This window comes from Pantoea sp. USHLN298 (genome assembly GCF_037149395.1).
Classification (GTDB): domain Bacteria; phylum Pseudomonadota; class Gammaproteobacteria; order Enterobacterales; family Enterobacteriaceae; genus Pantoea; species Pantoea astica.
Window position 1 is genome coordinate 173015 of sequence record NZ_JBBCRO010000003.1, and the last position, 230686, is coordinate 403700.

The following is a 230686-nucleotide window of genomic DNA, read 5'->3' on the forward strand; positions in this document are numbered from 1 at the left end:
GGCCATTCCATCGATGAAGTGATGGACGACTACGCGAAGCATAAAGAGCTGGGATTCAAGGCGATCCGTGCCCAGTGCGGCGTACCGGGGATGAAAACCACCTACGGCATGGCGAAAGGTAAAGGGCTGGCCTATGAACCCGCCACCAAAGGTAACTGGCCGGAAGAGCAGTTCTGGTCAACCGAGAAATACCTCGATTTCACACCAAAACTGTTCGCGGCGATCCGTGACAAATTTGGCTTTGATGAGCATCTGCTGCATGACATGCACCACCGTCTGACGCCGATTGAAGCGGCGCGTTTCGGTAAGAGCGTGGAAGATTACCGCCTGTTCTGGATGGAAGATCCGACGCCAGCCGAGAATCAGGAATGTTTCCGCCTGATCCGTCAGCACACCGTGACGCCAATTGCGGTAGGAGAAGTGTTCAACAGCATCTGGGATTGTAAGCAGCTGATTGAAGAGCAGCTGATTGACTATATCCGCACCACCATTACCCATGCGGGCGGAATTACCGGGATGCGCCGCATTGCGGATTTCGCCTCACTCTATCAGGTACGCACCGGCTCACACGGTCCGTCCGATCTCTCGCCAATCTGCATGGCAGCCGCGCTGCACTTTGATCTCTGGGTGCCTAACTTCGGCGTGCAGGAGTATATGGGCTTCTCTGAACAGATGATGGAGCTGTTCGAGGCTAACTGGACCTTTGACCAGGGCTATATGCATCCTGGCGACAAACCGGGTCTGGGCATTGAATTTAACGAGAAGCTGGCCGCGAAATATCCCTACGAACCCGCCTATCTGCCGGTCGCCCGTCTCGAAGACGGCACGCTGTGGAACTGGTAAGGAGCGCCCGATGAAAAGTGTGGTAATTGAACAACCAGGCGAGCTGGTGCTGGCTGAACGTCCGCTGCCGCAACCGGCGGCCGGTGAAGTCCGGGTGAAAGTGGCCTATGCCAGCATCTGCGGCTCTGACGTCCATATCTGGCACGGCCACAACCCGTTCGCCAGATATCCGCGGGTGATTGGTCATGAATTTTTTGGCGTGATCGATGCGGTCGGCGACGGCGTCGATGCGGCCCGGCTGGGTGAACGCGTGGCGGTCGATCCGGTGGTCAGCTGTGGTCACTGCTATCCCTGTTCGGTAGGTCGCCCCAACGTCTGTACTTCACTGCAGGTGATTGGCGTCCATCGCGACGGCGGCTTCAGTGACTATGCGCTGGCCCCCGCCAGCAATGCCTTCTGCCTGCCGGACAGCATCCCCGATCGGCTGGCGAGTCTGGTCGAGCCGTTTACCATCGCCGCTAACATTACTGCGTTTTTGCAGCCGCAACCGCAGGATGTGGCGCTGATTTACGGTGCCGGTCCGATGGGCTTAACCGCGATTCAGGTGCTGAAAGGCGTTTACAACGTCAAAGAGGTAATGGTGGTGGATCGCCTGCCGGAACGGCTGGCACTGGCAGAGCAGAACGGGGCCGATCGGCTGTTTAACAACAGCGAGGTTCCGCTGGCGGCGCAGCTGGAAGGCGTTCAGCCGACGCTGATTATCGACGCGGCCTGCCATCCCACCATTCTGGCCGAAGCGGCTGCCCTCGCCTCTCCGGCGGCGCGTATCGGTCTGCTGGGCTTTTCCGGCGAACCCTGCAGCATTACGCAGCAAAGTCTCACCAGCAAAGAGCTGTCGCTGTTTACCTCACGGCTTAACAGCAACCGCTTCCCGCAGGTGATTGAATGGATGGAAAAAGGGTTAATCCAGCCAGAGAAGCTGGTCACGCACTATTTCCCACTTCAGGAGATTGAACGCGCCATGACGCTGTTCGAGAAAGATCCGCGCACCTGCTGCAAAGTGATCCTGCAAATGGGTTAATGCCCACTGAACACCAGGTGTCCTCAGCCGGTGCGTACCCGCCGGCATGATTATAAAGAGAAAACAGATCACGGAGTTTGTATGTTCAAGAATCTGCGCTGGACCCTCGTTTTACTGCTGTTCCTGGTTTACATGATCAATTACCTCGATCGTGTTGCCCTGTCGCTGACCGTGCCGCTGGTGGAAAAAGATCTGGCGATCAATGCTGAGCAGTTCGGCATGATCTTCGGCAGCTTCTTCTTCGGTTACGCGCTGTTTAACTTCGTCGGTGGCCTCGCCACTGACCGGTTTGGCCCGAAAATTGTGCTGGCGGTCGCGGTAGGCGCCTGGTCGATCTTCTGCGGCATGACCGCGCTGGCGACCGGTTTCTGGTCGCTGCTGATCCTGCGCGTGCTGTTCGGTATGGCTGAAGGACCTATCTGTGCCTCGGCCAACAAAGCGATCAACGGCTGGTTTCCCAAAAAACAGGCCGCCACCGCGATGGGATTACTCAGCGCCGGTTCGCCGCTGGGTGGCGCGGTAGCCGGTCCGATTATCGGTTATCTGGCGCTGGCTTATGGCTGGCGTCCGGCATTCATTATCGTCTGCTGCATCGGTCTGGTATGGATGACCTTCTGGCTGTTCTTCGCTGCGGACAACCCGGCAAAAAGCAAACGCGTGAGTGAAGAGGAGCGCCTGTTAATTGAACGTCTGAAAGCGGCGAACCCCAATGATGAGGCCGATCTGTCAGAAACCGCTCATCCGTTTGGCTACTACCTGCGTCAGCCGATCATCCTGGTGACCGCGTTTGCCTTCTTCTGCTACAACTACATTCTGTTCTTCTTCCTGAGCTGGTTTCCGGCTTATCTGGTGCAGGCGCACGGCCTGGATATCAAGTCGATGAGCATCACCACCATGATCCCGTGGATTGTCGGTTTCGTCGGCCTGGCGCTGGGCGGCTGGATCTCCGATAAAATCTTTAACATTACCGGCAAACTGTTGTTGTCCCGTAAAATTGTGCTGGTGGTCTCACTGCTGGCGGCGGCAATTTGTGTGGCGCTGGCAGGTACGATAAAAGATGTGGTTCCCGCGGTGATGATGATGTCGGTGTCGATCTTCTTCCTCTACATTACCGGCGCAATCTACTGGGCGATTATTCAGGATGTGGTGCACAAGAGCCGGGTCGGCAGCATCAGCGGCTTTATCCATCTGGTCGGCAGCCTGTCCGGTATCATCGGCCCGATTGTCACCGGCTTTATTGTCCAGCATACCGGTAAATTCGACAGCGCCTTTGTGCTGGCTGGCTGTGTCGCCGCGCTGGGTGCTTTCCTGGTGTTGTTTGTGATTCGCAGCCCGAAAACGCAGGATAAACCGGTTTCGGTATAACCTTCATCACGCGACATGATCACTGATTTCGGGGCGCCTCGCGCCCCGTTTGCCATAAGGACGGACTATGTTACAGATTGATCGCCTGCCCGCTGAGATCCAGCGCCCTGCCTACGACCGTAGCCAGCTTAAAACCCGGATGGTGCACATCGGCTTTGGTGCCTTTCACCGTGCCCATCAGGCGCTGTGCAGCGATAAGCTGGCCGCCGAACACGGCAGCGACTGGGGTTACTGCGAAGTTAACCTTAACAGCGGCGAACTGATTCAGGCGCTGCGCAAACAGCAACTGCTCTATACCCTGACCGAAATGGCGGATGATTCGCTGCAGACCCGGGTCATCGGCGTGATCACGGCGGCACTGCATGGCAAAGGCGACGGCATCGATGCGGTAATCGACGCGCTGTGTCAGCCCGATGTGGCGATTGTCTCGATGACCGTGACGGAGAAAGGCTATTGCCACCAGCCGGCCAGCGGCAATCTCAATCCGGATCATCCCGACATCGTCCATGATCTGCAAAACCCGCAGTCGCCATGTTCGTTGCCGGGTCTGATTCTGGCCGCGATTGCCCGCCGTCGCGAGCTGGGTCTGCCACCTTTCAGCGTGATGTCGTGCGACAACATGCCGGAGAATGGCCATGTGACCCGCAACGTGATTGTGCAGCTGGCACAACGGCAGGATAAGGCGCTGGCTGATTATATCCAGCAGCAGATCACCTTTCCGTCAACCATGGTTGACCGTATCGTGCCGGCGATGACCGATGCTGCCTTTGATGCGCTGGCCGAACGGCTCGGCTCCCGTGATCCGGTGGCGGTGGAAGCGGAACCCTTCTTTCAGTGGGTGATCGAAGATAACTTTGTCAGCGGTCGCCCGGCGTGGGAAAAAGCGGGTGCCGAACTGGTCTCCGACGTGCTGCCGTATGAAGAGATGAAACTGCGGATGCTGAATGGCAGCCACTCTTTCCTCGCCTATCTGGGTTACCTTGCCGGTTATCAGCACATCAGTGACTGCATGGCGGACCCGCACTTCCGTGCCGCAGCCCGTTCACTGATGGTCGATGAGCAGGCACCGACCCTGCGCACCCAGGGCGTGGACCTTGAAGCCTATGCTGATTCGCTGATTGCCCGCTATGAAAACCGCGCCATCAAACATCGCACATACCAAATCGCCACTGACGGATCGCAAAAATTACCGCAGCGTCTGCTGGACAGTCTGCGCTGGCATCTGCGTAACAACAGCCGCTGCGAACTGCTGCTGCTGGGCGTGGCAGCCTGGATGCGCTATGTCGGGGCCATTGACGAGCAGGGCCAGCCGATTGAAATTCGCGATCCGCTGAAAGCCACGCTGGCAGAGACGGTCGCCAGCAGCGAAGAAGGCGCGCCGCGTGTGCGTGCGCTATTGGGTCTGCGCGAAATATTTGGCGACGATCTGGCTCAAAACGCCGATCTGGTTGCCCGACTGACCGCCTATTATCAGCAGCTGACGACTCAGGGCGCGCGGGCGACGGTACAACAGTGCATGAGCCAGGCATAACCGCCTGGTGACAAAGCACTGGCGCAGACGCAGCGTGCTGATTAGACTGACTCTTTCCCATCGGGCTGGCATCAGCCAGCCGTAATATGGATATTGCTGCATGTCGATCGCTTATACCATTACCACCAGCGAACCGGTGAATCAGCAGATTTACCGGTTTCTGCGCAAAGATATCGTGACCTGTGCGATTCAGCCTGGTTCGCTGCTGTCGGAAAAAGAGGTCTCTGCGCGTTTTAACGTCTCTCGCCAGCCGGTGCGGGAAGCGTTCATCAAACTGGCCGAGGCCGGGCTGGTACAGGTATTGCCGCAGCGCGGCACCTTTGTGCGTAAAATCTCTGCCAAACGGGTGGCGGATGGTCGCTTTATCCGTGAAGCGGTGGAAGTGTCGGTGGTGCGTCGTGCCGCGCTGGAGATTGGCGAACCGGCGCTGATGGTGCTGGCGCACAACCTGCAACTGCAACGTATGGCCGCTGAGCGGCATGACAGCCAGGCGTTTCTCAGCCTGGATGATGAGTTTCACCGGCTGATTGCCGAAAGTATTGATTGTAAGCTGGCGTGGGAAACGGTCGAGAACATCAAAGCGGCGATGGACCGGGTGCGTTTTCTGACGCTGAGTGAAGTTTCCCCGCCGGAAAGCCTGATTGAGCAGCATGAGGAGATTTTCGCGGCGTTAAAACAGCACGACCCTGACGCTGCCGAAGCGGCGATGCGCCGCCATCTGCAGGAGATGATCTTCTCGATTACCCCTATAGCCGAGCGCAACAGCGCATGGTTTGAAGCCCCCTGATACCGCTGCGTCGCCCTGTTCAGGGACGACGCAACGCTGTTACCACCATTGATGAAAGTGGTGTACCGGCCCAATCCCCTGCCCGACCTCCAGTGAATCTGCCTGCAACAGCGCCTGCTGCAACCAGGCTTTGGCCTCAGCCACCGTATCTGCCCAGTTCGCATAGCGGGGACGCAATGCCGCCAGCGCTGCTGACAGCGTACAACCGGTGCCGTGGGTATGCCGGGTATTGACGCGCGGCGTGCTGAACCGCAGCTGATCCGAAGGCGTCAGCAGCCAGTCCGGACTGTCGTCAGCCGTAAGATGTCCGCCTTTCATCAATACCGCCTGACATCCCGCTGCCAGTAACGCCTCGCCCTGCGTCCGCATCTGCGCTTCATTCTGCGCTACGGCACATCCCAGCAACGCCGCCGCCTCCGGCAGATTCGGCGTGATCAGCGACACCTGAGGCAGTAACAGTTCGCGCACGCTGGCAATTGCATCCGGCGAGAGCAGCGCATCGCCGCTTTTCGCCACCATCACCGTATCCAGTACCACAAAGGGAATTTCAGCGCGCTTCAGCCGTGCCGCGACCCGTTCTACTATCGCGGTTTCCGATAACATGCCGATTTTCGCGCTGTCGATACGCACATCATCCAGCACTGAATCGAGCTGAGCGGCGACAAAGTCAGGATCGATGCGGTAGACCGACTGGACGCCTCGGGTATTCTGCGCCACCAGCGCGGTGATCACGCTGGTGCCGTACGCGCCCAGCGCCGAAAAGGTTTTCAGATCGGCCTGAATCCCCGCTCCGCCGCTGGGATCGGTACCGGCGATAGTCAGGGCATTAATGCGCTTCATGGTTCACCTCCAGCGTCCAGAGCGCATCAAGAAACGCCGTGGCAAAACTGCCGGGACCGGTCGAGCCTGCCGCTGCCTGCTCACCGGCGCGTGCCATCACCTGACAGGCCGTCGCCACGTTGAGCAGCCGGTCACCGGTCAGACTGCTAAAGGCAGCCACCACCGCCGACAACGCGCAGCCGGTGCCGACCACCCGCGTCATCAGCGGGCTGCCGCCGTGAATGGCAAAAGTCCGCAGACCGTCGGTAGCGTAGTCCACTTCGCCGGTCACGATCACCAGCGTCTGATAGTCACGGGCCAGTTGCCGGGCCGCCTCCAGCGCCACATCCGCCTGATGCAGGCTGTCTACTCCGCGTCCGCCGCTGGCCTGCTGCGCCAGCGCCAGAATCTCTGAGGCATTGCCCCGGATCACCGCCGGTTGCTCGGTCAGCAGCTGCTGACAGAAAGTCGTGCGCAGCGTCAGTGCTCCAACGGCCACCGGGTCCAGCGTCCAGGGCGTGCCGGCCTGACGGGCAGCCGTGATCGCCGCCTGCATCGCCTGCTGGCGCTCAGCGGTCAGCGTCCCGACATTAATTAACAAGGCATCGGCAAACCCGCTGAACTGCGCGGCCTCCTCTGCATCAATCACCATCGCTGGCGAAGCGTTGAGCGCCAGCAGCACATTGGCGGTAAAGTTTTGAACCACGTCATTGGTCATGCAGTGCACCAGCGGTGACTGGCGACGGAAGCGGTGCAGAATGGGCGCGAATTGCGCAGCAGAAAGGTGTTGAGATTGATGATTCATCATAGCTCCCAACCGGCGAACAAGAAGGCGAATGCGGTCAGGCATCAGACTTCCCTACGCTGGCATTATCCAGTTCAGGTTCAACGGGTATTTCTCAGCCTTCACGTGGAAGGGCACCCCGAGTCATGTTACAGCCTGCAGCATAAGGAGCCGCCGCAGCGAAAGCAAGACACCCCGCGCGATCAATCCTCGCGCCGGTAACTCTTCGTAGGATCCCGATCAATTCCTGTGACGGCAAAAACAGGCTTAATGCTGCGGGCTATAAATACACCTTTTTTTAGGTAGGTAATATTAGCGCCCTGCGGGGATGTTATTTCCATTGATAAGCTGCATCACGCCATAAGAATTAGCCTGAGCACAGCATCGCAAAAAAAACACCTACTTTCAGTGAGTTGAGCGACTGTTGAAGCGGAAATTCATACTATTCAGGATGTATGATGCGATTATCATCGTTTATTCTTCACCGCCATTGATGGCAGGAAATTAATATCGAACGTAACGGTGCCACTGCGCCAAACGGCAGAGACTATATTCCACTTATATTTCCGTCCGCTGTTCGGGCTGCGGCGAAATGATTCATCGTGTCTATTATCGCGATATCAGCGATCGGCAGCCGCGCCGCGGGCTGAGGTGAAATCACACTGTCAGGCTTTAATTCAATTAGTCGCCACTAAGCATTTCTCTGCCAGGTGTGGCTATAAAACCCGTTATCTTTGCTCACGCGCAGACAATCATCCTTTAGCCAGGCAAAGAGCCTGGACCACCCATTGATGCGGGAATTTATGGTGATTGACGATTCTCTGTGACAAGCGTACTACCGCCTGAACTATTGATTCTTGTGCCGTTAGTGTAAATCGGGCGGCTTGTGACAGGAACATTGCCTTTAAGCCTGTCAAATCGGTTTAGAAACAGACGGAGAGCGCCTTTGAGCAGGACTTATAATTTATATATTGCGTCGGCTTACTGCCTGTTAACACCGCTCTCAGATAAAAACGCTTCGGGCATTCTCCGTCTTTCTACTCGTCACGAAATGTCAGATTATTTCATTTTCTTTCCCATCACATATGTATGCGCAACGATGCGATCATCACCCAGCATCTCCATACCAAACAGAATTTCGTCGATATTTTTCGCCTGCTTGTTACGCTCAGACAGAATCGGACCGGCCAGAGGGTCGAGCACCACAAAATCGGCTTCTTTGCCAGGCGTCAGACTGCCTATTTTATCCTGGAGGGACAGCACCGTAGCACCGCCAAGCGTAGCCAGATAGAGATTTTCCCTCGGCGTGAGAGAGTGCACTTCTTCTGGCTTATCAGTAAACGCTTTCCGCATTTGTGTGACTTTATAAGCCTCATCCATTGTCTGAATAACAGATAAACTGGTACCGGCACCTACGTCCGTCCCGAGGCCCACAGGAATATGATATTCTCTTGATTTATCCAGGTTAAAGAGCCCGCTGCCCAAAAAAAGATTTGAAGTAGGACAAAAAGCAATATTAGCGTTCTTCTCTGACAGCACCCTGAAGTCATCATCGTTGAGATGGATCGAGTGGGCAAAAATCGATTTTTTGGTTACCAGCCCATGTTTATCATAAACATCCAGGTAGCTGCGACTTTGCGGGAATAGCTGTTTTACCCATTCGACTTCCTGGTTGTTTTCAGCTAAATGGGTATGCAGATAAACATCGGGATATTCTTTAAGCAATCTTCCTGCGACTGCCAACTCCTGATCCGTTGATGTCGGCGCAAAGCGAGGTGTGACCGCATAATCCAGCCGTCCTTTGTGCTGCCATTTCTCAATCAGCAATTTGCTCTCTTCATAGGCTGACTGCGGCGTATCCAGCAATTCTGCAGGTGCGTTTCGATCCATCAATACCTTGCCGCTAATCATGCGCATATTGCGTTTTAACGCCTGCTCAAAAAAAGCATCGACTGATACCGGTGAACTGGTCGCAAATACCAGCGCAGTGGTCGTCCCGTTGTTGATCAACTGGTCAAGAAATTCTGCTGCTTCCTGTGAAGCATAGTGATGGTTTTTATATTTTATCTCTGTTGGAAAAGTATAAGTATTAAGCCAGCCAATCAGCTGTTCACCATATTCACTGATCATCGTGATCTGAGGATAATGAACGTGAGTATCGACAAATCCAGCAGTAATAATTTTGCCGCTGTAATCGACGGTATTATCAACAGGCTGATCTTTCAACGATATATAGTCACCTGATTTAACAACGCGTCCGTCTTTTACAATAAGATAGCCATCCTTAATATAAACCGTGGCCTCTGAGTCATTGGCGGGATCCCCTTTAAAATAAAGGATATCACCTCGATACCCAACGGTATCAGCCGCCGAACAAAATGAAAACAGACATAATAAAGCAACAAACTTAGGTTTCATTGACCACTCCGTTAAGAAATTATCTTTATATTCATCAACTTCAAATCAGGAGCAACAGGATAGGAAAATCGTAAGTGACGCCAGATACGAAAGATGCGGTTGAATTACGGGGCCGGGTTAAGCAAAACATACGACCTGAACGCCCCACCCTTTTTATATCGCTCTGATAAATCAAATAAAAATCTCAACACACCTAAAAAGTGACAAATAATTAAACGGTTTTATTACACTAACCTTAATTGTTTTTAATTTTTATCTTCCCATTTTGGAACATATATAGAGCTTTACATTAAAGCGCACTCCACTATTGATGGGTTAACTGACTTGCCATTCTGCCAGGGGTGGCAGCGCTCTTCACCCTTTCCCGAAGAGCAGAAAATTTAAGCGGACAAAGCGGTTATTGATCGCGACTATTCTATTGCAAGCATCACTGCCCGCCTTGATATCAGCAACGCAGTCTCTATACCTGGTTATAAAAGCACGGCACTGACGATACAGCCATTACAATGCAGCGCAGTCTGCGATCCAGCGTCTTCAAAACAGGCGTTGGCGGGGTTCAGGCAATCAGATGCCACCGGCATAATATGAGAACCAATTTTTTCAATGGATTGAAAGTGTCTGGGTTAACCCTGACGATTCAGCCTTCACCAGCAAGGGCACCCGAGTCACGTTACAGCCTGCAACATAAGGAGCCGTCGCAGCGAAAACCAGTCACCCCTGCGCGATCAATCCTCGCGCCGGTAACACTTCGTATGATCCCGATCAATTCCTGTGACGGCAAAAACAGGCTTAATGCTGCGGGCTATAAATATACCTCTTTTGAGGTAGGTAATATTAGCGCCCTGCGGGGATGTTATTTCCATTGATAAGCTGCATCACGCCATAATAATTAGCCTGCGCACAGCATCGCAAAAAAAACACTTATTTTCATGGAGTTGAACGACTCCGGAAGCGGAACTTCATACTATTCAGGATGTATGATGCGATTGTCAGCGCTTATTCCTCACCGCCATCGATGGCAGGACATTAATATCGAACGTCATGGTGCCACTGCGCCAAATGGCAGACACTATCTTTCCACTTATATTTCCGCCCGCTGTTCGGGCTGCGGCGAAATGATTCATCGTGTCTATTATCGCGATATCAGCGATCGGCAGGCGCGCCGCTGGCTGGGCTAAAAAGCAGACAGATTGAGATTTATCGCCACGGCAGGTTACCTGTTGGTTAACAATTTGTTAGGCTGATAATTATTAGCTGCCTGAAATGAACCGCCGTATGCCTCTTCTGCTCAATAGCCTCAGTCATCAAATTTATCTGTCTGCACCGCTGTTTATCCTGATCCTGCTCGGTTACGGACTGACCCGGCTGGGTAAATGGCCCGCCAGCATCAGCGAAGGGATGAACCGCTTCGTGTTCAACGTCGCGCTGCCCTGCATGCTGTTTGGCGTGATGAGCCATTTCTACCAGAGTCCGCCGGTTGACGCGCGGCTGCTGCTGGCCTTCTTTGGCAGTTGCCTGCTGGTATTTATTATCGGCCGGATCGTGGCGAAACGACTGTTTAAGCTGGATGGCGTGGCAGGCTCGGTTTTCGCGCTGGGCGGCATCTTTTCGAATAACGTGATGCTGGGCATTCCGGTGGCTACCGTGCTGCTGGGGCCGGCTTCCCTGCCCTCAGTGGCGCTGGTGCTGGTATTTAACAGCCTGATCCTCTGGACGCTGCTGACGGTATCGGTGGAATGGGCGAAACAGGGCAGCTTTTCAATGCAGGGGCTGGGACGCACGGCGATCGGCGTGCTGAAAAATCCGCTGATTATCGGCATTCTCAGCGGCACCGCCTGGAGTTTTCTGCAGCGCCCGTTGCCGCTGCTGGCCGCTGAGCCGCTACGAATGCTGGGATCGATCGCTGCGCCGCTGTCACTGGTCACGCTGGGCATGAGTCTGGCCCATTACCGGGTGCGTGAAGGCCTGAAAGAGAGCTATACCCTCTGCCTGCTCAAGCTGGTGCTGCAACCGATGACGGTATGGGCGATCGCCTGGCTGACCGGCCTGCCGCCGCTGGAGAGTAAAGTAGTGGTGCTGTTGGGATCGATGGCGGTCGGGGTGAATGTCTACCTGATGTCACAGAAATTCAACGTGATAACCGGCCCGGCTGCCGCCAGCATGTTGTTTTCAACCCTGTTTGCTGCGGTGACAACGCCGTTGTGGATGATGCTGATGACGCTGGCGGGATACTAAAAAAAAGCCCCTCAACATCTGTCGAGGGGCTGTTGCGTGGCTATCGCAAAACTTATTCAGCCACTTTGGTGCGAATCAGGTAATCAAAGGCGCTCAGCGAGGCTTTTGCACCTTCGCCGCTGGCGATAATGATCTGTTTGTACGGCACCGTGGTGCAGTCACCGGCCGCGAAAACGCCTTTCAGGCTGGTTTCGCACTTGGCATCAATGATGATTTCACCCATTTTATTGCGCTCAACGGCGCCTTCCAGCCACGGGGTGTTAGGCAGCAGACCGATCTGCACGAAAATACCGGACAGCGGCAGTTCGTGAGTGGTCTGGCTGGTACGGTCGATATACTGCAGACCGGTCACCTTGCTACCGTCGCCTTTCACTTCGGTAGTCTGGGCATTCAGGATCACATCAACGTTTTTCAGGCTGCGCAGTTTATCCTGCAACACCTTGTCAGCACGCATCTCACCGGCAAATTCCAACAGCGTGACATGTTCAACGATGCCAGCCAGGTCAATCGCCGCTTCAACGCCGGAGTTACCGCCGCCGATCACTGCGGTACGCTTGCCTTTAAACAGCGGGCCGTCACAGTGCGGACAGTAGGTAACGCCTTTGGTGCGATACTCTTCTTCGCCTGGCACACCCATGTTACGCCAGCGTGCGCCGGTCGCCAGGATGATGCTGCGTGATTTCAGTACCGCGCCGGAGGCGGTTTCAACCGCGTGCAGGCCGCCCGCAGCCGCTGCCGGAATCAGTTTGATGGCGCTCTGGCTCTCAATCACATCGACATTGTAATCATCGACGTGTGCGCGCAGTGAACCGGCCAGTTTGGCCCCTTCGGTTTTCGGCACAGAAATGTAGTTTTCGATATCCACAGTGTCCAGCACCTGGCCGCCGAAACGTTCGCCCATCAGACCGGTACGAATGCCTTTACGGGCAGAATAGATTGCTGCTGCTGCGCCCGCCGGGCCGCTACCGATGATCAGAACGTCATAGGCGTCACGCTTGTTCAGCTCTTCAGCGGCACGTTTGTCGGCGTTGGTGTCCACTTTACTGACGATTTCTGCCAGGCTCATGCGGCCCTGACCAAACTCTTTACCGTTAAGGTAAACCGCCGGCACCCCCATCACGTTGCGTTCCTGAATTTCATTCTGGAACAGGCCACCGTCAATCGCAGTGTGGCTGATGCGTGGGTTCAGCACCGCCATCAGGTTCAGCGCCTGTACCACATCAGGGCAGTTGTGGCATGAGAGCGAATAATAGGTTTCGAAATGGAAATCGCCATCCAGCGCGGCAACCTGATCCAGCAGGCTCTGCGCTTCTTTCGATGGATGCCCACCGGTCTGCAACAGCGCCAGCACCAGTGAGGTAAATTCGTGACCCAGTGGCGAACCGGCAAAACGCGGGCCGTTGTTCGAACCTGGGTTAGTGATTAAAAACGACGGTTTACGGACCTGACGATCGTTCTCTTCGCGGAAGCTGACCTTATCAGACAAGCCTGCGATGTCGACCAACAGCTCACGGATCTCGGTTGATTTGGCACCCTCATCCAGAGTGGCAATCAACTCAACAGGTTTGGTTAATTTCTCAAGGTAAGCCTTGAGCTGAGTTTTCAAATTTGTGTCGAGCATAGTGATATCCTGGTCAAAAAATCGGGTGCCGTGGCACCCGATGAGAGAAAGATCGAAAGGCCGAAGCGGGATTAGATTTTGCCAACCAGGTCCAGAGATGGAGCCAGTGTTGCATCACCTTCTTTCCATTTCGCCGGGCACACTTCGCCTGGGTGAGAGGCGACGTACTGTGCCGCTTTCACTTTACGCAGCAGGTCAGAGGCGTCACGGCCAATGCCTTCCGCAGTGATTTCGATCGCCTGGATGATACCTTCCGGGTCAACGATGAAGGTACCACGGTCAGCCAGGCCTTCTGCTTCGCGCATGATTTCGAAGTTACGGGTCAGCGCGCCAGTCGGGTCGCCGATCATCGCGTACTGAATCTTCGCAATGGTGTCTGAAGAACCGTGCCAGGCTTTGTGGGTAAAGTGGGTGTCGGTTGAAACGGAGTAGATATCTACGCCCAGTTTCTGGAACTCTTCGTAATGATCGGCTACGTCACCCAGTTCGGTCGGGCAAACGAAGGTAAAGTCAGCCGGGTAGAAGAAGAACACACTCCATTTACCTTCAACGTCTTTCTCGGTTACGTCGATGAACTCGCCGTTTTTGAATGCTGCGTTTTTAAACGGCTTGATTTTGGTATTGATAATAGACATCTGATGGCCTCCGTTGAATTATGTGATGTACGTTACAGAATTTCCGGGCCAACATCTAATATGCAGTCGTTATCAATCAAATAAACGAAAGCTATCAAACGCGGAAAGCGTGATGCTCTCTGGCCCGCGAGGCAGTGTACAGCGAATGGCGCGACAATTAACCCGCTTTATCTTTTCCAAATCTTTTCCGCCAATCGCTGCTAGCTTTGTAAGACCGGAGATAAAGGGAGCTGACTTGTGGAGATTCGTCCGTTTACTGAAGCCGATCGACCTTTTTTGCGTACGCTGTTTCTGGCATCGCGTCGGCATAACTGGCACTGGCTGGATGGCAGCGACTGGCAGCTGGAAGACTTTGATAGCGTGATCCTCGGTGAAACCGTACTGGTGGCCGAGAGCGACGGTCAGCGGGTCGGCTTTGCCGGCCTGCTGGAGAATGACAATTTCCTGCATAGCCTCTATGTCGCGCCTGACTGGCAGGGCCGCGGTGCCGGCAGCGCGTTGCTGGAAGCGGTTCAGGCGCGCTTCACCTCGACCGGCGCGCTGAAGTGTCTGTCGATGAATAAAGCAGCGCAGGCGTTTTACCTGAAACATGGCTGGAAAATGATTTCACAGGGCGAAGGGGAACAGGGAGGCTATGTGCTGATGCACTACCCGCTGGCGTCTGAATACACCAGCGGGTCGGGCCGGGCTTAGAGCGCGCGGAACGCGATATCGCCAGGGATCACCTCGCCCTGCCAGTAAAGCTGGGCGGCGACCCGTCCGGCAAGCTGGCGGTAGAGCGCGGTAAATTCACTCTCCGGCCGGCGAATCACCGTCGGCTGGCCTTCATCCAGATCTTCTCGCAGGTTAATGTGCAGCGGCAACTGGGCCAGTAGCTGAGTCTGGTAATCAGCCACCAGTTTTTGTGCCCCACCGGTACCGAAGATCGGTTCGTGGAAGCCGCACTGGCTGCAGATGTGCAGGCTCATGTTCTCTACCACGCCCAGCACCGGCACGCTGACTTTCTCAAACATCACGATGCCTTTGCGGGCGTCGATCAGCGCGATGTCCTGCGGCGTGGTGACCACCAGCGCGCCGGTGACCGGGACATTCTGCGCCAGCGTCAGCTGGATATCGCCGGTCCCGGGCGGCATATCCAGCACCAGATAATCGAGCTCCGGCCACAGGGTTTCGTTGAGCAGCTGCATCAGCGCTTTGCTGGCCATCGGGCCGCGCCACACCATCGCGTTATCGTCCGTTACCAGATAGCCGATTGAGTTAGTGGCCAGCCCGTGCGCCATAATCGGTGCCATATGGGTCCCATCGGGCGAGGTGGGCCGCTCGTGTTCGGTGCCGAGCATATTCGGCACCGACGGACCATAAATATCGGCGTCGAGGATGCCGACGCGCGCGCCTTCAGCGGCCAGCGCCAGCGCCATATTGACAGCGGTGCTGGATTTGCCCACGCCGCCTTTGCCGGAGCTGACGGCAATAATATTTTTCACGCCGTTAACGCCCGGCTGATTTTTCACCCGCTTCAGGGTGGCGATATCGTGGCTTAAACGCCAGTCAATGGCGCGCGTGCCGGTCAGGCGCAGCAGCTCCGCGCTGGTTTCAGCTTTCAGTTCTTCAAAGGCGCTGGCCCAGGCAAACGGCATAATCAGTTCGATATGCAGTTTGCCGTCGAGCTGCGCCACATGATGTAACGCTTTCAGCGCGGTGAGATTCTGTTGAAGCGTCGGATGCTCAAAGCCTCTCAGCACGCCAACCACGATGGCGCGCAGGGCTTCAGGCGTATGCGGTTCCCGGGATTGTACTGTCATCCCCCACTCCTTTTTTCTGCTGTTCTTACGCTGTGCTTCAGCGATGTATTGTCAATGATATCAGATGGCCAGGGTTTCGCGGCGACTGGCGGTGGCGAATCCCTTGTGTTTACGCCAGCGGAGCCTTCGGTTACCATCTAAGCCCGTTTTTTCAATCAACAGAAAGCTACGCAAACTATGACTCAAGTCGCTAAAAAAATTCTGGTAACCTGCGCGCTGCCTTACGCGAACGGATCAATCCATCTCGGCCACATGCTCGAGCATATTCAGGCAGACATTTGGGTGCGTTACCAGCGAATGCGTGGCAATCAGGTTTACTTCATCTGCGCCGATGACGCGCACGGCACGCCGATCATGCTGAAAGCGCAGCAGCTTGGCATCGCGCCGGAGCAGATGATTGCTGAAATGAAACAGGAGCACGAGGCGGATTTTGCCGGTTTCAACGTCAGCTATGACAACTATCACTCAACGCACGGTGACGAGAACCGCCAGCTCTCGGCGCTGATTTACGGCCGCCTGAAAGAGAACGGTTTCATTAAGAACCGCACCATTTCTCAGCTCTACGATCCGGAAAAAGGGATGTTCCTGCCGGACCGTTTTGTTAAAGGCACCTGCCCGAAATGTAAATCTGCCGATCAGTATGGTGATAACTGTGAAGTCTGCGGTGCAACCTACAGCCCGACCGAACTGATTGATCCGAAGTCAGTGGTCTCCGGTGCGACGCCGGTGCTGCGCGACTCTGAACACTTCTTCTTTGATCTGCCATCGTTCAGCGCCATGCTGCAGGCCTGGACCCGTTCCGGTGCATTACAGGATCAGGTCGCCAATAAGATGCAGGAGTGGTTCGAATCGGGTCTGCAACAGTGGGATATTTCGCGTGATGCGCCCTATTTCGGTTTCGAGATCCCGGATGCGCCAGGCAAATATTTCTACGTCTGGCTGGATGCGCCAATCGGCTACATGGGCTCGTTTAAGAACCTGTGTGACAAGCGTGGCGACATCGACTTTGATGAGTTCTGGCGTAAAGACTCCACCACCGAGCTCTATCACTTTATCGGCAAAGATATCGTCTACTTCCACAGCCTGTTCTGGCCGGCAATGCTGGAAGGCAGCGACTTCCGCAAGCCGAATAACCTGTTTGTGCACGGTTATGTGACAGTGAACGGGGCCAAGATGTCGAAATCGCGCGGCACCTTTATTAAAGCCAGCACCTGGCTGCAGCATCTGGATGCCGACAGCCTGCGTTACTACTACGCAGCCAAGCTCTCGTCCCGCATCGACGACATCGACCTGAATCTGGAAGATTTCGTTCAGCGCGTGAATGCTGACATCGTGAATAAAGTGGTTAACCTGGCCTCACGTAACGCTGGCTTCATTACCAAACGCTTTGACGGCAAGCTGGCGGCTGAACTGGCCGATCCGGCGCTCTATCAGACCTTTGTGGATGCGTCAGAGAAGATTGGCGAAGCCTGGGCGAGCCGCGAGTACAGCCGCGCCATCCGTGAAATCATGGCGCTGGCCGATCTGGCAAACCGCTACGTGGATGAGCAGGCACCGTGGGTGGTGGCGAAGCAGGAAGGCCGTGACGCCGATCTGCAGGCGATCTGCTCGATGGGGATTAACCTGTTCCGCGTGCTGATGACCTGGCTGAAGCCGGTGCTGCCGTCGCTGAGTGCGCGGGCAGAAGGCTTCCTTAACTGCGAACTGAGCTGGGATGCGATCCCGCAGCCGCTGCTGGATCACCAGGTTGCGCCGTTTAAAGCGCTCTACAGCCGCATTGAAATGGCGAAGGTTGAGGGGCTGATTGAGGCGTCGAAAGAAGATGCCGCCGCGGCCAGCGCGCCGGCAGTCAGCGGTCCGCTGGCGGATGCGCCAGTAGGTGACACCATCACCATCGACGATTTTGCCAAAGTCGATATGCGGGTGGCGCTGATTGAGCAGGCCGAGCTGGTTGAGGGCTCGGACAAGCTGCTGCGTCTGCAGCTCGACCTGGGTGGCGAGAAGCGTCAGATCTTCTCTGGCATCCGCGCGGCCTATCCCGATCCGTCGGTGCTGGTCGGCAAGATGACCATCATCGTGGCTAACCTGGCTCCGCGTAAAATGCGCTTTGGCATCTCCGAAGGGATGGTGCTGTCAGCCGGTCCTGGCGGTAAAGATCTGTTTGTGCTGTCGGTAGACAGCGGTGCGGTACCGGGTATGCCGGTTAAGTAACCGCCCGCCATGATCTTTCCTTACTGCTGGCAACAGCAGTAGGGGAAGATCGTTTCTTCCCCCTCTTTTTCCTCACTCCTCATTCCTCTTCTGTGTGGGTTTATCTTCTGCTCTGCACCACTGATCGTCTGCCTGGTGCCTGTTATGTGATCGCTAGCACGCTAAGCGGTTAATGCGTATGATGAAGCTCAGTGAAAACAGGAGCCTGTCATGCTCACCGTGCTGTCTGTCTGCGGGCGCTACCTACGTGCCTTTATTATCATTTATCTCTGCTTATACAGTGGCAACGGCATTGCCTCGCTGCTGCCCATCACCATTCCTGGCAGTATTCTTGGAATGCTGATCCTGTTCGCCCTGCTGGCATCTCAAATCCTGCCGGTCAGCTGGGTAAAACCGGGCTGTCATCTGATCATTCGTTACATGGCGCTGCTGTTTGTGCCGATCAGCGTCGGCGTGATGAGCCACACCGATATTCTCAGCGCCCAGTTTGGTCCGATCGTCATCTCCTGCATCGTCAGTACCTTTGTGGTGCTGGCTGTGGTCGGCGTAAGCGCTCACCAGCTCCATAGCCGCCGCCCGGTGAGGGAGTCAGAGGATGAGTGATATCTGGTGGTCGCTGCCGCTGACGCTGGCGGCTTTCTTTCTGGCGCGCAAGCTGGCGCTAACCCTGAAAATCTCGCTGCTCAATCCGCTGCTGGTGGCGATGGCGATTATCATCCCGATCCTGCTGCTGTTGCAGCTGCCCTACTCGCGCTATTTTGCCGGCAGTCAGATTCTCAATCAGCTGCTGCAACCGGCGGTGGTGGCGCTGGCGCTGCCGCTGTATGAGCAGATGCATCAGATTCGCGCCCGCTGGAAGTCGATCATTGGCGTCTGTTTTATCGGCAGCCTGACGGCGATGGTGTCGGGCACCGCCATCGCCTTGTGGCTGGGTGCTACGCCGGAAATTGCCGCCACGATCATTCCCAAGTCGGTGACCACGCCGATTGCGATGGCGGTGGCCGGTTCGCTGCACGGCATTCCGGCGATCAGCGCGATCTGCGTGCTGATCGCCGGCGTGCTGGGCGCGGTATTCGGTCATATGCTGCTGAATCTGCTTGGCGTCAAATCTAAAGCGGCGCGCGGCCTGGCGATCGGCAACGCTTCTCATGCCCTTGGCACCGCCCGCGCCGCAGAACTCGATTATCAGGAAGGGGCATTCAGCTCACTGGCGCTGGTGATCTGCGGCATTATCACCTCACTGCTAGCCCCGATTATTTTTCCGGTTCTGCTGCACTGGTTTGGCTAAAACTTTGCGAGAGATCTCGCAAAGTTGAAACATGCAACACAGGTTGCATTGTCAGAGCGATGTGGATCACATATAAACCGATGACTGGCATATCGCCCTGCTGAATTTAATGAGGCTCTCATGCATTCACGTTTCCTCTCCGCCTTCGAGGCGTTGCCGTCAACTCTGCAAACGGCGCTGGCTCCGCTGCTGGACGCGCCTGACTTTCAGGCCGTGCTGAGCGCCGACCAGGTCGCGTCGCTGCAGCAACAGACTCAGATGGACGCCGATGCGCTGGCGCTGGCGCTGCTGCCACTGGCAGCGGCCTGTGCCGTAGCGACGGTGTCACACTTTAACGTTGGTGCTATCGCCCGTGGCGTCAGCGGTACCTGGTACTTCGGTGCCAACATGGAGTTTACCGGCACGCCGCTGCAACAGACGGTACACGCTGAGCAGAGTGCCATCACCCACGCCTGGCTGCGCGGTGAACGCCGGCTGGAGACCATCACGGTCAACTACACGCCGTGCGGCCACTGCCGTCAGTTTATGAATGAACTCAACAGCGGCACAGAGATTCGTATTTCGCTGCCGCAGCGCGCCATCAGCACCCTGGCGGATTACCTGCCTGATGCCTTTGGCCCGCGCGACCTCGACATCACCACGCTGCTGATGGACGCGGTCGATCACGGCTATCGTGCTGACGGCGATCCGCTGGTACAGGCTGCCGTTGCGGCGGCCAATGCCAGTCACGCGCCCTACAGCCAGTCACACAGCGGCGTGGCGCTGGAAACCGAATCCGGCACCATTGTGACCGGTCGCTATGCTGAGAACGCGGCGTTTAACCCCAGCTTTCCGCCGTTACAGGCCGCGCTGGTGCTGCTGAATATGCAGGGTGGACACAGCAGCCAGATAAAAAGAGCGGTGCTGGCAGAAGTCGAAAATGCCACGCTGAGCCAGTTTGCCGCCACGCAGGCCACATTACAGACCTTTGGTTGCAGTGAGCTGCTGGCTGTCAGATTGCACAAAGCATAACCGGCTGTCAGAAAGGCCACAGTTTTGTGACCTTTTATGAACAAATGCTGTACTTCTGTGGGAAATTTCATAGGATCTGGCGCCAGAATTCACGTCATGACAAATTACTCTGAATAATTCGGGTTGCAGGATAGCAGCAGGTACGTGAATGATTCGCAGCGGAAACTCGGCCGCTGCACTGCTCCTGCAGCCTGAGCTATAACGGGTAAGTAAACTGGCGCTACCTTTCCGGCGTGACGCCAGACAACACTGCAACCGGAGCATCACTGCATGGAACTCGACTACGAAAGTAAACGTCCGCTCTACATCCCTTACGCTGGCCCGATTTTGCTGGAATTTCCCCTGCTCAACAAAGGCAGTGCCTTTAGCATCGAAGAACGCAACGAATTTAATCTCAATGGCCTGCTGCCGGAAGCGGTAGAGTCAATTGAAGAGCAGGCGCAGCGTGCCTGGCGTCAGTTCCAGGATTTCAAAAACAATAACGATAAGCACGTCTATCTGCGTAACATCCAGGACACCAACGAAACGCTGTTCTATCGCCTGCTGGATAACCATCTCGAAGAGATGATGCCGATTATCTATACCCCTACCGTCGGCGCTGCCTGTGAACACTTCTCTGAAATTTATCGCCGCGCACGCGGGGTCTTCATCTCTTACCCGAACCGCGACCGTATCGAAGATATGCTGCAGAACGCCACTAAACAGAACGTGAAAGTGATTGTGGTTACTGACGGTGAGCGCATTCTGGGTCTGGGTGACCAGGGCATCGGCGGTATGGGCATCCCGATCGGTAAACTGTCGCTTTACACCGCCTGTGGCGGTATCAGCCCGGCCTATACCCTGCCGGTGGTGCTGGATGTCGGTACCAATAACCAGCAGTTGCTGAACGATCCGCTCTACATGGGCTGGCGTCACCCGCGTATTACCGGCGAAGAGTACGATGCTTTCGTTAACGAATTTATTCAGGCGGTAAAACGCCGCTGGCCGAAAGTGCTGTTGCAGTTCGAAGATTTCGCCCAGAAGAACGCCATGCCGTTACTTAACCGCTATCGTGATGAAGTCTGCTGCTTTAACGACGACATTCAGGGCACCGCCGCGGTCACCGTCGGGACACTGATCGCCGCCAGCCGCGCCGCCGGTAGCCGCCTGTGCGAACAGAAAGTGGTGTTCCTGGGCGCCGGTTCTGCCGGTTGTGGCATCGCGGAACAGATTATTGCGCAGATGAAATCGGAAGGTCTGAGCGATGAAGAAGCGCGCAGCCGGGTCATGATGGTGGATCGCTTTGGTCTGCTGACCGACAAGCTGCCTAACCTGCTCGATTTCCAGAGCAAGCTGGTGCAGAAAAGTGAAAACATTCAGCACTGGGATGTCACCAGCGACGCGATTTCGCTGCTCGACGTGGTGCGTAACGCCCGGCCGGATATTCTGATTGGGGTATCGGGTCAGCCAGGGCTGTTCACCGAAGAGATCATCCGCGAGATGCACAAGCACTGCAAACGCCCGATCGTCATGCCGCTCTCTAACCCGACCTCACGCGTTGAAGCGACGCCAGCCGACATCATCGCCTGGACCGACGGCGCGGCACTGGTCGCCACCGGCAGCCCGTTCTCGCCGGTCAGCTGGAACGGAAAAATCTACCCGATTGCCCAGTGCAACAACTCCTATATCTTCCCCGGTATTGGTCTGGGCGTTATCGCCTCAGGTGCCAGTCGCGTGACGGATACCATGCTGATGACTGCCAGCCGTGCCCTGGCTGACTGCTCCCCGCTGGTTAACGATGGCGAAGGTCCGGTTCTGCCTGAAATCAAAGATATCCAGGGCGTGTCGAAAATCATCGCTATGGAAGTCGGTAAAGCGGCACAGCTGGCAGGTGTGGCTGTCGTCACCTCTGAAGATGTGCTGTCGCAGGCAATTGCCAACAACTTCTGGCTGCCGCAATACCGTCATTATCGTCGTACCTCGATCTAATCGTGCGCTGCCGGACCCATTCTGGTCCGGCAATGCTCAAAAAGAGACCAGCCAACCGGCACTAACTTGCTTCGCTGCGGCGGCTCAAGTAGCCTTGTGCCATCTCACCATTCTGATATCGAGTCTCCAGGCGCATGCTGAAACGCGTTTTCATTGGACTGCTTTTCATCATCCTGCTGATGGTGGCGACGGCGCTTGGCCTTGATCGCTGGATCAGCTGGAAAACTGCGCCCTTTATCTACGAGAATGTCGCCTCTTTGCCACATCGTCAGGTCGGTGTGGTACTGGGTACGGCTAAATATTATCGCACCGGCGTCATCAATCAGTATTACCTCTATCGTATGCAGGGCGCGCTGAATGCCTACAACAGCGGCAAAGTAAACTACCTGCTGCTGAGCGGTGATAATGCGCTGCAAAGCTATAACGAGCCGATGACGATGCGCCGCGATCTCATCAAAGCCGGTGTCGATCCGGCGGATATCGTGCTGGACTATGCCGGTTTCCGTACCCTGGATTCGATTGTCCGCACCCGTAAAGTATTCGATACCAACGACTTCATTATCATCACTCAACGCTTCCACTGTGAACGTGCGCTGTTTATCGCGCTGCAGCTTGGCATTCAGGCGCAGTGTTATGCCGTGCCCTCGCCGAAAAACATGCTGAGCGTGCGTTTCCGTGAGGTCGGTGCGCGATTGGGTGCGCTGGCTGACCTGTTCCTGCTGAAGCGGGAGCCCCGCTTCCTCGGGCCGCTGGTGCCCATTCCGGCGGTGCGCGAGGTCCCCGAAGATGCGCAAAGTTACCCGGCGGTAACGCCGGAACAGTTGCTGGAACTGGAACAGAAGCTGCGTAAATAGCTCACGCACAGCGGCTTCTTTATGCTGCGCTGACTGTGACGCCCATGCTGTGGTCTGATAGTACGTGCAGGGCTCCGGGAGCCTGCCCTTGCGCAAAGACGCAAATCCGCCTTCTGTGGCGGGCTCAGCATGGGCGATGCCGCAGCTTATCCCTGAGATGCGCCCGTAGCCGGGCCAACGTTTGCGTTGTTAAAAACGCTCCCGGCTTTTTTGTCCCTGGCCCGCGATGCTTTGCTACCGGCATATGACCCTTCGCTTTAACTTTTGTCGCCGTCTAAAAGTGAAGACCAGTCTGCTGTGATATTTAAGCTCACACCTCTCATGCTATTACAGCGAATTCAGCACGACTCCCCCTTAGGGTCTCTACAGATTGCTGAGAAGTTGGAGCAGGGTGAATCTGATAAGCAATGACTAAGCTCAACGCGCAGGGAACACGGTCAGAAGAGGAAAGCGTCCCGCGCCAGGGATGGCGCGGGCCGAGCATGTCATGGATGACGGCTTTTGCGACTTTCCGATCTGACCGTGTTCCCTTCGCATACTCCGTCTCACAGCAACGACACCAGCACTCTTCCCTATAAAAAGCGTTCTGCGGAGAAATGACACGGGCCGGGCGTGTCATGGACTGGCCTTAGCGTTTTTCCAGTCTGGCAGTGTTCCCTAACCAGCCCTAATCTCACAGCAACAACGCCAGCACTTTTCCCATAAAAAAAGCGACCCGAAGGTCGCTCTGCTTTTCTGACGTCATCGCCAGCGCATTATTTTTTGCGCGAGTATTTCAGCGAATCCAGCGCCACGGCGAAAATGATGATGCCGCCTTTGATAATGTACTGCCAGTAAGGGTTAACACCGATATAGGTCAGGCCGTAGTTGATAACGGTGAAGATCAGTACACCGGTCACCACGCCCGCCACGCTACCGACACCGCCGGCGAAGGAGACGCCGCCGACCACACAGGCCGCAATCGCATCCAGCTCATACATAAAGCCGAGGTTGTTGGTTGCCGAGCCGATACGGCCCGCTTCCAGCATCCCGCCGAAGGCGTAGAACACACCGGACAGCGCATAGATCATGATCAGGTTCAGGTTGACGTTAACGCCTGAGACTTTCGCCGCTTCCGGGTTACCACCGATAGCAAAAATGTTTTTACCGAAGCGGGTTTTGTTCCACAGCACCCAGACAAACACAATCGCAATCACCGCGTAGAAGGTAATGAACGAGAGCTTGAAATCACCAAAGCGTAAGAAGCCCTGGGTAAATTTCGAGAACCCAGCATCAAAACCGGCAATCGGTGACGCACCGACAAAATCGTAATAGAGCGAGTTAATGCCATAAACGATGATCATGGTGCCGAGCGTGGTAATAAACGGGGTGACCTTGAGGTAGGCAATGATCACACCGTTGACCAGACCAATCACGCCGCCAATGATGCAGACGGTCAGGATTACCAGCGGAATCGGCACGGTATCCAGCGACGGGAACACCTTGTTAGCGTTGTCCATCGCCTGCAACAAGGTTGCTGCGACGACCGCAGCCAGACCGACCTGACGACCCGCGGAAAGGTCAGTACCCTGGGTAACGATCAGCCCCGCCACACCCAGTGCAATAATAATGCGCACCGAAGATTGGGTCAGAATGTTACTCAGGTTCATTAAACTTAAAAATGTCGGGTCCTGGAAAATAATAATAGCCAGCAGTACCAGCAGCACGACATAAATGCCGCCCTCTTTTAACCAGGTTAGCGCATTCTTTTTTGTAGTCGCTTTCATGTTAACAGCCCTTGCTTCATTAAAGGTGTAATGACGCTAAACGCAATATTTCGTTCTGCGTGGTGGTTTTGGTATCAACAATGCCTGCTACCAGACCATTACTCATCACCAGAATACGGTCGGTAATGCCTAACAGCTCTGGCATTTCGGAAGAGATAATAATGATGCCCTTTTCTCTTTTCGCCAGCTCAGCAATCAGCTGGTAAATTTCGAATTTTGCCCCGACATCAATACCGCGCGTCGGTTCATCAAGCATCAGGATTTCAGGCTGGGTCAATAACCAGCGACCAATAATGACTTTTTGCTGGTTACCACCCGAAAGCGAACCAATCTGCGTATGGTGACCTGGCGTTTTCACCCGCATTGAATCGATCACCCATTGGGTATCACTCTTCATGCGTTTATTATCCAGCAGCCCCATACTGTTTTTATATTTTTTAATATTGGAAATAAGCGAGTTAAAACCAATATCCAGAAAAGCATAGATCCCGGTCGAACGTCGTTCTTCCGTTACCAGCGCGAAACCGTGGTTAATAGCTTCGTTGGCGCTGTGATTATTAATCGTTTTACCGTGCAGTTTAATGGTGCCGCCCGATTTTTCGCGAATGCCAAACAGCGTTTCGACGATATCGGTACGTTTAGCGCCCACCAGTCCGGCAATGCCGAGAATCTCCCCTTTACGCAGATCAAACGAGATGTCGCGAATCGATGGCTGACGCAATGACGTCAGGTTACGCACCTCAAGAATGGTTTCACCCGGCACGTTGGTCCGGTCCGGAAAGCGCTGGTTCAGTGAACGGCCAACCATCATTGAGATGATCTTATCCATGTCCAGCCCGTCAAGCGGCTGGGTGGTGATCCACTGTCCATCACGCAGAATGGTGATTTCATCACACAGCTGGAAAATTTCTTCCATCTTGTGCGAAATATAAACAATGCCGCAGCCGCGATCTTTCAGCTTACGAATAATGGTGAACAGATGATTGACCTCTTTCTCGGTTAACGAGGAGGTGGGCTCATCCATAATCACAATTTTCGCGTCATAAGAGAACGCTTTGGCAATTTCAATCATCTGCATTTGCGACACGGAAAGATGCGCTACTTTGTCGCGTGGATCGATATCAATATCCAGCTCGTCAAAGATCGCCTTGGTGTCGTTATACATTTTGTCCTGATCGACAAAGAAGCCTTTACGGGGATAACGCCCCAGCCACATGTTGTCCATCACGGTACGCTGTAATACCAGGTTTAATTCCTGATGCACCATCGACACGCCATTTTCCAGCGCCTCTTTGGAGCTCTTATAATCGATCTCTTTACCCTGAAACAAAATGCTACCGGTATCTTTCTTATAAATACCAAACAGGCATTTTAATAAGGTAGATTTTCCGGCGCCGTTCTCGCCCATTAATGCATGAACAGAGTGAGGCCGCACTTTTAAATTGACATTATCTAATGCTTTAACGCCGGGAAATGATTTACTGACATCGGTCATTTCCAGCAGATATTCTCGCTGCGCGGTCGTATTATCACTGGCCATAATTTACCTGGCTAAAAAACGGTGGTGACATAAAAAAGGCGCGACAGCGGTCGCGCCCGCAATCGATCTTATTTCACGAACTGTGACAGATTTTCTTTATCAACCGGAACGTAAGGAACGCGGACGATCTTATCAACCATCTTGAAGTTAGTTCCGTCGGTGGCGGTTTTGCCATTTGCCAGGTTGTTGGCAATATCCAGCGTCGCTTTCGCCTGGTTTTCCGCATCGTTCAGCACGGTACCGGCCAGCGCGCCCGATTTCACCAGCGCCAGTGCTTCTGGCAGTGCATCGACGCCGAACACCGGAATCGAGGTCATGTTGTGCGCTTTCAGCGCTTCAACCGCACCCATCGCCATGGCATCGTTGTTAGCGATAACGACTTCGATTTTTTTGGCGTTCGGGCCTGACAGCCAGGCATCCATCTTGTCTTTCGCCTGAGCGGTGTCCCACATCGCCGTATCCATCGCTAGCTGCTGGGTTTTCAGGCCATCTTTGTTCAGGGTATCGATCACATATTTGGTACGTGCTTCAGCATCAGGATGACCTGGCTCGCCTTTCAGCAGCACGAACTGAATCTGACCATCTTTGTTCAGATCCCATGCTGGGGTCGCTTTCCAGTGCTTCTCAATCAGCTGGCCCTGGATGATGCCGGACTCTTTAGAGTCGGTACCGACATAATAGGCTTTGTCATAACCGGCCAGCACTTTGGCATTAGGTTCTTTGTTGAAGAACACCACCGGCACTTCATTCGCGCGCGCTTTATCGACCACTACCGCGGCAGCCGCCGGGTCAACCAGGTTAATCGCCAGCGCTTTCACGCCTTTCGCCATCAGCACGTCGATCTGATCGTTCTGTTTAGACTGGTCGTTCTGCGAGTCATTCATCAGCAGCTGAACGCCACCGATGGTTTTCGCTTCTTTCTCGATGTCTTTGCGCACCATCGACATGAAGTTGTCATCATATTTGTAAATGGTCACGCCGATACGGGTGTCAGCTGCGTGAGCGGTTGCACCAAACATCATGCTGGCAACCAGTGCTGTGAGCGTGAAAACCTTCTTATTCATGGTATCTCCGGTTTTTTATGCAGGGTCTTTTTAGCTCTGCCGCGCCACAGAGGCGGGAGAACAATCGGTAAAACTGATCGGCGATGCGGAGTAGACACAACGTTACGCTAAGCCGCTGGACCGCCGTCCAAAATCTGACTTCCCTGTACGCAAACGCTTCCGTGAATATGAATATGTTGTGAACCATTTCATCCAGTGACTGAAGCGGTGCCTGATGCGGTTACGCGGGCGTTACATAATGTTTCAGTCCGGTGAGACGCTGCCATCATAGTGAGGGCAATGTTAATTAACTGTGAATGTAATCACAGATTGAAAACGGTTACATGGCTGAATCGCTTGAATTAGTGACGGACTCCACATTTTGCCGCTGCGCCACCGAATGACGGCGTACCAGCGTCGGCATAAAGATGTGAGTTGCGGTGTCATCCAGCAGCCCTGCCGCGCCCTGTAACGCCAGCTCTGTGGCCAGTTTAGCCATAGAAACAATGGGATATCGTACGGTTGTCAGTTGCGGATCGGTGTAACGCGAAATCGGGATGTCATCAAAGCCAATGACAGAAAAATGCTGTGGTACCTGAATACCGTTGTCTTTTAATGCCGTGAGCGCGCCCGCTGCCATGCCGTCGTTATAGGCAAACACCGCACTCAGATTGAGGTTGCGCCCCAGCAGTTCCACCATTGCCGCTTCCCCGCCCTGCATATCGGGCTCAGCGCTGGCGATCCAGCTCTCCTGCGGCCGGATGCCCTGCTCCGCCATCGCCTGCAGCCAGCCTTCGCGGCGCTGGGCGACATCCTCAATCGGATGACTGGAACAGAGGTAGCCAATGCGGCTATGCCCTTGTTGTAACAGCGTTCGTGACGCCATCAGCGCGCCGGTGACGTTATCCAGGCTGACGCTGCGGTGCTCAAAACCGGGCACGATGCGGTTAATCACCACCATGCCGGGTACATGTTGCATAAATTCAGCCAGCTCCTGGTCTGAAAGCGTTTTCGCATGGACCACCAGCGCACTGCAGCGTTGCCGAATCAGCACCTCAATCGCGTGGCGCTCTTTCTCTTCCTGATGCCAGGAGTTGCTGATTAATACATGCTTGTGTACGCGCTGTGCCACGGTATCGACCGCTTTGACCAGTGCGCCAAAGAAGGGATCGGAAACATCCATCACCACCACGCCGATGGTGTCGCTGACCTGAGTAGCCAGCGCCTGCGCGTTGGCGTTAGGGCGATATCCCAGCGCGTCAACCGCCTGTAACACGGCGTCACGGGTATCAGACGTGACAGCGCTACTATTGTTGAGTACGCGCGAGACGGTCGCTACCGACACGCCAGCCTGACGGGCAACATCACGAATCGTTATCATGCAGCAGTTCCACAGAGGAAGAATAAGGCATCACGCCGGGTTGAACACCGGCGCTATTTTGTCAGGGGCGGGAGGCAGGCAGCGTGAATTGCGTCACATCAATGAAAACGGTTACATACAATTCTGCAACCTTTGTGATGGCGGTCATTATCTGGCGTTGTCAGTGACGGCAGGTTTACCGGCGGCCAGCAGCGTCAGACGCCGCCATAGCCACTCCAGCGGCCCCTGCGCAAAGTAATGTAACCAGATGAGTGAAAACAGAAGATTGATCAGCCACACCGCGGGCACCATCATCACCAGTTGCAGACGGGTGAAATGCATGAACAGTCCGAAACGATAGAACAGCGTGGTGCAGATCAGGGTTTGCAGCAGGTAATTGGTTAGCGCCATCCGGCCAACGCACTGAATCGCATAGCTAATACGCCAGCGGCTAATTCGTGACCAGTAGCCGAGGCAGAGTGCAGCATAGCCGAGGCTGATCAGCGGACTCGCTAAATCACGCGGGGTTTGCAGATAAAAGCCGGTCCAGCGAAATTCCCAATGTAACAGCCACTGCGCTGCCACGCCGGCCACCGCAATCGACAGCCCCATCGTCAGCAGCAGCGCAGCCGCCTGACGATAATGCTGTGGTGAAAATTCGCCGGTCAGCCAGCCACTGCGCAGCAGCGCCCCGCCAATCATCATCAGGCCCGCCAGCTGCCAGCCATACTGTGCCGCCAGCGCCATTAAACCCGAGGCGAGGTGATCGAGCCGGTTTTGCACCGCATCCCAGCCGCCGGTCAGTTTCCAGTATTGCTCATATTGCAGATCGGCCGCGCCCGGCAGCCATGAACGGGTCGCCTGATGGTCGGAAATCGACCCGAATACCAGCAATACGCCACAGCCCAGCAGATAGAGCAGAATGCCGGTGTTCATCAGGCTGCGGGTCGAGGGAACATCGCGCAAAACCCGCCATATCACCAGACCGATAATGCCGTAATCCAGCAGAATATCGCCTTCCCACAGAAACACGCCGTGCAGAAAACCGAATAAGACCAGCAGCGTCAGGCGAGCGGTCAGCCAGCGGCTGCCGCGCGGCAGCTGCATTTGCAGACCCGCGCCAAACAGCAGCGCAAACAGGGTGAGGAACTTGAGCTGAGCCAGTGCGTCAGAGACCGCCCATGTCCAGGCGTCAGAGAGCGTGACGCTGCCCTGCCAGGCAGGATTGAGATAGGCGGCGGACGGCAGTCCGAAGCCGACAATATTAAGCAGCAGGATGCCGAGAATGGCACATCCACGTATGAAATCCAGCGCGTGATAGCGTTGCATGCGGCACCCTGCATTGACGACGCGGGCGCCAGAGTGCGCCCGCCGTTGACTCAACTATGGCGTACCGCGCGCAGAAATTCCTGGCGGGTGTTCTGACTGGACTTAAAAAGTCCGCCGAGTGAGGTGGTGGTTGTAGCGCTGGTGGCATCTTTCACGCCACGCGCTTTCACACAGTAGTGCACCGCATCAATCGACACCGCGACATTGTTGGTACCCAGCAGCGTTTGCAGCGCCACCAGTACCTGCTGCGTCAGGCGCTCCTGCACCTGCGGGCGCTGCGCGAAGAACTGCACGATGCGGTTAATCTTCGACAGACCAATCACCGTATCTTTCGGGATATAGGCGACGGTCGCTTTGCCATCGATAATCACAAAGTGGTGTTCACAGGTGCTGGTCAGGGTGATATCACGCACGGTGACCATCTCATCAACCTTCATTTTGTTCTCAATGACGGTGATTTTAGGGAAGTTGGCGTAGTCGAGACCGGAGAACACCTCATCAACATACATTTTGGCAATGCGGTGCGGGGTTTCAATCAGGCTGTCATCTTCCAGATCGAGATTCAGCAGCTGCATAATTTCGGTCATATGGCCTGCAATCAGGCTCTTACGCGTTTCGTCATCGAGATCGCGCGTCGGTGCACGTAACGGCGTTTCCAGGCCACGCGCTAACAGCGCTTCATGAACCAGGGCAGCTTCCTGACTTAAGGTGCTCATCGTACTCTTCTCCGGCTGGTGTTGCGCCCGCCGGTGAATGCCTGCGGGCCCTGTTACTGAGCGCGTATTGTGAAACTTTCTTTGCGGGGAATCCAGCAATCAATCAGATTGGTGATCAACGCGGGTCAGGCAGCGCGTCGCCAGACCAGCAGACCCGCCCATACCAGACTCGCGCCCGCCACCCACAACGCCGGTTCCAGCCGGTGCAGCAGCGCGGTTGACAGAAACGACAGCAGCGGGCCAATCAGTTGCCCGACCGCATAACCGGTGGTGAGTAATCCGGCCATGTAGCGCAGATGCTGCGGTGCCAGTTCACGCGCATAGAGCAGGGACAGCTGCACCACGCTGAGGAAGCCGCCACCCACCAGCAGCGCCCCAATCAGCAAGCCGCTGAAGCCCGGCAACAGCGCTGCCGCCAGCACGCCCAGCGCCTGCGCCCACAGCACCAGCGCCAGCCGGGCATGGCTGCTGCCCCAGCGCCGGGTCATAATGCCGATCACAATGCCGACCATCGCCGCCCCGCCAAAGATTGGCCAGACGAACTGCGCGAACGCCCCGTCAGGAAAGCGTGCCGCCGCCATCTGCGACAAAAAAGTGGCAGGCAAAATGTAACCAAAGCCCGCCAGGCTGTAGCTCAGTACCAGCCGCTTCAGATCGCGGTTCAGCACCAGCGGTTCAGGTGCCTGATCCGGACGATGCAGTTCGCCCCAACGCGGCAGGTTACGGCTAATCAGCGCAATCAGCAGCAGCGCCAGCGCGCCGTAAGCGGCCCATGCCAGCGATGCAGATACCTGAAAGCTGTGCAGCACGACCGCCAGCAGACCGCTGACAAAGATACCGCAGCCCGGACCGGCAAACACCGCCGCCGATAACCCTGCCCTGCCATGCCGATGCAGCTGTTCATTGCTCCACGCGGCCACCAGCACCATCGCCCAGCCACTGGCCCAGCCAATCAGGAAACGAATCGCCCCGTGCAGCCAGGGACCGCTAACGCAGGCCGAAAGCAGCGTCAGGATCACCGCGCCCCAGACACCAGCCAGCAACCGCAGCTCTACCCGACGGTGCGCGCGCATCGCATCAAAAGAGCCACACAGATAACCGAGATAGTTTAATGCCGCCACCAGGCTGGCACTGGTCAGCGTCAGCTGGTGCTCCTGAATCATCAGCGGTACCTGCGGCGTAAAGGCAAAGCGCCCAATCCCCATTGCCACAAATAAGGTTAAAAATGCGCTAAGCGCGACGCGTACCGCCATGGCTGAACTCCTGTTGTGCTGGTTTGGTGCTGACCTGAGATCTTTTCCGACTTGCTTACAGCATGCAGGATGTTTAAACTCACGGAAAGTGAATAATATTAACCAAGTTGTTTACGGGAAGAGAAGATATGGATTTAGTTCAGCTACGTATGTTCTGTTCCGTCGCCGAAAGCGGTTCGCTGGCGCGCGCGGCAGAACAGCTGCATCGCGTGCCCTCTAATCTGACCACACGGCTGCGCCAGCTGGAAGAAGAGTTAGGCGTTGATCTGTTTATTCGTGAGAAGCAGCGCATTCGCCTGTCGCCAATGGGCCATAATTTCCTGAATTATGCGCAGCGTATCCTGGCGCTGAGCGAAGAAGCGATGAGCATGACCCGCACCGGCGAACCGGCCGGTAATTTTGCCTTAGGATCGATGGAGAGTACCGCGGCGACCCGACTGCCTGGCCTGCTGGCCGCCTATCACCAGCGTTTTCCCAAAGTGGCGCTGTCGCTGATCACCGGCACCTCGGGCGAAATCATCGATCGGGTGCGTGAAGGCACCTTAGCCGCCGCGCTGGTCGATGGCCCGGTTTCTCATGACGATCTCAACGGCTGTATCGCCTTTCGCGAGGAGATGGTGCTGATCACCGGGCTGGATCACGCGCCGATCAGCAGCGCGCGTGACGTCCAGGGGGATACGCTGTTTGCCTTTCGCAATAGCTGCTCCTACCGGGTGAAGCTGGAAAGCTGGTATCGCGACAGCCAGACCGCGCCTGACAACGTGATGGAGATTCAGTCCTATCACGCCATGCTGGCCTGTGTGGCAGGCGGCGCGGGCGTGGCGATGATCCCGGCCTCGGTGCTGAAGCAGATGGCCGATCGTTCACGGGTTCAGGCGCACAGCCTGCCGCCAGGCTATCGTGATACGGCCACCTGGCTGATGTGGCGACGCGATGCGTTTACCCCGAATGTCGAAGCGCTGAAGTACCTGATTATCGAACAATTTGACGATCGCCCGCTCAACGATGAGCTGATCCACCCATTACAGACGGCGGAATAAGCGTTCCGCGCTATGTTTAAGAGCCTGGCGGGCCAGGCGTAATTGTTGCAGGCAGTCTGAACGCGGACAGCGCGGAACAACCAGGCGTACACGGAGTACGTGAGGATTGTGAGCACTGCCCAGGTTCAGACTGGCAAATAAAATAGCCTGGCGGGCCAGGCGTAATTGTTGCAGGCAGTCTGAACGCGGACAGCGCGGAACAACCGGAGCGTACACGGAGTACGTGAGGATTGTGAGCACTGCCCAGGTTGAGACTGGCAAATAAAATAGCCTGGCGGGCCAGGCTCTGAATCATCACGACCAACCAGACGCCACTGCGCGTCACAATCTGACTGGAAGAGGGATTGCATGAATATGATCAAAACCCGTGCCGCTGTTGCCTGGGCTGCTGGCGAACCGCTGAAAATTGAAGAAGTCGATTTAATGCCGCCGCAGAAAGGTGAAGTGCTGGTTCGCATCGTGGCGACCGGCGTTTGCCATACCGATGCCTATACCCTGTCCGGCACCGATCCTGAGGGCGTTTTCCCGGCGATCCTCGGCCATGAAGGCGGTGGCATCGTTGAAGCGGTCGGCGAAGGCGTCACCAGCGTCGAAGTCGGCGACCATGTGATTCCGCTCTACACCCCGGAGTGTGGTCAATGTAAATATTGCCTGTCCGGCAAAACCAACCTCTGCCAGGCGATTCGTACCACCCAGGGCAAAGGCCTGATGCCAGACGGTACCACCCGTTTCTTCAAAGACGGTAAGCCGATTTTCCACTATATGGGCACCTCGACCTTCTCTGAATATACGGTTATCCCGGAGATCTCGCTGGCGAAAATCAGCAAAGAAGCCCCGCTGGAAGAAGTCTGCCTGCTGGGCTGCGGCGTCACCACCGGCATGGGCGCGGTGATGAACACCGCCAAAGTGAAGGAAGGCGACACCGTGGCGATCTTCGGTCTCGGCGGTATTGGTTTGTCCGCGGTGATCGGTGCCAAAATGGCGAAAGCCGGTCGCATCATCGCCATCGACATCAACACCAGTAAGTTCGATCTGGCACGTAAACTGGGTGCCACCGACCTGATTAACCCGAAAGATTACGATAAGCCGATTCAGGAAGTGATCGTTGAACTGACCGATGGCGGCGTCGATTACTCCTTTGAATGTATCGGTAACGTCAACGTGATGCGCTCGGCGCTGGAGTGTTGCCATAAGGGTTGGGGCGAGTCAGTGATTATCGGCGTAGCCGGTGCGGGCGAAGAGATCTCAACCCGTCCTTTCCAGCTGGTAACCGGTCGCGTCTGGCGCGGTTCGGCATTTGGCGGCGTGAAAGGCCGTTCCCAGCTGCCAGGCATCGTGCAGGATTATCTCGACGGCAAGTTTGCGCTGAATGATTTCATCACCCACACCATGCCGCTGGAAGAGATTAATGACGCCTTTGATTTGATGCACGAAGGGAAATCGATCCGCTCGGTGGTGCATTTTAACAAGTAATCAGGAGGCGTTATGGCATCCACTCTGGAGCTTCTGGAAGAACATCGCATTTTCGGCGGCTGGCAACAGCGCTGGCGTCATCAGTCGGCGGTGCTGAACTGCCCGATGACCTTCAGCATCTATCTGCCGACTCCGCACGATGATGCGCCGCCGCCGGTGGTCTGGTTTCTGGCCGGCCTGACCTGCAATGATGAAAACTTCACCACCAAAGCCGGGGCGCAGCGCGTCGCGGCGGAGCTGGGTCTGGTGCTGATCATGCCGGATACCAGCCCGCGTGGTGAAGAGGTGGCGAATGATGAGGGTTACGATCTCGGCCAGGGCGCCGGTTTCTACCTCAATGCCACGCAGCAGCCGTGGGCCCGCCATTTCCGCATGTTCGATTATCTGAGCAGTGAGCTGCCAGCGCTGATTGCGGATAACTTCAAGGTCAGCGAACGTCAGTCGATCATGGGGCATTCAATGGGTGGACATGGCGCGCTGATGCTGGCGCTGCGTCTGGGCGGTCGCTTTGCCTCAGCCTCGGCGTTTGCGCCGATTGTGAATCCGATGGATGTGCCGTGGGGACAGAAAGCGTTTCAGGCCTATCTGGGCGATGATCGCGCAGCCTGGCGTGACTATGATAGCTGTCAGCTGATGACGCAGGTTTCACACCGCCTGCCGATGCTGATCGATCAGGGCGATAGCGATCAGTTCTTAGCCGATCAGCTACAGCCGGAGCGGTTAGAGTCGGTAACCCGTGAGACGGGCTTCCCGCTGACCCTGCGTATTCAGCCGGGTTACGATCACAGCTACTTCTTCATCGCCAGTTTTGTTGAGGATCATCTGCGCTTCCACGCGCAGCATCTGCTGGCGCGTTAAGCCTCACCTCATCGTCTCCTGCCGGAGGCGATGAGGTATTTCTCTTCTTCGCGGTTAACCGCCCTGCTTCAGCATTACACCAGTGCGTCGTGTACCAGCCCGTCGATCATCACCTGCGGCATACCGCGGCTACAGTGCTCAATCCGGCCTTCCACGCCATACACCTGTGCCAGCGTGGCGGGCGTGATGACCCGATCCGGCTGACCTTCAGCGACCAGACTGCCCTGCTTCAGCATTAACGCATGCTGAGCGTGACGCAGCGCGATATTGATGTCATGCACCACCACCACCGTCACCATGTTGCGCTGAGCCGTTTCACGTCGCACCAGATCCATCACGTGAAACTGATAATTCAGGTCGAGCGCGCTGAGCGGTTCATCCAGCAGCAGCAGCGCCGGACGACGAATCAGTGACTGCGCCAGCCCGACCAGCTGCTTCTGCCCACCCGACAGCTGATCGAGATAGCGCATCGCCAGATGAGCAATGCCCAGCTGTTCCAGCAGGTGCATCACTTCCGCCTGGCTGTTAGCGCTGTGCAGGCCACCGGAGGCGCGCTGCGCCACGATAATCGACTCCAGCACGTGCAGATGCACGCCGGCCGGCAATGACTGAGGCAGATAAACCACATGCTTTGCCCGCTGTGCAAACGGCTGGGTCATCAGGTTTTCGCCATTGAGCCACAGTTCGCCACGGCCTTTATTCAGCCCGGCCAGTGCCCGCAGCAGCGTTGACTTGCCACAGCCGTTTGGCCCAAGCAGCACGGTGATTTCTCCGCGCGGTAGCGGCGCAACATTGAGGTTTTCAATCACCTTGTGCTTTGGATAACCGGCACTGAACCCGCGTAACGTCAGACCCTGTTGCATCAGACTGTCCCCCGATGACGCAAAATAATGCTCAGGAAGAACGGCACGCCAATCAGCGAGGTGACAATACCGACCGGAATGATCACGCCCGGGATCAGGTTCTTCGAGGCGACGGACGCCAGCGACAGCACCAGCGCCCCGACCAGCGCGCTGGCTGGCAGATAAAAGCGATGATCCTCACCGAACATCATGCGGGCGATGTGCGGTGCCACCAAGCCAATAAAGCCGATTGGGCCGACAAAGGCCACCGCCAGCGCAGAGAGAATACTGATGCGCAGCAACGTCGCCAGACGCAGACGGCGCACATCGATGCCAAAGCTCACCGCGCGGTCTTCGCCCAGGCGCAGCGCCGTCAGCTTCCAGCTGCTCAGCAGTGAAAACGGCAGCAGAATGGCCAGCGCCACGGTCAGTACGCCCAGTTTCTCCCACGAGGCGCGCGCCAGGCTGCCCATGGTCCAGAACACCAGTCCCTGCAACGTATCTTCGCTGGCGATAAACTGCATCATCGAGACCAGCGCATTGAAGGTGAACACCAGCGCGATGCCGAACAGCACCACGCCTGCCGACGAAACCTGAGTCCAGCGGGTCACTGCATCCAGCATCAGGGCAGCAAACAGCGCAAACACGAAGGCATTCGCAGAGATCAGCCACTGATCGGGGACGCCGGGAATGCCGATGCCGAGAATGATCGCCAGCGCTGCCCCAAACGCCGCCGCAGACGAGACGCCAAGGGTAAACGGACTGGCGAGCGGGTTATTCAGGATGGTCTGCATCTCTGCGCCCGCCAGCCCCAGCGACAGCCCGACCACAATCGCCATCAGCGCATAGGGCAGACGAATGTCCCAGACAATAACGCGAGTACCGGCATCGACGCTCTCCGGGCTAAGCAGCGTGTTCCACAGCGTTTGCAGTGAGAGACCGGCCGGGCCCAGGGTGAAGTCGAGGATCAGCGAGGCGAGTATCGCCAGCAGCAGTATGCCAATCCAGAACAGGCGGCGGCGCAGCACCTGATGGTAGTTTTGCATGGTGTGCTGAAGCGTCTCATCCCCCGCCAGCAGCGAAGTTTCGGTAGTCATGTTTTAACCCTGTGTGGCTATGCCGTCAGAAAACGCAGCCACAATAGTGCAGGTGATAATAATTATCAATTCGTGAGCATAAACGAGAAGGGAAAAAACAGTAAAAAACGGTGTGACAGGTGGGAGACTGGCTCAGGGAGCATACGCCTTTCGCAAAGCATCGCGCCGCCCAGATAAAAACGCTTTGCGTTTTTTGAACAACGCAATTTGAACAACGCAATTTGAACAACGCAAAGCGTTGGCCCGGCTAAGACGCGCTTCAGGGATGAGGTGCATAATCGCCCGCGCTGAACCTTGCCTTAGAGAGCGTATTTGCGCAGGACGTAGCGCGCTAAGCCAGCGCCTTAGGCACGCCTCAAAGCGCGCTGTCAGGCACCGGACTCAATAGCATTAGCGCCCTGAGCCCGTGCCATCCGCTAAGTTAATCTTTGTGAACCGGAAATTCCATTTCGCTGTACTTCACAAAGCGACTGCCGCGCGTCAGCTTGTAGCCAAACCAGATAATCAGGAACAGCGGAATACCGATGTAGGTCGCCGCCACGCCGTACCAGTCGATGCGGTCATTGAGGAACGCCTGGTAGTTCTGACCGAGGGTGATAATCAGGCAGAGCACAAAGGCGAAGATTGGGCCCAGCGGGAAGAATCCGGAACGGTACGGCAGCGCATTCAGATCGTGTCCCTGCGCCACATAGCCGCGACGGAAACGGTAGTGGCTGATGGCGATACCCAGCCAGGCGATAAAGCCGGTCATACCCGAGGTGTTGAGCAGCCAGAGGTACACTTCCTGGTTGCCAAATTTCGAGGTCAGGAAGCAGAGCCCTGCCACCACGGTGGTGGCCCACAGCGCATTGCGCGGCACGCCGCCTTTAGACAGCCGGGCAAAAATGCGCGGCGCTTTGCCTTCGCTGGCCAGGTTGTAGAGCATACGGGTTGAGGCGTACATGCCAGAGTTACCGGCTGACAGCACCGCCGTCAGGATCACCGCATTCATCACCGCCGCCGCCGACAGCAGCCCGGCATTGCGGAACACCAGAGTGAACGGGCTGACGCTGATATCGTTGATATCATTGTGCAGCAGCTGCGGATCGGTATACGGCAGGATCAGGCTGATAATCAGGATGGCGAACACGTAGAACAGCAGGATACGCCAGAAAATCTGCCGCACCGCGCGCGGAATGTTTTTGGCCGGATCTTCAGATTCGCCCGCCGCGATACCGATCAGTTCGGTGCCCTGGAAGGAGAATCCGACAATCATCGCCACGCCAATCATCGCTGCAAAACCGCCGGCAAACGGTGCGTCACCCACCTGCCAGTTCTGCCAGCCTGCATGCTCCGCGCCGCGCATGATGCCGGTAATCATCAGCACACCCACCACGATAAAGATAACCACGGTCGCTACTTTAATCAGCGAGAACCAGTATTCTGCCTCGCCAAAGCCCTTCACCGAGATGTAGTTCATCAGGAACATCAGGCAGAGGAACAGCGCACTCCAGATCCAGCCAGGGGTATCGGGGAACCAGTAGTTCATCACCAGCTGCGAGGCCACCAGGTCAACCGCGATGGTCACCGCCCAGTTGTACCAGTAGTTCCAGCCGAGCGCGAAACCAAAGCCCTCTTCGACATATTTCGCGCCATAGGTGGAAAAGGAGCCCGATACCGGCATGAAGGCCGCCAGCTCACCGAGGCTGGTCATCAGGAAATAGACCATCAGCCCGATCAGGATATAGGAGAGCAGCGCGCCGCCAGGCCCCGCCTGGGCAATGGTCGCCCCGGAGGCGACAAACAGGCCGGTACCAATAGAACCGCCAATGGCGATCATCGTCAGATGACGTGCTTTTAACGCACGTCGTAACGCAGGTTGTTGTGTTGTATTTGAGTCATTATGCATGTGTAAACGCTACGCTGGGTAAAAATGAGGCGCGATTGTAGCAGCTAAGCCTGCGCTGTATAGCGAATGCCGCGCTGTTATAAGTTACGTTCATGATCGCGGCCGGATTATTAGTAATCACTCGCGACAATAGGATAAAAAACGGGTCAGTGCCTTCGAGATGTGCTTTTGTCGGTGATGAATGCGATAGAGCGTACGGGTCAGACGCGGCAGCGGCAGCGTCAGTTCAACCAGCGTACCGGCCTCCAGCAGATCGCTAATCACCCGACGTGACAGACAGCTGATGCCCATGCCGTGGCGCACCGCATGTTTGATCGCCTCGGAATTGCCCAGCTCCATACCCAGCTGAAAAGTCGGCAGATGCGACAGCAGCAGATAATCGACGATTTCACGGGTGCCGGAGCCGCGTTCACGCAGGATCCACGGCGCAGCGGCCAGCGTCTCCAGCGTCACCGGCTGTTGCAGGATCGCCGCATCCGGGGCGGCAAACACCACCAGCTCATCCTCCAGCCAGGGTTCGCTGACCAGTTCGGTCATGTGGCAGGGTCCTTCAATCAGGCCAACGTCAACGCGGAAATCGGACACCGCCGTGATCACATCCTGACTGTTGCCGACGCTCAGCTCCAGCGGCAGGCCGGGAAAATCACGCCGGTAAGCCGCCATCATGCCCGGCAGCAGATAGTTGCCGATGGTGCTGCTGGCAAAAATGCGAATCGCCCCGTTGTCCTCTTTAAACAGTTGCTCAATTTCGCTGGCCTGTTCCAGCAGGCCAACCGCACGCGGATAGAGCAGTCGCCCATGCTCATTCAGCACCAGCCGCTTACCGACCCGATCAAACAGCTGTACGCCGAGCTGGTTTTCCAGATCGGCCAGCGCCGCGCTGACGGCCGACTGTGACAATGCCAGCAGCTGTGACGCCTGAGTGGTTGAACCACTTTTCAGCACTTCCGTGAATACTTCTATCTGCCGCAGCGTAATGTGCATCGGCGCTCCTTAAATCACTTATTGCCTGATGAGATAGATCACCACCGCCAGCCAGATCAACGCGATCAGCACCAGCCAGCCGGCGATTTTTTTGCCGCGCGCACGCTGGGACTGCGCCCTTTCGCTGCTGCTGATACGCACCTCGCGTGGCAGCAGACGCAGCAGTATCATTGCGCCAGAGGGAATGATCACCGCATCATCCAGCAGACCCACAAACGGGATCACATCCGGAATGATATCGATCGGGCTGATGCCATAAGCGACCAGCCCCATCATCGCCAGCTTATTCCACCACGGGGTGCGCGGATCGCGAAAGGCAAACCACAGCACCACGATGTCCCTTTTGATCAGCCTCGCCCACCGGCGCAGACGCGAAAATAGCATAATAGCCGCCTTATCGATTATTCTGGTTAATTATAAATATATTATCAATTTCACTTTTAAGCCAGCCAGCGCCATGATCGGGTCTCAATCAGAAGGAGGAATCGACATGGCAGATCTGAGCATTCACAAAACGCACCCTCAGCTTCAGCTCTGGCTCCCTGGTTTGCTGCTGACCGCGCTGATTGCCGCTGCCGCCAGCTGGCTGGCCGGGCAACCGGCGATCGCCTCCTGGGGGCTGGGATCGCTGACGCTGGCGATTGTGCTGGGCATTATTATCGGCAACAGCATCTATACGCCGCTTTCCCCATACTGCGATGCCGGCGTGGCGCTGGCGAAACAGAAGCTGCTGCGGCTGGGGGTGATTCTGTTCGGCTTCCGCATCACGCTGCAGCAGATCGCTGACGTCGGCCTCAGCGGTATCCTGATTGATGCACTCACCCTGAGCAGCACCTTCTTTATTACCTGTCTGCTGGGGATACGCCTGCTGAAGCTGGATCGCGATACCGTCTGGCTGATTGGTGCCGGTAGCAGTATCTGTGGTGCGGCGGCGGTGCTGGCGACCGAACCGGTGGTTAAAGCGGCAGCGTCAAAAGTCGCAGTCGCTATCGCCACAGTGGTGCTGTTTGGTACCCTGGCCATTTTTATCTATCCGCTGCTGTGGCCACTGGCGCATACGCTCTTCCCTGCCCTTGATCAGGCGCAGTTTGGCGTGTTTACCGGCTCAACCATTCATGAAGTGGCGCAGGTAGTGGCTGCCGGACACAGCATCGGGCCGGATGCCGAGAACAGCGCAGTGATTGCCAAAATGCTGCGGGTGATGATGCTGGCGCCGTTCCTGCTTTGCCTCAGTGCGGTGCTGCGCCGCCAGACGCCACGCGCACAGGCTTCGGGTCCGGTGACCTTTCCGTGGTTTGCGCTGCTGTTTATTGCGGTTGCGCTGTTTAACTCGCTGCACCTGTTACCGGCTGAAGTTGTCGCAATACTGAATCAGCTGGCCGGATTACTGCTGGCGATGGCGATGGCAGCGCTGGGATTAACCACCCGTTTCAGTGCATTACGTGAAGCGGGCGTGAAACCGCTGCTGCTGGGTGCGCTGGTGTTTATCTGGCTGATCGTCGGTGGCGGCGCCATCAATCTGCTGGTGCAACATTTCATGGGCTAACCGCATCAGGTATCATGCCGTCTCTTCAGTGCATAGCCCCTTCAGGAGAACGGCATGAAATATATCGGCGCACACGTCAGTGCGGCAGGTGGTGTGGATCAGGCAGTGATACGCGCCCATGAGATCGACGCCACCGCCTTCGCCTTGTTTACCAAAAATCAACGGCAGTGGAAAGCCGCCCCGCTTTCCACTGAGGTGATTGATGCCTTTCGCGCCGCCTGCGAGAAATATCACTTCAGTTCGCAGCAAATCCTGCCGCACGACAGCTTCCTGATTAACCTTGGTCATCCGGTGGCTGAGGCGCTGGAAAAATCCCGCGCTGCCTTTATTGATGAACTGCAGCGTGCCGATCAGCTTGGCCTGACGCTGCTGAACTTCCATCCGGGCAGCCACCTGCATCAGATTGACGAGCAGGCCTGCCTGAAGCGCATCGCCGAATCGATCAACATCGCCCTCGACCAGAGCCGTAACGTCACAGCCGTGATTGAAAACACCGCCGGTCAGGGCAGCAATCTGGGTTTCCGTTTTGAGCATCTGGCGGAAATTATTGACCAGGTTGAGGATAAGACACGCGTCGGGGTCTGCCTGGATACCTGCCACGCTTTTGCCGGTGGCTACGATCTGCGTACCGAAGCGGACTGTGTCGCCACCTTCGCTGAGTTTGAGCGCATCGTTGGCTTTAAGTATCTGCGCGGGATGCATCTCAACGATGCAAAAAGCACCTTCGGCAGCCGCGTTGACCGTCATCACAGCCTGGGTGAAGGCAATATCGGTAAAACCGTGTTCAGCTGGATGATGAAGGATGCGCGTTTTGACGGGATTCCGTTAATCCTTGAAACCATCAACCCGGATATCTGGAAAGATGAGATTGCCTGGCTGAAGTCCGAACAGCAGGGATAAAACAGGGAGCCAGTTGGCTTAATGCCGATCAGTTAAGGGATCGGTGATAACGCAGTCTGGTGCCGGGCAGGGGCTGGCGGTCCTCGCGCCGCTGCGCGGTTCCTTCACGTCATTCCTCTGCCTGACGGACCGCCGGGGATGGCACATCCTGTGCCGCCCCGCCTTTCGCCCGCGTCCTGCGGGCTCTCCTGGCTAATGTTCAGCGCTGCGGATTGCCTGCCCCTGCCCGACCCCAGCCTGCTCTGAAACTTCAGTGCATGTTGTTAGAAAGGGCGCTCAGGCCAGCATCCGGGCCAACGCCTGGCGTTTTATCCCGGCGGCGCAATGCTTTACTCCAGGCGTATTCACCCATCGCTTTAACCTTATTCACCGTCTGAAAAAGCAAACAGGGAGCCATCTGGCTCCCTGTTTTTTTACTTCAGCAGATTATGCCCCTGAGCAAATCAGGCTTTTGCCAGCTGCTCTTCCGGACGTTTCAGCACCGCATAGCTCAGGCCAGCAATCGCCGTGCCGACCACAATCGCTACCAGATAGCCGACCACCGGGGTGATCGCGCCTGGGATCAGCAGCACAAACAGCCCACCGTGTGGTGCCATCAGTTTGGCACCCACCGCCATCGAGATGGCACCGGTGGTCGCGCCGCCGACGATGCAGCAAGGCAGAACACGCATCGGGTCACGGGCCGCGAACGGAATCGCACCTTCAGAGATAAAGCAGAGACCCAGTACCAGCGCCGCTTTGCCCCCTTCCTGCTGACCTTTATTGAATTTACGACGGGCAACCAGCGTCGCCAGGCCCATCGCCAGCGGTGGCACCATACCGGCCGCCATGATCGCCGCCATCGGGGCATACGTCTGAGAACTCAGCAGACCGACACCAAAAGCGTAAGCCACTTTATTGACCGGACCGCCCATATCGGTACACATCATGCCGCCCAGAATCGCGCCCAGTAGCACCGCGTTGGCAGTACCCATGTTCGCCAGCCAGTGCGTCAGACCGTTCATGATACCGGCAACCGGTTTACCAACCACATAAATCATCAGCAGGCCGGTAATCAGGCTGGCAAACAGCGGAATAATCAGTATCGGCTTCAGCGCTTCCATACTCTGTGGCAGTTTCACTTTGCCGCTGATCAGCTTCGCTGCGTAACCGGCGATGAAACCGGCGATGATCCCGCCGAGGAAGCCTGCGTTGATGCTGGTGGCGATCATCCCGCCAATCAGGCCTGGGGTCAGACCCGGACGGTCAGCAATGGAGAAGGCGATAAAGCCTGCCAGTACCGGCACCATCAGTGCGAAGGCGCTGCCGCCACCGATCTGCATTAACGCGGCAGCCAGCGTGCCCTGCTCTTTAAAAGCGGTGATACCAAAGGCAAAGGAGAGCGCGATACTCAGACCGCCCGCTACCACCATCGGCAGCATGTAAGAAACGCCGGTCAGCAGGTGACGATAGGCGCCTGCCCCCTCTTTCTTCTCGTTCTGGTTGTCGCTGCTCTGCGCGCCAGTGGCTTTGTACGGCCTCGCCTCGGCTACCGCTTTATCCAGCTCCTGCGCGGTTTTCTTCAGCGCCAGGCCAGTTGAAGTGCGGTACATCGGCTTACCGGCAAATTTCGCCAGATCGACTTCGATATCAGCCGCCACGATCACCAGATCGGCCGCCGCCACTTCTTCCGGCGTAATGGCATTACCAGCACCAACTGAGCCGCGGGTTTCTACTTTGACCCACCAGCCGCGACGGGTCGCTTCAGCCTGAATCGCCTCTGCGGCCATAAAGGTGTGGGCTACGCCGGTTGGGCAGGCAGTGATCGCAACCACGCGTTTCTGCGCACCGGCCTGGGCCGCCGCAGGCGCACCTGCTGGCGCGGCAACGGCTGCCGCAGCCTGCCAGGGTTTCGCTTCGGCTCTGGCGCGAGTGAGGAAGGTTTCTGGCTCGCGGATCGCCAGCTGAACATCACCCTGCCACAGCGGTTTACCGTTCAGTGCCGCGTCGTCCGGCACGTTTTTGCCCAGCACGATGACCTGTTCGGCCTCGGCAGGATTATCAGTCAGCGTCAGGCCCGCAGCGGTCAGACGTTGTTGCGCCATGTAAGCGGAAGCCAGTCCCAATGAAGGATCTTTTATCAGCAGCGTTTTCATTATCGCTCTCCTGCTGTCAGTTAACGGGTTGTAAGTCGACGCGCGCCATCATTGCGGCCAACTGGGTACGATCGGAAACGCCAACGTTGCTCTGGCTGACGGCCATCGCCGCCACTGCCGTTGCAAGACGCAGCGTGTGTTCACTGGATTCACGCATTAACAGCCCGTAAATCAGGCCGCCCACCATTGAATCGCCCGCGCCGACGGTGCTGACGACTTCGCACACCGGTGGTTTAGCAATCCATTCGCCTGAGGCGTTAACCCACAGCGCGCCTTCTGCGCCCAGCGAGATCACCACATGGGCGATGCCCTGCTCGCGCAGCTCATGGGCAGCACCAATCACATCCTGCAGGTCCGGCAGTTTACGACCGGCCCAGATTTCCAGCTCACGGCGGTTAGGTTTAACCAGCCACGGCGCGGCTTTCAGCCCGGCGACCAGCGCATCACGGCTGCTGTCGAAGATAATGCACGGGCAATGAGTGCGCAGCTCGGTCATCCAGCGGGTAAAGGCGTCAGGATCGACCCCTTCCGGCAGGCTGCCGCTGACGCAGACCATATCGAACTGGCCCAGCCAGGTCAGAGAGTCGCTGGTAAAGCGGTCCCAGTCCTGTCCGGTGACCTGAAATCCGGAGAAGTTCAGATCGGTGACATCGCCAGTCTGCTCAGTCAGTTTGACGTTAATACGGGTGCGGCCTGGCACGACCTGAAAACGGTTAGCAATGCCCAGTTCGCTGAACAGCTGCTGAAAGCCATCCTGATTCTCTTTCCCCAGGAAACCGCCTACGGTGACGTCGATGCCGAGATCTTTCAGCACCTTGGCAACGTTGATGCCTTTACCTGCCGCGTGCAGTCCGGTGGTTTTTACCAGGTTAACTTCGCCACGTTCAATTTCAGGGGTATAGCCCACCAGATCATAGGCCGGGTTCAGCGTGATGGTTGCGACGCGTCTGCTCATGCTGCCCCCTCGCCCAGTCCGCTGGTGATCGCTTCTTCAATCGCGTTCAGCGCCTGTTGAGCGTCTTCGCCGCTGGCGGTAAAGCGCAGGCGATGGCCTTTCTTCACGCCGAGCGCGACCACTTTCATCAGGCTGCGGCCGTTGGCGGGTTTGCCACTGCCGTCGAGATTGGTAACGGTAATGTCGCTGTTGAACTGCTTGATGACGCTGACCAGCGCAGTACCCGGACGGGCATGTAAACCGTGCTCGTTGCGGATAGTAAATTCTGCCGTCAGGACCTCAGCCTGCTCGTCCACTTCACTGGTGAGCAGCGCATAGACACCGGCGGCATCGGCTTTCAGCAAACGGTCCGCTTTGCCCTGCTGTAACAGCGCGCTGAGGTAACCCAGCACTTCCAGCGGACGTTCATCCACCGCCGCCACGCTGATTAACAGCGCCGCAGATTCGCCCTGATGCTCAAACGGATGGGCGGCACGGCTGACGGCGACGCCGCTGCGCAGGTTGCCGAGGCTGCTGTCGCTCAGCCAGATCCCCTGACCGAGACTCAGCGGCGGGTTGGAAACCACATCGGCGACGTAGCTGGCATCGACCACGCCAGCCGACTGCAGCCGACCGGCATTCATCGCCTGTAAGGTGATCAGATCGCTGGCGGCGACGTTCAGGGTAATTAATGAGGTGTCGAAGCTAAATTCGGCGGCTTGTTTTTCGCCCATCAGCAACGCACGCAGATCTTCAGCAGAGGCGGTTTTCAGCTGTTCAGCGATGCTGTCATCGCTCAGAACATGGGTCAGCTGACGCAGCAGCGCCAGATGCTCATCCGATTTGGCGGCAATGCCAATAGCCACATAGGCGGTCTGATCGTCGCCCCAGCTGATGCCCTGCGGAAACTGGAACACCTGGACGCCGGTTTTCAGCACCAGATCGCGGGTATCGGTGGTGCCGTGCGGAATCGCGATGCCGTTGCCCAGAAAGGTTGAGGTTTGCTGCTCACGCGCCAGCATACCGTTGACGTAGCCCTCCGTCACATTACCGGCAGCGGTCAACGCTGCTGCAACCTGACGAATGGCCTCTTCTTTATTCTGGGCGCTGGCTCCGGTATGGATGGCCTGCAATTCGAGCTGGAACATAATTCTCCTCGCTTGCTGAGATTGAATCGTTTCAGCCAGTGGGGAAATTATTACGCCATCCTGCTGAAAACAGGTGGCGTGGTCACCGCTGAAACGTTTCAAGGATTGTGGTACAGCACCTGGCAGCAGGCAAGAAAATGCGCAAACGGCGTAGCAGATTTTTGATGTTACGCACATTTCATCGACGTTTTAAGATTTTGCTCTCTGCCCGCTGACGCGGTTGCTGTAAGCCTGGCATAAACTCAGCCAAAGGTTCAGCAACGTCAGCGGATCAGGGCGCGGTGTCCGCTTCCAGCTGCAACAGATAGATCATCGCCTGCTGACGTGAATCGCCACACATGCTGTGCGCTGGCTGCAGGCCGGCACACACCGCGGGACGTAATTCAGATCCAAACAGCTTGCAGCGCAAAGCCTCATCAAGCTGCACGCAGGGGGTGTTAGCGGGTTTGCCGTTGGGCATGCCGGGGATCGGTGAAGAGATGGAGGGCGCCGTACAACAGGCACCGCAGTGGCTACGGCATTGCATACTGTGCTCCGGCAGAGAAAGTCGCGGCGACAATAGCAGTCTGACGGCGTAATTGCCACGTCTGCCGCTGCCCCAGGTAAAATTTCACCGTCGCCATATTGCCAGTTTTCACCGGCGCGAGTAACGTGGCGCGCAATTCACTCTCAGAGATAGCGAGAACAGCAATGCCAAAAGCGAATGAGATCAAAAAAGGAATGGCCGTTACCCATAACGGAAAACTGCTGCTGGTTAAAGATATTGATGTCCAGAGCCCAAGCGCGCGTGGCGCAGCCACCCTGTATAAGATGCGTTTCACCGATGTACGCACCGGAATGAAAGTAGAAGAACGCTTTAAAGGCGACGAAATTATTGATGCGATTTCGCTCAGCCGCCGCAGCGTCACCTTCTCTTATATAGACGGTGATGAGTACGTCTTTATGGACGACGAAGATTACACTCCCTATAACTTCAAAAAAGAGCAGATCGAAGAAGAGCTGCTGTTTATTCCTGAAGGCGGGATTCCGGGCATTCAGGTGCTGACGATGGAAGGCCAGGTGCTGGCGCTGGAACTGCCGCAAACCGTGGACATGGAAATTGTCGATACGTCGCCCGGCATTAAAGGCGCCTCGGCCAGTGCCCGCACTAAACCGGCTGGCATGAGCACCGGGCTGGTGGTTCAGGTACCGGAATACCTCAGCAACGGCGACCGCATCCGCATTCATATTGCCGAACGCCGTTATATGGGCCGCGCCGACTGATCGCACAGCCTGAACGTTGCCGGGTTGCCGATTGTTATATTATAACACTTTAACCCGGCTATACTGACAGGAGGCGGACCGATGACACGGGTCAATCTGATCACCGGATTTTTAGGCAGTGGCAAAACCACGCTGTTATGTCATCTGCTGGCGGCAAAGCCTGCCAATGAACAATGGGCGGTGCTGGTCAATGAATTTGGTGAGATTGGTGTCGATGGCGCGCTGCTGGCGAACCGCGGCGCAACGTTAAAAGAGATCCCCGGCGGCTGCATGTGCTGCGTCAACGGCCTGCCGATGCAGGTCGGGCTCAATATGCTGCTGAAAAATAAACCGGACCGGCTGCTGATCGAGCCGACCGGTTTAGGCCATCCGCGTCAGTTACTGCAGATGCTGAGTTCCCCAACCTACCATTCCTGGCTGCAACTTAACGCCACTCTCACCCTGCTGGATGCCCGCCAGCTGGCCGATCCGCGCGTGGTCGCCAATGAAAATTTCCGCGATCAGCTGGCCGCAGCAGATGTGATCATCGGTAACAAGCAGGATCGCTGGCAGCCGGAGGATTATCAGCGCTTAGCCCGCTGGCAACAGGATGCGCAGGATCAGCGGCTCTTTATTGCCACCGAATTTGGTCAGATTCCGCTGGCGCTGCTGGATACGCCGCGCGGCAAGCCACGCGAGCTGCCGGTACCGCAGCATCATCATCCGGTGGCTGCCGCGGTCAGCGGCGTCGCGGCACTGCGGCTGGAAGGTCAGGCACGCTGGCGTCGGGCGCTGAATCAGGGGCAGGACTATAGCGCCTGTGGCTGGCTGTTTGACCCTGAGACGCGGTTTGATCGGGCGGCGCTGCTGGAATGGGTCCGGCTGGCCCCAGGCGATCGGATAAAAGGCGTCATGCGTGTTGAAGAGGGATCGCTGAATATTAATCGTCAGGGCGCGGATCTGCAGCTTGAAACGCGATCGCTGCCACCCGCCGACAGCCGTATTGAGATTATTCATTCGCAGCAGGCTGACTGGAATAGACTACAATCGGCGTTGTTGAAGTGCCGTTTACGCTGACAAGGGTATCGTCGGCGGTTATTTTTTTAAATATGAGTTTAACTATGCGCGTAACTCGCCTTATAACCATCCTGCTGCTGAACGCATTAGGTGTGGTGCTATTCCTGTCATGGTATCTGCCACCTGAACATGGTTTCTGGTATGGCGTCGATAAATCCATTTTCTTTGGCTTTAATAGCCAGATGATTATCCATTCCGGCTTTGCGCTGCTGGTGGCGATCACTAACTATCGTGGCTTTGATGCGGTCTCGCTGCTGGCGATGGGCATGCTTTATCTGTCGATCTGGCGAGGAGAAACCCCGCAGGCACGGCGACGGATGCTGGCTATCGGCATTACCATGCTGCTCACCGCGGTGGTGCTCAACCAGCTGGGCCATCTGCTGCCGGTGAAGCATTCCAGCCCGACGCTGTTCTTCGAAAACGTCCATCGGGTCAGTGAACTGACCGGTATTCCGGCCAAAGATGCCTCGAAAGACAGTTTCCCTGGCGACCACGGCATGATGCTGATGATCTTCGCCTGCTTTATCTGGCGTTATTTTGGTTTCGGTCGTTTTTTAATTGCGGCGGCGATTGTGGTTATTTTTTCACTGCCACGGGTGATGGCGGGCGCGCACTGGTTCACCGATATCGCTGTCGGTTCCCTTTCAGTGGTATTAGTGGGATTAAGCTGGTGGTTATTAACTCCGGCCAGCGATCTGCTGGTTAATTGGTTTTATCGCAAATTGCCGGGTAAATATAAGCCCCTGGCCTGAATGATAAGCGCGGGTGCAATAATGGCCTTATTCTTAGCCGCCCGCGCTTATAAAAAAACCCGATGCACTATTAGCAGGCTAATCAAATCCATTAAAAGAAAAGGTTATGACCGGCTTCATCGCTCAAATAACCCTCACGTTCGCTTGTCCATAAAGAAAATTCTCAATTAGCAGGCTATAGGCCGAATTAGCGCCATTTTGGTCCCCTGCTCTCACCATCATTTGACCACAATTGTTGCTAAATTAGTCAGTGTGTTAAGGTTTGATTTCACATCAGAAAAACCTATAAGAATTTGATTGAAAGCACTCGCCACGGCGTCTGGAATCAGTTAACCTCAGTCGCTGTGGGGTAACAGCATCAGAGAATTCGATTTTTTTTACAGTAAAAATGTGTCCATTAACACATTTTAGTAATTAAGGAATTGTCTTAGTCTGTTTCGCTTATTAATCTCCCTGTTTTGTCATCTGGCTGGCGACAATCTTGTCGTAAGGACATCGAAGGAAAACCCGAATAATGGTCAAGTCTCAACCAATACTGAGATATATCTGGCGAATCGTGCCTGCAGTGGCACTGGCAACTCTCCTCTCAGCTTGTAGCAGTACCCATAACGGTCAAAACGCGAATAACGAGAATCATGAAGTTAACAACCACAATGGTTTTTTACTTCAGGCGTCTCAGGATGAGTTTGAAGAAATGGTGCGTAACGTCGACGTTAAGTCGCGCATCATGGATCAATACGCTGTCTGGAAAGGCGTGCGCTATCGTCTGGGTGGCGATACCAAACGCGGTATCGATTGTTCCGCCTTTGTACAACGCACCTTCCGCGATCAATTTGGCTTAGAACTGCCGCGCTCTACCTCAGAGCAGCAGGGCACCGGTAAAGAGATTTCGCGCACTAAACTGCGTCCTGGCGATCTGGTGCTGTTCCGTGCCGGTTCTACTGGCCGTCATGTTGGCATCTATCTCGGTAATGATAACTTCGTTCATGCTTCCACCAGCAGTGGTGTGATGATTTCAAATCTGAACGATGATTACTGGAAAAAGCGTTATCGTGAAGGGCGACGCGTACTAAGTCGTAACCCGACCTGATTACCGCCTTTGATCTCCTTCTCAGCCAGAGAATATGAAACGCTGCTAACGCAGCGTTTTTTTTCGTCTGTTGCCTTTACCCGCCTGAGACTGATGGCATGAAAACCATTGTCTTTCAAAAGAATATCGAGACATTCCCCGTCCTCTCGTTATATTCTCAGGCGCTTATACCGAAGCAGTCGTGCGCAATAACATAATAATAATTTTATCAGAGGAAGCACCTCATGCCACTGTCGGGGGCGCTGATGCGCCATGCAACCTATCCTCGTCGAATCGCATGGAGCAGCGCGATGATCGGCTGCCTGTTCTTTTTATTATTTACCGCACTGTCGCTTAACCATCTCTGGCACAAGCGCGAGCAGCAACATCAGCAGTTATTAGAAAACAGCCGAACAGCACTGCAGCAAACGCTCTCCTCACTGATTAACAACACACTCAGTCCCCTGCTTCCCTTTACCCAGGCTACCTGCCAGACCATCAATCGCGAACTGACCTCACGCGCCGCCTTTGCCGGTAATCTGCGCGCAATTCTGCTGGTGAATGACGGTAACGCCTTTTGCTCATCGGCCACCGGCAGCTTTAACCTGCCGCTCAACGTCATATCACCAGGGAGTGATACAACGCGCGATATTGATCTGCAGCTGATGGGCGGAACCCCGCTGCAACCCGATAAACCGGCGCTGGCATTGTGGATCAGGAACCCTGGCAGCGCGCAGTCTGGCGTCTTTGCCACTCTCAATATTACCCTTGCGCCCTATCAGCTGTTGCCGTCATGGCGGCCAGAGATCTCTGGCATGGCGCTGGTGGCGCAGCGCAGCGCGTTAACCAGCTGGCAGTCAGGCGTGATCGACAACACTCTGCTGCCCCCGCCGCTGTTGCAACAGTCACTGCCGGGTTACCCGCTGCAATTTGTGTTATATGGCACCACGCTGGCGCTCAGCGATTATCAAAATATTCTGCTAAGCAGCCTGCTGCTCTCTGTGCTGGTCACTGGCGGCTGCTGGCTGCTGCTGTCGGTCTGTCAGCGGCCAGGAAAAGATCTGATTCAGGGCATGAAGCGCGGCGAGTTTCATATTGAATATCAGCCGCTGGTCACCTCTCACGACGGTCAGCCCTACGGTATGGAAGCGCTACTACGCTGGACGCATCCTGTTGAGGGACCGATCCCGCCGGATGTGTTTATCGGTTACGCCGAAGCGCAGAACCTGATTATTCCGCTGACCCGGCACCTGTTTCAGCTGGTCGCCCGCGATGCCCAACTGCTTTGCCATACCATTCCCCGTCATGCCAGCCTCAGTCTGAATATCTCGCCGCTGCACCTGGCCGATAGCGGTTTCCGCCAGGATGTGCTGCGCTGGCTCGACACCATGCCCGCCGCGCACTTTAACTACGTATTTGAAATCACTGAACGAGCCATGGTGCGCGATGAAAATGTCGGCGAACTGTTTGAGTGGCTGCATCAGCAAAAGATCAATATTGCGATTGATGACTTCGGCACCGGACACAGCGCGCTGATCTATCTGGAAAAATATGCCTTCGATTACCTGAAAATCGATCGCGGTTTCGTTCAGAGCATCGGCACCGATACCCTGACCTCGCCGGTGCTGGATACGGTGTTGCAGCTGGCGAAAAAGCTCAATCTGAAAAGCGTGGCGGAAGGCGTCGAGACCGGTGAACAGGCCGCCTGGCTGATCAATCGCGGTGTTACCCATCTTCAGGGTTACATTTTTAGTCGACCGCTGCGGCCTGAAACGCTGATAGACTATTTCCAGCGTCATAATGCCTGAATCGGAAAATCACAGGAGAGCGTAACCGTGGTGCTGCTTCGTGCTGGATTATTATTGCTGTGTGGTCTGCTCAGCAGCCCGTTGCTGGCTGCCAGCATCAAAGAAAGTTTCGCCTTCACGCAGGCCGGCGAAGCGAAATACCCGCCCGACTTCAGCCATTATGACTACGCCGATCCCAATGCTCCTAAAGGTGGCAGCATCACCATGGCGGTGGTGGGGACCTACGACAACTTCAACCGCTACGCCTCGCGCGGCAATCCCGGCATCAATACGGAAACCCTGTATGACGGGCTTTATACCGGTTCGGATGATGAACCCGGCAGCTATTACCCGCTGATCGCCCTGTCCGCCCGCTACGCCAGTGACTTTACGTGGATTGAGATCCGCCTGAATCCCCGTGCCCGCTTTCAGGATGGCACGCCCATCACCGCCGGGGATGTGGCATTTTCCTTTACCAAATTTATGACCGAAGGGGTGCCGCAGTTTCGCGTCGCCTATCGCGGCGTGACCGTTAAGGCGCTGGATCGGCTGACGGTGCGGATTGATGCGCAGCAGCCGGACAAAGACCGGATGCTGGGCTTACTGACGCTGCCGGTGCTGGCGGAAAAATTCTGGCACGATAAAAAGTTCAACGAACCCCTGAGTTCACCGCCGCTGTCGAGCGGTCCTTATCGCATCACCAAATGGAAGCTGGGCCAGTTTATTGAATACAGCCGGGTAAAAGATTACTGGGCCGCCGATCTGCCGGTTAACCGCGGGCGTTTTAATTTCGACCGCATCCGCTACGACTACTATCTGGATGACAATGTGGCGTTTGAAGCCTTCAAAGCGGGCGCATTCGATTTGCGGGAAGAGACCTCGGCCAAAAAATGGGCCACGCAATATCGCGGCCGCCATTTTGACGATCACAGTATCGTGAAAGAGACGTTGCCAAACGAAGCCGCCATTGATACCCGCTGGCTGGCGTTTAACAATGAAAAACCGCTGTTCCACGACCGTCGGGTCCGGCAGGCGCTGACGCTGGCGTTTGATTTCGAGTGGATGAACAAAGCCCTGTTCTATGGCGCTTATCAGCGTGCCAGCAGCTATTTCCAGAATACCGACTTTGCGGCCAGTGGCCTGCCCGACGCGCAGCAGCAGGCGTTGCTGGCCCCGTGGCGCGCGCACTTGCCGCCTGAACTCTTCACTCAGCCTTACCATCCGCCCGTTACCGACGGCAGCGGCTACGATCGCGCCAGTCTGTTACGGGCATTTGCCTTGCTGAAACAGGCGGGCTGGCAGATTAACGATCGCCGGCTGGTGAATGCGAAAACCGGTCAGCCGTTTAAGGTTGAACTGCTGTTGCGCAGCGGGACCAATACCGAATGGGCACTGCCGTTGCAGCACAATCTGTCGCGACTCGGCATCACTCTCAACCTGCGTCAGGTTGACAGTTCACAGTATCTGCGGCGGTTACGCGAAGGCGACTACGAGATGATCGCCACCGTTTATGGCGCGATGCCGATCCCCTCCTCCAGCCTGCAGGTTTACTGGCAGTCAGATTACATCGCCTCGTCGTGGAATACTGCGCGGGTTAAAGATCCGCTGGTCGATCACTTCGTGAAACAGATTGTGGCGCATCACGGCGATCTTCCGGCGATTCGGCCGCTGGCACAGGTGCTGGATCGTATTCTGTTGTGGAATGCCTATATGATCCCGATGTGGTACAACGCAGAGCAACGGCTGGCGTACTGGGATAAATTTTCCCATCCGGCCAGCAAACCGGCTTACAGCCTCGGGCTGGAAAACTGGTGGTATGACGTGAACAAAGCTGCCCGGCTGCCGGCCAGCAAACGCTAAGGAGTGGAACGTTGGCAACTTACTTTCTGCGCAGGCTGTTGCTGATTATTCCCACGCTGTGGGCGATCATCACCCTTAACTTTTTTATTGTGCAGATTGCGCCAGGCGGTCCGGTGGATCAGGCGCTGGCCAATATTCAGTTTGGTCAGACTACAGGGCTGGCGAGCGGCGGTGCCGACAGCGCGGCGTCCCGCGCCAGCCTGAATGCACTGAATCCCGCTGATAACCAGTATCGCGGCGCGCGCGGTCTGGACCCGGAGGTGATTGCCGAGATTAAGCAGCGCTACGGCTTTGATAAGCCGATCTGGCAGCGCTATGGCGAGATGTTGGGGAACTATGCCCGTTTTGACTTCGGCGACAGCCTGTTTCGCAGCGCCTCGGTGCTTCAGCTGGTTAAAGAGAGTTTGCCGGTCTCGATCAGCCTCGGCCTGTGGAGCACGCTGATTATCTATCTGGTGTCGATTCCACTGGGCATTCGCAAGGCGGTGCGCAATGGCAGCGCCTTTGATATCTGGAGCAGCACCTTCATCATTATTGGCTACTCCATTCCGGCTTTTCTGTTTGGCATCATGCTGATCGTGCTGTTTGCCGGCGGCAGCTATCTCGACTGGTTTCCACTGCGCGGTCTCACCTCACCGCAGCATGACAGCCTGCCCTGGTACGGCCAGGTACTCGATTACTTCTGGCACATCGCGCTGCCGGTACTGGCCACGGTGATTGGCGGCTTTGCCACTCTGACCATGCTGACGAAGAATGCCTTTCTGGATGAGATCCGTAAACTCTACGTGGTCACCGCCCGCGCCAAAGGCGTGCCGGAGCGCCGCATTCTCTACCATCATGTGTTTCGCAATGCGATGCTGCTGGTAATCGCCAGCTTCCCCGCCACCTTTATCAGCATGTTCTTCACCAGTTCGGTACTGATTGAGGTGATATTTTCACTTAACGGACTGGGATTGCTGGGCTACGATGCCACGCTGCAACGCGACTATCCGGTGATGTTCGGTACGCTCTATATTTTTACCCTGATCGGCCTGCTGATGAATATTCTCAGTGACTTAACTTATACGCTGGTCGATCCCCGCATTGATTTCGAGGGCCGCTGATGCGCTTGTCTCCCCTGAATCAGCAGCGCTGGCAGCGCTTTCGTCATAACCGACGCGGCTACTGGTCGCTGTGGATTTTCCTGGTGATTTTCCTGCTGTCGCTGGGCGCCGAACTGATCGCCAATGACAAGCCGCTGCTGGTGCATTACCAGCAGCGCTGGTATTTCCCGTTGCTGGTGGATTACAGCGAGACCGATTATGGCGGGGTGCTGCCAACCACCGCCGACTATCAGGACCCCTGGCTGCGGCAGCGCATCGATCAGCAGGGCTGGGCGATTTGGGCACCGATCCGCTTCAGCGACAGCACCATCAATTTTGCTACGCAGGTGCCCTTCCCTTCACCGCCGTCGGCGCAGAACTGGCTCGGCACCGACGCGACCGGCGGTGACGTAATGGCTCGCCTGCTGTACGGCACGCGCATTTCACTGCTGTTTGGCCTGCTGCTGACGCTGTTTTCCAGCGTGATCGGCATGGTGGTCGGCGCGGTACAGGGCTATTTCGGCGGCAGAGTGGATCTGATCGGACAACGACTGATTGAAGTCTGGTCCGGTATGCCCTCGCTGTTTCTGCTGATTTTGCTCTCCAGCGTGATTCAGCCCGGTTTCTGGTGGCTGCTGCTGGTCACGGTAACCTTTGGCTGGATGAGCCTGGTCAGCGTGGTACGGGCCGAGTTTCTGCGCACCCGAAACTTCGACTACATTCGCGCGGCCCAGGCGCTGGGGGTCAGTGACAGCCGGATTATGCTGCGCCACATGCTGCCAAATGCGATGGTGGCTACCCTGACTTTCCTGCCGTTTATCCTGTGTGGATCGATTACCACGCTGACCTCGCTCGATTTCCTCGGATTCGGTTTGCCGCTGGGTTCGCCGTCGCTGGGAGAGCTGCTGCTGCAGGGTAAAAATAATCTGCAGGCGCCCTGGCTGGGCCTGGCGGGCTTTTTCTCACTGGCGATCCTGCTGTCGCTACTGATTTTTATCGGCGAAGCGGTACGTGACGCCTTCGATCCGGGTAAAGGAGTCTGAATGGCTGCGCCACTGCTTGCTATCAACCATCTTTCTGTCGCCTTTCGTCAGGGCGAGCAGCTGCATCAGGTGGTTGATGAGGTTTCACTACGCGTCGAAGCCGGCGAAACCCTGGCGCTGGTCGGCGAGTCCGGTTCCGGCAAAAGCGTGACTGCCCTGTCGGTGATGCGGCTGCTGCATCCCTCGACGGTGGCGTATCCGGGCGGTGAGATTCTGTTTAACGGTGAGGATCTGTTGCGTGCCAGCGAGCAGCGGCTGCGCGGCATTCGCGGCGACCAGATCGCGATGATCTTTCAGGAGCCGATGGTGTCGCTGAATCCGTTGCATAACGTGGAGAAGCAGCTGTATGAAGTGCTGTCGCTGCATCGCGGATTACGACCTGCGGCGGCGCGCGGTGAAATTCTTGGCGTGCTGGAGCGGGTCGGGATTCGCCAGCCGGCCAGCCGGCTAAACGATTTCCCGCATCAGCTTTCCGGTGGTGAACGACAGCGGGTGATGATCGCCATGGCGTTGCTCACCCGGCCTGCATTACTGATTGCTGATGAACCGACCACCGCGCTGGATGTGACGGTACAGGCACAGATTCTGCGGCTGCTGCGCGAGCTGCAACGTGAATTTAATATGGGGATGCTGTTTATCACCCATAACCTGAATATTGTGCGTCAGCTGGCCGATACCGTCAGCGTGATGCGTCAGGGAAAGGTGGTTGAGCAGAATCGCTGTCAGACGCTGCTGAGCCAGCCGCAACATCCTTATACTCAGCAACTGCTGGCGGCCGAGCCGGAAGGGAAACCGCTGCCGCTGCCCGCCGACGCGCCGGAAATTCTGCGGGTCGATCAACTTCAGGTCAGCTTCCCGCTGCGCCGCGGTCTGTTCCGCCGCCGGGTGGGCGAAAAACGGGCGCTTTCAGCACTGAGTTTTACGCTGCGGCGCGGCGAAAGCCTCGGGCTGGTAGGCGAATCCGGCTCAGGAAAAAGCACTACCGGGCTGGCGCTGCTGCGGCTGATTGAGGCCGGTGGCGAGGTCTGGTTCGACGGCCAGCCGCTGCATCAGCTGTCTCGGCGGCAACTGCTGCCACTGCGCCAGCGGATTCAGGTGGTGTTTCAGGACCCGAACTCTTCGCTTAATCCGCGCATGACGGTTCAACAGATTATTGCCGAAGGGCTGGCGGTGCATCAGCCTGAGCTCAGCGCCCAACAGCAGGAACAGCGGGTTAAGGCCGTGATGGCAGAGGTCGGGCTGGAGGCTGAAAGCCGCCATCGCTATCCGGCTGAATTTTCCGGCGGTCAGCGGCAACGTATCGCGATTGCGCGTGCGCTGATCCTCGAACCGGAGATGCTGGTGCTGGATGAACCCACCTCGTCACTGGATCGCACGGTACAAAAACAGATTCTGACGCTGTTACGCCGGTTGCAGCAGCAGCGCCAGCTGAGCTATCTGTTTATCAGTCACGATCTTGAGGTGGTGCGCGCGCTGTGCCATCAGCTTATTGTGCTGCGTCAGGGAGAGGTGGTGGAACAGGGGGAATGTGAGACGCTGTTTGCGTCGCCGGCTGCGGAATATACGCGCGAGCTGCTGCGCTCAGCGCAACTCAACCCGCGATAAAGGTTTCGGCAATCGCCACGCCCTGATTTTTCAGGCAGCAGTTAGTCGCGCTCTCGTCGCTGCGCTGGATAAACAGACAGGGCTGCCCTTCACATTCGGCCACTTTACAATCGACCTGAATGTCAGCCAGCACCTCTTTGAGCTGCTGCAGGATCTCCCACGCCGGAATACCGTCATGGCTGATCAGACGCAGCGCGATAAAATCCTGATCGTCCAGCGTGCCGTCATCTGCTTCGATGGCACTATGATGATCGCTGGCCCAGCGAAAACGCTGTGGCAAGCGATGCACAATCGAAAGTTGCAGCATAGTTATCAATGTCCCCAAGAGAAATTTACTTCGCCATCCACGCCAGTGACGCCTGACCCGATGCCGGGTACCGTCAGAAACGGGACGTCAAGGCCCGCCTTCTCAATTCACACCAAAGCGGATCGCTGAATTTATTTTTTTGCGAGTGGTATCGCAGTTCAGGCTATATGTACCGCGTTCGGCAGCACTTAACAATCATTTTAGACGCAATATGGTTACTTTATTAGCTAAATATTTTCACATTATAGAAACAAAGTGACGTAACCGATCGGACCGCCCGGCGTAACCGTAGCGGCCTGATCGACTAAGCCCGCTTAACGCGAGGCGGATCGAGGACGGGAAGCGTAGAAAAAAAGCAGCAGAGAGAGCGTCGCGCACAATGCGATGGTGCCGACCATCGGCCAGGCGCTGTTAAAGCTGACCAGCGACAGCAGTGCGCCCACCAGCGCGCCGACGCCAAAGCGCAGCGTGCCGGCCAGCGAAGAGGCGGTGCCCGCCATATGCGGAAATTCGTCGAGGATCACCGCCATTGCATTCGATGAGACCATCGACACGCAGCCAATGAACATCGCCACGCCCATCACCAGCGGCAGAAAACCGAGATCGAGCGCACTGACGATCAGCAGCCAGATTCCCATACAGAACTGAATTAACAGTCCCAGCCGGAACATCGCCACCGGACCAAACCGGCGCACCGCGCGGCTGTTAATCAGGGTTAAGATGAACAGGAACACCACGTTAAGGCCAAAGTAATAGCCAAAATTTTGCGGTGAGACGTGGTTCAGTTCAATGTAGACAAAGGGGCCGGCGTTGAGAAAGGTAAACAGCCCGGCAAACGAGAAGCCGCTCGACAGCATGTAGCTGAACGCGCGCTTGTGCCGGAACAGAATGACAAAATTACCCAGCGTGGTACGCAGATGAAAACGCTGTCGCTGCTCGGGCTTCAGGGTTTCACGAATCTGCGTGGTCACCAGCACGGTGGTGACCACCGCGGCAGCCGAGAGCGCCCAGAAGATGGCGTGCCAGTTCCAGATCAGCAGCAGCCAGCCGCCGATGATCGGTGCCAGCAGCGGCGCAATGGTGGTGATCAGCATCACGAAGGACATCATGCGCGAGAAGTCCTCTTTCGAGTAACTGTCGCGCATCAGGGCATTGATCACCACGCTGGCGGCGGCGGCAGATAAACCATGCAGAAAACGCATGGCGATCAGCTGATCGATACTCTGCGACAGCGCACAGGCCGCCGCGGCGACGGCGAAAATCAGGGTACCCAGCGCAATCACCGGCTTACGGCCATAGCTGTCGGCCAGCGGTCCGTAAATCAGCTGACCAATGGCAAAACCAAGGATATAAAGATTGAGCGTCATCTGCACGCTACCGGCAGAGACGCCAAATTCACGGGCAATTTGCGGCATTGCCGGCAGATACATGTCAATCGACAGCGGCATCAGCATCGCTAACAGACCGAGGATGACCACCAACCCTATCGGCGAATTCTTTTCCTTGCGCACAGCCTCTCCTGCCCTTGCTGGTTAAAACCGATCGGCCGCTGCGCCTTGCAGCCGGCCTGCACTGTTATTTCGCCTGCAGCTCTTTCGGCACGCCGATGCTGGCGATCTCTTCGGCGGTTAATGGCCGGTATTCACCCGGTTCCAGATCCGCATCCAGCGAAATGTCCCCGATACGCTCGCGATGCAGACCCACCACCCGATTTCCTACCGCAGCAAACATCCGTTTCACCTGGTGATAACGCCCTTCGCTCAGGGTCAGCAGCACTTCCGTCGGCGTAATCACCTCCAGCTGCGCCGGTTTGGTCAGGCTTTTTTCGTTGTGCAGCTGCACACCGGCAGTAAACTGCGCGGCGGTGTCGTCGCTGACCGGTGACTCCAGCATCACCCGATAGGTTTTCTCGCAGTGATGGCGCGGCGAGGTAATACGGTGTGACCACTGACCATCATCCGTCAGCAGCACCAGCCCGGTGGTATCAATGTCGAGACGACCGGCGGCGTGCAGTTTGAATGCCATCGGCTCTTCGATAAAATAGATGATGGTCGGATGATCGGGATCGTCGGTTGAGCAGACGTAACCCTGCGGCTTGTTCAGCATAAAGTAGCGTGGTCCGGTCTGCATTTGCAGCACGTTGCCGTCATATTCGACTTCGTGGTCGGGCAGCAGTTTGAAGGCGGTGTCGCGCACCACTTCACCGTTTACGGTGACACGCTGGCCGCGGATCTCGCGATGGGCGATGGCACGGCTGATTTCCAGTTGCTGAGAGATGAATTTGTCGAGTCGCATGAATTCGTTTTGCCTGTTACTGCGGAGGGAACCTGAAACGGCCTGGTTAACCGTTGAAAATGTGCGGGAAGTATAACGTGATCCGCGCCCGCCTGACAGCGCGTTTACCGCGCTTTCGTGGCATAATTATCCCCAGTTTGTCAAAAGTGATAGCCATGTCTTTTACCTTACGCCCCTATCAACAGGACGCGGTCAATGCCACCGTTGCGCATTTCCGTCGTCATCATCATCCTGCGGTTATTGTGCTGCCGACCGGTGCCGGGAAAAGCCTGGTGATCGCCGAGCTGGCCCGGCTGGCGCGCGGCCGGGTGCTGGTGCTGGCGCACGTCAAAGAGCTGGTGGCGCAGAACCACAGCAAATATCAGGCCTACGGGCTGGAAGCGGATATCTTTGCCGCCGGCCTGCAGCGCAAAGAGAGTCAGCGCAAAGTGGTGTTTGGCAGCGTGCAGTCGGTGGCGCGCAACCTGGACCAGTTCGACAGCGCTTTTTCTCTGGTGATTGTCGATGAGTGCCACCGTATCGGCGATGACAAAGAGAGCCAGTATCAGCAGATTTTCAATCATCTGCGACAACATAACCCGCAGCTGCGGCTGCTCGGCCTGACCGCCACCCCGTTCCGTCTCGGTAAAGGCTGGATTTACCAGTTTCACTACCACGGTATGGTGCGCGGCGATGAAAAAGCGCTGTTCCGTGACTGTATCTATGAACTGCCGCTGCGCTACATGATTAAACATCAGTTTCTGGTGCCGCCGGAGCGGCTCGATATGCCGGTGGTGCAGTATGACTTCAGTCGCCTGACCGCCCAGGCCAACGGCTTATTCAGCGAAGCCGATCTTAACCGCGAACTGAAACAACAGCAGCGCGTGACGCCGCATATCATTCGTCAGATTGTTGAGTTCGCCGAAGATCGGCTGGGCGTGATGATTTTTGCCTCTACGGTCGAGCACGCGCGTGAAATTCTGCAACTGCTGCCCGCTAACAGCGCCCTGGTGTCGGCAGAGACGCCGGCCAAAGAGCGCGATGCGCTGATTGTGGCGTTTAAGGCGCAACAGCTGAAGTTCCTGGTTAACGTGGCGGTACTGACCACCGGTTTTGATGCGCCGCACGTTGATCTGATCGCCATTCTGCGCCCGACGGAATCGGTCAGCCTCTATCAGCAGATTGTCGGCCGCGGCCTGCGGCTGTCGCCGGGCAAAACAGACTGTCTGATCCTGGATTACGCCGGCAACCCGCACGACCTGTTTACGCCGGAAGTGGGCGCGCCCAAAGGTGCCAGTGATAATCAGCCGGTGCAGGTGTTTTGTCCCGCCTGCGGTTTCGCCAATACCTTCTGGGGCAAAGCCACCGCCGATGGCATGGTGATTGAGCATTTTGGCCGTCGCTGCCAGGGCGTACTGGAAGATGACGACGGTGAGCGCGAGCAGTGCGACTTCCGCTTCCGCTTCAAGAGCTGCCCCGACTGCGGCGCAGAAAATGATATTGCCGCCCGGCGCTGTCACCAGTGCGATAAAATTCTGGTCGATCCCGACGACATGCTGAAGGCCGCGCTGAAATTAAAAGATGCGCTGGTGCTGCGCTGCGGCGGTATGACGCTGGAACAGGGGCGCGATGCCAAAGGTGAATGGCTGAAAGCCACCTACTTCGATGAGGAAGGCACCAGCGTCAGTGAACGTTTTCGCCTGCAGACCCCAGCCCAGCGTAAGGCATTTGAACAACTGTTTATGCGTCCGCATCAGCGCGCGCCTGGCGTGCCGCTGGGCTGGCAGACCGCCGCTGATGTGCTGGCGCTGCAGCCGCTGCTGCGTCATCCCGACTTTGTGGTCGCGCGGGCCAAAGGCCAGTTCTGGCAGATCCGCGAAAAGATGTTTGATTATCAGGGCCGCTTCCGTCGCGCCAACGAGCTGCGTTAAGTACGGTGCCGGCGGGTATATCGTTTGCTACCACCAGGCATAACGGCTATACTGCCGCCCGCTTTTGCATGTGCATTAGCGGTATTGAATAACCTGCCTGTTACTGGGTCGCCTGTAGCAGGAATTAAATAAAGAGAGATATTGATGCTCACTATCAATGCAGTAGAACGTAAAGAGCAGGGTAAGGGTGCGAGCCGCCGCCTGCGTACAGCAAACCGTTTCCCGGCCATCATCTACGGTGGTTCTGAAGCGGCTGTTGCCATCGACCTGGATCACGACTCCGTAATGAACCTGCAAGCTAAGCCAGGTTTCTACGACGAAGTGCTGACCCTGTCTGTTGACGGTAAAGAAACCAAAGTGAAAGTTCAGGCTGTTCAGCGTCACCCGTTCAAGCCAAAACTGTTTCACATCGACTTCGTTCGCGCTTAATCGCCGGATAAGTTGAACGTAGAAGGGCCGGTTGCGAAACCGGCCCTTTTATTTTGCCGCCAGATACGGTTAAAGCCGGGCTCAGCCCTGATGCTTGTCAGTTAAAGTTACATTTGCAAAGGCTGTCACGGTCAAACGTGGCAGCTTTTTTTTGGGCGAGTGTGCAGGAGTGCGGGCCTGAGCACCTCTGCTGCTGCCGGGCCGTCCTCGCGCCGCTGCGCGGTACCTTCGGCTTTGACGTCGTGCCGACGAACCGTTCGGGGATCGGCCTTCCCTGGCCGGCCCCGAACTCTCCACGCTTCCCGGCGTGACGTTCTGGCCCAACGTCACGCCTCAGCGCTGCGGATAGCCCTTTCAGCAGCAGAGGCGCTCAGGCCTCTACCATCGTGCCCTTTTTAACAGCACGCACTGAAGCTTCAGAGCAGGCTGGGGCCGATCAGGGGCAGGCAATCCGCAGCGCTGAACGGAATGAGTCTGCCAGGAGAACCCGCAGGACGCGGGCGAAAGGCGGGGCGGCACAGGATGTGCCATCCCCGGCGGTCCGTCAGGCAGACGAATGAAGTGAAGGTACCGCGCAGCGGCGCGAGGACCGCCATCCCCTGAGCGGCACCAGACTGCGTTATCACCTGTCGCTTAACTAACGAGTATTAAGGCTCAGCCCGGCTTTTTTATTTGCTGCTGGTCCGGCGCTGCAGCTGATCGCGCAGGTTCGGCGGCGTCCCTTTGATGGTCAGGGTATCGGTAGCCGGGTCCCAGAAAATGCGCTCGCCGAGCAACATCGCATCAAAGTTCAGCGTCAGTCCCCCGCCGCTGCCGGCAAATTTGGTTAACTGTCGCAGGGTGCTGCGGTCGGCCGGGAAGCTCTCTTCCAGTTCATAGCCCTGTTCCTGGGTAAACGCCTGAAAGGTTTTTTCGCCCAGCGGCGGCAATTCACCCGACAGCTCTTCCAGCGCGATCTCCTCGCCCGCCTGCAGCTGCTCGTTGCAGTAGCTGTAGACCTGCTGACGGTAGTTCTGACGCTCCTGCTTATCGAGATTTGACTCGCTGCAGTAATCATCCACCGCCTGCAACAGACCGCGGTTCTGCGCTTTGGTGTCTAATCCCACTTCCGCACCGAGGAAATCCATAAAGAAGTCAGCCACTTTACGTCCGACGCGGCCGCGCAGGAAAGTCAGGTAACGGGTCGATTCCGGATTAGTTTCCCATTCGGTCAGGTCGATACGCGCCACAATGTCGGCATGATTAATGTCGAGATAGTGGGTACTGCTGATGTCCATCTGCTCATTGACGCGCATGCTCGACTGGCTGTTAAGCACCGCAATCAGCAGATACTCCACGGCCAGGTAGCGATAGTGAACAAACAGCACCACGCCGCCTTCGGCAAACGGATATTTTGCCAGCTCATCGCGCAGGCGACCGGTGGCCGCGCGGCTAAAAGCGAGAAAATCATCGTTGCCCTGGCGACAATTACGCAGCGCCTCCGCCAGTTCACTCTCAGGATTGAACAGGCCATAGGCTTTGCTCTTCGCGCTGTAAACCCGGTGCAGCTCCTCCACCATGGCGTTAACCGTGTTAGTGGCTGGTAACAGCGAATCACGTAGCACCAGTTCAAGCTGGTTTTCATCGCGTTTAATTAACTGATGCAGGGCAATCTGGTCGATATCCAGACTCATGGTAGACTCTCCTTTTAGCACAGGCGCGTATTCAAACACCGCCGGCATCGGCTTTCAACTCCATGCGTAAAGCGAACAGTGCGCTTTCGATAAAATTGCGGAAAAAAGGTCGCTGTTCCGGTAATATATCGCCTTTTGAAATGAGCTTAGATAACGATATGCCACAATCTTCCCGTTACAGTGACGAACGCGTGGAACAACTCCTCGCGGAAATGGCCCAAATCCTGCAAAAGGACAAGGCGCCGACCGATCTCTCCCTGATGGTACTGGGAAATATGGTGACCAACTTAATTAACAGCGATGTCGCCCCTGCGCAACGTCGTTCACTGGCACGATCTTTCGCTGATGCCCTGCAGGCGTCGGTACGTGACGATAACGCCCATTAATTTGCTGATTTGATCTCATAATATGGTAACCAACCGGCAGCGCTACCGCGAAAAAGTCTCCCAGATGATCAGTTGGGGTCACTGGTTTGCTCTGTTTAACATCCTTTTCGCGCTGATTTTAGGCAGTCGCTACCTGTTGGTTGCTGACTGGCCTTCTTCGCTGGCGGGGCGTGTCTACGCCTATAGCAGCTGGGTAGGTCACTTCAGTTTTATCGTCTTTGCCGCCTATCTGCTGATTATCTTCCCGCTGACCTTTGTGGTGATGTCGCAACGGCTGTTGCGGGTGATCTCGGCGGTGGTCGCCACCGCGGGCCTGACGCTGATCATGGTCGACAGCGCGGTGTTCAGCCGCTTCCACCTGCACCTGAACCCGGTGGTGTGGGAGTTGGTGATCAACCCCGATCAGAGTGAGATGGCGCGTGACTGGCAGCTGATGTTTATCAGCGTCCCGCTGATTTTCCTGGTACAGATGCTGTTTGCGACCTGGAGCTGGCAGAAGCTGCGCAGCCTTAATCGTCGTTCATTTGGTAAACCGGTCGCGGCACTGTTTATCAGCGCCTTCTTTGCCAGCCATCTGATGTATATCTGGGCCGATGCCAACTTCTATCGCCCGATCACCATGCAGCGCGCCAACCTGCCGCTCTCCTATCCGATGACTGCCCGGCGCTTTCTGGAACGTCACGGCTTGCTGGATGCGCAGGAATATCAGCGTCGTCTGGTGCAACAAGGCGATCCGGAAGCGTTATCGGTTGAGTATCCGCTGAGTGAGATTACCTTCCGTGACGCCGGTACCCGCAATAACCTGCTGGTACTGACCGTGGATGGTCTGAATAACGCCACGCTGGCGAAAGCGCTGCCTCAGCTGAATCAGTTTGCCAGTGAAAACGTGCGCTTTACCCAGCACTACAGCGCCGGCGATACGCCGGAGAAAGGGCTGTTTGGCCTGTTTTACGGCATCTCGTCCAGCTACATGAACGGGATACTGGCGTCACGTACGCCGTCCGCGCTGCTCGGCGCGCTCAGCACCCAGGGCTATCAGTTTGGCCTGTTCTCGTCGGAAGGATTTAATCCGCCGCTTTATCGCCAGGCGCTGCTGACCGATTACTCGCTGCCCGCCAGCACCAGTCAGCCTAACGCCAGTACCGTTACGCAGTGGCAGAACTGGCTGGACAAACAGAACGGTGCCAGCAATCCGTGGTTCTCATGGGTGGCGCTGAATGGCCCGACCGTCACCGGCGACAACGCCAAAGCGCGCCAGCGCAGCTATCTGCGTCAGGCACCGTCGGTCGATGAACAGATTCACGCGGTGCTGACTACTCTGCAGGCACGCGATCTGCTGAAAAATACCGTGGTGGTGATTACTGCCCAGCGCGGACTGGCACTGAACGGTGATCCTGATAGCGCCGGTAACCGTGAAACCCTGCAGGTGCCGCTGGTGATTCACTGGCCGGATACCCCAGCGCAAACCGTTGATCGTCTTTCCGATCATCAGGATGTGATGGCGACGCTGATGCAACGTCTGCTGCATGTACGCACCAATCCGGTTAACTACTCACAGGGTGAAGATCTGTTTGCCGCGCGCCGTCGCCACGACTGGGTTGCCAGCAGTGAAGAGAACAAGCTGGTGATTACCACGCCACAGGTGACGCTGGTGTTGAACAATAACGGCAGCTATCGCGCCTATGATGCGCAGGGCAAGGCGTTAAAAGATCATAAACCGGAGCTGGCGTTGCTGTTACAGGTGCTGACGGAAGAGAAACGATTTATCGCTAACTGATTAATAATGAGGCAAATAGTCGGCTGGTGTCTTGCATTCATGGCGGGAACCAGTAGACTAATCCTCCAGTGTTCGGCACGTAGCGCAGCCTGGTAGCGCACGGTCATGGGGTGTCCGGGGTCGGAGGTTCAAATCCTCTCGTGCCGACCAAATTCCCTGAAGAAGCAGCCCAAAAGGCTGCTTTTTTTCGTTTCTCAATGCGAATATGCGGTCTTTATCTTTCCGCTGAGATCAGCGCACTGATCTTCAGCTCCAGGCTTTATCCGCGTCCCCTTCCCGCTTTACACCGCATCATCACACGCAACGCTGATTATCCTGATGCTGTGGTTGAAAACAGGCATAGCCTCATTTTTGTCATCAAACGGTCACTTTGCTCGCACTCTGCCTATTCCGATCTATACTGAAGATCGTGTGGGTAACGATAGGAGAGTTCATGACAGCAATCGAAAAAGACGATCCAACCGAAGCACCAGAGTCCGGCGATAAGCAACAAACACCGCCAGACAAGAAGTAACCCACTAAGGCCGCGCCAGACGCGGCCTTTTCTATGGCTGCGCTTTCAGAAAACTTCGCCGTGTCAGCTAACATCTGTCATGCATTCAGCCGGTTACAGGTTGCATCGAAATCCAGTCTGCCTCACAAAATAAGCACAACGCGACGCCAATTCATCAAACTGAAACAAAAATGTCACAGAAATTGCCTACTCTGAACTCCCCTGAAATTGACGGATAATTTTTATGGCGATCAAAGCGAAAAGCCTGAAGGATGCAGAAGCGTTATTGCATTCAGGCATTAGCAAAGTGGAACTGGCGTATGACATTGGCAGCGACGACTTCTTTCGTCTGGCGAGCCACTGGTGCGACCGTGGCGCTCGCATCAGCAAAGGTCACCACCATTTTGTCGTTTCACTGAAAAGTTTTGCTATCCCGCCGAACGATTGATCGCTGCGGACGGCTTGCCCCACCCTTCCCGGCCTGATTTAATGCCTTTTTGGCTTCAGTCAGGCACCGCATGCGCTATCCCGACGTTCCGCTGCCGCCTCCCGCAGGCGGCTTTATCCTTTCTCAACATCTGAGCGACAGCGATCCCTGGCTGGCGGTGAGCCGCTTCAACCCGCAACATTACCGTGATGCACTCGCCACCGCATGGGGCATACCGCTGCCCGACCGACTGACACAGGCGGTGAACACGCGGCGGGCCGAATATCTCGCCAGCCGGCAACTGGCTCGCACAGTAATGGCCCGACTGGGCATTGATGACTTCATTCTGACGAATGCGCCCGACCGCTCGCCTTGCTGGCCCGACGACGTGCAGGCTTCGCTGTCGCACAGCGCCGGTGTGGTGGCGCTGGCAGTGACCCGTCAGCCCGGCTGCTGTATCGGCGTGGATGTTGAGCAGCTGATGTCAGAGGCGACGGCCAATGAAACCGCCGAACTGCTGATGACGTCCCACGAGCAGCAACGGCTGCGCGCACTGCCCATCGGTTTTAATGCGGCGGCTACCCTGCTGTTTTCGCTGAAAGAGTCACTTTATAAAGCGCTGTGGCCACAGCTGCATCAGCCAATGGATTTTCAGCAGGCAGTGCTGGAAACAGTTGATCTCAGCCGTCAGTGCGCGACGTTGCGGCTCACCGATCACTTCAGCGATCGCTTTACCCAGGGCACAACCTTGCAGGCAGAATTTTTATGGCGGGAGGATAGCGTGATAACCCTGCTGACACATCAGGGATAAAAAAACCGGCTAAGCAAAACGGCTTAGCCGGGGTAAACACATGACGACAGAAGAAGTTCCAGGATGGCAGAGAGCAGGCTCTCTGCTGATTTTCAGGATAACCCGTTAGCCGCAGAGGCAGCCAATATGCCTTTTTGCTAAGCTTTGCCAGCCTGCATCAAAGCCCGGTATCGGTGCGTTGTACCGAGTCCAGCGTCGCCTGTTCGCGCTCACTGCCGGTCAGTTCAGTCAGCTGCCCTTCCCGCATCTCCAGCAACCGATCGGCGTGGATAAAGTAGTGATCATCATGGCTGATAGCGAACACCGTTTTGCCAGCCGCCTGCAGCCAGGGCAGCAGTTCACGATAGAAGATACGGCGAAAATGCGGGTCCTGATCTGCCGCCCATTCATCCAGCAGCAGCACATCCCGCTCTTCGGCTACCGCCAGCAGCAGCGCCAGCCGTTTGCTCTGCCCTTTAGAGAGCTGCAGATTCAGCACCTTATTGCCCTCAATCTTCAGCTTGTCCTGCATTTTAAGCCGCTCCAGCCACTGCTGCACCAGCGCCGGATTCGCCGGTATTCCTTCATGACCAATCAGCCGATCAAACAGATGCACATCGGTGAAGACGGCGGAGAAGTGCTGACGCCAGCGATCCAGCCCGTCCGCGTCTATCGGCTGGCCATCCAGCAGCAGCGTGCCAGACTGAGGCTGATAAAGACCGGTCAGCAGCATCGCCAGCGTCGATTTACCGCTGCCGTTGCCGCCAATCAGAAACAGCAGTTCACCGCGGTGCAGCGTCAGGTTAATCGGGCCAACCTTAAAGCCGTTTTCACCGTAATGAAAACAGACATCGCGCAGTTCCAGCGTCTGCCAGCTTGCTTTTGACGGTGAGGCATGGAAATCAGGCTGATAAGGCGCAAGATCAAAGGCATTGAGTTTGCGGAATGCGACCTGCGCACTGAGCAGGGTCGGCAGCGCGCCCACGGCCGACAGCAGCGGCGTGCGAAGAAACAGCAGCGTCAGAGAAAAGGTCGCCGCCACCGCGGTATTGGCCCAGCCCAGGCTGTTGGCCATAAAAAAGACCATGCCGATCGCGCCCAGCGTCATAATGTTGGACCAGTTCACGGCGCTGAGATGATAGGTATCGGCACGCACAATATGATGTCGCCAGGCGGTGGCATCTTCCTGATAGACCGTTTCATAGATCTGACGGGCGCGCTCGCGGTTGAGCTGCAACTCTTTACGCCCATCAATCACCGTCTGGTAGTCACGGTAGAGATGATCTTCAATTTCACGCAGCTTCGCCATGTGCTGATAGACGCGGGAAACCAGCAGCCAGCCACCGATCAGCGTGACGGCCAGCCAGCCGCTGGTCACCAGCAGCATTTTGGGTGACAGCCAGGCCAGATAAAACGCCGAGCCGAGCGTAATGATAATGCCCTGGATCAGCTCCGGCAGACGCACAAAGGCCAGGGTAATGGCACGCACGTCGCTGGTCAGTCCCGCCAGCAGCTGCGCGCTGCCGAGCTGCTCGATGCGCTCCACCCGGGTATCCAGAATACGTTTGATAAATTCACCGCGCATCCGCCAGACAAACTGATGGCCGAGCATGGTCAGCGCCAGCTGGGAAGCCAGCGTCACCGCCATCAGCACCACCAGCTGTAGCAGGAATTGCGGCAGAACCGCATAGGAGCTATTGATCGCAACGATCATTTCGCGGTTGATAAAGGCAATCATGCCAATACCCAACACCGCGCTCAGCAGCGTCAGCGCAATAACCCCGATAAAAGGCCAGCGAAACTGGCGAAAAACAACGCTTAACAACGTCATGCAGGCAATCCAGCAGTCGAAAAACAGCCTGCAGTGTAATGTGATGCAAAATGATAGCAATAGTTATTCGCAACGCTTCGCGGGTCGCGCAGCGGATTAAAAGGCGCGGCGGAACGTCAGGTTATAACGCCAGGCACCGACCAGCGGATGCACGCCTGGCTTGAGCGGCAGGATGCCATGATAACGCAGGCGTGACGGCCCACCCCACACCACGATGTCGCCATGTTCCAGCAGCACCCGTTGCGTGCTGTCGCCGCGTTCAAAACCGCCAAACTGAAACACCGCCGGTAATCCCAGCGAGACCGAAACGATCGGCTGACGCAGATCTTTCTCATCTTTATCCTGATGCAGAGTCAGCTTCGCGCCCGGTTCATAACGATTGAGCAGGCAGGCGTCGGGATGAAAGTCGGGAAACCCTGCTTCACGCGCCGCCGCCTGCGCCAGGTTGCGAAACAGTGGCGGCATCGCCGGCCATTTTTGCCCGTTGAGGTTATCCTGCTGCTGATACTGATATCCGCGCGAATCAACCGACCAGCCAAAATCGCCGCAGTTGGTCATCGCCACCGACATACGATGGCCGCCCGGCGTGATGCGGTGGGCAAACGGGTTCTGGTCGGCAATGGCCAGAATCTGCTGATAGAGTGCTTCTGCCTCATCGCGCGCGCGGCGGCGCAGGATCACCGCGCCGTCAGCCAGCGGTTCCTGCCAGGGTTGCTCTTCGCTAAACAGATCTAACATCAGGGTGCTCCTGTCGACTCAGGTTTACTCAAAAAGGCGGCAAACTGCGGTGACATCCAGCTCACGAAACTCTCGCCTTCTTTACTGATCAGATAGACCGCGAGATGCTGCTGGATCGCCAGCGCTTTGGCTTTTTCACTGCCAAGCACCATCAGGCCGGTATCCCAGCCGTCAGCCTCCAGCGCAGTGGTGGCAATCACCGTGGCCGACACCAGTTTATGCTCAATCGGCCGGCCGGTAACGGGATCGATGACGTGAGAAACGCGTTTGCCGTCCAGTTCATAATAGTTGCGATAGCTGCCAGAGGTACTGATACCGTGTCCCTGCAGATCGACTCGCGCCTGTACCGCATTCTCGCGGTCGGTCGGCTTCTGAATGGCTACCCGCCACGGCTGATGTTGCGCGTTCAGCCCACGGCTCAGTACCGCGCCACCCACCGAAACCAGGTAGTTGTTGATCCCCAGCTGCTCCATCAGGCGAGCCAGATGATCGGTGGCAAAGCCCTCGCCCACCGTTGAAAGGTCAACATACAGGCCCGGCAGATCTTTCTGCAGCCACTGGCCGCCTGCGCCCTGAATGACCCGCAGATGCTGCAGGCCGGTCTGCGCTTTAGCCGCGGCAATTTGCGTCTCATCCGGGATATGGACCGGCTGCTTTGTCGGGCCGAAGCCCCACAGATTGACCAGCGGTCCGACGGTGATATCCATCGCGCCCCCGGTTTTAGCGCCAATGCGTAAGGAAAGCGTGACGATATCCGCCATGTTCTCGCTGACCGGCTGCGGCGTCAGCGCGCGGCTCTGATTGAACCGTGACAGCGCAGAATCGGGTTTCCAGGTGGAAAGTTCAGCGTCATCGCTGTCCAGCTGCTGCTGAATCCGTTGCTGCAACTCCGCTTTGCGCTCGCTGGCGACGTCCGCCAGGCTGACGCGCCATACCGTCCCCATGGTTTTGCCTTCCAGCACCATTGCAGAAGGTGTCGCTGGCTTATCACAGCCCGCTAACAACAGGATGGCAAAAGGTAAAGACAGCAGATTAATCTGATATCGCATCACTCCTCACTTGTAAAAATTTATCTATTCCTGCTACAAAGCATAAATCGCTGGTAAAGAGGTTAAAATAAGGTTGAATACTTTACCCAATGGCGACAGTATCAGTCAGTCATCTACTATGCATCCGCCCGTAACCGGGCGATTTACGTTTAACGGTTAGGTTTAATGAAAGGAGTAGCAGATGATCTATGTGATTCTTGCCATCGCCCTGGGTCTGTTCATCTTCAGCAGCTACAAAGTCTGGCATCAGCGCCGTCATCGTCACATGACGCTGTCGCGGTCGCGCCATTAATCAGCAGCGTTGCACCTTAACGGGGCATTGGCCGCCTTAATCTGCGCGGCAAGTTTACCAGAATGCGCGGCAGGCCCGTGGCTATCAGAGCGGTAAAGCTGGCATGAATTCTGCACTGTTGAATCAGTGTTTATCTCTGAGAGGTGCAGAATGAAAAGGTCACAAAACCTGCAGGCAGCCTGGCATCAGTGGCTGAGCTTTTCAGCCTTTACGCTGGGGGGCGTCGCGTTTGAAGGGGCCCGATTTGGCGTGGTGGTTACACCGGTCGCGACCGTTGCAAAAGCGAAAACGTGGCGAGCAGCAGAAGAGATAAAAGAAAAGGATTGATAACGCAGATGCGCAGCCGTGGCTGCGCATCTGTACAAATCAGAACTGGTAAACCAGACCCAGCGCCACCACGTCGTCGGTGTTGATACCGGCCGCGTCGGTGAACTGGTTGTCATCCAGCAGGTTGATTTGGTAATCCACATAGGTGGACATGTTTTTGTTGAAGTAGTAGGTCGCACCTACATCAATGTATTTCTTCAGGTTCTGTTTGCCCCAGTTCTGCACGTCGGTGCCGCGTGAGGTAACATACGCCAGCGATGGACGCAGACCGAAGTCAAACTGATACTGCGCCACCAGTTCCCAGTTTTCCGCTTTATCAGCGTAACCAAACACTGGGGAATCACTGCTGCCGAAGCGGGTTGCGTTATACGACTTGGTGTACATCGCTGCCAGGTAAACGTTGTTGGCATCATATTTCAGACCGCCGGTGTAGGCTTCAGCTTTGTCGCCACGGCCCAGGATACCCGCCTGGTTGCCGTTCTGATCGTTGGTACGGTCAGACTGGAATGCCGACGCACCAATACCAAAACCAGAACCGAGATCGTAAGTGGTGCTCAGGCCCCAGCCGTCACCGTTCTGACCCAGCACATCGCGACCGTTCGGTGATTCATCACCATTGCCGTTTTTGCCCTGATACTGCACCGCAAAGTTCCAGCCATCGACCAGGCCAAAGAAGTTGCTGTTGCGGTAGGTTGCCATACCGTTGCCGCGCTGGAACATAAAGTTGTCCGCGCCATAGGTATCACCACCGAACTCCGGCAGAACGTCGGTCCATGCGCCGATGTCGTAAGCAACGCCGTAGTTACGACCGTAGTCGAACGAGCCTGCATCACCAAATTTCACACCGGCAAAACCGACGCGCGTATAGCTGTTTTCGGTACCCTGCGACTCTGCATTGTTCAGCGCCGCCTGATACTCCCACTGGCCGTAACCGGTCAGCTGGTCGCTGATTTCGGTTTCGCCTTTAAAACCAAAGCGGACGTAGGACTGATCGCCATCAGAACTATCATTATCGGAGAAGTAGTGCAGGCCATCGACTTTACCGAACAGGTCTAATTTGTTGCCGTCTTTGTTGTAGATTTCAGCTGCGTTTGCCGATCCTGCTGCGACCAGCAACGCAGGGACCAACAGGGAGAGAACGCGACGTTTCATTTTATTACCCTCTGTAATGTGCCTTTATTATTTGCCACTGCTAACTGAATGATTAAAAATTCAGCCGGCAGGCCATTGTTGTTTTATATCGGGCAATAATCCATCACGAAAATGCTACTAAATTTCCAAAAGTGTTTCAGAGTACGAAACAGTTATTTCATAATGTAAGATTTGGGGAACTAATAACCAGCACGTATCGATAAAAAATATGGCACAAAAAGCCAATCTGATTTTGCTACCTTTGTTATCAACGCGTTACATCGGATTACTCTGAAGCACTGAATGATAAAACTTATGCGTCATCAGGTAATACAATAGATCCCGCTATCATCATTTATTTCATTATTACCTTCATTCACCCCGAATGAGATGTTTACCCTATATTTCCCGCCGGACATGTTTGTCCGGCATTTTTTTGCCTGCCATCCGCCGCTACCACTATTTCTGCGTAAACTTGATTTGCCCGGCTGAATTAACATTGTTATTAAGCCGCACAGAAAGTTAATTTCCCCCTTATTTGCCGCTTGCCTGACAATAACTCCGCCCACTTAATTTATCACGGTAATTAAGCAGGCTGAGATAATATCTGGATCGCGGTATTATCGCTCTCTCAGCGATTCTTTAACTTTATTCAGCGGCTTAAGCAGATAATCCATCACCGATTTCTGGCCAGTTTTAATTTCTACATTGGCGACCATACCCGGCACAATCGGGAATTTGCGCCCGGCGCGGTTGGTCAGCTCCGCCTTTTGGGTGCGAACGTAGACGCGATAGTAGTATTGATCGCGCTTAACCTCATCCTGCAGCGTATCCGGCGAGACAATTTCCACCTCGCCTGGCAGATCGCCATAGATAGAGGAGTCGTAGGCGGTGATCTTCACGATTGCCGCCAGGCCAGGCCGGATATAGGCGATATCACGGGGATTGATGCGGGTTTCAATCAGCAACTGATCTTCCAGCGGCACAATCTCCATCAGCTTGCCGCCCGGCTCCAGTACGCCACCGACCGTGGTCACCTGAATATCTTTAACGATGCCGCGCACCGGCGAATAGAGCGTGGCGCGCGTCAGTTGGTCCTCTTTACCCGCCGCGACCTGTAGCTGCGCATCCAGTTCAGCATTGTTTTTAACCTGCTCTTCGTGGGCGCGTACCAGATAGTCATTGCGCGCCTCATCGATTTTGCCGCGCAGATCGCTGACCTGACGCCGCAGGCGGATCACCTCGACCTGGCCGGCCGCGCCTTTAGCCACCAGCGGCTCGGTCAGACGCAGTTCATCCTGCACCAGTTTGAGCGACTGCTGCAGGTTGCTGATGGTTTCCGTCAGATTGCGCCGCCGGGATTCATACAGCTGCCTTTCCCGCAGCACCAGCTGCGGCTCTTTCAGCGTTTCGGCGCTGAATTTCAGCGGCGTACCGGAGAGCTCCGCTTCCAGCCGTTCTGACGAGGCACGCAGCGTACGTACTTTAGCCTGGGCTTCACCGAAATTTGACTGGAAGCGCGTCGGGTCGAGCGTCGCCAGAATCTGCCCTTTCTCGACGATATCGCCCTCATGCACGTTGAGCTGTTTGACGATGCCGCCGTCCAGGCTGTCAATCACCTGCGCCCGGCTGGACGGCGTCACTTTGCCGGTGCCGACGGTCACTTCATCCAGAATGGCGAAGTGCGCCCAGATAAGAAAAATGGCCAGCGCCGCGGTACAGAGCCAGATAATGGCGGACGTGCGGCGTTCATGGCGCGCCAGATCTTTATCAATCATCACCAGACTCATGCGGCATCTCCTTTATTCGGGCCCGGCGCCGGCTGGGCGGCGGTTGAGGTGGCGCGGCGCAGGATCTCGTCACGCGGCCCATCGGCCACTATCCGGCCGTTATCCATTACCACAATGCGATCGACCATCTTCAGCAGCGCCGGACGATGGGTGACCAGAATCAGCGTGCGGCCGCTGATCCAGCCCTGTAGCTGACGTATAACATGCTCCTCTAACTGCTCATCCATCGCGGCCGTCGGCTCATCCAGCAGCACCACCTGCGGCTGGCGCAGGATCATCCGGCTCAGCATCACCATCTGACGCTGTCCACCCGACAGGCCGCGACCCCCTTCATTAATAATGCGATCCAGACTGGCCGCATCCTGCTGCACCAGCGACAGCGCGCCGCTGATGCGCAGCGCCTGCAGCATCTCCTGTTCGCTGGCGTGCGGATTTCCCAGCATCAGGTTTTGCCGCAGCGTGCCAAAGAACAGCCGCGAATCGTGGGATAGCCAGCCGAGCTGGCGACGCAGATCGATTGGATCGATGCGTTCAATATCGACGCCATCGACAATCACCTTGCCCTGGGTCGCCAGCGCCTGACCGGCGAGAATTTTTAGCAGGGTGGATTTGCCGGCACCCACTTTGCCGAGAATGGCGATCTTCTCGCCCGGTTTGATCTGCATTTGCTGAACGTTGAGGACGTTCTTTTCATTCTCTTCGTCGTAGCTGTAGTGCACGTTACGCAGATCGTACTGGCCGGTAAGCGTCGGACAGTGGGCCAGCGTGGCGGCTTCCGGCTGATCGAGCGGTTTCTTCAGCAGCTCATCCAGCCCTTTCATCGCCATTTTGGCGTGCTGCCAGCGGGAAAAGACCATGGTGAGCTGCATCAGCGGCGCGATGGTACGTGAGGAGAGCAGGCTACAGGCGACCAGGGTACCGGTGGTGATTTGCGAATCGAGTATCAGGTAGACCCCAAACACCAGCATCCCGGCGTAGGTGAGCTGCTGCACCGTCGAGGCCCAGCCGGTCAGCCGCGCGCCCCATAAGCGTTGCTGGTTACTGATTGCAGCGCTGACTTCGTGCGTCTGTTCCCACTGGCGCTGAAAATAGGGTTCCGCCTGCAGCGCTTTAATATCTTCTATGCCTTCAATGGTTTCCACCAGCACCGCATTACGCAGCGCCCCTTCCCGCAGCCCCTCTTTCGCCAGCCGCGCCATCGGGATCTGCACCAGCATGCCAGGAATAACGATCAGCGGAATCGCTGCCAGCGGGATCAGCACCAGCCAGCCACCGATAAATGACATGATGAACAGGAACAGGATAACAAACGGCAGATCGGCGGCGGCCCCTACCGTGGTCGAAGTCAGCAGTTCACGCACCTGATCGATTTCGCGCAGTTGCGATATAAATGAGCCGGTCGATTTTGGCCGCGCTTCATTACGGATGCTCATCGCCCGGGCAAACAGCATGGCGGAGACTTTCAGGTCGATGCGTTTACCCATTAAGTCAGAGACCTGCGTTCGCATCAGGCGGATCAGATACTCAATCGCCGCCGCAATCAGTACCCCGACAAACAGCACCCAGAGCGTCGCCTGCGACTGCGCCGGGATCACCCGATCGTAGACCTGCATCGAGAACAGGATCCCGGCCAGCGCCAGCACGTTGCTGATCACCGACGCCAGTGAGATCTCGGTAATGCGTCGCCCCATACCGCGAAAATTCTTCCAGAACCAGTGCGGCTCATAGGGCTGAACAAACTCATCGATGCGCGCATCGCGACCGCGCGCCGCCACGCCGATTACCCCGACATCGCCCTGGCTGCGGGTCAGCAGTTCGGACAGCGCCCCTTCACGCACCACGTCCCCGCCTTCACTCAGCCAGTAGCGCGCGCTGCCGTCGGGATCGATGCCTTCCAGCACCGCCACGCTGCTGTTTTCCAGCACCAGCACCACCGGGGTGATCTCCTGACGCCAGCGCAGCTTGTTTTGCGGCACCATGGTCAGATGCAGCCCGAGCAGTCCGGAGAGACGTTCAAGCTGCTGCGCCACCGGCAGATGTTCAAACCAGCGCATCTGCTGGCGTAGGGTTTTGCCGTCGGCAGGCTTACCGAAGCGTGCCGCCACGCGCAGCATGGCGGCAATCCAGTTTTCGGTATTCAGATTTTGTGCATTCATCGTTAATGCCTTTTAATACGCAAGCTCGCTATTGCAGCGAAGGAAGGAGATCGCCGCTGCTGCGCTGACGATCGATACCCAGGATATCCAGCAGATTGTCGACCGCCGCGGCGTAGCGCACGGTGGCATCCCAGCCATCGTAAAGCGCGGTGATGCGCGAACTGTCCGCCTGAAACACATCCTGTTCCACGCTCAGCAGATCGTTCAGGCTGCGCTTACTGAGCCGATACTCATCGGCGTAGACGTTTCGGGTATGGTCGGCGCTGGCCAGCTGTACTTCACCGGCCGCCTGGCGCTGCTGCGCACCAATCATGTCGGCATAGGCGGTAGAAGCATTCTGATTGATGGTCAGTTTGGCCTGCTGCACTGCCGCCTGCGCCGCTTCACGATCGCCTTCAGCGGATTGCGTTCTGGCATTCACTATCCCGCCCTGATAGAGCGGCGCTTCAACCTGAAGCTGGACTTCATCATCCCAGTAGGACTGGCGATCGTTTTCATAACGGGTCCGGCCCGCCTGAACTTTGATGGTCGGCCAGTGGCCAGACTGCGCCTGACGCACCCGCTCGCGGGCTGCTTCCTGTTTCGCCTGGGCGCTGCGCACCGCTGCGCTGTTGGCGTAGGCAATTTTATCGAGGGTAATCTGCTGGTTCAGCAGCGCCTGCGGCAACTCCGGCAGCGCAGCCGGTACCACGCCGGTCAGCACCGTCAGCTGCGCTTTGGCCGAACGCAGCTGCGCCCGATACTGTTCCAGCGTGGCATGCATGGCGGCGATGCGGGTCTCCGCCTGTAACACGTCCGATTGTGAGTTGAGGCCGGCATCGGCGCGCAGTCGGGCGATATCCCGTACCCGCTCCAGAGAGGCGATATTGGTATGGGCCGTCTCCGCCAGCGCCTGGTAACGTTTAACTTCCAGATAGGCCTGTAACGTATCTTCCGCCACGGTGGTCATGGAGTCGAACAGGCCAAAGAGATAGGCATCGGACAAGGCGTGCTGTTCATCGATGGCTCCGCCGGTGCGGCCAAAATCGTACAGCAACTGACTGAGCATAATGCCGCCGGACCCATTGTTATTCAGGCTGCCGGCGGAGTCGGTCTGATGAGATCGGCCTGCCGCACCCTGCAAAGAGATCTGCGGATACCAGGCACTTTTAGCGGCGTCGAGATCGCCTTCACCGACGTGGATTTGAGCGGCCGCTTCCGAGATTTTCGGGTTGCGGGCGAAAGCGCGGAGGATGGCGTCACGCAGCGTTAAGGTGGCTATCTGTTCTTCGCTGGGGGCGGCTCGCCAGTTAAATTCAGCTTTGGGCAAGGGTGCGGCAATGGCCGCGGGCAACACTACGCCATTCAGGGCGCATAACAAAAAGGTCAATCGCGCTTTGTTCATTATGTTTACCAACAGGGGTTCTTATCATCATGGTGTTTTCCCGGTGAACAAAGAGTGCAAAACGGTGCGCCGTCACGGGCTCTCGCCTCATTGAACTGCGTCATTTAATTTATGGATCGTAAGCCAGACGCTAAACGACCTTTAACATTATTAGATCATAACCCTGGCTTCTTCCTGCTAAATATCGATGAAATAATTAATTATTTTGTCAATAGCGTAAAATTTAAGCAGCAGAGATTCACCCGCCAATCCAGACGGGCTTAACTAACCCGTCCGGAAGGCAGTACCTGAACTAATGTGTTGTGGGTCAGACCAGCGGATGCGCGGCAGCGTGTTGCCACAGATGATCGGCAAGCGTGTAAGGTGATTCGGCGACCAGATTGCTGTCGTGGGCCGCAGCGGCAGGAGACGACGCGGCGGCCGTCAGGGTTTCCGCCTCACCGTTCGGGCTGAGCCTCTCCAGCAGCTGATCTACCGCCAGTGCATTGAGCGTCGCGGCGGTGTCACTATGTGATGCCACCGTTACCGTCTGGCTGGCGCTGGCCAGATTACCGGCGCTGTCTTTGGCGCTCACCGTCATCTGATATTCACCATCATCCAGCGGGGCCAGTTGCCCGGCCAGAATGGTCAGCGCCCAGCCCCCATCGGCTTTCACACTGGCACTGTAGTGCTGATCGCCGAGGCTTAACTGCACCAGGCTGCCCGGTTCCAGATGAGTCGAGCTGCCCTGGATCAGATGCCAGTTATTGACATCGGCGGCGTCGATCCGGTTATCGTCGAACGGGGTCTCCAGCGTCAGGGTCGGGCGTTGATGGATTGCCACGGTAAACAGCTCACTGTAGGTCTGGCTGTCGCTGTTGCCATAGTCATCCCAGCGATTAAAGGTGGCGGATACCGGGCCATCCGGTAACGCCTGCAGATCGCTGGTGCTCAGGGTGACCATGCCTTTGCTGTCCGGCTGATAGGTTTTGCCATTGAGTACCATTTCATTGGCCCCTTCGACATACAGACTGAGATCGTGCTGCGCCTCCTGAGCGTTGAGGATCATATCGCCACCAATATTCATCTCGATATAGATCGGAATAAAACCGGTTTTGATATTCAGCTCATGGCTGGCATCGGTGTAGTTGTTGGCACCGTCAATCGACCAGGCGCGGATCTCGCCAACGTTAATAAAGGCGTGGACATCCGCCGCCGGTATCACCACCTGCCAGTGTCCCTCCTCGCTAACCGTGGCGGCGTAATCTTTCTCATTGGCACCGGTAATCACCAGCCGCTGGCCCGGCATCACGGTCGAGAGCGTGCCGCTCAGCAGCAGATCCTGCTGGGTTTCCGCCAGATTGATCACGTCGTCGGCCGTCACCTTGTCGAAGCTAATCTGCGGCAGGCTGCTCAGATGGGTAATCAGGGTGAGCTGATGCGTTTCGGTGGCGCTATTGCCATTAGGGTCCTTCGCGCTGACCTGCAAACTGTAGACCCCATCCTGCAAGGCTTTCAGATCGCTTTCATTGAAGTTGCCGGTCCATTTGCCTTCACTGTCGACAAGGGCGGTGGTGGTGAGGCTGCCCAGGGTCAGCGTGACCCGTCCGCCCGCCGCCAGATGCGTGCCGCTGCCGCTGATCTCCACGCCATAGACGCTCTCCTCAATGTTGACCGCATCATCTTTACTGATGGTGTCGACCGTCAGGGTCGGCTTAATGCTGCGATCGGCATAGAGACCGAAATCGACCGTGGTATCGGTGCTGTTCCCGGCTTTATCGGTGATGGTCAGCGTCAGGGTGTGATTACCGTCCGGTAGGCCTTTCAAAACCTCGGCGGGCATCGAGGCGTTCCAGTAGCCCCATTGATTGACGGTGCTGTGCCAGCTCTGATCGTTAAAAGTCAGGGTGACGGTTGAGCCCGCTTCTCCCACCGCCTGGCCGCGCAGATGAACCGGGTTCCGGGCTTCCCAGTTAGCGATCACGCCATCTGCAGCGATCGGTTCATAGGGCCGCAGCGCAGCGGGTGGCTGGGTATCCGCGGCGGTGCTGACCGCCAGCGCAGAGAGATTGATCGGTGAGCTTAGCGCCGTCTCCGCTGACGTGCCGGCAACAGCCAGCGAAAGAGGGTCACTGGCGGTCGGGGCGACATCGGGCGTGGCGGGCACGGCAAATTCACTTACCGCGGTCTGAAAAATGGATTCGAGCCGGACGGCACGAAGCGTATCACGTTGTGACATAGGTAACCTCAATTCAGAACAGGAACGCAGGCGAAAACCATCAGATAAACTGATCTTTCTGGTTGACGCAGTTATGTCGGGCGAGCGCAGGCCGCCCGTTTCCGCTGGCCGGAATCGGTTACCCGCAGGTAACAAGGATTAATGAATAGGCTGCTAAAAAAGCAGCGAAAGAAATTATGACGTCAGATTCAGTGCAACCGGCGGCGTGGCGCCGTTTTCTGCCCCTACCCTAATCTTTCATATTAATAATGAATAGTGGCGAAAATCTGGAAAATGAAATTATCACGGGGGGTAAATAAAAAAAATCAGCGGGTGCTCACACACCCGCTGATTTCATCAGCATTGCTGACCTTTTAGCGGAGCTAGACGATATGCACTTGCAGGTTATGCTGCACCAGCACGTCGCCGAGGGTGTTATCGCTGGTCAGCGCCGAGTTGTGGTAAACCTCAAAGGTTTGCCCCTCAACCGTGCGCTCACCGGTCACGGCCCAGACGCCGCCGTTACTGTTCGCCAGCGTCACCTGGCTGCCATCGGCTCCCTTGATCATCAAATCATCACTCTGTTTATCGGTAATGCTGAGTGCCTCATTGAGATCGAGTTTCACCGCGTTAGTGCCGGTTTTCCCCAGGTCAAGCACTTCAATGTGCTCCACTTTCAGGCCGAGCGTGGTGAGATCCAGGTTCAGATGCTCGCCGTTCAGCACCAGCGTATCGGTGCCAGCGCCACCATCAATGTGAGTAAAGTTGAGGTCACTGACCGTCACGGTATCGGCCCCGCTGCTGCCGGTCACTGACGCGCCCTCCAGCGTGCTGCCATCGGCCAGGGTGATTACCACGCCACCAATGGTGTAGCTGGCCTCCTCTGTCGGCGCGGCGGCGACGACGGCGGTCTCCGTAGCGTTGGCGCTGTCACTGCTGCTGACCGGCGTGACGATATCCGCCTCCGTGGTCAGTGTGGACACCACGGCAGCGTGAGGGGAACTCTCCTCACTGCTGCTGGCGTGCTGCGTTTCTCCACTGACACTGGCTACCGTGGCACTGTCATCGGCCACCGAGAACAGCGCCACCGACTCGCTGGCGGCAGTGGTAATCGGCAACAATGACCCTAACAGCAGGGTATTGGTGGTCGAATAGCTGTTGCCTGCCACGTCAGTGATGGTGACTTTCGCCAGCGTACCCAGCGACAGCAGCAGCCCGCCAACCGACAACAATGATGGCGCGAAGTTAGCCGAGTAACGTCCCAGCGCATCGGTCGTGGTATTAATCGTCGGTCCGTTGCCGCCGTTGCTGAGCAACAGCGTGACGCTGACTTTCGACCCCTGCGCCGCGTTCAGCGATCCGCCCTGTACCGTCAGTCCGGTCAGTAACGAGGTCACGACACTGAGTACCGGATCGGCTCCCACCAGCGGCGTATTGTGCGACAGCGCGGTGAAGCTGCTGTTGCTGGTGACGGTGTTGCCGCCAATGTCGGCGACCGTGACGGTGAGTGGATGACTGCCGTCCGGGATAGCTTTCAGCGTCGCTGACGGCACGCTGATACTCCATGCCCCGTTGGCACCAATGGTGGTGGTGAGGACATTACCCGCCACGTTCACCGTCACCGTGCCGCCGACGGCATTGGTGCTGGTGCCACTGATGGTTTTCGGCGCATCGGCTTCCGCGATATTCAGATAACCATCGCCGCCAAAGTAGCTGCTCAGGCTGACCGTTGGCGTGGTGTGGCTGACCACACCCAGCGAGGCCGAACCGCTGCCGCTAAGGCCCGCGCCGTTGGTGACGCTGGCGGTGACGGTCTGAAGGCCATCGCTAATGGCAGCGAGATTTGCTGCCGGGACAGAGAGGCTCCAGTTGCCGTTGCTGCTCACCGTGGTGCTGTAAGTCTGGCCGCCCAGCACCACGCGCACCACCGATCCTTCCGCATTGGTGGCGCTGCCGCTGATGGTTTGCGCGGTTTTCACATCGATGGCGCTCAGTGCATTGTCACCAAACAGGGAGGTGATGGCGACGGTAGGCGCGGTATGCGCAATCACGCTCAGCGCCCCGCTGCTGTTCACCACATTGCCATAGATATCGGTACCGCTGACGGTGACGGTTTTGCTGCCGTCGGTGATAGCAGCCAGATCGGCTTTCGGCACGCTGATACTCCAGCTACCGCCGCTCACCACTTTGGTGGTATAGGTCAGACCGTTCAGCGTGGCGCTGACGGTTGATCCGGCCGACAGGCTGGAGCTGCCGCTGATGGTCTGGTTCGAGACCAGATCCGCTGCGCTCAGTACGCCGTCACCGAACACCGTATTCACCGACAGCGTCGGCTGAATCAATCCCAGCGATACGCCAGCGCTGCTGCTGCTGGTGTTGCCTACCGGATCGGTGACCGAGGCGCTCACCGTAAAGTTGCCGCTCAGCAGCGTAGAGAGCACCGCTGGCGTCACCGTGGTCGAGAAGCTGCCGTCGGCGTTCACCAGCGCGGTGGCGGTGGTGTTGCCAATCGCCAGCCGGACGCTGCTGCCTGCCGCCACACCCGATACGGTGCCGCTGATGGTCTGGGTCACCAGCGACTCCGCCAGGTTCAGCACCCCATCCCCAAACAGCGGATTGAGCGTTACCTTAGGCAGGTTATGAATGCCCACCAGCGCGCCCGCGGTGGCAGTGCTGGTGTTGCCCGCGCTGTCCGTCACGCTGACCCCGACGGTGAGATTGCCATCGGCAATGCCCTGCAACAGGGCTGGCGTCAGCGAAACGTTGAAGTTGCCATTCGCATCGGTGACGGTCACGAACTGCTGCGATCCCACAGAGACCACGACACGCGATCCCGCTTCCGCCCCGCCAACCGCACCGCCGATCACCTGCGTCACCAGCGCATCCGCTACGTTGAGCAGACCGTCACCAAACAGCGGATTAACGGTGATGGTGGGCAGCAGAGTATCGACCCGGATACCGGCACTGGTGCTGGCGGTATTGCCCGCCGCATCGGTGACCGAAGCGCCGACCGTCAGGTTACCCTGCGCCAGCGTGCCTAAAATATCCGGCGTCACCGTGGCGCTGAAGGCGCCGCCAGCGCCCACGGTGGCAGTGAGCTGACTGTTGCCGACAGTCAGCGTCACCACCGATCCCTGCGCAACATTGTTCACCACTCCACTGATCACCTGGCCGGTGGCAATATCTGCCAGGTTCAGCACGCCATCACCAAACAGCGAGGTCAGGCTGATGGATGGCGTCTGGGTAAAGATGCCGATAGATACGCTGTTGGAAGCCACGTTACCCGCCGGATCGGTGACGCTGACGCCCAGTGTCAGGTTGCCATTCAGCAGTGAACTGAGATCGCTGCCCGGCAGGTTAACGCTCCAGTTACCGCCCGCCTGCACCGTGGTGGTGTAGCTGCGGCTGCCGAAGGTGACGGTGACCTGCGAACCGACGGCGGCATTTTCAATCACACCACCGATCAGCTGACCGGCACCAGCTTCAACGATGTTGAGCAGGTTATCGCCGCCAAACAGGCCGGCAAGGTCGCCGACCACCGGCACGGCATCGACAATCGCCGTGACGGTTTCCGGTACGGTACGGACGTTCCCGGCGGCATCGGTCAGCGTGATGTTCAGCGCCAGCTCGCCGTCGCTCAGCAGCCCCAGTACGGAAGGCGGTACTACAATCGCCCACTTGCCATCCTGACCCACTGCGGCTGACAGCGTCGTTCCGCCCAGTACAACCGAGACCGTCGCGCCGACTCCCGCCGAGGTCGCGACCCCGGTAATGGTCTGCGCCACCGTGGTATCAATGGCGCTCAGCGTTCCATCGCCAAATACCGAGTCGACCACCAGCGTCAGCAAACTGTTGACTACTTTATTCACCGTCAGGGTAGCATCGGTCTGGTTACCGCTGACGTCATTGACTCGCACGCCAAACACCAGCGCGCCATCATTCAGGCTCGACAACACCTGCGGATCGACATTAAGGGTCCAGAAGCCATCGGCGCCCACCACCGCCGTGGCAATTGGCGCGCCGTCACCCAGGTAGAGGCCAATGGTCTGGCCTTCTGCGCCCTGCGCGCTACCGGTCAGCACCTGATTAACCACCAGATCTGCGGCATTGATCAGGTTATCGCCGAGGAAGGCATCAATCAGGATCAGCGGTGCCGTGGTGTCAACCGTTACCGTCTCACTGACGGTGGTGACGTTACCGGCGGCATCCGCCAGCTGGGCGGTAATCGGGGTGGATGCGCCATCCGGCAGGGCCTGCATATCGCTGGCCGGTACCGTGGTGGACCAGTTGCCATTGCTCTGCACAATCGCGTTATAGGTTTTGTTATTAAAGGTGACCACCACCGTCCGCCCGACTTCAGCGGTATCGGCGGTGCCGCTGATCACCTGACTGGTAGCACTTTCAGCGGCATTGATCCGGTTGTCGCCGGTAAAGTCGTTAAGCGTCAGCGTTGGCGGCGTCAGATCGATCTGTACGCTGCCCTGGGTCGTCACCGGCGTCGTGCCGTCGGTGGCATTGACGATAATGGTTGCGCTACCGCCCGTGCCAAACGCCGTGACCGGCAAGGCGACGGTCGCCCAGCTGCCATCACCATTCAGGGTGGTGCCATAAGTTTCGCCATTGATCACCACCGAGACCACGCCGCCCGCGCCCAGGTTAGCCGAGGTGCCGCTGATCACCACCCCGCCCGCCTGGTCAGCGGTACTGATAATGTTATCGCCAGAGATCGTTCCCAGCGCCACCAGCGGTCCTGCCGGTGGTGTGAGATCAACCGCGAAGGTCACATTCTGACTGATGCTGTTGCCCGCCAGATCGCTGACGCTGACTGCCAGCGTGGTGGTCGGCTGCGTGAAGGAGGCCATCTGTTCCGGCGTCAGAGTCAGGCTCCAGTTGCCGTTTGCCCCGACCACCGCCGTACCGAGTGTGGTGGCACCCAGCGCGACGCTGAGCACGCTGCCCGGTTCAGCCCCGTTCGCGACACCACTCAGCAGTTGCGGCTGGATGCTCTCGCTATAGTTGAGGATGTCATTGCCGGCAAAGGCACCCACAGTCAGCGTCGGTGGCGTAGTATCGATCACCAGCGAACTGTTGATGCTGCTGCTGTTACCGGCTGCATCGGTTGCCGTCACGGTGACCGGATAGCTGCCATCGGTTAACAGCAACAGCTGTGCACTCTCCAGCGGCAGCGTCCAGCCGCCATCGGCGGTCACCACGGCGGAGTATACGTTGTTGCCGATTGTCACCTGCACGCTCTGGTTCTCACCCGCCTCACCGGTGGTGCCGGTCAACGTCACGCCACTGGCGACATCGGCGGCGTTAATGCTGCTCTCCGGCACCAGCGTCGGCAGCGGTGCCGTGAGATCGGCGCTGAACGGCAGCTCTGCCGTACCGGTGTTGCCCGCCGCATCGACCACGCTGACCGTCAGGGTATGCGCACCGTCGCTCAGTGAGTTCAGGGCGTTGCCCGGAATAGTGACCGCCCAGTTTCCCGCACCGTCTACCGTTCCGGTGTAGCGTGCCCCATTGAGATCGACCGTGATGCTCACCGCCTGATTATCCCCGACGCTGCCGGTGGTGCCGGTCAGCGTTATGCCTGCCGCCGCTTCACTGATGTTCAGCACGCTATCCGTACCCAGTGCGCCGTCGTTAAAGGTCGGTGCAGGCACCGTGACCTCGGTCACCACGTTCAGCGCCGTGCTGTCGGTGTTACCGGCAATGTCGCTGGCGGTGACCGTAATGGTGTGGCTGCCGCTGGTGAAGGTCGCTAACTGCGCTGGCGTCAGCGTCAGCGACCAGCTGCCATCGGTCTGTACCGTCGCCACCAGCGGCTGATCGCCATTAAAACCGGCGATCACTACGTTCACCGTCTGCCCGGCACCGGTGATGCCGGTTGTTCCGCTCAGCAACTGCTCGCTGCCAGCTTCAGCCGCACTAAGCGCACCGTCGCCAAACGGCAGATTAAGGGTAACGTCAGGCAGCGTGTTAACCGCCACCAGCACATTACCGCCGGTGCTGGCGCTGTTACCGTTGACATCGGTGACCGTTACGGTGACTGGCCAGTTACCGTCCGGCAGCGACTGCAACAGGGCCGGTGGCAGATCCAGCGTCCAGCGGCCGTTATCTGCATCAAGGACGGCGGAATAGACCGTACCATTGACCGTGACCGCCACGGAGGCCGGATTGGTGATGTTGAGCGCGCCGGTCAGCGTTCCACCGGCAGCCGCTTCGTCCGCATTGATACGGCCATCCGTAAACGGCGTATCCAGCGTTGGCGCGGCAATCGGCGTAATCGCCGAGACAAAAGACTTCGTCGCGTCAATGCTGTTACCCGCGCGGTCAGTGGTGGTCACGGTAAGGGTGTGCTGCCCGTCGCCAAGAATCGCGATGTACTCTGGCGTCAGACTGGCGGTCCAGTTGCCGTTCTCATCAACCGTCACCGATAACGGAATCCTGTCATCACCGACCGTGACGCTGACCGTCTGGCCGTCGCCCACTGCGGTCGTGCCGGTAATCAGCTGAACCGTTGCGGCTTCACTGCTGTTGATCACGTTATCGCCGAACAGCGTGGTGGCAAACGTCGGCGCCACTGGCGGCGTCAGCAGAATTTCGACGCCTGCCGTCGCCTGCGCCGGGTTACCGGCCGCATCGCTGGTGGAGACCACAACCTGAGTCTGGCCGTCTGGTAAGGCGGTCAGCGCACCCGCCTCCAGGTTCAGCGTCCAGTTGCCGCTGGCATCGACGGTGGTGGTAAAGGACTGAGTGCCGATGGTAATCGTCACCTGACTATCCGCCGGCACGCTGGTGCTGTTACCGGTGAGCGTTAGCGCACCGGCGGCATCATCGGCGCTGACCAGACCATCACCGAAAGGCGTGTTCAGGGTGATGGTCGGCAGCGTATTGAATGCCACATTCAGTGATGTGGTGGTGTCGATGGTGGTGTTACCGGCAGCATCCGTGACCGAGACGCTGATTGGATTAGGGCCGTCAGTGAGCTGCTGTAAATCCCCGGCCGGCACCGTGATTGTCCAGACGCCGTCGCCGTTTGCGGTAGCGGTATAGGTCACGTTGTTCAGCGTTACGGCCACCGGCAGGCCGATATCGGTGTTGCCGGTAATGGTCAGATCCTGCAGAGACTCGACCTGATTGAGGCTATCACCGGCGCTGACCAGGATGTCAGTCAGAATCGGCTGCGTGGTATCCAGGCTGATCTGCTGGGTTGCGCTGGCCGGATTGCCCGCCACGTCACTGGCTGTCACCGTCACGGTCTGACTGCTGCCCGAGGCCAGGTTATCGAAGGCGGTCGAAGGAATGTTGACTGTCCAGTTGCCATTCGCATCAAGCGTGGTGGTGTAATCGACCTGATTGAAGGTCACCGTGACCAGCGTGCCGCTGACCAGTTGGGTGCTGGTGCCGCTGACCGCCACCTCGCCCGCAGCTTCGTTGGCGTTGATCACATCATCACCCGCGACCACATTGACGCTGAGCGTCGGCTGGGCCTGATCGCTGGCGACCACCACCAGATTACTGCTGCTGCTGGCAGGGTTACCGGCAACATCAGCAGAAACCACCACCAGTAGCTGCTCACCATCCGGCAGATTCCCCACATCCGCCGCCGGAACGGTCACCGTCCAGCCGCCACCGGCGACGACCGTACCGCTGTAGTCGGTGTTGTTCAGCGTAACCGTGACCACCTGACCTTCAGCCAGATTGGTGCTGGTACCACTGATAATGAGATCGTTTGCCGCTTCCGCCTGATTGAGGTAATTATCGACGCTGATTGGCCCGATAGTCAGGGTTGGCAGCGTTGCACCGTCGGCATCACGGGTCAGCGTCTGGCTGGTGCTGATCGAATTGCCTGCCGCATCGGTAAGCGATACCCCAACCAGATAGCTGCCATCCGTCAGCCCCTGCAGCACGCTGGCTGGCAGTGTCAGCTGCCAGCTGCCGTCTGACAGCACCTGCGTCTGATAATCCACATCCTGGAAACTGACGGTGACAACCTGACCCGCATCGGCCACAGAGGCGGTGCCGCTAATCGCAACATCCTGCAGCACCTCCAGCGAGTTAATGATGTTGTCGCCGCCGATGGCGTTAACGCTCAGCGCCGGTAGCGTGAAATCCACCGTGACGCTGCTGGTCAGCGAGCCGCTGTTACCGGCCGCATCGCTGACGTTCACCACCAGCGTGGCGATACCTTCGCTCAGCCCCTGCAACTCTGCCGCTGTCAGCGTCACCGTCCAGTTGCCCTGCGCATCGACCGTGGCGGGATAATCGGTGTCGCCCAGCGTGACAATCACCGTCTGACCTTCGCCGATCAAACCGGTGGTGCCACTGAGGGTCTGGCTGGAGTCAGCCTCGTTGCGGCTCAGATAGCCATCACCAAACGGTGTTTCAATGCTGACCGACAGCGAACCGGTTGCCACATTGATCTCGCGCGTTTCGGTTACCGGGTTGCCCGCCGCATCACTGACAGTGGCAGTGAGAATATAAAGGCCGGCCGGAATCCCTGCCAGCGCGCCAGTCGGTAGCGTCAGGCTCCAGTCGCCATTTGCCGTTACCGTGGTGGTCCAGATCTGATTATTGAGCGTCAGGGTGACCAGCTGGCCTTCGCCGGCATCACTGCTGCCGCTCAGGATAACCGGTGCGTTGCTTTCGGCGATATTGACGATGTCATCATCCGCCACCGCATTCAGAATTAAGGCTGGTGGCGTCAGATCCACCCGCACAGTGCCGTCGGTGGAGGCGGTATTGCCTGCCGCATCACGTACCGTCACGCTGTAGCTGATATTCTCTTCCGGCAGATCGGCCAGCGCGGCGGCGGGTACCGAAATTGACCAGTTGCCGTTGCTGTCAGCGGTGGCGGTATAGGTGCTGCCATTCAGCACCAGGCTGACGGTCTGGCCGTCACCGGTCGCCCCGGTGGTGCCGTTCAGGGTCTGAGCGAGGGTGATGTCGCTGCTGTTGAGCGTGCCATCGCCAAACGCGCTGGTGATCGTCGGATCGGGCAGACTGGTCGCCAGTACGGTGAGCGTCGAGCTGCTGCTGAGCGTCGCGCCACCGCTGTCGGTCGCGGTGACCGTCAGGGTGTATGCGCCATCCGCCAGACCGGCCAGCGCATTGGCCGGTACGATCAGGCTCCAGTTGCCGTTCGCCGAGACCTGCGCGGTGTAGCTGACATCGTTAAGCAATAGCGTGATCGTGCCATTCAACGGCACATTGACCGAGGTGCCGGTCACGATCAGCGACTCACCCAGCTCCTGGGCATTCAGATAGTTATCATCACTCAGCGCATTAATCGCGAGGCCGGAAGCGTTGCTGTTGACGTCGAAAGTCAGCGTATTGCTGGCGGTGTTACCCGCCACGTCGCTGACTGCCACCGTGAGGCTGGCGCTACCGTCAGCCAGCGCACTCAGTGCACCGGCTGGCACGGTCAGGCTCCAGGCACCACTCGCCTGCACCGCCGCGCTGTAGACGTTGTCGTCAAGGGTGACGGTGACCAGTTGCTCCGGTTCAACATTGGTGGTGGTACCCGACAGGCGTTGATCGGTCTGCCGCTCCGCGCCATCTACCACATTATTGCCGGCAAACGCATCCAGCGTCAGGGTTGGCAGGCTGGCCGGTTCGACTTTCAGCGCCAGACTGGTGCTGGTTGTGGTGCTGTTGCCTGCCGCATCGCTGGCGGTCACGGTCAGCGGATAGCTGCCGTTGACCAGGCCGCTGTAAATGGTGGCGGGCAGCGCCAGCGTCCAGTTGCCATCGGCGTTCGCCGTGGTGCTGAGGCTGATGCCGTTAAAGCTGGCGACAATCAGGGCGTTAGCTTCACTGCTGCCGCTCAGTGCCAGCGGCTGCTGGCTCTCTGCGGCATTGATGATGCCGTCCGACGGCGTATTCAGGCTGAGCGACGGTGGCAGCGTATCAACCACCACGCTACCCACTGCCTGACTGCTGTTGCCGGCCACATCGCTGACCACAACGGTGTAGGCGGTTTCACCCTGTGGCAGAGCTGACAGCGCTGCAGAAGGGATAGTGACCTGCCAGTTACCGGCCTCATCGACCGACCCGCTGTAGCTGACGTCACCCAGCGTCACGCTGACCGTCTGGCCGTCGCCGCTGACGCCGGTGTTGCCGGTGATGATGCCGCTGGTCGTCGCTTCCGCACCGTTGAGAATATTGTCACCAAAGGCGTCGCCTGCGGTGGCGACGGGCAGTGTGGTGGCGATGACGGTAATGACCGAGCCGGTGGTCGCCAGCGGCGTACCACCAGCATCGGTCACGGTGGTGGTGACGGTCAGCGGACCGTCCGGTGCCGTGGTAAAGGTGCCTGCCGGTAAGGTCAGGCTCCAGCTTCCGTCTGCCGCCACGGTGGTGGTGACGGTGGTGCCATTTGCTGTTACCCCGACGATGCTGCCTTGCGGCAGACCGCTGGTGCTACCGCTTACCGCCACATCGCCAGTCAGTTCACTGGCGTTGAGGTAGTTATCGCCGCTGATCGGTGCCAGAGCGACAGAGGGCTGGGTGGTATCGACGCTGAAGTTAAGCGGGCTGCTGGCGGTATTACCCACCGCATTGATCACGCTGACGGTCAGGGTCTGACTGCCTTCGCTCAGACCGGCCAGCGCACCGGCCGGCAGCACAATGCTCCAGCTGCCGCTGGCGTCCACTACACCACGGTAGTCGGTGCCATTGAGGGAGACGCTAACCTGCTGTCCTGCTTCCACGTTGGTGGAAGTGCCGCGCAGGGTCAGCGGTTGCAGCTGTTCGGCAGCGCTCACCACGCCATCACCGGCAAAGGTGTCACTGTCAATGGTCAGCGTCGGCTGGAGTTCCGGCGCATTCACCACGTTCAGATCGATGACCTGGCTGGTCTGGTTGCCATTGGCGTCGGTTGCGGTGACGGTGAGTACATTACTGCCCGACGGTAGCGCGGCCAGATCGTCAGGGGAAATCTGTAACGTCCACTCGCCATTGACGCCAACGGTGGTGCTGTAGACCGTATCGTTCAGTCCGACCGTAATCTGATCGCCATTCTGACCGGTGCCGCTGATCACCAGTGGCTGCGTCAGATCACCAACGCTCAGGGCGTTATCGCCGCTGACCGGCTCGACGCTCAGCGGCGGCGCGGCAGTCGCCACGCTCAGGGTCGTGCTCTGGCTGCTGCTGTTGCCTGCGGCGTCACTGACGGTGACCACCACCGGATAGCTGCTGCCGTTATTCAGACCCGCCAGTGCGGCTGGCGGCAGGGCCAGCGACCAGTTACCGTCGATATTGACTGTGCCGGTATACGTGACGCCGTTCAGCGTCAGGCTGACCCGATCACCTTCACTGCCGGTTCCGCTAAAGCTGAAGCCGGCCGCCTGTTCCGCGCCGTTGAGCACGCCGTCACCCGCTGGCGGATTAAGGCTGAAATCCGGTGCGGTTGTATCAACGGTCACCGGCAGGACGCTGCTGTTGCTGTTACCACCGACGCTGGTGACCGTGACGTTAAGGTCGTAGCGGCCATCGTTCAGCGCCTGCAAATCGGCGCGTGGCACGGTGACCGTCCAGCGTCCGTCGTCAGCGACAATCGCCTGATAGGGAACATCATTCAGCGCCAGGCTGACACTGCTGCCGGGCGCAACGATGCCGCTGATCGTCAGATCGGCGTCAGCCTCCGCGCCATTAATGATGCCATCACTGGCAATCGGGTTGACCACCAGCGTCGGAGTGCCGGTATCGACCGTCAGCGGCACCGTGGTGCTGGTGCTGTTGCCAGCCAGATCGACGGTAGTAACGGTGATCGGATTACTGCCCTGGGCAAGATTTTGCAGGGTCGATGGCGGCAGGATCAGGCTCCAGTCACCATTCGCTGCTACCGTTGCCGGATAGGTATTGCCGCCGACGCTAACGTTAACCGCCTGGCCTGGCGTCGTGGTCCCGGTCAGCGTCTGTGTTGTGCTGGCTTCAGCACTGTTAAGCACGCTGTCGGTAAACGGCGTATCGATTGCCGGAGCAGCCAGCGGCGTGGTCGCCACCAGCAGCGTCTGGCTGCTGGTGACCTCACCTGACGTCACGGTCACCGTGGTGCTGCCTTGCGGCAGGTTAGCCAGATCCCCCGCCGGGACGGTGACCGTCCAGGCGCCCGTTTCATCGGTGGTGGCGCTGTAGACGGTGCCGCCCGCCACCAGCGTCACGCTGACCACGCTGCCGACAGGCAGGTTGCTGGAGCTGCCGCTGACCGTCAGATCGCTCAGCGCTTCAATCGCGTTAAGTGCATTATCTTCACTCACTGGCGCAATCGACAACAGCGGCGCGTCAGTGGTAATAACGGTGAACTGCCCTTGGGCAGGCTGCGCCGGGTTACCGGCAATGTCCGAAATTGCCACCGTAAAGGTTTTTTCACCGGCCGCGCCCAGCGATCCCGCCGGCAGCGAGACGCTCCAGTCGCCATTTGCCAGTACTTCGCCATCATAAGACTGACCGTTGAGGGTCAGCAGCACCGGCGTACCGGCCGGAACGCCGGTCACGCTGCCGGTGACCAGAATGTCACTGAGCTGTTCCGCGCTATCGACCTGGTTGTCAGCGGTGACCGGATTGATGGTCAGCGCTGGCTGCGTTGACGCCAGCACGGTAACGTCAGACAGTACGCTGCTGCTGTTGCCGTACGCATCCGTAAGGGTCACGTTAACCGGATAGATAGCGTCAGCCAGCTGGCCGATTACCGCCGCCGGCACCGTGACGCTCCAGTTGCCGCTGGTATCGACCGTCGTGGTGTAGACCGCGCCGTTAAAGTCGACCGATACCGTATCGCCAGCACTGCCGCCACGTCCGTCGAGGGTCAGATCCTGGCTGTGCTCAGCAATATTGATATAACCATCGCTGCCGGGTGTGGAGAGATCCAGCAGCGGTGGCGTGGTGGCGAAGGTCACTGCATCCGCCGTCTGGCTGACGTTGCCATCGCTGTCGGTGGCGACTACCGTAACCGTCTGCGCACCATCCGGCACCTGCGCCAGATCGGCAGCCGGAATGTTAACGCTCCAGTTGCCATCCTGGGTGACTACCGCGCTGTAAGTCTGTCCGTTAAGGGAGACGAGAATCTGATCGCCCTGATCGCCGGTACCGCTGACGATCAGCGGCTGCTGCGCATCGGCAATGTTGATCACACCATCATCCGTCAGATCGTTCAGGGTCAATGCGGGCAGCGCGGTCGCGACCCGCAGATCAGTAGATTGCTCGCTGCTGTTACCGGCGGCATCGGTGACGGTAACCGTTACCGGATAGGTCTGATTAGTGAGCGCAGCGAGATCGGAAACCGGCACCGAAGCGGACCAGTTACCATTCTCCTCCACCGTGGCGGTGTAGGTTTTTTCGTTCAGCAGCACCGAGACGGTATCACCTGCCGTGCCGGTACCGCCAATCAGCAACGGTTGTGTCAGGTCACCGTTGCTGAGCACGCCGTCACCACCCGGGACTGCGACCGTTGCGACCGGCAACTGGGTACTGACCGCCAGCGGCTGGGTCTGGGTGATGCTGTTGCCGCTGGCATCGGTCAGGGTGACGCCTAAGGTGTAACTGCTGCCATCCGCCAGCGCCTGCAGCGCGCCGGACGGTACGGTGACGGTCCAGTTGCCAGCATCATCCACCGTGGCGCTGTAACTCTGGTTATTCAGCACCACCGACACCACTTCGCCCGGCGCAGCGCCGGTGCCGCTGACCGGCAGCCCGGCCGCGACTTCGCTGCTGTTGAGAATGCCGTCACCGCCAGCCACCGCCGCCACAATCAGATTTGGCAACAGCGTATCAACGCTGAAATTCAGGGTCTCCTCAACGCGGTTACCCGCCTCATCGATAACGGCGATGTTCAGGCTGTTGGCGCCCTGCGGCAGCAAAGCGAGATCGCTGGCCGGCAGTGCCAGGCTCCAGCTGCCGTCGGCGTTCACCGTGGCGCTGTAGGTTTTGCCATTGAGTTCCAGCTCGACCTGCTGACCCGCTACCGCTTTGCCGGTCGTGCCGCCGATCAGCTGATCGCTGCTGGCCTCGGCGCGGTTGAGAATGCCATCACTGAGCGCGCTGGTGTTCAGGTTGATTTGTGGCTGGTTACTCACCACCACGTTAAGCGGTGCTGAATCGGTCAGCAGCGTGTTAGTCGCATCAAAGGCGGTCACCGACACCGACTGGACCCCATCGGCGATACCGGCCAGAGCGCTGGCCGGGACGGTGACGCTCCAGAATCCGTTGCTGGTGACCACGCCGCTGTAGGTGCTGCCGTTAAAGGCGACCAGCACGGCCTGCCCGGCGGCGACGCCAACGGCTGAACCGGAGATCAGCAGATCGCTGCCGATCTCCTGCTGGTTGAGGAAGCCATCGCCGCTTAACGGCTCGCTGATGGTCAGTACGCCCGGCTCGCCCGCGGCTGGCGCGATGTTGATCTCACGGCTGTCACTGGCGGCGATGCCTGCCGCGCTGCTGACGCTCACCGCAAGCGTGGTGGTACCTGCCGCCAGTGCGCTTAGCGCCGCAGACGGAATCTGAGTGCTCCAGCGACCATCCGCGCCAACCTGCGCACTGTAACTGTCGCCTGCCAGCGTGATGGTGACGGTTTGCCCCGCTTCGACGTTAAGGGTGGTGCCGGAGAGCGTCTGATCGACAGCTTTCTCGCCGTTGTCCAGCAGATCGTCACCGGCAAAGGGATCGATCGTAATCGCTGGTGCGCCAGGCTCGGGTGAGGCTTCGACCACGATGCCGCGGCTTTCGCTGGCCCCGACGCCCGCCAGGTTATTCACGGTAGCGCTTACGGTGGCGCTGCCGGCAGCCAGTGCAGCCAGCGCGCTGGCCGGAATGGTCAGACTCCAGCTGCCGTCCGCCGCTACCGTGGCGCTGAAACTCTGATCGCCGAACGAGACCGTTACCGTCTGCCCTGCCTCGACGTTGGTGCTGCTGCCGCTCACTATCTGATCGGTCGCTTTCTCGTCATTATTCAGCACATCATCAACCGCAAACGGATCGATGGTCAGCGTGGGAACGTCAGGCGCGGTCGGCGAGGCTTCGACGGTGATCGGCAGGCTTTCGCTCACGGCGGTGCCTGCCGCGTTGCTGACCGTGACGATCAGCGTCGTGGACCCCGTAGCCAGTGCGCCAAGCGCATCGGCCGGAATGCTGATATTCCAGCTACCGTCGCCGCTGACGGTGCCACTGTATGACTGGCCGCCCAGCGTCACGGTCACAATCTGGCCCGCTTCGACATTGGTGGTGGTGCCGGAAACCGCCTGAGCGTCCAGCTTCTCGTCGTTGCTCAACAGGTTATCGTCAGTAAACGCATTCAGCGTCAGGGTCGGCGTGCCGGGTGCCGTCACCGGTGGCTCAACCACAATGTCACGCGTTTCGCTTACCGTCGTACCAGCCAGATCGCTAACCGACACGCTCAGCGTGACGCTGCCTGCGGCTAAAGCCGCCAGCGTCGGGGCCGGAATGGTGACGCTCCAGCTGCCGTCTGCGGCCACCGTGGTGTTGAAGGTGGCACCGCCCAGCGTCACCGTGACTGGCTGACCGGCTTCAATATTGGTGGTGGTGCCGCTTAGCAGCTGAGCGCCGGTTTTCTCGCTGTTGCTGAGAATATCATCACCGGCAAACTGATTGAGGGTAACGGTCGGCTCGCCCGGCAGGGTGAGCGGTGCCGCGACGCCGATCGGCAGATTGTCGCTGATCGTGGTGCCGGCAGCATTGCTGACCGACACCGTGATAGTGGTATCGCCCGCCGCCAGCGCGGCCAGCGCCGTGGAAGGCACCGTCAGGCTCCAGCCGCCATCGGCATCGACGCTGGCGCTGTAAACCTGGCCGCCGAGAGTCACGTTAACCAGCTGACCGGCTTCAATATTGGTGGTGGTGCCGCTCAGGATCTGATCAACGCTTTTTTCATCGTTGCTGAGCAGGTTATCACCGGCGAAATCGTTAATCGTCAGGGTCGGGATGGCTGGCCCGGTGCCTGACGCTTCCACCGCGATATCACGCGTTTCACTGACGCTGGTGCCGGCGGTATTACTCACCGTCACGCTGATGGCATTCGAACCGGCGGGTAAATTGCCCAGCGCCGCTGCCGGAATCGTCACCTGCCAGTTGCCGGTATTATCGACGATACCGAGGTAGTTCTGTCCGCCCAGTGTCACGGTGACCTGCGCGCCCGCTTCAATATTGGTGGTGGTGCCGCTTAGCGTCTGGGCCGTGCCCTTTTCATCGTTGCTAAGGATGTCATCGCCGGCAAACTGACCAATCGCCACGGTGGGTTCGCCTGTCGGGGTGACCGCCGCTTCAACGGTAATGGGCAGCGCGGTAGTGGCGGTGCTACCGGCCGCATTGCTCACCGACACCGTGATAGTAGTATCGCCCGCCGCCAGCGCCGTCAGTGCCGCGGCAGGCACGGTAAGGCTCCAGTTGCCATCCGCGCCGACGCTGGTGCTGTAAGTCTGACCGCCCAGCGTCACTGTAACGATCTGACCGGCCTCAATATTGCTGGTACTGCCGCTCAGCGTCTGGTCGCTGGTTTTTTCGATATTGCTTAACTGGTTATCGCCGGCGAAATCTGCCAGCGTCACGCTGGGCACGCCCGGCGTAACCGGGGTTTCAACGCTGATGTCACGGTTTTCGCTGGCTTCGACGCCGGCCAGGCTGGTGACGACAACCGAAATAGCCAGCGTCCCTGACGCCAGCGCATTCAGCGCCGCTGCCGGTAGCGCCACGCTCCAGCTACCATCTGCACCCACGGCGGCGGTGTAGGTCTGATCGCCAAGGGTGATGGTTACGATCTGTCCCGCTTCAACGTTGCCGGTGCTGCCGCTCAGCGTCTGATCGCTGTTTTTTTCGTCATTGCTGAGGATATCGTCGCCCGCAAACGGATTGATGGCGATAACCGGAACGCCAGGCTGAGTAACTGGCGCGTCAACGCCGATCGCCAGACTGCCCGTTACGGCGGTGCCTGCCGCATTCGCCACATTGACCGTGATGGTGGTGCTGCCCGCCGCCAGCGCGACCAGCGCATCTGCCGGAACGGTAATCTGCCAGCGACCGTCGGCAGCTACGCTGCCGCTGTAGCTCTGGCCGCCCAGCGTGACGGTAACCACCTGACCCGCTTCAATATTAGTGGTGGTCCCGCTCAGGATTTGATCGACTGTTTTCTCTGCGTTGCTGAGGACGTTATCACCGGCAAACGGATTGATCTCCACACCTGGCGCACCGGGCTCGGTAATCGGTGCCTGGACCTGAATCGGACGGCTTTCGCTGGCCTCGGCGCCCGCCTGGTTGCTGACGGTGGCGGTAATCGTCTGGGTGCCCTGCGCCAGCGCGCTAAGGGCTGCAGGAGAGAGGCTGACGCTCCAGCTGCCATCTGCGCCAACCGTGGCGTTAAAACTCTGGCTGCCCAGCGTGATAGTAACGAGCTGGCCAGCCTGCACATTGCTGGTGCTGCCGCTCAGCGTCTGGTCGGTGGCTTTTTCGCTGCCGCTCAGAATGTCGTCACCGGCAAACGGATTGATAGTCAGAACAGGTGCATTGGGGGTGCTGTCGGCCTGCTGAACGGTGATCCCCAGAGTAGCGGAAGCGCTGGCCCCGGCGGCGTTACTGACGCTGACGGAAATGGTGGTCGCGCCCGCCGCCAGCGCGGCCAGTGCCGCGGCTGGAATAGTGACGCTCCAGCTGCCATCAGCGCCGACGCTGGTGTTATAGGTCTGACCGCCAAGCGTGATGCTGACCGGCTGACCCGCTTCGACGTTGCTGGTGCTGCCTGACAGCGTTTGCGCGCTGGTTTTTTCGCTGTTATCCAGCAGGTTATCGCTGGCAAACGGATTAAGAGTCATGGCTGGAGTGGCAGGCGTACCGGGATCGGTTTCCGGCGCGGCAACGTTTATCGGCAACGTACCGCTGGCGCTGGTGCCCGCCGCATTGGTTACGCTGACGGAAATGGTAGTAGTACCGGCGGCTAGCGCGGCCAGCGCACTGGCCGGAATAGAGACGCTCCAGCTGCCATCCGCAGCGACGCTGGCATTGTAGGTCTGCCCGCCGAGGCTGATGGTCACAATCTGACCCGCTTCAACGTTGCTGGTGCTGCCGCTCAGCAACTGATCGGTCGATTTTTCCGCATTATCCAGCAGGTCGTCGCCGGCAAAGGTATTCAGCGTAATGGCGGGCGCACCGGGCGTTCCCGGATCGACGGGCGTGCCAGGATCGGTGCCATTGTTGTTATCGCCACCGCCACCACCACCGCCGCCACCGCCGCCGGCACCGATGGCGAGGCCCGCTAAGCCCAGCACGCCGAGACCGCCAGCGGTGATCACACCCATTGATGAGTTGGTATTGTCGGCCAGCAACAGCGGTTCCACGCTGTCGAGCGATTCATAGGTCGGCGTCACTGAGGTTGAAGCCAGGTCCGCACCTTCTGCGGTCTGCGGGAACAGCGCATGCTCCGGCGGGTTAACGCCATCATCAAAAACCAGTTCGCTGTGTTCGCCCTCGGCGTCATCTAAGAAAAATTTCTGGTAGCGCACCGTGCTGCCGTCGCGCATATGCAGAACCAGATCGTCGCCCTGGCGTTCGTACTGGGTCACCATTGCACGCGTGCCGCTAATGCGGACCACGCTGGGTTCGGCGAGGTTAATAGTTTGTGATGAACCACCGGTTATCTGCGAGATGAGCGTGCCGTTTTCGCGCGAAATGATATCGACCCGGCCTTGCGTGAGTTCTGCCATGTGTAACCTCTACTTCACCAGATTAGCTAATATACTGAATCTAAAAACATAAAATATTTTTATGCTTGTAGTATCCACACATTCTTTCGCCTTCTGTCAGACAGAAAGCGTCTTAGCCCGGTGTATGTAAAGGCAGTCAAGCCAGATGTTGCCGCGCATCGGGATGAAACTGATACATGGCGATATTTTTATTGGATTATTTGATCATCGTTATACGCAAAACGCAGCGGTCTCGTCTGCTTAATCTTTAAAGTAACTGAGGCATAAATCAATTTCAATGTGTAGATTTCGTTATGTTTTAACATTCATTTCATAAGTAATACTTGAAATAAGGCATTCAGAAAATTTGCTTCATCGTTGTTTTACATGTCAATTTGTTGCAGGAAGTTTCCAAAAAGGATGCGGAAAGGTTAAAAATCAACCTTTGCCAGCGCTTTAGAGCAGCCGAAAAGAATTTCTCAATTAAGCGATTCAGCCAACAATTATCGCTGGCCCTGAAGGCGCGTTTTTAGGTCAACTGGTTGAAAAACAGCGATCAAATTTGGCTTAAGTCACATTCTGCGTTGCGAACTTAGCCAGGAAAGTTCTGGAAAAAATCCGCGTCAGGCTAAAAGTCGGTAAACTCGCGGTTTTGTTACGCATCTGCTGCATCCACTCCACTGATAATAATTGGTGCGGCGGATGCCGGTTTTCATGGCCGCGATGCTACACTTTTTCGCTTTGCCACTGACGAATCTGAGCTATGACTGCACTGGACGCTGCACCGCAAAACAAACATCAGAGCCGCCTGAACTGGGGCACGCGCACCATCTTTTTGATCAATGGCTTAGGCATGTCGGCCTGGGCACCGCTGGTGCCGTTTGCCCGCGATCGTCTGCAGCTCAGCGGCGCATCACTGGGCGCGCTGCTGCTCTGTCTGGGCCTGGGTTCGCTGGCCGCGATGCCGGTAACCGGCACACTGGTGGCGCGGTTTGGCTGTCGTCGGGTGATGGCCCTTTCAGCATTGCTGGTACTGGCGATGATGCCGCTGCTGGCCACGGCGGATTCCCATCTGGTGATGGCTGCAGCGTTGACCTTTTTTGGTGCCGGTCTGGGGATGCTGGATGTGGCGATGAATTACCAGGCGGTACAGGTCGAGAAAGCCGCAGGCAAACCGATGATGTCTGGCTTCCACGGTTTCTTCAGCCTCGGCGGCATTCTGGGTGCCGGTGCCGTCAGCCTGCTGTTGAGCCTGAGCTTCACCCCGCTGACCGCCATTCTGGTGATCATGGCCGTGATGCTGCTGCTGTTAGTGTGGCGCCTGCCCGGCTTGCTGAATGAGCGCTTACACCAGCCCGATCAACCCTGGCTGGTGATCCCCCGTGGCTGGGTCGCCTTTCTCGGCCTGCTCTGCTTTATCCTGTTTCTGGCAGAGGGCGCGGTTCTGGACTGGGGCGCGCTGCTGCTGTTGCAGAATCCGGCCATGTCGCCGACTTATGCCGGTCTGGGCTACGCGCTGTTTTCGCTGGCAATGACGCTGGGCCGCTTCAGCGGCGATAAGGTGATTCACCGTTTTGGCCGTTATCCGGTGATGCTGACCGGCGCGCTGACGGCTGCTGCCGGCATGAGCCTGGCCGTCTGGCTGCCGTGGCCGGAAGTGGCCCTGCTGGCTTTTCTGCTGGTCGGGTTCGGTTTGTCGAACACCGTGCCGATGTTATTCAATGCCGCCGGGAATCAACGGGATATGCCGGCGAACCTGGCGATTTCTGCCATGACAACGCTGGGATATGCGGGTATTCTCTCAGGTCCGGCTTTAATCGGATTCATTTCACAATGGATCAGCCTCAGCGGCGCGTTTTTATTGATTGCGCTATTGCTGTTAGCTGTGGCCGCCAGTGCGCGAAAAGTTGCGCGATAATTCAGGTATCAGACACGCTATGTTGCCTTACAAGTTTCCCCTGACATCCGGCAATGTCACCCGCTTCTTTGTCGTTTTTAATCTGGTGCTGCTGCTGGCGCTGGGCTTTATGGTGCATAACTCGGTCAACGCCTGGCTGACCAGCAAACGTTACGCCATGACCGATCTGGCGCGCGACGTACAAAAACGCATCGATGCCTACCGTTTTGCCACCTGGCAGATTTATGAAAACCTCTCTACCAGCGCAGCGGGCGCCGCGCCCAGCGCCAATCTGCAGGAGACGCGGCTGCGTCCTGACGTCTATTATCTGGAAAAAACCCGACGCAAAACCGAAGCGTTGATTTTTGGTTCGCATGACAGCAGCACGCTCGACATGACCATGCGGATGTCCAATTATCTCGACACGCTATGGGGCGCGGAAAATCCGACCTGGTCGATGTACTTTCTCAACGGTCAGGATAACAGCCTGATTATGATCTCTACCCTGCCGCTGAAAGATATGGCAACCCGCTACAAAGAGAGCGCCATCAGCTCGATGGTGGATGGCCGCCGTGCGGAAATGTTGCAGCAGGCCAATGCGCTGGATGAGCGCGAAAGTTTCTCGGCGCTGCGTCATCTCGCCTTTCAGAACGATCACTACTTTACCCTGCGCACCACCTTTAACCAGCCAGGCCATCTGGCAACCGTGGTGGCCTTTGATCTGCCGGTCAACGATCTGATCCCGCAAAACATGCCGCTGGAGAACTTCCAGCTGCGCCAGGACACGACGTTGCCTGCTGCCACTGCCAGCGATCAGCAGGAGTCAGAAAATACCCATATTTCGCTGGTGAATCCCAATGTCGAAATTGCCGCCACGCTGCCGAGTACCTCGCTGCAGCTGGTCTATCGGGTGCCGATTAGCCGGCTGATTATTGATACGCTGCATAATCTGCTGTGGCCACTGTTGATCAATCTGCTGCTGTTCCTGCTGTCACTGGGTGGCATGGTGCTGTTGCGCCAGCAGTCACTGCGGCCCAGTGAGAACCAGAGCGCGGAACTGGACTCGCTGCGGGTATTAAATGAAGAGATTGTTGCCAGCCTGCCGGTCGGCCTGCTGGTGTATGACTTCGCCAGTAACCGCACTCTGCTAAGTAATAAGATCGCGGAACATCTTCTGCCACATCTTAATCTGCAGAAGATCATTAATATGTCCGACCAGCATCAGGGCGTGCTGCAGGCCACCATCAATAATGAAGTGTATGAGATTCGTCACGCCCGCAGCGTGCTGTCGCCTCATACTCAGCTGTTTATGATGCGCGACCAGGATCGTGAGCTGCTGGTGAATAAGAAGCTGCAAAAGGCGCAGCAGGTACTGGATCGTAACCATCAGATGCGACAGCAGCTGCTGCATAACCTCGGTCATGCCCTGAATCAGCCGCTGGAAAAAATTGTCTCGCAGCTGGTCCAGCTGAGTCAGCGTGACAGCGATGAAACCGTGCTGGACGTGCTGGATGAGAGTCAGGGTCTGGCGCGCCTGGTCGACGATATCGTGCTGCTTAACCGGCTGGAGGCGCACGACTGGTCACCGGACGCGACGGTATTCAGTCTGCAGGAGCTGCTGGATGAAATCGCGCTGGAAAGCCTGCCGCTGATGCGGCGTAAAGGGCTGGCGCTGGTGGTGAACAATCATCTGCCGAATGATGAAATGCGCTTTGGCGATCGCCGGGCGCTGCGTAAGGTTCTGATCACTCTGATGCACTACTCGCTGACTACCACGCGCTGGGGCAAAATCACGCTGGAAGTCAAAGCAGCGGATAAACAGGCCGACCGCTTGATGATTGAGCTGGTCGATACCGGTGCCGGCCTGACGGTGGATGAGCTGGCGAATGTCGACTTCCCGTTCCTTGGCGATACCCGCCAGGATCGTTATGGTCAGGCGTCAGGTATGGCCTTCTTCCTGTGCAAACAGCTGTGCAAGCAGATGGGCGGCAGTCTGGATATCGTGGCGAAAGCCGATATCGGCACCCGCTACAACATGCAGCTGCCGCTGGTGCTGGAACAGAAAACCGAAGAGGAAGAGGAAAAAATTCTCGATGGCGTCACCGCGCTGGTGGAGATTGCCGTGGAAGACGTACACAAGATCGTCTGCCGCCATCTGGAAAACTGGGGTGCGCGTTGTCTGACGCCAGACGAGCGTATTTCCGGGCAGGATCATGATGTGTTGATCACCGATGATCCGACCAAACTGAGCGGCTGGTCACTGCTGCTGGCCGGTGATGAACCCGGTCATCATGCGCTGAATGACCAGCAGTATCGGGTTAATTTCAATCTCAGTAATGCGCTGCTCGATGCATTGCTGGCGCTGATTGAGAAGCAACTGTCACACGATGTGATGGAAGATGATGCTGAAGAAGAAGCGGCCACGCCATTGATGAGCGGCGGCTATTTCCAGCTGTTTACGGAGACAGTACCGGTTGATGTAAAGAGACTGTATACTGAGTCGGCGGAAAAGGACTACGCCTCGCTTGCTCAGACAGCGCATCGCCTCAAGGGCGTGTTTGCCATGCTCAATCTGACTCCCGGCAAACAGCTTTGTGAAGAGTTAGAACACCACATTAAAGCGTGTGACGATTCAAACATTAAAAATACCACCAGTGATATTGACGCTTACGTCAATCAACTGCTGCAGCAAGGTAACCAATAAGATGAATAACTTAAACGTAATTATTGCCGATGACCATCCGATTGTTCTTTTCGGTATCCGAAAGTCTCTGGAACAAATTGAATGGGTTAACGTTGTAGGTGAGTTCGAAGACTCAACAGCACTGATCAACAATCTCTCTAAGCTCGATGCCAACGTCCTGATCACCGACCTCTCTATGCCGGGTGAAAAGTATGGCGATGGCATCACGCTGATTAAATATATTAAACGTCACTATCCGGATCTGTCGATTATCGTTCTGACCATGAACAATAACCCGGCGATTCTGAGCTCCGTGCTGGATCTCGATATTGAAGGGATCGTTCTGAAGCAAGGCGCACCAACCGATCTGCCAAAAGCTCTGGCTGCACTGCAGAAAGGCAAAAAGTATACGCCGGAAAGCGTGGCAAAACTGCTGGAGAAGATCAGCGCTGGCGGTTACGGCGACAAACGCCTGTCACCAAAAGAGAGCGAAGTGCTGCGTCTGTTCGCTGAAGGTTTCCTGGTGACCGAAATTGCCAAGAAACTGAACCGCAGTATTAAGACCATCAGTAGCCAGAAGAAATCAGCCATGATGAAACTGGGCGTGGATAACGATATCGCGCTGCTGAACTACCTGTCGTCTGTCAGCCAGACTCAGGTCGAAAAAGACTAGTATCACGAGGCGGTGCCACCGGCACCGCCTTTACTCCTGCCCTATCCTGCCCTATCCTGCCCGCGTTTTACGTACCCGCTCTGCATAGATCGCCAGCGTTACCTTCAGCACGTCTAAGGTCACCGGTTTCGACAGACAGTTATCCATTCCCGCATCCATACAACGCTGCTTCTCTTCAGCCAGCGCGTTGGCCGTTACGCCCACCACCGGGAACAGATGTCCCAGCTGACGGAGCCGCTGCGTCAGGCGATAGCCATCCATATTCGGCATGTTAACGTCGGTCAGCACAATATCGATCTCATTGCGGCTCAGCACGTTGAGCGCGTCGACCCCATCCTGCGCGGTTTTGACCTGGTAACCCAGGGTGCCGAGCTGTTCAGAGAGCAGCATACGGTTGATCGGATGATCGTCAACGATCAGCACCATAATGTCGTCGTTATGCACTTTTTGCTCTACCGGCCCGGCCAGCAACAGCGCATCCGCTGCGTCGCTGTCCAGCACGATGCGATAGATACGCGCCAGCAGCGTCGGCACTTCATGCAGCGTGGCGGTAGAGTGAATCCAGCGTCCCGGATGAGGTTCACGCGGCATATCCACATGCGACCCGTCAAAAGTAACCAGCGCCCGCAGCGGCAGATCGATTTCCAGTTCGTAATCGGTCATCACCACATCGTCCGGGCCGGGCTTGCCGTTGTACTCAGCAACCTGAATGCCCTGCTGCCGCAACTGCCGCGCAATAAATTCCGCCAGGTATTCGTTGCACATCGCCAGCCAGATTTTTTTGTCCTGCATCTCTTCCAGCCGCGGTAGCGCAGGCGGTTGGCCTTTATAAATCGGAATGCGTACGATGAACTGACTGCCCATGCCCGGCTCTGAGTCGACCTCAATATCGCCATCCATCATGTTGATCAGTTTTTCACAAATCGCCAGCCCCAGTCCGGTACCCTGGAAATTACGCTGCACGCCATTACCCACCTGGAAGAAAGGATCAAACAGCCGCGGCAGCTCTTTGGCCGGAATGCCAACCCCGGTATCGCGCACGCGGAACGCCAGATAGCCCTCGGCCACATACGCATGCAGGATGATACAGCCGGTGTGGGTAAACTTAATCGCGTTATTCAACAGGTTTGAGATCACCTGTTGCAGACGCAGCGGATCGCCATCCAGCACCTGCGGGACGTCATGCTCTATGAAGCAGTAGAGCGTCAGCCGTTTTTTCACCACCAGCGACAGGTAGTTACCCACGATATGGGTAACGATTTCACGCGGCGCAAACGGACGCGGCTCAATCTTCAGCTGTTCCGACTCAATTTTAGAGAAGTCGAGAATGTCGCTGATGATTTTCAGCAACAGGCTGGACGAGTTATTCATTGCGGTGACCAGCGAATCAATGCCGCTCGGCAGCTGCTTGGTCTGCAACAGATCGAGGTTACCGATGATGCCGTAAAGCGGCGTGCGCAGTTCGTGACTGACGGTGGCGAGGAACATCGATTTCGACTGACTGGCCTGTTCCGCCGCGTGCGCCATCTCCTGCAGCGACTGCTCCATCCGGACACGCGCCGAGACATCCACCAGCACGCAAATCGCTACGTTTTCATTGCGATAGCGCGAGTGAACAAAGCTGATTTGCAGGTTGGTGTTACTGCCGGTCAGCACATCAACAAAGTTCACCTGCTGGCCGCCAATGATTTCGTTCAGCCGCTGGCGATCTTCCTGGGTCAGCAGCGTCAGATAGTTATGCGCCAGCTCATTACTCAGAATGTTGGTGCCGTCGCTGGTGCGTAAGATACAGATACCCACCGGCGCGGAGGCGACAATTTTACGGTTAAACTGCTCGTGCTCCTCCAGCCGGTGCGCATTCTCTTCGGCGGGCAGGAACATCCGGCGCTCAAACAGCCAGGCCAGGGTAAACAGCATGATCGCGCTGAAAATATTGAGCAGCAGTGCATTGATCATCATCAGCTTCAGCTGATCGACCATCACATGAGTCGGGATTGACCACACCACGTTAAGATCGGACGGCGGCAGCGGTTTCTTCAGTACCAGCTGGCGATAACCGTTGAGGTAGCCAAACCAGGTTTTATCGTCGGGCAGATCGTCCAGCGAGAAGCCAAGACCGCCACGGCGCGAATTGAGTAACGGACGATAATTTTCATCGGTTACCGAGGCGATAACCGGCAGGCTGCCCGGCTGAATAAATTCGTCCAGCCGGATATTCTGCTCGACGCCGAGCAGCGCCTGCAGTTTATTGGCGACATAGACCGGCACCACCATATAGAAGGTACCGACACCCGGCTGAGCAGTGCTGTTAATCCAGTACATCGGATTGCGGCGCTCTTCTTCATTGCTGTTGCGGTAGCGCAACACGTTCTCACGCAGCGATTTCAGGCTACGCTCGCGATCGGCGTTGCTGCTGCCGATGGTAAAGTCAGCCAGACACTGATTTTCGCCACCAATGAAAAATACCCGATTCAGCTCATACGACGAGGCAAAGTTACTTTTCCAGTAATTGATGTAGTAGCTAAGGGAATCCAGCGAGTTGCGCCAGGTGTTGCTCATTGAGGTACAGTCGCCATCGGAAAACAGCGGTGTAAACTGCGGCTGAGCCGCTTTGCCTGGCATCATGCCGGTCAGCACATCCAGCCCGCTGCTGGCGTTGGTTAAGCGGTTCTCGGTAATATATTTCAGCTCACGCATCATGTCGGCTGAATGCCGGACATACCACTGAATAGAGCCGTAATTACTGGCGAACTCCTGACGAACCTGCGTCTCTTTTTCATGCAACACGCTGATGATATAGAAGGCGGTCAGTACGGCGCCCAGCGTCCAGATTAGCAGCGCCAGCGCGCGAAAAAGATAGCGCGAGATGCGAAGCGTGGTGCGGAAAGAGACAGGATATTTCAAGTGGAACTCGCAGTTGGCAAGGTTAGTCGCATCATCGATTTTTAATGCCCATACACTAGCTTTAACGGGAAAAAAAAGCCAGTCGGTAGCGGGTTTAGCGCCAGGATTGGGAATCTTTTAGGATAGCGAAAGCGGTATCTTTACCCCAGCATCAGGTGGCCGTATCTGCCCATTCAACCCAAGACACGCTCATAACAATAAAAAGCAACGCCGCTGACTGAACCAGAAAGACCCGCACCCAGTTCACCGCTTCACCGCTTCACCGCTTCACTCCACCACCACCCATAACCCGCAGCTACCAGCGCACAGCCACCAGCGCACCCCAGCCAGACCAGAAAGACCCGCTCTGCCCGAAGAGCAAAGCGTCCGCGCCAGGGATGGCGCGGTCGATCCGCAGGGAAGCGGGAATCCTTTGCGATCGGGCAGTGCGGGCCTTTCGGCCGCACTGAGCTCACCGCAGCGCCACTTCACCCCTCCACCACCCATAACCCGCAGCTACCAGCGCACAACCGCCAGCGCACCCCAGCCAGACCAGAAAAGCCCGCTCTGCCCGAAGAGCAAAGCGTCCGCGCCAGGGATGGCGCGGCCGATCCGCAGGGAAGCGGGAATCCTTTGCGATCGGGCAGTGCGGGCCTTTCGGCCGCACCCAGCTCACCGCAGCGCCCTTAACCGCTTCACTCCACCAACCACACCTCACTCACCGCAGCGCCACCTCAATGCTCCGCCATCAGCGCCAAAAAAAACGGCAGGCCGGGTTTCCCCTGACCTGCCGTTTCGGCAACGAATCTCAGCTTACGTCAGACAAATTACTCTTCGTCTTCAGCCGCGTCATCTTCGTCTTCTGCATCCGCTTCCGGTGCAATCTCTTCATCGTCGAGCTCCGCTTCCGGCGCGATATCATCCTCGCCTTCCGCCACGCTACCGTCGATTGAATCCAGCTCTTCTTCTTCAACCGGTTCGGCAACGCGTTGCAGACCGACTACGTTCTCATCTTCTGCCGTACGAATCAGAATCACACCCTGGGTATTACGACCCACGATGCTGACTTCAGACACGCGAGTACGCACCAGCGTACCGGCATCGGTGATCATCATGATCTGATCGCCATCGACTACCTGAACCGCTCCAATCACCGGACCGTTACGATCGGTCACTTTGATCGAGATAACACCCTGCGTCGCACGCGACTTGGTCGGGTATTCGCTGTTGGCGGTACGTTTACCGTAGCCATTCTGCGTCACGGTCAGGATTGCACCCTCTTCACGCGGCACAATCAACGACACCACGCGATCGCCTTCGGCCAGCTTGATGCCGCGCACACCGGATGCGGTACGGCCCATCGCACGGACCGCGGTTTCCGCGAAACGCACCACTTTACCGGCTGCGGAGAACAGCATCGCTTCATCATTACCGTTGGTCAGCGCCACGCCGATCAGCTCATCGTCGTCACGCAGATTCACGGCAATAATGCCGGCGCTGCGCGGACGGCTGAACTCTTTCAGCGCGGTCTTCTTCACGGTACCGAGCGCGGTCGCCATGAAGATGTTAAAGCCTTCGGTGTACTCGCGTACCGGCAGAATCGCAGTAATACGCTCGTTGGCTTCCAGCGGCAGCAGGTTAACGATCGGACGTCCACGCGCACCACGGCTCGCTTCTGGCAGCTGATAAACCTTCATCCAGTAGAGACGGCCACGGCTTGAGAAGCAAAGGATAGTGTCATGGGTATTGGCAACCAGCAGGCGATCAATGAAGTCCTCTTCTTTGATACGCGCGGCCGATTTACCTTTACCACCACGACGCTGCGCTTCGTAATCGGTCAGAGGCTGATACTTCACATAGCCCTGATGCGACAGCGTCACGACCACATCTTCCTGATTGATCAGGTCTTCGATATTGATGTCAGCGGTATTGGCGGTGATCTCAGTACGACGCTCATCGCCAAACTGATCGCGCATCAGCTCAAGCTCTTCGCGAATCACTTCCATCAGACGCTCGGCGCTGGACAGGATATGCAGCAGCTCAGCGATCTGATCCAGCAGCGCTTTATACTCATCCAGCAGTTTTTCATGCTCAAGGCCGGTCAGTTTCTGCAGACGCAGATCCAGAATCGCCTGGGCTTGCTGCTCGGTCAGATAATACTGACCGTCACGGATACCGAACTGCGCATCCAGCCACTCCGGACGCGCGGCGTCATCACCGGCACGTTCCAGCATCGCGGAAACGTTGCCGAGATCCCACGCCTGCGCAATCAGACCGGCTTTGGCTTCCGCCGGGCTTGGCGCACGACGAATCAGCTCAATGATCGGATCGATGTTGGCCAGCGCAATCGCCAGACCTTCAAGGATATGCGCACGGTCACGGGCTTTACGCAGTTCAAAGATGGTACGACGCGTCACCACTTCACGACGATGGCGGACAAAGGCTTCCAGAATCTCCTTCAGCGCCATAATCTTAGGCTGGCCCTGATGCAGCGCCACCATGTTGATGCCGAACGAGGTCTGCAGCTGAGTCAGTGAATAGAGATTATTCAGCACCACTTCGCCGACCGCATCACGCTTGATCTCAATCACGATGCGCATACCGTCTTTATCAGACTCGTCACGCAGTGCGCTGATGCCTTCGACGCGCTTCTCTTTCACCAGCTCGGCAATTTTCTCAATCAGACGCGCCTTGTTAACCTGGTAAGGCAGCTCATGAATGATGATGGTCTCACGGCCGGTTTTGGCGTCCGCTTCCACTTCGCCACGCGCACGGATATAAATTTTGCCGCGCCCGGTACGGTAGGCTTCTTCAATGCCACGACGACCATTGATGATGGCAGCGGTCGGGAAATCGGGTCCCGGAATGTGCTCCATCAGCCCTTCAATGCTGATGTTCTCATCTTCAATGTAGGCCAGGCAGCCGTTGATCACTTCGCGCAGGTTATGCGGCGGAATATTGGTTGCCATCCCCACGGCGATACCGGAGGAACCATTGACCAGCAGGTTTGGAATTTTGGTCGGCAGAACTTCAGGGATCTGCTCAGTGCCGTCGTAGTTAGGGACAAAATCGACGGTCTCTTTTTCCAGGTCAGCTAACAGATCGTGGGCGATTCTGGACATGCGGACTTCGGTATAACGCATCGCCGCGGCGGAGTCGCCGTCGATGGAGCCGAAGTTGCCTTGACCGTCCACCAGCATGTAACGCAGGGAGAAAGGCTGGGCCATACGTACAATGGTGTCGTAAACGGCGGAATCACCATGCGGGTGATATTTACCGATAACGTCACCGACGACGCGGGCAGATTTTTTATAGGGTTTGTTCCAGTCGTTACCCAGTTCGCTCATCGCAAAGAGTACGCGACGATGCACCGGCTTCAGGCCGTCACGCACATCGGGTAAAGCTCGGCCAACGATGACCGACATGGCGTAATCGAGGTAAGAATTCTTTAACTCTTCTTCGATATTGACCGGTGTAATTTCTCTCGCAAGGTCGCTCATGGAGCCGCTATCCCTCTACTTAATCCCGGATTTTAAAGGTGCGAAAGTATATCACACTGCAATGCTCTGGTGAACGTTAACCACCGATTTCAGCCGCTTTTCCTTGCGCCTGAAAGGTGTGCCATAACCGGTTAAGCGTTTATACTGATGGCACATTTTGTCAGGAGTTACGATTCAATGAATGCACAACCGCAGAATCATCAGCAGAACGTCGATGCGCAGGAAATTGCCAAATTTGAGGCCGTTGCCTCGCGCTGGTGGGATCTGGAGGGTGAATTTAAACCGTTGCACCGGATCAACCCGCTGCGACTGGGCTATATCGCGCAGCACAGCAACGGTCTGTTTGGTAAAACCGTGCTCGACGTCGGCTGTGGCGGCGGCATCTTAGCGGAAAGCATGGCGCGTGAAGGCGCTATCGTCACCGGACTGGATATGGGCGCTGAACCGCTGGCCGTGGCGCGCCTGCATGCTCAGGAGAGCGGCGTAACGCTCGACTATGTCCAGCAGACGGTGGAAGCGCACGCGGAGCAGCACGCCGGAAAATATGATGTGGTGACCTGCATGGAGATGCTGGAGCACGTGCCCGATCCCCGCTCGGTGGTTCACGCCTGCGCGCAGCTGGTCAAGCCCGGCGGCGAAGTCTTCTTCTCTACGCTGAACCGCAACCCGAAAGCCTGGCTGCTGGCGGTGTTTGGCGCCGAATATGTGCTGCGTATGGTGCCGCGCGGCACGCACGACGTGAAGAAATTCATCCGTCCTTCCGAACTGCTGGGCTGGGTTGATGAAACCGCGCTGCGTGAACGCCACATCATCGGCCTGCACTACAATCCCGTCACCAACCGCTTTAAGCTGGCACCGGGTACCGACGTCAACTATATGGTGCATACCCACCGCGCGGTCTGAGTCACGCGGCTCGCCGGTTAGCGCGGGCCTCACCGCAGGATTAAGCGTCAGCAGGTTCTATCCGCTGACGCCTTCACCCTCTTCTGCCCTCCTTTATTACCCGTGTTACCCGTTCATCGGCAGCCTGGCGGCTATCCGATAGCGGGTTGCTCCACCGTCGGCGAGCATTCTGTTATCGGCCAACGGGTTAGGCTGAACCGCGACGAGCTGACCTCTCTGCTCGTTCCATGTTCGCCCGCCAGCAGAACCACGGGTAGCGGGTTTTGGCGATTTTTCACCCTTTCTCAGGCCTGGCACAGCGGATTGAATAAGAAATACGCGCCCGATCAAATTAAGAAAAAAAAGTGGGATCTGGTTGACATGATGGCGGGCCTTATAAGACGCGGGCTAAGAAATTTCGCAGAAATTACAACCCCTCCAGACATCATTTTTTCCTCTTGTTAAGCGGCAGTAAAATACTAAAATATGCCCCCATATAGTTATGTCTTTAGCCCAAACCCCCTAGATGTTGTGTTTATCCACATATTATTCACAATGAATATGCTGTGTATAAACCGGGATTTCTTTTAATTTTTGGATACTCACGCAAAGGTAAAAACGCGACATGAACCAAAGTCTGCTCGTTACTAAACGCGATGGCCGCCAGGAGCGCATTGATCTCGACAAAATTCACCGTGTACTGGACTGGGCAGCCGAAGGGCTGAACAACGTCTCAGTATCGCAGGTGGAGCTGCGCTCCCACATTCAGTTCTATGATGGCATCAGAACGTCTGACATTCATGAGACCATCATCAAGGCCGCAGCAGACCTCATCTCTCGCGATGCCCCGGATTATCAGTACCTCGCCGCACGCCTGGCGATCTTCCATCTGCGCAAAAAAGCGTATGGCCAGTTTGAGCCGCCGAAGCTGTATGACCAGGTCGTTAAAATGGTCGGCATGGGCAAATATGACCGTCACCTGCTGGAAGATTACAGCGAAGAAGAGTTTGCCCGGATGGACGAGTTCCTCGACCACTGGCGTGACATGAACTTCTCCTACGCCGCCGTGAAGCAGCTGGAAGGGAAATATCTGGTGCAGAACCGCGTCTCGGGCGAAATCTACGAGAGCGCGCAGTTCCTCTATATCCTGGTCGCGGCCTGCCTGTTCTCGGGCTATCCGCGCGAAACGCGTATGGATTACATCAAGCGCTTCTACGATGCGATCTCGACCTTCAAAATCTCACTGCCGACGCCGATCATGTCCGGCGTGCGCACGCCAACGCGTCAGTTCAGCTCCTGCGTACTGATTGAGTGCGGCGACAGCCTGGACTCGATCAACGCCACCTCCAGCGCGATTGTGAAATATGTCTCTCAGCGCGCCGGTATCGGCATCAACGCCGGTCGTATCCGTGCGCTGGGCAGCCCGATCCGCGGCGGTGAAGCGTTCCATACCGGCTGTATCCCGTTCTATAAGCACTTCCAGACGGCGGTGAAGTCCTGTTCTCAGGGCGGCGTACGCGGCGGCGCAGCCACGCTGTTCTACCCGATGTGGCATCTGGAAATCGAAAGCCTGCTGGTGCTGAAAAACAACCGTGGCGTAGAAGGCAACCGCGTGCGTCACATGGACTACGGCGTACAGCTCAACAAGCTGATGTATCAGCGCCTGCTGAAAGGGGAAGATATCACCCTGTTCAGCCCGTCTGATGTGCCGGGCCTGTATGATGCGTTCTTCGCCGATCAGGATGAGTTTGAGCGTCTCTACACTAAATATGAGCACGACCAGAGCATCCGTAAGCAGCGGGTGAAAGCGGTCGACCTGTTCTCACTGATGATGCAGGAACGTGCCTCTACCGGCCGTATCTACATTCAGAACGTCGATCACTGCAACACCCACAGCCCGTTTGACGCCAGCATCGCGCCGGTTCGCCAGTCTAACCTCTGCCTTGAGATCGCGCTGCCGACCAAGCCACTGGAAGATGTGAACGACGAAAATGGTGAGATCGCCCTGTGTACGCTGTCAGCATTCAACCTGGGCGCGATTGAAAGCCTGGACGATCTGGAAGAGCTGGCGACCCTGGCGGTACGTGCGCTTGATGCGCTGCTCGATTATCAGGACTACCCGATCCCGGCGGCCAAACGTGGCGCGATGGGTCGTCGTACCCTGGGTATCGGCGTGATCAACTACGCTTACTACCTGGCGAAACACGGTGTGCGCTACTCCGATGGCAGCGCAAATGGCCTGACGCACAAAACCTTTGAAGCGATTCAGTATTACCTGCTGAAAGCCTCAAACGAGCTGGCGAAAGAGCAAGGTGCCTGCCCGTGGTTCAATGAAACCACCTATGCGCAGGGCATTCTGCCGATCGACACTTACAAGAAAGATCTCGACACCATCAGCAACGAGCCGCTGCATCTGGACTGGGAAAGCCTGCGTGAAGAGATTAAAACGCACGGCCTGCGCAACTCAACGCTCTCTGCGCTGATGCCGTCTGAAACTTCGTCGCAGATCTCCAATGCCACTAACGGCATTGAACCACCACGCGGCCACATCAGCATCAAAGCCTCGAAAGATGGCATTCTGCGTCAGGTGGTGCCGGAGTATGAGCGCCTGAAAGATCAGTACGAACTGCTGTGGGAAATGCCGAACAACGACGGCTACCTGCAACTGGTGGGTCTGATGCAGAAATTTATCGACCAGGCGATTTCGTCGAACACCAACTACGATCCGTCGCGCTTCGCCAATGGCAAAGTGCCGATGAAGCAGCTGCTGAAAGATCTGCTGACGGCCTACAAGTTTGGCGTGAAAACGCTCTACTACCAGAACACCCGTGACGGTGCGGAAGATGCACAGGATGACCTGGCCCCTTCTATCCAGGATGATGGCTGCGAAAGCGGCGCATGTAAGATCTAACGGGCGGGCGGGAGAATCTCCCGCCCCACTCCTTTCACGGGGCGGCTTCGCTTCGTCTACTTTTGGACATTTTTTATGGCTTACTCCACTTTCTCACAGAACAAAAATGACCAGCTGAAAGAACCGATGTTTTTCGGTCAGTCGGTAAACGTGGCGCGCTTCGACCAGCAGAAATATGACATCTTTGAAAAGCTGATCGAAAAGCAGCTCTCCTTCTTCTGGCGTCCGGAAGAAGTCGATGTCTCACGCGATCGCATCGATTATCAGGCGCTACCGGAGCATGAAAAACACATCTTCATCAGCAACCTGAAGTATCAGACCCTGCTGGACTCGATTCAGGGTCGTAGCCCGAACGTGGCGCTGCTGCCGCTGATCTCTATTCCGGAGCTGGAAACCTGGATCGAAACCTGGGCGTTCTCTGAGACCATCCACTCGCGCTCTTATACCCACATCATCCGCAACATCGTGAACGATCCGGCGGTGGTGTTTGACGATATCGTCACCAATGAGCAGATTCTGGCCCGTGCTCAGGATATCTCCCGCTATTACGACGATCTGATTGAGATGACCAACTACTGGCATCTGCTGGGCGAAGGCACCCATCAGGTCAACGGCAAATCGGTGACTGTCAGCCTGCGCGCCCTGAAGAAGCAGCTCTATATCTGCCTGATGAGCGTCAATGCGCTGGAAGCGATCCGCTTCTACGTCAGCTTCGCCTGTTCATTCGCGTTCGCCGAGCGTGAGCTGATGGAAGGCAACGCCAAAATCATCAAGCTGATCGCCCGCGATGAAGCGCTGCACCTGACCGGCACCCAGCACATGCTGAACCTGCTGCGTAGCGGTGAAGACGATCCGGAGATGAAAGAGATTGCGGCGGAGTGCCGTGAAGAGTGCTTCGAGCTGTTTAAGAAGGCGGCGCTGCAGGAGAAAGAGTGGGCGGAATATCTGTTCAGCGGCGGTTCGATGATCGGCCTGAACAAAGATATTCTCTGCCAGTACATTGAGTACATCACCAATATCCGTATGCAGGCGGTTGGCCTGGATTTGCCGTTCCAGACCCGCTCTAACCCGATTCCGTGGATCAACTCCTGGCTGGTTTCTGACAACGTCCAGGTTGCGCCACAGGAAGTGGAAGTAAGCTCCTATCTGGTGGGTCAGATCGATTCTGAAGTGGGCGCTAACGACTTCGACGATTTCCAGCTGTAATCATGAGCCGCGACGTTGTGATTCTGCGCAGTTCCGGCACCCGGCTGGAATGCACAGACGAACATACCAATCTGCTGACGCTGCTGGAAGCCAATAATCTCTGCGTGGAGTTCCAGTGCCGCGAAGGCTACTGCGGCTCCTGCCGGATGCGGCTGCTGAAAGGCGAAGTGCATTACCCACAGCGGCCGCTGGCCTTTGTGCAGCAGGATGAGATCCTGCCCTGCTGCTGCAAAGCCAAAGGCGAGATCGAAATCGAGCTATAAACACAACGGGCGCATCAAGCGCCCGTTTTGCTGTTCCACCTTTACTCTCTGACCGTCTCAAGCACCTCGATCCAGCCGTGACCGGTACTGACTTCGCTGCCGTGAAGCCAGCGGCGCAACATATTCATCGCCATCATCGCCACCACCTTCTGCCGCGTCTCCAGGTTATAGCGACCGGTGCTGAACTTCACGCGCTGGCCCCAGCTGCCTGCGGGCGTGTGCAGCGCTACCGCAATCTCCTCCTGCTGCAAACTGCCGACCGAGAGTGCCAGTGCTGCCTGCTGCTGCGTCGCCAGTTCACGGGTGCGCGCCACCTGTTGCGTCAGCGTCTCCTGCTGCGGCGGAAATATGTGCGCACCACTCAACGGCACATCCGCTGCGGCCAGCTGCCAGTTCAGCAAGCCAGCGGTATAGTGCTCACTCACCGTCAGCCGGTAATCCCGCTGCTGTAACTCACGCGCCAGCAGCGCCGGCAGCCCCTCCGTGCCCTCAAAGATCGTGCATTCTGCCAGTTGCAGCCGCACCTGCTGCCATACCTGTTCCATCGCCACGCGCTGGCTGGCCGGGCCGGTCAGTTTGATCTCAATGACCGGCATCGAAGAGCGGTAACCCATGACCACCCCTTCCGGTAACGCCAGCGGCTCAAGCTCTGCGGCCAGATCGCTTTCGCCACGACCAAAGGTGGTCAGACGCAGACAGATCGGCGGCTCAGGCGGGGAAAACTTCGCTTTCAGACGCGGAATAATCTGCTGCTCGACCATCACTTTAAATTCAGACGGCACGCCGGGAGTAAAGAACATCCAGCAGCGATTCAACTGCAGAGCAAAGCCGCAGGCGGTGCCGACCGGATTATCAATCAGTTCAGCATTTGCCGGGATCTCCGCCTGTTTCCGGTTGCTGGCCGCCATCACCCGTCCGCGGCTGGCAAACCAGGCTTCCATCTGTTCCAGCCAGTCCGTTTGCAGCTCCAGCTCCACACCGCAGGCCTGCGCGGCGGCCAGCGCGCTGAGATCGTCGCTGGTGGGTCCCAGCCCACCATTGACGATCAGCACATCCGCCTCATGACTGCGCGCCTGAAGCGTGCTCACCAGTGACTCAAGGGCATCGCCCACCGTGGTGCGGCTGGTCATCGGTAAACCCTGCTGGAATAAAATATCGGCCAGCCAGGCCGCATTGGTATCGACGATTTGGCCATGCAGCACCTCATCCCCGGTTGAAAGCATCTCGACTCTGATCACGTTGGTTCTCCTTATGCCGGTCGCTTTACTGTAGGAAGTCCGCGGATGAAACACAATCAGCATCGATCACCGAGGACCGCAGGCGGAACTGAACGGAAGGAGTCTGGCTGAGGATGTGACTGCGGAAAAGTCGCGCCCCGGCGGCCCGACGGGGTTTACACTGATGCCGGCATTCAGCGCGGCGCGGCAAAAAAAAGCAACAAAAACGGCGGGGAACGCCCGCCGTTTTTATCATCACACTGCTGTTACGGTGTCGTCTGAAAGATTAGCGACGCGCCAGCAGCAGGCCGAGCACCAGACCGGCAGTGGCACCGATACCGATTCCCTGCCACGGTTTTTCATGCACGTAGTCATCCGCACGGTAGGCCGCTTGTTTGGCGCGATAGTAGTAGCTATCAGACGCCTGGCTAACGCGGGATTTCACATCGTGCAGTGCCTGTTCCGCTTTAGTTTTAAGCTCGATATATTTTTGATCGGCTGGATCGCCTGAAGACTTCAGCACTTCTTCCAGCGTTTCAGTCAGCAGCGTAATATCGTCATCCAGATTGGTTTCGAATTGATCAGTCTGATTTACCATCATTTCCTCCGTGTGAATTGCAAAGCAGTCTCTTAACTATAGCTACAATCTGGCGCTCTGCCGTTTTACCGCCCCAGGAATCACCTGATATTTCATTTGCTAACGCCAGACAAACTGCCGGGATATCCGCTACGCTTTCGCAAAGAAGTGTAAGACGCAGGGGTAAACGCCGAATTTCGCTTCGCTTCTTTGATTAATCTGATAAATTTTCTTCGGAGTGAATTTTACCGTAACCGGACTGTCGTATCCTCCTGTTGCCTGTGATTATCGGGCCATGAAAGTGCATCCCGCACGACAGTCACGACAAACTCGAACAGCTAAGGAATGATCTCTGGCATGAATCGAAGAATGTTTATGAAAGCGTCAATGGCCTTCTCCGCCGTCAGCGGCATGACCGGCCTGTCAACGCTGTTTGCGCAATCCGCCTGGGCAGAAGATGGCATTGCTGACGGAACCGCAGTACGCTTCGATTTCGACGTATTGAAGAAGAATGCAGCCGCGCTGGCGAAACAACCCTGGAGTGGCGCGCCCGGCGCGCTGCCGCAGACGCTGGCCACGCTAACGCCGCAGGCCTACAACGAAATTCAGTATGACGCCAGCCATTCACTGTGGAACAACATTCCCGACCGTGAACTTGACGTCCAGTTCTTCCACGTCGGCATGGGCTTCAAACGGCGTATCCGCATGTTCTCGGTTGACGGTGAAAGCCGCCAGGCGCGCGAAATCCACTTCCGTCCTGAGCTGTTCAACTACAACAATGCGCACGTCGATACGCAACAGCTGGAAGGCAAAACCGATCTCGGCTTCGCTGGTTTCCGGGCATTTAAAAAGCCGGAACTGGCCCGCCGTGACATCGTCTCCTTCCTCGGTGCCAGTTACTTCCGTGCCGTGGATGAGACTTTCCAGTACGGTTTATCGGCGCGTGGCGTGGCCGTTAACACCTTCAGTAACGGTCAGGAAGAGTTCCCGGACTTCACCGCCTTCTGGTTTGAAACGCCGAAAGCGGAAGACACCACCTTCACCTGTTACGCCTTACTGGATGGTGCCAGCCTGACCGGCGCTTACAAGTTCATCATCCACTGCGAAGAGAAACGCGTGGTGATGGAAGTGGAAAACCACCTGTTTGCCCGTAAAGAGATCCGCCAGATCGGCATCTCGCCGATGACCAGTATGTTCAGCTGCGGCACCAATGAACGCCGCATGTGCAACACCTACCATCCACAGATTCATGACTCCGATCGGCTGGCGATGTGGACCGGGAAAGGCGAATGGATTGCCCGTCCGCTCAACAACCCGCAGCGTCTGCAGTTCAATGCTTATGAAGATGAGAACCCGCGCGGTTTTGGTCTGTTGCAGCTTAATCACGACTTCAAAGATTATCAGGATGTGATTGGCTGGTATGACAAACGTCCGAGCCTGTGGGTGGAACCGGTGGGGAAATGGGGTAAAGGCGCGATCAACCTGATGGAGATCCCGACCACCGGTGAGACGCTGGATAATATCGTCTGCTTCTGGCAGCCGGCGGAACCGGTAAAAGCGGGCAGCGAACTGAACTTCTCCTATAAGCTCTACTGGAGTGGTCTGCCGCCGGTGCGCAGCGGACTGGCGCGCGTTGATGCCACCCGTACCGGTATTGGCGGCTTCCCGGAAGGCTGGGCACCGGGCGAGCACTTCCCGGAAACCTGGTGTCGCCGCTTCGCCATCGACTTTATTGGCGGCGATCTGCAGGCCGCCGCGCCAAAAGGGATTGAACCGGTGATTACCGTTTCATCCGGCAGCGTGAAGCAGGTGGAGATCCTCTACGTTGAACCGCTCAAGGGCTACCGTATTCTGTTTGACTGGTATCCGAACAGCGATTCCACCCAGCCGGTGGATATGCGTCTGTTCCTGCGCAGCAAGGAAGAGACACTGAGTGAAACCTGGCTTTATCAGTACTTCCCGCCTGCACCGGACCAGCGCAAATACGTTGATGACCGGCAGATGACGGTGGGCTAAGTCCGTAAGGCGAGGCACTGGCCTCGCCTTTTTCTATCCTGCCGTGGCGGCCTTCTGCATATCAATATGCGGAATGCCATCTTCGAGATAAGTCTCACCGATCGGCTCAAAACCGTGCTGCCCATAGAACGCTTGCAGATGCGCCTGCGCAGAGAGAAACAGATCCCGTTGCGGCCAGTGCTGCTGACAGCTCGCCAGCGCCTCGGTCATCAGGCGGTTGCCCAGACGGGCGCCGCGCACGCTATCAGACACAATCACCCGACCAATCTTTACCGGGCTGGCCGCATCGGCCGGGGCCAGCAGCCGCGCGTACGCCACCAGCTGATTGTTGTGCATCCCGAGCAGATGACGGTTGTCGCCCTGCAAATCCAGCCCATCCACATCCAGATAGGCGCACTGCTGTTCCACCACAAACACCGCACAACGCAGTGCCAGCAGCGCATAGAGCTCGGTGGTGGTCAGGTCACGATGATGTTTATCCCGCCAGGTTATGTCCATAGTCTCTCCTTATCAGTTTGCTCACTTTAGCGGATTGGCCTGTGGCGAAACAGATTATCGCCGCGCGGCAGGCAAATTAGAGGCAAAAAAAATCAGGCCCGCAGGCCTGATTGTTCGGTAAGGGTCGAAGTTACATCAGCGGCTGGGCCATCTGCACCAGCGTAATCAGCGGCTGCGGGTAAACCCCTAACAGCAGCACCAGAATCGCTGAAATCAGCACCACCACACCACCCGCGGTGAAGGCCCAGTTAGCTGGCGTATCGCGGGTATGCAGTTCCGGCGGGCTAAGGTAGAGGCTCACCGTGACGCGCAGATAGTAGTAAAGACCAATCGCACTGCCCGCCACCACGGCACCGGTCAGCCACCACAGGTGCGCACTGACGCCCGAGGCGATAACGTAGAATTTACCGATAAAGCCGAGCGTCATCGGGATACCGGCCAGTGACAGCATCATCACCGTCATTACCGCTGACAGGATCGGACGATGCCAGAACAGACCGCGATAGGAGTAGAGCGAGTCAGCATCCGGGCCACGATACGGGCTGGACATCAGACTCACCACGCCAAACGCGCCGAGGCTGCTGAACAGGTAACCGGCCAGATAAACCCCGGCTGTTTCCAGCGACAGCTGATGATCTTTCACCGCAATCAGCGCCACCAGCAGATAACCGAGGTGAGCGATTGAAGAGTAACCCAGCAGACGCTTGATGTTGCTCTGAGAGATCGCCATCAGGTTACCGAACAGGATCGAGACGAAGGCGATCACGCCCAGCACGGTCCGCACTGCTTCACTGTCGGTCACCGGTGCATACATGAACAGACGCATGATGACGCCGAAAATCGCAATCTTGCTGGCGGTTGCCAGGAAGGTAGAAACCGGCGCAGGCGCACCCTGATAAACATCTGGCGTCCAGAGATGGAACGGCACCAGCGACAGTTTAAAGCCAAGGCCGATGATCATCATACCCAGGCCCACCAGCAGCAGCGGCTCCTGAATCATGCTGTCGGTCAGGCTCTTGCCGAGCGTCACAAAGCTGAGGTTACCGGAGTCAGCGTAAATCAGCGCAATACCAAACAGCAGGAACGACGAAGCCGCCGCCGACAGAATGGTGTACTTCAGTGCCGCTTCCAGTGAGCGTTTCTGCCGGAAGGCGTAGCCGATCAGGCCAAACAGCGGCAGTGACAGCAGCTCAATACCGATGAACAGCGCCGCCAGATGGTTAGCGCTGGCGAGCACGATGCCACCGAGCGCCGCAATCAGCACCAGCAGATAGAACTCATCTTTGTTGTCGGGGAAATCCGTCAGCCAGGGATAAGCAAAGGTACAGGTTGCCAGACTCGCCAGTAAAACCAGCGCGGTATAAAAGATGGAATAGCCATCAACCCGCAGCAGCGGCGTGACATCCATCGCCCCGACCTGGCCAACAAAGTAGAGTGACAGCAGTGCCAGGTTCAGGCCCACCACCGTTAGCGTGGCGTTAACGAAGTGGTTGCGTCGCCAGGCAATGGACAGCATCACAACCACCACCGTCAATCCGACGATTAACAGCGGCAGCAACGCGATCAATTGTTGAGGAGTTATTGTCATGGCGAATTACGGCCTTGTAGTTGAAATTGAAGCGGTAAACCACTGCTGAATATTGCTCATGGCAGCGTGCGAAGTATCCAGAATCGGCTGTGGATAGACACCCAGCAGCACCAGCAGCACTACCAGTACCCCGATAGTCAGAAACTCACGCGGCGACATGCCCGGCAGCGGATCTTTCGATTTCGCTTCGCCGTAGTAAGCGCGCTGCATCATCACCAGCGAGTAGACCGAGGCGAACACCAGACCAAAGGTGGCGATGACGATAATCACTGGCACCACCTGGAAGCTGCCGGTCAGAATCATAAATTCGCCGACGAAGTTACCGGTGCCCGGCATCCCGAGGTTAGCCACAGCAAAGAACAGCGACAGGCCAGGAATCCACTTAATCCGCGACCATAAGCCGCCCATCTGACGCATATCACGGGTATGCAGACGCTCATAGAGCTGACCACACAGGATGAAGAGTGCCGCGGCTGACAGGCCGTGCGCAATCATCTGTATCACCGCACCCTGGAACGCCAGCTGGCTGCCGGTGTAGATCGCAATCAGCACAAAGCCCATGTGCGAGATTGAGGTGTAAGCGATCAGGCGTTTGATATCGGTCTGCGAGAACGCCATCCAGGCACCGTAGAAAATACCGATGATGCCTAACCACATGGCAATCGGCGCGAACTCGGCGGAGGCGTTCGGGAACAGCGGCAGGCTGAAGCGCAATAAACCGTAAGCCGCAGTCTTGAGCAGAATACCGGCCAGATCCACCGAACCTGCGGTGGGTGCCTGGCTGTGCGCATCTGGCAACCAGCCGTGCAGCGGTACCACCGGCATTTTTACCGCGAAAGCGATAAAGAAGCCCAGCATCAGCAGATACTCGACACCGCTCGACATCGGCGTTTTCAGCAGCTGTTCGTAGTTAAAGGTCCAGACGCCGGTGGCGTTGTAGTGGACGAAAACCAGTCCCAGAATCGCAATCAGCATCACCAGACCTGACGCCTGGGTATAGATGAAAAATTTGGTGGCGGCAGTAATACGGGTTTTACCGTCAGAGGCTTTATGACCCCAGAGCGCGATGAGGAAGTACATCGGCACCAGCATCATTTCCCAGAAGAAGAAGAACAGGAACATGTCGATGGCAAGGAACACCCCGATCACGCCACCCAGAATCCACATCAGATTCAGGTGGAAAAAGCCCTGATACTTTGAAATCTCATTCCAGGAGCAGAGCACCGCCATCAGGCCGAGCAGGCCGGTCAGCACCACCATCAGCAGCGACAGACCATCGATAGCGACATGGAAACTGATGCCGAAGCGTGGAATCCAGGGTACGGAGAAACTTGACTGCCACTGCGGAATGCCCGCTGCCTGCGTCAGTGAATAGCCTCCCTGCAACCAGAGTTGCAGCGAAAGCGCCAACGTCAGCCCCATGGTGATCAGTGCGATCCAGCGTGGCACCTTCGCGCCAAGGCGCTCGGTCAGCCAGCAAATCAGACCACCGACGAAGGGTATGATAATTAGCCAAGGTAATAACACGGCACACTTCCCTTTTCTTTGTCTTAGTTCGGGCTATCTTACTTGCCATTTTGGCTCCCGGCAGTGCTCGCAATCCTCACATACTTCAGTATGCTCCGGTTGCTGTGCGCTGGCGGTAACCAAACTGGCCGCGACGATAACGCCCTTGCTCAGGACAATTTTTGACATTCTCAATGGGCAGATTAGCTAACCTGCCCCGCTCATCAATCTTTAAATCACCAGCATCAGGGCCAGCACGACCACGGCACCGACACTCATTGACGCGACATACCAGCGCAGATACCCGTTTTCACTCACCACCAGACCTTTATTGGCGATACGTGAGAACAGCGCAGGCAGGTTCATCAGGGCATTCAGCGGATCGCGTTTTAACAGCCAAGCAATACCGAGGTAAGGTTTGACGAACACTTTGTCGTAGAGCCAGTCGAAGCCCCAGGCAGCGAACCACCAGGTAGTGAAGAAACGACCTGGTGCACTGTTAGCGATCTTCGTTACCAGCTCACGTTTGCCCAGCCACAGCGCGGCAGCAATCAGAATGCCGACGATAGCGACCACGCCAGAGGTGATTTCCAGTCCTACTTTACCGGCTTCACCAAACTCATTGGCTGGCAGCACGCCAGCCAGTGGCGGCGTAATCAGTGCGCCGATGAAGGTGGAGAGCAGCAGCAGGACAATCAGTGGCAGATGATGGGTAATGCCTTTACCGGCATGTGCGTGAATTTTCTCTTCGCCGTGGAACACGATGAAGATCATGCGGAAGGTGTAGATTGAGGTCAGGAAAGCGCCCACCAGACCGGCAACCATCAGGTTGATGTGACCGTTGGCCAGTGCGCCAAACAGGATCTCATCTTTACTGTAGAAGCCAGCGGTAATCAGCGGCAGAGCCGCCAGTGCCGCGCCGCCCACCAGGAAGCAGGTGTAAACCAGCGGAATGCTCTTACGCAGGCCGCCCATCTTAAAGATGTTTTGCTCATGGTGGCAGGCCAGAATCACTGAACCGGAAGAGAGGAACAGTAACGCTTTAAAGAAGGCGTGCGTCATCAGGTGGAAAATCGCCGCATCCCACGCCTGGACACCCAGCGCCAGGAACATGTAGCCAATCTGGCTCATGGTGGAGTAAGCGAGTACACGTTTGATATCGGTTTGCACCAGCGCGGCAAAGCCAGCCAGCACTAGGGTAATTGCCCCGATAATTCCGACCAGATGCAGCACTTCCGGCGTCAGCAGGAACAGGCCATGACTACGGGCAATCAGATAGACACCGGCGGTCACCATGGTCGCGGCGTGGATCAGTGCCGAAACCGGTGTCGGACCGGCCATCGCATCGGCCAGCCAGGTCTGCAACGGCAGCTGTGCCGATTTACCGACCGCGCCACCCAGCAGCATCAGCGTTGCCCACTGCAGCATGTGGTTGTCTGCGGCAAAGTGCGCCGGTGCCAGTTCCATCATCTCGCGGAAGTTCAGCGTGCCCAGCTCGTTGTAGAGAATGAACAGCGCGAATGCCAGAAACACATCGCCGACACGGGTGATGATGAAGGCTTTCATCGCCGCTTTGCCGTTATCCGGATTGCTGTAGTAGAAGCCGATCAGCAGGTAAGAGCAGAGCCCTACCCCTTCCCAGCCGAGATACATCAGCATCAGGTTATCGGCCAGCACCAGAACCACCATGCTGGCGATAAACAGGTTGGTGTAGGCGAAGAAACGCGAGTAACCCTCTTCACCGCGCATGTACCAGGAGGCGAACATGTGGATAAAGAAACCGACACCGGTGACCACAGACAGCATGGTCAGTGACAGACCATCCAGGGTCAGGTTCACCTTCATGTCAAAGTTGCCGACATGCATCCAGGTCCAGAGCGCCTGCGTATAAGCCTGCTGACCGTTGGCAAAGAAGTCGACGCCGACCATCACCGTGGTCAGCGCTGCCAGTCCTACCGATCCCATACCAATTGCGGCCGACAGGTTCTCTGACCAGCGACCACGGGAAAACGCTAACAGCAGGAAGCCGATTAGCGGAAACAGTACTGTTAAATAGAGAAGATTCATCCGCGCATCTCGCTCACAGTGTCAATGTTCAGCGTCTGACGACGACGATAGAGCTGGAGCAGCAGCGCCAGGCCAATACTGGCTTCGGCTGCGGCCAGGCTGATCGCCAGGATATACATTACCTGTCCATCGGCCTGACCCCAGTAACTCCCGGCCACCACCAGCGCTAACGCGGCGGCGTTGATCATGATCTCAAGGCCGATCAGCATAAACAGCAGGTTACGGCGGATCACCAGCGAAGTCAGTCCGAGGACGAACAGCACGGCAGCAAGTATCAATCCATGTTGTAACGGGATCATGCATTCTCCTTTTTCGCTTGCGCGGCGTCAGAAACGCGGTTGCTGAGCACTTCACCCTGCCGATCTTCACGACCGACGTGAAACGCCACCACCAGACCCGCCAGCAGCAGCATGGAAGCCAGTTCCACCGCCAGCACGTAAGGACCAAACAGGCTGATGCCGACCGCTTTGGCGTCGATAATGGTGCCGTCAATGCCCTGATCGTTGGCAGTCAGGATGGCGTAAACCATCACCACCAGCAGCAGCAGCGACACCAGGCCAGGCCCAATCCACAGCGACGGACTCAGCCACTCGCGTTCCTGCTTCTCTGTCTGTTTGCCCAGGTTCAGCATCATCACCACGAAGACGAACAGCACCATAATCGCACCGGCATAGACGATGATCTCCAGCGCGCCGGCAAAATAGGCGCCCATCGAGAAAAAGACGCCGGCAATCGACAGCAGCGAAATGATCAGGTACAGCAACGCATGTACCGGATTAGTGTGGGTAATGACGCGCAGCGTCGTCAGCACCGCCACCAGCCCGCAAAGATAAAACGCAAATTCCATGCCTTGCTCCTTAAGGTAATAAGCCTTTGACGTCGATAGGCTTAGCTTCGTTTTCCGCTTCGCCCTTATCTTTACCGTCAATCGCCATACCCGCCATGCGGTAGAAGTTGTATTCCGGATATTTACCCGGACCCGAGATCAGCAGATCGTCCTTCTCATACACCAGATCCTGACGCTTGAACTCACCCAGTTCGAAATCGGGCGTCAGCTGAATCGCCGTGGTCGGACAGGCTTCCTCACACATGCCGCAGAAGATGCAGCGTGAGAAGTTGATGCGGAAGAACTCCGGGTACCAGCGACCATCTTTGGTTTCTGCTTTCTGCAACGAAATACAGCCGACCGGACAGGCCACGGCGCACAGGTTACAGGCTACGCAACGCTCTTCGCCATCCGGATCGCGGGTTAACACGATGCGGCCACGATAGCGTGGTGGCAGATAAACCGGCTCTTCCGGGTACATCTGCGTTTCACGTTTGGCGAAGGCGTGCAGGCCAATCAGCCAGATACTGCGCACTGTCGTGCCGAAGCCAACGACAATATCTTTTAAAGTCATTTGTTAACCCCTTACTGCGCTGTGTAGAGAATCACTGCGGCGGTCGCCAGCAGGTTCAACAGCGTCAACGGCAGACACACTTTCCAGCCGAACGACAGCACCTGGTCATAGCGTGGACGCGGAAGCGCAGCACGAATCAGGATGAACATCATCATAAAGAACGCCGTTTTCAGGGCGAACCAGATGAACGGCGGCAGGAATGGGCCATGCCAGCCACCAAAGAACAGCGTCACGATCAGCGCTGATACGGTGGTAATCGCCACGTACTCGCCGACAAAGAACAGGCCGAATTTCATACCGGCATATTCAATGTGGTAACCATCAGCCAGTTCCTGCTCCGCTTCCGGCTGGTCAAACGGGTGACGGTGACACACCGCTACGCCCGCAATACAGAAGGTAATGAAGCCGAAGAACTGCGGAATGATGTTCCACAAATGGGTCTGGCTGTTGACGATATCGTTCATGTTGAACGAGCCCGCCTGCGCCACCACGCCCATCAGCGACAGTCCGAGAAACACTTCGTAGCTCAGCGTTTGCGCCGAAGCACGCATCGCACCCAGCAGTGAGTATTTGTTGTTACTCGACCAGCCGGCGAACAGCACGGCGTAGACCGCCAGGCCTGCCATCATCAGGAAGAACAGCAGACCGATGTTCAGGTCCGTGACCATCCAGGTTGGCGATACCGGCACAATGGCAAACGCCAGCAGCAACGAGACGAAGGCGATAACCGGTGCCAGGGTGAAAATAAAGCGGTCGGTAAACGGCGGGACCCAGTCCTCTTTAAAGAACATTTTGATCATATCCGCTACCAGCTGCAGCGAGCCGCCCCAGCCTACCCGGTTCGGTCCGTAACGGTTCTGGAACAGGCCGAGCAGACGACGCTCGGCAAAGCTCATGAACGCGCCACAGGCCACGACCACCAGCAGAATGACGATGGCTTTACCGATGGCCAGCAGAATGTCGATAACATCCGGTGTTAACCAGCTCATTGCGCCGCCTCCTGCAGTTTGTCGATTTTACCGTTCGCCAGGAACGGCGGTACGCCCGGCATACCCAGCGGCAGACCAATCTGTCCCGCCTGCAGCGAGGCAGAGAAACGGACCGGCAGACGCACGGTTTCACCGGCACAGGTGAACTCCACGGCAGCACCATTATTGACGCCCAGTTTCGCCGCATCATCCGGGTTAATCACCAGCATTGGCTGCGCCATACGCTGCTGGAACACCGGTGAACGCTGTGACATCTCTTCACTACCAAACAGCTGGTAGTACGGAGCCACGCGCCATTGCGCTTCACTGACGAATGCCGCAGGGACGTTGCTGAACCAGGGTAGCTGCGCTGCGCTGGCTTCAAACAGGCGGACGCCTGGATCGCCATTACGCAGTTTGCCGCCCACTTCGACCTGGAATTTGTTCCACGCCTGCGGTGAGTTCCAGCCCGGAGCCCAGGCAAACGGAATCTGCGAGCGCGGTGCGCCTGGCTGGTTGTTCCCTTCCATTGAGAAGGCGAACATGGTGTCCTGATCCTGCGGCTGACGCGGTTCGTGCACGCTGATATTGGCGCGCGCGGCGGTACGGCCACTGGAACGGTGCGGTGAACGCGACAGTTTCTGTCCGCGAATACGGAAGCTGGCATCCGGTGCGGCATCTTTAATGCCGGCCAGTTGTGGCAGATGACTCACCACGGCATCGATCACATGATCCAGCTGCGTCCAGTCAACGTGACGGCTTTCCAGCGTGCTGTGCAGCGAATGCAACCAGCGCCAGCTTTCCAGCATCACAATGCTGTTGTCGTAGTAAGAGGGATCGTAAACCTGGAAGAAACGCTGTGCGCGGCCTTCATGGTTAATCGAGGTGCCGTCGCTTTCGGCGAAGCTGGCGGTCGATAACACCAGACCGGCTTTTTCCAGCGTAGCGGTACGCTGATGATCCACCACAATCACGTTGGTGGTCTGTGCCAGTGCCGCATCCACCAGCGCTTTCGGTGCGTGACGATAGAGATCGTTTTCCAGCACCACCAGCGCATCGGCTTCACCGTTACTCAGCTGCTCCAGCGCGCTTTCCAGCGGATTGCCACCCATCAGGCCCAGACCCACGCTGTTAGCGTGTCCTGCCAGCAGGGTAATCCCGACATCGGCACCGCGCGCTTTCAGAGCTTTCGCCACGTTGGCTGCCGCTTCGATCATCGCGCTGCTGCCGGAGTGGGTCCCGGAGATGATTAACGGTTTTTTCGCACCGGCCAGTGCCTGCACGATGACATCCATCTTGCCGTTCAGCTTGCTGTCGAAATCGGTCACTGCCGGAGCCGTTTCATCCAGCGCATTGGCGATGGCGAAACCGAGGCGCGCCTGATCTTCAACCGGGGCGCGATAGCTCCATGCCGCGATATCATCCAGACGGGTTTCATCGACGTTGGTAATAAACAGGGGATGTTTAGCGTTCTGACCGATGTTCAGGATCGCAGCAATCTGCCAGTCTGCCACTTTCTGGGCCGCCGCCATGTCGCGCGCTTTGCCTTTAACCGCCTGACGCACAGACAGCGCCACGCGTGCGCCAACCTGGGTCAGATCTTCACCCAGCACCAGCACCGCATCGTAACTTTCGATTTCGCGCAGCGATGGCGTGTAGATCCCGCCTTCACGCAGCACTTTAAGCATCAGTTCCAGCCGGGCCTGTTCGCCAGCCGGCATACCGGTAGAGAAGTTTTCTGCGCCCACCAGTTCACGCAGCGCGAAGTTACTTTCAATGCTGGCGCGCGGTGAGCCGATACCGATCACTTTTTTCGCCTGACGCAGCAGATCCGCGCCGGCATTAACCGCCTGTTCTGCGTTAAGCGTCACCCAGTCATTGCCGCGCAGCAGCATCGGCTGACGCGGACGATCTTTGCGGTTGACGTAGCCGTAACCAAAACGGCCACGGTCACAGAGGAAATAGTGGTTTACCGTGCCGTTATAGCGGTTCTCAATACGGCGCAGTTCACCGTAGCGTTCACCCGGGCTGGTGTTACAGCCGACGCTGCACTGCTGGCAGATGCTCGGCGCAAACTGCATATCCCATTTACGGTTATAGCGTTCGGAGTGGGTTTTATCGGTGAAGACGCCGGTCGGGCAGATCTCAACCAGGTTGCCGGAAAATTCGCTCTCCAGCGTGCCATCTTCCGGACGACCGAAATAGACGTTGTCGTGCGCACCGTAGACACCCAGATCTTTGCCGTCGGCATAATCTTTGTAGTAACGCACGCAGCGATAACAGGCGATACAGCGGTTCATCTCATGCGAAATGAACGGGCCGAGATCCTGATTGCGGTGGGTACGCTTGGTGAAGCGATAACGGCGGAAGCTGTGGCCGGTCATCACTGTCATATCCTGCAGGTGACAGTTACCGCCCTCTTCACACACCGGGCAGTCGTGCGGGTGGTTGGTCATCAGCCATTCCACCACGCTTTCGCGGAACTCTTTCGCTTCGCCATCATCGATGGAGATAAATGTGCCGTCAGAAGCCGGCGTCATGCAGGACATGACAAGACGGCCGCGGGTATCTTCGGCATTCTGGAATTGCTTTACCGCGCACTGGCGGCAGGCCCCAACGCTTCCCAGCGCCGGATGCCAGCAAAAATAAGGAATATCAAGGCCCAGAGAGAGACACGCCTGTAGCAGGTTGTCCGCTCCGTTCACATCATACTCTTTACCGTCTACATGGATTGTAGCCATAGTGACATGCTTCCGTAAGGCTCGTCAGAAACGAGCGTTAATCATATTCTTGCCCCGACATACAGCCGATTGTCGGGGCGGCGGCACCAGGCCTGATTCCGTGTGCTGCGGTGAATTACCAGCGCGCTTTCAGCAGGTTTGGCTGAATCCCGCCAATCGCGCGGGTATTACCGAACACCTGCGGCGCAATGCCAGCTTCAAACTCTTCACGGAAATACTTAATGGCACTCTGCAACGGCTCGACCGCACCCGGCGCATGTGCGCAGAAGGTTTTACCCGGACCAAGCTGACGGCAGAGTTGCAGTAAGGTTTCGATGTCGCCTGGCTGACCCTGTTTCTGCTCCAGCGCACGCAGAATTTTTACGCTCCACGGCAGACCGTCACGGCATGGCGTACACCAGCCGCACGATTCGCGGGCGAAGAACTCTTCCAGGTTACGCACCAGCGAAACCATATTGATTTCGTGATCGACCGCCATCGCCAGCGCGGTGCCCAGACGGCTGCCCGCTTTACCAATGCTGGCAAATTCCATCGGCAGATCCAGGTGCTCATCGGTCAGGAAGTCGGTCCCTGCTCCGCCAGGCTGCCAGGCCTTGAAGCGCAGTCCGTCACGCATCCCGCCAGCATAATCTTCGAGGATTTCACGGGCGGTAATGCCGAACGGCAGTTCCCAGACGCCAGGATTTTTCACCCGACCGGAGAAGCCCATCATCTTGGTACCGGCGTCGTCGCTTTTCGAGATGCCTTTGTACCAGTCGACGCCGTTAGCCAGAATCGCCGGCACGTTTGACAGCGTTTCCACGTTGTTAACGCAGGTCGGTTTACCCCATGCACCCGCGCTCGCCGGGAACGGCGGTTTGGAGCGCGGGTTAGCACGACGGCCTTCCAGCGAGTTAATCAGCGCCGTCTCTTCGCCGCAGATATAGCGGCCCGCGCCGGTGTGAACAATCAGTTCGAAGTCAAAACCGGTGCCGAGAATATTTTTACCGAGGTAGCCCGCTTCGGTGGCTTCAGCAATCGCCCGGCGCAGATGCACCGCGGCTTCAATGTATTCGCCGCGCAGGAAGATGTAGCCACGGTAAGCCTTCAGCGCAAAGGCGCTGATCAGCATCCCTTCCACCAGCTGGTGCGGCATCTGCTCCATCAGCAGGCGGTCTTTGTAGGTGCCCGGCTCCATTTCATCGGCGTTACACAGCAGGTAACGGATGTTCATCGACTCATCTTTCGGCATCAGGCTCCACTTCAGGCCGGTGGAGAAGCCCGCACCGCCGCGCCCTTTCAGGCCAGAGTCTTTCACCGCCGCCACGATTTCGTCAGGCGACATGCTGTTCAGCGCTTTTTCAGCACCGGCATAGCCGTTTTTACTGCGATATTCATCAATCCACACCGGCTGCTTGTCGTCGCGCATCCGCCAGGTGAGTGGATGGGTTTCAGCAGTACGAATGATAGTTTTCAATGTCATTGATACTGCTCCAGCAAAGTGGCGATGCCTTCTGGCGTCAGATGCACGTGGGTATCTTCATCCACCATCATCGTTGGCCCTTTATCGCAGTTGCCCAGACAGCAGGTTGGCAGCAGCGTGAAGCGTCCGTCTGCCGTGGTCTGGCCCGGTTTGATATTCAGATTCTGTTCCAGCGCCGCCTGAATGCCCTGATAACCGGTGATGTGACAGACGACGCTGTCGCAATAGCGGATCACATGACGGCCGACCGGCTGACGGAAGATCTGGCTATAAAATGTCGCTACACCTTCAACGTCACTGGCCGGAATGCCCAGCACCTCAGCGATAGCGTGAATCGCGCCATCCGGCACCCAGCCGCGCGCTTTCTGCACGATCTTCAGCGCTTCGATTGAAGCGGCACGCGCATCTTCGTAGTGGTGTTTTTCGTGCTCAATGGCGTGATGTTCTTCCGCGCTCAGCACGAAGACCTCGTTGGGGTCGATCGTTTTAATGGCAATGTGTTGATCGTGCATAATTAGCGGTCCACGTCTGACATAACAAAATCGATACTACCGAGGTATACGATCAGGTCGGATACCAGGCTGCCACGGATCACAGAAGGAATCTGCTGCAGATGCGGGAAGCTGGGCGTACGCACGCGGGTGCGGTAGCTCATGGTGCTGCCGTCGCTGGTCAGGTAGTAACTGTTGATCCCTTTCGTCGCTTCGATCATCTGGAAGGATTCGTTAGCCGGCATAACCGGACCCCACGAAACTTGCAGGAAGTGGGTGATCAGCGTTTCAATGTGCTGCAACGTACGCTCTTTCGGCGGCGGTGTGGTCAGCGGATGATCGGCTTTGAACGGGCCCTCTGGCATGTTGTTGAGACACTGCTCCAGGATACGCAGTGACTGCCACATCTCTTCCATCTTCAGCTGAACGCGGCTGTACGCATCACTGATGCCTGAACCGGTCGGGATCTCGAAGTCGAAGTTTTCGTAGCCGGAGTACGGACGCCATTTGCGCACATCAAAGTCGAGGCCGGTGGCGCGCAGGCCCGCACCGGTGGTGCCCCACGCCAGCGCTTCTTCCATGTTATACGCGGCAACGCCTTTGGAACGACCGACCAGCACGCTGTTGCGCAGTGCGGCTTTGTCATACTCCTTCAGGCGCTTCGGCATCCAGTCAAGGAAGTCACGCAGCAGACGTTCCCAGCCTTTCGGCAGGTCGTGCGCCACGCCGCCAATGCGGAACCAGGCCGGGTGCATACGGAAGCCGGTGATGGCTTCCACCACGTCATAAATTTTCTGGCGATCGGTAAAGGCAAAGAACACCGGCGTCATGGCGCCGACGTCCTGAATAAAGGTCGAAATGTAGAGCAGATGGCTATTGATGCGGAACAGTTCTGACAGCATCACGCGGATCACATTGACGCGATCCGGCACCACGATACCGGCCAGTTTCTCCACCGCCAGCACGTAAGGCATCTCATTCACGCAACCGCCGAGATACTCGACGCGGTCGGTGTAAGGAATGTAGCTGTGCCACGACTGACGTTCACCCATCTTTTCGGCACCGCGATGGTGATAACCGATGTCAGGCACGCAGTCGACGATCTCTTCGCCATCCAGCTGCAGAATGATGCGGAAAGCCCCGTGCGCTGACGGGTGGTTAGGACCGAGGTTGAGGAACATGAAGTCCTCATTGGCGGTGCTGCGCTTCATACCCCAGTCTTCGGGCTTGAAGGTCAGCGCTTCCATCTCCAGATCTTCTTTCTGTTTAGTCAGCGTAAACGGATCAAATTCGGTGGCGCGCGCCGGGTAATCCTTGCGCAGCGGGTGACCTTCCCAGGTCGGCGGCATCATGATGCGGGTCAGGTGCGGGTGACCATCGAAGGTCACACCAAACATCTCCCAGGTTTCACGCTCATACCAGTTGGCATTCGGGAAAAGGCGGGTGATGGTCGGCAGGTGCATATCATTTTCAGATAACGCCACCTTGAGCATGATGTCGCGATTGCGTTCAATCGACAGCAGATGATAAAAAACGGAAAAATCCGCGGCAGGCAAGCCGGCGCGGTGGGTGCGTAAACGCTCATCCATGCCATGCAGGTCATACAGCATGACGTAAGGTTTAGGTAATTTACGCAGGAACTCGGTGACTTCCAGTAGCTGTTCACGCTTTACCCAGACTACCGGAATCCCGGTGCGGGTCGCCTGAACGGTAAAGGCATCCGGCCCAAAACGGTTACGCAACTCGCCGATCACCGGGTCATCCAGGTGATCACGGGTTTGCCATGAAGGCTGAGCGAGATCTTGCGTGGTCAAATCTGTCATACGTTACTCACCATTCCGGCCTGGTCTCAGGCACTCAAATGAAGGCGTCAGGATGGGGCCATGCATTAAATTGTGATGTTCTGCTGCAGGCGCGTTTTGCCATCCATACGGTTAACTTACACTTCGTCCGGGCTGCGCAGGTTAGTGACCGCAATGCGCTCACCGCGTTTTCTCTCACGCTCGGACTGCATGTTGGCGCGGTAAACACCCTGATCGCCAACCACCCAGGAGAGCGGACGACGCTCTTTGCCGATCGACTCCTGCAACAGCAGCAGCGCCTGCATGTAGGCTTCCGGACGCGGCGGGCAGCCAGGGATATACACATCAACCGGCAGGAATTTATCCACGCCCTGCACCACGGAATAGATGTCATACATGCCGCCAGAGTTGGCGCAGGCACCCATTGAGATCACCCATTTTGGCTCCAGCATCTGGTCATACAGACGCTGAATCACCGGGGCCATTTTGGTAAATGGCGTACCGGCGATCACCATAAAGTCGGCCTGACGTGGCGAGGCGCGCATGACTTCAGCACCGAAACGTGCCACGTCATGCACGGCGGTAAACGAGGTCGTCATCTCTACATAACAACAGGAGAGGCCGAAGTTATAAGGCCACAGGGAGTTTTTACGCCCCCAGTTCACCATGTCGTGCAGGGCATTTTCGAGTTTGCCCATGTAAACGCTGCGATGAACGTGCTGCTCCAGCGGATCGCTGACGATTTCCTGCTTTTGCAGAGGATAACGGTCGTTCTCACCACCGTTCGGGTCTATGCGGGTGAGCGTATAGTCCATCTTATTGCCTCTCTTTTACTGCTTGTGAGGATTGGTGTGACTGATCGTGGTGGTTTTAACCACGACGCGACGACGTGCAGGAGCCCAATCGAGTGCGCCGATGCGTACCAGATAGACCAAGCCCGCCAGGAGCACCAAAATGAAAATTGCGGCTTCCACAAAGCCGACCCAGCCGCTTTCGCGGATTGAGGTCGCCCATGCGTATAAAAAGAGGGCTTCGACGTCGAAGATGACGAAAAACATCGCAACCAGATAGAATTTGGCCGACAGGCGGATATGGGTGTCGCCTACGGACTCGATGCCTGACTCGAACGGCGTGTCTTTATAACGCGCGCGCGCTCTGCCGCCAAGCAGCCATCCTCCGGTCAACATGAAAGCACACAGGCCAAATGCGATGACGATAAAGACGATAAACGCCCAATGCTGAGCGATGATTTCGGTGGTAGTTGACATACTCATTGCTTACTCATCAAAAGTGGCGCTGGCATCCTGCACGCGTTTCCCGCAGCAAACTGACCACATCGATTCAAGGGAAGGATAAAAACCTTTTAAATGTCGCTGTTATTCTTAAATAAGCAGCAATTTTATGGGGTTTTTTACTCCTTTCTATAACCTTTTGTCAACTTTGACAAAAGTATCCAAACATTATTTCACACCTGCATCATATTATTAACAAATGATGCCCCGCTTTCCAGCTAAATCGCTTCAGTCTGTAGGGTTAATTTTAGTGTAGCGGGTATTTACACGCATGGATCGTGCATTTAACAAACATATTTTGACAGGTATCCGCGGGTTTTCCTTCCCCTTACCAGGGGTATTTTTTTGATCCAGAACACACTTCTGCCCTTTTTGCGCTAAATTTCTCCATTTTTTGGCGCAAGGCGAAACGAAGCATCCGTTTTTTTGGTGGGTAAGTTTCAGTTAAAGCAGAGATGAAATTAATTGCAGCAGGTGACTATTGAAACAGCAGGCTGGCGAAGCGGAAAAAGCTGTCAGCTATCATCAGGCGGGTAAAAAAAAGCCTCTCATTCTGCTTACAGAATGAAAGGCTTTTTTATCGGCGTTTTGTGCCGCTCATTCCGCACAGGATCTGTGCAGCATGATGGCAACCAACTTACTCTTCGTCGTCCAGTAACAGCGTACCATCCGGATTGGCACTCAGATTGTACGGGTCATTGGTTGACTGCATGGCGTTAAAGATTGCCAGTGCCAGTTCGTTATCGCTGTCAGGATTACGACACAGCAGATACTGGGTATCCGGCAGCACCGGTAAACCTTCTGCTGCGCCCATCACCCGCAGTTCCGGACTCATCATCTCGACCGGACGTGCTGTGACACCCAATCCCGCTTTAACCGCGGCACGAACCGCAGCCAGCGTTGACGCGACGTACGAGATACGCCACGGGATGCCCGCTTCATTAAGATGATCGATGGCCATGTCGCGATAAGGACTTGGCTCATCCAGCAGCACCAGCGGAATGGCTTCGCCACGCTGGAAAATGTAATCTGCCGCGCAGTACCACAAGGTCGGTGACGTGCGCAGGACCTGATAGGTGAAATTGCCCGGGCTGGAAGTGGTGACCACAAGGTCAACTTCGCCCTGGTTGAGCATTTCCATCATGAAAGGGTTACGTTTTACCCGCACATCAATAGCCAGCTTCGGATAAACCGAGGTAACCCGGTTCAGCAGGAACGGCAGAATGGTGTCAGAGGTATCATCGGAGGCGCCAATCGTCAGCACACCCTGAATATTGCTGTACATCAGGGAGGTGCAGGCTTCGTCATTAAAACGAAGGATTTTTCTGGCGTAACCTAAAAGCTGGATTCCGTGCTCGGTTAATAGCTTATTACGTCCATGTCTGGCAAACAGCTCTTTACCTACCAATTGCTCCAGACGTTGCATCTGCTGGCTGACGGCTGATTGCGTTCTGCAGACCGCTGCAGCGGCGGCGGCAAACGTATTGAGATCAGCAACGGCAACGAAGGTTCTCAGCAGATCGAGGTCGAGATTCAGTATCGGACGATTTGCATTAGTCATGTTTTTTTCTTCACTTATTAGATTTTTACGAACTACTACCCTGGTGTTATTACTAAGCTTATCAAAGTGATAAACAGTAATGGTGCTCAATGACAGTCCTGTGTTGAGACTGGCACAAAAAATTTCACTGACGTTTACAGACCGCTGAAGACCCATCAGAAGATCAACAGGATCAGGAAGACAGATACAACTTCTGAACCGAAGGCGCGGGGTGCGCGAATGCAGGAAGCTGCGTAGTTGTCTTATTCCCACCCAAAACAGCGAAGCGGGACAGAATGCGCGATGTTGCATCCGGTAAAGCGGAGCGGCAAGACGCACTAAATAATAAATTATACTTAATCATTTTTGACTTCAAAATGGAAATGATTTTGTGAAAAGCGCTGTAAATTTTGCGCTAAAGGCGTTTCCGGCCCCTTCTGCCAGCGGATCGCTTTCTTTTCACCTGTTCGGTGAGTCTGATCTCTGGCCGGAAGTGACAGTGAATGCCTTCTGATTCGCAAAGCTGGTGCCATCCGGACCTGATCTTTTGGCACTTCTCCGGTTATGACAAGGTGCCAACGGCATCATTCTTTAGCAGCATTAAGACCTGAGCCACGTCAACACCCCTTAAACGATGATTATTTAACCATCAATAAAATATCGTTTAACTATTTCACAGAGTGTATATTTCAAATGTCGGGAAAGGTTCAACCGTCATAAGTTCCAAAAATGTTTCATAATGTGCAAATGCAGCCCCGCCAGCGCCCGCCTCTCTCAGCTAAAAATATCGTTTAGCAATGCTGATATGGTTAGTTTAACTAATTATCAGGGTAACAAATATCTTTTGCGCTATCAGCGGCGGGAAAAGTTGCTGAACGCGCCAAAACCGAGCGGCACCCTTCTTTTGTGTTCGTGAGGAGAGTACATTGTGCTGGTTTGATTTCTGTGGCAGCCAAAAGGATTCTGCCCATTAAGGCGGTAACAATGACTTTTCAGATTGATAAATCCGGTAAGCTGGATAACGTTTGCTACGACATCCGCGGTCCGGTATTGAAAGAGGCCAAACGCCTCGAAGAAGAAGGCAACAAAGTACTCAAACTGAACATCGGTAATCCCGCGCCGTTTGGTTTTGAAGCGCCTGACGAAATTCTGGTGGATGTGATTCGTAATCTGCCGAGCGCACAGGGTTATTGCGACTCGAAAGGTTTGTATTCTGCCCGTAAAGCGATCATGCAGCATTATCAGGCACGCGATATGCGCGATGTCACCGTCGAGGATATCTACATTGGTAACGGTGTCTCTGAGCTGATCGTGCAGGCGATGCAGGCCCTGCTGAACAGTGGCGATGAGATGCTGGTACCGGCACCCGACTATCCGCTATGGACCGCAGCCGTCTCGCTGTCGAGCGGTAAAGCGGTGCATTATCTGTGTGACGAATCGGCTGGCTGGTTCCCCGACCTGGATGATATCCGCAGTAAGATCACGCCACGCACCCGCGGCATCGTTATCATCAACCCGAATAACCCCACCGGTGCGGTTTACAGCAAAGAGCTGCTGTTAGAGATCGTCGAAATTGCCCGTCAGCATAACCTGATCATTTTCGCCGATGAGATCTACGACAAAATTCTGTACGACGAAGCACAGCATCACTGCATCGCCGCGCTGGCCCCCGATCTGCTGACCGTGACCTTTAATGGCCTGTCAAAAACCTACCGTGTGGCGGGCTTCCGTCAGGGCTGGATGGTGCTGAACGGCCCGAAAAAGCACGCTAAAGGGTACATTGAAGGGCTGGAGATGCTTGCTTCAATGCGTCTCTGTGCCAACGTTCCGGCTCAGCATGCGATTCAGACCGCGCTGGGTGGCTACCAGAGCATCAGTGAATTTATCATGCCTGGCGGCCGGCTGTATGAACAGCGCCAGCGCGCCTGGGAGCTGATTAATGATATTCCCGGCGTCAGCTGCGTGAAACCGCAGGGCGCGCTCTATATGTTCCCGCGCATTGATGCGAAAAAATTCAATATCTTTGACGATCAGAAGATGGTGCTGGATTTCCTGCTGCAGGAGAAAGTGCTGCTGGTACAGGGCAGCGCCTTTAACTGGCCGTGGCCGGATCACCTGCGCATCGTCACTCTGCCGCGCGTCGATGATCTTGAGATGGCGATCAATAAGTTTGGCCGCTTCCTGCAAGGCTATCGTCAGTAATCTCAGCCGCGTATACTGACGCTATTTGGGGAGAGCCCGTCTCTCCCCTGTCGGCTCACAGGAACGCTCATGACTCAAAGCCACTTCTTTGCCCATCTCTCCCGCCTGAAACTGATTAATCGCTGGCCGCTGATGCGTAATGTGCGCACCGAAAACGTCTCTGAGCACAGTCTGCAGGTCGCGATGGTGGCGCACGCCCTGGCGTCGATTAAAAACCTCAAGTTCAACGGCACGCTCAACGCCGATCGCATCGCCATGCTGGCGCTCTACCACGATGCCAGCGAAGTGCTGACCGGCGATCTGCCGACCCCGGTGAAGTATTACAACGCGCAAATTGCCCACGAATATAAAAAGATTGAAAAAATTGCGCAGCAGAAACTGATTGAGATGCTGCCTGAAGAGTTTCAGGCGATCTACCGTCCGCTGATTGATGAGCATCTGCACAGTGAAGAGGAACAGGCGGTCGTGAAGCAGGCGGATGCGCTCTGTGCTTACGTGAAGTGTCTGGAAGAGCTTTCCGCCGGTAACAACGAATTTCTGCTGGCCAAGGCCAGGCTGGAAAAAACCCTGGCCGACCGCCGCTCGCCGGAAATGGATTACTTCGTTGAGGTGTTTATTCCCAGTTTCAGCCTGTCACTGGATGAAATTTCACAGGATACGCCGCTCTGAATCCGCGGCGCGGAAGCGTTATTGATCCTGACGGCCAAAGCTGAAGTGCCCATCGCGATGCCGGGTCACGATTAATGACTCAAGCGAGGTGAGCGACAACGCCACCTCGTTAAATCGTGGCGTGTCAGCTGGCGCATTAACCGCAATAACCGCACAACCGGCATTCAGGCCTGAGAGAATCCCGGCTGGCGCATCTTCAACCACGACGCAGGAAGTGGCCGCTAAGCCGAGCTTTTCGGCACCCAGCAGATAAGGGTCCGGCTCGGGTTTACCTTTGGCTACCTGCTCGGCAGTAATGAACACCGCCGGTTGCGGTAATCCTGCCGCTTTATGTCGCGCATGCGCCACCGGGACGGAACCTGAAGTCACAATCGCCCAGGGGATCTGCAGTTCATTAAGCGTATTCAGCAATGCGTGTGCGCCGGGCAGTGCCTGAACGCCATCAGTATCTGCCGCTTCGGCCTGTTCCAGCGCCACAAACTCCGCCTGAATCGCCGCTTCCGGCTGACCGGCCATAAAATGACGCAGTGAAGTGATCGCCTGTTTGCCGTGGATAAATGCCAGAATCTCTTCCGCTGCAATGCCGTGGCGGGCGCCCCATTGACTCCAGGCACGTTCAACCGCCGGCAGTGAATCCACTAAGGTGCCATCTAAATCAAATAGAAAACCACTGTAGGTCACGCGTCACTCCTCCTCAGGCATTAATCACTTGCGCAATTTCATTGGCGCTTAAATGGTACTGTCGCGGACAAGTCTGCCACAAAGCCAGCATACGTTGATACTTTTCCCACATCGGCGTCTGGGCATTAAACCCGTGGGAGCCGGAATCAAAATGGGTGTAGCGCCCTTCGCTGTTGACCATAAAACGCACATACCCCAGATAGCGCGCTTCGGTTGCCGCATCGAAACCGAGGAAAGCCAGACGCCGCTCTTCCAGCGTGCCTTTATCTTTCAGGTTCGACCAGGAGACGTGCAGCGCATGGTGCATCTCCATAATGTCGATCACCGTCCGGCAGGTCTCTTCGCTGAGCTCACCGAACTCTTTGTCCAGCTCGCGCATCTGCAGCGCATAGCCGCGTTCGATAATGGTTTGATAACGGCGAAAGCGCTCACCATTTTCTGGCTCAAGCATTGCCATGATTTTGTACTGGTTGGTAAGGATCAAACGCTGTGCATGGGTCATTTCCATCATTTACTCCCGGCCAGAGACCGCTCAGATAACAGACAAGGTGGAAATGATCACACAGGGCTGACGATACGGAAATCTCCGTATCGCCTTTCTTTGATCTGACTGCAGGTTCGCCGGGTTTTTAGTGTAAAAACGGCGTGACTCAGAGGTCGTCGAGGAAGGTGCGGTCCAGCTGTTTGAAAGCGCGTTTCAGCACGTCAGCCAGCGCCTGGTAGGTCGGTTTGCCTTCAACCGGGGCGATGGCCTGCCCTGCCTCTTCCAGTTTTGCCCGCACTTCATGAAACCAGTTGAGCAACGTGGGCGGAAGCGGCGTGACGGAGCGTTTACCCAGCCACCATAGCCCCTGCATCGGCAGGCTACAGGCGAACAGTGCGGTCGCGACGGCTGGCCCGAGCTGACCGCCCATCGCGATCTGCCAGGTCAGCGTAAAAATGGCCAAAGGTGGCATAAAACGAATGGCAAAACGCGTCGCTGATGAGACACGATTTTCCGGGAATACCGGTGCCAGGCGCTTATCAGCCGGCCAGGTCTTCATGTAATGCTGTCCGCGCTGAAACATCCGGAACCAGCTGGTACTGCCAGATTCATTCGCCATGGCTCACCTCAACTAATACTGCAAAGATTAAAAAATAGTTATAACTACACAACTTTACGTGACATCCTTCAATTTTTTTTGTCTTTAAAGGTGACTCCGGCTATCCTGACGCCGTTTCTCCACCTTTCTGGCAGCGACGTCCGCCTTTGGGAAGAGGACGGGTCATATTTCGACAAAGAAATTTCAAATTTTTGCGTAAAATTACTAAAAATTTTTGCGGAAAAGCAGAATTCTGACTACCGCATGATGTTTATCATTAATCTACCAGCTTTCATGGGCTACGCTGATAGTCTGATTGCGTTTTTTTTCGCCACTCTCTAAAAATAGGTACTTCCATGTCGAGTAAGTTAGTTCTGGTCCTGAACTGTGGCAGCTCTTCCCTTAAGTTTGCCATCCTCAATCCTGCCAGCGGTGACGAGTTTTTGTCTGGTCTGGCGGAATGCTTTCATCTTCCTGAAGCGCGTATTAAGTGGAAGCTGGACGGTCAAAAACAGGAAGCCCCTCTCGGTGCCGGCGCGGCGCATAGCGAAGCACTGAATTTCATTGTTAAAACCATTCTGGCACAAAAACCCGCGCTTTCGGCACAAATTGCTGCAATCGGCCATCGCATCGTTCACGGCGGCGAAAAACTGACGCAGTCCGTGGTGATCACCGAAGAGGTGATTCAGGGCATTAAAGATGCCTCTTCATTCGCCCCGCTGCACAATCCGGCCCACCTGATCGGTATCGATGAGGCGATGAAAAACTTCCCGCACCTGTCAGATAAGAATGTCGCGGTATTTGACACCGCTTTCCATCAGACAATGCCGGAAGAGTCCTATCTCTACGCGCTGCCGTACAAATTATATAAAGAACATGGCGTCCGTCGCTATGGCGCGCACGGGACCAGCCACTTCTACGTCACCCATGAAGCGGCCAAAATGCTCAACAAGCCGCTGGCGTCACTGAACATCATTACCTGTCACCTCGGCAACGGCGGTTCTGTCTCGGCAATCCGCAATGGTGAGTGCGTCGATACCTCAATGGGTCTGACGCCGCTGGAAGGTCTGGTGATGGGTACCCGCAGTGGTGATATCGATCCGGCTATCATCTTCTTCCTGCACGACACCCTCGGCATGAGTGTGGATGCGATCAACAAGCTGCTGACCAAAGAGTCTGGCCTGTTAGGGCTGACCGAAGTGACCAGCGACTGCCGTTATGTTGAAGAGAACTACACCACCAAAGAAGATGCGAAGCGCGCGATGGATGTGTTCTGTCACCGCCTGGCAAAATATATCGGCAGCTATACCGCGCTGATGGATGGCCGTCTTGACGCCGTGGTCTTCACCGGCGGCATCGGTGAAAACGCCGCGATGGTGCGTGAACTGTCGCTGAAAAAGCTGGCGCTACTCGGTTTCGAAGTCGATCACGATCGTAACCTGGCGGCCCGCTTTGGCCAGTCCGGCTACATCAATAAAGAAGGGACCCGCCCGGCGTTGGTGATTCCAACCAACGAAGAGTTGGTCATCGCCCAGGACGCTGCGCGTCTGACTGCGTAATCACTTCTCTCCGTCAGCTCAGGCTGACGGAGTTGTTTTTGACACCCTGCAATTCCTGAGAGGTTCAATCGTGTCACGTACAATTATGCTCATTCCGACCGGCACCAGCGTCGGCCTGACCAGCGTCAGCCTCGGCGTCATTCGCGCCATGGAACGTAAAGGCGTGCGTCTCAGCGTCTTCAAGCCGATTGCTCAGCCGCGTTCTGGCGGCGATACCCCGGATCAAACCACCACCATCATCCGTAAGAACTCGTCGATTCCTGCCGCTGAACCGCTGCAGATGTCACGGGTAGAATCTCTGCTGGGATCGAACCAGCAGGATGTGCTGATGGAAGAAATTATCTCCCGTTACCATGCCAACACCCAGGATGCCGAAGTGGTGCTGGTTGAAGGCCTGGTCCCGACCCGTAAGCATCAGTTCGCTAACGCGCTGAACTACGAAATCGCGAAAACCCTGAATGCGGAAATCGTCTTCGTGATGGCGCTGGGCAATGACTCTCCGGCCCAGCTGAAAGAACGCATTGAGCTGACCCAAAGCAGCTTTGGCGGACAGAAGAATAAAAACATCACCGGCGTGATCATCAACAAACTGAATGCGCCCGTCGATGAACAAGGGCGTACCCGCCCTGACCTGTCAGAGATTTTTGATGACTCGTCAAAAGCCAGCATCGCCAATATCGATCCTAAGCAGCTGTTTTCCGACAGCCCGCTGCCGGTATTAGGCTGCGTGCCGTGGAGCTTTGATCTGATCGCGACCCGCGCCATCGATATGTGCCGTCACCTCAATGCGCGCATCATCAACGAAGGTGAGATTCAGACCCGCCGGGTGAAATCCGTTACCTTCTGCGCCCGCAGCATTCCGCACATGCTGGAGCATTTCCGCCCTGGCTCGCTGCTGGTTACCTCTGCTGACCGTCCGGATGTGCTGGTTGCCGCCTGCCTGGCCGCGATGAACGGCATTGAGATTGGCGCAATACTGCTGACCGGTAACTATGAGATTGACGAGCGCATCGCGAAACTGTGTGAGCGCGCGTTCCAGACCGGCCTGCCGGTATTTATGGTGAAAACCAACACCTGGCAGACCTCACTCAGCCTGCAGAGCTTCAACCTGGAAGTGCCGGCTGATGATACCCAGCGCATTGAAAAAGTGCAGGAGTATGTCGCCAGCTACATCAATGCTGACTGGATTGAGTCACTGACCGCCACCTCTGAACGCAGCCGTCGTCTGTCACCACCAGCCTTCCGCTATCAGCTGACCGAGCTGGCGCGTAAAGCAGGCAAACGTGTGGTGCTGCCAGAAGGTGATGAGCCGCGTACCGTGAAAGCCGCCGCGATCTGTGCCGAACGCGGCATCGCGACCTGCGTGCTGTTAGGTAATCCGGATGAGATCCAGCGTGTCGCTGCTGCACAGGGCGTTGAGCTCGGTAAAGGCGTCGAGATTGTCGATCCGGCTCAGGTACGTGAAAACTACGTGCCGCGTCTGGTTGAGCTGCGTAAGAGCAAAGGCATGACCGAAGTGGTGGCGCAGGAACAGCTGGAAGATAACGTGGTGCTTGGCACCATGATGCTGGAAAGTGGCGAAGTCGACGGTCTGGTTTCCGGTGCCGTCCACACTACCGCGAATACCATTCGTCCACCGTTGCAGCTGATCAAAACCGCGCCAAACAGTTCGCTGGTGTCGTCGGTGTTCTTTATGCTGCTGCCTGAGCAGGTGCTGGTCTACGGTGACTGCGCCATTAACCCGGACCCGACCGCTGAACAGCTGGCCGAGATCGCGATTCAGTCAGCCGATTCCGCCAAAGCCTTTGGTATCGACCCGCGTGTGGCGATGATCTCCTACTCCACCGGCACCTCGGGTGCAGGTAGCGATGTGGAAAAAGTGCGTGAAGCCACGCGTATCGCGCAGGAGAAACGTCCTGATCTGGTGATCGATGGTCCGCTGCAGTACGACGCCGCGATCATGGAAGATGTGGCGAAGTCGAAAGCGCCAAATTCACAGGTTGCCGGTCGCGCGACGGTGTTCATCTTCCCGGATCTCAACACCGGTAATACCACTTACAAAGCGGTACAGCGTTCTGCCGATCTGATCTCTATTGGTCCGATGCTGCAGGGGATGCGTAAACCGGTCAACGACCTGTCACGCGGCGCGCTGGTGGATGATATCGTCTACACCATCGCTCTGACCGCTATTCAGTCACAGCAGGCTGAAGGCTAAGCGTTAATCTGACAGAGAGGGCATGCCACGGCGCATGCCCTTTTTTTTATCTGCGATCGCGTAACCGCCTGCCACCACCGATTCAGGTAAACGGCACAGGCAGCGCGGTTCACCCGTTTATCAGGCGCGGTTCTCGCCGTTGCGGCTCATCCACAACGACAACGCCTTCAGCGAATCGTCGGTAAACTCATCACAACGTGCGGTGATCTCATCAGGCGTCATCCAGATAATCTCATCGACTTCGGTTTCCTGCATCGCAAAGGGTCCGTGTGACACACAGCTGAACAGCCCGCCCCAGACGCGGCAGTGTTCATCTTCGAAGTAGAATTTGCCATGTTCGGCAAAGGGTACATCGGCGATGCCCAGCTCCTCTTCCGCTTCACGTCGCGCCGACTCCAGCATATCTTCGCCGCTCTGCACAACGCCGCCGGCGGTCGCGTCCAGTTTGCCCGGCATAAAATCTTTGATCTCGGTACGACGCTGTACCAGAATCTTGCCCATACCGTCATGTACCACGATATAGGTGGCGCGGTGACGCAGGCATTGAGCACGCATCTGTGCGCGTGTCGCCTGAGCAACGACTTCATTCTCTTCGCTAACGATATCGACCCACTCGACATCATCACCCGCAATGTGATCCACCATCCGTAACCCTTTCCTGTTTAGCGTGCCTGGATGCACGCGCTGTTTACCACGTTATTCTCATAGTGTGGCGTAAGGTAATCACTTCCGTTAGCTTGAGCAAGCCTCGAAAGCTATCGATTTTTACCGCTTTCAGCTAACCACAGTTGTACTGAGGCACGCTGCCACTGAAACTCAGCATAGTGCTGTAAGCGTGCGGGTAACGGATCGCCATGCAGTACCAGTCGGTTGAGCATCACCGCCAGATCGGTATCGGCAATTGACCATTCACCAAACAGATTTTGCTGCCCTTCGGGTAACAGACGTTCAACTGCCGTAACCAGCTTATCCACCGCCTGCTGCGCTGAGGCGGTCAGCGGTGAAAATCGCTCGCCGGCAAACAGCACTTCAGTCGGCCGCTCCTGTCGGATCCACAGAAAATCGCTGCGCAGCCAGGCCTGAATCTCTCTTGCCCGCGCCCGTTTTTCACGGTCGCGTGGATAGAGACGTTCAAATTCGGGAGCCGGAAACCGCTCTTCGAGATATTCGCCGATCGCCGACGATTCGCTCAGCAGAAAGTCATCGATCTGCAGCGTGGGAACCCGGCAGGTTAACGAGAGCTCACGATAGGCCGCCGCGAATTGCTGATTCTGCGACAAATCAACCCGTTTCAGGGTAAACGGAATACCCTTTTCGGTGAGCGCAACGTAAGCCGACATGGCGTAAGGACTGAAAAATGATGAATCTGACCACAGGGTGATGGGCGGATAATTCATCGGTTACCTCAATTGGCTGTCAGGATTGCATCATGTTTACCGACTTTTATTTCTGAAGGCAACGCTGAGCTGGTCCGATGTTTCGCCTGATTGCAAGAAAGCGCGACGCGACTCACCTCACACTGGCCTTACTCTTCTATGCTGAAGAGAATAAATAACAACAACGTCAAGGGAGCCGCAACATGCACATTCTTATTACCGGTGGAACGGGATTGATAGGTCGTCATCTGATTCCTCGCCTGCAACAGCTCGGTCACCAGATCAGTGTAGTGACGCGTGACGTGGTGAGCGCGCGTGAAAAACTGGGCGAAGGCGTGGCGCTCTGGTCAGGGCTGTCGCAACAGTCCGATCTCAATAATGTTGATGCGGTGATCAACCTGGCGGGCGAGCCCATTGCCGACAAACGCTGGACTGAACCGCATAAGCAGCAGTTATGCGAAAGCCGCTGGCAGATCACGGAACAGATCGCCTCACTGATCAACGCCAGCACCACGCCGCCGGCGGTGCTGATCTCCGGCTCGGCAACCGGTTTTTACGGCGACAGCGGCGATGTGGTGCTGACCGAAGAGGACCCCGGACACGACGAATTTACCCATCAACTTTGCGCGCGCTGGGAGCAGCTGGCGCTCGCGGCCGAAAGCGATCGCACCCGCGTCTGCCTGTTGCGTACCGGCGTGGTGCTGGCTGCCGAGGGCGGTGCGCTCAGCAAAATGAAACTGCCGTTTAAGCTGGGAATCGGCGGGCCGATCGGCAGCGGCAAGCAATATATGCCGTGGATCCATCTTGACGATATGCTCAGCGCGATTATCTGGCTGCTGGATCATAACGATCTGCGCGGCCCATTCAATATGGTCGCGCCTTACGCGGTACGCAATGAGCAGTTTGCCGCCATTCTGGGGCGGGTGATGCACCGTCCGGCCTTTATGCGCACGCCCGCCAGCGCCATCAAACTGATGATGGGGGAATCCGCCGTGCTGGTACTGGGTGGACAGCATGTGATACCGAAACGGCTGGAGGCGTCGGGATTTACTTTCCGCTGGTATGATTTACAGCAGGCGTTGCAGGATGTGGTGAAGCATTAACGAACGCGATCGGCGAATCATCACCGGCGTGCAGGTGCAGCACCGTCAGCCGGTGCGGTCTGGCGAAGCGGTGTCAACGCTGACGATAACGCGCAGCCTGTGCGCTACCGTCAGCCGCACCTCATGACCTGGCCCGCATCAGCCACACGCGGGCGCAGCGTTACTTCAGCGAGCCTTTCAGGAACTGCTGCAGACGAGCACTCTTCGGGCTGCCAAACAGCTCCACTGGCGTGCCCTGTTCTTCGATCTTGCCCTGATGCAGGAAAATAACGTGGCTGGAGACGTGGCGGGCAAATTCCATTTCGTGCGTAACCACTACCATGGTTTTCCCCTCTTCCGCCAGTTTCTGCATAATGCGCAGCACTTCACCCACCAGTTCCGGATCCAGCGCTGAAGTTGGCTCATCAAACAGCAGCACTTCCGGCTCCATTGCCAGCGCGCGGGCAATTGACACGCGCTGCTGCTGACCGCCGGAGAGATGAACCGGATATTTCGCCTGTGCCCGCGCATCAATCCCGACCTTATCGAGATATTTGATCGCCCGTTCACGCGCTTCCGCTTTACTCAGTCCCAGCACCTGAATCGGCGCTTCCATAACGTTTTCCAGCACCGTCATGTGGCTCCACAGATTAAAGTGCTGGAACACCATGGTCAGGCTGGTACGCAGTGCGCGCAGCTGCTCTTTGTTCGCTACCTTGAGCTGACCATCTTTGTCGCGGACTAAGTTGATCTGCTGATTGTTGACCACGATGGTGCCTTCGCTCGGTTTTTCGAGGAAGTTGATGCAGCGTAAAAAGGTACTTTTCCCCGAACCGGACGATCCAATGATAGTGATCACATCGCCCGCGTTGGCGGTTAACGAGACCCCTTTCAGCACTTCATGTTCACCGTAACGTTTATGCAATTCGGTGACGCTTAATTTATTGTCAGCCATAGTTCTACTCAATGCGATGAAGAGGGTTTTACATGAGCCAGCCAGCGGCGTTCCGCAACACGGAACAGGCTGATTAACACGTAAGAAATGATCAGGTACAGCACGGCGGCCAGGCCGAAGGCGGTAAACGGCTGATAGGTCGCCGAGTTAATATCTCGCGCGATTTTCAGCAAGTCCGGTACCGTAGCGGTAAACGCCAGCGCAGTGGAGTGCAGCATTAAAATCACTTCGTTGCTGTAAGCGGGTAACGCGGTGCGCAGCGCCGACGGCAGAATAATGCAGCGATAGAGTTTAAAGGTGGAGAAGCCATAGGCCCGCGCTGCCTCAATTTCACCGTGTGGCACCGAGCGGATCGCACCGGCAAAAATTTCGGTGGTGTAAGCGCAGGTATTCAGGGTAAACGCCAGCAAGGTACAGTTCAGTCCGCTGCGGAAAAAAGCGTTCAGCAGTTCGGTGCCCTTAACAATTTCCAGCGTATACATCCCCGAATAGAACACCAGCAACTGCACGTAGAGCGGCGTACCGCGAAACACATAGGTGAACAACCAGACCGGGAAACTGATAAACCGGTTCGGCGAAACCCGCGCAATCGCCAGCAGGATCGCCAGCGTTCCGCCGATCACCACCGAGAGGATCAGCAGCCACAGCGTAATGGCGACGCCGGTAAAGCGGTAACCGTCGGTCCAGAGCAGCGATTTCCAGTATTCCTGAATGATATCAATCATAACTCGCCCTCTTCACGCCGACCGTGTAGCGCCGGTTGAGCCACCACAGCACGCCGTTCGACAGCGTGGTGAAGACCAGATAAATGACGCCCGCCACAATCGCGAAGTAGAACGGTTGCCAGGTACTTTTACCGGCCAGCTGAGTGGCTTTCACCACATCTTCCAGCCCCAGCAGGGAGACCAGCGCCGTCGCCTTGAGGATAACCTGCCAGTTGTTGCCAATGCCCGGCAGCGCATAGCGCATCATTGCCGGAAACAGTATGCGGCGGAACACCTGTGAACCGGTGAAACCAAAGGCGGTTGCCGCTTCGATCTGCCCTTTTGGCACCGCCATGAAGGCGCCGCGAAAGGTTTCAGTGAAGTAAGCACCATAGATAAAGCCGAGCGTGATGATACCCGCGACCATCGGGTCGATATCAAACTGGGCCACACCCAGCGCGTCGGTCACCTGATTGAGCACAATCTGCAGACCGTAGAAGATCAGCAGCATAAGAACGAGGTCCGGCACACCGCGAATCAGGGTGGTGTAGCCTTCAAAAATCATCGCCAGCAGTCGGTTACGGGACAGTTTGGCCCCGGCCCCGATCAGGCCGAGCAGCACTGCCAGTACCACTGAGGTCAGCGCCAGTTCCAGCGTCACCAGCGTGCCCCGAAGAATTACATCAGAATAGCCATACAGCATCGAAAGGGTCCTGTCGTGCGGTGGAAACGGAACGCTGCCCGCCAGTGGTGCGCGGGCAGCTTTGCTCTGCCAGGTCGTTGCGGATGTCAGCAGGCCGGTCAATGCCAGTGACAACAACGCCGACCGCTGTCGGCAATTGCTGCACCTGCATCCGGTCCGCTCACCTCAGCAATCAGTCGGCAGAGCGACAGGATGGTTAGTCGCCGTACACATTAAAGTCGAAATACTTCTTCGCAATCTTGTCGTAGGTGCCATCTTTACGCATCTCAGCAAAGGCTTTGTCGATGGCGGCTTTCAGTTCGCTGTCATCTTTACGCAGCCCCATACCGGTACCGACGCCGAAGATTTTGTCATCTTTCACTGCCGGACCGGCGAACGCGTAGTTTTTACCAACCGGCTGCTTCAGGAACCCTTCGCTCGCCTGGACTTCGTCCTGGAACGCGGCATCAATTCGCCCGGCATTGAGATCCTGATAGACCAGATCCTGGTTGGCATACGGCGTCACGTTGACGCCTTTTGGCCGCCAGTTCTGGTTGGCGTAGGTTTCCTGCGTGGTCCCCTGTAACAGGCCGATATTTTTGCCTTTCAGCGACTCAATCGTCGGCTCGATTTTTGAACCTTTCGGTGCCACTAAGCGCGCGTTGGCGGCGTAGAGTTTTTCCGAGAAGGCAATTTCTTCCTGACGTTTTGCTGTGATCGAAAGAGAAGAGATGATGGCGTCAATCTTCTTCGCTTTCAGCGAAGGGATCAGCGCGTCGAAGTCGCTCTCAACGTAGGTACATTGGGTATGAATGCGTTTACAGATTTCGTTAGCGAGGTCGATATCAAAGCCCACTAACTGCCCTTGCGCGTTTTTTGACTCAAACGGTGGGTAGGTTGGATCTGTACCGATGCGGATTGAACCTGGCACCGCCGCAAATACGCTGGCAGCACTGGATAAACCCAGCATCAGGGAAAGAGCCAGAACACGCTTTTTCATAGATTACCCTCAAGTGAAGTGCTTTTTGTTATGTGGTTCGTGATGTGTTTGCGCAAAGTAATTTGCATGTTTCATGCCAGTTCTGCAAGTTATCCGCGCACTTAGCGTGACGTGGGACAGCCGAAAACGCTGAGTTTGTCAGGGGAATATAACAGTGAAGTAAAAGAGAAAAAGCGATGATGTTAACTTTTGGTGCATCAAATGCACGAAGAGTGATCCGAGGCGCGCTTATGCACTAAATAAGTGCGCCAGCGGAACTTTATGCACCCTGCCAGCGCGTGAATAAATCCTCTGGCAATTCGATATCAAACTGATCGATGACCCGATTAACCGTTTGATCAACCAGTTGCTCAATGGTTTCAGGGCGATGATAAAACGCCGGTACCGGTGGCATGATAATCGCGCCCAGCTCGGCCGCGGTGGTCATCATGCGCAGGTGGCCAACGTGCAGCGGTGTTTCCCGCACGCACAGAACCAGCCTGCGCCGCTCTTTTAATACCACGTCAGCCGCACGGGTCAGCAGCGAATCGCTGTAGCTGTGGACAATGCCGGACAGGGTCTTCATTGAGCACGGCAAAATCGCCATTCCCAGGGTTTTAAACGATCCTGATGAGATGCTTGCTGCAATATCGCGCACGTCATGCACCACATCGGCCAGCGCCTGCACGTCACGCAGTGAGTAATCACTCTCCAGCCCCAGCGTCTGACGCGCCGCCTGGCTCATCACCAGATGGGTTTCCACCTCATCGACCTGCTGCAAAACCTGCAGCATACGCACGCCATAAATCACCCCGCTGGCGCCAGAGATGCCAATGATGAGTCGTTTCATATTCCAACCTTGCTGTATCCGGATGCACCATCATAACGCGGCCAGGCGATTTCTGAAAACAAACAGGGCGGGATTGCTCCCGCCCTGCTCTCTCTGCTTTAACGCTGGCGCTTAGCCTTCGTTGTGCAGTTCGAGGTTCTCAACTTCATTCTGCCGCTGAAGCGCTTTAGCATCATCATTACGCAGCGATTCGAGATACTCCAGATACTGCTGATCGACATCTTTGGTCACGTAAACCCCGTTAAACACCGAACATTCAAACTGGGTAATATCCGGGTTCTCTTCACGCACTGCTTCGATCAGATCGTCGAGGTCCTGGAAAATCAGCGCATCGGCTTTAATCAGCTGGCGAATCTCTTCCACTTCACGCCCGTGAGCAATCAGCTCGGTGGCGCTAGGCATATCAATGCCATAGACGTTCGGGAAACGAATTTCCGGTGCCGCTGACGCCAGGTAAACCCGCTTCGCACCGGCTTCACGCGCCATCTCAATAATCTGCTCAGAGGTGGTGCCGCGCACGATGGAGTCATCCACCAGCAACACGTTTTTATCCCGGAACTCGGCGCGGTTAGCGTTCAGCTTGCGGCGCACAGCGCTGCGGCGCAACTGCTGGCCCGGCATGATAAAGGTACGACCAACGTAACGGTTTTTCACGAAGCCCTGACGATAGGGTTTATCGAGAATGCGCGCAATTTCCAGCGCGATATCGGTCGAGGTTTCCGGAATCGGGATCACCACATCGATATCGAGATCTTCCCACTCACGGGCAATCTTCTCACCCAGCTTGGTACCCATACGGACACGGGCGCTGTAGACCGAAATCTTGTCGAGGAAAGAGTCGGGACGGGCAAAGTAGACGTACTCGAACAGGCAGGGATTGCTTTTCGGGTTTTCGGCGCACTGGCGGGTCGAGAGCTGACCCTGCTCAGTGACGTAGACCGCTTCACCCGGCGCAACGTCACGGATAAATTCAAAGCCCAACGTATCCAGCGCCACGCTCTCCGAGGCGACCATATATTCGGTACGGCCATCCGCGATTACGCGTTTGCCCAGCACCAGCGGCCGGATGCCGTTCGGATCGCGGAACGCCACCATGCCATGGCCGATGATCATCGCCACCACCGCATAGGCGCCGCGCACCTGCTGGTGCACCGCCGCGACGGCAGCAAAAATATTGTCGGCTTCCAGCGGATCGTTCTGGAAGCGATCCAGCTCCTGCGCAAAAATATTCAGCAGAATTTCAGAATCTGAGGTGGTATTCACATGACGACGGCCTTTTTCGAACAGATGCTTACGCAGTTCGTGGGCGTTGGTCAGATTACCGTTATGTGCCAGCGTGATACCGTACGGCGAGTTTACGTAGAATGGCTGCGCTTCAGAGGCACTTGAGCTGCCCGCGGTAGGATAACGCGCGTGACCAATCCCCATGTTGCCCTGCAGACGCTGCATGTGGCGTGCTTCGAAAACGTCGCTGACCAGGCCATTGGCCTTACGCAGACGGAAGCACTTCAGCGCATCGATAGTACAAATGCCTGCGGCATCCTGCCCGCGGTGCTGGAGCACCGTTAACGCGTCATAGATCGACTGGTTGACCGGCATGAAACCGGTGATACCGACAATACCGCACATGTTGTCATTTCCTCATTAAGCCGCACTCCCGGTCGCATCACCGGGGTAAAAAACTCGACGTGCTTTTCAGGTAATCGAAAAACCACCTGATTATATAACTGAACTCGGGAATGAGTTGAGACTGTTGCCAGTCCGGACTTTTTGAAAAGCCGGTGAAAGTATCGAGGAAGAACAGCAAAGCGGCTACTATCAGCACACCACGCAACGCCCCGAAACAGACGCCCAACACCCGGTCGGTTCCCGACAGGCCGGTTTTTTCCACCAGCGAGCCGATCACGTAATTCACAATCGCACCGACAATCAGGGTGGCGACAAACAACACCCCAATGGCGATACCGTTACGAACCAGTTCGTCGTCAAACCCTGTAAACCAGACTGCAAGGTAGGCGTAGTAATGACTGGCGACAAAAAACGCGCATCCCCAGGTAACAAGAGATAAGGCTTCCCGGACAAACCCACGGATCAGGCTGACCAGAGCCGAAAAACCAACTACCGCAATAATGACGTAATCAATCCAGATCATGAACTCTTCCAGCGCCAGTGCCATTGCACCCCTGCATCCAGTTCGGGGCGCATTCTAACAGAAAAAGAAAACGTTTGCGTAGCGGTTTTCCTGTTCTGCATCCATAAAAAAGGCGATGAAAAAAACCTTCGTCGCCTGGTTGATTCCCTGACGGTCAGCCCGTTGAAAATCATCATTTTTTTACCCGTTTCGCCACGTTAGCCGCCTGTGCTATGGCGCTAAAGGCGCTGCCTGTTACTGTTATCGGCAGCGCCAATCGCCAGGGTTAGCGCGCGCTGTATGGCTTCACCACACCGCCCAGTCCGGAGATGCCTTTCAGCTCGCCGACTGCACTCTGCATTTTAGCTTTTGAGGCGTCCGGTCCGACGTAAATGCGGGTGATCTGTCCCTGTACCGGCGTTGACGGCACGGTAAAGGCGCGATAACCCGACAGCCGCAGCTGCGCGACAATCTCATTCACTTTGCTGGCATTTTTCAGTGCGCCCAGCTGAACCACATAGGCCTGACCCGCAGGCGCGACGGGTTCCGCGGCTTTCGGCTGCTCAGTCTGCTTCGGCTGCTCTACCGGTTTGGGTTGCTCAACCGGTTTCGGTTTTGGCTGTTCGACCGGTTTTGGTTTCGGTTGCTCAACCGGCTTCGGTTTTGGCTGTTCGACCGGTTTGGGTTTCACCTGCACTGGCGTTGACTGATGGACCGGCGGTGGCGTGACCACGGCGGGCTCGCTCTCTTCTGCCGGTCTGGTCCGTCCCTGATCAGCCGGTGCGCTGGTTTTGCCATTGCTGCTGCTGACCGCATTACCGGCACCTTCCGGCGGCTGCGCGGGCAGCGTCTGGGTCACCGGCGGCACCATCTCGCTGTCCTGCTGATCGTCCGGTTTCGGTACCAGCGGAATGGCAGCGAACTCCTCTTTATAGTGCTTCTTCTGCCCGTCCAGCAGCCCCGGCAATACAATCACGCCGACGGCGACCAGAATAACGGTGCCGACTAAACGGTTCTGAAACTTACTTGCCACGCCCTTTCTCCGTTTCAATCGATTCCATGACCTGTGCCACGGTGTGGAACGAACCACACACCAGCACAATGTCCTGCGGCTGCGCCTGCTGGCGCGCCTGCTGCCAGGCCTGTTCTACCGTGCTGAATGCCTCGCCCTGCGGCAGCCATTCCAGCAGCTGCGCCGCGGTGGCCCCGCGAGGCCCGTCGAGCGGCGCGCAGTACCAGCGATCCACCGCCGGTGACAGCGCCGCCAGCGTGCCGGCAATATCTTTGTCATGCAGCATACCCACCACCGCATGAACCTTGCCGGTTTTTGGCAGCGTCGCCAGGCGTGACGCCAGATAGGTCGCCGCGTGCGGATTATGCGCCACGTCCAGAATCACCCGTGGCGATTCACTCAGGGTCTGAAAGCGACCCGGCAGCATGGCTAACGGCAGGCTGGCGCGGATCTGCGCTTCACTGACCTGCAGCCCGGACGCGCGCAGCGCCACCAGCGCCGTCGCTGCATTCGGCAGCGGTACCTGCGGCAGCGGCAGATCGTTCAGCTCGCCGTGCGCGTCACGCAGCGACCAGCTTTCCGGCTGCTCACGGTAAGACCAGTCACGGTTGCGTTGCAGCAGCGCCACGCCCTTTTCACTGGCCACCGCCGCAATACTGCGCGGCATATCAGGTTCACCCACTACCGCCGGTTTACCGGCCCGGAAAACGCCCGCTTTCTCACGACCAATACTTTCCCGATCCGGGCCAAGCCAGTCGATATGATCGAGCGCGATGCTGGTGACCACCGCGACATCCGCATCCACAATATTGGTGGCATCGAGCCGTCCGCCGAGACCCACTTCCAGGATCACCACGTCCAGCTGCGCCTGTTGAAACAGCTTCAGCGCTGACAGGGTGCCAAATTCGAAATAGGTCAGAGAGATGTCACCGCGTCCGGCTTCGATGTCGGCGAAACTGGCGCAGTGCTGTGCTTCGCTCAGCTCCTGGCCCTGAACCCGTACCCGTTCGGTATAACGCACCAGATGCGGCGAACTGTAGACGCCAACGCGATAGCCAGCCGCCATCAGCAGCGTTTCCAGCGTGCGACAGGTCGTGCCTTTGCCGTTGGTACCGGCGACGGTGAAGACGAAGGGAGCCGGTTTCAGCAGGTCGAGACGTTGCGCCACCTGGCGAATACGATCCAGGCCCAGTTCGATGGCCTGAGTATGCAGGTGCTCAAGATAATAAAGCCACGTGGCCAAAGGCGACGTGGCTTGAGGGAGGTGAAGATTGTCCATATGTCCCGTTTTGCTTATTTATACCCGGCAGACGGAGGCTGAGGTATACGGTGCATTGGTAAAAGGCGCGACGGGCGCGCCTCTCTATCTCCTGTCAGGCCTCGTTGCTCTCCGGTTGAGTCGTCGCCGGGGCAGACTCTTCACCATCGTGCAGCGGTGCTGGCAGGTTCATCATTTTCGCCAGCAGGCTTGCCAGTTTGTACCGCATTTCCGGACGGCGAATGATCATATCAATCGCGCCCTTTTCAATCAGGAACTCACTGCGCTGGAAGCCCGGCGGCAGTTTTTCACGCACGGTCTGTTCGATTACGCGAGGACCGGCAAAGCCGATCAGCGCTTTCGGTTCCGCCACGTTGAGATCGCCCAGCATGGCGAAACTGGCTGACACGCCGCCCATGGTCGGGTCGGTCAGTACCGAAATATAAGGCAGACCGCGCTCCTGCATTTTAGCCAGCGCGGCGCTGGTTTTCGCCATCTGCATCAGCGACATCAGCGCTTCCTGCATACGCGCCCCGCCACTGGCGGAGAAACAGATCAGCGGGCAATTATCTTCCAGTGCCTGCTCAACCGCACGCACAAAGCGAGCGCCCACTACTGAGCCCATTGAACCGCCCATAAAGGCAAATTCAAAGGCGGCCGCCACAACCGGCATACCATGCAGCTGGCCTTTCATCACGATCAGCGCATCTTTCTCGTCAGTCGCTTTTTGCGCAGCAATCAGACGATCTTTGTACTTTTTCGAGTCGCGGAACTTCAGCAGATCTTTGGGTTCCAGTTCACTGCCGAGTTCAACCAGGGTGCCCTGATCGAGGAAGCTGCCGAGGCGCTCACGGGCGTGCATACGCATGTGATGGTCACACTTCGGACAGACTTCAAGATTACGCTCCAGCTCGGCACGGTAGAGAACCTGGCCACAGCTGTCGCACTTGGTCCAGACCCCTTCCGGGATACTGGCGCGGCGCGCAGGCGTAACGTTGCTTTTATTAAGAATGCGTTCAATCCAGCTCATTGATGACCTTTCTGTTTAAAACTGACCTGGTCCAGTCGTCTTGATACTGCTGAAAACCGCTTCAGCAGACGGTAAATGTCGCTCATTAAACCACAACCCGTTCAGACTGTGGATAAAAATCTGGTCTTACCCCTGAGCGAAGCTGCCGTTCAGGGCTGCTTCTGCTGCTTTGCCTGGCGGCGATGACGCCAGACTTCAATCACGCCCGGCAATACCGAGACCAGAATAATGCCGACGATCAGCAGCTTCAGGTTTTCCTGTACCACCGGCAGATCGCCAAACAGGTAACCGGCATAGGAGAACAGCAGGACCCAGGCCAGCGCGCCGGTGACGTTGAACAGCGCAAAGTGACGATAGGACATGTGGCCCATACCGGCAACAAACGGCGCAAAGGTACGAACAATCGGCACAAAGCGCGCCAGAATAATGGTTTTACCGCCGTGACGGGCATAAAACGCATGGGTTTTATCCAGATAGCTGCGACGGAAAATTTTTGAGTTCGGGTTGCTGAACAACCGCTCGCCGAACAGACGGCCGATAGTATAGTTGACCGCATCACCCAGGATCGCCGCCACCACTAACAGCGCCACCATCAGATGCACATTGAGATCGTTGCCAGGCAGCGCCGCCAGTGCGCCCGCGACAAACAACAGCGAATCACCGGGCAGGAAGGGCGTCACCACTAAACCGGTTTCGCAGAACAAAATCAGGAACAAAATAGCGTAAATCCAGATACCGTACTGCGCAACCAGTTCGGCAAGATGCACATCAATGTGCAAAATAAAATCAACCAGAAAATGGATAAACTCCATAACGCGCCCTTTTAAGCCCTAAAGTGAATTAATCCGCGAGGAACAACGGTCCCATCGACGGCTGTGGTAACGCAAAGTGGGATGGGTAATCCACCGCCACCAGGTACAACCCTTCTGCCCGGGCTGTGGCTGCGGCTAATGTCCGATCCTTCGCCGCCAGCAGCGTTGCCATCCATGACTCCGGCTGATTGCCGCAGCCTATCTCCATCAGGCTACCAACGATATTGCGCACCATGTGATGCACAAAGGCGTTGGCTTTAATATCAACAATCACGTACGGCCCCTGACGCGTCACATTCAGGTGAATCACGTTGCGCCACGGGGTACGCGACTGACACTGCACGGCGCGAAACGAGGTGAAATCATTCTCCCCCAACAGGCACTGCCCGGCGCGATGCATCTTTTCAGCATCCAGCGGATGATAAAAATGGGTCACGCCCTGCGCCAGTACTGCCGGACGCAGCCGCTGATTGTAGATCAGATAGCGATAGCGTCGGGCGGTGGCGCTGAAACGGGCATGAAATTCATCCGGCACCGCTTTCACCCAGCGTACCGCGATATCTGCCGGCAGATTGGCGTTCACGCCGAGTGTCCAGGCCCCATCCGCCCGCTGCGAAGTGGTTTCAAAATGCACCACCTGTCCGGTGCCGTGGACGCCCGCATCGGTGCGTCCGGCACAAAACACGCTGACCGGATGATCGGCTACTTTTGACAGCGCGCGCTCCAGCTTCTCCTGCACGCTGCGCACTTCCTGCTGACGCTGCCAGCCGTAATAGCGGCTGCCGTCATACTCGATGCCGAGCGCCAGTTTTTGCGTCTGACCGTCGGACATGGTTACAGGTACTCCTGAACCAGTTTCTCAGCCGTTTTCACCGCCATCAACGCGCCGCCAAAGCGGATATTGTCGGCCACTGACCAGAACTGCAGCAGCTCCGGGATGCCGTAATCGTTTCGCACGCCGCCGATGCTCAGCGCGCCGTTGCCGGAGGCATCGGTGACCGGTGTCGGGACCGAATCCTCTTCGCTCAGCGAGATGTCTGACACCAGCGCCAGTTCCGCACGCGCTTCTTCAGCCGCGAGCGGACGCAGGTTTTCAATGTGCACAATCTGCGCATTGCCGTAAAAAACCGGGGCCTGCACGCTGCTGACCGCAATCGGTAAACCTTCATCCTGCAGGACTTTACGCACCTGATCGACCAGGCGACGCTCGCTTTCTACGCTGCCTTCCGCATCAGCCTGCTGTGGCATCAGGTTAAACGCCAGCTGGCGACCAAAGTGGTGTTCATCCGCCGGGATGCCGTTCAGCAGCCGGGCACTCTCACCGGCCAGCGCATCCACCGCCACTTTGCCGTAGCTGGAGACGGAGATCAGATTGGTGACCTGTAACCGGCCTAAGCCAGCCGCATCCATCAACGGTTTGATGGCGGTCAGCAACTGGCTGACCAGGTTATCCGCCACGCTGATGATGTTACGGTTGCGGTAGTCGGCCAGCACCTGCGGATTCACATCGGGCACCACCAGCGGCACGTCAGGTTCCAGTGCAAACAGCTCGCTGCTGTCGATCACTAAGCAACCGGCGTTCGCGGCGTCATCAGCAAAACGGGCCGAGGCATCGCGACCGGCTACGAAAAAGGCCAGCTGCGCCTGCGACCAGTCAAATTCCGCCGCGTTTTCGACCCGCACCGAGCGGCCTTCAAAACGTTTAATCTCACCGGCGCTGTTTTCGCTGGCCAGCAGATACAATTCACCAACCGGGAACTGGCGTTCCGCCAGCAATTCCAGTACAGCGTTCCCTACTGCGCCTGTCGCGCCCAGTAGCGCAATATTCCAGCCGTCAGACATGTTGGTTTACTCCAGACAATGACATAAAAACAGAAGGCGGTGATCTCACCGCCCAGGGATTCGGATTTATCCCCGTCGTCTTTCACGTTGCATCTTTGTTGGCTGCGTTCACTCACCCGAATCACTTACCTGAGTAAGCTCATCGGGATTCGTTCTCTTGCCGCCTCAATGCAACCCGAAATCCATTGGGTATATCCCCCCAGAACCCGCCGTCATGCAGACATGCCAGCAGCGCGTGCCTTCCGTTCCCTGATTAATTCAGAGCGGAAACTGCGCCAGGGCGCCTGACCTGCGGCGCCCGCTATTCCGGGGAGATGATTGCGTTAAAACCCAGTTGGGTCAGCATCTCAGCGGTTGCGGCGTCATCGCAGCAGACCTGCAGCGAGGACCATTCGCGGCGCTCCTGATACTGCTTACGCAGGCGATCAAATTCGCCAGGCTGAGCCGCCACTTTTCGCAGGGGCGCATCATCGCGGCGCACATCATACACCAGATGCACCAGCCGTTTCAGCGTTGCCTGATCCAGCGGGCCATTCAGGGTGATGTCGCTGAATTCCGGCACCGGCAGCAGGCTGCTGAGCGGCACCTGCTGGGGCTGACCAATAAAGTCGCACCAGGCTTCAAATACCTGGGTGGTGCCGCGCGCTTTGCCTTCGAGGGTATAGCCTGCAATGTGCGCCGTAGCGATATCCACCTTATCGAGCAGCGCCAGCGACAGATCCGGCTCCGGCTCCCAGACGTCCAGCACCACGCTGAGGTCGGTACGCATCTTCAGCACTTCCAGCAGCGCGGCGTTATCGACCACCGGGCCGCGACAGGCGTTGATCAGAATGGTGTTGGGCTTCAGCGCCATCAGTAACGCCGCATCCGCCAGATGCCAGCTTTTGTACGGCCCCGATTTGAACAGCGGCGTATGGAAGGTCAGAATATCCGCCTGCTCAACCAGCGTCTCCAGCGAGTGAAATTCGCCTTCGTCGCCGCGGTCGGCACGCGGCGGATCGCACAGCAGGGTTTTAACGCCCCACGCCGCCAGCCGTTTTTGCAGCCGTCCGCCGACGTTGCCGACACCGACGATGCCGACGGTGCGGTCACGCAGCTGGAAACCGTCACGTTCCGCCAGCAGCAGCAACGAGGAGAAGACATACTCCACCACCGCGATGGCGTTGCAGCCCGGCGCGGCTGAAAAGGCAATGCCCGCCTGCTGCAGCCAGTTTTCGTCGACGTGGTCGGTGCCAGCGGTGGCGGTGCCGACAAACTTCACCGGCTTACCGGCCAGCAGCGCTTCATTCACCTGGGTCACCGACCGCACCATCAGACCCTCGGCATCGGCCAGCTCCGCCGCCGGCAATGGACGACCCGGTACCGCCACTACTGTTCCGGTACGGCTGAACAACTCACGGGCATACGGCATATTTTCATCGACGAGAATCTTCACCACGGCTTTCCTGTCTGTTGCAATAAAGGCCATTATTCTGGCACAAAGCGACGCGTTAGCCTAACCGCGCGCGGTAACGCTCCGGCGTGGTGCCGGCCTGCTGCTGGAACATCACAATCAGCGCCGATGCGGAGCTGTAGCCGAGATCATGGGCGATGCTCTGCACGCTGGCGCCCTGCTCCAGCAGCACAATGGCGCGCAGAAAACGCAGCCGCTGTCGCCATTCGCCAAAGGTCATATGCAGCTGCCGCTGACAGCGCCGCGCCAGCGTCCGCTCGGTGGTAAAAACCCGCGCGGCCCAGCCTGCCAGCGTGGTGTTATCGCCCGGATTAGCCTCCAGCGCGTGCAGCACCGGCGCCAGGAATTTATCGGTTGAGGTCGGCAGATAGCTCTCCTGCACCTGCGCCAGCGGCAGGCGATCGCGCAGCACCTCACATAACCGCCACTGCGCTTCGGTGACCGGCTGCTCAATCTGCTGGCCGGCAAACTCATCCATGATGGCGTGAACAATTGGATCGACCATTAACAGACAGGCGCGCTGCGGCAGGCCGCTGCATAACGCGGCCGCGAGATTAAAGGTGCGGAACTGCGCCTGACGATGGTTATAGCTGCTGTGCCGGTGACCCGGCGGGATCCACACCGGGATATCGGCCGGCGTCAGCAACCGCTCGCCCTCCACCCGCATCTCCAGCACATGACTTTTTACGAAGATCAGCTGGCCCCAGTCATGAGTATGCGGCAGATATTCGGTATGGGCGTTGGCCTGTTCGAAACGCATGAAGTAGTGCAGCTGCGGTGCGTCCAGCGGCGGCTGGTAGGTAATCTGTAAGGTCATTATGTCCGGAGAGCGATTAATTTTGTCTGATATTAACTATCTGGATAAATCCGGACAAGCGTACACTGCGCCTCATCTTAGCCTGTGGAGAGTGAGCATGTTTTTCCTGTATCCGCTGTTCGCGGTGTTGATCTGGTCGATCAACTCGATTGTCAGCAAGCTGTCGGCAACGGCAATCGATCCGGCAGCGATCTCCTTTTATCGCTGGCTGCTGGCGCTGCTGGTGCTGACGCCGTTTGTGTTGCCCGGTATCTGGCGGACGCGTCAGGCGATCCGGCCGCATCTCTGGCGGCTGCTGATCCTTGGCCTGCTGGGCATGGTGCTCTATCAGAGCCTCGCCTACTATGCGGCCCAGAGCGTCAGCGCGCTGTTTATGGGGATTATCGGCGCATTGATCCCGCTGCTCACGGTGCTGCTGAGCGTGGTGATCCTGCGGATCGCTCCGACGCTCGGCATCCTGCTCGGCAGCATTATCTCGTTCATTGGCCTGGTGTGGCTGGTGAGTGAAGGTAATGTGATGCAGTTGCTGCATCAGGGCCTGGGCAAAGGTGAATTGCTGATGCTGGCCGCCTCCGCCGCCTATGCGCTGTATGGCGTGCTGACCCGGCGCTGGGCGCTGCCGCTGCCGATCTGGCACAGCCTCTATGTGCAGATTTTATTCGGTGTCGTACTGCTGTTGCCTGGCTTTCTGCTGGCACCTGAGGTGGCGCTGAACCGGCACAATCTGCCGCTGGTCGCCTTTGCCGGTCTGTTTGCCTCAATCATCGCGCCGTTTTTGTGGATCCACGGCGTACAGCGTCTGGGAGCCAGCACCACCAGCATCTTTATGAATCTGATCCCGGTGTTTACCGCGCTGATCGCGGTGATGTTTCTGCATGAGCAGTTGCACAGCTATCACTGGATTGGCGGCGGTCTGACGCTGTTCGGGGTGATGCTGGCCCAGTGGCTGCGCACCCCGCTGACCCGGCCTAAGCCCGTCAGCCTGCGTCGGTTGTAAACCGCACCGTCACGCGCAGCCCGCCCAGTTGCGGGCTGCGATCCAGCTGCATACTGGCACCATGCCAGGCACAGATATCCTGTACCAGCGCCAGCCCGATTCCGGCACCGGGCTGCATTCCGACATTATCCAGCCGCTGAAAGGGCTGAAGCGCTTTCAACTGCTCTGCTCCGTCAATGCCCGGTCCGCTGTCCTCAATCTCCAGTTTTCCCGCTACCACCCGCGCGGTAACGATACCCTGATGCGGAGTATATTTAATCGCGTTGTCCAGCAGGTTGGCGCACAGCTCGCCGAGCAGCACACCATCCCCGATCACCTGACTGCTCTCCTCGCCCTCATAGCCGAGATCGATTTGCCGGGTGCGCGCCGCCGTGTAGCGACTGAGGCAGGCTTCACGCACGATGACCGCCAGATCGACCCGCATCATCGGCTTATCTTCACCGTGACGCGCCTTGATACGCGCCAGCTGCAGCAGCCGATCGGTGAGTAAGATGGTCTCATCCAGCGTATGACGCATACCCAGCAGGCTCTCCTGCCACTGCTCGGGCCGTTCACTGCTGAGCGCCACGCTCACCTGGGTTTTGAGGATGGTGAGCGGCGTGCGCAACTGATGGGCGGCATCTGCGCTGAAGCGATCCTGACGCGCCAGCAGGCCGCGCAGACGCTCCAGATAGCGGTTAAAGGCGATGATCAGCGGTTGCAGTTCTGACCACGGCAGCGAGGGCAACGGGGTTAATTCTCCGCCGTCGCGCTGCAAGACAATCCGTGACAGCCGCCGCAGCGGGCGTAACACCCGGCGCAGCATCAGGCTGGCCAGCAGCAGCGTCATCAGCACCAGCCCGCTCTGGCTGATCAGCGCGGTACGCATCAGCCCGCGGGCAAACTCCTGCCGGGAGTTGACGGTTTCCGCCACCAGCACCAGCGCCATGCCGTCAACGCCCGCCTCGCTCACCGGCTGCCACAGCGCCGCGACCCGAATGCGGTGCTGGTGATAGCGTCCATCATAAAAGTGCACCAGCGCCGGATAAGCGGTCGACATTTTACTGGCGGGCGGGATCGGCGGCAGATCGTCATAACCGGACAGCGTCTTTCCCTGCGGGGAGATCACCTGATAAAACAGCTGATCATTCATGTTACGTTCGAAACTGTCGAGCACCACCCAGGGGACATCCACCTCCAGATGATGCTGGCGCACCACCAGCCGTTCTGCCACGGTGCGCGCCGAGGCCAGTAGCGAGCGATCGTAAGCCTGATTGGCGGCCGCCAGCCCGCTCTGATAATGGGTATAAACTGACAGCGCCCACAGCAGCAGCAGCGGCAGACCCAGCCAGGCGAGCAGTTCGCCGCGTAGCGAATGGATCAGCCGCACGGCAGCGTTTCCAGGCTGTAGCCGAGTCCGCGTAGCGTCACGATGGCGACATCGCTGCCCGCCAGTTTTTTCCGCACCCGATGGACATAGAGCTCAATGCTCTCCGGGCTGGCCTCATCCGCCAGGCTAAAAGTCTGTTCATACAGATGCTGACGGGAAACCGGCCGGCCGTGGCGCTGCATCAGCGTCGTCAGAATGCTCGATTCACGCGGCGTCAGCGCCAGCGGCCGGTCACACAGCAGGAAATAGCCTTCGCCATCCAGCACCAGCTGGCCCAGCGACTGCGTTTGCGCGGCCTGGCTCTGGCTGCGCCGCAGCAGCGCACGCAGTCGCGCTTCCAGTTCATCCAGTTCGAAAGGCTTGGTCAGGTAGTCATCCGCCCCGAGGTTCAGGCCGCGCACCCTATCGTCCAGCGCACTGCGCGCCGTCAGCAGCAAAACGGGCACGCTCTGTCCGCGCCGCCGCAACCGCGTCAGCACTTCCAGCCCATCAATGCGCGGCAGCGAGACATCCAGCACCACCAGCGCATAGGCTTCACATTGCAGGGCGTGATCGGCGGCAACGCCATCAGCTACCCAGTCAACGGCAAAGCCTTTTTGCGTCAGCGCTTTCTGCAGCCAGCGCGCCAGGTCAGCCGTATCTTCCACCAGTAAGAGACGCATATCACATCCTGTCATTAAATCCGGGCAGTGAAAGGTAAATGAAAGGTAATTGTTTTAACAATTCGGTAACGCCAATAGTTCGGCAGCAATCACACTCTGGAAGAATGAATGGAGCCTCCGATGAAAAAAATAATCCATACCGCCCTGACCACCGCCTTGCTGGCGCTGATGGTGCCTGCTGCAATCGCCGCCGAGGGTCCAGGCCGCACTGAATGTATTGCACCGGCCAAACCGGGTGGCGGTTTTGACCTCACCTGTAAGCTGTTGCAGGTTTCGCTACAGGAAACCAAACAGATTGAGACGCCGATGCGCGTCACCTACATGCCCGGCGGCGTCGGCGCGGTTGCCTACAACGCGATTATTGCCCAACGCCCGGCTGAAGCTGGCACGGTAGTCGCCTTCTCGGGCGGCTCGCTGCTGAACCTGTCGCAGGGCAAATTTGGCCGCTACTCGGTGGACGATGTGAAGTGGCTGGCAGCTGTAGGAACCGACTACGGCATGGTGGCGGTGCGTGACGATGCGCCGTGGAAAACCCTGGGTGAACTGATGGTGGCAATGAAAGAGGACCCGACCAAAGTAGTCGTTGGTGCCGGCGCGTCTATCGGCAGCCAGGACTGGATGAAAACCGCCCTGCTGGCGCGCGAAGCGGGTATCGATCCACGCAAGATGCGCTATGTCGCCTTTGAAGGCGGCGGTGAGCCGGTGACTGCACTGCTCGGCAATCATATTCAGGTGGTCTCCGGCGACATGAGTGAAATGGTACCGCATCTGCAGAGCGGCAAAATGCGGGTGCTGGCGGTGATGTCCGAGCAGCGTCTGCCGGGCCAGCTGGCGCAGGTGCCTACCGCCAAAGAGCAAGGTTTCAACATCGTCTGGCCGGTCATCCGCGGTTACTACCTCGGCCCGAAAGTCAGCGACGCCGATTATCAGTGGTGGGAGCAGGCGTTCAAAAAAATGGTGGATACCCCGGAATTTAAAAAGCAGCGTGATATGCGCGGCCTGTTCGAATTCAATATGTTTGGCCAGGAGCTCGACAGCTACGTGAAAAAGCAGGTGTCGGATTACCGTGAGCAGGCGAAATCATTTGGCCTGGCCAAATAACAGGAGCATGCGATGAGCGATCGTATTTTTGCAGGCCTGTGGCTGGCGCTGTGCCTCGGCGGCATGGTGGTAGCCTGGCAAATCCAGAGCGAATACAGCTATGAACCGGTGGGGCCACGGCCCTTCCCGATGGCGATCCTCGGCCTGATGGCGATCTGTGCCCTGCTGATGCTGTTTCGCAAACCCGACACCATTCACTGGCCGCCCGCCAGTACGCTGAAACGGCTGGTGGCGCTGGCACTGATGATGATGCTCTATGGCTGGCTGTTTGAAACGCTGGGATTTGCTATCTGTACCACCCTGCTGACTTTCGGCATCGGTCTGCTGTTTGGCGCGCGCTGGTGGGCAGCGGCGCTGGCCGGGATAGTGATGGGCAGTGCGCTGTTTTATGCCTTTGATCGCCTGCTGGAAGTGACCCTTCCGGTCGGCAGCTGGCTGAGTTAAGGAGAGCATCATGGATACCTGGTCCTTTTTAATGCAGGGCTTTGCCGTCGCCATGACGCCAGAGAACCTGCTGATCGCCCTGATTGGCTGCTTTATCGGCACCATTGTCGGCCTGCTGCCGGGTCTTGGCCCGATTAACGGCGTGGCGATTCTGATGCCGCTGGCTTTTGCGCTGCACTTACCGGCGGAATCGGCGCTGATTCTGCTGGCCACGGTCTATATCGGTTGTGAATATGGCGGACGTATCTCGTCTATTCTGCTTAACGTACCGGGGGATGCCGGTGCGATCATGACCGCGCTGGATGGCTATCCGATGGCGCAACAGGGCAAGGCGGGCGTTGCCCTGTCGATTTCGGCGGTCAGCTCCTTTATCGGTTCCACCATCGCCATTATCGGCATTATTCTGTTCGCTCCGCTGCTGGCAAGCTGGTCGCTGGCGTTTGGTCCGGCGGAATATTTTGCCCTGATGGTATTCGCCATCGCCTGTCTTGGCAGCATGATGAGCCATAACCCGCTGAAATCGTTCCTCGCCGCGCTGATTGGGCTGGGAATGGCCACGGTGGGCGTCGATGCCAATACCGGCGTCTACCGCTTTACCTTTGACAGCGTTCATCTCTCCGACGGTATTCAGTTTGTGGTGGTGGTGATTGGCCTGTTCTCGGTCAGCGAAATTCTGCTGATGCTGGAGTCGACCAGCGGCGGACAGAAAGCGGTACGGGCCAGCGGTCGCATGATGTTCAATATGAAAGAAGCGGCAATGGTCACCGGCGCCACGCTGCGTTCCTCTTTCATCGGTTTCTTCGTCGGGGTACTGCCGGGTGCCGGTGCAACCATTGCCAGCGCCATCGCCTATATGACCGAGAAGAAGATCAGCGGCAGCGATCAGTTTGGTAAAGGTGATATTCGCGGTGTGGCCGCGCCGGAAGCAGCAAACAACGCCTCCGCCTGTGGCTCCTTTATCCCGATGCTGACGCTGGGGATCCCTGGCTCGGGCACGACCGCGGTGATGGTCGGCGCGTTAACGCTGTATAACATCACGCCGGGACCGGCGATGTTTGTTGAGCAGCCGGATATTGTCTGGGGACTGATTGCCGCGCTGTTAATCGGCAACGTGATGCTGCTGGTCATGAACATCCCGATGATCAACGTTTTCGCCCGTATGCTGACCATTCCGCTGTGGTTCCTGGTGCCGGCCATCGCCGCCATCTCAGCGGTTGGCGTTTACGCGGTACACAGCACCACCTTCGATCTGCTGCTGATGGTCGGGCTGGGGATCTTCGGTTATATCCTGCGTAAGATGGATTTTCCGATGTCGCCGTTAATTCTGGGCTTTGTGCTGGGTGAAATGCTGGAGCAGAACCTGCGTCGTGCGCTGTCGATCAGCAACGGAAATATGGTCATCCTGTGGGAAAGCCTGATTTGCAAAGTGCTGCTGGTGCTGGCGATTGCCGTGCTGGTTGTGCCGCCAATCTGGAAACGCTGGCGTCGTCATCGTCTGAAGCTGGCAGAAGAGTAAATCTCCCGCCGAAACGCGTGCGCCCCCGTGGGATTTCCCGGGGGCTTTTGCTATCATGGCGCATTCATTTTCCGGCGCACCCCACGCTGTTCTGTTTTCCCCAAGGAATCCGCCATGCAACCTCTCAGCGGCCCCGGTGTGCCGGTCGGCGATCGTTCATCTGTCAATCCGCAAACCGGCGCGACGCGTCCCGGTTCGGTGGCGGGTGAGCAGCCACTCTCCCCTGCCCAGCGCACCACGTTAGAACGTCTGATCGTGCGCATTCTTTCGCTCAGTAATCTGAAAGCGCCTGAGCTGTGGGCTGGCGTGCGTCATGAAGTGGGCGTTAAGAGTGAAGCGGAGCTGCAGTCGCGCCATTTTCCGGCGGCAGAGCAGTACCTGAATGCCCGCCTGACCCAGGCGCAGACCGGTCATGCAACCCGTCAGCTGATGACGCAGCTCACCGATCTGTTGCCGAAAGGCAATAATCGCCAGGCAGTCAGCGATTTCATTCGTCAGCAATTTGGTCAGACGGTACTGAGCGCGCTCAGCCAGGATCAGCTGCGTCAGGTCCTGACCATGCTGCAGAACGGTCAGATGGCGATTCCACAGCCGCAGCAGACCCGCGTCAGCGATCGCAGCCTGTTACCCGCCGAGCATCAGACCCTGAATCAGCAGGTGGTGCGCCTCGCCGCCGCCACCGGCGAATCGACCGGTAAACTCTGGACCGCAGCGCTGAAGCTGGTGAACCTGACCAGCGGCGATCCGATCCCGTCGCGTCATTTCCCGCTGCTGACGCAGTATCTACAGGTGCGCCAGACCCTGAGTCAGCACAGCGCGCCGACGCTGCAACTGCTGGAAGCGTCGCTGAAGCAGCCGCTTGATCAACATGAGCAGCGCCTGCTGGAGGATTACAGCCAGCAGCGTTTCCAGGCGACACCGCAAACGGTACTGACCGTGACTCAGACCCAGGATCTGCTGAACTTCCTGTTCAGCCGTCGCGCCGAAAAGATCCACGAACAGCCGCTGGCCGCCAGCGAGATCAAGCCGCAGCCAATCTGGTCGCCGTTTGTTACCTCACTGCCGCAACCGCTGCAGCCGCTGGCAAAACGCCCGATGCTGGGGATAGCCGTGGTACTGCTGGTGCTGTTTATCTTCTGGCTGGTACTGTGAGTTAACAGCCGCAGGCGGCGTCGGGCGCGGCCACTGGCCACTCGCCCGGCGCATCTCCCCAGCTCAGCGGATGGCCGTCGCGTTTCCAGAAATCCAGCCCGCCAATCAGTTCTTTTACCTGAAAGCCCAGCGCAGCCAGTTTCCACGCCGCTTTAGTCGAACCATTACAGCCAATCCCGTCACAGTAGGTAACATAGACTTTGCTGCGATCAAGCTGCGCGGTGCTGACCGCATCCATTTCACGATGGGGAAAACTGATCGCCCCGCAGATATGACCCGCGCGGTAGACCGCGGTGGCGCGCGCATCAATCACCACTATCTCAGGCTGGCGCTGCGCCAGATCTTCCGCCAGATCCCAGGCATCGGTGTAATAAGCGAGTTTTGCCTGTAAATAATCGAGGCTCTGCTGCGGCGTGGCGGCGGGAATACGTAATACCGATGACATTATGATTCTCCTGTTGTGGTGTGCCCGCAGTTTACGGCAAAGTGGACTGCTCTCTGAGACCGATTTTGCTTACCGGATAAGACCCTTATGCACTCACCGCTGTTGCAACTTTTTCAGCATCAGGCCACCGGCGGCCTGCGCGAACGGCTGTGTACCACCCTGCGGCTGGCGATTAGCCGTCATCATCTGCACGCTGGCCAGCAGTTGCCCTCAACCCGCCAGCTGGCCCGCGATCTCAACCTGTCGCGCGTTACGGTAGAGGCGGCTTACGGTCAGCTGGAGAGTGAAGGCTATCTGCGGCGTGAAACCGGGCGCGGCAGCTTCGTGGCGATTACTATGCCCGCGCCGTCAGCGCCGTCTGCGATTCATCAGCCGGCACATTTTTCGGCTCGCGGTCAGCAGGTGCTGGCTACCGGTGGCTGCCAGGACCCGCCGTTTCCGCACGCGTTTGCTGCCGGCTCACCGGAGTTACGCGCTTTTCCTCATGAGACCTGGCGACGCCTGAGCAGTAACGTGCAGCGTTCACTGGGCAGCGCCGCGATGGGATATGGCGATCCCTGTGGCTATCTGCCGTTACGCAGCGCTATCGCAGATTACCTGGCGCTCTCCCGAGGCCTGACATGCCAGCCGGAACAGGTGATCATTCTGACCAGTTCACAACAGGCGCTGCAGTTACTTGCCATGATGTTGGTCGATCCTGGTGATGAGGTGTGGATGGAGGAGCCGGGCTATCCCGGTGCGCGCAATGCCTTTCTGGCTGCAGGCGCCCAGCTGCGCGGGATTGCGGTCGATGCCGAAGGAGCCCTACCCGCCAGCGGCAGTGCAAAGCTCATGTATCTGACGCCATCGCATCATTATCCAACCGGCATCACGCTGAGCCTTCCGCGGCGTCTGGCATGGCTGGACTGGGCACAGCGCAACCAGAGCTGGCTGATCGAAGACGATTACGACAGCGAATTTCACTACGACGAACGTCCGATTCCTGCGCTGCAGGGACTGGATCGCCATCAGCGGGTGATCACGCTGGGCACCTTCTCCAAATCACTGTTTCCCTCGCTGCGGCTGGCGTGGATGGTGGTACCGCCGGCGCTGGTGGCACCGCTGGGCCAGGCACGCAGCGTGCTGGATGGTCACAGCGCCCTGCTGCCACAGGCCGTTACTGCGGCTTTTCTGCAACAGGGCCATTTCGCCAGCCATTTGCGGCTGATGCGTCAACTCTATCGCAGCCGGCGTGAGCAGTTGATCGAGCAGATTAACCAGCGGCTGACACCGTGGGTCACCCCGATCGACAGCGGCGGCGGATTACAGCTAACGGTGAAGTTAGCGCAGAATGAGGCGCAGTTAACCGCCCGGGCCGCGCAGATCGGCCTGTTGCTGCCGCGTCTTAGCCCGCTTTATGCCGGACCGGCGCGTCAGCAAGGCTGGATACTGGGCTATGCGGCGCTGACGCCGGATGAGATCGTGGCGGGATGCACAAAGCTGGCGAGGTTATTCAGGGATAATTAAGCGCGCATTTCGCCGGAGTGACGCGCGCCGTTTTGGTCAGTCTGAATGGAATATAGCGAAGAACCAACCTGCCGCTCTATTCAGGTCTGTGCCTCGTTTATTTTTTTACGCTATTCGTTCCGCCTCCCATTCTTCTCCTGCGAAATGAGATGCTGTATTATCCCGTTTTAATTCAACGGAGATGAATATCTTGAAGCCCTGTTTTATTCCGGCAATTTTACTTTGCGCAGCAACATTATCCGCCTGCACCGCTTTTGATACGTTTGATAAGTATGCCAATGGCCGTTTTTATGAAATGTATACCGTTGGCAATCTTTCCGCCTGCAACTACAAACCCAAATTCACCGACTGCGCGGAAAAGATGGATTTCGACATTAAGATATCGGATGACAACAATAAAATTGCGCTGTCAAAACATATCAATCACAACGACGACGTAAGTTACCTCGGTTTCACCCGCGATAACTATGCGGCACAAACCAAACCTATACGTGACTTTTTAGCGTGGGCAAACAACAACGCCTCTGATAATAAACATATCGTGATGAAACGTCCGGCAGGCAATATTGTTGGCTATTTATTTGAAAACAACGAGGTGGATTACCACTTTGATTTTTTGCATACGCGAGCTGAAGTACCGATGCTGGTAATCAATGTTTCGAAAAGCACGCGCTATTACGGCTTTACCGCCCAGGAAGCGGCAAAAATGCTGGAAACCCTGGATGCATGGTATGACAAGCGTTTCATCGGCAAGCAGATTACCTGAAGCCAGTTGCCTGCGGGCCTCGCTGCTGACAGCGAGGCTCTCCTGCCCCATCAAAAATGCTGTAACCGGAAAGAGCCGTCTTCACAGTTCTTCAGTTTGAGATCCTCTACCGGCTTGCGATCGTAATATCCTTTATCCGTTTTATAGACCTCAACCACCGAGAGGCTGCGCGGCGTATACTGACTCGTGAAAAGCCCGGTCACGTAATAAAACGAACCGACTTTAGGCCGAAATGAGACGGTATCATACGCGCCATTGGGTTGGATCATGCGAATGGCTATATTATCTTTTGCGCTTACCCAAAACTCACGACGGAGTTCTGGCGTCTCCGGAATTTCAGGGAAGCCCATCAGCTTATTATTTAATTGCGTCTGAAAACCAATGGCATTGTTGGTGTACCCGTTGTCTTTGGCATCCAGATTGATACAGGTTTTAGTTTCAGGATAAACGCGAATGTAATCCAGATTTCGGTTATCGAAGGTGATTCCAACGCGGTCGCCGGTTTCCACATCCTGAAGTTTATGACTATAGGTCGCAACAGAACACCCGGTTAAATTTATAACTAACCCCGCGGCAAGCACCCATTTTTTAAGCATATCAGCTCCTTTGATTAAGATTATCGCTTTTTATTTTCTGGCCAGAACGGCCTTTGAAATTATCAGACGGCGTTTTATAAATAAAAACCCATCACTTTTCAACAATGGAACGTAGTTAAGAAATAGCAGGCAAAAAAAAAGGCCGCAAGGCGGCCTTATGTCAAATTGCTTAGCAATTATGCCTGATATTTACGCATGGTCAGGGTGGCGTTGGTGCCACCGAAGCCGAAGCTGTTGGACATCACGGTAGTCAGCGCTTTTTCCATTGGCTGAGTCACGATATTCATGCCTTCAGCCGCCGCATCCAGTGAGCTGATGTTGATGCTTGGGGCAATAAAGCCGTGTTCCAGCATCAGCAGCGAGTAGATCGCTTCCTGAACGCCTGCCGCACCCAGTGAGTGACCGGTCATGGCTTTGGTGGCAGAGATGTACGGGGTGTTGTCGCCAAAGACTTCACGAATCGCACCCAGCTCTTTCACATCACCCACTGGCGTTGAGGTGCCGTGGCTGTTGAGGTAGTCGATAGGGGTATCAACGCCGTTCATCGCCATCTTCATGCAGCGAACCGCGCCTTCACCTGACGGAGCTACCATGTCTGCGCCGTCTGAAGTCGCGCCGTAGCCAACGATTTCAGCATAGATATGCGCACCGCGGGCCAGCGCATGTTCCAGCTCTTCAACCACTACCATGCCACCGCCACCGGCGATAACAAAGCCGTCGCGCTCATTGTCATAGGTGCGTGACGCTTTTTCTGGCGTGTCGTTGTAACGGGTAGAGAGCGCGCCCATAGCGTCGAACTCACAGGCCATTTCCCAGCACAGCTCTTCGCCGCCGCCAGCAAACACGATGTCCTGTTTGCCCAGCTGGATCTGCTCAACCGCATTACCGATACAGTGTGCTGAAGTGGCACAGGCTGAACTGATGGAGTAGTTTACGCCGTGAATTTTAAACGGCGTGGCGAGGCAGGCTGAAACGCCAGAAGCCATCGCTTTGGTGACCACATACGGGCCAACCGCTTTCAGGCCGCGTGGGCTGCGCATTGCATCAGCACCAAACACCTGGAACCGCGGTGAACCGCCGCCTGAACCGGCAATCAGACCCACACGTGGGTTGTTCTGATACGCTTCCACGCTCAGGCCAGAATCTTTAATTGCTTCTTCCATGGAAAGATAGGCATAGATGGACGCATCACTCATGAAACGCACGACTTTGCGATCGATGAGGCCGGTGGTATCTAATTTTACGTTACCCCAGACGTGACTACGCATGCCGGAATCTTTCATCTCTTCAGAAAAGGTGATGCCAGAGCGGCCTTCACGCAGAGATGCCAGCACCTCTTGCTGGTTATTACCAATACTGGAAACGATCCCTAAGCCAGTAATCACAGCACGTTTCATTCAATAATCCTCATCCACTTCTTCTTAATTGACGAGCACTCTAGCGTACACTTGTACGCCGAACAAGTCCGATCAGCCATTTCCTTTTGTAAATTTGCGTCATGTCACGTCGGTCGTTAAAATCGCGCCACTGCCTGAAAAATGAGCCTTTAGCGTGAAATTAACCCCGGTCGAACATGCACAGCTTAACTGGAATGAACAGGGTACACCTGTTTCCCGAGCGTTTGGCGACGTCTATTTCTCCAATGATAACGGTCTGGAAGAGACCCGCTACGTCTTCCTTGGGGGGAATCAGTTACCGCAGCGCTTCGCTCAGCATCCGCGTGAGTTACTGATTGTGGCGGAAAGCGGTTTCGGCACCGGCCTCAATTTTCTGACGCTGTGGCAGGCATTTGATGCCTTTCAGCGTCAGCAGCCGGATGCGATTTTAAAACGTCTGCATTTCATCAGCTTTGAGAAGTTTCCGTTAACGCGCGCCGATTTAACCGCCGCGCATCAGCACTGGCCCGAACTGGCGCCGTGGGCCAGCGAATTGCAGGCGCAGTGGCCAGTCGCCCTGCCCGGCTGTCAGCGTTTACTGTTCGATGGCGGGCGCATCACGCTCGATCTGTGGCTGGGTGATATTAATCAGCTGATAAGTACGCTGGATGACAGCCTGCATCGTCAGGTGGACGCCTGGTTTCTTGATGGCTTCGCGCCGTCGAAAAATCCCGATATGTGGACGCCTGAGCTGTTCAGCATGATGGCAGCGCTGGCGCGGCCGCAGGCCACCTTTGCGACCTTTACCGCCGCTGGCTTCGTGCGGCGTGGACTGCAGCAGGCTGGCTTCAGCGTTACCCGGCGCAAAGGTTTCGGGCCCAAACGCGAGATGCTGTGTGGCAGCCTGCAGGATGCCCCGCCACGGCCCGTAGCCCAGCCGTGGTATGCCCGTCCCGCCAGCTCGTCGCGCGAAGCGGCGCTGATTGGCGGCGGTGTGGCCAGCGCCAGTCTCGCGCTGGCGCTGCTGCGGCGCGGCTGGCGGGTGACGCTCTATTGTGCTGATGAAGCGCCGGCGCTGGGCGCCTCCGGCAATCGTCAGGGCGCACTCTATCCGCTGCTTAATCAGCACGATCCGGCTATCGCTACCTTCTTTCCGGCGGCATTCAGCTTTGCCCGTCGTCTCTACGATCGGCTGTCGCTGCCGTATGAACATCGCTGGAGCGGCGTGTTACAACTCGGCTGGGACGAGAAGAGCCGCAAAAAAATTGAACAGATGCTGGCGATGGGATTACCTGACGATGTGGCTTATGGGGTTGATACCGCACAGGCGGAAGTGCTAGCGGGCGTGACGCTCGGCTGCGGCGGGATTTTCTATCCGCAGGGCGGCTGGCTGTCACCGGCCGAACTGACCACGGCGATGCTGGCGCACGGCGAAACCCAGGGATTGCGGATTCACTGGCTGCATCGGGTGACCGGGCTGGCGCATGACGGTGAACAGTGGACGCTGTCGTTCAGCGATCGCCCGGCGGTGCGCCATCCGACGGTGGTGCTGGCGAACGGTCACGCCATCAGCGAGTTTACCCAGAGTGCGCCGCTGCCGATCTATCCGGTGGCGGGCCAGGTAAGTCACGTTCCCTCGACGCCGGAACTGGCTGCACTGCAGACCGTGCTCTGCTACGAAGGGTATCTGACGCCGGTCAGCCCGCAGTTCGGCACCCACTGCATCGGTGCCAGCTATCATCGTGGCGATACCGATACAGCTTATCGGGAGGACGATCAGCAGCAGAACCGCAGTCGTCTGCAGCAGTGCCTGCCCGATAACCCCTGGACCGACAGGGTAGACATCAGCGCGGGCGAAGCGCGTAACGGCGTGCGCTGCGCCACCCGCGACCACCTCCCGATGATCGGCAGCGTGCCCGATTATGCCGCCACGCTGGCAGACTACGCCGATTTACCGGCCCGGCAGGCAGCAGGCGACACGATTGCGGATGCGCCTGGCTTTAACGGGCTCTATCTGTTTGGCGCGCTCGGTTCACGCGGCTTATGCAGCGCACCGCTGGCGGCTGAGGTGCTGGCAGCACAGTTGACGGGCGAGCCGCAACCCGCCGATGCCGCCACGCTGGCCGCGCTGAATCCGAATCGTTACTGGGTAAGAAAACTACTGAAGGGAAAACCGGTCTGACAGGGCGTTGCGGGCGGCGAACCGCCCGGCACCGTTACGCGGAGAGCTGACGTGCCTGGACAAAAAGGTTGTCCCACATACCGACCACTAATGCCTGATCGCGCGGCGACAGTTCACCGGCAGCAATCGCATTTTGCAAACTGCGGGAAACCTGGATCTGTAACGCTTCCGGCGTATGCTCGCCCAGTTGTTCGACTTCAGCCACCGCCAGCGTGAGGTGTCCACGCAGATAACCGCTGGCAAACAGCTCATCGTCACTGGCATGCTCAACCATGTCGTCAATCAGGGCCAGAATACGCGCTTCAAATTCTGCGATCATCTCAATTCCTCTTTTGATAATGCCTTGCTGCATCACAGATCGTCCGGCCAGGGAAACTGCGATGCGCTTAATGAAGGCCTGCCATAAAATTCCGCCAGGGCGGCAATAAAACGCGCGGGACGAGCGGGAATACCGGACGTCAGATAGCTCATGACCTGAGCATGCACTTTACGCTGGAACGCAATGCGATCCGGCTCGCAATCTCCGTTGAGATTGTCACAACTGACGTTGAAGGGAAAGCCTGCGGCAACACAAAACATCCATTCAAGCGCCTGTGGCTTCACTTCAACCGCTTCAAACTGGCTCTGGGTCAGCGCATCGCGGCCGTCCGGGCAGTACCAGTAGCCAAAATCGACCAGTTTGCGGCGGGCTTCACCCGCAATGCACCAGTGAGAAATTTCATGCAGCGCACTGGCATAAAAACCGTGGGCAAATACCACACGGTTCCACGGCGACTCTGCATCTGCCGGAAGATAGATCGGTTCGTCGTCGCCTTTAATTAGACGGGTCTGAAATTCATCGCTAAAGCAGCGATCAAACAGCGTTATCAGCTGTGTGTAATCGTGTGTTGTGCTCATTGTTATCTTGTCTGTGTTAAAGGTGCAGCGTGGCTAACCACGCCAGAACGGCGCTGCCGTGGCTGTCCCACAGCAATTTAATGCTCATGACGGCGGAGACGATCACCACCATCGGCCGGATCAACCGCTGCCCGCGGGTCAGCACCAGCCGTGCGCCCAGCCGCGCCCCGCAAAACGCGCCCAGCATCATGATCAGGCCGGTTCCCCACACCACTTTGCCGCCGAACATAAAGAACAGCAGGCTACCGAAGTTGGAGGTGAAGTTAAGAATCTTGGCGTGTGCGGTCGCTTTGGCGAGGTTGTAGCCACACAGGGTAACAAACGCCAGCGCATAAAAAGAGCCGGCGCCCGGTCCGAAAAAGCCATCGTAGAAGCCGATACAGCCGCCGCCCACCAGCGCATAAGCGATGCCGTGCAGGCGACGGGCGCGATCCTCTTCGCCAATGCGTGGCATCAGCAGAAACCACAAACCGATCGCAATCAGAAACAGCGGTAACATCTGGCGCAAAAAATCAGCCTGCAGGCGCTGAATCAGCACCGCGCCCAGCACCGAACCGAGAAACGTCATGCCGATATTCAGCCACTGCTCATTCAGCTTCACCGCACCGCGCCGGATAAAGTAGAGGCTGGCGGAAAACGAACCGCCTACCGACTGCAGCTTGTTGGTCGCCAGCGCCTGCGCCGGTGACAGCCCGGCTGCCAGCAGCGACGGCACGGTCAGCAGGCCGCCGCCGCCCGCGATGGAGTCAATAAAACCGGCCAGCATCGCAACAAAGAACAGCAGCCCAACCAGCAACGGGCTGATCACGAACCAATCCATGTGATCCCTTACAGTAAATGCTTATCCAGCAGGGCCTGACAGGCAGGCGGTAACGGTGGCGGCTCGCGTTTCACTGGCGCACCGGTGCCCGGTTTTTTCGGCAGGAACCAGCTCTGCAGCTCTGCGCCACAGCCATCACCTGGCGGTGGCGCAGGCTGATCTTCACAGCCGATACTGCCAGCCGGACAGCGCAAACGCACATGCATATGGGCGCGGTGGGCAAACCAAGGACGCACTTTACGCAGCCAGTCGCGATCCGCACCGGCATCGGCACAGAGCTGTTTTTTAATCGCCGGATTGACGAAGATACGCGTGACCTCATCGTCTTTCGCCGCCAGCTTAATCAGGCTGTCGATCTGCGGTTGCCAGTGACGGGCAATGACGTTTTTATCGCCGGGCCCGACCAGATCGAGCGGCTGCGGCTTCAGTAACTGTTGCGCGCTCCAGCGGGTTTTCGGCAACTGTAGCCAGATATCCACATCAAGACCGGTCTGGTGGCTGGCGTGGCCGCTGCTGAAGCGCCCGCCCGCGGCCATGCCCATGTCGCCAATCAGTACATTACCCAGCTGCAGGTTATGCACCTGGGTGCTGAGCCGCTGAATGAACTGGATCAGGTCTGGATGGCCAAAGTAGCGCCGCTGATCCTGACGCATCACCTGATAATACGGCGAATTGAGCGGCAGCGCCTGAGCCCCCACAATACAGCCGTTGGCAAAGCCGCCGATCGACTGCGGCGCGCCGCTGATCGGCTGCTGAATTTGTTGCCACGGCGTCGCCGCCAGGCTGGAGGCGCTGAACAGCAGCGCGCTAAGCGTGAGCAGAAGTGTTTTCATCGAATCACCAGCGCGGCACGGTGCTGTTAACGTCACCGTTCTGCGCGCGCTGACGCAGCAGATGATCCATCAGGACGATCGCCATCATCGCTTCAGCGATCGGCACGGCGCGGATCCCGACACAGGGATCGTGACGCCCTTTGGTGATCATCTCCACCTCTTCGCCGTCGCGGGTGATGGTTTTGCCCGGCACGGTGATACTGGAGGTCGGTTTCATTGCGATATTGGCGCTGATGGTCTGACCGCTGCTGATACCGCCGAGAATGCCGCCGGCGTGGTTACTCTGGAAACCGGTGCGGCGAATTTCATCACGATGCTGGCTGCCGCGCTGATTGACCACCGCAAAGCCATCGCCAATCTCGACGCCCTTCACCGCGTTGATGCTCATCAGCGCATGGGCCAGATCGGCATCCAGCCGGTCAAACACCGGCTCGCCGAGGCCTGGCGGCACGTTTTCCGCCATCACCGTGACTTTGGCGCCAATCGAGTCGCCCTCTTTTTTCAGGCCGCGCATCAGTTCGTCCAGCGCATCCAGCTTGTCAGCATCCGGGCAGAAGAATGGGTTCTGTTCAACGATCTCCCACTGTTTCAGCTCGCAGGCGATATCCCCGATCTGCGCCAGATAGCCGCGCACCACCACGCCATGCTTCATCTGCAGGTACTTTTTAGCAATCGCCCCGGCCGCCACGCGCATCGCGGTTTCGCGCGCCGATGAACGGCCGCCGCCACGGTAGTCACGCTGACCATATTTTTGTTCGTAGGTGTAGTCGGCATGGCCCGGACGGAACAGATCTTTAATCGCGCCGTAATCCTGCGAACGCTGATCGGTATTCTCAATCAGCAGGCCAATGGAGGTCCCGGTGGTGACCCCGTCAAACACACCGGACAAAATTTTCACCTGATCCGGCTCGCGGCGCTGCGTGGTATAGCGCGAGGTGCCCGGACGACGACGATCGAGATCGTGCTGAATATCGGCTTCCGTCAGCGGTATACCTGGCGGCACACCATCAACGATGCAGCCCAGCGCAACACCGTGAGACTCGCCAAAGGTGGTTACTCGAAAAAATTGTCCGATGCTGTTTCCGGCCATTGTGGTTCCTTGTTACGGTTGGGCGGGCGAGGCTTCGCCCCACGTTTAGTCTTTGTAAAAAGAGAAATGATGTTGTGCGTCGACAATCTGCTGGCGCGTCAGCATAAAGACGCCGTCGCCGCCGTTGTCGAACTCCAGCCAGGTAAACGGCACATCGGGATACTGTTCCATCATGTGTACCATGCTGTTACCGACTTCACAGATCAGCACGCCCTGCTCGCTGAGATACTGCGGCGCGCAGGCCAGAATGCGGCGCACCAGCTTCAGGCCATCGCTGCCGGCTGCCAGCCCCAGTTCCGGCTCGTGGTGATATTCGCCCGGCAGATCGTCCATATCTTCCGCATCGACATAAGGCGGATTGGTGACGATCAGATCATATTTCAGCGGCGGCAGCTCACGGAACAGATCGGCGCGAATCGGCGTCACCTGCTGCATCAGCCCATGCTCTTCAATATTCTGCTCAGCCACGGCCAGCGCATCGGTGGAGATATCGACCGCGTCAACTTCCGCCTCCGGGAAGGCATAGGCGCAGGCGATGGCGATACAGCCGCTGCCGGTACACATATCCAGAATGTGACGCGGTTTCTCGCCGATCAGACCGGCAAAGCGATTCTCGATCAGTTCACCAATCGGTGAACGCGGCACCAGTACCCGCTCATCAACATAAAATTCGTGGCCGCAGAACCAGGCTTTGTGGGTCAGATAGGCGACCGGAATGCGCTCATTGACGCGGCGAATCACCCGCTCGACGATCAGATGACGCTCGCTGGCGGTCAGGCGCGCATTGCGCATCTCTTCCGGAATATCCAGCGGCAGCCAGAGGGATGGCAGGACCAGTTGAACGGCTTCGTCCCAGGGATTATCTGTGCCGTGCCCGTACCAGATTCCGGCAGCGGAAAAGCGGCTGACCGCCCAGCGCAGCATGTCCTGAATGGTGTGCAGCTCATTCACTGCCTCATCGACGAAAATTTTGTCCACGTAGCCCTCCGCAGGCCATTTGCTAAATCGGCCGATAGTGTGCCATGAAGCCGGGGAGAATTCAGCGCAGCAAGGTGAAAAAGCTGACATTTAATGACACTTAACGGTAAGGTATCGCCATCTGCTGTCTGACAGCCTTTTCTGATATGACCGGCCCGCCATGAGTAAAAAAACGCCCTTGAGCCAGGATGATAAAGCGCTGTTTCGTCAGCTAATGACCGGAACGCGTCAGCTAAAACAGGATACCTTTGTGCACAAACCGCGGGTGAAAACCCGTGAAGTGCCGGTAAAGCGTCTGCTCTCGGAGCAGGCGGACAACAGTCACTATTTTTCGGATGAGTTTCAGCCGTTGCTCTCAACCGAAGGCGCAACGCGCTATGTGCGCGCGGATGTCAGCCATTTTGAACTGAAGAAACTGCGGCGCGGCGACTATACGCCAGAGATATTCCTCGACCTGCACGGCTTAACTCAGCAGCAGGCCAAGCAGGAACTGGGTGCGCTGATCGCCGCCTGTCGCCGTGAGCATCTGTTTTGCGCCAGCGTGATGACCGGCCACGGGAAACATATTCTGAAGCAGCAAACGCCACTGTGGCTGGCGCAACATCCGTGGGTGATGGCTTTTCATCAGGCACCCAAAATGTTTGGCGGAGACGCCGCGCTACTGGTGCTGATAGAGATTGAGGAGTGGCAACCGCCTGAATTGCCCTGAGAGGAAGGGCCGAAGTTTCGGCCCACAGACGTTAAATCGCTTTTGCCAGTTTGCGCGGACTGACCTGCCACAGCAGTTTGCCTTCGCTCCGGGCGGGATCAAACTCCACACAGGCGATAGCCGAAGTAGCGAACATCGGCGGCGCTTCCTGCGGGCAGAGTTCTGACACTAAATACCCGACCAGGGGTAAATGTGAAATCACCAGCGCCGATTTCACGCCTTCGTTTGCCAGGGTTTGCAGATAGCAGCCCACCAGCCCCGGATCGCCGCCCGGCGTTAATTCAGGTAAGACTTCCTGGCCTTCCGGCAGAGGGAATGCCTCACGTACCGTCGCGAGCGTTTGTTGCGCACGCAGATAGGGACTGACCAGCACACATTCTATGTCTGGCGTCTGACTGTTAAGCCAGTTAGCCATCTGGCGTGATTCATCACAGCCACATAAGGTTAAAGGCCTGACCGAATCACTTGCTGCTTCCAGAGCTGCATCGCCGTGACGCATGATAAAAACTTGCATAAAGCACCGCTGTTGTTTGTCGACATCGCCCGACGCATCGCGCCTGACTCTTCACTCTGCGAGTGAACGCTGTGTTGTACCCTAATGGCTTCAGTATAGTCAACCGGTTGTTTATTAAATAAGCACTTCTCAGATTCCTGCTGCGGCGCACACTCTGGCGACGCTTTTCTAACCCGCTGAATCGGAGTGGATATTCCGATTCAGTCAGAAATGTAAAATTTCGTCTATTCTGCGGCGGCCTTGATCAGCGCCTCACAGGGGGCGAAACGATCGCCATGCTGCTGCATTAGCCGGGTTAATCTGTTGACCCGCTCCGCCGCGCCCAGCTGTTCCATATAATGGAAGGGACCGCCGAGAAAGGGCGGAAAGCCGATGCCAAAAACTGCGCCGATATCACCATCGCGCGCGCAGCGAATCACCTGCTCATCCAGACAGCGCGCCGCTTCGTTCAGCATCATCATCACGCAGCGTTCGGCTATCTGTGCCTCGCTCTGCCGCGCCTGTGGGGTAATGTTCAGCAAGGCGTAAAGCGACGCATCCGGTTTTTTACGCTGCCAGCGTGGCTGATCGTAGCGGTAGAAGCCCTTGCGGTTTTTACGCCCCTTGCGCCCATCCTTCAGTACCGCCTCAAACGCAGTGGGCGCGGCAAAACGCTCGCCGTAGGCCTGCTGCAGAATCGGAGAAATTTTGCTGCCGACATCAATCCCGACCTCATCCAGCAACTGCAGCGGGCCAACCGGGAAACCAAATTTCACCAGCGCACGATCGATATGTTCAATCGGTTCGCCTTCCAGCAGGCAACGCATTGCCTCATTGATATAGGGCGCCAGAATCCGGTTAACGTAAAAACCGGGCTGATCCGCCACCACAATCGGCGTTTTGCCCTGGCTGCGCGCCAGCGCTACAGTGGTGACCAGCGTTTCGCCAGAGGTATTCAGATGGGGAATCACCTCCACCAGCGGCATCTTCTCCACCGGGCTGAAATAGTGCAGCCCGATGATATTTTCCGGCCGCTGCGCCCCGGCAGCGATCTCCTCAATCGGCAAGGAAGAGGTATTTGAGGCAAAAATGGTCTGCGGCTGACAGTGCGATTCAATCTCGCGCACCATCTGCTGCTTGAGCGCCAGGTCTTCAAATACCGCTTCAATCACCACATCACGGCGGACGAAGCCCTGATAATCGATGCCGCCGGTAATGCGGGCCATCTGCTGCTGACGCTGAGCCGGCGTGATCTGACGGCGTTTCACCTTTTTGCTCAGCAAATCCCAGCTGGTTTTCAGCGCATGGTTGACACCCGCCAGGCTGATATCTTTTATCCGCACCGGCAACCCGGCGTTGATCGCACTGACGCTGGCGATACCGCCGCCCATCAGACCGCCACCGAGAATGCCGATGCTGCGCACCGGACGCGGCGTGGCGTCACCGCCCGGCTCTTTTTTCATCGCGGTGGTTGCGAAGAACAGACCGCGTAACGCAACCGATTCTGGCGTCATTGCCAGTTCACCAAAGGCGCGTGCTTCAGCCTCATGCCCCGCGCGGCTGCCCTGCTCCAGCCCGACTCGCACCACCTCAATGATGCGTTTCGCCGCCGGGTAGTTGCCCTGGGTTTTAGCGGCGGTCTGGCGGGTTGCCAGCGCAAACAGCGCCTGACGCGCCAGCGGTCCATGCAGCAGCCGATCGCGCAGCGGCAGCGTGCGGCCGCTGACCTTGCCCTTTTTCACTCTGGCAATCGCCGTTTCCAGCAAGATCGCCTGCGGCACCGCATCATCAACGATGCCCAGTTTACGTGCCTGCTTCGCCCGCAGACTTTTGCCGGTCAGGATCAGCGGCAACGCCTGCTGCACGCCAATCAAACGGGGCAATCGCTGCGTGCCTCCTGAACCGGGCAATAAGCCAAGCTGGACTTCCGGCAGGCCGAGGCGGGTTTTATCATCCAGAGAACAGATGCGTGCATCGCAGGCCAGCGCCAGCTCAAGCCCACCGCCGAGGCAGGCACCGTGAATCGCCGCCACCACCGGGAAAGGCAAGGCGGCCAGCGCCGCCATCACTTCCTGCCCCTGCTTCGCCAGCGCTTCAGCCTCTGCGGCACTCTGGCAGCGATCGATCATGCTGATGTCTGCACCCGCTATAAAATTGTCAGCTTTGCCCGAAATCAGCACCAGCCCCGCCAGTTGCGGGTCGCGCCGCGCCTCGGCAATGATGGCGGTGATCTGTCCGGCAAATTCCGCTTTGAGGGTGTTCATCTTCTCGCCCGGCACGTCGATGGTGATGACGCCAACGTGATCCAGCCGCATCTGTAAATGAAAAGCACTCTGTTCCATTATTCGGCCTCCAGAACCATTGCCGCACCCAGACCACCCGCCGCACACGCGGTGACCAGCCCTAACCCGCCGCCGCGCCGCCGCAGTTCGTTCAGCGTCTGGGTGATCATCCGCGCACCGGTAGCGGCAAAAGGATGACCGTAGGCGATCGATCCGCCCAGTACGTTAAAACGCTCTTCATTCACTTCGCCCAGCGCGTGTGGCCGATTAAGCACCTCGCGGGCAAAGCGCTCGTCACGGAACAGCTGCAGGTTACTCAGGGTCTGGGCGGCGAAGGCTTCATGCATATCAATCAGGGTCAGATCGGCCAGGGTGACGCCGGCACGATCCAGCGCCAGCGGTGAGGCGTACGCCGGACCCAGCAACATATCCTGCTGTACGCCGATGGCGGTAAAAGCATAGCTGCGCAGATAGCCCAGCGGTTGCAGGCCCAGCTCACGCGCGCGTCCTTCGCGCATCAGAATGACCGCGGCGGCGCCATCGGTCAGCGGCGTGCTGTTGGCCGCGGTGACGCTGCCATACTGGCGATCGAATGCCGGACGCAGCCGGGCATAGTCTTCCGCCTTTGCATCCATACGCACGTTATTATCCTGGTCGATCGGTTTTTTCCACGGTGGCACCATCGCCGCCATCACTTCCTGTTGCAGCACGCCCGATTGCCAGGCTTTAGCGGCATGCTGATGAGATCGCAGCGCCAGCGCATCCTGCGCCTCGCGGCTGATGCCGTGGCTTTTAGCCATCTGCTCGGCGGTATCGCCCATTCGCAGTCCGGTTGAATACTCGGCCACCGCAGGCGGTACCGGCAGCAGATCGCGCGGACGCAGGCGGCGCAGAATCTGCAGTTTTTGCTGCAGGCTGCGGGCTTTATTGAGATCGACCAGCGCCCGCGCCAGGCTTTTGCTGACGCCAATCGGCAGCACTGATGACGAATCCGCGCCGCCGGCGATGCCGGCAGAGATAGTTCCCGCCATCAGGCTTTCGCAAACGTTAGCCACCGCCTGAAAACTGGTGGCGCAGGCGCGGCTGACGCTGTAGGCGTCGGTATGAACGCTCAGGCCGCTACTCAGGACAATTTCGCGCGCAATGTTTGGTGCTTCCGGCATCTGCACCACCTGACCAAACACCAGTTGATCAATCACTTCCACCGGCAGTTCACTGCGCGCCATCAATTCGCTGACCACCATCCGGCCCAGTTCCACCGCCGGAATGCCGTGGAAGCCGGTCGCCTGGCGCAGAAAAGGGGTACGTAACCCGTGGGTAATCGCGATGCGTTCGCCATCGCGCGTCAGCAGCGGCTGCGCTTTGCTCATTGTTCTCACCTGTGACTCGGGACCGTGGCGTCATTGCCTGAAGAGGTCTGACCTGATCCCAGTGTTAACCACAAGCGGGTGAGTCGCCAATATCGAAAGGGAAAAAGTGCGAAGGGAAACACGAAAATGAAAAACGCCGCGCTGAACGCGGCGTCGGGCGGGTTAGCGTAAACCGAGCTGGAAAATCAGGGTTTCTGCCTGGCAGCAGAAGGTGAAATCGATATCAAGCTGGACGCCCTGATCCACCTCGCTGAAGCGCGCCTCAATCAGACAGGGATCGGACTCTACCTGGCGGGCACGTTCGGTCAGGCTGGCCAGTTTGGCTTCCGCCTCAGTGCGCTGGGCAAACCACTCCGACCAGCTGGCGGTGCAATCGGTATTATCCATTACCGTGCCAACATCAACACAACAGCAGGCAGCGGTTTCCGTCGCACTGCATTTTTTAATGGCATCAGTCATTATTTTCTCCTGACGATAGGTCTGGTGGGATAAGCAATTTTATACGCCAGATTTTACCTCTTCGGCTAAAGATGCGCCACGAAGCGGTAGCTAAGTGACGAATATCACAATAAAATTTGATCCAGAACAAACTGGACTGGTTATGCTGTGCTGCGCCAGCTCAGTTTTGTTACGCAGATCGAATTTTAAGCGATCAATCCTGAAATATTTTAAAAACAATATTGCAACATGCACACAGGTCGGACCTATACTCTCCGCACTGGTCTGATATGTACGATTTACATCAGTCCCTACAATCCGCCGTCCCTTGTTACGCGACGTAATAACGTTAAATAATAATTCACATGAGGTTGTGGTCATGAACCATAAAAACCTGTTTGCAAAGTCAGCCGTGGCGGCTGCAGTGGCACTTGTCTCTTCACACGTTTACGCAGCTGGGTTTCAGTTAAATGAATTTTCTTCGATTGGTTTAGGTCGCGCATATTCAGGCGAAGGCGCAATGGGCGATACCGCCGCATCCGCCAGCCGTAACCCGGCGACGATGGCATTAATGGATCGTCCGGCATTCTCTATTGGCGCGGTCTATATCGATCCGGATGTCAATATCAGCGGTCGCAGTCAGAGCGGTCGTAGCCTCGATGCCGATAATATCGCCCCGAATCAGTGGGTGCCGAATATTCATTACGTTCAGCCGATTAACGATCAATGGTGGATCGGTGCTTCTGCCACCTCCAATTATGGCTTAGCGACAGAGTTTAATAATGGTTACACCGCCGGTGGCTATGGCGGTAAAACGGACCTGATGACCGGGAACTTTAATCTCAGCACCGCTTACCGGCTGAATGAACATTTCAGTGTTGGGGTGGGATTTGATGCCGTCTATGCCAAAGCCAAAATCGAGCGTTATGCCGGTGAATCAGGCGCGGCATTACGTATTCCGGCCGATACCCAGGTCGCCCATCTGAAAGGCGATGAGTGGGGCTACGGCTGGAACGCCGGCATCCTGTATGAAGTGGATGAAAATAACCGTTTCGGCTTTACCTATCGCTCGGAAGTAAAAGTCGATTTTGATGGTGATTACAAAAGTAATCTCCCTTCCGCCCTGAACGCGGTTAACAATCCGCAGCAGTCAGGCATCCCTTTCGGCACCAACGGTTCAACCATTCCTGGCGCACTGACGCTTAACCTGCCGGAAATGTGGGAAGTGTCAGGCTGGCACAAAGTGGCGCCGCAGTGGGCGGTACACTACAGCATGGCCTATACCAGCTGGAGCCAGTTCCAGGAGCTGAAGGCGACCGGTTCTAACGGCCAGACCCTGTTCTATAAAGATGAGAGTTACCGCGATGCCTGGCGTATTGCATTGGGGACGACCTACTTCTATGACCAGAACTGGACCTTCCGTACCGGTATCGCCTTTGATGACAGCCCGGTTCCGGCCGATAAGCGCTCAATCTCGATCCCGGATCAGGATCGCCTGTGGCTCAGCGCCGGTACCTCCTATGCCTTCGACGATCACGCCTCAGTCGATGTCGGTATCTCTTATATGCATGGTCAGAACGTAACGGTCAAAGAAGGTCCTTATACCTTTAATTCCGAAGGTAAGGCCTGGCTGTATGGCGCGAACTTTAACTATAAGTTCTGATGCGCAAAGGCAAACTACAAGGGCGACTCAAATGAGTCGCCCTTTTTACTGGCAGAAACCGATGCTGGCGAAAAGTTACTGCGCGTCGATATCCTGCAGATCGTCCTGAATCGCTGCCGCGTTCGGGTTCTCTTCCGGCTTGAGCTTGCCGCCGCGCGCCAGGAAATCGTGACGCTGGAAATAGGCGTTGCGGATAAAGGCGTAAGGATCGCTTTGCTGTTTCAGGATCGCATCCGAGTCAAGCAATTGCGCCCGCGTCTCAATACCTTCCAGCGTCCATTTACCAATCGACATCGGCCAGGTCAGCCAGCCCAGAACCGGATAGAGGGTATCGACGTAACCGCCGCCATCCTGACGGAGGGTAAAGCTGCCGTAAGCCGGCAGTTCTACGTAGGGACCATATCCGACGCCATAGTGCCCCAGCGTGGTACCGAAACGGTGCGGCTCTTCACGCGCCAGCTCCGGATTGGCTTTACCGGCCACGTCAATGAAGCCGCCCAGGCCCAGCACGCTGTTCAGGAAGAAGCGGGTGAAGTGAATGCCCGCATCCCGTCCGTTGCCGATCAGAATGGCGTTGACCATGCTGGCGGGCTCTTCAAGGTTGCCGAGGAAATTACTCAGTCCGGTACGGGCCGGTACCGGCACATAATCGCGCCAGGCCACTGCCACCGGGCGCAGCACATAGGGGTCCAGCACGTTGTAGTTAAAGTTAAACATCGTGCGGTTGAAGCCTTCGAACGGATCGCTGCGCTGAGCGGGTTCGTCATTCGCTGGCTTCGAACTGGCACAACCTACCAGAAGGAGGCTGGCGACAGCCAGGCTGGTCAGGCGATAATTCATTCCATTCTCCCTGTGCGGATGAAAAAAGGTCTGCCCATTTTCAGGCGGCAGCCCGGTAACGAACCTGCATATCCCATCAGCATAGCTAACTTCACGTCAGCCGGGGTTGCCACGGGGTCCGCCTGAACGTGATCGGTCACGCGCTCAGGGCTGCTGTTGATTAATTTCTACTGCTATCTGCTGATGACCATCCCAGGGCGTGATCGCACTCAGACCCGACCAGTCCCCCGTCCGGGGGTTGGCGCTGCCGTCGCGCGAAATTCGCGCCCGGACCTGGATCTGATGCTGCGCCGACAGCAGGCGATCCGGCATCATGGCATTGCTGTCATCCAGCGTCAGCGATAACGGGAAGTGGCTGAGCGGCATGCGCTTCACGGCTACCGGCACCGGCGAGACACCATCAGACACAGAAATATACAACACTCCGCCTTGCGGTAACATTTTTTCTGCCTGCGGCGTCAGGCTGATAGTCAGCGCCAGCTGGCTGCTCTGCTGCCCGGCGGCGGTTTTAGCCTGTTCAATGCTGCGGGCAATCATGGCGCGCCGCTCATCACTGGCCGGTAACAGCGTCAGCAGCGTTTGCCAGGCATCAATAGCCTGATCGTACTGCTGTTGCTCAAAGGCATTGAACGCCAGCAGGCCCAGAGTACGCAGGTTGTGACCATCAGCTTTAAGCAATTCGTGCAGCAGCAGCGCCGCCTGGCGGTTATCCTGCGGATCGCTGGAGCGAGTCAGCACTTCGGCGTAATCCTGCTTCAGCCCGGTATCATTGGGCGCTAACTGCAGGGCCCGTTCAAACGCCTGGCTGGCAACGCTGGCGTTATTCAGCACCATGCCGAGCCGGCCCAGCATGGTCCAGTCGTTAAGATTATCCGGTTCCGACTGCAGTGCGCTGCGCAGCCCAAGCTGCAACCGTGCCAGCTCTTCCATACTCAGCGGTTTGGCTGCCGGGTCCATTAACCGCGCCCGCAGGTCAGGATACGCTTGCTCTACCTGCTTCCAGCCGATCAGCTGCGTCAGACCGCCGACTTTCAGATAAGTCCCCAGCGACACCACCAGCAGCAGAATCAGTCCCGGCACTAATATCCAGCGGCTGCTGCTGTGCGGCTGCAGCGCAGTGGCGGGCGGGATATCGGCCAGCAGCGTCTGTTGCAGTTCCCGCTCCATCACCGGCCGCTCCGCCACCACGCCCTGCTCTTCGTCCTGCGCCAGCTCGCTCAGCCGCTGATGATAGAAGCGCTGATTGAGACGATCGCGATCGCCCGCGCTGGTCTGACGTTGCCGCCAGCCCGCGACCAGGAACAGAGCACAGGCCGCCAGTAATAACAGTAAAAGGGTGATCCAAAATGCACTCATTACGGCTTCCTGTCTGACTTGAGTAGCGCATCAAGACGCTGTTGTTCATCTTCGTCCAGCTCACTGCGGGTTTTGCGCTGGCGACTGCGCAGCACGATAACTGCGCCGCCCAGCAGCACGAACAGCGCCGGTCCGACCCACAAAATCAGCGTTGATGGCGTCACGGGCGGCTGGTAAGTGACGAAGTTGCCGTAGCGCGCCACCATGTAATCGATGATTTGCTGGCGATCCTGGCCCTGCTTCATCAGCTGATAGACCTTGAGACGCATATCCGCCGCAATCATCGCGTTTGAGTCGGCGATGCTGTTGTTCTGGCATTTCGGACAGCGCAGCGAAGCGGTCAGATCGCGGTACTGTTCTTCCTGCGCTACCGAATCGAACTGCAGGGTATCGATAGTGGCCCACAGGCTGAAGCTGAACAGCAGACCGCAGGCCAGCAGTAACAGACGCCTCATGCTCCGGCCTCCTTACTGTATTTGATCCACAACGGCTTCACTTCCTGCTGCCAGACACGCTCATTCAGATCGCCGGCATGGCGATAGCGAATGATGCCTTTGCCATCGATCAGGAAGGTTTCCGGCGCGCCGTAAACCCCCAGATCCAGCCCGAGCATGCCGTTGCCGTCATACAGGCTGAGCGCATAGGGGTTACCCAGCGTATTCAGCCAGCTGACCGCTTTGTTACGATCGTCTTTGTAGTTCAGTCCCACCACCCGAATGCCCTGCTCCGCCAGGCTATTCAGGTAGTGATGTTCAGCGCGGCAGGTCGGGCACCAGGTGGCCCAGACGTTCAGCAGAATCGGCTTGCCGTCGGTCAGCACCTGCTGATCGTAAACTTTACCCGGCTGGTCCAGCGCTTCCAGCCGGAACAGCGGCACCGGTTTGCCGATCAGTGCCGACTCCAGCCGGGTCGGATCGTCGCCCTCGGCATTGCGTGACAGCTGCCACAGCAGCGCCGCCGCCAGCAGCAGAAACAGCACCAGCGGAATAAACAGGATTTTCTTATTCATGCCAGCTCCTCAGGTGTCGCTTTTTTGCGGGCGCGATAACGGGGATCGCACAGGCAGAACAGGCCACCCAGCGCCATTAACAGGCCGCCAAACCAGATCCAGCGCACAAAGGGTTTGTAATAGATCCGCACGGCCCAGCCACCATCATCCAGCTCTTCGCCTAACGCCGCGTAGAGATCGCGACTGAAGCCGCCGTCAATCGCCGCCTCGGTCATCATGGTGCGCGCGGCGGTGTAGAAACGCTTTTCAGCCTGCAGCGTCGCTTCCGGTTTACCGTTGCGCGTGACTTCAATCAGGCCCGCGCCACCGCTGTAGTTCGGACCCTGCAGGTTCTGGACGCCGCGAAAAACAAAGTGATAGTGGTGAATGTCCACACTGTCACCCGCCTTCATGCGCACATCGCGTTCGACGCTGTACTGGGTGCTGAAGGCGATGCCAATCACTGTGACGCCGACGCCAAGATGGCCCAGCACCATGCCCCAGTGGCTGCGCGAAAGATGGCGCAGTCCGCTAAAGAAGCGGTGCCGATGAGTGGCGCGCTCATGCAGTTCCAGCAGCGTCAGCACAATGATCCACAGCGACATCAGCAGACCGACCACGGTCATGGCAGCAATACGATCCTGCAACCACCAGGGGATCAGGATTGAGCCCGCCAGCGTCACGATCAGCGCCAGCGCCAGTCGTTTCGCCAGCTTTTGTGGCTGGTCACGACGCCAGCGCACCAGCGGCCCGATCCCCAGCAGCAAGGCAAACGGCGCCATCAGCCAGCTGAACATGGTGTTGAAGAACGGCTCGCCCACCGAGATGCTGCCCAGTCCCAGCTGCTTATGCACCAGCGGCAGCAGCGTGCCGAGCAGCACTACAAGCATGGCGGCAATCAGCAGTACGTTGTTGCTGAGCAGGAAGGATTCGCGTGACCAGGTTTCATTTTGTACCCGGCTCCGCACCTGTCCGCCCTTAATCGCATACAGCAGCAGCGAGCTGCCAATCACAATCACCAGGAAGGCGAGGATAAACATGCCGCGCGCCGGATCGGACGCAAAAGAGTGAACCGAAACCAGCACACCGGAACGAACCAGGAAGGTGCCGAGCAGGCTGAGCGAGAACGCGGTAATGGCCAGCAACACCGTCCAGGCCTTAAAGGTGCCGCGCTTTTCGGTGACCGCCAGCGAGTGCATTAACGCCGTGCCCGCCAGCCACGGCATAAACGAGGCATTTTCCACCGGGTCCCAGAACCACCAGCCGCCCCAGCCGAGTTCGTAATAGGCCCAGGCTGAACCGAGCACGATACCGATGGTGAGAAATACCCAGGCCGCGGTAGTCCAGGGACGCGACCAGCGCGCCCAGGCAGTATCAAGCCGTCCGGCCATTAAGGAGGCAATAGCAAACGCGAACGCCACCGAGAAACCGACATAACCCATATAGAGCAGCGGCGGATGGAAGATCAGGCCGATATCCTGCAGCATCGGATTCAGGTCGTGACCATCAATCGGGAAGTCGGGCAAGGTCCGGCTGAACGGATTGGAGGTCAGCAGGATAAACAGCAGGAAACCGAGGTTGATCATTCCCATCACCGCCAGCACGCGGGCCAGCGCATCCTGAGGCATGCCGCGACTGAAGATCGCCACCGCCACCGTCCAGCTACTGAGCAGCAGCACCCACAGCAGCAGTGAACCTTCATGAGCGCCCCAGGTGGCAGCGATGCGGTAATAGACCGGCAGCAGACTGTTGGAGTTGGTGGCGACGTAGCTGACGGTAAAATCGTTGGCGATGAACGCCCAGACCAGCAGCAAAAATGCCGCGGCAATCAGCACAAACAGGCCAGCGGCCAGCGGACGCGCCATTGCCATCAGGCGCGCATCCTGGCGCACAGCGCCCCACAGCGGATAGGTGCTGAGCAGCAGCGAGATACCCAGTGCCAGACAGAGCAGAAAGGTTCCGATTTCCGGCATCATGATGACTGTTTTCCTGGCTGATACAGCGACTGCGGGCCGTTGTGATTTTTCTTCATCGCGTCTTCAATCTCCGGCGGCGTATATTTTTCATCGTGCTTCGCCAGCACCTCTTTGGCAGTAATCCGGTTGCCCGACTCCAGCACCCCTTGTGCCACCACGCCCTGCCCTTCGCGGAACAGGTCCGGCAAAATCCCTTCAAAACTGACGCTGACGACGCCATTGGCATCGTAAAGTTTGAATGAGACGGCCAGCGTGTTGGGATCGCGTTTGACGCTGCCCGGCATCACCATGCCACCAACCCGCAACCGTTGACCCGGCTCCGGTATCTCATGCGCCTCGCCTTTGCCGTAGAGAATTTCACTCGGGGTATAAAACAGGTCGATGTTCGAGCGCAGCGCATACATCACCAGCGCGGTAGCCAGGCTGAGGCCGATCAGAATCGCCAGCACGGCATACAGACGATTACGTCGACGGATATTCACAGGCTTTCTCCTGCCGCATCAGCAGCGGCTTGTTTACTCTTCGCAGTGCGGATGCGGCGTTCGCGCGCCTCACGCTGGCGAATCTGCGCCAGCAGACGACGGCGTGTCAGCAGGGTGTGTATGACCAGACCGATCAGCGGGATCAGGGTGCAGGCGACCGCCAGCCAGACATAGAAGGCGTAACCGCCCATGACGAAGAAGGCGTGCCACGAGGAAAAGGCCGGCGTCATGCTTTCTCTCCCTTATTCGCTACGCTGATGGCCCAGGGGCGATGGCGTTCGGTTAATAAAATCAGATTACGTAACCGCATCAGGGTCAGGGTGATAAACAGCAGCAGATAACCGAGAATCGCCCAGCGCAGCGGCGTACGCATCACCGGCGCGATCGCCTGTTGCAGTATGCCGGAGGAGCCCTGATGCAGAGTGTTCCACCACTGAACCGAGTAGTGAATGATCGGCAGATTCACCACGCCCACCAGAATCAGGATACCGGCGGCACGTCCGGCGGTGCGACGATCGTCAAAGGCGTGGTAGAGCGCAATAACACCCATATAGAGGAACAGCAGCACCAGCTCAGAGGTGAGGCGCGCATCCCAGATCCACCAGGTGCCCCACATCGGTTTCCCCCACGCCGAACCCGTAACCAGCGCGATAAAGGTAAACACCGCGCCCACCGGCGCCATTGCCGCAGAGACCAGGTCGGCCATCTTCAGCTGCCACACCAGCCCGCAAAATGCCGCGATGGCCATTGACGCGTAGATGCCCATCGACCACATGGCGGCCGGAACGTGGATATAGATAATGCGGAAACTGTCGCCCTGCTGATAATCAGCCGGTGCGTAACCAAATCCCCAGATCCAACCCAACAGCAGCGCTGCCAGGCCGGTCACGGCGAACCAGGGCACCAGACGACCAGAGAGTTGGTAGAGCCGGTCGGGTTTAGCCAGCTGATGTAACGCTTTCCACATAGCAAGTGCTCACATTTACGGTTAATAGTTATTGGGCGCTGCGCCGCCGTGACGGACTCATTGCAGCGTGATCCGAAGCGCCGCTGCGGTCGCAAACGGGGAGAGCGTTGCGCTGACCAGCAGCATCGCCCCGAGGATCGCCAGATAGCCACCAATCGGTAACCCCTGGCCGGCAGCCTCAATGGCCGCACTGGCGAAAATCAGCACCGGAATCGCCAGCGGCAGCACCAGCAGGCTCAGCAGCACGCCGCCGCGCCGTAATCCCACCGTTAATCCAACGCCGATGGCGCCGAGAAAGCTCAGGGTCGGCGTGCCGATCAGCAGCGTTAACGCCATCGCCCACCAGCCATTAAAATCGAGCGATAACAGCAGTGCCGCCAGCGGCGACAGGACAATCAGCGGTAATCCGGTGACCAGCCAGTGCGCAATCACTTTGCCCACTACCGTGACCGGCAGCGGCGTCGGCTGCAGCAACAGTTGCTCCAGTGAGCCGTCGATAAAATCATCGCGAAACAACCGCTCAAGCGCCAGCAGCGAGGCCAGCAGTGCGGCGACCCAGGCGACACCCGGCGCAATACGCGCCAGCTGTTGCGGATCGGGCCCGATACCCAGCGGAAACAGGGTGATGACGATCAGGAAAAACCACAGCGGGTTAACCACATCGGCCCCGCCGCGAAAGGCAATGCGCAATTCACGCTGAATAAGACGAAACAGCATCAGATTGACTCCGCCGCGCTGAGGCGAATTTTACGCACGCGCCCTGCAGGATCGGGCAGATCCTGATGGGTCGTCACGATCACCGCCCCGCCGTTATCGGCATGCTGAGCAAATTTCATCATTAATTTTTCGATGCCAGTTTTGTCGATGGCGGTCAGCGGCTCATCCAGAATCCATAGGGTGGCACGGCTAAGCCATAAACGTGCCAGCGCGACCCGACGCTGCTGGCCGGCAGAGAGTTGCGCCACCGGCACCTCTTCATAACCGAGCAGATCCACACTTTCCAGCGCGGCAAAAATCTGCGCGTCTTCGCAGTCGCGGTGATAAAAACGCAGATTTTCTAATGGGGAGAGCACCGCCTTCACGCCGGGATGATGCCCCAGGTAAAGCAGTGATGCGTGCCACTGTTCACGCTGCTGCGCGATCGGACGATCGTGCCAGCGTATCTCGCCCTGCTCTGGCCGGCTTAATCCCGCCACTAAACGCAACAGCGATGTCTTACCGGCACCATTTGGCCCTTCAATCTGCACAATGTCGCCAGCATGAACGCTGAAAGAGAGCTGATGAAACAGCGTTCGTTCATCGCGTACACAAGAGAGCGTAATGATTTCCAACATGAAGGGGGGATCGCACCAGCTAAAAGAAGGCCAGGATAATACCATAATGTTGCTGTGGGCCGAAGTTTGCCGCGCCGTTCAGAGTGACCTTCAGGAGGCGATAAGTGCGGTGTGCCGTGGTGGTCGCTTAAAAATGCAGCCACGAAAAAGCTTGTTACGCTTATTCATATCCCTCGTTACATTATCGGCAAATAAAAAGCAGCTACGCTTATTACGCCACAGCACTATCACCAGGAGAAAATATGAAGCCTTCATCAGGTAACCAACAGGATCACAATGACGTTGAAAGTGATGAAAAGGACGAGGGTAAAGAAATAGAGGTCGACGAGGAGGCGCTACCTTCGCGTGCGGCAGCCATACATGAAGAGATTCGTCAGGATGGGGAGAAAGAGCTGGAACGCGACGGTATGGCTCTGCTCTGGTCAGCCATTGCAGCCGGCTTATCGATGGGCGCTTCACTGATGGCGAAAGGGATATTTCAGGTTCATCTTGAGGGCGTACCAGGGGCCTTTTTACTGGAAAATCTCGGTTATACCTTTGGGTTTGTGATTGTCATTATGGCGCGCCAGCAGCTGTTTACCGAGAACACCGTTACCGCGGTATTGCCCGTGATGCACAAGCCGACCTGGGGCAATGTCGGCCTGCTGCTGCGCTTATGGGGCTTCGTACTGCTGGGCAATCTGATTGGCACCGCGCTGGCAGCGCTGGCCTTTAATGAGATGCCGATCTTTGATGATGCAACCCGCCAGGCGTTTACTGACATCAGCATGAAAGTGATGGAAAACACGCCAGGCGAGATGTTTGCTAACGCGGTGATTTCCGGCTGGATTATTGCCACTATGGTCTGGATGTTCCCGTCTGCCGGCGGAGCCAAACTGGTGGTGATTGTGATGATGACCTGGCTGGTGGCGCTGGGCGATCTGGCGCACATCGTTGTAGGGTCGGTCGAGGTGCTTTACCTGGTCTTTAATGGCAGCATTCCCTGGCATCAGTTCCTCTGGCCCTTCGCCCTGCCCACGCTGTTAGGTAATATCACCGGCGGTACCCTGATTTTTGCCCTGATCAGCCATGCGCAGATCCGCAACGATATGAGCGAGGCGGCGGTCGCCAAAGCCAAAGCCGACCAGAAAAAGCAGGAGAAACGTCGCGAGCGCGAACAACAGGAAGAGTAATTAAAGGAGGAAGATGGCGATGCGGCGTGGGCTGGTCCAACACCGCTCGCCCTCTTCCCCCGCTTCAGCCATTAATTCGCATCACGTCATATTCGCCATAACTGCCATAACTGCCATAACTGCCATAACTGCCATAACTGCCATAACTGCCATAACTGCCATAACTGCCTTAACTGCCTTAACTGCCTTAAAGTGAATGACGCATTCGCCTCAGCGATTATTTACTCCCCGCCAAAAATAATCCGCACAGCGTGAATAAAGAATTATTTGCAATCACCAGGCTGCAATCGTAAATTAAATTACCCCTCTGTCAATAAACGTCATTCTCCGTCGGGACCGCATTCTCATTTTGGAATGCATGTTAATAAAGCCAGCCTCCAATCACACAAACACACCCTTAAATTAACGCAAGATTCCATTTGAAGATGGATATCGAAATAAATGGATATTTTCCTAACGCATTTTTTGTTAGATTTACTACTAACAGGAAAACGGTAAAGAGTAGTGTTACTTTGTCACCCCGCCTTATAAAAGAGAGTTTATAAACACCAGAGCTGCGCAACGCAGTAAATTTAAAACAACCCATTTAAATTAAACAATCAGTTCACATAATAATATTTATTTCAGCATCACCTTTAGCATTACTATGCCGCCTGTTATTAACACACAAAATCAGACAAGGGTATTAATCCAGCGTCGCCACACCATAGGTAACGTCAACACGGAAAAATATACGCCGGTTACGTTACGCATAATAAGGATTATAACATGAAAAAAATAATGTTTAATAAAGTCACCGCAGGACTCGCCCTGTTAATGACCTGTCAGGTTGCTTTGGCCGCAACCACCGAAAGCGTTGGCGGCGGAACCATCACCTTTTACGGTTCAGTCACTGATGCAACCTGTAATGTCACCACCAACAGCGGCAGCGATTTCGCCGTTGATTTAAACCCGGTGACCAGCAGCGATATGGGTACCGCTGTGGGCGTGGTGTCGACTAATGCTAAACCGTTTACGCTGAATGTCGATGGCTGCGCCGGTTTTGATAGCACCAGTGCAGCGGCGCAAACACTGAAAATCACCTTCTCAGGCGGTAACGTGTCGGAAGACAATACCTACCTGAAAAACAGTACCGGCACCGCCAGCGGCGTAGGAATCGGTATTACCAAAGATGGTAGCCAGCTGGTCGCACTTAATAGCGCACTCGATACCGGTCTGAGCACCTCTTCCACTGACGGAACGACCTATGACGTCTCCCCAAGTGGAGCACTGAACTACTTTGCCAACTACTACAACTACGGTGGTGCGGCAGTGAAACCCGGTTCTGTTGTGACCACCGCGACCTATACCTTCAATTACGATTAATCGATCTGCGGTTAATTGTTAAATCCGGATAATTTAACCCGACAAGGATGTCAAAAATGAGATCAGAAAATGAAACGCGTTTATTTAGGCACATTACTGTTTACTCTTTCCTGCGTCGCAAGCGCCAGTGTGGTTATGAACAACACGCGCGTCATCTATAACAGCGATAAAAAAAGCGTCAACGTCCAGCTGGTCAATAAATCAGCCGAAGCTCACCTGGTTCAGGCATGGATAGATAATGGCAATCCTGATGCGAAACCCGAAGATCTCAGATTACCGCTGGCCGTCGTGCCTTCAGTGGTTCGCATCAGCGCGAATGATGGTCAGATCCTGACCGTCGTTAAAAACAATCTTGCCGGTTCACTGCCAGCCGATCGTGAAAGCCTTTTCTGGCTCAATTTCATTGATATTCCCCCTAATCCCAAAGACAAAAGCGGCAGCTATATCCAGTTCGCCGTCCGTAATCGGGTGAAAGTTTTTTACCGGCCGGCCAATCTGAAAGCTGACATTAATAAACTGCAGAGTTACCTGTCGCTGGTTAAGCAGAATAATGGCGCCTGCATTAAAAATGATTCGCCCTATTACGTGACCGTCGCCGGATTAAGCCATGTTAAAAATGGCAGCAAAAAGGATAATTTCCTGCAGTCCACTGTTTTAGCAAAACCGCTAAGCTGCACACCTCTTCCCCATTCAGCGGCTTTATCAAAACAGGCGCAGGTTTATCTGACCTTTATCGATGACTTCGGCACACTCAGAACGGTTGATATTAAACGCTAATGAAAAGCCAATTGACGTTTTTGAAGACAATGCTCATTTTTATCGGTGTCGCCGTGTGCCTGCGCAGCTATGCCAATGAAGAGTTCAACCAGGGCTTTATGTTGGGCAGCGCCTCCAATGAAGCGTGGTCTGAAGAGAAGAATACCATTGCCCCGGGTATTTATAGCGTCGACATTTACGTCAATAAAGAGTGGAAAGGCAAACATCAGTTAAAGGTTGAAGGGAAAAATAGTTTTCTGATTTCCGCCAATGCACTGGCCGCGTTAGATATAAAAACGGATAAAACTAAACCGGCAGTGCAAAAAGAGGCGCTCAGTCAGGAATGGATCGCCCTGAATGAGATCGTCGGAAATGATGAAGTCAATTTTCGTCAGAATATTTTTCAGCTGGATATTACCGTGCCGCAGGCGCGTATTATTTCTCATGACCGTAACTGGATGCCGCCAGAGCTATGGGATAAAGGCATCCCCGGCATATTTACCAACTATAATGCTATCTACTCTGCCGGAAACTACAGTAACGGCAATAATCAGTCGAACCTCTACCTGACACTGAACAGCGGGCTGAACGTTGCCGACTGGCATTTCCGTGATAACACCTATTATTATCGTAATGAAACCTACTCACGCTGGGTTAACCGCTCCCGCTACCTTGAAAAGTCATTGCCGGCAATCAGTTCAACGGTAAAAGCAGGCGATGACTACACCAGTTCATCCTGGTTCGACAGCGTTAAATTTCGCGGCGTCAGCCTGACGAAAGAGCTGGCCATGCTGCCCGACAGCTACCGGACCTATATGCCCGTCGTCAGCGGCATTGCAGACAGCAATGCGACAGTTAAAGTCCTGCAGGACGACAAAATCATTTTCCAGCAAAGCGTTCCCGCCGGACCCTTTGAGTTTTCTGAGCTGATGCCTACCGGCTCCCGTTCGGATCTTTACCTGGTCATTGAAAATGCAGATGGCAGTAAAACCACGACCATTATTCCTTACTCCTCCTCGGGTAATTTGCTGCGAAGCGGCTCATCGGACTGGGTGATGTATGCGGGTAAATTCAGCAGCGATGCGCTGTTTAAACAACGCGATTTTATCCAGGCGGAATATTCCAGAGGTGTCCGGAACAACCTGACACTGGTGACCGGTGCCATTGCCAGCGAGAATTATCAGTCCGGCCTGATAGGTAGCGGCCTGCTTGTGCCGTGGCTGGGCACGCTGACTACCAGTTATCAATATACTCAGGCCACTCTCAACCCGGAAAAACGCCAGGGCGATAAAGTCAGGGTCGCGTTAAATAAACATTTTCCAACCAAAACCTCCGTTACGGTCGGCGCGACGCACAGCGATAAAAACTTCACTACCCTGAGTCAGTCCGATTCTGCCGCGGAGTTTATCAGCGATCAGATTGGCTACCGTGCCCAGGAAAAAAACAGCCTGAACCTGACGCTTGATCAGCGCCTTCCGGCGGGTTATGGCAATCTCAATGCCGGGCTCTATGCGGTGGGTTACTGGAATACGTCGAAGGTTTCCCGTCAGTTTAGTCTGGGATGGAGTAACAGTTACAATCAGATATCCTGGTCCGTTAATGCCGGTAAAAGAATTTATACCAATGCTGAAATTTACGCGGAAAACCGGCGTAAGGCGGTCTACCGCGATGAGCAATATGCCACTTTATCGCTGAGCATTCCGTGGAGCCTGTTTAACCACAACGGCACCGTCAGTGCATCTACCAGCGTGCAGGGAAGCCAGACCAGTGCGTCACTCGGCTGGAATGAAAAAGTCTCTGACGCTTTAAGATATAACCTGTTGGTTAATCATCGGAACAATGAGGGAGCCTCTTCCAGCGGGTATGTCTCTTATGCATCACCCTGGTCCACCTTCACCGGTAACGTCACCCAGGGAGAGCATTATACCCAGTATGGTGCCGGTGCTTCTGGCACGTTGCTGTTGTCGCAGCATGGCTTACTGACCTCACCGCAAACCGGAAATCATTTTGTGATTATTGATGCACCGGGTGTGGCTGGCGCGAAAGTGAATGGTAATGCGACCCTTTATACCAATAAACAGGGGAAGGCGCTGGTGCCCTACGCTACGCCGTGGCGTAAAAATACCTTTTACCTCAATTCAGATTCATCCAGTGACATTCAGGGCAATATTAAAAAAATCGCGCCGTGGAAAGGCAGTATTTCCTATGTGAAGTATGCGACCGATACCCGGAAAACATTTTCCCTGCATGCCCGTTATGCCGATGGAAAACCACTGACGTTTGGTGCCTCTCTGTTTAACAAAAAAGATGAGGAACTCGGCTATGTGGCACAGGGCGGCCTGGTCTATGTCAAAGCGGATAGCTTACCCGATTACATTATGGTCCGGATGGACAACCAGCCGTCCTGCATTATTAAAAACGCCGTGCTTACCGGAGAAAACCTATGCGTAAATTTATAAAAATTCTTTCCACGGCGATAATGCTGCTGACCGGACTGAGCCTGTTTTCAGTTAACCAGGCATTAGCCTATTGTGATGCGTCGAATTTATCTACTGGCAAGAGCGCGGTAGCCACTTCAACCGTTAACGATATTGAACTTGCAACGATGCTGTCACTGACCAGTAGCCACTCAACCACTAACAGCTCAAATTTCTCCGGATTTAAACTGACCTGCGTCACCGGTGGGGAGACGCTCTATTATCGCAACGGCCTTGAGGGTGGCTATACGGTAAAATTTGTGACTGGCGATCAGGAAACCTATATTAGATTCACCGCCTCTATTCCTGCCTCAAGCAAAGAGTTTGGCGCTTTTATCACTCAGGATTATGCCTCGAGTGAGTTTGATACTGATATCACCATCAACGCTGAAGTCGTCGATGGCACGGCGTATGACATTGCTACCACAACCGGAAAAATTGAAATTCCGGTGCTCTATTTTATTTCATCAAACGGCAGCAATGCCTACCCGACAGCGAGTGCATTGCGGGGACTGGTTTCTTCTAAAGCTGCCGCGGCGACAAGTTCCTACTCCGATTTAAAAGGATTTGCCTCCTTTGACGTTACCTTCGTCCCGGTCAGTACCACCTGCAATATTCAGAATCAGCAGTTCTCACTGCCCTCGACGACGCTGTTCACTATCAAGTCAGGCGACGCTTCGGATACGCGCTTTACCATTCCGCTCTCCTGTAGCGGCAGCATCAACAGTAAGGCGACCAAAACCTTTAATCTCAGGGCTTACAGCAACGATCTTGTAGATAACGCGAAGTTTATTGTCAGAAATGCTTCTTCCACATCGACAGGCATCGGATTCCAGCTGTTTAACGATATCGCTGATCCTTTGAAATTCAGTAGCGGCTACGATTCCGCCTCCACTTCTCTGGCATCGTTAACGAAAAATAAAGATCTGGTGGGATCGCTGACCTCTTTTGATATTGGCGCCAGATACAAAATCTACGATGCCGCCAACGCGACGCCCGGAACGGTGGTAGGAACCATCATTATTTATATGGAGTATGAATAAGAGCCGGGCAGAAACCGGATGCTGGCACAGCTCAGCGCTACACAAAATGAGGGTGGTGGCGGCACGGATTTCACACAAAGCTGGCACCGGTGATGCGGGGGAAAGCGGTAATGTTGGGGAGAGAACCGCTAAACTGCTGGCGGAATGAACAAACGCACGGCGTTGTAGTGAATCTTTGCCGCTTTCTACGTTATACTGCGCGCCGTCGTCCTCTTAGTTAAATGGATATAACGAGCCCCTCCTAAGGGCTAGTTGCAGGTTCGATTCCTGCAGGGGACACCAAATGTTAGCCCACCTAAATATTTTAAAGTCTAGTCAACTCTTCAACTTCAAACACTTACCTTGCTTTAGTAGCCTGCTAACGTACACCGTCATATTTCAAAATCCACGCTGTTTTGTTGGTACATATGTTGGTATTTTAAGTTCGATAATGCAGATACCATCATCTGAGGGTTTTTAGTATGGCGCTAACTGAGTTAACAGTAAGAAATACAAAGCCTTCTGATAAACCTGTCAAATTGACAGACGGTAATGGTATGCATCTTTTGATCACCACAAGTGGTTCCAAATACTGGCGTTTCCAGTATCGCTTCGCTGGCAAACAGAAAATTCTCGCACTGGGTGTTTATCCTGAGGTTTCATTGTCTGAAGCCAGACGACGAAGAGACGAAGCTCGTCAACTTGTTGCAAACCATGTAGACCCAAGTGAGAAGCGAAAAGCGCAAAAGATTGAGAGCAAGGGCTTGCTAACATTTGAGCAAGTAGCACAAAAATGGCATACCAGTAACAGAACCTGGTCAGACAGTCATAGAACAACTGTTTTGAACAGCCTTGTTTCCCATGTGTTCCCTGTCATCGGCAAACGTAATATCAGCGAGCTAAAAACTCGTGATTTATTGGTTCCTTTGAAAAAAGCAGAAGCTTCAGGACACAATGAACTGGCTTCTCGCTTACAACAGCGAATTACGGCGGTAATGAGGTATGCCGTTCACAATGCGTTGATTGAACAGAATCCTGCAAACGACCTCGCTGGTGCTGTTGTTTCCACTAAAAGTGTTCATCGCCCTGCCCTTTCTCTCGAACGATTGCCAGAACTGATGAATCGATTGGAATTATATAAAGGAAAAGGCATTACTCAAATTGCAGTCCAGTTGACACTACTAACCTTTGTTCGTTCGAGTGAACTTCGATTTGCTCGCTGGTCAGAAGTTGATCTCAAAAATTCACTGTGGACTATCCCCGGAAAGCGACAACCTATGGAAGGGGTGAAATATTCTGCAAGAGGGGCAAAGATGAAAACCCCACATCTGGTTCCATTAAGCTCACAAGCCAAAGCACTAATGGAAGAGCTTCACTCGATCAGTGGTAACAAAGAACTTATGTTCATTGGTTTTACCGGGGACGACAAACCTATCAGTGAAAACACTGTCAACAAAGCGCTCAGGACAATGGGCTACGATACGAAAGTAGAAGTCTGCGGGCATGGTTTCAGGACTATGGCATGTAGTGCATTAATCGAATCGGGATTATGGTCGAGAGATGCTGTGGAAAGACAAATGAGCCACCAGGAACGCAACAGTGTCCGGGCTGCTTACATACATAAAGCGGAGCATTTGGAAGAACGGAAACTCATGCTGCAATGGTGGGCTAACTATCTGGATGCTTGTAAAGAAGAAGTACTTACACCTTTTTCCTTCTCAAATCATCAAGCAATTCGGTGAGTTTCAAGTCACACGCAATTGATATTCTATAATGGCCTCCTCAGCGGGGGCTATGAAAACTTAAAAAATAATATATAGCACTTATAGTGCAACACGAAACAATCTTAGTAAAAAGTAAATATGTTTGTTATATAGAACACGAATCTACAATTAGTCAGTTTATTTATACCACTTTTTATATCCACTAATCCCCTCATATGGTTTCAAATATTTTAAAATTTTAAAAAGTGCTATGTTAAATCAATGACCCACTGTTACATTTAATGTTATCAATTACCATGCAACACGTAAGCCATTGAAAAGAATGGAAAATAAAAAATTGATTTTTTATGTAAAAAAAACTAATCTAATGATAATGCATCTTTAAAAGAAAAATAATATTTCTTATCACTATCCAAAATTCTAAACTGGTTTTTTGAATGTTAACAACAAATTGTATAGCCAAGGTTTTCTCTAAAAATAACATTGAAAATGTATCAAATGGAGACTTTAGTCATTTAGCTAAAATAGTGAAAGCATACACAAATAATTTTAATAAGGTTTTCACTTTAGCTGACATATTCGATTTCTGTTTTGACATACTGAGAAAAGAATATCGAAATGAATATTTCTATAAAAATATCATAGCAAATAAGTTACTAATGGGAAGACATTCGCTCAGTAGCTCAACTATGCTTTCAGAGTTTCGTGTGGGTGGTAATAAAGCCGACTGCGTGATTATAAATCAAATATCAACATGTTACGAAATAAAAACTGATTTTGATAATCTCAATAGACTCGAAGGGCAATTGAAATCTTACCTTGAGCTATTTGATAAAGTGTATGTGGTAGTTTCTGACAAACATCTTGAAACTGTATCAACCTTAATTCCTGTTGAGGTTGGGATCATCAATCTCACTAACAAAAGCACACTAAAAGAGATAAAGAAAGCAGAAGTTGTCAAAAGAAAATTGAATATTTCTATGCTTATGCATTCACTTAGGATCGAAGAATATAAATATTTAGTTAAAAGCATATACGGATACGTTCCTCAAGTTTCCAATACAGAAATCTTTAGTGCCTGTGAAGAACTTCTCTTAAATTGCGACAATGCTCTAGTCAGGACCAATTATAAAAAAACTCTTTTAAAAACAAGAGATATTGATAAAAGCTTTTTATATTCATTGCCATCTTCTTTAAAAATTACGGGAATAAACTCTGATCTGAAGAAGCAACATCGTGAAGATTTGATAAACAATATTCATTCTACATACAGCAAGGACTTGTTATGTACTTCCCTATATTAAAAGGTAAAGAATTTGAGCTTAAAGCACTTCGTGAATTAGTTGACCACCTTTCTCCCGGAACTTTGTATCCAGTTATAGAACCACTCAATATAAAAAAAGATTATTTAATCGAAACAATTGATAAAATATCGCCAAAAGGATTTATCCCTTTGGTCGTTATAAACCCGAGGCAAGATGAGTATGAATCCACAGTAAATTCAAATATCTCATCAGATCTAAAAAAGGGAATAAATGTATCGCAAGGTTCGACGTTTCATCCTTGTATAAAAATTTTAGATGACAATGATACAAATGCTATTTATCTTGCATCAACTTTTGATGAAGTGTTTGCAATTTATATGGAAGGGACGATTACTTCAAAAATGATTCCAATCCTGCAACGAGCAGACCTTGTATTGTTGAATCCCGCAAAAAATATAAACTACATGATATGGAGTGCTTTATCAAAAGTAGTTGTTTTTTCGGACGGATTTAGTAAAGAAGAAAGGAATCTCGATTACCCTGCTGAATCTGATTATGACAGTTTGCATTTAACCTATAACCAATATCATAACGCCATTGGATTTGGAGATTATACAATACTTCCTGAAAAGTTTAAAAAAGGAGGTGGACCAGCTTATGTAGTCACTTTGCATCTTTCCTATATTGATAATATTAGATATAACAAAGTATATGTTCGTCATTTTTCTTCTTACACTAATACTCAAGCACAGAGTAATCCAGGTGGTAAGTTTAAAGAAGCACTTAATCTATTAGTAAGTTATGTCAATTCAAACCCTCAAAAATTCGTGCTTACGGAAGGCCTGAAGGGATTCTACGGTTATCATCAAACAAATCATTATCCGGGTTTAGGTATAGCCAAAAAGCTATCTATAAAACATCACATCGAAACTCTTTATCAATTCTAATTTAGATTAAAAGCTATATTTTTCAAAAAGGGAGGTTTAATGAGCACCTCCCTTTTCTCATAATCTAAATTTTTAACATGCAACGAGGTTGAACTTCCATTTTCCATCTAAAAAATTATGATGAGAAATTACTCCATCATCATAAATGATTATTTCTAATGATGTTATAAAGACATATTTATAGCTCAATAATAACTGAATTCTTGATAAAATTTCCTATTACTATAGGAAAATTTAATCCTGAAAATTTAAGTTATGTCTCTTCTCGATTTTTTTTCTTAATCATCGACATCATCTTTAACTTTCCCATCATCAACTACGCTCAGAGATATAGAGTTGAGATAGGGAAGGTTGTATCTTTTTTGCTTGAAAGGATCTTTTATTTTTTTATTATATTTCAATGCTTTTTTTAAACTTTTACTTTCAAACTCATGAAGATAAGATCGCTTTAGAACCGGGGTATATTCTTGGACTAACCTTATCACTTGATTTGCATTTAAAACGTCATTACTTTTTATTTTCTTTCTGATGCGCCAGCGAATTACTAACCATTCAAAATTATTTAATGCAATGGGGTTTTTTCTTTGCCTTTGTTTAATGAATGGTTCAAGCTCATCATAAATTCTAATTGCAGATCCACCCAACACGTTATAAAGGTAATCTTCATCGTATATATTGTGTCGTATTGCATTTGAAGCTCTTTCCCACGAATTTAAAACAAAAATTAGTGATGGAAATAAATCATCTTTACTGGTAATTTTCCCTATATTTTTTTTATCTTTGTTTGCTCTAATATATTCGGCTATCGCATCCCAGTGCATCCTCACTTCTTCATTAGTTTGATAAAAAACGTCAAACTCAAGAGAGTTTTTTTCTCTTGAAGTTTTTCTTTGCATAGCGATACCAACTATAGCTATGATTGCACCACAGCCGCCTACGCAAGCTGTAATTAGCGAACCGTATATGCTTGTCAAAGTTTCAGAGTCCATTCAGATAGTCATATCGTTTAATTTAGGTAGAAAAAAGGGAGAACATGTCTCCCTTTATAAGAAATTTTTTAGTCCAGACCAAGGTCTTCTTCATTAAATTTATATTTCATATTTCCTCCTTTTTACAAGCCTAACACTCTTATAACACACATGTCAAACATAGTCAAACTCATTTTTCAACAGTGTTATTTCTTTAAAGCAAGCAAGCAAGCAAGCAAGGGCTAACTCAAAGATGCGGAGCATCTATGAGTTGCCTTGCTTTTTCCGCCCTTCGGTTGAAAAAGAAAGATTAAAGCCACTGCCCAATCAAAACCCAACCCATTGACACTATTGATCTTTATGGTATTTACTATATATAGCATACAGATTTGCTATTAATTCTAAATATCAAAAGGAGTTGATATGGAAAAAATAAATATTATTTTCGATGATGAGTTTCCTTCTTCGTTTACCAATAATTCTGCCGCAAAGAAGTTGCCTCCGAATCGTCTTCGCAGATACTCAGTGACAGTAAGATTAAACGAGGTTGAGCTGAATAAAGTAAACCAGTCCAGAGGGCAGCTAAGCAGGAGCTGTTGGCTGAGATCTTCAGCTCTTAAGCAATTACCTCCCTCAGTTCCAGAGGTGAACAAAGAAGCCTGGCACCAACTAACGGCTTCCCTGCAAAAGTTGAATGACCTCACTTCATATCTAAATCGTCGCGGAACTGATGCTCAGCCTTTGAGTAAGGAGATTGATACTCTTAGGCTGAAGCTGTCGCATGTGAGAGATGCCCTTCTATCACTCGATAAGTGATTCTCCGCCCGTGAAAGGAATGCAGAAAATCCGCAGGGGTAAGTGCTTAAGAGGTATCGTCTCATATGCACTTGCCCCTGCTCCTCATCATATGACCGCACCAATGGTGATTGGTGGCAATCTTGTCGGCATTACTGTAGACGAGCTGACCGCCGAGTTAGTAAAGACTCAGAAGTTAAGAGAAGATGTTACGAAACCCGTTTGGCATAACTCCCTTCGTCTCCCTGTCGGTGAATCACTCACAAATCAACAATGGAGAAACATTGCTGACGACTACATGAAGCGAATGGGCTTCTGTGACACTCACCTACGTTGTTATGTCCTACACAATGATGAAGCTGGTCAGCACATACACATCATTGCTTCCCGTATAAACGTTTTAGTAGATGGCCAACTCTACTTAGGTAAGAACGAGAATCTCATCAGCACTCGTATCATTCAGGAGCTTGAAAAAGATCATCAGCTCACTCGAACCAAAGGTCCCTCTCCTGCTAAACAGCTTCAGAAGCAAAAGAAGCTCACTCGTAACGAAAAGATGATGCAGGACAGGACCGGAGAGAAACCTTCTAAAAAAGTGATACAGGAAGCTATAGATGCGATCCTCACCTTCTTCGATACCATCACAATCGAAGACTTCATATACGAATTAAAAAAGCAAAACATATCAGCTTCAGCAAACATCGCTTCTACTGGCAAGATGAACGGTTTTTCATTTGAGCATCGGGGAGTCGCTTTTAAGGCTTCCCAGCTCGGTAAGGCATACAGTTGGTCAAACATAAGCAAGCGAATCATCGTGACTCTACCAATGGATGCTGTTGCTCCTGTATCGTTTACCGCCAATGAAAACGTTTCAACTCCCATTGAAGTTCATCCCACAGCTACACCCCTTACCGCAAATTCCAGAGAACATATCCGATCTCGCTGGTTGCAGTGGATACCTTACCTTGAGGAGCTTGTTGCCAGTTTAAAAGCTGTTGGATCAACGATTCTCAACCCTCTCAAAAGAAACTTCATCTTGACCGTAATACGAACCAGCAACTCTGAAGCACCAGAGATTTCTGAGGTAAATTCTCAAGACTCGGCAAGAAAACCGCAATTTAAACCTCTTTAAACGGCTATTTTTCAGATAGTTAAAATCATTCCCTAAGCCAAACACAACAAATATTTTCATTTCAAATCAGATTGATAGATAAAAACGATCGATCGTTATTACTGATCAATTATCTGTTCATGATAGCCATTGACTATCAAAAGAAAGCGATCGATCGGTATAAATGATTTGCTAGACCCCATTTCCAAGCCGTAATGTAACTTCAAACGGAAACACATAGCACACTGATTTATCAGCAGAATAAGCTGATGCATACGTGCGCCTTCGATTCAGTGAAACTAACCTTGGAAGAATCTATGACAGCAACAACTGAAGTAAAACAGCCCAACTTCCTGATGATGAAACGGGTGTGGATTGCTATTGCACTGCCGATTGTCATTTTCTATTTCTCTGGAATTCAGGGGTTGGTCCAGCTTGCAATCGTATGGGTTTTCGCAAGCATCATGCTCATGATGTTTGCTTATAAAAAATTCCGCATCAAAAAGTGGAATGCCAGCACCAGGGACCATTTTGGCGAGCAAGATGGAATGTGGAGCCATGAATTTGGCTCTACTTCTATGAAACTCGACCAGCAAAGAGGACTTATCCATCTCAAGGAAGAGAACAAACAAAAGACCTATCCGTTCTCAGCAATCAAAGAGTGGCGATACAATTTGTCTACTACGAGAGAACGGGCTGGTATCAACAAAGAACTTGACCGCACTCATGATTTCAGGGAGTCAGGTTTTTACATCGCAGTGGACGATGTTCAGTATCCAGAATGGAGAGTAATGTTCTTTCCCCAAAAGGGTGACTTCAACTCACAAGAAGGCATCCGGGACACTGAAATTCAGTTAAAACGATGGATGCATGTTTTTGATAAGGTAGTAAATCGGTAAAAATTCCAAAAAGTTATTCAACTAAAAGCCATGTTTTTACATGGCTTTTTTGTTCAAAAAAATCAAAGCAAACAATAACATATGCCTAATTAATAGGCAGATAAATCATGAATAAGATGATTAAGAGAAAATACAAATATAGATGCCTCAATATAATCAAAGATTAGACTGTTATAGATTTTATGATGCTGAAAAAAACTATCCACACATACCAACCTTTAATAAGTAAAGAAAAATCAACCATTGATAGCACGAATTGCTAAATACCCTCATGCTTATCCTCGAAAATGCACAAAGTAGAACTTGAAAAATTTTTTTACATATAAGAAAATTTGTACAAACATGTTGTTTCAAAGGAAAATGTATGTCGAAAAGAAAAATGCGCATTAGTGACTGCTCATTGTTGATTAGCAGAATTGAGCAGCTTAATGGAGCAGAAGTTGCCTTTATGTTTGGTTCGGCTATCACCGCGAAGCAAAATGGTGCGGGCATCGCTAGCGTTTCCGAAGTAGTTGACTTGGCAGGCACTTTCATACATGAAAGACACGGCAAATCAAAGCGAGATGATTACGTTAAACATATAAGTGGTTATGACGGGACCGAAAAATATCAAGAAACCCTTTCATATATTAATGATGTTTTTAGAAGCGAAGATGTCACATTATTTATTGACTATATTATTGATGAGAACAAAGATGAAAATGGGAGACAAAAGATCCCACAAAAAATAGTAGATTTTATCGATCTAATACAATCAAAAACCTTAAATTGCAAAAATATTCTTACTACTAATTTTGACTCTATAATTGAGAATCAAATTGATAATGTTGGTGAAAAACATAACTCCGTAAGTATTATTGCTGATTCTAACTTAAATCTTGCTCAAAACGAGAATATAAACATCATTCATCTTCATGGTATTCATAACCATGGTGAAACTATGCATGAAAGTAATCAGCTAACGGTAAAAAGAGAATTATTGGAAGCATCTATACGGCAAATGCTAACTACCCATGAAATCTATATAATGGGTTATAGTGGCTGGGATGATAGTTTTACAAGAACTTTAGCCAATATAGTTAAGGATTCTAAGGAAGAATATAGTATCGTATGGTGCTTCTACCAAAACGAAAATGATATGATTATCTCTAAATACTCAGAGATATTTGATATTCTTGAACCCGCAATTGCAAGAGGATTAGTTCGCTTTTTCAAAAACGTTGACTGTAATACACTATTTGACACTCTTAAAAAAAAACTAAATTAGAAAACAAAAAAGAAGAGGTAAATGTAAGAACTGAAACAGATAGTGAACTGATCTATTACAATTTTAATGATGAGGAGAGTAAATACAATTATCAAGAAATAAGATTATTTGAAAAAAGGGTTGCAACTGAAAAGCTAAGTGACAAAGGAATTGTTTTTATTGAGTCATCTGTAGGATTCGGCGAAATAGGCTTTATAAGAGCTATGTATACCGGTCTGTCTTTAAAACCTTTATTATTCAAGGTTAATCTATCTAATTGCAAAAACAAGAGTGACATTGATGATAGAATAAAAGCAGGGACTGGTGTTGATATAGCTATTATAATTAATTCAACTAAAGATGACATGCCCCTATCAGCTTTTGATTGTTTTTTTATATTCAGTGACCTTGATGATTCAATGAGTCGTGAAGCGGTTACGTATCTATTAAATATTACATCAACCGCTTTTTTACATGGTAAACACATAAAATTCATATTCACCTCACAATTTAACTTAATAAGTTTTCATAATTATCATGTCAAACTCAATGAATTGTCGCTACAAGAAACCGGAATTGTCTTGAGGAAATATATTGAGGGTATCAGTAGTCAGGATATTAATAGAGTATTCGAGATGAGCGATGGAGTTGTGAAAAAGCTCGAAAAAATTATGAGCTATTGTGAAATAACCTCTATCGACGAAGTTCTTGCTGATAATACTATATTTGATTCTATATACAATGATGATAGCTTAACACTTTCAACTATAAATAAAATTAAAAGAATAAAGATAAATCCTGAAAAAGAAAACACATATAAATTGTTAACTATCCTTTCTGTTTTAAAAAACGGCGAGACTCTAACAAATATAAGAAAATCTGAAATAGGCAAAAATATTAAATTAGGTGACATAGAAGAAATAATAGATTTGGCACTGGCAAAGTCAATAAAATTAGATTATAAAAATATTATCACCAAAATAAACCCTATAATCAGGGATTATATTCTGTCATTACTTACCCAAGATGAAATCTATGAAATATCTAAAGCATTTATAAATATTACTATTATTCAATCTAAGGATGGCATTAAAATAAACTCAACTAATAGGAAAATAATTGACTCTAAGTTCAACTCCGAGGGTGATAACGGATGTATAATCCTAAGAAGCATAATTGGAAAAGAAATTGGAGAGATAAAGAAATCACATCAAGATTCAATTAAGCATTTAATCCCTTATTTAGCAGAATCGTATGTATATTCTTTAAGTAACTCATCACGATTCAAAGAGACGATAAATTCTTGCACACAATTAATTAACATTTTCGAATTTCATAATTTACCTACTCATAGATATTATTATCACTTATCATCTTCACAACGGATGCTAAATCAATATGAAGATGCAAGAACTAATTTAGACCTTGCCAAAAAACTAGCTCTAAAAGTTAAAGATAACTTCGTCATAAATTTAATAACTTCTGAGGAGTTATTATTGCTTGAAAGCACAAATAAGAACAAGGCCAAAGAAATGGCCGAAGAAATTACATCAAAAAAGAAGAGAAAAAATGTATCTTATATGACGGCAGAAATGATTCTGTTTTCATATTTAGATAGGGAAGAAAAGATAGAAAAGTTAGAAGCACTTGAAATCAAAGCCAGAAATGAAGGATATAAAACACTCGCTAATAACATTCTATTTAGAATGAATGAATTCAAAAATGATACAAATAAGCTTATAAATCTTGATAAAATAATAAGAACCGACAATAGTGAATTTAATATAATAAAGGCATTAATTTGGAAATATGAGATTATTATAAGAAATGATATTGAGAAAATAAATGCTGGTGATATTGAGAAGTTAAGGAATATGTACAACTATTTGTTCTCCCAGAGATTAGATAACTTGTTTAATAGGTGCCACGCCATTTTATGGGCCATAGCTGAGCATATAAGAGATGATAGTATAATAATTTTCATCTTTGATACAAGCTCACTAATTTGGGCATTAAACTATGATAAGGAAAATCAAGAAAAGTATCATCTAAAATTCAAAACCCGTGAAATATTATAAATAACATTCATATTTAATTTCATTGGACGATTTGGTGGTGACCATAGAAAGCAATAAAAATATAATAGTTTTTTTACTTTTAGCAATGCCACTTATATTTATAACATAACAAGCATCTGATATATGCTTGTTATGTCCTTTTCAGAGACGAGTCCGTCCGATCATTTTTTCATTTTTATTCGAGATTGCTTTTTATAATTAAGAGAATGATCTTCAAATATTTTCTCTACCTCACACTCATGCCAAATAATGTATTCGATAATAAACTTATAAAAATACAGAACCCTTTCGAGGCTGATGGTGTTCGGTATGTTATGAAAATTAGGGCTAAGTAATGCCGATGAGAGAACAGCAATAATATTGCTTGATCCTGTAAGGTGAAGATTTTCATAGTCCTGCTGATACTTTAAAAAGTAACCGACACAAAAGAGATATGCATCTTTTACAATCTTCTGTTTGTTGTATTCTGATTCATCATATCTCACTATAAATCTGTTGAGTAAAATCAAAAATCTTTGATCTGGCAAATACCTGTTTAATTTATTCATAGTAGCATCCTTGCTGTTGTGAATGTCATCCTGACATTTAAAGAAATATCATAATATTCAATCATGTCAATAGTTAAAACCTATCAATTTCTATTTGAATATCTTTTTTAGGTAAAGGACGATTAAGTTCTTCGGCTGTCATTTGTTTTAAATGAGAATTATATAGCCATATCTTAAACTGCTCTAAATATTTATTATTCAATGCTATCAAAGCTTCGTTTTCAGTTTCGAGCCTTTTTATTCTCTGACAAGCAATTTTTAAATTAGCAGGTTTAACCGCACATATTTCTTTCACTCCAGACTTGAGAAGCTTCTTTTTTGAATTAAAACAATCCGCAATTTTAATATGACTACTTAAAGATTGCCTCGAAGGTCTCTTCCCGATGATCTTTATCAACTCGTCGCATAAGACCTCCCAAGTCAGCTTCTCATCGTCATTCCAGGTATTAATAACATTCATTATCAATTTCTCATCATAACCAGTAATATGTTTAGCCATTTACACTCCTTTTATTATTTTAGTTTGAAACGCATACCATTTTTCAGCATTGATATTCCCATCATTTTTATCATGATGAGTTTTTTTAATAATTTCATTATGTATTATCATTAGTCGTTCATGATCCTTTCCAGAGTCTTGTAGTGGATAATAACCACACGGATCAAAAGCATACGAGTGCTTGCAGTAACCGTGCTTAGTGACGAGCACAGCTCCATTCTTCAATGAATCGAAATCAGTTATGTCCATAACAGCTATTTCTTTTTTCCTATGACTGTTACCGGGTCCGATTGAAGTTTTATCCTTCATGAGATTGATCATTTGTAAGTGTGATCGGTGATCATAGGAAACATTTTGTGAGACCTGTTTCCTTCCAGACCATCTGGCGATGCTAAACTCGTCCATACCGCTGATCTGGGAAAACGTATTTAGTAAATGTCTCAACTGATGCGTTCTTAGCGAATATGGGCTACCGTCTTCGTTAATATAACCGTGTCTTTTAAACAGGTTGGTAGTGCCTTTGATACTTGCAAAGGCATCAATATCCATTCTAAAAAACTGAGCAGTGGGTCTGAACAAAGGTGCCAAATGTTTGTTTATTTTCTGACATAATTGCCCCTCAAATAACAGACATAAAGCATTCGAATATTTGATTTTCTTTTCTTCATCATACCAGGGAAAATTTTGAGGCTTTTTAGTAAAGAGTTCATGTCTGTATGACTCAGGGACCTTCCCTTCCATCGTTTTTGCAACAAACCTTGGATGGGTGGACAACTTTCTCAACCGGGCTATAGCCTTTTTAGCTACAGGGACCATTACTGAAGGAATCCATTTGATGTCTCCAGCATACCCCTTCGCTGAAAAAAACCTTAAACCATATCGTTCAATGCCGTTCTCATCATGCTCTGTAATCTCACAATCCGCAGGAAGGCTTAATATTTCCGAGATTCGTCCTGGTGCACACATCAGGAGTGCAAGAACAGACGTTGTGAAAATGTCCCTCACAGACAGTTGGCTTTCATCTTTTGAGAAAATCTCCGCAATGGCTATGACGGACTTTATATCTGGTAATTTTGAGTGCCCTTCCAGCGAAGGTTCATAACCTTGCCAACTTTGAGTTATTTTATGCCTTAACGGATTTACCCAAAAAAAGTATGATGAGCTTATCATTCTGTTTTCACTCAAAAATAAACATAGTTTCTCAAGTTCCTTACCAATTCCAACTGCTGTAAATTTCGTATATTTAGCCGTTGCTACTCTTACGCACTCATCAAAAATGTTATTATTACACTTGACTACGTTAGCTTCACCGTATGATTTCAATAACACAAACTCAACGATCTTCAACATTGCCAAAGCATTCTGGTTTAACTTTGACTTGTTAAACGAGTGAATATGAAACATATAAGCCTTAGCAAAATCAATAAAACCATCATCTAATCTATCTTTGCTATTTCGATTATCCTTCATGTCAAATTTATTGAATCTGTAACACCCCTTCCATACATTGTTTTCCCAAGAACTGGTTAAGCTGGTATTAAAAAAATTACTCTTGCAAAATTTAATAAAACTCTCAACATTTACTTTTGGATTATTAGTATTTATTGGCTCAAATAAAATCACATTGGTCATTCAGGACTCCAAGCTCTAAAATTTTTGCAGGTAAAACACTCTATGTGTTCATGATTAAAATTAGCAAATCCAAAAGAATTTAAAACGTATTCTGTAAAGAGTTTCTTGTTCTGTGTGCTATCGACACCAAGAAATATCTTCGATAAAGGTTCAAAAAATGAATGAAGTTTCATATCAATATCGTGAACATTATCTGGGCTATTTTTTACGTATATCCCTGATGAGTTAATAGATTTATGGTCTAATGCTTTAGCGATCACTTCAACTGAGGCTCCTTCCTTTGCTAAACGAGATCCAAGGGTATACCTGAATCGTCTTGCATTAAGCCGTATAGCCTCGTTATTTCTTGATGACCAAATGTTAAATTTAGTAGTCAAGATATTTAGTTTCCTTGAGATAAATGAATTCTTCATATGTAAAAAATCAGTTGCCATAATGGTATCTAAACTCTGACCAGACTGAATTGATACGAATTTTTTTACATCCATGAATATAGGTAATTCATTTTTTATATGACCAATACTCTGACTATCACCATCTTCAATATGTTTTTGATTCATATCAATCAAGGTTGTTAGTTTCTCATAAAGGCAATCATCGATACTTACCAAGCTAAACTCACTTCTAAAGTCCTTCCTTTGTTTTACTTTAGGTATATTTAGAAAACAACCTTCTCCCGTTCTGATTAGATCTTTCGCTTTTAAGGACGTTAACTGTAATGGCCTCCTTCCCGTGGTTGCTAAAAGAATCACATAGCAATAAAGATACATAGGAATTTTTTCTTCTTTCAACAAATTGCTGATACTCTCAAGAACGATTTCCAGTTCTTCTCCAGTTAGCGGTCCACTATTTGGATCTCTTCGTTTGACGGCTTCTCCTGTCAAATTAGTTTTAACCTTTATTTTTGCCAGCATTGTTAAAGCTGAGGTTTCAACTCCTACATAACCGAGCTTTTTCCACTTCGTTAGAAACTTCTTTATAGAATTGAGCTTGTAGTTTTTCTCAGGGCCTAAACTAACATTAAATTGATAAACCGCATTAGCATCTATCGTCTTAATGTCTATCATCCCTAACCATTGACTAAAAATCTGGTTTATGTTTTTTGTGTAACCTGCACTGTATTCAGCCGAAAAGTAAGCCAAGGTAGTAAGGTAACCAATACGCATCGACTCTGGCATTTTGTCGGCAATCTTATGTGGGAAAATACAAGTCTCTTTATCTAATTGCCATTTGATATCAGAAAGCTTGAAGCTATACCCCTGCATCGTTGCAAAAACCAGATTCTCTTTTCTTAGATTACATGTTTCCATTATATTGACCCTCAGTTATCTTTTTCAAAGATTCATAAACTCTTCCAATAACTTCCTTTTCTTTTTCTGATATATGTTTGAAATTATAGTTTTCAGACATTTTAGAATCTTTTGACCACCCCATGAGATAGCATCTCAATCCTGATTTTCGACTGATTTCCAAATTTGAACTATCCATTTCATTTGAATAGAAATAGTTCCATGAATGCCTCAATCTATGCCCTGATAAATCCTTTAATTCCGGGCTTGCTTTTTTAATAGTTGAAATTATTTTCTCATATGCTGAAACAGATAATGGTTCTCCTACAGTTTTACCTGCGCTATGAGTTACAAATAGGAAGTCATGTTTTTTCTTTTTAGTAATTTTACTTCTACAAGTATGTATGTAATCGAAGATCTCCATCACTAAATCGTCTGATAATGGGATTATCCTTTCGCCAGTTTTGACTAGTGGCTGATTCAGCCTCCGGTCTTCAATGTAGTCATGTCTTCTGAAGATACTCAGTGTGTTATTTCTAAGATTTAGATCATTTACTTTAAGATTTAGTAATTCACCTGCTCTCATCCCACAATTCAGTAGCAAGGTAAAAATGAGCCTGTTCCTCACTTGAACCTCCTTCTGAAAGGGGTTTTGGCTCCCTTCAACTTCCAACAGCTTAAACAGAGTTTTTATTTGTTCTTCACTCAATGATTTGTCTTTTCTGTCGTTCATGCTGTGTGATTTATTTCGTGGGAGATGTGCTCTCAAATTTTCTATGAAAGTATCGATTTCATATCTGGCATGGATTCCCTTCATAGAATGAATCAATCCGCACAACCATTTTAGGTAATTTGAAAAAACGTGTATCCTGTAACTAAAAGTTCTTGTAGCAATCTGCTTTCCTTTGAGTAATCTTACATTCGGAATTTTTTGTTGATCGAATCTTTGCTTTGCATACCGTATCAGGTCATCGACTTCGGCTACACTCAAGAACAGCTTGCTTTCAATCCTATCAATGATTTTGATTTTCCTACTTTTCATAAAATTGCTAAGGATAAGTAGGTTCGTTGCAACTATCTCCATCGTTGATGCAGTCGCACTTCTGTTCCTGACATTAGTTGTGAGATAAAGGTTCTGGTAGTAAACTGGTAGCAGTGTTTCTTTGTTGAGAATTAAGCAACCTCGTTCTCCACTGCTCATGACAAATTTTTTTATTTTGAATGACATTGTAATAACCCTCCGAAAACTTTACATTTAGTAATCACTACGGCTTATCATTATTTTATCGATTTAAATTTTGCAATTTTATTTTGTTATTTTTAAGTTTATTTATAATCCATTTAGATACTTAAAAAAATTTCTTTCACGTGAAAGAAACCAGTACGGCTAGTTATAAGTAGTCATACCCGATTCAAGAAGAAAAACTAATAAAGCCTTATTGCATAAGTTATACAGCAGCTCCAAAAAAATAATTTGGAAAGTATTCTGTTAAATTTTACTAGTTTTTGATATTAAAACTTTACACTTTTGGAACGATGACATTTTAAATAATAATTTTTATTGTCGTTTGTCCGTTGTAAATATTTTCTACTTCTTTCCAGTATTCCTCTTGAATAACTTTAGCTTTACTGCGGAGTTCATCTCCCATATGAATCATCAATACTCCTCTTTCCAACATGTCACACAGCAAAATTTTCGTTATATCTTCAGTGCTTAGCTTAAGAAAATTCATGTCATCTGTCATAAATGAATCTTCATCTGGGAGAAGATCCGGCATTGTTTTCACATAATGATCCAGCATCCCTTTTTGCACACTTAAGCTACAGAGCAATACCTGGTCTTCGCCCTTTTCAGTCTCTTTTACAGCAATATTAATTTCATTCAGTGTGATTTTCTTCGATAACTTTCTGAGTAGCTTATTACATTTGATCACTGACAGTATGGTTTCATAGATATAGTTTCGACTATCTTCATTTAACTCAGGTAAAACCTGGAATGGATTGTATTTGCTATCTTCGAGGTAATAGCTTAAACATTCCGCGGATTTCTTACTCAATGTATTCACAGGTAATAACCTGATAGCTTCAGCATCGAAAATCTTATCGAAGTTTTTTTGACTGACAAGCCTTGAAAGGTTTCCAATTTTCATGAATTCTTTAATTTCCACGTTGTCCTCACTTTGTCGATGTTGTTCGTCTGGAGCCTAACTATGAAGCTGTTCTCGAATTGCTAATGGTGTTAGAAATCCACTCATCGACTTCAATCTCAATAAAGGCCACAGCTCTCGAACCTAATTTGATAGGTTTAGGGAATCTATTTTCGGAAATCAATCGGTAAATCCATGCTTTTTTGTAACCGGTTTTATGTAGCACTTCAGGTAAGCGGATCAGTCGTGTGGTGTTTGTAGTTACTGTAGTCATTGCTGTATCTCCTCGTCTTGTCGATGAGTTGATACTAAAGAGACGGGAGTGGGCTTTGAAGGGATTATGTGGAAATTGCTTCTTCGTCTAGAAAGTAGTCGAAATTTTCTTAGGTATAAACTAAATTTTCTTACGCACCTTGAATGAATACGAAAAAAATGGTAAAGGCAGTATCTTCTTTGCTCAGCACCATGCAGACCTTTAACTTTTTATAGAATCCTGATTGAGTTAAAAGTTGATTTAACCATTTTGATAAAATCTCTTTCCGAAATGAATTAATATGCTTAACATTCTATTATACAATCTTTAGAATGATCCTCAAATGCTTAACAAATCTATTCAAATCAGATGGTGATCCGTTATGGATAGCAAAAGTGATACTACAATTTTCATTTCATATGCTTGGGGTGGTTCAGCAGAGAAAAAAGAATGGATAAGAGATCATGTAGTCAACAGCATCGATTTTAAATACAATGTTTTCTGGGATAGAGATAGTATTGGATTTGGCGAATCAATAGATTCGATGATAAAAAATGCTCTTTCTTCCTTTCCTCTAAAAGTTTTCTGCATCTGTGATGAAGATTATATTGTTTCTGCAAAAAAAGTAAATTCAGGTCTGCATCGAGAGTTGCAAATGTTAGCTAATCTCGGCTCCGACAATGAAGTTAAAATTATCCCGATCATTCTTGATAGAAAATGCATTACAGAACTCCCCCCTCCTCTTGCAGGGAGAGCTTATTTAGATTTGACTGATTTACATGAGCGTGGACTTTATCTTGGTAATGCGATATGGCATCTGGCTGAAAACATAACTCAAGCCAAAATGCTTACGTGGATAAAATTAACTATTGAAAAAGATGATTTACATCGAGCTGCTTTAGATTATTTTTACCGTAAACCTTTACGGTTTTCTGGTAATGCTATTACACATCAAATTTGTATAAATTATACTCAGATATTACTTGCGCCTAAATGGATGTGGGATAGCCCTAACTGGAATTATATGTTGAATGATGATAATGACATATTTTGCCCGACTAAGGGGCGATGGCACTGGGATCATTATTCAGCAGGCACAGCCATGAAAACTCTTGGAACGGTCATGATTTCCCAGTTTTTTCCAGAGGACGCTTGTGAAGAAGTACAGTGGGCTTTGGAATCAATTGGAGTACTTTTGGCTGTCAAAATTATATCTATGATTCGTAAAGATGAACCTTTTATATTAGAACCTAAAGAAATCATAATGTACATAATCAATGATGAGTATGGAAGTCATGCTCTGAAACATCTATTGAAACATTACTCGTGAATAATTTATTTATGTTATCTACTTCAAGATAGTTTTAAAAGCTGGTTGGGTATAGGAACTAACATTTCTTTACTCCCTTCCAGCTTTAACCACACATATATTGAAAACATCACTATTTAACCATTACAGCCACATTTTTGCTATATGTGAAATTATTAAAACTAATCAGCTAATTTTCCTTAATTCCGACACGGATAGATCCATAAGATAACGATTCTTATTTATGAAACTTTCAACGTTCTTACAGGTCTCACCTGACATAGCTCTCTCAGCTATTGGACGATCTGTGTCCTTGAGTTGCTCATCTCCTCGAACCTCATCTGTGAGCTTTGGATAAAGCACTCTGGAAAGGATGGTGTTTGAAAGAGAGACATCATTTAACTTAGCCCACATGAGCAGATCAATCATTGGAAGAATACGGTAGTCAATCAACTTTAGAATCTTTCCCAGACCGTAAGCCTCTTGCTTCCTGCCCTTGATTCCATACTCTTTCCTCCACACAGGAAGTAGTGCACGAAGCGAGCCTATGATTTCTTCATCTGATGAGCTTTCGAGGTCAAAGTAGGTGTATACGCGGCTTTCATTGGTTCCCAGAAAAACAGTTCTCATACTTTGAGTGAGTGGTTGCTCTTTAACCTCTTTCTTAAGTTGATCTGTTCCTTTGACAAACGATTCCTGAGAGAACATCCCAAGAGATCTTTTAAGTGCTTCAACATGATTGAAGGTAACTTGTCGTATGTGCGTTTGGCTTTCCGTCAGATGAGTGTTGCTATCAAACGTTTTACTGATTAAAGGCTTACCTGCAAGGATCTGGTCAAAATAAACATCCCCTTCTCCAAAAAACTCAATTGAATCGAGGATGTTCTTTCTGACCTGTAACTCCTTATGTAAACCTTTCAAAGTGCAAGACTCAATATCAACATAGTTGTCGTAGTTAAACCAAGCCTGTAGCTCTTTGTAGATCTGAACCGTATCCATACCGAGGCCTTACATTTGTGTTTTTATAGCTCAATGTAGAAGTCAGCTCATCATCACCTTGAACCAGCTCTTCAATCAACAAGCTGTGAAACAGTAACAACGGCTGATAAAATTGAGTATAATTAAGACGCTTTTTTAAGTGTCTCACAACAGTTTTTAAGGTTATTTTTGAGTGTTGGTATCTATGATGGTATAAAAAGTTTAACTTCAATTAAATACTTTATAATCAGCAACTTAAACACCAGTTCGATTTCTGCAGGGGACACCAGCACGCCGCATCCTTGCTACCTGCCCCAAACCCCTCGTTAATTCGCGCGCCGTACCGAGTACGACAACGTTTAAACCTTGCCGCCGTGAAAACAAACCTTCAGCTCTGCACCACCGGTTCCGGCAGTGGCGATATCTTCTCAGCTGAATGTGATAAGACGTTTGCCCATCACAGATAAACTGACTCACCGGAAGCGCATCTCCGCAAAAGCAGTAACTTTCTCGTCAGATATGCCTGCCCTAATCAGCTGTAAACTGACTTCTCCATCAACGTAATAGCGGCTGGGGTATCGTGATCGTCTCTGCGCGCGGCTACACTATTACAGCAACGCTGTACAACGAGGATGGTTCGCCACTCACCCGCTTTATTAAAACGAGGACCCAAGGCGTGAAAAAGAAAATTACTCTGCCCCAGTTTGGTCAGGAGGCTGATGCAGAGGTATTCGGTAATAAAATTACGGTGCGCTATGAAGGGAATGAATCGTTTCCCAGAGGCCTCAAACTCAATGAACAATATTATGTCGTTATTGATGGCGTGGAAAAAACCATGATGCTGGTTCGCAAGCCGATGGGCTCCTGGCAGTTTACCATTCAGTAACGGCCTGACGGGTAAAACGACCTCGCTCCGGCGAGGTTTTTTATTATCTGACTGCCTTTAACCTCACAGCCGCCAGCCGCTGAGAGCGATGCCAGATTATCGCAGTTTGCGGTTAAGCGTTTCTTCTGCGGTGAACGCCGCTATTCAATCCGCGCTGGGCGCTTCGCCTGACGAAAAGCCGAGGGCGTCACGCCATGTACCTGACGAAAACGGTGGCTGAAGTGGCTGGAAGAGTGAAAACCGCAGTGCAGAGCAATTTCTGTCAGCGTCAGGCCCGGCTGCGCCAGTAATAACTGCGCTCGCAGCATACGGCGACGCATCACGAACTGGTGTGGCGCTTCGCCCACGGTGTGACGAAACATACGGGCAAAATGAAACTCACTCAGTGCCGCTTCGCAAGCCAGATCGGCCAGCGTTAACGGCTGATCGAGATGCGCATCAATAAAGTCGAGCACCCGACGTAATACCACCGGTGCCAGACCGCCGCGCACCTGAGGGAGCTGCCACTGTACTTCGCTATATTGCTGCAGCAGATGGGTCAGCAATAAGGTTGATGCGCTGCTGAGCGTCAGCTGGCTGGCAGGTTGTTGCCAGTCGCAGCTCAGCAGAAAGTGGCGATAGAGCTGAGTAATCCGCGGATCGGCTGAGAAGATTTTTTCATGCAGATTTAACTGCGCCGGGCTGCGATCCCAGACCTGTTCAGCCAGATGCCGCAGTTGCGTTTCGCTGCAGTAAAGATGCACAAAGGCCAAATCGGCACGCAGATCCCACGTCGATTCAATGCCCGCGGGCATCAGACAGAAACGATCCGGCGCCCCGCCATTACGCCAGCCGTGGGCTGTTTTATGCCAGGTATCGTAGCCCCCTTCGACATAGAGACTCAGCGTGTGGTGATCGCTGAGCGTCGTCACGCGATCGCCACTGTTAAACCAGGCCGCCAGTTGCAGGCCGCTGTGCAACTGCACCCGATCGCGCAGTTGCGCTTTATGGCGTTGCAGAGTTTCAAACGTCTGGTAAGTGCGCATCATGATGTCAGGGTCAGTGAACAGAGGGCCAGTTTACGGCTCCGGCGGCGGCGAAAACAGGCCGCCGCGCCCTGGCGACTCAAAAATGCGCAAGATTTTGCAAATCTCACGCAGCCTGATGCAAGACACCATCGCCAGCTGGCCGCAGACTGGTGTGCTTTAGGGAAAAAGGACGCGACCATGAACCTGTTTTTATATCTCTCTGTTGTTCTGATCTGGGGCACTACCTGGATCGCCATCTATGCGCAACAATCGGCAGGCATCACCGCCGTGACCGTGGCGGTATTCTGGCGCTTTTTGCTGGCCTCGCTGGTGATGCTGTTGCTGCTGAAAGCGGTGAAACGGCTGCATCGCTTAAACCTGCGCGATCATCTGTTTTGCCTGCTGCAGGGTGGCTGCGTGTTCGGCTTCAACTTTGTCTGCTTCTACTACGCCTCCGGTTATATCAGCAGCGGTCTGGAGTCAGTAATTTTCTCGATGGCGGTGATGTATAACGCCGTCAATAGCTGGATTTTCTTCGGCCAGCGCCCTTCTCCACGTCTGATTCCAGCGATAGTGCTGGGTATGGCCGGTATTGTGGCGCTGTTCTGGCACGACCTGCGTCACACTCAGGCCTCCAGCGAATTGATGTGGGGAATCGGGCTGAGCGCGCTCGGCACGCTGGGCTTTTCGTTCGGTAATATGATTAGCCTGCGTCATCAGCGACAGCAACGTGATGTCCTGACCACCAACAGTTACGGCATGTTGTATGGCGCGCTGCTGATGGCGCTGGTGTCACTGCTGCAGGGCGTGTCGCTTGAGCCTGCCTGGAATGGACAATGGCTGGGCGCATTGAGCTATCTGGCAATCGTCGGGTCGGTGCTGGGCTTTGGCGCTTATTTTACGCTGGTGGGTCGCATCGGATCTAGCCGGGCTGCCTACACAACAGTGCTGTTTCCGCTGGTTGCGCTGGCGTTGTCTACTCGCTATGAAGGTTACGAATGGCATGTCAGCGCCATCCCTGGCCTTGTCATGATTTTGCTGGGCAACCTGGTGATGTTTGCCCGCTGGCCGGCAAGCCGTCGCCGCGCTATCGTCTGACGTGGAGGCGGGTTGCGGCCCGCTTCCGGATGAGCATCATGCCCATTGCTGCTGCTGTTGAATAAGTTTTTGTGGTTGATTAATTGCCTTACGGGCAATCCAGTAGAGCAGAACACGCTCATCGTCACTATCACGATCGGCCATCGACAATAATTTAAGCGCAAGCGTCGATTTGGTCACAGGCTGTTGTTCTGCACTCAGTTCAATCACTGCCTGACCGATAATGCAGCAAACCTCATCCTCACTGGTAATGGATTCATATGTCCGGTCTTTCATATTTCCTCCTGATAAGTGAACCCTTAGCCTGGCAAAAAATCTGCAAAGTTGCTGGTGAAATCGCCTGCCTGAAACATTATCTTACGGCTAATTACGCTTAATCATTAAGCTGCCGCTTTGGTTACTTCCTCCCGCTGCCGTTCATACCCGGTTAGTGGCATTTCATGCCGTCCCCGCTTCCGTTCATGCCGTTACCCATCACGCACGCGTAAGGCTGCCCTATTCTGAGCGTAATTTCCGGATTCCCGGACGGGAGAGACAAAATGAACCAGACTCAACAGGCTACTTACCAGCGTACCCGCTGGCTCACACTGATCGGAACGGTCATTACTCAGTTTGCGCTGGGTTCGGTCTACACATGGAGTTTATTCAACGGCCAGCTGTCGCAAAAACTGGATGCGTCGATCAGTCAGGTCGCCTTCTCGTTTGGCCTGTTAAGTTTAGGGCTGGCAATTGCCTCGTCGCTGGCGGGAAAACTGCAGGAACGGTTTGGCGTTCGCCGTGTGACTATCGGCGCAGGCCTGCTGATGGCTTCAGGCTTCTGGCTGACCGCCCATGCCGATAACCTGATGATGCTCTATTTCAGCGCGGGTTTGTTGGTGGGTCTGGCAGATGGTGCCGGATACCTGATGACACTCTCAAACTGCGTGAAGTGGTTCCCGGAGCGTAAAGGGATGATCTCGGCCTGTGCGATTGGGGCTTACGGCCTTGGTAGCCTGGGCTTTAAATTTATCTGCGGCGCGCTGCTTAGCCGGTTTGGTCTGGAACAGACGTTTATCATCTGGGGTCTGCTGGCCATGTCGATGATCGTGCTGGGCGCGCTGCTGATGCGTGATGCGCCACTGCAAAGCGCAGCCAGCACCAGCCAGCAGCAGGCGCGCGATTACACGCTGGCCCAATCAGTACGTCTGCCACAATACTGGATGCTGGCGCTGATGTTTCTGACGGCCTGCATGAGCGGTTTATATGTGATTGGTGTCGCCAAGGATATCGGCGAAGGTCTGGTGCATCTCTCCACCCAGACTGCCGCCAACGCGGTGACGGTTATTGCCATTGCTAACCTTAGCGGCCGTCTGGTGCTGGGCGTGCTCTCGGATAAGATGATGCGTATTCGGGTGATTTCGCTGGCGCAGGTTGTTTCACTGGCGGGAATGAGCGTGCTGCTGTTTACCCATATGAATGAAACCACTTTCTTCCTGTCGTTAGCCTGCATCGCCTTCAGCTTCGGCGGTACCATCACCGTGTTCCCTTCACTGGTCAGTGACTTCTTCGGCCTTAACAACCTGACTAAAAATTACGGGCTGCTCTATCTCGGCTTTGGTATCGGTAGCGTGATGGGTTCACTGGTGGCTTCCTTATTTGGCGGCTTTACCGTCACCTTCAGTCTGATTATGACCCTGCTGGTGATCTCCCTGTTGCTGTCACTGACCATCCGTTTGCCGAATCAGCCGGTGGCCGGTAAGCCGGTGTTGCAACGCCATTAATCTTCCGGGGCCGCGATAACGCGGCCCTTTGCTCAACCGCGGAAACGCGGCTCTGCAATACCCGCCACGTCGACCTCAACCGCAAAAATATCCCCTGACTCAGGGTAGCGCGCCAGCTCTTCTTCGGTGCGATCTTCACGCGAACTGGTGATAAACAGCGTTTTCAGATCGGCCCCGCCAAAGGCCACCATGGTAGGCCACTTCACCGGCAGCAGGATCTCGTCGACTATTTCGCCGCTCTGCGGATCGATACGCACGACGCGCCCGCCATCAAACTGCGCTGACCAGTAATATCCCTCACTGTCCACCGCCGCGCCATCCGGTAAGCCACCAGCCGCGTCAAAGCGACGGAAAACACTGCGTTCACCCGGTTCACCCTGGCTGTCCAGCGGATAGCGATAGAGCACTTCGTTGGGCGTGTCGCTGTGGTACATCCAGCGTCGATCGGGAGAGAACGCCACGCCGTTGGAGATTTTGATATCCCGCGCTTTGACGTCCAGCTTCAGCTCAGGCGTAACCCGGCATAACAGCCCGCCATTTTTATCCTGTGGTTCCCACAGGCTGCCACACCAGAAGTTACCCCAGGGATCGACACGGCCATCATTAAAACGGCTGCGTGCGGCTTCACCTGGATTATCCGCTACCTTTTTTTCTGGTTTGCCCTGCGCGTCCAGCAGCCAGACGCCGCTGCGCAAGGCCGCAATCAGCCCGCCCTGCTCGCGCAGACCAATGCAACCCACCTCTTCTGGCTGAGGAAAGGTTTGCAGTTCGCCGCTGGCGGGATCAAAACGGTGAATCGCCGGTGCCAGAATATCGACGCACCACAGCACCTGCTCCTCGGTTGACCAGAGCGGGCATTCGCCCAGCTCAGCCTGCAATTTCAGTACATTTTTTACCTCATACGCCATGTTTCTCTCCCGATGAAAAGTCCTGCTAATAATGTAGCTATAATTCATTTTAAATGAGAATTATTTTCGCTTGCTTTTAAGACAATTCTCGCTAAGAATAATCGCTATTCATCCCTTTCTTATTTTCTTCTGCTTCCTCGCTATAAATTTCAGCAAAATGAAATATCCGGTAATATCTTCCTAAATAACTCTACAAATCCTGCATCTTCACTCCACTTTTCCAGCGTAACGTCGTAGTCATTGGAAAAGAGGAGAGCTTTCCTATGAAAAGATTAATTAAAGTCGTTTCGGTAGTGGCGCTGATGACGTTATTAAGCGGCTGCATTATCGAACCACGGCACGACAATGGCTGGCACCGCGGAGGTGGCGGCGGCTATCATGGAGGCTATCACGGTGGGTATCATGGCGGACATCATCACCGCTAACGGGCAAAGACGTCACACAGCATAATAAAAGAAAGAGAAACATTCAGGGCGGGATAATTATCCCGCCCATTTTATTTAGCTTTTAACCGCATAATTACACTGGAACCAGGCTTTTTTCAGCCCCGGAATATGGCTGTCCTGTGCCGGCAATGCTTCTACCTTATCGAATCCTTTCTTATTGCAGTAATTTGCCAGATCAATATCCAGCGCATCGCGATCGACTTTCATTGGGTCAAAGCGGTACTGGACAGTATTTGAGCTGGGATCTTCGTCGATACGTTCAAATGCCCCGGGTTTGCTGGCGGTACATCCGCTTAGCAAAATCAGCGCCAGCGCGCCAATAATCTGTTTTTTCATTTATTTATCCTCACATTGCTGCGCAGTGTATGACGCAGCATGTCGCGCAT

At 54.9% G+C, this 230686-nt stretch carries 191 protein-coding genes, 2 tRNA genes and 1 riboswitch (1 of these 194 only partly in view); of the genes, 80 read left to right on the forward strand and 113 right to left on the reverse strand.

Annotated features, from left to right (window positions below):
* The 5 genes from manD to WFK59_RS08815 all read left to right on the forward strand — a co-directional run.
* Positions 1-843, forward strand: partial view of a D-mannonate dehydratase ManD gene (gene manD, locus WFK59_RS08795; protein WP_233987614.1) — the 3' portion only. Its footprint begins 372 nt before the window's first position; the window shows 843 of its 1215 coding nt (coding positions 373-1215); its start codon lies off the left edge, out of view; its stop codon occupies positions 841-843.
* A 10-nt stretch (positions 844-853) separates the two neighbouring features.
* The gene (locus WFK59_RS08800) at positions 854-1864 is read left to right on the forward strand and encodes a Zn-dependent oxidoreductase (RefSeq protein ID WP_336755614.1); all 1011 of its coding nucleotides are present in this window, start codon (positions 854-856) and stop codon (positions 1862-1864) included.
* 81 nt (positions 1865-1945) lie between these two features.
* Entirely contained in the window at positions 1946-3229 is a 1284-nt protein-coding gene (locus tag WFK59_RS08805) for an MFS transporter (protein ID WP_233987612.1), read from the forward strand.
* Positions 3230-3296: 67 nt separating this feature from the next.
* A complete protein-coding gene (locus WFK59_RS08810; RefSeq protein WP_336755615.1) occupies positions 3297-4760 on the forward strand; it encodes a mannitol dehydrogenase family protein in 1464 nt (487 codons plus the stop codon).
* A gap of 100 nt (positions 4761-4860) precedes the next feature.
* Complete coding sequence (locus WFK59_RS08815) at positions 4861-5547, forward strand: GntR family transcriptional regulator (protein ID WP_233987610.1); 687 nt, start codon at positions 4861-4863, stop codon at positions 5545-5547.
* Between the two features lie 39 nt (positions 5548-5586).
* Here the strand turns inward: WFK59_RS08815 and thiD are convergent, their stop codons facing one another.
* The 3 genes from thiD to guaD all read right to left on the reverse strand — a co-directional run bounded on the left by thiD (position 5587) and on the right by guaD (position 9568).
* Positions 5587-6387 carry a bifunctional hydroxymethylpyrimidine kinase/phosphomethylpyrimidine kinase gene (gene thiD / locus WFK59_RS08820; RefSeq protein ID WP_233987609.1) on the reverse strand — a complete coding sequence of 267 codons (801 nt, stop codon included), beginning with the start codon at positions 6385-6387 and terminating at the stop codon, positions 5587-5589.
* Positions 6374-7171, reverse strand: a complete 798-nt coding sequence (gene thiM / locus WFK59_RS08825; protein WP_336755795.1) for a hydroxyethylthiazole kinase — start codon at positions 7169-7171, stop codon at positions 6374-6376. Before thiM ends, thiD begins: the two co-directional genes overlap by 14 nt.
* Before the next feature lie 34 nt (positions 7172-7205).
* A riboswitch (TPP riboswitch) is annotated at positions 7206-7302 on the reverse strand.
* Positions 7303-8209: 907 nt separating this feature from the next.
* Positions 8210-9568, reverse strand: a complete 1359-nt coding sequence (gene guaD, locus WFK59_RS08830; protein WP_336755616.1) for a guanine deaminase — start codon at positions 9566-9568, stop codon at positions 8210-8212.
* A gap of 980 nt (positions 9569-10548) precedes the next feature.
* Between guaD and WFK59_RS08835 the strand changes: the two genes are divergently transcribed.
* Both WFK59_RS08835 and WFK59_RS08840 read left to right on the forward strand, forming a co-directional pair.
* On the forward strand, positions 10549-10746 hold the full coding sequence (locus tag WFK59_RS08835) for a hypothetical protein (RefSeq protein ID WP_233988147.1): 198 nt from the start codon (positions 10549-10551) through the stop codon (positions 10744-10746).
* A 97-nt stretch (positions 10747-10843) separates the two neighbouring features.
* Positions 10844-11803 (forward strand): AEC family transporter, encoded by a 960-nt coding sequence (locus tag WFK59_RS08840; protein ID WP_336755617.1) that lies wholly within the window; start codon positions 10844-10846, stop codon positions 11801-11803.
* A gap of 52 nt (positions 11804-11855) precedes the next feature.
* On the opposite strand, the gene ahpF is transcribed toward WFK59_RS08840, so the two are convergent.
* Together ahpF and ahpC are read right to left on the reverse strand one after the other, a co-directional pair.
* On the reverse strand, positions 11856-13424 hold the full coding sequence (ahpF, locus tag WFK59_RS08845; protein ID WP_233987606.1) for an alkyl hydroperoxide reductase subunit F: 1569 nt from the start codon (positions 13422-13424) through the stop codon (positions 11856-11858).
* Between the two features lie 71 nt (positions 13425-13495).
* Complete coding sequence (gene ahpC / locus WFK59_RS08850) at positions 13496-14059, reverse strand: alkyl hydroperoxide reductase subunit C (RefSeq protein WP_010617942.1); 564 nt, start codon at positions 14057-14059, stop codon at positions 13496-13498.
* Between the two features lie 237 nt (positions 14060-14296).
* On the opposite strand from ahpC, the gene WFK59_RS08855 reads away from it, so the two are divergent.
* Positions 14297-14752 carry a GNAT family N-acetyltransferase gene (locus WFK59_RS08855; protein WP_233987605.1) on the forward strand — a complete coding sequence of 152 codons (456 nt, stop codon included), beginning with the start codon at positions 14297-14299 and terminating at the stop codon, positions 14750-14752.
* Here the strand turns inward: WFK59_RS08855 and apbC are convergent.
* A complete protein-coding gene (apbC, locus tag WFK59_RS08860; protein ID WP_336755618.1) occupies positions 14749-15861 on the reverse strand; it encodes an iron-sulfur cluster carrier protein ApbC in 1113 nt (370 codons plus the stop codon). The genes WFK59_RS08855 and apbC overlap by 4 nt on opposite strands.
* Before the next feature lie 177 nt (positions 15862-16038).
* Here apbC and metG point away from each other — a divergent pair, with 177 nt between their 5' ends.
* The 6 genes from metG to sanA all read left to right on the forward strand — a co-directional run bounded on the left by metG (position 16039) and on the right by sanA (position 23193).
* Positions 16039-18072: a methionine--tRNA ligase gene (gene metG / locus WFK59_RS08865; protein ID WP_233987603.1), complete on the forward strand. Its 2034-nt coding sequence runs from the start codon at positions 16039-16041 to the stop codon at positions 18070-18072.
* A 210-nt stretch (positions 18073-18282) separates the two neighbouring features.
* A complete protein-coding gene (locus WFK59_RS08870; protein ID WP_233987602.1) occupies positions 18283-18675 on the forward strand; it encodes a CidA/LrgA family protein in 393 nt (130 codons plus the stop codon).
* Positions 18668-19360: a CidB/LrgB family autolysis modulator gene (locus WFK59_RS08875; RefSeq protein ID WP_233987601.1), complete on the forward strand. Its 693-nt coding sequence runs from the start codon at positions 18668-18670 to the stop codon at positions 19358-19360. The genes WFK59_RS08870 and WFK59_RS08875 overlap by 8 nt, the downstream gene beginning before the upstream one ends.
* A 120-nt stretch (positions 19361-19480) precedes the next feature.
* Complete coding sequence (cdd, locus tag WFK59_RS08880) at positions 19481-20371, forward strand: cytidine deaminase (protein WP_336755619.1); 891 nt, start codon at positions 19481-19483, stop codon at positions 20369-20371.
* Between the two features lie 270 nt (positions 20372-20641).
* Positions 20642-22339: an NAD-dependent malic enzyme gene (locus tag WFK59_RS08885; protein ID WP_233987599.1), complete on the forward strand. Its 1698-nt coding sequence runs from the start codon at positions 20642-20644 to the stop codon at positions 22337-22339.
* 134 nt (positions 22340-22473) lie between these two features.
* Entirely contained in the window at positions 22474-23193 is a 720-nt protein-coding gene (gene sanA, locus WFK59_RS08890) for an outer membrane permeability protein SanA (RefSeq protein ID WP_233987598.1), read from the forward strand.
* A 755-nt stretch (positions 23194-23948) separates the two neighbouring features.
* Here the strand turns inward: sanA and mglC are convergent.
* The 7 genes from mglC to WFK59_RS08925 form a co-directional block, all read right to left on the reverse strand.
* Positions 23949-24959 carry a galactose/methyl galactoside ABC transporter permease MglC gene (gene mglC / locus WFK59_RS08895; protein ID WP_233987597.1) on the reverse strand — a complete coding sequence of 337 codons (1011 nt, stop codon included), beginning with the start codon at positions 24957-24959 and terminating at the stop codon, positions 23949-23951.
* Between the two features lie 19 nt (positions 24960-24978).
* Positions 24979-26499 (reverse strand): galactose/methyl galactoside ABC transporter ATP-binding protein MglA, encoded by a 1521-nt coding sequence (mglA, locus tag WFK59_RS08900; protein WP_233987596.1) that lies wholly within the window; start codon positions 26497-26499, stop codon positions 24979-24981.
* Positions 26500-26567: 68 nt separating this feature from the next.
* Positions 26568-27563 (reverse strand): galactose/glucose ABC transporter substrate-binding protein MglB, encoded by a 996-nt coding sequence (gene mglB / locus WFK59_RS08905; protein WP_336755620.1) that lies wholly within the window; start codon positions 27561-27563, stop codon positions 26568-26570.
* A gap of 319 nt (positions 27564-27882) precedes the next feature.
* Entirely contained in the window at positions 27883-28923 is a 1041-nt protein-coding gene (galS, locus tag WFK59_RS08910) for an HTH-type transcriptional regulator GalS (RefSeq protein ID WP_233987594.1), read from the reverse strand.
* Positions 28924-29070: 147 nt separating this feature from the next.
* Complete coding sequence (gene yeiB, locus WFK59_RS08915; protein WP_233987593.1) at positions 29071-30231, reverse strand: DUF418 domain-containing protein YeiB; 1161 nt, start codon at positions 30229-30231, stop codon at positions 29071-29073.
* 50 nt (positions 30232-30281) lie between these two features.
* Positions 30282-30947: a GTP cyclohydrolase I FolE gene (gene folE / locus WFK59_RS08920; protein WP_233987592.1), complete on the reverse strand. Its 666-nt coding sequence runs from the start codon at positions 30945-30947 to the stop codon at positions 30282-30284.
* A gap of 125 nt (positions 30948-31072) precedes the next feature.
* A complete protein-coding gene (locus tag WFK59_RS08925; protein WP_336755621.1) occupies positions 31073-32200 on the reverse strand; it encodes a YbfB/YjiJ family MFS transporter in 1128 nt (375 codons plus the stop codon).
* Positions 32201-32328: 128 nt separating this feature from the next.
* On the opposite strand from WFK59_RS08925, the gene ptrR reads away from it, so the two are divergent.
* The 3 genes from ptrR to fghA all read left to right on the forward strand — a co-directional run bounded on the left by ptrR (position 32329) and on the right by fghA (position 35571).
* Positions 32329-33240: a putrescine utilization regulator PtrR gene (gene ptrR, locus WFK59_RS08930; protein ID WP_233987590.1), complete on the forward strand. Its 912-nt coding sequence runs from the start codon at positions 32329-32331 to the stop codon at positions 33238-33240.
* A gap of 348 nt (positions 33241-33588) precedes the next feature.
* Positions 33589-34713 carry an S-(hydroxymethyl)glutathione dehydrogenase/class III alcohol dehydrogenase gene (locus WFK59_RS08935; RefSeq protein ID WP_233987589.1) on the forward strand — a complete coding sequence of 375 codons (1125 nt, stop codon included), beginning with the start codon at positions 33589-33591 and terminating at the stop codon, positions 34711-34713.
* A 12-nt stretch (positions 34714-34725) separates the two neighbouring features.
* Complete coding sequence (fghA, locus tag WFK59_RS08940) at positions 34726-35571, forward strand: S-formylglutathione hydrolase (protein ID WP_336755622.1); 846 nt, start codon at positions 34726-34728, stop codon at positions 35569-35571.
* A 74-nt stretch (positions 35572-35645) separates the two neighbouring features.
* Here fghA and WFK59_RS08945 read toward each other — a convergent pair whose 3' ends face one another.
* From WFK59_RS08945 to WFK59_RS08965, 5 genes are all read right to left on the reverse strand, one after another.
* Positions 35646-36434 (reverse strand): ABC transporter ATP-binding protein, encoded by a 789-nt coding sequence (locus WFK59_RS08945; protein WP_336755623.1) that lies wholly within the window; start codon positions 36432-36434, stop codon positions 35646-35648.
* On the reverse strand, positions 36434-37510 hold the full coding sequence (locus tag WFK59_RS08950) for a FecCD family ABC transporter permease (protein ID WP_233987586.1): 1077 nt from the start codon (positions 37508-37510) through the stop codon (positions 36434-36436). Before WFK59_RS08950 ends, WFK59_RS08945 begins: the two co-directional genes overlap by 1 nt.
* A gap of 421 nt (positions 37511-37931) precedes the next feature.
* A complete protein-coding gene (locus WFK59_RS08955) occupies positions 37932-39398 on the reverse strand; it encodes an amino acid permease (RefSeq protein WP_233987585.1) in 1467 nt (488 codons plus the stop codon).
* A gap of 117 nt (positions 39399-39515) precedes the next feature.
* Positions 39516-40382, reverse strand: a complete 867-nt coding sequence (gene yieE / locus WFK59_RS08960) for a DNA-binding transcriptional regulator YeiE (protein WP_336755624.1) — start codon at positions 40380-40382, stop codon at positions 39516-39518.
* A gap of 18 nt (positions 40383-40400) precedes the next feature.
* On the reverse strand, positions 40401-40766 hold the full coding sequence (locus tag WFK59_RS08965) for a YkvA family protein (protein ID WP_233987583.1): 366 nt from the start codon (positions 40764-40766) through the stop codon (positions 40401-40403).
* 106 nt (positions 40767-40872) lie between these two features.
* Between WFK59_RS08965 and WFK59_RS08970 the strand changes: the two genes are divergently transcribed.
* Together WFK59_RS08970 and nfo are read left to right on the forward strand one after the other, a co-directional pair.
* The gene (locus WFK59_RS08970; protein ID WP_336755625.1) at positions 40873-41928 is read left to right on the forward strand and encodes a YeiH family putative sulfate export transporter; all 1056 of its coding nucleotides are present in this window, start codon (positions 40873-40875) and stop codon (positions 41926-41928) included.
* A 54-nt stretch (positions 41929-41982) separates the two neighbouring features.
* The gene (gene nfo, locus WFK59_RS08975; RefSeq protein ID WP_233987581.1) at positions 41983-42828 is read left to right on the forward strand and encodes a deoxyribonuclease IV; all 846 of its coding nucleotides are present in this window, start codon (positions 41983-41985) and stop codon (positions 42826-42828) included.
* A 250-nt stretch (positions 42829-43078) separates the two neighbouring features.
* Here nfo and WFK59_RS08980 read toward each other — a convergent pair whose 3' ends face one another.
* Genes WFK59_RS08980 through fruB form a run of 4 tightly spaced genes read right to left on the reverse strand, consistent with a single transcriptional unit; the run spans position 43079 to position 47045 of the window.
* Positions 43079-43225, reverse strand: a complete 147-nt coding sequence (locus tag WFK59_RS08980; RefSeq protein ID WP_336755626.1) for a hypothetical protein — start codon at positions 43223-43225, stop codon at positions 43079-43081.
* Between the two features lie 46 nt (positions 43226-43271).
* Positions 43272-44963 (reverse strand): PTS fructose transporter subunit IIBC, encoded by a 1692-nt coding sequence (gene fruA / locus WFK59_RS08985; RefSeq protein WP_336755627.1) that lies wholly within the window; start codon positions 44961-44963, stop codon positions 43272-43274.
* 16 nt (positions 44964-44979) lie between these two features.
* Positions 44980-45918 carry a 1-phosphofructokinase gene (gene fruK, locus WFK59_RS08990; RefSeq protein WP_233987578.1) on the reverse strand — a complete coding sequence of 313 codons (939 nt, stop codon included), beginning with the start codon at positions 45916-45918 and terminating at the stop codon, positions 44980-44982.
* Positions 45915-47045, reverse strand: a complete 1131-nt coding sequence (gene fruB, locus WFK59_RS08995) for a fused PTS fructose transporter subunit IIA/HPr protein (protein ID WP_233987577.1) — start codon at positions 47043-47045, stop codon at positions 45915-45917. Before fruB ends, fruK begins: the two co-directional genes overlap by 4 nt.
* Here fruB and WFK59_RS09000 point away from each other — a divergent pair.
* Positions 47016-47210, forward strand: coding sequence for a hypothetical protein (locus WFK59_RS09000; RefSeq protein WP_233987576.1), 195 nt, complete (start codon positions 47016-47018; stop codon positions 47208-47210). The two genes, fruB and WFK59_RS09000, sit on opposite strands and share 30 nt — an antisense overlap.
* A 106-nt stretch (positions 47211-47316) precedes the next feature.
* Here the strand turns inward: WFK59_RS09000 and WFK59_RS09005 are convergent, their stop codons facing one another.
* The gene (locus tag WFK59_RS09005) at positions 47317-47571 is read right to left on the reverse strand and encodes a YkgJ family cysteine cluster protein (RefSeq protein ID WP_336755628.1); all 255 of its coding nucleotides are present in this window, start codon (positions 47569-47571) and stop codon (positions 47317-47319) included.
* Positions 47572-47735: 164 nt separating this feature from the next.
* Between WFK59_RS09005 and yeiP the strand changes: the two genes are divergently transcribed.
* The 9 genes from yeiP to yejF all read left to right on the forward strand — a co-directional run bounded on the left by yeiP (position 47736) and on the right by yejF (position 58562).
* On the forward strand, positions 47736-48308 hold the full coding sequence (yeiP, locus tag WFK59_RS09010) for an elongation factor P-like protein YeiP (protein ID WP_336755629.1): 573 nt from the start codon (positions 47736-47738) through the stop codon (positions 48306-48308).
* Between the two features lie 81 nt (positions 48309-48389).
* Positions 48390-49364 (forward strand): CobW family GTP-binding protein, encoded by a 975-nt coding sequence (locus WFK59_RS09015; RefSeq protein WP_336755630.1) that lies wholly within the window; start codon positions 48390-48392, stop codon positions 49362-49364.
* A 44-nt stretch (positions 49365-49408) separates the two neighbouring features.
* On the forward strand, positions 49409-50116 hold the full coding sequence (locus WFK59_RS09020) for a phosphatase PAP2 family protein (RefSeq protein ID WP_336755631.1): 708 nt from the start codon (positions 49409-49411) through the stop codon (positions 50114-50116).
* Between the two features lie 514 nt (positions 50117-50630).
* On the forward strand, positions 50631-51206 hold the full coding sequence (mepS, locus tag WFK59_RS09025) for a bifunctional murein DD-endopeptidase/murein LD-carboxypeptidase (protein ID WP_031377229.1): 576 nt from the start codon (positions 50631-50633) through the stop codon (positions 51204-51206).
* Between the two features lie 224 nt (positions 51207-51430).
* A complete protein-coding gene (locus WFK59_RS09030; protein WP_233987571.1) occupies positions 51431-52993 on the forward strand; it encodes a cyclic di-GMP phosphodiesterase in 1563 nt (520 codons plus the stop codon).
* Positions 52994-53023: 30 nt separating this feature from the next.
* Positions 53024-54832, forward strand: coding sequence for an extracellular solute-binding protein (locus WFK59_RS09035; protein ID WP_336755796.1), 1809 nt, complete (start codon positions 53024-53026; stop codon positions 54830-54832).
* Positions 54833-54843: 11 nt separating this feature from the next.
* On the forward strand, positions 54844-55935 hold the full coding sequence (locus WFK59_RS09040) for a microcin C ABC transporter permease YejB (RefSeq protein WP_336755632.1): 1092 nt from the start codon (positions 54844-54846) through the stop codon (positions 55933-55935).
* Positions 55935-56957 carry an ABC transporter permease gene (locus WFK59_RS09045; RefSeq protein WP_336755633.1) on the forward strand — a complete coding sequence of 341 codons (1023 nt, stop codon included), beginning with the start codon at positions 55935-55937 and terminating at the stop codon, positions 56955-56957. The genes WFK59_RS09040 and WFK59_RS09045 overlap by 1 nt, the downstream gene beginning before the upstream one ends.
* The gene (gene yejF, locus WFK59_RS09050; protein ID WP_336755634.1) at positions 56958-58562 is read left to right on the forward strand and encodes a microcin C ABC transporter ATP-binding protein YejF; all 1605 of its coding nucleotides are present in this window, start codon (positions 56958-56960) and stop codon (positions 58560-58562) included. It begins immediately after the preceding gene.
* Here yejF and WFK59_RS09055 read toward each other — a convergent pair.
* From WFK59_RS09055 to rsuA, 3 genes are all read right to left on the reverse strand, one after another.
* Positions 58549-58869: a hypothetical protein gene (locus tag WFK59_RS09055; protein WP_233987567.1), complete on the reverse strand. Its 321-nt coding sequence runs from the start codon at positions 58867-58869 to the stop codon at positions 58549-58551. The genes yejF and WFK59_RS09055 overlap by 14 nt on opposite strands.
* Positions 58870-59183: 314 nt before the next feature.
* Positions 59184-60380 (reverse strand): Bcr/CflA family multidrug efflux MFS transporter, encoded by a 1197-nt coding sequence (locus tag WFK59_RS09060; RefSeq protein WP_336755635.1) that lies wholly within the window; start codon positions 60378-60380, stop codon positions 59184-59186.
* Positions 60381-60444: 64 nt separating this feature from the next.
* Positions 60445-61164, reverse strand: coding sequence for a 16S rRNA pseudouridine(516) synthase RsuA (rsuA, locus tag WFK59_RS09065; RefSeq protein WP_233987565.1), 720 nt, complete (start codon positions 61162-61164; stop codon positions 60445-60447).
* Positions 61165-61319: 155 nt separating this feature from the next.
* Between rsuA and WFK59_RS09070 the strand changes: the two genes are divergently transcribed.
* Both WFK59_RS09070 and rplY read left to right on the forward strand, forming a co-directional pair.
* Complete coding sequence (locus WFK59_RS09070) at positions 61320-63074, forward strand: DEAD/DEAH box helicase (protein WP_094121673.1); 1755 nt, start codon at positions 61320-61322, stop codon at positions 63072-63074.
* 144 nt (positions 63075-63218) lie between these two features.
* Positions 63219-63503, forward strand: coding sequence for a 50S ribosomal protein L25 (rplY, locus tag WFK59_RS09075; RefSeq protein WP_013358540.1), 285 nt, complete (start codon positions 63219-63221; stop codon positions 63501-63503).
* 668 nt (positions 63504-64171) lie between these two features.
* On the opposite strand, the gene yejK is transcribed toward rplY, so the two are convergent.
* Positions 64172-65176 (reverse strand): nucleoid-associated protein YejK, encoded by a 1005-nt coding sequence (gene yejK / locus WFK59_RS09080; RefSeq protein ID WP_233987563.1) that lies wholly within the window; start codon positions 65174-65176, stop codon positions 64172-64174.
* 158 nt (positions 65177-65334) lie between these two features.
* On the opposite strand from yejK, the gene WFK59_RS09085 reads away from it, so the two are divergent.
* From WFK59_RS09085 to WFK59_RS09105, 5 genes are all read left to right on the forward strand, one after another.
* On the forward strand, positions 65335-65562 hold the full coding sequence (locus WFK59_RS09085; RefSeq protein ID WP_009089108.1) for a YejL family protein: 228 nt from the start codon (positions 65335-65337) through the stop codon (positions 65560-65562).
* A 22-nt stretch (positions 65563-65584) separates the two neighbouring features.
* On the forward strand, positions 65585-67339 hold the full coding sequence (gene yejM, locus WFK59_RS09090; RefSeq protein ID WP_233987562.1) for an LPS biosynthesis-modulating metalloenzyme YejM: 1755 nt from the start codon (positions 65585-65587) through the stop codon (positions 67337-67339).
* Between the two features lie 73 nt (positions 67340-67412).
* Positions 67413-67489: transfer RNA gene (locus tag WFK59_RS09095), tRNA-Pro, on the forward strand.
* Between the two features lie 587 nt (positions 67490-68076).
* The gene (locus tag WFK59_RS09100) at positions 68077-68280 is read left to right on the forward strand and encodes a hypothetical protein (RefSeq protein ID WP_031377240.1); all 204 of its coding nucleotides are present in this window, start codon (positions 68077-68079) and stop codon (positions 68278-68280) included.
* A 70-nt stretch (positions 68281-68350) separates the two neighbouring features.
* Positions 68351-69070, forward strand: coding sequence for a 4'-phosphopantetheinyl transferase family protein (locus WFK59_RS09105; RefSeq protein WP_233987561.1), 720 nt, complete (start codon positions 68351-68353; stop codon positions 69068-69070).
* A 157-nt stretch (positions 69071-69227) separates the two neighbouring features.
* On the opposite strand, the gene WFK59_RS09110 is transcribed toward WFK59_RS09105, so the two are convergent.
* The 3 genes from WFK59_RS09110 to apbE form a co-directional block, all read right to left on the reverse strand.
* Positions 69228-70880, reverse strand: a complete 1653-nt coding sequence (locus WFK59_RS09110; RefSeq protein ID WP_233987560.1) for a multidrug ABC transporter permease/ATP-binding protein — start codon at positions 70878-70880, stop codon at positions 69228-69230.
* 96 nt (positions 70881-70976) lie between these two features.
* Entirely contained in the window at positions 70977-71618 is a 642-nt protein-coding gene (alkB, locus tag WFK59_RS09115) for a DNA oxidative demethylase AlkB (RefSeq protein ID WP_233987559.1), read from the reverse strand.
* Positions 71618-72667: an FAD:protein FMN transferase ApbE gene (gene apbE, locus WFK59_RS09120; protein WP_336755636.1), complete on the reverse strand. Its 1050-nt coding sequence runs from the start codon at positions 72665-72667 to the stop codon at positions 71618-71620. The genes alkB and apbE overlap by 1 nt, the downstream gene beginning before the upstream one ends.
* A 181-nt stretch (positions 72668-72848) precedes the next feature.
* On the opposite strand from apbE, the gene WFK59_RS09125 reads away from it, so the two are divergent.
* A complete protein-coding gene (locus WFK59_RS09125; protein ID WP_233987557.1) occupies positions 72849-72959 on the forward strand; it encodes a response regulator in 111 nt (36 codons plus the stop codon).
* Between the two features lie 150 nt (positions 72960-73109).
* Positions 73110-73286: a hypothetical protein gene (locus WFK59_RS09130; protein WP_336755637.1), complete on the forward strand. Its 177-nt coding sequence runs from the start codon at positions 73110-73112 to the stop codon at positions 73284-73286.
* A gap of 39 nt (positions 73287-73325) precedes the next feature.
* On the opposite strand, the gene ompC is transcribed toward WFK59_RS09130, so the two are convergent.
* The 6 genes from ompC to WFK59_RS09160 all read right to left on the reverse strand — a co-directional run bounded on the left by ompC (position 73326) and on the right by WFK59_RS09160 (position 100654).
* A complete protein-coding gene (gene ompC, locus WFK59_RS09135) occupies positions 73326-74438 on the reverse strand; it encodes a porin OmpC (RefSeq protein ID WP_233987555.1) in 1113 nt (370 codons plus the stop codon).
* A 599-nt stretch (positions 74439-75037) separates the two neighbouring features.
* Entirely contained in the window at positions 75038-76207 is a 1170-nt protein-coding gene (locus WFK59_RS09140) for an HlyD family efflux transporter periplasmic adaptor subunit (RefSeq protein ID WP_293003156.1), read from the reverse strand.
* On the reverse strand, positions 76204-78363 hold the full coding sequence (locus WFK59_RS09145) for a type I secretion system permease/ATPase (RefSeq protein ID WP_336755638.1): 2160 nt from the start codon (positions 78361-78363) through the stop codon (positions 76204-76206). The genes WFK59_RS09140 and WFK59_RS09145 overlap by 4 nt, the downstream gene beginning before the upstream one ends.
* A 28-nt stretch (positions 78364-78391) precedes the next feature.
* Positions 78392-79747, reverse strand: a complete 1356-nt coding sequence (locus tag WFK59_RS09150) for a TolC family outer membrane protein (protein ID WP_233987553.1) — start codon at positions 79745-79747, stop codon at positions 78392-78394.
* A 307-nt stretch (positions 79748-80054) separates the two neighbouring features.
* Positions 80055-81965, reverse strand: coding sequence for an Ig-like domain-containing protein (locus tag WFK59_RS09155; RefSeq protein ID WP_336755639.1), 1911 nt, complete (start codon positions 81963-81965; stop codon positions 80055-80057).
* A 362-nt stretch (positions 81966-82327) separates the two neighbouring features.
* A complete protein-coding gene (locus WFK59_RS09160; protein ID WP_336755640.1) occupies positions 82328-100654 on the reverse strand; it encodes an Ig-like domain-containing protein in 18327 nt (6108 codons plus the stop codon).
* A 742-nt stretch (positions 100655-101396) separates the two neighbouring features.
* On the opposite strand from WFK59_RS09160, the gene WFK59_RS09165 reads away from it, so the two are divergent.
* From WFK59_RS09165 to rcsB, 3 genes are read left to right on the forward strand one after another with little or no spacing between them, the layout of a single operon-like run.
* Complete coding sequence (locus WFK59_RS09165) at positions 101397-102551, forward strand: MFS transporter (RefSeq protein ID WP_233987550.1); 1155 nt, start codon at positions 101397-101399, stop codon at positions 102549-102551.
* A gap of 22 nt (positions 102552-102573) precedes the next feature.
* Positions 102574-105234 carry a phosphotransferase RcsD gene (gene rcsD / locus WFK59_RS09170; RefSeq protein ID WP_336755797.1) on the forward strand — a complete coding sequence of 887 codons (2661 nt, stop codon included), beginning with the start codon at positions 102574-102576 and terminating at the stop codon, positions 105232-105234.
* Position 105235: 1 nt separating this feature from the next.
* Entirely contained in the window at positions 105236-105886 is a 651-nt protein-coding gene (gene rcsB, locus WFK59_RS09175; RefSeq protein WP_031376602.1) for a response regulator transcription factor RcsB, read from the forward strand.
* A gap of 51 nt (positions 105887-105937) precedes the next feature.
* Here the strand turns inward: rcsB and rcsC are convergent, their stop codons facing one another.
* Positions 105938-108790, reverse strand: coding sequence for a two-component system sensor histidine kinase RcsC (gene rcsC / locus WFK59_RS09180; protein WP_336755641.1), 2853 nt, complete (start codon positions 108788-108790; stop codon positions 105938-105940).
* Positions 108791-109596: 806 nt separating this feature from the next.
* On the reverse strand, positions 109597-112269 hold the full coding sequence (gyrA, locus tag WFK59_RS09185) for a DNA topoisomerase (ATP-hydrolyzing) subunit A (protein WP_336755642.1): 2673 nt from the start codon (positions 112267-112269) through the stop codon (positions 109597-109599).
* Between the two features lie 177 nt (positions 112270-112446).
* Here gyrA and ubiG point away from each other — a divergent pair, with 177 nt between their 5' ends.
* The 4 genes from ubiG (at position 112447) to yfaE (ending at position 117531) form a co-directional block, all read left to right on the forward strand.
* Positions 112447-113172, forward strand: a complete 726-nt coding sequence (gene ubiG / locus WFK59_RS09190) for a bifunctional 2-polyprenyl-6-hydroxyphenol methylase/3-demethylubiquinol 3-O-methyltransferase UbiG (protein WP_094119698.1) — start codon at positions 112447-112449, stop codon at positions 113170-113172.
* A gap of 604 nt (positions 113173-113776) precedes the next feature.
* Positions 113777-116062, forward strand: coding sequence for a class 1a ribonucleoside-diphosphate reductase subunit alpha (gene nrdA, locus WFK59_RS09195; protein WP_336755643.1), 2286 nt, complete (start codon positions 113777-113779; stop codon positions 116060-116062).
* A 75-nt stretch (positions 116063-116137) separates the two neighbouring features.
* On the forward strand, positions 116138-117268 hold the full coding sequence (gene nrdB, locus WFK59_RS09200; protein WP_233987546.1) for a class Ia ribonucleoside-diphosphate reductase subunit beta: 1131 nt from the start codon (positions 116138-116140) through the stop codon (positions 117266-117268).
* Positions 117269-117270: 2 nt separating this feature from the next.
* On the forward strand, positions 117271-117531 hold the full coding sequence (gene yfaE / locus WFK59_RS09205; RefSeq protein WP_233987545.1) for a class I ribonucleotide reductase maintenance protein YfaE: 261 nt from the start codon (positions 117271-117273) through the stop codon (positions 117529-117531).
* Positions 117532-117572: 41 nt separating this feature from the next.
* On the opposite strand, the gene WFK59_RS09210 is transcribed toward yfaE, so the two are convergent.
* Positions 117573-118769: a nicotinamide mononucleotide deamidase-related protein YfaY gene (locus WFK59_RS09210; RefSeq protein ID WP_336755644.1), complete on the reverse strand. Its 1197-nt coding sequence runs from the start codon at positions 118767-118769 to the stop codon at positions 117573-117575.
* A 265-nt stretch (positions 118770-119034) separates the two neighbouring features.
* Positions 119035-119346 carry a stress response protein ElaB gene (gene elaB / locus WFK59_RS09215; protein WP_233988143.1) on the reverse strand — a complete coding sequence of 104 codons (312 nt, stop codon included), beginning with the start codon at positions 119344-119346 and terminating at the stop codon, positions 119035-119037.
* 336 nt (positions 119347-119682) lie between these two features.
* Here elaB and WFK59_RS09220 point away from each other — a divergent pair, with 336 nt between their 5' ends.
* Positions 119683-121341 (forward strand): glucan biosynthesis protein D, encoded by a 1659-nt coding sequence (locus WFK59_RS09220; RefSeq protein WP_336755645.1) that lies wholly within the window; start codon positions 119683-119685, stop codon positions 121339-121341.
* A 33-nt stretch (positions 121342-121374) separates the two neighbouring features.
* Here the strand turns inward: WFK59_RS09220 and WFK59_RS09225 are convergent, their stop codons facing one another.
* The 15 genes from WFK59_RS09225 to lrhA form a co-directional block, all read right to left on the reverse strand.
* Positions 121375-121839: a GNAT family N-acetyltransferase gene (locus WFK59_RS09225; RefSeq protein ID WP_336755646.1), complete on the reverse strand. Its 465-nt coding sequence runs from the start codon at positions 121837-121839 to the stop codon at positions 121375-121377.
* Positions 121840-121969: 130 nt separating this feature from the next.
* The gene (gene nuoN, locus WFK59_RS09230) at positions 121970-123427 is read right to left on the reverse strand and encodes an NADH-quinone oxidoreductase subunit NuoN (protein ID WP_233987541.1); all 1458 of its coding nucleotides are present in this window, start codon (positions 123425-123427) and stop codon (positions 121970-121972) included.
* A gap of 6 nt (positions 123428-123433) precedes the next feature.
* A complete protein-coding gene (gene nuoM / locus WFK59_RS09235) occupies positions 123434-124954 on the reverse strand; it encodes an NADH-quinone oxidoreductase subunit M (protein WP_094119703.1) in 1521 nt (506 codons plus the stop codon).
* 210 nt (positions 124955-125164) lie between these two features.
* Positions 125165-127000 (reverse strand): NADH-quinone oxidoreductase subunit L, encoded by a 1836-nt coding sequence (gene nuoL, locus WFK59_RS09240; protein ID WP_336755647.1) that lies wholly within the window; start codon positions 126998-127000, stop codon positions 125165-125167.
* A complete protein-coding gene (nuoK, locus tag WFK59_RS09245; RefSeq protein WP_003854236.1) occupies positions 126997-127299 on the reverse strand; it encodes an NADH-quinone oxidoreductase subunit NuoK in 303 nt (100 codons plus the stop codon). Before nuoK ends, nuoL begins: the two co-directional genes overlap by 4 nt.
* Positions 127296-127847 carry an NADH-quinone oxidoreductase subunit J gene (gene nuoJ, locus WFK59_RS09250; protein WP_031376231.1) on the reverse strand — a complete coding sequence of 184 codons (552 nt, stop codon included), beginning with the start codon at positions 127845-127847 and terminating at the stop codon, positions 127296-127298. The genes nuoK and nuoJ overlap by 4 nt, the downstream gene beginning before the upstream one ends.
* A 10-nt stretch (positions 127848-127857) precedes the next feature.
* Complete coding sequence (nuoI, locus tag WFK59_RS09255) at positions 127858-128400, reverse strand: NADH-quinone oxidoreductase subunit NuoI (protein WP_031376232.1); 543 nt, start codon at positions 128398-128400, stop codon at positions 127858-127860.
* A gap of 11 nt (positions 128401-128411) precedes the next feature.
* Complete coding sequence (nuoH, locus tag WFK59_RS09260) at positions 128412-129389, reverse strand: NADH-quinone oxidoreductase subunit NuoH (RefSeq protein ID WP_233987539.1); 978 nt, start codon at positions 129387-129389, stop codon at positions 128412-128414.
* Positions 129386-132109 (reverse strand): NADH-quinone oxidoreductase subunit NuoG, encoded by a 2724-nt coding sequence (gene nuoG / locus WFK59_RS09265; RefSeq protein WP_233987538.1) that lies wholly within the window; start codon positions 132107-132109, stop codon positions 129386-129388. Before nuoG ends, nuoH begins: the two co-directional genes overlap by 4 nt.
* A gap of 115 nt (positions 132110-132224) precedes the next feature.
* Positions 132225-133565, reverse strand: a complete 1341-nt coding sequence (nuoF, locus tag WFK59_RS09270) for an NADH-quinone oxidoreductase subunit NuoF (RefSeq protein WP_233988142.1) — start codon at positions 133563-133565, stop codon at positions 132225-132227.
* 2 nt (positions 133566-133567) lie between these two features.
* On the reverse strand, positions 133568-134083 hold the full coding sequence (nuoE, locus tag WFK59_RS09275) for an NADH-quinone oxidoreductase subunit NuoE (protein WP_046288191.1): 516 nt from the start codon (positions 134081-134083) through the stop codon (positions 133568-133570).
* 2 nt (positions 134084-134085) lie between these two features.
* The gene (nuoC, locus tag WFK59_RS09280) at positions 134086-135885 is read right to left on the reverse strand and encodes an NADH-quinone oxidoreductase subunit C/D (protein ID WP_336755648.1); all 1800 of its coding nucleotides are present in this window, start codon (positions 135883-135885) and stop codon (positions 134086-134088) included.
* A 116-nt stretch (positions 135886-136001) separates the two neighbouring features.
* Positions 136002-136679 (reverse strand): NuoB/complex I 20 kDa subunit family protein, encoded by a 678-nt coding sequence (locus WFK59_RS09285; protein WP_009089012.1) that lies wholly within the window; start codon positions 136677-136679, stop codon positions 136002-136004.
* Between the two features lie 15 nt (positions 136680-136694).
* Positions 136695-137138 carry an NADH-quinone oxidoreductase subunit A gene (locus WFK59_RS09290; protein ID WP_233987536.1) on the reverse strand — a complete coding sequence of 148 codons (444 nt, stop codon included), beginning with the start codon at positions 137136-137138 and terminating at the stop codon, positions 136695-136697.
* 655 nt (positions 137139-137793) lie between these two features.
* The gene (gene lrhA / locus WFK59_RS09295) at positions 137794-138717 is read right to left on the reverse strand and encodes a transcriptional regulator LrhA (protein WP_021509211.1); all 924 of its coding nucleotides are present in this window, start codon (positions 138715-138717) and stop codon (positions 137794-137796) included.
* 963 nt (positions 138718-139680) lie between these two features.
* Here lrhA and WFK59_RS09300 point away from each other — a divergent pair.
* On the forward strand, positions 139681-140898 hold the full coding sequence (locus WFK59_RS09300; RefSeq protein ID WP_233987535.1) for a pyridoxal phosphate-dependent aminotransferase: 1218 nt from the start codon (positions 139681-139683) through the stop codon (positions 140896-140898).
* A gap of 69 nt (positions 140899-140967) precedes the next feature.
* Positions 140968-141567: a 5'-deoxynucleotidase gene (yfbR, locus tag WFK59_RS09305; protein WP_233987534.1), complete on the forward strand. Its 600-nt coding sequence runs from the start codon at positions 140968-140970 to the stop codon at positions 141565-141567.
* 18 nt (positions 141568-141585) lie between these two features.
* On the opposite strand, the gene WFK59_RS09310 is transcribed toward yfbR, so the two are convergent.
* From WFK59_RS09310 to yfbV, 3 genes are all read right to left on the reverse strand, one after another.
* Positions 141586-142248 (reverse strand): sugar phosphatase, encoded by a 663-nt coding sequence (locus WFK59_RS09310; protein WP_233987533.1) that lies wholly within the window; start codon positions 142246-142248, stop codon positions 141586-141588.
* 13 nt (positions 142249-142261) lie between these two features.
* Complete coding sequence (locus WFK59_RS09315; RefSeq protein ID WP_233988141.1) at positions 142262-142756, reverse strand: YfbU family protein; 495 nt, start codon at positions 142754-142756, stop codon at positions 142262-142264.
* Between the two features lie 142 nt (positions 142757-142898).
* Positions 142899-143351, reverse strand: a complete 453-nt coding sequence (yfbV, locus tag WFK59_RS09320; protein WP_233987532.1) for a terminus macrodomain insulation protein YfbV — start codon at positions 143349-143351, stop codon at positions 142899-142901.
* Positions 143352-143686: 335 nt separating this feature from the next.
* On the opposite strand from yfbV, the gene ackA reads away from it, so the two are divergent.
* On the forward strand, positions 143687-144889 hold the full coding sequence (ackA, locus tag WFK59_RS09325; RefSeq protein ID WP_233987531.1) for an acetate kinase: 1203 nt from the start codon (positions 143687-143689) through the stop codon (positions 144887-144889).
* Between the two features lie 70 nt (positions 144890-144959).
* Positions 144960-147104, forward strand: coding sequence for a phosphate acetyltransferase (pta, locus tag WFK59_RS09330; RefSeq protein WP_442956303.1), 2145 nt, complete (start codon positions 144960-144962; stop codon positions 147102-147104).
* A gap of 120 nt (positions 147105-147224) precedes the next feature.
* On the opposite strand, the gene yfcD is transcribed toward pta, so the two are convergent.
* Both yfcD and yfcF read right to left on the reverse strand, forming a co-directional pair.
* Positions 147225-147749: an NUDIX hydrolase YfcD gene (gene yfcD / locus WFK59_RS09335; RefSeq protein ID WP_233987530.1), complete on the reverse strand. Its 525-nt coding sequence runs from the start codon at positions 147747-147749 to the stop codon at positions 147225-147227.
* A gap of 110 nt (positions 147750-147859) precedes the next feature.
* On the reverse strand, positions 147860-148501 hold the full coding sequence (yfcF, locus tag WFK59_RS09340) for a glutathione transferase (RefSeq protein ID WP_233987529.1): 642 nt from the start codon (positions 148499-148501) through the stop codon (positions 147860-147862).
* Between the two features lie 182 nt (positions 148502-148683).
* Here yfcF and WFK59_RS09345 point away from each other — a divergent pair, with 182 nt between their 5' ends.
* Entirely contained in the window at positions 148684-149583 is a 900-nt protein-coding gene (locus tag WFK59_RS09345) for a TIGR01777 family oxidoreductase (protein WP_336755649.1), read from the forward strand.
* Between the two features lie 160 nt (positions 149584-149743).
* On the opposite strand, the gene hisP is transcribed toward WFK59_RS09345, so the two are convergent.
* From hisP to WFK59_RS09420, 15 genes are all read right to left on the reverse strand, one after another.
* Complete coding sequence (gene hisP / locus WFK59_RS09350; protein WP_233987527.1) at positions 149744-150517, reverse strand: histidine ABC transporter ATP-binding protein HisP; 774 nt, start codon at positions 150515-150517, stop codon at positions 149744-149746.
* An 8-nt stretch (positions 150518-150525) separates the two neighbouring features.
* Positions 150526-151242 carry an ABC transporter permease gene (locus WFK59_RS09355; protein ID WP_233987526.1) on the reverse strand — a complete coding sequence of 239 codons (717 nt, stop codon included), beginning with the start codon at positions 151240-151242 and terminating at the stop codon, positions 150526-150528.
* Positions 151235-151924 (reverse strand): histidine ABC transporter permease HisQ, encoded by a 690-nt coding sequence (locus WFK59_RS09360; RefSeq protein ID WP_336755798.1) that lies wholly within the window; start codon positions 151922-151924, stop codon positions 151235-151237. The genes WFK59_RS09355 and WFK59_RS09360 overlap by 8 nt, the downstream gene beginning before the upstream one ends.
* A gap of 196 nt (positions 151925-152120) precedes the next feature.
* Positions 152121-152903 carry a lysine/arginine/ornithine ABC transporter substrate-binding protein ArgT gene (argT, locus tag WFK59_RS09365; protein WP_233987525.1) on the reverse strand — a complete coding sequence of 261 codons (783 nt, stop codon included), beginning with the start codon at positions 152901-152903 and terminating at the stop codon, positions 152121-152123.
* 259 nt (positions 152904-153162) lie between these two features.
* Entirely contained in the window at positions 153163-153732 is a 570-nt protein-coding gene (locus tag WFK59_RS09370; protein WP_336755650.1) for a UbiX family flavin prenyltransferase, read from the reverse strand.
* A gap of 111 nt (positions 153733-153843) precedes the next feature.
* On the reverse strand, positions 153844-155361 hold the full coding sequence (gene purF / locus WFK59_RS09375) for an amidophosphoribosyltransferase (protein WP_233987523.1): 1518 nt from the start codon (positions 155359-155361) through the stop codon (positions 153844-153846).
* Between the two features lie 37 nt (positions 155362-155398).
* Positions 155399-155884, reverse strand: coding sequence for a colicin V production protein (gene cvpA / locus WFK59_RS09380; protein WP_031376251.1), 486 nt, complete (start codon positions 155882-155884; stop codon positions 155399-155401).
* A gap of 265 nt (positions 155885-156149) precedes the next feature.
* Positions 156150-156896 carry a cell division protein DedD gene (gene dedD / locus WFK59_RS09385; protein WP_233987522.1) on the reverse strand — a complete coding sequence of 249 codons (747 nt, stop codon included), beginning with the start codon at positions 156894-156896 and terminating at the stop codon, positions 156150-156152.
* Complete coding sequence (folC, locus tag WFK59_RS09390) at positions 156886-158154, reverse strand: bifunctional tetrahydrofolate synthase/dihydrofolate synthase (protein WP_336755651.1); 1269 nt, start codon at positions 158152-158154, stop codon at positions 156886-156888. Before folC ends, dedD begins: the two co-directional genes overlap by 11 nt.
* Before the next feature lie 94 nt (positions 158155-158248).
* Positions 158249-159163 (reverse strand): acetyl-CoA carboxylase, carboxyltransferase subunit beta, encoded by a 915-nt coding sequence (accD, locus tag WFK59_RS09395; protein ID WP_336755652.1) that lies wholly within the window; start codon positions 159161-159163, stop codon positions 158249-158251.
* A gap of 149 nt (positions 159164-159312) precedes the next feature.
* A complete protein-coding gene (locus tag WFK59_RS09400; protein ID WP_233987519.1) occupies positions 159313-159975 on the reverse strand; it encodes a DedA family protein in 663 nt (220 codons plus the stop codon).
* 28 nt (positions 159976-160003) lie between these two features.
* Positions 160004-160807, reverse strand: a complete 804-nt coding sequence (truA, locus tag WFK59_RS09405) for a tRNA pseudouridine(38-40) synthase TruA (protein ID WP_336755653.1) — start codon at positions 160805-160807, stop codon at positions 160004-160006.
* Between the two features lie 2 nt (positions 160808-160809).
* The gene (locus WFK59_RS09410) at positions 160810-161817 is read right to left on the reverse strand and encodes an aspartate-semialdehyde dehydrogenase (RefSeq protein WP_233987517.1); all 1008 of its coding nucleotides are present in this window, start codon (positions 161815-161817) and stop codon (positions 160810-160812) included.
* Between the two features lie 301 nt (positions 161818-162118).
* Positions 162119-163252 (reverse strand): 4-phosphoerythronate dehydrogenase PdxB, encoded by a 1134-nt coding sequence (gene pdxB / locus WFK59_RS09415; RefSeq protein WP_336755654.1) that lies wholly within the window; start codon positions 163250-163252, stop codon positions 162119-162121.
* 55 nt (positions 163253-163307) lie between these two features.
* Positions 163308-164087 carry an AraC family transcriptional regulator gene (locus tag WFK59_RS09420; RefSeq protein ID WP_336755655.1) on the reverse strand — a complete coding sequence of 260 codons (780 nt, stop codon included), beginning with the start codon at positions 164085-164087 and terminating at the stop codon, positions 163308-163310.
* A 97-nt stretch (positions 164088-164184) separates the two neighbouring features.
* Between WFK59_RS09420 and WFK59_RS09425 the strand changes: the two genes are divergently transcribed.
* The gene (locus WFK59_RS09425; protein WP_233987514.1) at positions 164185-165084 is read left to right on the forward strand and encodes a DMT family transporter; all 900 of its coding nucleotides are present in this window, start codon (positions 164185-164187) and stop codon (positions 165082-165084) included.
* Here the strand turns inward: WFK59_RS09425 and WFK59_RS09430 are convergent.
* The gene (locus WFK59_RS09430) at positions 165065-166453 is read right to left on the reverse strand and encodes a sensor histidine kinase (protein ID WP_233987513.1); all 1389 of its coding nucleotides are present in this window, start codon (positions 166451-166453) and stop codon (positions 165065-165067) included. The two genes, WFK59_RS09425 and WFK59_RS09430, sit on opposite strands and share 20 nt — an antisense overlap.
* Positions 166444-167115, reverse strand: coding sequence for a transcriptional regulator TctD (tctD, locus tag WFK59_RS09435; RefSeq protein ID WP_233987512.1), 672 nt, complete (start codon positions 167113-167115; stop codon positions 166444-166446). The genes WFK59_RS09430 and tctD overlap by 10 nt, the downstream gene beginning before the upstream one ends.
* Positions 167116-167235: 120 nt before the next feature.
* Between tctD and WFK59_RS09440 the strand changes: the two genes are divergently transcribed.
* The 4 genes from WFK59_RS09440 to flk all read left to right on the forward strand — a co-directional run bounded on the left by WFK59_RS09440 (position 167236) and on the right by flk (position 171328).
* Entirely contained in the window at positions 167236-168216 is a 981-nt protein-coding gene (locus WFK59_RS09440) for a Bug family tripartite tricarboxylate transporter substrate binding protein (RefSeq protein ID WP_336755656.1), read from the forward strand.
* Between the two features lie 12 nt (positions 168217-168228).
* Positions 168229-168660, forward strand: a complete 432-nt coding sequence (locus WFK59_RS09445; RefSeq protein WP_336755657.1) for a tripartite tricarboxylate transporter TctB family protein — start codon at positions 168229-168231, stop codon at positions 168658-168660.
* A 10-nt stretch (positions 168661-168670) separates the two neighbouring features.
* Positions 168671-170176, forward strand: coding sequence for a tripartite tricarboxylate transporter permease (locus WFK59_RS09450; protein WP_233987509.1), 1506 nt, complete (start codon positions 168671-168673; stop codon positions 170174-170176).
* A gap of 114 nt (positions 170177-170290) precedes the next feature.
* Positions 170291-171328 (forward strand): flagella biosynthesis regulator Flk, encoded by a 1038-nt coding sequence (gene flk / locus WFK59_RS09455; protein WP_233987508.1) that lies wholly within the window; start codon positions 170291-170293, stop codon positions 171326-171328.
* 1 nt (position 171329) lies between these two features.
* Here flk and WFK59_RS09460 read toward each other — a convergent pair whose 3' ends face one another.
* Positions 171330-171773 (reverse strand): rhodanese-like domain-containing protein, encoded by a 444-nt coding sequence (locus WFK59_RS09460; RefSeq protein ID WP_336755658.1) that lies wholly within the window; start codon positions 171771-171773, stop codon positions 171330-171332.
* Positions 171774-171860: 87 nt separating this feature from the next.
* Here WFK59_RS09460 and pdxR point away from each other — a divergent pair, with 87 nt between their 5' ends.
* Complete coding sequence (gene pdxR, locus WFK59_RS09465) at positions 171861-173279, forward strand: MocR-like pyridoxine biosynthesis transcription factor PdxR (protein ID WP_336755659.1); 1419 nt, start codon at positions 171861-171863, stop codon at positions 173277-173279.
* A gap of 190 nt (positions 173280-173469) precedes the next feature.
* Positions 173470-174045, forward strand: a complete 576-nt coding sequence (locus tag WFK59_RS09470; protein ID WP_336755660.1) for a hypothetical protein — start codon at positions 173470-173472, stop codon at positions 174043-174045.
* A 50-nt stretch (positions 174046-174095) separates the two neighbouring features.
* Here WFK59_RS09470 and WFK59_RS09475 read toward each other — a convergent pair whose 3' ends face one another.
* On the reverse strand, positions 174096-174641 hold the full coding sequence (locus WFK59_RS09475; protein ID WP_336755661.1) for a hypothetical protein: 546 nt from the start codon (positions 174639-174641) through the stop codon (positions 174096-174098).
* Positions 174642-174817: 176 nt separating this feature from the next.
* Positions 174818-176038 carry a beta-ketoacyl-ACP synthase I gene (gene fabB / locus WFK59_RS09480; RefSeq protein ID WP_094119745.1) on the reverse strand — a complete coding sequence of 407 codons (1221 nt, stop codon included), beginning with the start codon at positions 176036-176038 and terminating at the stop codon, positions 174818-174820.
* A gap of 154 nt (positions 176039-176192) precedes the next feature.
* Between fabB and mnmC the strand changes: the two genes are divergently transcribed.
* On the forward strand, positions 176193-178199 hold the full coding sequence (gene mnmC / locus WFK59_RS09485) for a bifunctional tRNA (5-methylaminomethyl-2-thiouridine)(34)-methyltransferase MnmD/FAD-dependent 5-carboxymethylaminomethyl-2-thiouridine(34) oxidoreductase MnmC (RefSeq protein ID WP_336755662.1): 2007 nt from the start codon (positions 176193-176195) through the stop codon (positions 178197-178199).
* A gap of 34 nt (positions 178200-178233) precedes the next feature.
* On the opposite strand, the gene WFK59_RS09490 is transcribed toward mnmC, so the two are convergent.
* Genes WFK59_RS09490 through prmB form a run of 6 tightly spaced genes read right to left on the reverse strand, consistent with a single transcriptional unit; the run spans position 178234 to position 182817 of the window.
* Complete coding sequence (locus WFK59_RS09490; protein WP_003854283.1) at positions 178234-178518, reverse strand: YfcL family protein; 285 nt, start codon at positions 178516-178518, stop codon at positions 178234-178236.
* Positions 178519-178550: 32 nt separating this feature from the next.
* Positions 178551-179096, reverse strand: coding sequence for an elongation factor P hydroxylase (locus WFK59_RS09495; RefSeq protein ID WP_233987502.1), 546 nt, complete (start codon positions 179094-179096; stop codon positions 178551-178553).
* Between the two features lie 16 nt (positions 179097-179112).
* Positions 179113-179916 (reverse strand): sulfite exporter TauE/SafE family protein, encoded by an 804-nt coding sequence (locus WFK59_RS09500; RefSeq protein ID WP_336755663.1) that lies wholly within the window; start codon positions 179914-179916, stop codon positions 179113-179115.
* Positions 179917-179924: 8 nt separating this feature from the next.
* Positions 179925-180749, reverse strand: coding sequence for a penicillin-insensitive murein endopeptidase (gene mepA, locus WFK59_RS09505; RefSeq protein WP_336755664.1), 825 nt, complete (start codon positions 180747-180749; stop codon positions 179925-179927).
* A gap of 4 nt (positions 180750-180753) precedes the next feature.
* Entirely contained in the window at positions 180754-181839 is a 1086-nt protein-coding gene (gene aroC, locus WFK59_RS09510; protein ID WP_233987499.1) for a chorismate synthase, read from the reverse strand.
* Positions 181840-181884: 45 nt separating this feature from the next.
* Entirely contained in the window at positions 181885-182817 is a 933-nt protein-coding gene (prmB, locus tag WFK59_RS09515) for a 50S ribosomal protein L3 N(5)-glutamine methyltransferase (protein ID WP_233987498.1), read from the reverse strand.
* A 160-nt stretch (positions 182818-182977) separates the two neighbouring features.
* On the opposite strand from prmB, the gene smrB reads away from it, so the two are divergent.
* Positions 182978-183526 carry an endonuclease SmrB gene (gene smrB / locus WFK59_RS09520; protein WP_094121033.1) on the forward strand — a complete coding sequence of 183 codons (549 nt, stop codon included), beginning with the start codon at positions 182978-182980 and terminating at the stop codon, positions 183524-183526.
* 31 nt (positions 183527-183557) lie between these two features.
* On the opposite strand, the gene sixA is transcribed toward smrB, so the two are convergent.
* The 4 genes from sixA to WFK59_RS09540 form a co-directional block, all read right to left on the reverse strand.
* Positions 183558-184040, reverse strand: a complete 483-nt coding sequence (gene sixA / locus WFK59_RS09525; protein WP_233987497.1) for a phosphohistidine phosphatase SixA — start codon at positions 184038-184040, stop codon at positions 183558-183560.
* Positions 184041-184264: 224 nt separating this feature from the next.
* The gene (gene fadJ, locus WFK59_RS09530; RefSeq protein WP_336755665.1) at positions 184265-186361 is read right to left on the reverse strand and encodes a fatty acid oxidation complex subunit alpha FadJ; all 2097 of its coding nucleotides are present in this window, start codon (positions 186359-186361) and stop codon (positions 184265-184267) included.
* On the reverse strand, positions 186361-187671 hold the full coding sequence (fadI, locus tag WFK59_RS09535; protein ID WP_336755666.1) for an acetyl-CoA C-acyltransferase FadI: 1311 nt from the start codon (positions 187669-187671) through the stop codon (positions 186361-186363). The genes fadJ and fadI overlap by 1 nt, the downstream gene beginning before the upstream one ends.
* A gap of 162 nt (positions 187672-187833) precedes the next feature.
* Entirely contained in the window at positions 187834-188130 is a 297-nt protein-coding gene (locus tag WFK59_RS09540) for a YfcZ/YiiS family protein (RefSeq protein WP_233987495.1), read from the reverse strand.
* 358 nt (positions 188131-188488) lie between these two features.
* On the opposite strand from WFK59_RS09540, the gene fadL reads away from it, so the two are divergent.
* Positions 188489-189772 (forward strand): long-chain fatty acid transporter FadL, encoded by a 1284-nt coding sequence (gene fadL / locus WFK59_RS09545; protein ID WP_233987494.1) that lies wholly within the window; start codon positions 188489-188491, stop codon positions 189770-189772.
* Positions 189773-189847: 75 nt separating this feature from the next.
* Here the strand turns inward: fadL and mlaA are convergent, their stop codons facing one another.
* The 10 genes from mlaA to ccmA all read right to left on the reverse strand — a co-directional run bounded on the left by mlaA (position 189848) and on the right by ccmA (position 197715).
* The gene (gene mlaA / locus WFK59_RS09550; protein ID WP_336755667.1) at positions 189848-190612 is read right to left on the reverse strand and encodes a phospholipid-binding lipoprotein MlaA; all 765 of its coding nucleotides are present in this window, start codon (positions 190610-190612) and stop codon (positions 189848-189850) included.
* Positions 190613-190756: 144 nt separating this feature from the next.
* Complete coding sequence (gene ccmI, locus WFK59_RS09555; protein ID WP_336755668.1) at positions 190757-191968, reverse strand: c-type cytochrome biogenesis protein CcmI; 1212 nt, start codon at positions 191966-191968, stop codon at positions 190757-190759.
* The gene (locus WFK59_RS09560) at positions 191968-192423 is read right to left on the reverse strand and encodes a cytochrome c-type biogenesis protein (protein WP_233987491.1); all 456 of its coding nucleotides are present in this window, start codon (positions 192421-192423) and stop codon (positions 191968-191970) included. Before WFK59_RS09560 ends, ccmI begins: the two co-directional genes overlap by 1 nt.
* Entirely contained in the window at positions 192420-192977 is a 558-nt protein-coding gene (locus WFK59_RS09565; protein WP_233987490.1) for a DsbE family thiol:disulfide interchange protein, read from the reverse strand. The genes WFK59_RS09560 and WFK59_RS09565 overlap by 4 nt, the downstream gene beginning before the upstream one ends.
* On the reverse strand, positions 192974-194932 hold the full coding sequence (locus WFK59_RS09570) for a heme lyase CcmF/NrfE family subunit (RefSeq protein WP_336755669.1): 1959 nt from the start codon (positions 194930-194932) through the stop codon (positions 192974-192976). Before WFK59_RS09570 ends, WFK59_RS09565 begins: the two co-directional genes overlap by 4 nt.
* On the reverse strand, positions 194929-195414 hold the full coding sequence (gene ccmE, locus WFK59_RS09575) for a cytochrome c maturation protein CcmE (RefSeq protein ID WP_233987488.1): 486 nt from the start codon (positions 195412-195414) through the stop codon (positions 194929-194931). The genes WFK59_RS09570 and ccmE overlap by 4 nt, the downstream gene beginning before the upstream one ends.
* The gene (gene ccmD, locus WFK59_RS09580; protein WP_233987487.1) at positions 195411-195644 is read right to left on the reverse strand and encodes a heme exporter protein CcmD; all 234 of its coding nucleotides are present in this window, start codon (positions 195642-195644) and stop codon (positions 195411-195413) included. The genes ccmE and ccmD overlap by 4 nt, the downstream gene beginning before the upstream one ends.
* Positions 195641-196381: a heme ABC transporter permease gene (locus WFK59_RS09585; protein WP_094121021.1), complete on the reverse strand. Its 741-nt coding sequence runs from the start codon at positions 196379-196381 to the stop codon at positions 195641-195643. The genes ccmD and WFK59_RS09585 overlap by 4 nt, the downstream gene beginning before the upstream one ends.
* 57 nt (positions 196382-196438) lie before the next feature.
* Entirely contained in the window at positions 196439-197098 is a 660-nt protein-coding gene (gene ccmB, locus WFK59_RS09590) for a heme exporter protein CcmB (RefSeq protein ID WP_336755670.1), read from the reverse strand.
* The gene (gene ccmA / locus WFK59_RS09595; RefSeq protein WP_336755671.1) at positions 197098-197715 is read right to left on the reverse strand and encodes a cytochrome c biogenesis heme-transporting ATPase CcmA; all 618 of its coding nucleotides are present in this window, start codon (positions 197713-197715) and stop codon (positions 197098-197100) included. The genes ccmB and ccmA overlap by 1 nt, the downstream gene beginning before the upstream one ends.
* 242 nt (positions 197716-197957) lie before the next feature.
* On the opposite strand from ccmA, the gene WFK59_RS09600 reads away from it, so the two are divergent.
* The 9 genes from WFK59_RS09600 to WFK59_RS09640 all read left to right on the forward strand — a co-directional run bounded on the left by WFK59_RS09600 (position 197958) and on the right by WFK59_RS09640 (position 208443).
* Positions 197958-198887, forward strand: coding sequence for a formate/nitrite transporter family protein (locus WFK59_RS09600; protein ID WP_336755672.1), 930 nt, complete (start codon positions 197958-197960; stop codon positions 198885-198887).
* Positions 198888-199655: 768 nt separating this feature from the next.
* Complete coding sequence (locus WFK59_RS09605) at positions 199656-200252, forward strand: fimbrial protein (RefSeq protein WP_233987483.1); 597 nt, start codon at positions 199656-199658, stop codon at positions 200250-200252.
* A 69-nt stretch (positions 200253-200321) separates the two neighbouring features.
* Positions 200322-201029, forward strand: a complete 708-nt coding sequence (locus tag WFK59_RS09610; protein WP_233987482.1) for a fimbrial biogenesis chaperone — start codon at positions 200322-200324, stop codon at positions 201027-201029.
* A gap of 29 nt (positions 201030-201058) precedes the next feature.
* Positions 201059-203467 (forward strand): fimbria/pilus outer membrane usher protein, encoded by a 2409-nt coding sequence (locus WFK59_RS09615; RefSeq protein ID WP_336755673.1) that lies wholly within the window; start codon positions 201059-201061, stop codon positions 203465-203467.
* A complete protein-coding gene (locus WFK59_RS09620) occupies positions 203452-204528 on the forward strand; it encodes a fimbrial protein (RefSeq protein ID WP_336755674.1) in 1077 nt (358 codons plus the stop codon). Before WFK59_RS09615 ends, WFK59_RS09620 begins: the two co-directional genes overlap by 16 nt.
* Positions 204529-204735: 207 nt before the next feature.
* Positions 204736-204810, forward strand: a tRNA-Arg gene (locus WFK59_RS09625).
* Positions 204811-204989: 179 nt separating this feature from the next.
* Entirely contained in the window at positions 204990-206249 is a 1260-nt protein-coding gene (locus WFK59_RS09630; protein ID WP_336755675.1) for a tyrosine-type recombinase/integrase, read from the forward strand.
* A 419-nt stretch (positions 206250-206668) separates the two neighbouring features.
* Positions 206669-207535: a sce7726 family protein gene (locus tag WFK59_RS09635; RefSeq protein WP_336755676.1), complete on the forward strand. Its 867-nt coding sequence runs from the start codon at positions 206669-206671 to the stop codon at positions 207533-207535.
* Complete coding sequence (locus WFK59_RS09640; protein ID WP_336755677.1) at positions 207517-208443, forward strand: sce7725 family protein; 927 nt, start codon at positions 207517-207519, stop codon at positions 208441-208443. Before WFK59_RS09635 ends, WFK59_RS09640 begins: the two co-directional genes overlap by 19 nt.
* A gap of 278 nt (positions 208444-208721) precedes the next feature.
* Here WFK59_RS09640 and WFK59_RS09645 read toward each other — a convergent pair whose 3' ends face one another.
* Positions 208722-209432 (reverse strand): DUF4760 domain-containing protein, encoded by a 711-nt coding sequence (locus WFK59_RS09645; protein ID WP_336755678.1) that lies wholly within the window; start codon positions 209430-209432, stop codon positions 208722-208724.
* Between the two features lie 402 nt (positions 209433-209834).
* Here WFK59_RS09645 and WFK59_RS09650 point away from each other — a divergent pair, with 402 nt between their 5' ends.
* The 5 genes from WFK59_RS09650 to WFK59_RS09670 all read left to right on the forward strand — a co-directional run bounded on the left by WFK59_RS09650 (position 209835) and on the right by WFK59_RS09670 (position 215540).
* Positions 209835-210227, forward strand: coding sequence for a hypothetical protein (locus WFK59_RS09650; protein ID WP_187511729.1), 393 nt, complete (start codon positions 209835-209837; stop codon positions 210225-210227).
* Between the two features lie 19 nt (positions 210228-210246).
* The gene (locus WFK59_RS09655) at positions 210247-211338 is read left to right on the forward strand and encodes a relaxase/mobilization nuclease domain-containing protein (RefSeq protein ID WP_442956304.1); all 1092 of its coding nucleotides are present in this window, start codon (positions 210247-210249) and stop codon (positions 211336-211338) included.
* 296 nt (positions 211339-211634) lie between these two features.
* Positions 211635-212216: a DUF4755 domain-containing protein gene (locus tag WFK59_RS09660; RefSeq protein ID WP_336755680.1), complete on the forward strand. Its 582-nt coding sequence runs from the start codon at positions 211635-211637 to the stop codon at positions 212214-212216.
* Between the two features lie 364 nt (positions 212217-212580).
* A complete protein-coding gene (locus WFK59_RS09665; protein WP_336755681.1) occupies positions 212581-213483 on the forward strand; it encodes an SIR2 family protein in 903 nt (300 codons plus the stop codon).
* 203 nt (positions 213484-213686) lie between these two features.
* Positions 213687-215540, forward strand: coding sequence for a hypothetical protein (locus WFK59_RS09670; protein WP_336755682.1), 1854 nt, complete (start codon positions 213687-213689; stop codon positions 215538-215540).
* Between the two features lie 161 nt (positions 215541-215701).
* On the opposite strand, the gene WFK59_RS09675 is transcribed toward WFK59_RS09670, so the two are convergent.
* The 7 genes from WFK59_RS09675 to WFK59_RS09705 all read right to left on the reverse strand — a co-directional run bounded on the left by WFK59_RS09675 (position 215702) and on the right by WFK59_RS09705 (position 221929).
* Positions 215702-216088 carry a hypothetical protein gene (locus WFK59_RS09675; RefSeq protein ID WP_336755683.1) on the reverse strand — a complete coding sequence of 129 codons (387 nt, stop codon included), beginning with the start codon at positions 216086-216088 and terminating at the stop codon, positions 215702-215704.
* Between the two features lie 73 nt (positions 216089-216161).
* Positions 216162-216587: a hypothetical protein gene (locus WFK59_RS09680; RefSeq protein ID WP_336755684.1), complete on the reverse strand. Its 426-nt coding sequence runs from the start codon at positions 216585-216587 to the stop codon at positions 216162-216164.
* A complete protein-coding gene (locus WFK59_RS09685) occupies positions 216588-218219 on the reverse strand; it encodes a DNA-binding protein (RefSeq protein WP_336755685.1) in 1632 nt (543 codons plus the stop codon). It lies immediately after the preceding gene.
* Positions 218216-219529, reverse strand: a complete 1314-nt coding sequence (locus WFK59_RS09690) for a tyrosine-type recombinase/integrase (protein ID WP_336755686.1) — start codon at positions 219527-219529, stop codon at positions 218216-218218. Before WFK59_RS09690 ends, WFK59_RS09685 begins: the two co-directional genes overlap by 4 nt.
* A complete protein-coding gene (locus WFK59_RS09695) occupies positions 219516-220736 on the reverse strand; it encodes a tyrosine-type recombinase/integrase (protein ID WP_236352221.1) in 1221 nt (406 codons plus the stop codon). The genes WFK59_RS09690 and WFK59_RS09695 overlap by 14 nt, the downstream gene beginning before the upstream one ends.
* A gap of 316 nt (positions 220737-221052) precedes the next feature.
* Positions 221053-221676, reverse strand: a complete 624-nt coding sequence (locus tag WFK59_RS09700; protein ID WP_336755687.1) for a hypothetical protein — start codon at positions 221674-221676, stop codon at positions 221053-221055.
* Positions 221677-221716: 40 nt separating this feature from the next.
* On the reverse strand, positions 221717-221929 hold the full coding sequence (locus tag WFK59_RS09705) for a helix-turn-helix transcriptional regulator (protein ID WP_090122790.1): 213 nt from the start codon (positions 221927-221929) through the stop codon (positions 221717-221719).
* Between the two features lie 361 nt (positions 221930-222290).
* On the opposite strand from WFK59_RS09705, the gene WFK59_RS09710 reads away from it, so the two are divergent.
* Positions 222291-223238, forward strand: coding sequence for a toll/interleukin-1 receptor domain-containing protein (locus tag WFK59_RS09710; RefSeq protein ID WP_336755688.1), 948 nt, complete (start codon positions 222291-222293; stop codon positions 223236-223238).
* 165 nt (positions 223239-223403) lie between these two features.
* Here WFK59_RS09710 and WFK59_RS09715 read toward each other — a convergent pair whose 3' ends face one another.
* Positions 223404-224216: a DUF6387 family protein gene (locus WFK59_RS09715; protein WP_336755689.1), complete on the reverse strand. Its 813-nt coding sequence runs from the start codon at positions 224214-224216 to the stop codon at positions 223404-223406.
* 559 nt (positions 224217-224775) lie between these two features.
* Between WFK59_RS09715 and WFK59_RS09720 the strand changes: the two genes are divergently transcribed.
* On the forward strand, positions 224776-225081 hold the full coding sequence (locus WFK59_RS09720) for a hypothetical protein (protein ID WP_336755690.1): 306 nt from the start codon (positions 224776-224778) through the stop codon (positions 225079-225081).
* A gap of 140 nt (positions 225082-225221) precedes the next feature.
* Here WFK59_RS09720 and WFK59_RS09725 read toward each other — a convergent pair whose 3' ends face one another.
* Complete coding sequence (locus WFK59_RS09725) at positions 225222-226106, reverse strand: AraC family transcriptional regulator (protein ID WP_336755799.1); 885 nt, start codon at positions 226104-226106, stop codon at positions 225222-225224.
* A gap of 180 nt (positions 226107-226286) precedes the next feature.
* On the opposite strand from WFK59_RS09725, the gene WFK59_RS09730 reads away from it, so the two are divergent.
* Positions 226287-227186 carry a DMT family transporter gene (locus WFK59_RS09730; protein WP_233987478.1) on the forward strand — a complete coding sequence of 300 codons (900 nt, stop codon included), beginning with the start codon at positions 226287-226289 and terminating at the stop codon, positions 227184-227186.
* A gap of 36 nt (positions 227187-227222) precedes the next feature.
* On the opposite strand, the gene WFK59_RS09735 is transcribed toward WFK59_RS09730, so the two are convergent.
* The gene (locus WFK59_RS09735) at positions 227223-227462 is read right to left on the reverse strand and encodes a hypothetical protein (RefSeq protein ID WP_233987477.1); all 240 of its coding nucleotides are present in this window, start codon (positions 227460-227462) and stop codon (positions 227223-227225) included.
* Between the two features lie 263 nt (positions 227463-227725).
* Here WFK59_RS09735 and WFK59_RS09740 point away from each other — a divergent pair, with 263 nt between their 5' ends.
* A complete protein-coding gene (locus WFK59_RS09740; RefSeq protein ID WP_233987476.1) occupies positions 227726-228946 on the forward strand; it encodes an L-lactate MFS transporter in 1221 nt (406 codons plus the stop codon).
* A gap of 32 nt (positions 228947-228978) precedes the next feature.
* On the opposite strand, the gene WFK59_RS09745 is transcribed toward WFK59_RS09740, so the two are convergent.
* Positions 228979-229854 carry an SMP-30/gluconolactonase/LRE family protein gene (locus tag WFK59_RS09745; protein WP_336755691.1) on the reverse strand — a complete coding sequence of 292 codons (876 nt, stop codon included), beginning with the start codon at positions 229852-229854 and terminating at the stop codon, positions 228979-228981.
* Positions 229855-230117: 263 nt separating this feature from the next.
* Here WFK59_RS09745 and WFK59_RS09750 point away from each other — a divergent pair, with 263 nt between their 5' ends.
* Complete coding sequence (locus WFK59_RS09750; protein ID WP_233987474.1) at positions 230118-230279, forward strand: hypothetical protein; 162 nt, start codon at positions 230118-230120, stop codon at positions 230277-230279.
* A 75-nt stretch (positions 230280-230354) separates the two neighbouring features.
* Here the strand turns inward: WFK59_RS09750 and WFK59_RS09755 are convergent, their stop codons facing one another.
* On the reverse strand, positions 230355-230636 hold the full coding sequence (locus tag WFK59_RS09755; RefSeq protein WP_233987473.1) for a hypothetical protein: 282 nt from the start codon (positions 230634-230636) through the stop codon (positions 230355-230357).
* Positions 230637-230686: the final 50 nt, after the last annotated feature.

Coding starts and splice junctions, on each gene's coding strand:
- WFK59_RS08800 (WP_336755614.1), top strand. CDS start 854: ATGAAAAGTGTGGTAATTGAACAACCAGGCGAGCTGGTGCTGGCTGAA.
- WFK59_RS08805 (WP_233987612.1), top strand. CDS start 1,946: ATGTTCAAGAATCTGCGCTGGACCCTCGTTTTACTGCTGTTCCTGGTT.
- WFK59_RS08810 (WP_336755615.1), top strand. CDS start 3,297: ATGTTACAGATTGATCGCCTGCCCGCTGAGATCCAGCGCCCTGCCTAC.
- WFK59_RS08815 (WP_233987610.1), top strand. CDS start 4,861: ATGTCGATCGCTTATACCATTACCACCAGCGAACCGGTGAATCAGCAG.
- thiD (WP_233987609.1), bottom strand. CDS start 6,387: ATGAAGCGCATTAATGCCCTGACTATCGCCGGTACCGATCCCAGCGGC.
- thiM (WP_336755795.1), bottom strand. CDS start 7,171: ATGAATCATCAATCTCAACACCTTTCTGCTGCGCAATTCGCGCCCATT.
- guaD (WP_336755616.1), bottom strand. CDS start 9,568: ATGAAACCTAAGTTTGTTGCTTTATTATGTCTGTTTTCATTTTGTTCG.
- WFK59_RS08835 (WP_233988147.1), top strand. CDS start 10,549: ATGCGATTGTCAGCGCTTATTCCTCACCGCCATCGATGGCAGGACATT.
- WFK59_RS08840 (WP_336755617.1), top strand. CDS start 10,844: ATGCCTCTTCTGCTCAATAGCCTCAGTCATCAAATTTATCTGTCTGCA.
- ahpF (WP_233987606.1), bottom strand. CDS start 13,424: ATGCTCGACACAAATTTGAAAACTCAGCTCAAGGCTTACCTTGAGAAA.
- ahpC (WP_010617942.1), bottom strand. CDS start 14,059: ATGTCTATTATCAATACCAAAATCAAGCCGTTTAAAAACGCAGCATTC.
- apbC (WP_336755618.1), bottom strand. CDS start 15,861: ATGACAGTACAATCCCGGGAACCGCATACGCCTGAAGCCCTGCGCGCC.
- metG (WP_233987603.1), top strand. CDS start 16,039: ATGACTCAAGTCGCTAAAAAAATTCTGGTAACCTGCGCGCTGCCTTAC.
- WFK59_RS08870 (WP_233987602.1), top strand. CDS start 18,283: ATGCTCACCGTGCTGTCTGTCTGCGGGCGCTACCTACGTGCCTTTATT.
- WFK59_RS08875 (WP_233987601.1), top strand. CDS start 18,668: ATGAGTGATATCTGGTGGTCGCTGCCGCTGACGCTGGCGGCTTTCTTT.
- cdd (WP_336755619.1), top strand. CDS start 19,481: ATGCATTCACGTTTCCTCTCCGCCTTCGAGGCGTTGCCGTCAACTCTG.
- WFK59_RS08885 (WP_233987599.1), top strand. CDS start 20,642: ATGGAACTCGACTACGAAAGTAAACGTCCGCTCTACATCCCTTACGCT.
- sanA (WP_233987598.1), top strand. CDS start 22,474: ATGCTGAAACGCGTTTTCATTGGACTGCTTTTCATCATCCTGCTGATG.
- mglC (WP_233987597.1), bottom strand. CDS start 24,959: ATGAAAGCGACTACAAAAAAGAATGCGCTAACCTGGTTAAAAGAGGGC.
- mglA (WP_233987596.1), bottom strand. CDS start 26,499: ATGGCCAGTGATAATACGACCGCGCAGCGAGAATATCTGCTGGAAATG.
- mglB (WP_336755620.1), bottom strand. CDS start 27,563: ATGAATAAGAAGGTTTTCACGCTCACAGCACTGGTTGCCAGCATGATG.
- galS (WP_233987594.1), bottom strand. CDS start 28,923: ATGATAACGATTCGTGATGTTGCCCGTCAGGCTGGCGTGTCGGTAGCG.
- yeiB (WP_233987593.1), bottom strand. CDS start 30,231: ATGCAACGCTATCACGCGCTGGATTTCATACGTGGATGTGCCATTCTC.
- folE (WP_233987592.1), bottom strand. CDS start 30,947: ATGAGCACCTTAAGTCAGGAAGCTGCCCTGGTTCATGAAGCGCTGTTA.
- WFK59_RS08925 (WP_336755621.1), bottom strand. CDS start 32,200: ATGGCGGTACGCGTCGCGCTTAGCGCATTTTTAACCTTATTTGTGGCA.
- ptrR (WP_233987590.1), top strand. CDS start 32,329: ATGGATTTAGTTCAGCTACGTATGTTCTGTTCCGTCGCCGAAAGCGGT.
- WFK59_RS08935 (WP_233987589.1), top strand. CDS start 33,589: ATGAATATGATCAAAACCCGTGCCGCTGTTGCCTGGGCTGCTGGCGAA.
- fghA (WP_336755622.1), top strand. CDS start 34,726: ATGGCATCCACTCTGGAGCTTCTGGAAGAACATCGCATTTTCGGCGGC.
- WFK59_RS08945 (WP_336755623.1), bottom strand. CDS start 36,434: ATGCAACAGGGTCTGACGTTACGCGGGTTCAGTGCCGGTTATCCAAAG.
- WFK59_RS08950 (WP_233987586.1), bottom strand. CDS start 37,510: ATGACTACCGAAACTTCGCTGCTGGCGGGGGATGAGACGCTTCAGCAC.
- WFK59_RS08955 (WP_233987585.1), bottom strand. CDS start 39,398: ATGCATAATGACTCAAATACAACACAACAACCTGCGTTACGACGTGCG.
- yieE (WP_336755624.1), bottom strand. CDS start 40,382: ATGCACATTACGCTGCGGCAGATAGAAGTATTCACGGAAGTGCTGAAA.
- WFK59_RS08965 (WP_233987583.1), bottom strand. CDS start 40,766: ATGCTATTTTCGCGTCTGCGCCGGTGGGCGAGGCTGATCAAAAGGGAC.
- WFK59_RS08970 (WP_336755625.1), top strand. CDS start 40,873: ATGGCAGATCTGAGCATTCACAAAACGCACCCTCAGCTTCAGCTCTGG.
- nfo (WP_233987581.1), top strand. CDS start 41,983: ATGAAATATATCGGCGCACACGTCAGTGCGGCAGGTGGTGTGGATCAG.
- WFK59_RS08980 (WP_336755626.1), bottom strand. CDS start 43,225: ATGGCTCCCTGTTTGCTTTTTCAGACGGTGAATAAGGTTAAAGCGATG.
- fruA (WP_336755627.1), bottom strand. CDS start 44,963: ATGAAAACGCTGCTGATAAAAGATCCTTCATTGGGACTGGCTTCCGCT.
- fruK (WP_233987578.1), bottom strand. CDS start 45,918: ATGAGCAGACGCGTCGCAACCATCACGCTGAACCCGGCCTATGATCTG.
- WFK59_RS09000 (WP_233987576.1), top strand. CDS start 47,016: ATGGATGGCCTGCAATTCGAGCTGGAACATAATTCTCCTCGCTTGCTG.
- fruB (WP_233987577.1), bottom strand. CDS start 47,045: ATGTTCCAGCTCGAATTGCAGGCCATCCATACCGGAGCCAGCGCCCAG.
- WFK59_RS09005 (WP_336755628.1), bottom strand. CDS start 47,571: ATGCAATGCCGTAGCCACTGCGGTGCCTGTTGTACGGCGCCCTCCATC.
- yeiP (WP_336755629.1), top strand. CDS start 47,736: ATGCCAAAAGCGAATGAGATCAAAAAAGGAATGGCCGTTACCCATAAC.
- WFK59_RS09015 (WP_336755630.1), top strand. CDS start 48,390: ATGACACGGGTCAATCTGATCACCGGATTTTTAGGCAGTGGCAAAACC.
- WFK59_RS09020 (WP_336755631.1), top strand. CDS start 49,409: ATGCGCGTAACTCGCCTTATAACCATCCTGCTGCTGAACGCATTAGGT.
- mepS (WP_031377229.1), top strand. CDS start 50,631: ATGGTCAAGTCTCAACCAATACTGAGATATATCTGGCGAATCGTGCCT.
- WFK59_RS09030 (WP_233987571.1), top strand. CDS start 51,431: ATGCCACTGTCGGGGGCGCTGATGCGCCATGCAACCTATCCTCGTCGA.
- WFK59_RS09045 (WP_336755633.1), top strand. CDS start 55,935: ATGCGCTTGTCTCCCCTGAATCAGCAGCGCTGGCAGCGCTTTCGTCAT.
- yejF (WP_336755634.1), top strand. CDS start 56,958: ATGGCTGCGCCACTGCTTGCTATCAACCATCTTTCTGTCGCCTTTCGT.
- WFK59_RS09055 (WP_233987567.1), bottom strand. CDS start 58,869: ATGCTGCAACTTTCGATTGTGCATCGCTTGCCACAGCGTTTTCGCTGG.
- rsuA (WP_233987565.1), bottom strand. CDS start 61,164: ATGCGACTCGACAAATTCATCTCTCAGCAACTGGAAATCAGCCGTGCC.
- WFK59_RS09070 (WP_094121673.1), top strand. CDS start 61,320: ATGTCTTTTACCTTACGCCCCTATCAACAGGACGCGGTCAATGCCACC.
- rplY (WP_013358540.1), top strand. CDS start 63,219: ATGCTCACTATCAATGCAGTAGAACGTAAAGAGCAGGGTAAGGGTGCG.
- yejK (WP_233987563.1), bottom strand. CDS start 65,176: ATGAGTCTGGATATCGACCAGATTGCCCTGCATCAGTTAATTAAACGC.
- WFK59_RS09085 (WP_009089108.1), top strand. CDS start 65,335: ATGCCACAATCTTCCCGTTACAGTGACGAACGCGTGGAACAACTCCTC.
- yejM (WP_233987562.1), top strand. CDS start 65,585: ATGGTAACCAACCGGCAGCGCTACCGCGAAAAAGTCTCCCAGATGATC.
- WFK59_RS09100 (WP_031377240.1), top strand. CDS start 68,077: ATGGCGATCAAAGCGAAAAGCCTGAAGGATGCAGAAGCGTTATTGCAT.
- WFK59_RS09105 (WP_233987561.1), top strand. CDS start 68,351: ATGCGCTATCCCGACGTTCCGCTGCCGCCTCCCGCAGGCGGCTTTATC.
- WFK59_RS09110 (WP_233987560.1), bottom strand. CDS start 70,880: ATGACGTTGTTAAGCGTTGTTTTTCGCCAGTTTCGCTGGCCTTTTATC.
- alkB (WP_233987559.1), bottom strand. CDS start 71,618: ATGTTAGATCTGTTTAGCGAAGAGCAACCCTGGCAGGAACCGCTGGCT.
- apbE (WP_336755636.1), bottom strand. CDS start 72,667: ATGCGATATCAGATTAATCTGCTGTCTTTACCTTTTGCCATCCTGTTG.
- WFK59_RS09125 (WP_233987557.1), top strand. CDS start 72,849: ATGATCTATGTGATTCTTGCCATCGCCCTGGGTCTGTTCATCTTCAGC.
- WFK59_RS09130 (WP_336755637.1), top strand. CDS start 73,110: ATGAAAAGGTCACAAAACCTGCAGGCAGCCTGGCATCAGTGGCTGAGC.
- ompC (WP_233987555.1), bottom strand. CDS start 74,438: ATGAAACGTCGCGTTCTCTCCCTGTTGGTCCCTGCGTTGCTGGTCGCA.
- WFK59_RS09140 (WP_293003156.1), bottom strand. CDS start 76,207: ATGAGTCTGGTGATGATTGATAAAGATCTGGCGCGCCATGAACGCCGC.
- WFK59_RS09145 (WP_336755638.1), bottom strand. CDS start 78,363: ATGAATGCACAAAATCTGAATACCGAAAACTGGATTGCCGCCATGCTG.
- WFK59_RS09150 (WP_233987553.1), bottom strand. CDS start 79,747: ATGAACAAAGCGCGATTGACCTTTTTGTTATGCGCCCTGAATGGCGTA.
- WFK59_RS09155 (WP_336755639.1), bottom strand. CDS start 81,965: ATGTCACAACGTGATACGCTTCGTGCCGTCCGGCTCGAATCCATTTTT.
- WFK59_RS09160 (WP_336755640.1), bottom strand. CDS start 100,654: ATGGCAGAACTCACGCAAGGCCGGGTCGATATCATTTCGCGCGAAAAC.
- WFK59_RS09165 (WP_233987550.1), top strand. CDS start 101,397: ATGACTGCACTGGACGCTGCACCGCAAAACAAACATCAGAGCCGCCTG.
- rcsB (WP_031376602.1), top strand. CDS start 105,236: ATGAATAACTTAAACGTAATTATTGCCGATGACCATCCGATTGTTCTT.
- gyrA (WP_336755642.1), bottom strand. CDS start 112,269: ATGAGCGACCTTGCGAGAGAAATTACACCGGTCAATATCGAAGAAGAG.
- ubiG (WP_094119698.1), top strand. CDS start 112,447: ATGAATGCACAACCGCAGAATCATCAGCAGAACGTCGATGCGCAGGAA.
- nrdA (WP_336755643.1), top strand. CDS start 113,777: ATGAACCAAAGTCTGCTCGTTACTAAACGCGATGGCCGCCAGGAGCGC.
- nrdB (WP_233987546.1), top strand. CDS start 116,138: ATGGCTTACTCCACTTTCTCACAGAACAAAAATGACCAGCTGAAAGAA.
- yfaE (WP_233987545.1), top strand. CDS start 117,271: ATGAGCCGCGACGTTGTGATTCTGCGCAGTTCCGGCACCCGGCTGGAA.
- elaB (WP_233988143.1), bottom strand. CDS start 119,346: ATGGTAAATCAGACTGATCAATTCGAAACCAATCTGGATGACGATATT.
- WFK59_RS09220 (WP_336755645.1), top strand. CDS start 119,683: ATGAATCGAAGAATGTTTATGAAAGCGTCAATGGCCTTCTCCGCCGTC.
- WFK59_RS09225 (WP_336755646.1), bottom strand. CDS start 121,839: ATGGACATAACCTGGCGGGATAAACATCATCGTGACCTGACCACCACC.
- nuoN (WP_233987541.1), bottom strand. CDS start 123,427: ATGACAATAACTCCTCAACAATTGATCGCGTTGCTGCCGCTGTTAATC.
- nuoL (WP_336755647.1), bottom strand. CDS start 127,000: ATGAATCTTCTCTATTTAACAGTACTGTTTCCGCTAATCGGCTTCCTG.
- nuoK (WP_003854236.1), bottom strand. CDS start 127,299: ATGATCCCGTTACAACATGGATTGATACTTGCTGCCGTGCTGTTCGTC.
- nuoJ (WP_031376231.1), bottom strand. CDS start 127,847: ATGGAATTTGCGTTTTATCTTTGCGGGCTGGTGGCGGTGCTGACGACG.
- nuoI (WP_031376232.1), bottom strand. CDS start 128,400: ATGACTTTAAAAGATATTGTCGTTGGCTTCGGCACGACAGTGCGCAGT.
- nuoH (WP_233987539.1), bottom strand. CDS start 129,389: ATGAGCTGGTTAACACCGGATGTTATCGACATTCTGCTGGCCATCGGT.
- nuoG (WP_233987538.1), bottom strand. CDS start 132,109: ATGGCTACAATCCATGTAGACGGTAAAGAGTATGATGTGAACGGAGCG.
- nuoE (WP_046288191.1), bottom strand. CDS start 134,083: ATGCACGATCAACACATTGCCATTAAAACGATCGACCCCAACGAGGTC.
- nuoC (WP_336755648.1), bottom strand. CDS start 135,885: ATGACAGATTTGACCACGCAAGATCTCGCTCAGCCTTCATGGCAAACC.
- WFK59_RS09285 (WP_009089012.1), bottom strand. CDS start 136,679: ATGGACTATACGCTCACCCGCATAGACCCGAACGGTGGTGAGAACGAC.
- WFK59_RS09290 (WP_233987536.1), bottom strand. CDS start 137,138: ATGAGTATGTCAACTACCACCGAAATCATCGCTCAGCATTGGGCGTTT.
- lrhA (WP_021509211.1), bottom strand. CDS start 138,717: ATGACTAATGCAAATCGTCCGATACTGAATCTCGACCTCGATCTGCTG.
- WFK59_RS09300 (WP_233987535.1), top strand. CDS start 139,681: ATGACTTTTCAGATTGATAAATCCGGTAAGCTGGATAACGTTTGCTAC.
- yfbR (WP_233987534.1), top strand. CDS start 140,968: ATGACTCAAAGCCACTTCTTTGCCCATCTCTCCCGCCTGAAACTGATT.
- WFK59_RS09315 (WP_233988141.1), bottom strand. CDS start 142,756: ATGGAAATGACCCATGCACAGCGTTTGATCCTTACCAACCAGTACAAA.
- yfbV (WP_233987532.1), bottom strand. CDS start 143,351: ATGGCGAATGAATCTGGCAGTACCAGCTGGTTCCGGATGTTTCAGCGC.
- ackA (WP_233987531.1), top strand. CDS start 143,687: ATGTCGAGTAAGTTAGTTCTGGTCCTGAACTGTGGCAGCTCTTCCCTT.
- yfcD (WP_233987530.1), bottom strand. CDS start 147,749: ATGGTGGATCACATTGCGGGTGATGATGTCGAGTGGGTCGATATCGTT.
- yfcF (WP_233987529.1), bottom strand. CDS start 148,501: ATGAATTATCCGCCCATCACCCTGTGGTCAGATTCATCATTTTTCAGT.
- WFK59_RS09345 (WP_336755649.1), top strand. CDS start 148,684: ATGCACATTCTTATTACCGGTGGAACGGGATTGATAGGTCGTCATCTG.
- hisP (WP_233987527.1), bottom strand. CDS start 150,517: ATGGCTGACAATAAATTAAGCGTCACCGAATTGCATAAACGTTACGGT.
- WFK59_RS09355 (WP_233987526.1), bottom strand. CDS start 151,242: ATGATTGATATCATTCAGGAATACTGGAAATCGCTGCTCTGGACCGAC.
- WFK59_RS09360 (WP_336755798.1), bottom strand. CDS start 151,924: ATGCTGTATGGCTATTCTGATGTAATTCTTCGGGGCACGCTGGTGACG.
- argT (WP_233987525.1), bottom strand. CDS start 152,903: ATGAAAAAGCGTGTTCTGGCTCTTTCCCTGATGCTGGGTTTATCCAGT.
- WFK59_RS09370 (WP_336755650.1), bottom strand. CDS start 153,732: ATGAAACGACTCATCATTGGCATCTCTGGCGCCAGCGGGGTGATTTAT.
- purF (WP_233987523.1), bottom strand. CDS start 155,361: ATGTGCGGTATTGTCGGTATCACCGGTTTCATGCCGGTCAACCAGTCG.
- cvpA (WP_031376251.1), bottom strand. CDS start 155,884: ATGATCTGGATTGATTACGTCATTATTGCGGTAGTTGGTTTTTCGGCT.
- folC (WP_336755651.1), bottom strand. CDS start 158,154: ATGGACAATCTTCACCTCCCTCAAGCCACGTCGCCTTTGGCCACGTGG.
- accD (WP_336755652.1), bottom strand. CDS start 159,163: ATGAGCTGGATTGAACGCATTCTTAATAAAAGCAACGTTACGCCTGCG.
- WFK59_RS09400 (WP_233987519.1), bottom strand. CDS start 159,975: ATGGAGTTTATCCATTTTCTGGTTGATTTTATTTTGCACATTGATGTG.
- truA (WP_336755653.1), bottom strand. CDS start 160,807: ATGTCCGACGGTCAGACGCAAAAACTGGCGCTCGGCATCGAGTATGAC.
- WFK59_RS09410 (WP_233987517.1), bottom strand. CDS start 161,817: ATGTCTGACGGCTGGAATATTGCGCTACTGGGCGCGACAGGCGCAGTA.
- WFK59_RS09420 (WP_336755655.1), bottom strand. CDS start 164,087: ATGACCTTACAGATTACCTACCAGCCGCCGCTGGACGCACCGCAGCTG.
- WFK59_RS09425 (WP_233987514.1), top strand. CDS start 164,185: ATGTTTTTCCTGTATCCGCTGTTCGCGGTGTTGATCTGGTCGATCAAC.
- tctD (WP_233987512.1), bottom strand. CDS start 167,115: ATGCGTCTCTTACTGGTGGAAGATACGGCTGACCTGGCGCGCTGGCTG.
- WFK59_RS09440 (WP_336755656.1), top strand. CDS start 167,236: ATGAAAAAAATAATCCATACCGCCCTGACCACCGCCTTGCTGGCGCTG.
- WFK59_RS09445 (WP_336755657.1), top strand. CDS start 168,229: ATGAGCGATCGTATTTTTGCAGGCCTGTGGCTGGCGCTGTGCCTCGGC.
- WFK59_RS09450 (WP_233987509.1), top strand. CDS start 168,671: ATGGATACCTGGTCCTTTTTAATGCAGGGCTTTGCCGTCGCCATGACG.
- flk (WP_233987508.1), top strand. CDS start 170,291: ATGCAACCTCTCAGCGGCCCCGGTGTGCCGGTCGGCGATCGTTCATCT.
- WFK59_RS09460 (WP_336755658.1), bottom strand. CDS start 171,773: ATGTCATCGGTATTACGTATTCCCGCCGCCACGCCGCAGCAGAGCCTC.
- pdxR (WP_336755659.1), top strand. CDS start 171,861: ATGCACTCACCGCTGTTGCAACTTTTTCAGCATCAGGCCACCGGCGGC.
- WFK59_RS09475 (WP_336755661.1), bottom strand. CDS start 174,641: ATGCTTAAAAAATGGGTGCTTGCCGCGGGGTTAGTTATAAATTTAACC.
- fabB (WP_094119745.1), bottom strand. CDS start 176,038: ATGAAACGTGCTGTGATTACTGGCTTAGGGATCGTTTCCAGTATTGGT.
- WFK59_RS09490 (WP_003854283.1), bottom strand. CDS start 178,518: ATGATCGCAGAATTTGAAGCGCGTATTCTGGCCCTGATTGACGACATG.
- WFK59_RS09495 (WP_233987502.1), bottom strand. CDS start 179,096: ATGAGCACAACACACGATTACACACAGCTGATAACGCTGTTTGATCGC.
- WFK59_RS09500 (WP_336755663.1), bottom strand. CDS start 179,916: ATGGATTGGTTCGTGATCAGCCCGTTGCTGGTTGGGCTGCTGTTCTTT.
- mepA (WP_336755664.1), bottom strand. CDS start 180,749: ATGAAAACACTTCTGCTCACGCTTAGCGCGCTGCTGTTCAGCGCCTCC.
- aroC (WP_233987499.1), bottom strand. CDS start 181,839: ATGGCCGGAAACAGCATCGGACAATTTTTTCGAGTAACCACCTTTGGC.
- smrB (WP_094121033.1), top strand. CDS start 182,978: ATGAGTAAAAAAACGCCCTTGAGCCAGGATGATAAAGCGCTGTTTCGT.
- sixA (WP_233987497.1), bottom strand. CDS start 184,040: ATGCAAGTTTTTATCATGCGTCACGGCGATGCAGCTCTGGAAGCAGCA.
- fadJ (WP_336755665.1), bottom strand. CDS start 186,361: ATGGAACAGAGTGCTTTTCATTTACAGATGCGGCTGGATCACGTTGGC.
- fadI (WP_336755666.1), bottom strand. CDS start 187,671: ATGAGCAAAGCGCAGCCGCTGCTGACGCGCGATGGCGAACGCATCGCG.
- WFK59_RS09540 (WP_233987495.1), bottom strand. CDS start 188,130: ATGACTGATGCCATTAAAAAATGCAGTGCGACGGAAACCGCTGCCTGC.
- fadL (WP_233987494.1), top strand. CDS start 188,489: ATGAACCATAAAAACCTGTTTGCAAAGTCAGCCGTGGCGGCTGCAGTG.
- mlaA (WP_336755667.1), bottom strand. CDS start 190,612: ATGAATTATCGCCTGACCAGCCTGGCTGTCGCCAGCCTCCTTCTGGTA.
- ccmI (WP_336755668.1), bottom strand. CDS start 191,968: ATGAGTGCATTTTGGATCACCCTTTTACTGTTATTACTGGCGGCCTGT.
- WFK59_RS09560 (WP_233987491.1), bottom strand. CDS start 192,423: ATGAGGCGTCTGTTACTGCTGGCCTGCGGTCTGCTGTTCAGCTTCAGC.
- WFK59_RS09565 (WP_233987490.1), bottom strand. CDS start 192,977: ATGAATAAGAAAATCCTGTTTATTCCGCTGGTGCTGTTTCTGCTGCTG.
- WFK59_RS09570 (WP_336755669.1), bottom strand. CDS start 194,932: ATGATGCCGGAAATCGGAACCTTTCTGCTCTGTCTGGCACTGGGTATC.
- ccmD (WP_233987487.1), bottom strand. CDS start 195,644: ATGACGCCGGCCTTTTCCTCGTGGCACGCCTTCTTCGTCATGGGCGGT.
- WFK59_RS09585 (WP_094121021.1), bottom strand. CDS start 196,381: ATGTGGAAAGCGTTACATCAGCTGGCTAAACCCGACCGGCTCTACCAA.
- ccmB (WP_336755670.1), bottom strand. CDS start 197,098: ATGCTGTTTCGTCTTATTCAGCGTGAATTGCGCATTGCCTTTCGCGGC.
- ccmA (WP_336755671.1), bottom strand. CDS start 197,715: ATGTTGGAAATCATTACGCTCTCTTGTGTACGCGATGAACGAACGCTG.
- WFK59_RS09600 (WP_336755672.1), top strand. CDS start 197,958: ATGAAGCCTTCATCAGGTAACCAACAGGATCACAATGACGTTGAAAGT.
- WFK59_RS09605 (WP_233987483.1), top strand. CDS start 199,656: ATGAAAAAAATAATGTTTAATAAAGTCACCGCAGGACTCGCCCTGTTA.
- WFK59_RS09610 (WP_233987482.1), top strand. CDS start 200,322: ATGAAACGCGTTTATTTAGGCACATTACTGTTTACTCTTTCCTGCGTC.
- WFK59_RS09615 (WP_336755673.1), top strand. CDS start 201,059: ATGCTCATTTTTATCGGTGTCGCCGTGTGCCTGCGCAGCTATGCCAAT.
- WFK59_RS09620 (WP_336755674.1), top strand. CDS start 203,452: ATGCGTAAATTTATAAAAATTCTTTCCACGGCGATAATGCTGCTGACC.
- WFK59_RS09630 (WP_336755675.1), top strand. CDS start 204,990: ATGGCGCTAACTGAGTTAACAGTAAGAAATACAAAGCCTTCTGATAAA.
- WFK59_RS09635 (WP_336755676.1), top strand. CDS start 206,669: ATGTTAACAACAAATTGTATAGCCAAGGTTTTCTCTAAAAATAACATT.
- WFK59_RS09640 (WP_336755677.1), top strand. CDS start 207,517: ATGTACTTCCCTATATTAAAAGGTAAAGAATTTGAGCTTAAAGCACTT.
- WFK59_RS09645 (WP_336755678.1), bottom strand. CDS start 209,432: ATGGACTCTGAAACTTTGACAAGCATATACGGTTCGCTAATTACAGCT.
- WFK59_RS09650 (WP_187511729.1), top strand. CDS start 209,835: ATGGAAAAAATAAATATTATTTTCGATGATGAGTTTCCTTCTTCGTTT.
- WFK59_RS09655 (WP_442956304.1), top strand. CDS start 210,247: ATGCAGAAAATCCGCAGGGGTAAGTGCTTAAGAGGTATCGTCTCATAT.
- WFK59_RS09660 (WP_336755680.1), top strand. CDS start 211,635: ATGACAGCAACAACTGAAGTAAAACAGCCCAACTTCCTGATGATGAAA.
- WFK59_RS09665 (WP_336755681.1), top strand. CDS start 212,581: ATGTCGAAAAGAAAAATGCGCATTAGTGACTGCTCATTGTTGATTAGC.
- WFK59_RS09670 (WP_336755682.1), top strand. CDS start 213,687: ATGTATACCGGTCTGTCTTTAAAACCTTTATTATTCAAGGTTAATCTA.
- WFK59_RS09675 (WP_336755683.1), bottom strand. CDS start 216,088: ATGAATAAATTAAACAGGTATTTGCCAGATCAAAGATTTTTGATTTTA.
- WFK59_RS09680 (WP_336755684.1), bottom strand. CDS start 216,587: ATGGCTAAACATATTACTGGTTATGATGAGAAATTGATAATGAATGTT.
- WFK59_RS09685 (WP_336755685.1), bottom strand. CDS start 218,219: ATGACCAATGTGATTTTATTTGAGCCAATAAATACTAATAATCCAAAA.
- WFK59_RS09690 (WP_336755686.1), bottom strand. CDS start 219,529: ATGGAAACATGTAATCTAAGAAAAGAGAATCTGGTTTTTGCAACGATG.
- WFK59_RS09695 (WP_236352221.1), bottom strand. CDS start 220,736: ATGTCATTCAAAATAAAAAAATTTGTCATGAGCAGTGGAGAACGAGGT.
- WFK59_RS09705 (WP_090122790.1), bottom strand. CDS start 221,929: ATGACTACAGTAACTACAAACACCACACGACTGATCCGCTTACCTGAA.
- WFK59_RS09710 (WP_336755688.1), top strand. CDS start 222,291: ATGGATAGCAAAAGTGATACTACAATTTTCATTTCATATGCTTGGGGT.
- WFK59_RS09715 (WP_336755689.1), bottom strand. CDS start 224,216: ATGGATACGGTTCAGATCTACAAAGAGCTACAGGCTTGGTTTAACTAC.
- WFK59_RS09725 (WP_336755799.1), bottom strand. CDS start 226,106: ATGCGCACTTACCAGACGTTTGAAACTCTGCAACGCCATAAAGCGCAA.
- WFK59_RS09730 (WP_233987478.1), top strand. CDS start 226,287: ATGAACCTGTTTTTATATCTCTCTGTTGTTCTGATCTGGGGCACTACC.
- WFK59_RS09735 (WP_233987477.1), bottom strand. CDS start 227,462: ATGAAAGACCGGACATATGAATCCATTACCAGTGAGGATGAGGTTTGC.
- WFK59_RS09740 (WP_233987476.1), top strand. CDS start 227,726: ATGAACCAGACTCAACAGGCTACTTACCAGCGTACCCGCTGGCTCACA.
- WFK59_RS09745 (WP_336755691.1), bottom strand. CDS start 229,854: ATGGCGTATGAGGTAAAAAATGTACTGAAATTGCAGGCTGAGCTGGGC.
- WFK59_RS09750 (WP_233987474.1), top strand. CDS start 230,118: ATGAAAAGATTAATTAAAGTCGTTTCGGTAGTGGCGCTGATGACGTTA.
- WFK59_RS09755 (WP_233987473.1), bottom strand. CDS start 230,636: ATGAAAAAACAGATTATTGGCGCGCTGGCGCTGATTTTGCTAAGCGGA.